Source organism: Amycolatopsis sp. MtRt-6 (genome assembly GCF_017308975.1).
In the GTDB taxonomy this organism is placed as follows: domain Bacteria; phylum Actinomycetota; class Actinomycetes; order Mycobacteriales; family Pseudonocardiaceae; genus Amycolatopsis.
On sequence record NZ_JADWPD010000017.1, the window covers coordinates 1 to 221352 of the forward strand.

The 221352-nt window shown below is 71.8% G+C and carries 195 protein-coding genes; 104 read left to right on the top strand and 91 right to left on the bottom strand.

The window, feature by feature from the left end:
• Nucleotides 1-279: 279 nt before the first annotated feature.
• The gene (locus I4Q55_RS26540; protein WP_206791380.1) at nucleotides 280-1362 is read right to left on the bottom strand and encodes a 3-deoxy-7-phosphoheptulonate synthase; all 1083 of its coding nucleotides are present in this window, start codon (nucleotides 1360-1362) and stop codon (nucleotides 280-282) included.
• 282 nt (nucleotides 1363-1644) lie between these two features.
• Between I4Q55_RS26540 and I4Q55_RS26545 the strand changes: the two genes are divergently transcribed.
• A complete protein-coding gene (locus I4Q55_RS26545) occupies nucleotides 1645-2670 on the top strand; it encodes a 6-phosphofructokinase (protein ID WP_206791381.1) in 1026 nt (341 codons plus the stop codon).
• A gap of 23 nt (nucleotides 2671-2693) precedes the next feature.
• Here the strand turns inward: I4Q55_RS26545 and I4Q55_RS26550 are convergent, their stop codons facing one another.
• A complete protein-coding gene (locus tag I4Q55_RS26550; protein WP_206791382.1) occupies nucleotides 2694-4130 on the bottom strand; it encodes an aromatic amino acid ammonia-lyase in 1437 nt (478 codons plus the stop codon).
• A 34-nt stretch (nucleotides 4131-4164) separates the two neighbouring features.
• Nucleotides 4165-4641 (bottom strand): group II truncated hemoglobin, encoded by a 477-nt coding sequence (locus I4Q55_RS26555; RefSeq protein WP_206791384.1) that lies wholly within the window; start codon nucleotides 4639-4641, stop codon nucleotides 4165-4167.
• Between the two features lie 68 nt (nucleotides 4642-4709).
• Here I4Q55_RS26555 and I4Q55_RS26560 point away from each other — a divergent pair, with 68 nt between their 5' ends.
• The gene (locus I4Q55_RS26560; RefSeq protein WP_206791385.1) at nucleotides 4710-5042 is read left to right on the top strand and encodes a helix-turn-helix domain-containing protein; all 333 of its coding nucleotides are present in this window, start codon (nucleotides 4710-4712) and stop codon (nucleotides 5040-5042) included.
• Between the two features lie 76 nt (nucleotides 5043-5118).
• Here I4Q55_RS26560 and I4Q55_RS26565 read toward each other — a convergent pair whose 3' ends face one another.
• Nucleotides 5119-5427, bottom strand: a complete 309-nt coding sequence (locus I4Q55_RS26565; protein WP_206791623.1) for a helix-turn-helix transcriptional regulator — start codon at nucleotides 5425-5427, stop codon at nucleotides 5119-5121.
• A gap of 157 nt (nucleotides 5428-5584) precedes the next feature.
• On the opposite strand from I4Q55_RS26565, the gene I4Q55_RS26570 reads away from it, so the two are divergent.
• The 8 genes from I4Q55_RS26570 to I4Q55_RS26605 all read left to right on the top strand — a co-directional run bounded on the left by I4Q55_RS26570 (nucleotide 5585) and on the right by I4Q55_RS26605 (nucleotide 14885).
• A complete protein-coding gene (locus tag I4Q55_RS26570) occupies nucleotides 5585-6808 on the top strand; it encodes a glycoside hydrolase family 18 protein (RefSeq protein ID WP_206791386.1) in 1224 nt (407 codons plus the stop codon).
• Between the two features lie 54 nt (nucleotides 6809-6862).
• Nucleotides 6863-7528, top strand: coding sequence for a DUF2461 domain-containing protein (locus tag I4Q55_RS26575; protein WP_206791387.1), 666 nt, complete (start codon nucleotides 6863-6865; stop codon nucleotides 7526-7528).
• Between the two features lie 91 nt (nucleotides 7529-7619).
• On the top strand, nucleotides 7620-9044 hold the full coding sequence (pyk, locus tag I4Q55_RS26580) for a pyruvate kinase (protein ID WP_206791388.1): 1425 nt from the start codon (nucleotides 7620-7622) through the stop codon (nucleotides 9042-9044).
• A 37-nt stretch (nucleotides 9045-9081) separates the two neighbouring features.
• A complete protein-coding gene (gene tesB, locus I4Q55_RS26585) occupies nucleotides 9082-9978 on the top strand; it encodes an acyl-CoA thioesterase II (protein WP_206791389.1) in 897 nt (298 codons plus the stop codon).
• 347 nt (nucleotides 9979-10325) lie between these two features.
• Complete coding sequence (locus I4Q55_RS26590; protein ID WP_206791390.1) at nucleotides 10326-11228, top strand: helix-turn-helix transcriptional regulator; 903 nt, start codon at nucleotides 10326-10328, stop codon at nucleotides 11226-11228.
• A 28-nt stretch (nucleotides 11229-11256) separates the two neighbouring features.
• Entirely contained in the window at nucleotides 11257-11460 is a 204-nt protein-coding gene (locus tag I4Q55_RS26595) for a DUF397 domain-containing protein (RefSeq protein ID WP_091307835.1), read from the top strand.
• Nucleotides 11461-11619: 159 nt separating this feature from the next.
• Nucleotides 11620-11820 carry a hypothetical protein gene (locus tag I4Q55_RS26600; protein ID WP_206791391.1) on the top strand — a complete coding sequence of 67 codons (201 nt, stop codon included), beginning with the start codon at nucleotides 11620-11622 and terminating at the stop codon, nucleotides 11818-11820.
• 50 nt (nucleotides 11821-11870) lie between these two features.
• On the top strand, nucleotides 11871-14885 hold the full coding sequence (locus I4Q55_RS26605; RefSeq protein WP_206791393.1) for a helix-turn-helix transcriptional regulator: 3015 nt from the start codon (nucleotides 11871-11873) through the stop codon (nucleotides 14883-14885).
• Nucleotides 14886-15016: 131 nt separating this feature from the next.
• On the opposite strand, the gene I4Q55_RS26610 is transcribed toward I4Q55_RS26605, so the two are convergent.
• The 3 genes from I4Q55_RS26610 to I4Q55_RS26620 all read right to left on the bottom strand — a co-directional run bounded on the left by I4Q55_RS26610 (nucleotide 15017) and on the right by I4Q55_RS26620 (nucleotide 18325).
• Nucleotides 15017-16627 (bottom strand): succinic semialdehyde dehydrogenase, encoded by a 1611-nt coding sequence (locus I4Q55_RS26610; RefSeq protein ID WP_206791394.1) that lies wholly within the window; start codon nucleotides 16625-16627, stop codon nucleotides 15017-15019.
• A 102-nt stretch (nucleotides 16628-16729) separates the two neighbouring features.
• Nucleotides 16730-17623 (bottom strand): hypothetical protein, encoded by an 894-nt coding sequence (locus tag I4Q55_RS26615; RefSeq protein WP_206791395.1) that lies wholly within the window; start codon nucleotides 17621-17623, stop codon nucleotides 16730-16732.
• An 84-nt stretch (nucleotides 17624-17707) separates the two neighbouring features.
• Nucleotides 17708-18325 carry a TetR/AcrR family transcriptional regulator gene (locus I4Q55_RS26620; RefSeq protein ID WP_206791396.1) on the bottom strand — a complete coding sequence of 206 codons (618 nt, stop codon included), beginning with the start codon at nucleotides 18323-18325 and terminating at the stop codon, nucleotides 17708-17710.
• 93 nt (nucleotides 18326-18418) lie between these two features.
• Between I4Q55_RS26620 and I4Q55_RS26625 the strand changes: the two genes are divergently transcribed.
• Nucleotides 18419-19570: an acyl-CoA dehydrogenase family protein gene (locus I4Q55_RS26625; protein ID WP_206791397.1), complete on the top strand. Its 1152-nt coding sequence runs from the start codon at nucleotides 18419-18421 to the stop codon at nucleotides 19568-19570.
• A gap of 11 nt (nucleotides 19571-19581) precedes the next feature.
• Nucleotides 19582-20718, top strand: coding sequence for a CaiB/BaiF CoA-transferase family protein (locus tag I4Q55_RS26630; RefSeq protein WP_206791398.1), 1137 nt, complete (start codon nucleotides 19582-19584; stop codon nucleotides 20716-20718).
• Here I4Q55_RS26630 and I4Q55_RS26635 read toward each other — a convergent pair.
• Together I4Q55_RS26635 and I4Q55_RS26640 are read right to left on the bottom strand one after the other, a co-directional pair.
• On the bottom strand, nucleotides 20715-21245 hold the full coding sequence (locus I4Q55_RS26635; RefSeq protein ID WP_206791399.1) for a GNAT family N-acetyltransferase: 531 nt from the start codon (nucleotides 21243-21245) through the stop codon (nucleotides 20715-20717). The two genes, I4Q55_RS26630 and I4Q55_RS26635, sit on opposite strands and share 4 nt — an antisense overlap.
• A gap of 214 nt (nucleotides 21246-21459) precedes the next feature.
• Complete coding sequence (locus tag I4Q55_RS26640; RefSeq protein WP_206791400.1) at nucleotides 21460-22233, bottom strand: crotonase/enoyl-CoA hydratase family protein; 774 nt, start codon at nucleotides 22231-22233, stop codon at nucleotides 21460-21462.
• A gap of 101 nt (nucleotides 22234-22334) precedes the next feature.
• Here I4Q55_RS26640 and I4Q55_RS26645 point away from each other — a divergent pair, with 101 nt between their 5' ends.
• The 5 genes from I4Q55_RS26645 to I4Q55_RS26665 all read left to right on the top strand — a co-directional run bounded on the left by I4Q55_RS26645 (nucleotide 22335) and on the right by I4Q55_RS26665 (nucleotide 25153).
• A complete protein-coding gene (locus I4Q55_RS26645; RefSeq protein WP_206791401.1) occupies nucleotides 22335-22502 on the top strand; it encodes a hypothetical protein in 168 nt (55 codons plus the stop codon).
• Nucleotides 22503-22817: 315 nt separating this feature from the next.
• Nucleotides 22818-23300 (top strand): hypothetical protein, encoded by a 483-nt coding sequence (locus tag I4Q55_RS26650; RefSeq protein WP_013224355.1) that lies wholly within the window; start codon nucleotides 22818-22820, stop codon nucleotides 23298-23300.
• A gap of 121 nt (nucleotides 23301-23421) precedes the next feature.
• Nucleotides 23422-24336, top strand: a complete 915-nt coding sequence (locus tag I4Q55_RS26655) for a lytic murein transglycosylase (RefSeq protein ID WP_206791402.1) — start codon at nucleotides 23422-23424, stop codon at nucleotides 24334-24336.
• Nucleotides 24337-24401: 65 nt separating this feature from the next.
• Nucleotides 24402-24782 carry a hypothetical protein gene (locus I4Q55_RS26660; protein WP_206791404.1) on the top strand — a complete coding sequence of 127 codons (381 nt, stop codon included), beginning with the start codon at nucleotides 24402-24404 and terminating at the stop codon, nucleotides 24780-24782.
• A 26-nt stretch (nucleotides 24783-24808) separates the two neighbouring features.
• Complete coding sequence (locus I4Q55_RS26665; protein WP_206791625.1) at nucleotides 24809-25153, top strand: DUF3817 domain-containing protein; 345 nt, start codon at nucleotides 24809-24811, stop codon at nucleotides 25151-25153.
• Nucleotides 25154-25233: 80 nt separating this feature from the next.
• On the opposite strand, the gene I4Q55_RS26670 is transcribed toward I4Q55_RS26665, so the two are convergent.
• Complete coding sequence (locus I4Q55_RS26670) at nucleotides 25234-26658, bottom strand: MFS transporter (RefSeq protein WP_206791406.1); 1425 nt, start codon at nucleotides 26656-26658, stop codon at nucleotides 25234-25236.
• Nucleotides 26659-26794: 136 nt separating this feature from the next.
• On the opposite strand from I4Q55_RS26670, the gene I4Q55_RS26675 reads away from it, so the two are divergent.
• Entirely contained in the window at nucleotides 26795-27361 is a 567-nt protein-coding gene (locus I4Q55_RS26675) for a TetR/AcrR family transcriptional regulator (protein ID WP_206791408.1), read from the top strand.
• A 7-nt stretch (nucleotides 27362-27368) separates the two neighbouring features.
• Here I4Q55_RS26675 and I4Q55_RS26680 read toward each other — a convergent pair whose 3' ends face one another.
• A complete protein-coding gene (locus I4Q55_RS26680; protein WP_206791410.1) occupies nucleotides 27369-28961 on the bottom strand; it encodes a cation acetate symporter in 1593 nt (530 codons plus the stop codon).
• Nucleotides 28958-29377 (bottom strand): DUF485 domain-containing protein, encoded by a 420-nt coding sequence (locus tag I4Q55_RS26685; RefSeq protein WP_206791412.1) that lies wholly within the window; start codon nucleotides 29375-29377, stop codon nucleotides 28958-28960. Before I4Q55_RS26685 ends, I4Q55_RS26680 begins: the two co-directional genes overlap by 4 nt.
• 1021 nt (nucleotides 29378-30398) lie before the next feature.
• Here I4Q55_RS26685 and I4Q55_RS26690 point away from each other — a divergent pair.
• Genes I4Q55_RS26690 through I4Q55_RS26705 form a run of 4 tightly spaced genes read left to right on the top strand, consistent with a single transcriptional unit; the run spans nucleotide 30399 to nucleotide 36138 of the window.
• Complete coding sequence (locus I4Q55_RS26690) at nucleotides 30399-34373, top strand: nitrate- and nitrite sensing domain-containing protein (RefSeq protein ID WP_206791627.1); 3975 nt, start codon at nucleotides 30399-30401, stop codon at nucleotides 34371-34373.
• A complete protein-coding gene (locus I4Q55_RS26695) occupies nucleotides 34370-34822 on the top strand; it encodes a roadblock/LC7 domain-containing protein (protein ID WP_004561253.1) in 453 nt (150 codons plus the stop codon). The genes I4Q55_RS26690 and I4Q55_RS26695 overlap by 4 nt, the downstream gene beginning before the upstream one ends.
• Nucleotides 34823-34829: 7 nt before the next feature.
• Nucleotides 34830-35546, top strand: a complete 717-nt coding sequence (locus I4Q55_RS49400; RefSeq protein WP_242546803.1) for a DUF742 domain-containing protein — start codon at nucleotides 34830-34832, stop codon at nucleotides 35544-35546.
• A 28-nt stretch (nucleotides 35547-35574) separates the two neighbouring features.
• A complete protein-coding gene (locus tag I4Q55_RS26705; RefSeq protein WP_004561255.1) occupies nucleotides 35575-36138 on the top strand; it encodes an ATP/GTP-binding protein in 564 nt (187 codons plus the stop codon).
• A 48-nt stretch (nucleotides 36139-36186) separates the two neighbouring features.
• Here the strand turns inward: I4Q55_RS26705 and I4Q55_RS26710 are convergent, their stop codons facing one another.
• The 4 genes from I4Q55_RS26710 to I4Q55_RS26725 all read right to left on the bottom strand — a co-directional run bounded on the left by I4Q55_RS26710 (nucleotide 36187) and on the right by I4Q55_RS26725 (nucleotide 38239).
• Nucleotides 36187-36747 (bottom strand): dihydrofolate reductase family protein, encoded by a 561-nt coding sequence (locus tag I4Q55_RS26710; RefSeq protein WP_206791414.1) that lies wholly within the window; start codon nucleotides 36745-36747, stop codon nucleotides 36187-36189.
• A 94-nt stretch (nucleotides 36748-36841) separates the two neighbouring features.
• Nucleotides 36842-37492: a DUF899 domain-containing protein gene (locus I4Q55_RS26715; RefSeq protein WP_206791415.1), complete on the bottom strand. Its 651-nt coding sequence runs from the start codon at nucleotides 37490-37492 to the stop codon at nucleotides 36842-36844.
• On the bottom strand, nucleotides 37489-37920 hold the full coding sequence (locus I4Q55_RS26720) for an SRPBCC domain-containing protein (protein WP_206791416.1): 432 nt from the start codon (nucleotides 37918-37920) through the stop codon (nucleotides 37489-37491). The genes I4Q55_RS26715 and I4Q55_RS26720 overlap by 4 nt, the downstream gene beginning before the upstream one ends.
• Nucleotides 37913-38239 carry a helix-turn-helix transcriptional regulator gene (locus tag I4Q55_RS26725; protein WP_206791417.1) on the bottom strand — a complete coding sequence of 109 codons (327 nt, stop codon included), beginning with the start codon at nucleotides 38237-38239 and terminating at the stop codon, nucleotides 37913-37915. The genes I4Q55_RS26720 and I4Q55_RS26725 overlap by 8 nt, the downstream gene beginning before the upstream one ends.
• 138 nt (nucleotides 38240-38377) lie before the next feature.
• On the opposite strand from I4Q55_RS26725, the gene icmF reads away from it, so the two are divergent.
• The gene (gene icmF, locus I4Q55_RS26730; RefSeq protein WP_206791418.1) at nucleotides 38378-41611 is read left to right on the top strand and encodes a fused isobutyryl-CoA mutase/GTPase IcmF; all 3234 of its coding nucleotides are present in this window, start codon (nucleotides 38378-38380) and stop codon (nucleotides 41609-41611) included.
• Nucleotides 41612-41732: 121 nt separating this feature from the next.
• On the top strand, nucleotides 41733-42563 hold the full coding sequence (locus I4Q55_RS26735; RefSeq protein ID WP_206791419.1) for an LLM class F420-dependent oxidoreductase: 831 nt from the start codon (nucleotides 41733-41735) through the stop codon (nucleotides 42561-42563).
• Here I4Q55_RS26735 and I4Q55_RS26740 read toward each other — a convergent pair.
• Together I4Q55_RS26740 and kstR are read right to left on the bottom strand one after the other, a co-directional pair.
• Nucleotides 42517-43212 (bottom strand): maleylpyruvate isomerase family mycothiol-dependent enzyme, encoded by a 696-nt coding sequence (locus I4Q55_RS26740; RefSeq protein WP_206791420.1) that lies wholly within the window; start codon nucleotides 43210-43212, stop codon nucleotides 42517-42519. The genes I4Q55_RS26735 and I4Q55_RS26740 overlap by 47 nt on opposite strands.
• Nucleotides 43209-43835, bottom strand: a complete 627-nt coding sequence (kstR, locus tag I4Q55_RS26745; RefSeq protein WP_091307891.1) for a cholesterol catabolism transcriptional regulator KstR — start codon at nucleotides 43833-43835, stop codon at nucleotides 43209-43211. The genes I4Q55_RS26740 and kstR overlap by 4 nt, the downstream gene beginning before the upstream one ends.
• 141 nt (nucleotides 43836-43976) lie before the next feature.
• Between kstR and I4Q55_RS26750 the strand changes: the two genes are divergently transcribed.
• The 4 genes from I4Q55_RS26750 to I4Q55_RS26765 all read left to right on the top strand — a co-directional run bounded on the left by I4Q55_RS26750 (nucleotide 43977) and on the right by I4Q55_RS26765 (nucleotide 51998).
• Nucleotides 43977-46022, top strand: coding sequence for an acyl-CoA dehydrogenase family protein (locus I4Q55_RS26750; RefSeq protein WP_206791421.1), 2046 nt, complete (start codon nucleotides 43977-43979; stop codon nucleotides 46020-46022).
• 144 nt (nucleotides 46023-46166) lie between these two features.
• Nucleotides 46167-49373, top strand: a complete 3207-nt coding sequence (locus I4Q55_RS26755; RefSeq protein ID WP_206791422.1) for a DEAD/DEAH box helicase — start codon at nucleotides 46167-46169, stop codon at nucleotides 49371-49373.
• Nucleotides 49373-50533, top strand: a complete 1161-nt coding sequence (locus I4Q55_RS26760; RefSeq protein ID WP_206791425.1) for an SWIM zinc finger family protein — start codon at nucleotides 49373-49375, stop codon at nucleotides 50531-50533. The genes I4Q55_RS26755 and I4Q55_RS26760 overlap by 1 nt, the downstream gene beginning before the upstream one ends.
• A 235-nt stretch (nucleotides 50534-50768) precedes the next feature.
• Entirely contained in the window at nucleotides 50769-51998 is a 1230-nt protein-coding gene (locus I4Q55_RS26765; protein WP_206791427.1) for an HNH endonuclease signature motif containing protein, read from the top strand.
• Nucleotides 51999-52025: 27 nt separating this feature from the next.
• Here I4Q55_RS26765 and I4Q55_RS26770 read toward each other — a convergent pair whose 3' ends face one another.
• Nucleotides 52026-53297, bottom strand: coding sequence for an alpha/beta hydrolase (locus I4Q55_RS26770; protein WP_206791429.1), 1272 nt, complete (start codon nucleotides 53295-53297; stop codon nucleotides 52026-52028).
• 64 nt (nucleotides 53298-53361) lie between these two features.
• On the opposite strand from I4Q55_RS26770, the gene I4Q55_RS26775 reads away from it, so the two are divergent.
• On the top strand, nucleotides 53362-54747 hold the full coding sequence (locus I4Q55_RS26775) for a wax ester/triacylglycerol synthase family O-acyltransferase (RefSeq protein ID WP_206791431.1): 1386 nt from the start codon (nucleotides 53362-53364) through the stop codon (nucleotides 54745-54747).
• On the opposite strand, the gene I4Q55_RS26780 is transcribed toward I4Q55_RS26775, so the two are convergent.
• Both I4Q55_RS26780 and I4Q55_RS26785 read right to left on the bottom strand, forming a co-directional pair.
• On the bottom strand, nucleotides 54731-55228 hold the full coding sequence (locus tag I4Q55_RS26780; protein ID WP_206791433.1) for a nitroreductase family deazaflavin-dependent oxidoreductase: 498 nt from the start codon (nucleotides 55226-55228) through the stop codon (nucleotides 54731-54733). The genes I4Q55_RS26775 and I4Q55_RS26780 overlap by 17 nt on opposite strands.
• The gene (locus I4Q55_RS26785; protein ID WP_206791435.1) at nucleotides 55228-56070 is read right to left on the bottom strand and encodes an alpha/beta fold hydrolase; all 843 of its coding nucleotides are present in this window, start codon (nucleotides 56068-56070) and stop codon (nucleotides 55228-55230) included. Before I4Q55_RS26785 ends, I4Q55_RS26780 begins: the two co-directional genes overlap by 1 nt.
• Nucleotides 56071-56156: 86 nt before the next feature.
• On the opposite strand from I4Q55_RS26785, the gene I4Q55_RS26790 reads away from it, so the two are divergent.
• The 6 genes from I4Q55_RS26790 to I4Q55_RS26815 all read left to right on the top strand — a co-directional run bounded on the left by I4Q55_RS26790 (nucleotide 56157) and on the right by I4Q55_RS26815 (nucleotide 61465).
• Entirely contained in the window at nucleotides 56157-57206 is a 1050-nt protein-coding gene (locus tag I4Q55_RS26790; RefSeq protein ID WP_206791437.1) for an acyl-CoA dehydrogenase family protein, read from the top strand.
• Between the two features lie 4 nt (nucleotides 57207-57210).
• The gene (locus I4Q55_RS26795) at nucleotides 57211-58365 is read left to right on the top strand and encodes an acyl-CoA dehydrogenase family protein (protein WP_206791440.1); all 1155 of its coding nucleotides are present in this window, start codon (nucleotides 57211-57213) and stop codon (nucleotides 58363-58365) included.
• A complete protein-coding gene (locus tag I4Q55_RS26800) occupies nucleotides 58362-59270 on the top strand; it encodes a bifunctional MaoC family dehydratase N-terminal/OB-fold nucleic acid binding domain-containing protein (protein ID WP_206791442.1) in 909 nt (302 codons plus the stop codon). The genes I4Q55_RS26795 and I4Q55_RS26800 overlap by 4 nt, the downstream gene beginning before the upstream one ends.
• Nucleotides 59267-59653, top strand: a complete 387-nt coding sequence (locus tag I4Q55_RS26805) for a MaoC family dehydratase (protein ID WP_206791444.1) — start codon at nucleotides 59267-59269, stop codon at nucleotides 59651-59653. Before I4Q55_RS26800 ends, I4Q55_RS26805 begins: the two co-directional genes overlap by 4 nt.
• A complete protein-coding gene (locus I4Q55_RS26810) occupies nucleotides 59650-60819 on the top strand; it encodes a lipid-transfer protein (RefSeq protein ID WP_206791446.1) in 1170 nt (389 codons plus the stop codon). The genes I4Q55_RS26805 and I4Q55_RS26810 overlap by 4 nt, the downstream gene beginning before the upstream one ends.
• Nucleotides 60820-60898: 79 nt before the next feature.
• Nucleotides 60899-61465, top strand: coding sequence for a DUF5134 domain-containing protein (locus tag I4Q55_RS26815; protein ID WP_206791448.1), 567 nt, complete (start codon nucleotides 60899-60901; stop codon nucleotides 61463-61465).
• 109 nt (nucleotides 61466-61574) lie between these two features.
• Here the strand turns inward: I4Q55_RS26815 and I4Q55_RS26820 are convergent, their stop codons facing one another.
• Genes I4Q55_RS26820 through kstD form a run of 6 tightly spaced genes read right to left on the bottom strand, consistent with a single transcriptional unit; the run spans nucleotide 61575 to nucleotide 67002 of the window.
• On the bottom strand, nucleotides 61575-62027 hold the full coding sequence (locus I4Q55_RS26820) for a riboflavin kinase (protein WP_206791450.1): 453 nt from the start codon (nucleotides 62025-62027) through the stop codon (nucleotides 61575-61577).
• A gap of 31 nt (nucleotides 62028-62058) precedes the next feature.
• Nucleotides 62059-62910 (bottom strand): MaoC/PaaZ C-terminal domain-containing protein, encoded by an 852-nt coding sequence (locus I4Q55_RS26825; RefSeq protein WP_206791451.1) that lies wholly within the window; start codon nucleotides 62908-62910, stop codon nucleotides 62059-62061.
• Nucleotides 62911-62920: 10 nt separating this feature from the next.
• Complete coding sequence (locus I4Q55_RS26830) at nucleotides 62921-63958, bottom strand: ferredoxin--NADP reductase (protein WP_206791452.1); 1038 nt, start codon at nucleotides 63956-63958, stop codon at nucleotides 62921-62923.
• Nucleotides 63951-64208, bottom strand: a complete 258-nt coding sequence (locus I4Q55_RS26835) for a hypothetical protein (protein WP_091307932.1) — start codon at nucleotides 64206-64208, stop codon at nucleotides 63951-63953. The genes I4Q55_RS26830 and I4Q55_RS26835 overlap by 8 nt, the downstream gene beginning before the upstream one ends.
• Nucleotides 64205-65341: a Rieske 2Fe-2S domain-containing protein gene (locus I4Q55_RS26840; RefSeq protein ID WP_206791453.1), complete on the bottom strand. Its 1137-nt coding sequence runs from the start codon at nucleotides 65339-65341 to the stop codon at nucleotides 64205-64207. The genes I4Q55_RS26835 and I4Q55_RS26840 overlap by 4 nt, the downstream gene beginning before the upstream one ends.
• Nucleotides 65338-67002, bottom strand: coding sequence for a 3-oxosteroid 1-dehydrogenase (kstD, locus tag I4Q55_RS26845; RefSeq protein ID WP_206791456.1), 1665 nt, complete (start codon nucleotides 67000-67002; stop codon nucleotides 65338-65340). The genes I4Q55_RS26840 and kstD overlap by 4 nt, the downstream gene beginning before the upstream one ends.
• A 100-nt stretch (nucleotides 67003-67102) precedes the next feature.
• Between kstD and I4Q55_RS26850 the strand changes: the two genes are divergently transcribed.
• The 6 genes from I4Q55_RS26850 (at nucleotide 67103) to I4Q55_RS26875 (ending at nucleotide 72922) form a co-directional block, all read left to right on the top strand.
• Nucleotides 67103-68704, top strand: a complete 1602-nt coding sequence (locus I4Q55_RS26850) for an FAD-binding protein (protein WP_206791458.1) — start codon at nucleotides 67103-67105, stop codon at nucleotides 68702-68704.
• A 33-nt stretch (nucleotides 68705-68737) separates the two neighbouring features.
• Nucleotides 68738-69901, top strand: a complete 1164-nt coding sequence (hsaA, locus tag I4Q55_RS26855; RefSeq protein ID WP_206791460.1) for a 3-hydroxy-9,10-secoandrosta-1,3,5(10)-triene-9,17-dione monooxygenase oxygenase subunit — start codon at nucleotides 68738-68740, stop codon at nucleotides 69899-69901.
• Entirely contained in the window at nucleotides 69901-70746 is an 846-nt protein-coding gene (hsaD, locus tag I4Q55_RS26860) for a 4,5:9,10-diseco-3-hydroxy-5,9,17-trioxoandrosta-1(10),2-diene-4-oate hydrolase (protein ID WP_206791461.1), read from the top strand. The genes hsaA and hsaD overlap by 1 nt, the downstream gene beginning before the upstream one ends.
• Nucleotides 70746-71657: an iron-dependent extradiol dioxygenase HsaC gene (hsaC, locus tag I4Q55_RS26865; protein ID WP_206791462.1), complete on the top strand. Its 912-nt coding sequence runs from the start codon at nucleotides 70746-70748 to the stop codon at nucleotides 71655-71657. Before hsaD ends, hsaC begins: the two co-directional genes overlap by 1 nt.
• Nucleotides 71654-72193, top strand: coding sequence for a 3-hydroxy-9,10-secoandrosta-1,3,5(10)-triene-9,17-dione monooxygenase reductase subunit (hsaB, locus tag I4Q55_RS26870; RefSeq protein ID WP_206791463.1), 540 nt, complete (start codon nucleotides 71654-71656; stop codon nucleotides 72191-72193). The genes hsaC and hsaB overlap by 4 nt, the downstream gene beginning before the upstream one ends.
• 129 nt (nucleotides 72194-72322) lie before the next feature.
• Nucleotides 72323-72922 (top strand): hypothetical protein, encoded by a 600-nt coding sequence (locus I4Q55_RS26875; RefSeq protein WP_206791464.1) that lies wholly within the window; start codon nucleotides 72323-72325, stop codon nucleotides 72920-72922.
• A gap of 48 nt (nucleotides 72923-72970) precedes the next feature.
• Here the strand turns inward: I4Q55_RS26875 and I4Q55_RS26880 are convergent, their stop codons facing one another.
• The 9 genes from I4Q55_RS26880 to I4Q55_RS26920 all read right to left on the bottom strand — a co-directional run bounded on the left by I4Q55_RS26880 (nucleotide 72971) and on the right by I4Q55_RS26920 (nucleotide 81362).
• Complete coding sequence (locus tag I4Q55_RS26880; protein WP_206791465.1) at nucleotides 72971-74032, bottom strand: MBL fold metallo-hydrolase; 1062 nt, start codon at nucleotides 74030-74032, stop codon at nucleotides 72971-72973.
• A 10-nt stretch (nucleotides 74033-74042) separates the two neighbouring features.
• Complete coding sequence (locus I4Q55_RS26885; RefSeq protein WP_206791466.1) at nucleotides 74043-75059, bottom strand: acyl-CoA desaturase; 1017 nt, start codon at nucleotides 75057-75059, stop codon at nucleotides 74043-74045.
• Nucleotides 75060-75148: 89 nt separating this feature from the next.
• Nucleotides 75149-77530, bottom strand: a complete 2382-nt coding sequence (locus I4Q55_RS26890) for an excinuclease ABC subunit UvrA (RefSeq protein ID WP_206791467.1) — start codon at nucleotides 77528-77530, stop codon at nucleotides 75149-75151.
• 25 nt (nucleotides 77531-77555) lie between these two features.
• Entirely contained in the window at nucleotides 77556-77969 is a 414-nt protein-coding gene (locus I4Q55_RS26895; RefSeq protein WP_206791468.1) for a VOC family protein, read from the bottom strand.
• A 5-nt stretch (nucleotides 77970-77974) separates the two neighbouring features.
• Nucleotides 77975-78232, bottom strand: a complete 258-nt coding sequence (locus I4Q55_RS26900; protein ID WP_206791469.1) for a helix-turn-helix transcriptional regulator — start codon at nucleotides 78230-78232, stop codon at nucleotides 77975-77977.
• The gene (locus tag I4Q55_RS26905) at nucleotides 78217-79461 is read right to left on the bottom strand and encodes an MFS transporter (RefSeq protein ID WP_206791629.1); all 1245 of its coding nucleotides are present in this window, start codon (nucleotides 79459-79461) and stop codon (nucleotides 78217-78219) included. Before I4Q55_RS26905 ends, I4Q55_RS26900 begins: the two co-directional genes overlap by 16 nt.
• The gene (locus I4Q55_RS26910) at nucleotides 79458-79868 is read right to left on the bottom strand and encodes a VOC family protein (RefSeq protein ID WP_206791470.1); all 411 of its coding nucleotides are present in this window, start codon (nucleotides 79866-79868) and stop codon (nucleotides 79458-79460) included. Before I4Q55_RS26910 ends, I4Q55_RS26905 begins: the two co-directional genes overlap by 4 nt.
• A 10-nt stretch (nucleotides 79869-79878) precedes the next feature.
• Nucleotides 79879-80322, bottom strand: coding sequence for a helix-turn-helix transcriptional regulator (locus I4Q55_RS26915; protein WP_206791471.1), 444 nt, complete (start codon nucleotides 80320-80322; stop codon nucleotides 79879-79881).
• A gap of 155 nt (nucleotides 80323-80477) precedes the next feature.
• Nucleotides 80478-81362, bottom strand: a complete 885-nt coding sequence (locus tag I4Q55_RS26920; protein WP_206791472.1) for a LysR family transcriptional regulator — start codon at nucleotides 81360-81362, stop codon at nucleotides 80478-80480.
• 111 nt (nucleotides 81363-81473) lie between these two features.
• Between I4Q55_RS26920 and I4Q55_RS26925 the strand changes: the two genes are divergently transcribed.
• Nucleotides 81474-82880: an MFS transporter gene (locus I4Q55_RS26925; protein WP_206791631.1), complete on the top strand. Its 1407-nt coding sequence runs from the start codon at nucleotides 81474-81476 to the stop codon at nucleotides 82878-82880.
• A 385-nt stretch (nucleotides 82881-83265) separates the two neighbouring features.
• On the opposite strand, the gene I4Q55_RS26930 is transcribed toward I4Q55_RS26925, so the two are convergent.
• The 5 genes from I4Q55_RS26930 to I4Q55_RS26950 are packed head-to-tail and all read right to left on the bottom strand — an operon-like array spanning nucleotide 83266 to nucleotide 86923.
• Nucleotides 83266-84708 (bottom strand): NAD(P)/FAD-dependent oxidoreductase, encoded by a 1443-nt coding sequence (locus I4Q55_RS26930; protein ID WP_206791473.1) that lies wholly within the window; start codon nucleotides 84706-84708, stop codon nucleotides 83266-83268.
• Nucleotides 84701-84931, bottom strand: a complete 231-nt coding sequence (locus tag I4Q55_RS26935) for a ferredoxin (RefSeq protein ID WP_206791474.1) — start codon at nucleotides 84929-84931, stop codon at nucleotides 84701-84703. Before I4Q55_RS26935 ends, I4Q55_RS26930 begins: the two co-directional genes overlap by 8 nt.
• 1 nt (nucleotide 84932) lies before the next feature.
• Nucleotides 84933-85550, bottom strand: coding sequence for a ferric reductase-like transmembrane domain-containing protein (locus I4Q55_RS26940; protein WP_206791475.1), 618 nt, complete (start codon nucleotides 85548-85550; stop codon nucleotides 84933-84935).
• Nucleotides 85543-86340, bottom strand: a complete 798-nt coding sequence (locus I4Q55_RS26945) for a DUF4142 domain-containing protein (protein ID WP_206791477.1) — start codon at nucleotides 86338-86340, stop codon at nucleotides 85543-85545. The genes I4Q55_RS26940 and I4Q55_RS26945 overlap by 8 nt, the downstream gene beginning before the upstream one ends.
• Complete coding sequence (locus I4Q55_RS26950) at nucleotides 86324-86923, bottom strand: hypothetical protein (protein ID WP_206791478.1); 600 nt, start codon at nucleotides 86921-86923, stop codon at nucleotides 86324-86326. The genes I4Q55_RS26945 and I4Q55_RS26950 overlap by 17 nt, the downstream gene beginning before the upstream one ends.
• 240 nt (nucleotides 86924-87163) lie before the next feature.
• On the opposite strand from I4Q55_RS26950, the gene I4Q55_RS26955 reads away from it, so the two are divergent.
• From I4Q55_RS26955 to I4Q55_RS26970, 4 genes are all read left to right on the top strand, one after another.
• Complete coding sequence (locus I4Q55_RS26955; RefSeq protein WP_206791479.1) at nucleotides 87164-87721, top strand: sigma-70 family RNA polymerase sigma factor; 558 nt, start codon at nucleotides 87164-87166, stop codon at nucleotides 87719-87721.
• 7 nt (nucleotides 87722-87728) lie between these two features.
• Nucleotides 87729-88511, top strand: a complete 783-nt coding sequence (locus tag I4Q55_RS26960) for a zf-HC2 domain-containing protein (RefSeq protein ID WP_206791480.1) — start codon at nucleotides 87729-87731, stop codon at nucleotides 88509-88511.
• Nucleotides 88512-88785: 274 nt separating this feature from the next.
• On the top strand, nucleotides 88786-90216 hold the full coding sequence (locus I4Q55_RS26965; protein WP_206791481.1) for a DUF1996 domain-containing protein: 1431 nt from the start codon (nucleotides 88786-88788) through the stop codon (nucleotides 90214-90216).
• A gap of 52 nt (nucleotides 90217-90268) precedes the next feature.
• Nucleotides 90269-91183: a hypothetical protein gene (locus I4Q55_RS26970; protein WP_206791482.1), complete on the top strand. Its 915-nt coding sequence runs from the start codon at nucleotides 90269-90271 to the stop codon at nucleotides 91181-91183.
• An 862-nt stretch (nucleotides 91184-92045) separates the two neighbouring features.
• Here the strand turns inward: I4Q55_RS26970 and I4Q55_RS26975 are convergent.
• Nucleotides 92046-93110 carry an Lrp/AsnC family transcriptional regulator gene (locus I4Q55_RS26975; protein WP_242546807.1) on the bottom strand — a complete coding sequence of 355 codons (1065 nt, stop codon included), beginning with the start codon at nucleotides 93108-93110 and terminating at the stop codon, nucleotides 92046-92048.
• A gap of 68 nt (nucleotides 93111-93178) precedes the next feature.
• Here I4Q55_RS26975 and I4Q55_RS26980 point away from each other — a divergent pair, with 68 nt between their 5' ends.
• Genes I4Q55_RS26980 through I4Q55_RS26995 form a run of 4 tightly spaced genes read left to right on the top strand, consistent with a single transcriptional unit; the run spans nucleotide 93179 to nucleotide 97189 of the window.
• On the top strand, nucleotides 93179-94372 hold the full coding sequence (locus tag I4Q55_RS26980; RefSeq protein WP_206791483.1) for a M20 family metallopeptidase: 1194 nt from the start codon (nucleotides 93179-93181) through the stop codon (nucleotides 94370-94372).
• Nucleotides 94373-94377: 5 nt separating this feature from the next.
• On the top strand, nucleotides 94378-94578 hold the full coding sequence (locus tag I4Q55_RS26985) for a hypothetical protein (protein ID WP_242546860.1): 201 nt from the start codon (nucleotides 94378-94380) through the stop codon (nucleotides 94576-94578).
• Complete coding sequence (locus tag I4Q55_RS26990) at nucleotides 94575-95990, top strand: sodium:solute symporter (protein ID WP_206791486.1); 1416 nt, start codon at nucleotides 94575-94577, stop codon at nucleotides 95988-95990. The genes I4Q55_RS26985 and I4Q55_RS26990 overlap by 4 nt, the downstream gene beginning before the upstream one ends.
• Nucleotides 95987-97189, top strand: coding sequence for an amidohydrolase family protein (locus I4Q55_RS26995; RefSeq protein ID WP_206791488.1), 1203 nt, complete (start codon nucleotides 95987-95989; stop codon nucleotides 97187-97189). The genes I4Q55_RS26990 and I4Q55_RS26995 overlap by 4 nt, the downstream gene beginning before the upstream one ends.
• A 37-nt stretch (nucleotides 97190-97226) precedes the next feature.
• Here I4Q55_RS26995 and I4Q55_RS27000 read toward each other — a convergent pair whose 3' ends face one another.
• Together I4Q55_RS27000 and I4Q55_RS27005 are read right to left on the bottom strand one after the other, a co-directional pair.
• On the bottom strand, nucleotides 97227-98024 hold the full coding sequence (locus I4Q55_RS27000) for an alpha/beta fold hydrolase (RefSeq protein WP_206791490.1): 798 nt from the start codon (nucleotides 98022-98024) through the stop codon (nucleotides 97227-97229).
• 60 nt (nucleotides 98025-98084) lie between these two features.
• Nucleotides 98085-99242 (bottom strand): steroid 3-ketoacyl-CoA thiolase, encoded by a 1158-nt coding sequence (locus I4Q55_RS27005; protein ID WP_206791493.1) that lies wholly within the window; start codon nucleotides 99240-99242, stop codon nucleotides 98085-98087.
• Nucleotides 99243-99473: 231 nt separating this feature from the next.
• On the opposite strand from I4Q55_RS27005, the gene I4Q55_RS27010 reads away from it, so the two are divergent.
• The 3 genes from I4Q55_RS27010 (at nucleotide 99474) to I4Q55_RS27020 (ending at nucleotide 102634) form a co-directional block, all read left to right on the top strand.
• Nucleotides 99474-100700 (top strand): cytochrome P450, encoded by a 1227-nt coding sequence (locus I4Q55_RS27010; protein WP_206791495.1) that lies wholly within the window; start codon nucleotides 99474-99476, stop codon nucleotides 100698-100700.
• 69 nt (nucleotides 100701-100769) lie between these two features.
• The gene (locus I4Q55_RS27015; RefSeq protein ID WP_206791497.1) at nucleotides 100770-101561 is read left to right on the top strand and encodes a transglutaminase family protein; all 792 of its coding nucleotides are present in this window, start codon (nucleotides 100770-100772) and stop codon (nucleotides 101559-101561) included.
• A 50-nt stretch (nucleotides 101562-101611) separates the two neighbouring features.
• The gene (locus tag I4Q55_RS27020) at nucleotides 101612-102634 is read left to right on the top strand and encodes a YhjD/YihY/BrkB family envelope integrity protein (RefSeq protein ID WP_206791499.1); all 1023 of its coding nucleotides are present in this window, start codon (nucleotides 101612-101614) and stop codon (nucleotides 102632-102634) included.
• Between the two features lie 87 nt (nucleotides 102635-102721).
• On the opposite strand, the gene I4Q55_RS27025 is transcribed toward I4Q55_RS27020, so the two are convergent.
• From I4Q55_RS27025 to I4Q55_RS27040, 4 genes are all read right to left on the bottom strand, one after another.
• Entirely contained in the window at nucleotides 102722-103885 is a 1164-nt protein-coding gene (locus I4Q55_RS27025) for a thiolase domain-containing protein (protein WP_206791501.1), read from the bottom strand.
• Nucleotides 103882-104895: a thiolase domain-containing protein gene (locus I4Q55_RS27030; RefSeq protein WP_206791503.1), complete on the bottom strand. Its 1014-nt coding sequence runs from the start codon at nucleotides 104893-104895 to the stop codon at nucleotides 103882-103884. The genes I4Q55_RS27025 and I4Q55_RS27030 overlap by 4 nt, the downstream gene beginning before the upstream one ends.
• A gap of 7 nt (nucleotides 104896-104902) precedes the next feature.
• A complete protein-coding gene (locus I4Q55_RS27035; protein ID WP_206791505.1) occupies nucleotides 104903-105886 on the bottom strand; it encodes a Zn-ribbon domain-containing OB-fold protein in 984 nt (327 codons plus the stop codon).
• 76 nt (nucleotides 105887-105962) lie between these two features.
• On the bottom strand, nucleotides 105963-106751 hold the full coding sequence (locus I4Q55_RS27040; RefSeq protein ID WP_206791507.1) for a crotonase/enoyl-CoA hydratase family protein: 789 nt from the start codon (nucleotides 106749-106751) through the stop codon (nucleotides 105963-105965).
• Between the two features lie 62 nt (nucleotides 106752-106813).
• On the opposite strand from I4Q55_RS27040, the gene I4Q55_RS27045 reads away from it, so the two are divergent.
• Nucleotides 106814-108433: an acyl-CoA synthetase gene (locus I4Q55_RS27045; RefSeq protein ID WP_206791509.1), complete on the top strand. Its 1620-nt coding sequence runs from the start codon at nucleotides 106814-106816 to the stop codon at nucleotides 108431-108433.
• A gap of 14 nt (nucleotides 108434-108447) precedes the next feature.
• On the top strand, nucleotides 108448-109548 hold the full coding sequence (locus I4Q55_RS27050) for a nitronate monooxygenase family protein (protein WP_206791511.1): 1101 nt from the start codon (nucleotides 108448-108450) through the stop codon (nucleotides 109546-109548).
• 54 nt (nucleotides 109549-109602) lie between these two features.
• Here I4Q55_RS27050 and I4Q55_RS27055 read toward each other — a convergent pair whose 3' ends face one another.
• Nucleotides 109603-110409, bottom strand: coding sequence for a trypsin-like serine protease (locus I4Q55_RS27055; protein WP_206791512.1), 807 nt, complete (start codon nucleotides 110407-110409; stop codon nucleotides 109603-109605).
• A 316-nt stretch (nucleotides 110410-110725) separates the two neighbouring features.
• Between I4Q55_RS27055 and I4Q55_RS27060 the strand changes: the two genes are divergently transcribed.
• The 4 genes from I4Q55_RS27060 to I4Q55_RS27075 all read left to right on the top strand — a co-directional run bounded on the left by I4Q55_RS27060 (nucleotide 110726) and on the right by I4Q55_RS27075 (nucleotide 113148).
• A complete protein-coding gene (locus tag I4Q55_RS27060) occupies nucleotides 110726-111106 on the top strand; it encodes a DoxX family protein (RefSeq protein WP_206791514.1) in 381 nt (126 codons plus the stop codon).
• 44 nt (nucleotides 111107-111150) lie between these two features.
• The gene (locus tag I4Q55_RS27065) at nucleotides 111151-111657 is read left to right on the top strand and encodes a hypothetical protein (protein WP_242546809.1); all 507 of its coding nucleotides are present in this window, start codon (nucleotides 111151-111153) and stop codon (nucleotides 111655-111657) included.
• A gap of 102 nt (nucleotides 111658-111759) precedes the next feature.
• On the top strand, nucleotides 111760-112281 hold the full coding sequence (locus I4Q55_RS27070; protein WP_242546810.1) for a hypothetical protein: 522 nt from the start codon (nucleotides 111760-111762) through the stop codon (nucleotides 112279-112281).
• 204 nt (nucleotides 112282-112485) lie between these two features.
• Entirely contained in the window at nucleotides 112486-113148 is a 663-nt protein-coding gene (locus I4Q55_RS27075; protein ID WP_206791516.1) for a hypothetical protein, read from the top strand.
• Between the two features lie 56 nt (nucleotides 113149-113204).
• Here the strand turns inward: I4Q55_RS27075 and I4Q55_RS27080 are convergent, their stop codons facing one another.
• From I4Q55_RS27080 to I4Q55_RS27095, 4 genes are all read right to left on the bottom strand, one after another.
• Entirely contained in the window at nucleotides 113205-114863 is a 1659-nt protein-coding gene (locus tag I4Q55_RS27080; protein ID WP_206791518.1) for a fumarate hydratase, read from the bottom strand.
• A 640-nt stretch (nucleotides 114864-115503) separates the two neighbouring features.
• Nucleotides 115504-116535 (bottom strand): sigma-70 family RNA polymerase sigma factor, encoded by a 1032-nt coding sequence (locus tag I4Q55_RS27085; RefSeq protein WP_277991974.1) that lies wholly within the window; start codon nucleotides 116533-116535, stop codon nucleotides 115504-115506.
• A 288-nt stretch (nucleotides 116536-116823) separates the two neighbouring features.
• Nucleotides 116824-117249, bottom strand: coding sequence for a D-aminoacyl-tRNA deacylase (dtd, locus tag I4Q55_RS27090; RefSeq protein ID WP_206791520.1), 426 nt, complete (start codon nucleotides 117247-117249; stop codon nucleotides 116824-116826).
• Complete coding sequence (locus tag I4Q55_RS27095; RefSeq protein WP_206791521.1) at nucleotides 117246-118748, bottom strand: methyltransferase; 1503 nt, start codon at nucleotides 118746-118748, stop codon at nucleotides 117246-117248. The genes dtd and I4Q55_RS27095 overlap by 4 nt, the downstream gene beginning before the upstream one ends.
• Before the next feature lie 28 nt (nucleotides 118749-118776).
• Between I4Q55_RS27095 and I4Q55_RS27100 the strand changes: the two genes are divergently transcribed.
• A complete protein-coding gene (locus I4Q55_RS27100) occupies nucleotides 118777-120042 on the top strand; it encodes an amidohydrolase (protein WP_374194493.1) in 1266 nt (421 codons plus the stop codon).
• Nucleotides 120043-120059: 17 nt separating this feature from the next.
• A complete protein-coding gene (locus tag I4Q55_RS27105) occupies nucleotides 120060-120395 on the top strand; it encodes a DUF3099 domain-containing protein (protein ID WP_206791637.1) in 336 nt (111 codons plus the stop codon).
• Nucleotides 120396-120451: 56 nt separating this feature from the next.
• On the opposite strand, the gene I4Q55_RS27110 is transcribed toward I4Q55_RS27105, so the two are convergent.
• Genes I4Q55_RS27110 through I4Q55_RS27125 form a run of 4 tightly spaced genes read right to left on the bottom strand, consistent with a single transcriptional unit; the run spans nucleotide 120452 to nucleotide 123638 of the window.
• Entirely contained in the window at nucleotides 120452-121324 is an 873-nt protein-coding gene (locus tag I4Q55_RS27110; RefSeq protein WP_206791523.1) for a carbohydrate kinase family protein, read from the bottom strand.
• Nucleotides 121321-122226 carry a pseudouridine-5'-phosphate glycosidase gene (locus tag I4Q55_RS27115; RefSeq protein WP_206791524.1) on the bottom strand — a complete coding sequence of 302 codons (906 nt, stop codon included), beginning with the start codon at nucleotides 122224-122226 and terminating at the stop codon, nucleotides 121321-121323. The genes I4Q55_RS27110 and I4Q55_RS27115 overlap by 4 nt, the downstream gene beginning before the upstream one ends.
• 9 nt (nucleotides 122227-122235) lie before the next feature.
• A complete protein-coding gene (locus tag I4Q55_RS27120) occupies nucleotides 122236-122853 on the bottom strand; it encodes an HD domain-containing protein (RefSeq protein WP_206791525.1) in 618 nt (205 codons plus the stop codon).
• Nucleotides 122853-123638, bottom strand: coding sequence for a sporulation protein (locus I4Q55_RS27125; RefSeq protein WP_206791526.1), 786 nt, complete (start codon nucleotides 123636-123638; stop codon nucleotides 122853-122855). Before I4Q55_RS27125 ends, I4Q55_RS27120 begins: the two co-directional genes overlap by 1 nt.
• Nucleotides 123639-123696: 58 nt before the next feature.
• On the opposite strand from I4Q55_RS27125, the gene I4Q55_RS27130 reads away from it, so the two are divergent.
• Together I4Q55_RS27130 and I4Q55_RS27135 are read left to right on the top strand one after the other, a co-directional pair.
• Nucleotides 123697-123939, top strand: a complete 243-nt coding sequence (locus I4Q55_RS27130) for a DUF3039 domain-containing protein (RefSeq protein WP_004561020.1) — start codon at nucleotides 123697-123699, stop codon at nucleotides 123937-123939.
• Between the two features lie 166 nt (nucleotides 123940-124105).
• Nucleotides 124106-124942 carry a hypothetical protein gene (locus I4Q55_RS27135; protein ID WP_206791528.1) on the top strand — a complete coding sequence of 279 codons (837 nt, stop codon included), beginning with the start codon at nucleotides 124106-124108 and terminating at the stop codon, nucleotides 124940-124942.
• 138 nt (nucleotides 124943-125080) lie between these two features.
• Here I4Q55_RS27135 and I4Q55_RS27140 read toward each other — a convergent pair whose 3' ends face one another.
• Together I4Q55_RS27140 and I4Q55_RS27145 are read right to left on the bottom strand one after the other, a co-directional pair.
• Nucleotides 125081-128212: an efflux RND transporter permease subunit gene (locus tag I4Q55_RS27140; protein WP_206791530.1), complete on the bottom strand. Its 3132-nt coding sequence runs from the start codon at nucleotides 128210-128212 to the stop codon at nucleotides 125081-125083.
• Nucleotides 128213-128300: 88 nt separating this feature from the next.
• Nucleotides 128301-129464 (bottom strand): YihY/virulence factor BrkB family protein, encoded by a 1164-nt coding sequence (locus I4Q55_RS27145; protein ID WP_206791532.1) that lies wholly within the window; start codon nucleotides 129462-129464, stop codon nucleotides 128301-128303.
• A 213-nt stretch (nucleotides 129465-129677) separates the two neighbouring features.
• On the opposite strand from I4Q55_RS27145, the gene I4Q55_RS27150 reads away from it, so the two are divergent.
• From I4Q55_RS27150 to I4Q55_RS27170, 5 genes are all read left to right on the top strand, one after another.
• Nucleotides 129678-131414, top strand: a complete 1737-nt coding sequence (locus I4Q55_RS27150) for a DEAD/DEAH box helicase (protein ID WP_206791533.1) — start codon at nucleotides 129678-129680, stop codon at nucleotides 131412-131414.
• 567 nt (nucleotides 131415-131981) lie between these two features.
• Nucleotides 131982-133118: a sugar ABC transporter substrate-binding protein gene (locus I4Q55_RS27155; RefSeq protein WP_206791535.1), complete on the top strand. Its 1137-nt coding sequence runs from the start codon at nucleotides 131982-131984 to the stop codon at nucleotides 133116-133118.
• A gap of 90 nt (nucleotides 133119-133208) precedes the next feature.
• A complete protein-coding gene (locus tag I4Q55_RS27160) occupies nucleotides 133209-133982 on the top strand; it encodes an ATP-binding cassette domain-containing protein (protein ID WP_206791537.1) in 774 nt (257 codons plus the stop codon).
• 20 nt (nucleotides 133983-134002) lie between these two features.
• The gene (locus I4Q55_RS27165; RefSeq protein WP_206791539.1) at nucleotides 134003-135469 is read left to right on the top strand and encodes a sugar ABC transporter permease; all 1467 of its coding nucleotides are present in this window, start codon (nucleotides 134003-134005) and stop codon (nucleotides 135467-135469) included.
• An 11-nt stretch (nucleotides 135470-135480) separates the two neighbouring features.
• A complete protein-coding gene (locus I4Q55_RS27170; RefSeq protein ID WP_206791541.1) occupies nucleotides 135481-136662 on the top strand; it encodes an ROK family transcriptional regulator in 1182 nt (393 codons plus the stop codon).
• Nucleotides 136663-136792: 130 nt separating this feature from the next.
• On the opposite strand, the gene I4Q55_RS27175 is transcribed toward I4Q55_RS27170, so the two are convergent.
• Nucleotides 136793-136972 carry a hypothetical protein gene (locus I4Q55_RS27175; protein ID WP_004561029.1) on the bottom strand — a complete coding sequence of 60 codons (180 nt, stop codon included), beginning with the start codon at nucleotides 136970-136972 and terminating at the stop codon, nucleotides 136793-136795.
• A gap of 341 nt (nucleotides 136973-137313) precedes the next feature.
• On the opposite strand from I4Q55_RS27175, the gene I4Q55_RS27180 reads away from it, so the two are divergent.
• From I4Q55_RS27180 to I4Q55_RS27190, 3 genes are all read left to right on the top strand, one after another.
• Nucleotides 137314-138108 (top strand): DMT family transporter, encoded by a 795-nt coding sequence (locus I4Q55_RS27180; protein ID WP_206791542.1) that lies wholly within the window; start codon nucleotides 137314-137316, stop codon nucleotides 138106-138108.
• Nucleotides 138109-138450: 342 nt separating this feature from the next.
• The gene (locus I4Q55_RS27185; RefSeq protein WP_206791543.1) at nucleotides 138451-139809 is read left to right on the top strand and encodes a glutamine synthetase; all 1359 of its coding nucleotides are present in this window, start codon (nucleotides 138451-138453) and stop codon (nucleotides 139807-139809) included.
• Between the two features lie 8 nt (nucleotides 139810-139817).
• Nucleotides 139818-140600: a hypothetical protein gene (locus I4Q55_RS27190; RefSeq protein ID WP_206791544.1), complete on the top strand. Its 783-nt coding sequence runs from the start codon at nucleotides 139818-139820 to the stop codon at nucleotides 140598-140600.
• On the opposite strand, the gene I4Q55_RS27195 is transcribed toward I4Q55_RS27190, so the two are convergent.
• The 3 genes from I4Q55_RS27195 to I4Q55_RS27205 form a co-directional block, all read right to left on the bottom strand.
• A complete protein-coding gene (locus tag I4Q55_RS27195) occupies nucleotides 140578-142041 on the bottom strand; it encodes an amino acid permease (RefSeq protein ID WP_206791545.1) in 1464 nt (487 codons plus the stop codon). The two genes, I4Q55_RS27190 and I4Q55_RS27195, sit on opposite strands and share 23 nt — an antisense overlap.
• Before the next feature lie 17 nt (nucleotides 142042-142058).
• Nucleotides 142059-142727 (bottom strand): response regulator transcription factor, encoded by a 669-nt coding sequence (locus I4Q55_RS27200; protein WP_206791546.1) that lies wholly within the window; start codon nucleotides 142725-142727, stop codon nucleotides 142059-142061.
• A 121-nt stretch (nucleotides 142728-142848) separates the two neighbouring features.
• Nucleotides 142849-144018 (bottom strand): sensor histidine kinase, encoded by a 1170-nt coding sequence (locus I4Q55_RS27205; RefSeq protein ID WP_206791547.1) that lies wholly within the window; start codon nucleotides 144016-144018, stop codon nucleotides 142849-142851.
• A 144-nt stretch (nucleotides 144019-144162) separates the two neighbouring features.
• On the opposite strand from I4Q55_RS27205, the gene I4Q55_RS27210 reads away from it, so the two are divergent.
• The 13 genes from I4Q55_RS27210 (at nucleotide 144163) to I4Q55_RS27270 (ending at nucleotide 164788) form a co-directional block, all read left to right on the top strand.
• Complete coding sequence (locus tag I4Q55_RS27210; RefSeq protein WP_242546836.1) at nucleotides 144163-144702, top strand: hypothetical protein; 540 nt, start codon at nucleotides 144163-144165, stop codon at nucleotides 144700-144702.
• Nucleotides 144699-144896: a hypothetical protein gene (locus tag I4Q55_RS27215; protein ID WP_206791549.1), complete on the top strand. Its 198-nt coding sequence runs from the start codon at nucleotides 144699-144701 to the stop codon at nucleotides 144894-144896. The genes I4Q55_RS27210 and I4Q55_RS27215 overlap by 4 nt, the downstream gene beginning before the upstream one ends.
• A gap of 58 nt (nucleotides 144897-144954) precedes the next feature.
• A complete protein-coding gene (gene malQ, locus I4Q55_RS27220) occupies nucleotides 144955-146937 on the top strand; it encodes a 4-alpha-glucanotransferase (RefSeq protein ID WP_242546838.1) in 1983 nt (660 codons plus the stop codon).
• 86 nt (nucleotides 146938-147023) lie between these two features.
• Nucleotides 147024-149150 carry a glycogen debranching protein GlgX gene (glgX, locus tag I4Q55_RS27225; RefSeq protein WP_206791553.1) on the top strand — a complete coding sequence of 709 codons (2127 nt, stop codon included), beginning with the start codon at nucleotides 147024-147026 and terminating at the stop codon, nucleotides 149148-149150.
• Nucleotides 149147-151411, top strand: coding sequence for a malto-oligosyltrehalose synthase (treY, locus tag I4Q55_RS27230; protein WP_206791554.1), 2265 nt, complete (start codon nucleotides 149147-149149; stop codon nucleotides 151409-151411). Before glgX (I4Q55_RS27225) ends, treY begins: the two co-directional genes overlap by 4 nt.
• A complete protein-coding gene (treZ, locus tag I4Q55_RS27235) occupies nucleotides 151408-153120 on the top strand; it encodes a malto-oligosyltrehalose trehalohydrolase (RefSeq protein WP_206791555.1) in 1713 nt (570 codons plus the stop codon). The genes treY and treZ overlap by 4 nt, the downstream gene beginning before the upstream one ends.
• A 50-nt stretch (nucleotides 153121-153170) precedes the next feature.
• Entirely contained in the window at nucleotides 153171-155318 is a 2148-nt protein-coding gene (glgX, locus tag I4Q55_RS27240) for a glycogen debranching protein GlgX (RefSeq protein WP_206791556.1), read from the top strand.
• A 256-nt stretch (nucleotides 155319-155574) separates the two neighbouring features.
• On the top strand, nucleotides 155575-157557 hold the full coding sequence (locus I4Q55_RS27245) for a maltotransferase domain-containing protein (protein ID WP_206791557.1): 1983 nt from the start codon (nucleotides 155575-155577) through the stop codon (nucleotides 157555-157557).
• 40 nt (nucleotides 157558-157597) lie between these two features.
• Complete coding sequence (gene treS, locus I4Q55_RS27250) at nucleotides 157598-159406, top strand: maltose alpha-D-glucosyltransferase (RefSeq protein WP_206791558.1); 1809 nt, start codon at nucleotides 157598-157600, stop codon at nucleotides 159404-159406.
• Between the two features lie 5 nt (nucleotides 159407-159411).
• A complete protein-coding gene (locus tag I4Q55_RS27255; RefSeq protein ID WP_206791559.1) occupies nucleotides 159412-160791 on the top strand; it encodes a phosphotransferase in 1380 nt (459 codons plus the stop codon).
• On the top strand, nucleotides 160788-162995 hold the full coding sequence (gene glgB, locus I4Q55_RS27260; protein ID WP_206791561.1) for a 1,4-alpha-glucan branching protein GlgB: 2208 nt from the start codon (nucleotides 160788-160790) through the stop codon (nucleotides 162993-162995). Before I4Q55_RS27255 ends, glgB begins: the two co-directional genes overlap by 4 nt.
• Before the next feature lie 166 nt (nucleotides 162996-163161).
• Nucleotides 163162-163554: a hypothetical protein gene (locus tag I4Q55_RS27265; RefSeq protein ID WP_206791563.1), complete on the top strand. Its 393-nt coding sequence runs from the start codon at nucleotides 163162-163164 to the stop codon at nucleotides 163552-163554.
• Between the two features lie 40 nt (nucleotides 163555-163594).
• Nucleotides 163595-164788, top strand: coding sequence for a hypothetical protein (locus I4Q55_RS27270; protein ID WP_206791565.1), 1194 nt, complete (start codon nucleotides 163595-163597; stop codon nucleotides 164786-164788).
• Nucleotides 164789-164845: 57 nt separating this feature from the next.
• On the opposite strand, the gene I4Q55_RS27275 is transcribed toward I4Q55_RS27270, so the two are convergent.
• Together I4Q55_RS27275 and ppgK are read right to left on the bottom strand one after the other, a co-directional pair.
• Entirely contained in the window at nucleotides 164846-166246 is a 1401-nt protein-coding gene (locus I4Q55_RS27275; protein WP_206791566.1) for an RNA polymerase sigma factor, read from the bottom strand.
• Nucleotides 166247-166418: 172 nt separating this feature from the next.
• Nucleotides 166419-167186: a polyphosphate--glucose phosphotransferase gene (gene ppgK / locus I4Q55_RS27280; RefSeq protein ID WP_374194494.1), complete on the bottom strand. Its 768-nt coding sequence runs from the start codon at nucleotides 167184-167186 to the stop codon at nucleotides 166419-166421.
• 64 nt (nucleotides 167187-167250) lie between these two features.
• Here ppgK and I4Q55_RS27285 point away from each other — a divergent pair, with 64 nt between their 5' ends.
• The gene (locus I4Q55_RS27285) at nucleotides 167251-168072 is read left to right on the top strand and encodes an inositol monophosphatase family protein (RefSeq protein ID WP_206791567.1); all 822 of its coding nucleotides are present in this window, start codon (nucleotides 167251-167253) and stop codon (nucleotides 168070-168072) included.
• A gap of 159 nt (nucleotides 168073-168231) precedes the next feature.
• Here the strand turns inward: I4Q55_RS27285 and cei are convergent, their stop codons facing one another.
• A complete protein-coding gene (gene cei, locus I4Q55_RS27290; RefSeq protein ID WP_206791568.1) occupies nucleotides 168232-168915 on the bottom strand; it encodes an envelope integrity protein Cei in 684 nt (227 codons plus the stop codon).
• A gap of 503 nt (nucleotides 168916-169418) precedes the next feature.
• On the opposite strand from cei, the gene I4Q55_RS27295 reads away from it, so the two are divergent.
• Nucleotides 169419-169727, top strand: a complete 309-nt coding sequence (locus I4Q55_RS27295) for a DUF4193 domain-containing protein (RefSeq protein ID WP_013224476.1) — start codon at nucleotides 169419-169421, stop codon at nucleotides 169725-169727.
• Between the two features lie 143 nt (nucleotides 169728-169870).
• On the opposite strand, the gene I4Q55_RS27300 is transcribed toward I4Q55_RS27295, so the two are convergent.
• Nucleotides 169871-170353 (bottom strand): DUF3093 domain-containing protein, encoded by a 483-nt coding sequence (locus I4Q55_RS27300; RefSeq protein ID WP_206791569.1) that lies wholly within the window; start codon nucleotides 170351-170353, stop codon nucleotides 169871-169873.
• Nucleotides 170354-170377: 24 nt separating this feature from the next.
• Here I4Q55_RS27300 and dut point away from each other — a divergent pair, with 24 nt between their 5' ends.
• Nucleotides 170378-170881 (top strand): dUTP diphosphatase, encoded by a 504-nt coding sequence (dut, locus tag I4Q55_RS27305; protein ID WP_206791570.1) that lies wholly within the window; start codon nucleotides 170378-170380, stop codon nucleotides 170879-170881.
• Nucleotides 170881-171543, top strand: a complete 663-nt coding sequence (locus I4Q55_RS27310) for a DUF3710 domain-containing protein (protein ID WP_206791571.1) — start codon at nucleotides 170881-170883, stop codon at nucleotides 171541-171543. The genes dut and I4Q55_RS27310 overlap by 1 nt, the downstream gene beginning before the upstream one ends.
• A 40-nt stretch (nucleotides 171544-171583) precedes the next feature.
• On the opposite strand, the gene I4Q55_RS27315 is transcribed toward I4Q55_RS27310, so the two are convergent.
• Entirely contained in the window at nucleotides 171584-172267 is a 684-nt protein-coding gene (locus I4Q55_RS27315) for an alpha/beta hydrolase (RefSeq protein ID WP_206791639.1), read from the bottom strand.
• A 137-nt stretch (nucleotides 172268-172404) separates the two neighbouring features.
• Here I4Q55_RS27315 and I4Q55_RS27320 point away from each other — a divergent pair, with 137 nt between their 5' ends.
• Together I4Q55_RS27320 and I4Q55_RS27325 are read left to right on the top strand one after the other, a co-directional pair.
• The gene (locus I4Q55_RS27320; protein ID WP_003074944.1) at nucleotides 172405-172785 is read left to right on the top strand and encodes an OB-fold nucleic acid binding domain-containing protein; all 381 of its coding nucleotides are present in this window, start codon (nucleotides 172405-172407) and stop codon (nucleotides 172783-172785) included.
• Between the two features lie 9 nt (nucleotides 172786-172794).
• Entirely contained in the window at nucleotides 172795-173514 is a 720-nt protein-coding gene (locus I4Q55_RS27325) for a DUF3159 domain-containing protein (RefSeq protein ID WP_206791573.1), read from the top strand.
• Between the two features lie 424 nt (nucleotides 173515-173938).
• Here I4Q55_RS27325 and I4Q55_RS27330 read toward each other — a convergent pair whose 3' ends face one another.
• A complete protein-coding gene (locus tag I4Q55_RS27330; protein WP_206791574.1) occupies nucleotides 173939-174595 on the bottom strand; it encodes a TrkA family potassium uptake protein in 657 nt (218 codons plus the stop codon).
• A complete protein-coding gene (locus tag I4Q55_RS27335; protein ID WP_206791576.1) occupies nucleotides 174592-175257 on the bottom strand; it encodes a TrkA family potassium uptake protein in 666 nt (221 codons plus the stop codon). The genes I4Q55_RS27330 and I4Q55_RS27335 overlap by 4 nt, the downstream gene beginning before the upstream one ends.
• Before the next feature lie 92 nt (nucleotides 175258-175349).
• On the opposite strand from I4Q55_RS27335, the gene I4Q55_RS27340 reads away from it, so the two are divergent.
• Genes I4Q55_RS27340 through I4Q55_RS27350 form a run of 3 tightly spaced genes read left to right on the top strand, consistent with a single transcriptional unit; the run spans nucleotide 175350 to nucleotide 179165 of the window.
• A complete protein-coding gene (locus I4Q55_RS27340) occupies nucleotides 175350-177383 on the top strand; it encodes an APC family permease (RefSeq protein WP_206791578.1) in 2034 nt (677 codons plus the stop codon).
• Nucleotides 177380-178567, top strand: coding sequence for a class I SAM-dependent RNA methyltransferase (locus tag I4Q55_RS27345; protein ID WP_206791580.1), 1188 nt, complete (start codon nucleotides 177380-177382; stop codon nucleotides 178565-178567). The genes I4Q55_RS27340 and I4Q55_RS27345 overlap by 4 nt, the downstream gene beginning before the upstream one ends.
• A gap of 34 nt (nucleotides 178568-178601) precedes the next feature.
• Nucleotides 178602-179165: a TIGR03086 family metal-binding protein gene (locus I4Q55_RS27350; RefSeq protein ID WP_206791583.1), complete on the top strand. Its 564-nt coding sequence runs from the start codon at nucleotides 178602-178604 to the stop codon at nucleotides 179163-179165.
• 256 nt (nucleotides 179166-179421) lie between these two features.
• On the opposite strand, the gene I4Q55_RS27355 is transcribed toward I4Q55_RS27350, so the two are convergent.
• Complete coding sequence (locus I4Q55_RS27355) at nucleotides 179422-180891, bottom strand: aldehyde dehydrogenase family protein (protein WP_206791584.1); 1470 nt, start codon at nucleotides 180889-180891, stop codon at nucleotides 179422-179424.
• Between the two features lie 175 nt (nucleotides 180892-181066).
• Between I4Q55_RS27355 and dxs the strand changes: the two genes are divergently transcribed.
• Nucleotides 181067-182977 (top strand): 1-deoxy-D-xylulose-5-phosphate synthase, encoded by a 1911-nt coding sequence (dxs, locus tag I4Q55_RS27360; RefSeq protein ID WP_206791585.1) that lies wholly within the window; start codon nucleotides 181067-181069, stop codon nucleotides 182975-182977.
• 206 nt (nucleotides 182978-183183) lie between these two features.
• On the opposite strand, the gene I4Q55_RS27365 is transcribed toward dxs, so the two are convergent.
• From I4Q55_RS27365 to I4Q55_RS27385, 5 genes are read right to left on the bottom strand one after another with little or no spacing between them, the layout of a single operon-like run.
• Nucleotides 183184-184632 (bottom strand): cytosine permease, encoded by a 1449-nt coding sequence (locus I4Q55_RS27365; RefSeq protein ID WP_206791586.1) that lies wholly within the window; start codon nucleotides 184630-184632, stop codon nucleotides 183184-183186.
• Nucleotides 184629-185987, bottom strand: a complete 1359-nt coding sequence (locus I4Q55_RS27370; protein WP_206791587.1) for an aminobutyraldehyde dehydrogenase — start codon at nucleotides 185985-185987, stop codon at nucleotides 184629-184631. Before I4Q55_RS27370 ends, I4Q55_RS27365 begins: the two co-directional genes overlap by 4 nt.
• Nucleotides 185984-187627, bottom strand: coding sequence for a thiamine pyrophosphate-binding protein (locus I4Q55_RS27375; RefSeq protein ID WP_206791588.1), 1644 nt, complete (start codon nucleotides 187625-187627; stop codon nucleotides 185984-185986). The genes I4Q55_RS27370 and I4Q55_RS27375 overlap by 4 nt, the downstream gene beginning before the upstream one ends.
• Nucleotides 187624-188568 (bottom strand): agmatinase, encoded by a 945-nt coding sequence (speB, locus tag I4Q55_RS27380; protein WP_206791589.1) that lies wholly within the window; start codon nucleotides 188566-188568, stop codon nucleotides 187624-187626. The genes I4Q55_RS27375 and speB overlap by 4 nt, the downstream gene beginning before the upstream one ends.
• Nucleotides 188561-190006, bottom strand: coding sequence for a sodium:solute symporter (locus I4Q55_RS27385; RefSeq protein WP_206791590.1), 1446 nt, complete (start codon nucleotides 190004-190006; stop codon nucleotides 188561-188563). Before I4Q55_RS27385 ends, speB begins: the two co-directional genes overlap by 8 nt.
• A gap of 97 nt (nucleotides 190007-190103) precedes the next feature.
• Between I4Q55_RS27385 and I4Q55_RS27390 the strand changes: the two genes are divergently transcribed.
• The 3 genes from I4Q55_RS27390 (at nucleotide 190104) to I4Q55_RS27400 (ending at nucleotide 193542) form a co-directional block, all read left to right on the top strand.
• Nucleotides 190104-191600, top strand: a complete 1497-nt coding sequence (locus I4Q55_RS27390) for a PucR family transcriptional regulator (protein WP_206791592.1) — start codon at nucleotides 190104-190106, stop codon at nucleotides 191598-191600.
• Between the two features lie 140 nt (nucleotides 191601-191740).
• On the top strand, nucleotides 191741-192421 hold the full coding sequence (locus I4Q55_RS27395) for a response regulator transcription factor (RefSeq protein ID WP_043781112.1): 681 nt from the start codon (nucleotides 191741-191743) through the stop codon (nucleotides 192419-192421).
• On the top strand, nucleotides 192418-193542 hold the full coding sequence (locus I4Q55_RS27400) for a cell wall metabolism sensor histidine kinase WalK (RefSeq protein ID WP_206791594.1): 1125 nt from the start codon (nucleotides 192418-192420) through the stop codon (nucleotides 193540-193542). The genes I4Q55_RS27395 and I4Q55_RS27400 overlap by 4 nt, the downstream gene beginning before the upstream one ends.
• A gap of 114 nt (nucleotides 193543-193656) precedes the next feature.
• Here I4Q55_RS27400 and I4Q55_RS27405 read toward each other — a convergent pair whose 3' ends face one another.
• Nucleotides 193657-194718 carry an alpha/beta hydrolase gene (locus tag I4Q55_RS27405; protein ID WP_242546852.1) on the bottom strand — a complete coding sequence of 354 codons (1062 nt, stop codon included), beginning with the start codon at nucleotides 194716-194718 and terminating at the stop codon, nucleotides 193657-193659.
• 41 nt (nucleotides 194719-194759) lie between these two features.
• On the bottom strand, nucleotides 194760-196295 hold the full coding sequence (locus tag I4Q55_RS27410; protein ID WP_206791596.1) for a PHP domain-containing protein: 1536 nt from the start codon (nucleotides 196293-196295) through the stop codon (nucleotides 194760-194762).
• A 68-nt stretch (nucleotides 196296-196363) separates the two neighbouring features.
• Here I4Q55_RS27410 and I4Q55_RS27415 point away from each other — a divergent pair, with 68 nt between their 5' ends.
• The gene (locus tag I4Q55_RS27415; RefSeq protein ID WP_307793316.1) at nucleotides 196364-196789 is read left to right on the top strand and encodes a hypothetical protein; all 426 of its coding nucleotides are present in this window, start codon (nucleotides 196364-196366) and stop codon (nucleotides 196787-196789) included.
• Here the strand turns inward: I4Q55_RS27415 and I4Q55_RS27420 are convergent.
• The 9 genes from I4Q55_RS27420 to I4Q55_RS27460 all read right to left on the bottom strand — a co-directional run bounded on the left by I4Q55_RS27420 (nucleotide 196786) and on the right by I4Q55_RS27460 (nucleotide 210049).
• Nucleotides 196786-198897: a 3-hydroxyacyl-CoA dehydrogenase NAD-binding domain-containing protein gene (locus I4Q55_RS27420; protein ID WP_206791600.1), complete on the bottom strand. Its 2112-nt coding sequence runs from the start codon at nucleotides 198895-198897 to the stop codon at nucleotides 196786-196788. The two genes, I4Q55_RS27415 and I4Q55_RS27420, sit on opposite strands and share 4 nt — an antisense overlap.
• Nucleotides 198897-200087 (bottom strand): thiolase family protein, encoded by a 1191-nt coding sequence (locus I4Q55_RS27425; RefSeq protein WP_206791641.1) that lies wholly within the window; start codon nucleotides 200085-200087, stop codon nucleotides 198897-198899. The genes I4Q55_RS27420 and I4Q55_RS27425 overlap by 1 nt, the downstream gene beginning before the upstream one ends.
• A 182-nt stretch (nucleotides 200088-200269) precedes the next feature.
• Nucleotides 200270-200899 (bottom strand): DUF998 domain-containing protein, encoded by a 630-nt coding sequence (locus tag I4Q55_RS27430; RefSeq protein WP_206791602.1) that lies wholly within the window; start codon nucleotides 200897-200899, stop codon nucleotides 200270-200272.
• A 60-nt stretch (nucleotides 200900-200959) separates the two neighbouring features.
• The gene (locus I4Q55_RS49405) at nucleotides 200960-201940 is read right to left on the bottom strand and encodes a hypothetical protein (RefSeq protein WP_307793317.1); all 981 of its coding nucleotides are present in this window, start codon (nucleotides 201938-201940) and stop codon (nucleotides 200960-200962) included.
• 31 nt (nucleotides 201941-201971) lie between these two features.
• On the bottom strand, nucleotides 201972-203576 hold the full coding sequence (locus tag I4Q55_RS27440) for an allophanate hydrolase (RefSeq protein WP_206791603.1): 1605 nt from the start codon (nucleotides 203574-203576) through the stop codon (nucleotides 201972-201974).
• Nucleotides 203573-207106: an urea carboxylase gene (gene uca, locus I4Q55_RS27445; protein ID WP_206791605.1), complete on the bottom strand. Its 3534-nt coding sequence runs from the start codon at nucleotides 207104-207106 to the stop codon at nucleotides 203573-203575. The genes I4Q55_RS27440 and uca overlap by 4 nt, the downstream gene beginning before the upstream one ends.
• Nucleotides 207103-207738 carry an urea amidolyase associated protein UAAP2 gene (locus tag I4Q55_RS27450; RefSeq protein ID WP_206791608.1) on the bottom strand — a complete coding sequence of 212 codons (636 nt, stop codon included), beginning with the start codon at nucleotides 207736-207738 and terminating at the stop codon, nucleotides 207103-207105. The genes uca and I4Q55_RS27450 overlap by 4 nt, the downstream gene beginning before the upstream one ends.
• On the bottom strand, nucleotides 207735-208568 hold the full coding sequence (locus tag I4Q55_RS27455; RefSeq protein ID WP_206791610.1) for an urea amidolyase associated protein UAAP1: 834 nt from the start codon (nucleotides 208566-208568) through the stop codon (nucleotides 207735-207737). The genes I4Q55_RS27450 and I4Q55_RS27455 overlap by 4 nt, the downstream gene beginning before the upstream one ends.
• The gene (locus I4Q55_RS27460; RefSeq protein ID WP_206791612.1) at nucleotides 208565-210049 is read right to left on the bottom strand and encodes an amino acid permease; all 1485 of its coding nucleotides are present in this window, start codon (nucleotides 210047-210049) and stop codon (nucleotides 208565-208567) included. The genes I4Q55_RS27455 and I4Q55_RS27460 overlap by 4 nt, the downstream gene beginning before the upstream one ends.
• Before the next feature lie 217 nt (nucleotides 210050-210266).
• Between I4Q55_RS27460 and I4Q55_RS27465 the strand changes: the two genes are divergently transcribed.
• Nucleotides 210267-210890, top strand: coding sequence for a helix-turn-helix domain-containing protein (locus I4Q55_RS27465; RefSeq protein WP_307793318.1), 624 nt, complete (start codon nucleotides 210267-210269; stop codon nucleotides 210888-210890).
• Nucleotides 210887-211930: a tetratricopeptide repeat protein gene (locus I4Q55_RS27470; RefSeq protein WP_206791616.1), complete on the top strand. Its 1044-nt coding sequence runs from the start codon at nucleotides 210887-210889 to the stop codon at nucleotides 211928-211930. Before I4Q55_RS27465 ends, I4Q55_RS27470 begins: the two co-directional genes overlap by 4 nt.
• 41 nt (nucleotides 211931-211971) lie before the next feature.
• Here the strand turns inward: I4Q55_RS27470 and I4Q55_RS27475 are convergent, their stop codons facing one another.
• The 4 genes from I4Q55_RS27475 to I4Q55_RS27490 all read right to left on the bottom strand — a co-directional run bounded on the left by I4Q55_RS27475 (nucleotide 211972) and on the right by I4Q55_RS27490 (nucleotide 216444).
• Entirely contained in the window at nucleotides 211972-212922 is a 951-nt protein-coding gene (locus I4Q55_RS27475; RefSeq protein WP_307793319.1) for a hypothetical protein, read from the bottom strand.
• Between the two features lie 185 nt (nucleotides 212923-213107).
• On the bottom strand, nucleotides 213108-214331 hold the full coding sequence (locus I4Q55_RS27480) for a ribonuclease D (protein WP_206791643.1): 1224 nt from the start codon (nucleotides 214329-214331) through the stop codon (nucleotides 213108-213110).
• 98 nt (nucleotides 214332-214429) lie between these two features.
• Nucleotides 214430-215146, bottom strand: a complete 717-nt coding sequence (locus I4Q55_RS27485; RefSeq protein WP_033291604.1) for a response regulator transcription factor — start codon at nucleotides 215144-215146, stop codon at nucleotides 214430-214432.
• A 734-nt stretch (nucleotides 215147-215880) separates the two neighbouring features.
• The gene (locus I4Q55_RS27490; protein WP_206791618.1) at nucleotides 215881-216444 is read right to left on the bottom strand and encodes a DUF3000 domain-containing protein; all 564 of its coding nucleotides are present in this window, start codon (nucleotides 216442-216444) and stop codon (nucleotides 215881-215883) included.
• An 88-nt stretch (nucleotides 216445-216532) separates the two neighbouring features.
• On the opposite strand from I4Q55_RS27490, the gene hemE reads away from it, so the two are divergent.
• The 4 genes from hemE (at nucleotide 216533) to I4Q55_RS27510 (ending at nucleotide 221177) form a co-directional block, all read left to right on the top strand.
• Nucleotides 216533-217603, top strand: a complete 1071-nt coding sequence (gene hemE / locus I4Q55_RS27495; RefSeq protein ID WP_206791619.1) for a uroporphyrinogen decarboxylase — start codon at nucleotides 216533-216535, stop codon at nucleotides 217601-217603.
• Nucleotides 217600-219000, top strand: coding sequence for a protoporphyrinogen oxidase (gene hemG / locus I4Q55_RS27500; RefSeq protein ID WP_206791620.1), 1401 nt, complete (start codon nucleotides 217600-217602; stop codon nucleotides 218998-219000). The genes hemE and hemG overlap by 4 nt, the downstream gene beginning before the upstream one ends.
• 147 nt (nucleotides 219001-219147) lie before the next feature.
• The gene (gene hemQ, locus I4Q55_RS27505; RefSeq protein WP_206791621.1) at nucleotides 219148-219840 is read left to right on the top strand and encodes a hydrogen peroxide-dependent heme synthase; all 693 of its coding nucleotides are present in this window, start codon (nucleotides 219148-219150) and stop codon (nucleotides 219838-219840) included.
• Nucleotides 219840-221177: a CoA transferase gene (locus I4Q55_RS27510; protein WP_206791622.1), complete on the top strand. Its 1338-nt coding sequence runs from the start codon at nucleotides 219840-219842 to the stop codon at nucleotides 221175-221177. Before hemQ ends, I4Q55_RS27510 begins: the two co-directional genes overlap by 1 nt.
• Nucleotides 221178-221352 lie beyond the last annotated feature (175 nt).

Below are 221352 nucleotides of genomic sequence, written 5' to 3' on the forward strand. Positions count from 1 at the left end.
CCTCATCCCACGCCAACACGCCCACCCGAGCCCAGCCCTACTGAGAAAACCTCATTGGGGCGCATGGGATCAGCGGCCGCCCGGCGACCCGCACTGCGGCCGGCCGCACGCCGCCCGCCCGGGCCCGCACGACGGCCGGGCCCGCACGACGGCCGGGCCCGCACGACGGCCGGGCCCGCCCGCCGGGCCTGCACGGCGTCCGCGCCGGGTCGCGCGGCCCGGAATTGTCGGGGGTCCCCGGTAACGTAAAAACCGGGGGACCCCCAGGCCGGGGACCTCTCAGCGGCGCGCCCGCACCGCCGAGGCCAGCTCGTCCAGCAGCGGCGCGGTGTCATCCCATGCCAGGCAGGCGTCCGTGATCGACTGCCCGTAGGTCAGCTCCGAGGCGTGCCCCAGCGAAAGGTCCTGCCGCCCACCCGCCAGGAAGCTCTCCATCATCAGCCCGGAAATCCCACGCTCGCCCGCCGAAAGCCGCGCAGCCAGCTCCCGGACCACCGCGCCCTGCCGCACGTGGTCCTTTCCGCTGTTCCCGTGCGAAGCGTCGATGATCACCCGCTCCGGCAACCCCGCCTTCGCCAGCCGGGCCAGCGTGTCCGCGACAGTCGAAGCGTCGTAGTTCGGACCCCCGTTGTGGCCGCGCAGGATCACGTGGCAGTCCGGGTTGCCCGACGTCGTCAGCAGGGCCGCCAGGCCGTCCGTGTTGATGCCCGGGAACACGTGGCTCGCCGCCGCCGCGCGGGTGGCGTCGATCGCCACCTGGACGTCGCCCTCCGTCGAGTTCTTGATGCCCACCGGCATCGACAGCGCGCTGCACAGCTGGCGGTGCACCTGGCTGGCCGCCGTGCGGGCGCCGATCGAACCCCACGTCACGATGTCCGCGATGAACTGCGGCGTGATCGGGTCGAGGAACTCGCAGCCCACCGGCAGGCCGAGCGCCGACACGTCGAGCAGGAGCTTGCGGGCCATCCGCAGGCCCTTGTTGACGGCGAACGTGCCGTCGAGGTCCGGGTCGTTGATCAGGCCCTTCCAGCCCAGCGTCGTGCGCGGCTTCTCGAAGTACACGCGCATCACGATGTGCAGCTCGCCGCGCAGCTCCTCGGCCTTCGCGGCCAGCCGGCGGGCGTAGTCGAGGGCCGCTTCCGGGTCGTGGACCGAGCATGGGCCGACCACCACGAGCAGCCGGTCGTCGCGGCCTTCGAGAATGTCGACCGTTTCGGCGCGGCCGTGGCGCACCACCTTGGCGACGGCGGCGTCGGCCGGATGGTCTTCGCGCAGCATCGCGGGCGAAATGAGCGGACTGATCGACGTCGTGCGGGCGGCGTCGAGGTCACCGATGGTGGCCGGTCCGGCGGAGAGCGTCATGGCGGGGGTGTTCCTTCCTGGTGGACACCGACCCGCGGGGGACTCGCCGAGCCGGTTTCGAAATCCGGCTCGGGGTGGGAGTCAGCGCAGGTTCACGCCGCCGCGCCCACCCGGGGCCGGCTTCGTAAACCAGAAATAGCGCTGCACGAGGTCAACGTAGCACAGCCGTCACCGGACCCGATCCGGCAGGTGGTACGGCCTGCACCGATCAAGACGTGAGCCGCTACGCTGGCGGACGACGAAATGTGACTGTCATCTCCCGAGAACAGACGGAGGCTTCTCATGCGTGTCGGTGTGCTGACCGGCGGCGGCGACTGCCCGGGGCTCAACGCGGTGATCCGCGCGGTGGTGCGCAAGGGCATCGAGGTGCACGGCTGGGACTTCGTGGGCTTCCGGAACGGCTGGAACGGCCCGCTCACCGGCGACAGCCGCCCACTGGGCCTGAACGACGTCGAGGACATCCTCACCCGCGGCGGCACCATCCTGCGGTCCTCGCGCACCAACCCGTACAAGGTCGACGGCGGCGTCGACAAGATCAAGCAGGTCCTCGCCGACCAGGGCGTCGACGCGCTGATCGCGATCGGCGGCGAGGACACCCTCGGCGTCGCGAAGCGGCTGACCGACGACGGCGTCGGCGTCGTCGGTGTCCCCAAGACGATCGACAACGACCTGGGCGCCACCGACTACACCTTCGGCTTCGACACCGCGGTCTCCATCGCGACCGAGGCGATCGACCGGCTGCACACCACGGCCGAGTCGCACCACCGGGCGCTGGTCGTCGAGGTCATGGGCCGGCACGCCGGCTGGATCGCGCTGCACTCCGGCCTGGCCGGCGGCGCGAGCGTGATCCTGGTGCCGGAGAAGCACTTCAACGTCGACCAGGTCGTTTCCTGGGTCGAGCGCCGCTTCGAGAAGGAGTACGCGCCGATCATCGTCGTCGCCGAGGGCGCGCTGCCCGAGGGCGGCGAGGAGAAGCTGCTCACCGGCGAGAAGGACGCCTTCGGGCACGTCCGCCTCGGCGGCATCGGCACCTGGCTGGCCGACGAGATCGCGAACCGCACCGGCAAGGAGTCCCGCGCGGTCGTGCTGGGCCACGTCCAGCGCGGCGGCACCCCGACGGCCTACGACCGCGTCCTGGCGACGCGCTTCGGCCTCAACGCGGTCGACGCGGTCGCGGACGGCGACTTCGGCGTGATGGTCGCCCTCAAGGGCACGGACATCGTCCGCGTGAAGCTGTCCGAGGCGACGGCCGAGCTGAAGACGGTGCCGGTCGAGCGCTACCAGGAAGCCGAAGTCTTCTTCGGCTGAGTTTCCCGCTGCCGCGGTCGGCGTCAGATCCGGGCCAGCCGGTCCAGGACGCCGACCGCGGCGGCAATGTCCTCGGTGAGCGGGCGGTCGTCGAGACCGGGATCCAGCACCGAAGACGCCGCTTCGAAGGCGTCGCGCACCGGCAGCTCCACCAGGTCCGCCTCCCGCATCCGCAGCGCGCGCACCGCCGCCACCAGTTCGCACGCCAGCACCTGCTGGTACGCCGCGCACGCCGCCGTCGCCGCGCGGGCCGCCTGCGTCGAGAAGCTCGCGTGGTCCTCGATGCCGCGCGAGACCACCGCCGTGCCGAGCGTGGCCGGGAGGGCCGCCTGCCGCAGCTCGGTCAGCGCGTCGTGCGCCACGTACTCCAGGATCATCACGCCCGAGCTGCCCGGCGGCCCCGCCGCCAGGAACGGCCGCAGCCCGGTGAACTCCGGCTCCACCAGGTCGCCCAGGCGCGCCACCGACAGCTCCGCCACCTGGTGCACGGTCGCCCGCGCCTGGTCCAGTGCCGTCGACACGTACGCCGTGTGGAAGTGCGCGTGGTGGTAGGCGTCGTTGTGGACCGTCGAGATCATCGGGTTCTCCGTGCTCGCGTTGATCTCGACGGCGAGCACGTCACGCAGGTAGTGGATCGCGTCCAGCGCCGGGCCCTGCACCTGCGGGAACGCCCGCAGCCCGAACGGGTCCTGGATCCGCCGGCCCGGCTTCGGCGTCTGGTGCATCCCCAGCAGCCGCCGCATCTCGGCCGCGCAGGCGACCTGCCCCGCGTGCGGACGCGCTTCGTGCACCGGCGTCGCGTACGCCTCGGGGTTGCCGTCGAGGGCGACGTACGTCAGCGCCGCGACGGCGTGGCTCGCCCGGGTCAGCGTGTCCAGCCGCATCGCCGCGAGGGTCGCTTCGGCGAGTGTCGCGGCGTTGCTGCTCATGAACGCCAGCGCGTCCCCCGCCCGCACCGGCACCGGGGGCACGTGCCCGGTGACCCACGGCCGTTCGCCGGTGAGCGCCAGCGCCGCCTCGGCCAGCGGGGCCAGGTCGCCGGTGCCGATCGCGCCGAGCCGGTGCACCAGCGGCAGCGCGCCGGTGCGGACCGCCTCGGCCAGCGCGCCGATCAGCTCGGGGCTGATCCCGGACCGGCCGGACAGCAGCTGGTTGAGCCGGATCAGCAGCATCGCCCGGACCTGGCCGGGCGGCATCTCGTCCCCGCTGCCGCCCGCGTGGCTGCGCAGCAGCCGCAGACCGTGCTCGACGGAGCTTTCGACCGTGTCGTCCTTGTTGGCCCCGACGCCGGTGGTGCGGCCGTAGACCACCCGGCGCGTGCTCAGTTCTTCGGCCAGCTTCCACGCGTGCTCGGCTCCCCGCAGCGCGGCGATCGAGACGTCGATGCCCAGCGGGCCCTCGGTGCGCGCCGCGGCGACGACGTCCGCGCACCGGAGGGTCCGACCGTCCACCCGGATCAAGGGCAGCCTCCTTCCGACTGCCCTCACTATGCGGCTAGGGCGCCGGAGGCTGCCAGGGCGGTCTCGCCCAGTCCCACCGCGGGACCGGCTCGTGGAGGTCCGGTTCGGCGCCGGGCGCGGAGAAGATCACGGCCAGCCGGCTGCCCCACTCGAGGTAGCCGGCGAACGCGGCCCGGAACTCCGGGTCGTCCGGCAGGCCGGCCTCGTCGGCGGCGTCGAGCAGCAGGGACACCCACCGGCGGCGCTGCGGCTCGGTGATCCCGCGGCCGAGGTGGCGGCCGACCATGTGGGCGTGCCCGCCGTGGCTCGCGGAGTACTCGGCCGGCCCGCCGAAGACCTCGCCCAGCCAGACGGCGACGTGCTCGGCGTGGTGCGGGTCCATGTCGCGGAAGACCGGTTCGAGCAGCGGGTCTTCGAGTACGTGGCCGTAGAAGATTGTCAGCAGCTTGACGAGCGCTTCGTGGCCACCGGCCCAGTCGTAGAGGGTCGGTGTGGTTTTTGGCACGATCACCCGGTCAGGCAACCAGTGGTGCTCCGGCCGGGCAACCACGTACTTTCCGGTGCGTAGGGGGAGTGAGGATGAAGCGGTACCACTGCGCGACGGAGCTGGCGGTCGAGCTGATCGGCGGAAAGTGGAAGCCGGTGATCCTGGCGCACCTCAAGGAGGGCACCCACCGCTACGGCGAGCTGCGGCGCCGGATGCCCGGGGTGAGCGAGAAGATGCTGACCCAGCAGCTGCGCGAGCTGGCGGCGGACGGCCTCGTCCGCCGCGAGGAGTTCGACGGCCGGGTCCCGCACGTCGAGTACCACCTGACCGCGGTGGGGGAGGAGCTGCGCCCGGCGTTGACGGCGCTCTACGAGTGGGGCGAGCGCCGGGCGGCCGAGCGCGGCATCAGCTTCGACCCGGGCTGACCCAAGCGCCCCAAGGTGGCCTTGGTTGCGTTGGACGCACCGAAGGCCACATTGGGGCGCTCGGGACCGGCGCCGGTCAGGCGGGGTCGGTCTCGTCCAGCCGGCGTTCCAGCGCGTCCAGGCGGTCCGACCAGAACCGCCGGTACGGCGCCAGCCAGGCGTCGACCTCGGCCAGGGGGTCTGGGCGCAGCGCGTAGCACCGCCGCTGCGCCGCGACGCGCACCGTCACCAGCCCGGCTTCGCGCAGCACCCGCAGGTGCTTGGACACCGCGGGCTGGCTCAGCTCCAGCTCGTCGACCAGCTCGCCGACCGAGCGCTCGCCGTCGCGCAGCAGGTCGAGGATGGTCCGGCGCCGAGGCTCGGCGAGGACGTCGAAAGTCTGCATCACCCGTGAAATGTGCTCCGCCGGGCATATTCCTGTCAAGGAATGTGGACCAGCCGTGGTCTGAACCATTGACCTAGTGGTCTAGTCCACTTACGGTAAGTGTGGTCCCCACCACTCCGGCACCGTGGCCGTGAGTAATTCCCGGGAGGGAGAACGCATGTCCCGTTTCCGCAGGAAGAGCTTCTCGGCGCTGCTGGCCGTGGCCGCCGCCGGCGGCCTCGTCGCGGGCGGTGCCACCGCTCCGGTGGCCACCGCCGCGACCGAAACCGCACAAGCCTCCGTCGGCAAGGTGGTCGGCTACTTCACTGAATGGGGTGTCTACGACCGCAACTACCACGTCAAGAACATCGAGACGTCGGGTTCGGCGAGCAAGCTGACCCACATCAACTACGCCTTCGGCAACGTGACGAACGGCGGCTGCGCGATCGGCGACGCCTACGCCGACTACCAGAAGACCTACGACGCCGCGGGCAGCGTCGACGGGGTTGCCGACACCTGGGACCAGCCGCTCGCCGGCAGCTTCAACCAGCTCAAGAAGCTCAAGGCCAAGCACCCCGGCCTGAAGGTCCTGTGGTCGTTCGGCGGCTGGACCTGGTCGGGCGGCTTCACGCAGGCCGCGCAGAACCCGGCGGCGTTCGCGAACTCCTGCTACAACCTGGTCAACGACCCGCGCTGGGCCGGCGTCTTCGACGGCATCGACATCGACTGGGAGTACCCCAACGCCTGCGGCCTCTCCTGCGACACCAGCGGCGCGGCGGCGTTCAAGAACCTCCTCCAGGCCCTGCGGGCGAAGTTCGGGTCGAAGCTGGTCACCGCGGCGATCACCGCCGACGGCACGAGCGGCGGCAAGATCGACGCGGCCGACTACGGCGGCGCCGCGCAGTACGTCGACTGGTACAACGTGATGACCTACGACTACTTCGGTGCCTGGGCGGCGCAGGGCCCGACGGCTCCGCACTCGCCGCTGACGTCGTACTCCGGCATCCCGACCGCCGGCTTCCACTCCGACGCGGCCATCCAGAAGCTCAAGAGCAAGGGTGTCCCGTCGAGCAAGCTGCTGCTGGGCATCGGCTTCTACGGCCGCGGCTGGACCGGCGTCACCCAAAGCGCCCCGGGCGGCACGGCGACCGGCCCGGCACCGGGCAAGTACGAGCAGGGCATCGAGGACTACAAGGTGCTCAAGACGTCGTGCCCGGCGACCGGCACCGTGGCCGGCACCGCGTACGCCAAGTGCGGCAGCAACTGGTGGAGCTACGACACCCCGGCGACCATCGCCGGCAAGATCTCCTACGCCAAGACCCAGGGCCTGGGCGGCGCGATGTTCTGGGAGCTCTCCGGCGACACCACGAACGGCGAGCTGATCACCGCCGTCGCCAAGTAGCGCCCGCGGGGGCACCGGCAAAAGTTGCCGGTGCCCCCGATTATCGTCGTGGGTGTGAAGTTCAGCGGATTCGGCGAGTACGCCGTCGACTTCTTCGACGGCCTCGTGGAGGACAACTCCAAGCCCTACTGGGACGACCACGTCGAGACCTACAAGTCCGACGTCCGCGCGCCGATGGAGGCGCTGCTGGCCGAGCTGGCGCCCGAGTTCGGCGACGGCTTCGGCGAGCCCAAGGTGTTCCGCCCCTACCGCGACGTCCGCTTCGCCAAGGACAAGACGCCGTACAAGACCCACTGCGGCGGGGTGATCGAGCAGGGCCGCGGCGGTGGCGCCTACTACGTCGAGGTCGGGCCGGCGGGCCTGCGCGTCGGCGGCGGCTGCTTCCACCTCGCGGCCGACCAGATCGCGCGGTTCCGCAAGGCGGTCGACACCGACCTGCACGGCGAAGCGCTGCAGAAGATCCTCGCCAAGCTGGAGCGCACGGGCTGGGAGGTCAAGGGCGACCGCCTGAAGTCGAAGCCGCGCGGGTTCGACGCCGACCATCCGCGCCTGGAGCTGCTGCGCTACCGCTCGGTGTACGCGGTCCGCGGCTGGGAGCCCGACGACGTCCTGCACGAGCGAGGTGCCTTCGACCGCGTCCGGAAGGCCTGGCGGCAGCTCCGGGAGTTCAACGAGTGGGCCCGCGACCGGGTCGGCCCGAGTGAACAGCCGCGTCGTTAGCGTCATCTGACCAGCCAGGTTTCTGAACACTTTCTTGAACATTCGGGATCGGTACAGACGAACGCGCGAAGAGGGTCTACGCTATGTGGACGTGAGCCGACGCGCGAAGATCGTTTGTACCCTGGGTCCCGCCACCGCGACCCCGGAGAAGATGCGGGCCCTGGTGGATGCCGGCATGGACGTGGCCAGAATGAACTTCAGCCACGGCAGCCACAGCGACCACAAGCAGGTCTACGACCTGATCCGGGCCGCGGCCGCCGACAGCGGCCGCGCGGTCGGCATCCTCGCCGACCTGCAGGGCCCCAAGATCCGCCTGGGCACGTTCGCCGGCGGGCCGGTCGAGTGGCACAACGGCGACATCGTCCGGATCACCGTCGAGGAGGTCGCCGGCACCCACGACCGCGTCTCGACCACCTACAAGGGCCTGGCGAAGGACGCCAAGCCCGGCGACCGGCTGCTCGTCGACGACGGCAAGGTCGGCCTGGTGGTCCGCAAGGTCGAGGGCCCGGACGTGGTCTGCGAGGTGACCGAGGGCGGCCCGGTCAGCAACAACAAGGGCGTCTCGCTGCCCGGCATGGACGTCTCGGTGCCGGCGCTGTCCGACAAGGACATCGAAGACCTCGAGTTCGCGCTCGAGCTGGGCGTCGACTTCATCGCCCTGTCCTTCGTCCGCTCGCCGGCCGACATCGACCTGGTCCACCAGGTGATGGACCGGGTCGGCAAGGGCCGGCTGCCCGTCGTCGCCAAGATCGAGAAGCCCGAAGCCGTCTACAACCTCGAGGCCATCGTGCTGGCCTTCGACGCGGTGATGGTCGCCCGCGGCGACCTCGGCGTCGAGCTGCCGCTGGAGCAGGTCCCGCTGGTGCAGAAGCGCGCCATCCAGATCTGCCGCGAGAACGCCAAGCCGGTCATCGTCGCGACGCAGATGCTCGAGTCGATGATCAACAACTCCCGGCCGACCCGCGCCGAGGCCTCCGACGTCGCGAACGCGGTGCTCGACGGCGCCGACGCGCTGATGCTGTCCGGCGAGACCTCGGTCGGCCGGTACGCGATCGAGGTCGTCGAGACGATGGGCCGGATCATCGAGGCGGTCGAGACCGACTCGCCGATCGTGCCGCCGCTCTCGCACGTCCCGCGCACCAAGCGCGGCGTCATCTCCTACGCCGCCCGCGACATCGGCGAGCGGCTCAACGCGAAGGCCCTGGTCGCGTTCACCCAGTCCGGTGACACCGTGCGCCGCCTCGCGCGACTGCACACCCGGCTGCCGCTGCTGGCGTTCACGCCGGAGGAGAGCGTCCGCAGCCAGCTCTCGATGACCTGGGGCACGACGACCCGGATCGTGCCGTTCGTGGACTCGACCGACCAGATGATCCAGCAGGTCGACCACGCGATGCTGGAGATGGGCAAGTACCAGAAGGGCGACCTGGTCGTCATCGTGGCCGGTTCCCCGCCGGGCACCGTCGGGTCGACCAACCTGATCCGCGTGCACCGGCTCGGTGAAGACGACCACGCTTGAGAGACCGACCGCTCAGTATGCACGTAAAGTCCCGGTCATGACTGAAATGGCCAGGACGGCCGCCACCGAACCGGAGCTTGCCGGTGGCGGCCAGCCGGTGCTCGACCGCCTGATCGCGCTGCTCGACCTGGAGAAGATCGAAGAGAACATCTTCCGCGGCGTCTCGCCCGCCCACTCGCCGGTGCGGGTGTTCGGCGGGCAGGTCGCCGGCCAGGCCCTGGTCGCGGCCGGGCGCACGGTGCCCGAGGAACGCCGGGTGCACTCGCTGCACGCGTACTTCATCCGCGGCGGCGACCCGAGCGTGCCGATCGTCTACGAGGTCGACCGGATCCGCGACGGCCGGTCGTTCACCACCCGCCGGGTCGTGGCGATCCAGCACGGCAAGGCGATCTTCTCCCTCTCGGCGTCGTTCCAGACGGACGAACCGGGCATCGAGCACTCCGAAGCCATGCCGGAGGGCATCCCGGCGCCGGAGACGCTCCCGACGCTGATGGAGCGCGCCGAGGGGTACGCGATCGGCGCACACGCCCGGCCGCGGCCGATCGACCTGCGGTACGTCAACGAGCCGCCGTGGGTCACCCGGGAGACCGGCGAGCGGCCCGCCCGCAATCAGGTGTGGATGCGCGCCGACGGGAAGCTGCCCGACCAGCAGCTGCTGCACGTCTGCGTGCTGACCTACGCCTCGGACATGACACTGCTGGACTCGGTGCTCGCGCGCCACGGCGTCTACTGGGACACCGACAAGGTGCTCGGGGCCAGCCTCGACCACGCGCTGTGGTTCCACCGGCCGTTCCGCGCCGACGAGTGGTTCCTCTACGACAGTGCCTCGCCGACGGCGTCCGGCGCCCGCGGCCTGGCCACCGGCCGGTTCTTCGCCCAGGACGGCACGCTGATCGCGACGGTCGTCCAAGAAGGACTCCTGCGCGTCCTGTGAAGGTTGCCGGGAAATCACCCGCACGGGCGATGAAAAGCCCGAATATCCGTCTCCGGAAAAGGGCATTCGGCGCGGGTGAGGGGGCCGGGACCGATCGGGGGACGGCCCCGGACCCCTCCGTCGGATGATCGCGCGGCACGGGGCGCGCTCATCGTCTACCCTGCTCAGAGGCCGGTTGAAGCCACAGCGGGCCGACCGCAAGGCGCCCATCGCAGTGCAGGGTGCGAGGATACAAGAGCATTCTGCAAATTGCAGATACGGTGCCGGAATGGGCCCCGCGTTAAAGTCCCACCGAGTCCGCACCCGGCTGGTTGGACACAGGTAGCACGACATCCGGAGGTGCCGCGATGGCAAGGGGACAGAGCCCCACGGTTCGCCGCCGGAGGCTCGCGGGAGAACTGCGCCGGCTCCGCGAGGCCGCGGACCTCACCATCGACGAGGTGGGCGAGAAGCTCGAATGTTCCGCCTCGAAGATCAGCCGCATCGAGACCGGGCACGTCGGGGTCACCCCGCGTGACGCCCGGGACATGCTGGCCCTCTACGGCATCACCGGCGACGAGCAGGAGGCGCTCGTCCAGCTGGCCAGGGAGGCCCGCAAACGCGGCTGGTGGCACGCGTACAACGAGGTGTTCACCGGCACCTTCGTCGGGCTGGAAGCCGATGCCAGCTCCCTGTGCGCGTTCCAGGCGCTGCTGGTCCCCGGGCTGCTGCAGACCGAGCGGTACGCCCGCGCGGTGATCCGCGCGCTGCGGCCCGACGCCGAGGACGCCGAGATCCGCCGCCGCGTCGCCGCCCGGATGGCCCGCCAGGAACTGCTGTCCGAGACCCCGCCGCCGGAGTACTGGGCGGTGATGGACGAGGCCGTGCTGCGCCGCGTCGTCGACAGCCCCGAAGTGATGGCCGAGCAGCTCTACCGGATGGTCGCCGTCGCCGAAAAGCCGAACGTGACCATCCAGGTCGTGCCGTTCGGCGCCGGCGCGCACCCCGGCATGGAAGGCCCCTTCCTCATCATGGGCTTCCCCGAGCAGGCCGACCCGGACGTCGTCTACGTCGACGACAGCACGTCCAGCGGCCTCTACCTGGAGGAACCCACAGACGTCCGGCGCTACGGGCTGATGTTCGACCATCTGCGCGCGGCGGCGCTGAAGCCGGACGACTCGGTGGAGATGATCGCCGAGGCCGCCGGACGGTTCGCCGAACAGGCGGCCGTACCGGCTCCGGGGCACCATCCCGAACCGAGGACACAGTAAACCGAGGACACAGTAAGGAGTGGGGACCATGGAAGCGGAACTCTCCGGGGCGCGGTGGCGCAAGAGCAGCCACAGCGGCGGCGGCAACGACTGCGTCGAGGTCGCGTTCGTCGGCGGCGGCGCCGCGGTGCGCGACTCGAAGGACCCCGAAGGGGGTGCGTTCCGCCTGCCCGCGTCGGGTTGGCGGGGGCTGCTGGCCGCGGTGCGGACCGGCGGCCCGGCGCACGACTGAGGCGCTTGAAGAAGACCCCTTACCCCCGTCGAGCTGGGCTCGGGCGGGAGTAAGGGGTCTTTTCGCGCTCATGCCTACGTGATCACCCGATGCCCGGGGTGTCCCCTCAGGACGAACCTGAGTCCTACCAACCGGAGAACCCAGGGACAGGGGAACACGATGCACAGCGATCTCATGCTCGACGCGGTCCGCGCCGAAGCGGCGTACCGGGCCGAGGAACTGCGGAAGGCCGGGCGCAGCGCCTGGGCCACCCGCGCCCGCCGCGCCGCCCGGCACTTCAGGGCGACGAGGACGGATGTCGAGGTACCGGCACAGCAGCGCCGGGAGGCGGCGCGGGCGGCGGCCGAAACCACCCGGTGAAGGTGTCGAAGGCGATAAGCGGTCGGAAACTGTCGGTGGGGTGAGCAACAATGCTCCTCGTGCCCCGACTCGGCTCCGGAATCCCGCTCGTCGCCCGTACCCACGAGATGCGGCGGCTCCGCGCCGCCTTCGCCAGGGCCGAACGTGGCGAAGCCGGCGCGGTGCTGCTCTCGGGGGACGCCGGGGTCGGCAAGACGCGGCTGCTGACCGCGCTCGGCGAGCACGTCGGCACCTGCGGTGGGCTGGTGCTCACCGGCCGCTGCATCGACGTCCGCGAGGGTGGTCTTCCTTATCTTCCGTTCGCCGAAGCGCTCGCCCCGCTGGGCAGCGCGACGGACCCGGCGGTCGCCGCCGCGGTGCGGGCCCGGCCCGCGCTCGGCCGGCTGCTGCCGCAGGGCCCGGGCTTCGAGGAGCCCCGGGCGGCCGAACACCCGCCGATGACCTCCAACGACCGGGAAACGATGGTGCGTCCCCGGCCGGAGCAGGATCTCGGTCAGCTGCAGTTGTTCGACGCGGTACTGGGGGTGCTGACCGAGATAGCGCAGGCGCGCCCGGTGGTGATCCTGCTCGAGGATCTCCACTGGGCCGACGCCTCGACCCGCAACCTGCTGTCCTTCCTGCTCACCCGGCTGCGGGCGCAGCGGCTGCTGGTCGTGGGCAGCTACCGCGAGGAGGACGTGCACCGGCGTCACCCGCTGCGCGGCCTCCTGGCGGAGCTGGTCCGGCTCGCCACCGTCGAGCGCGTCGACCTGCAGCCCTTCGGCGCGGCCGACGCCCGCAGGTTCGTCGAGGCGCTGGCCGACGAGCCGCTGCCGTCGGCCGTCGTGGCCGACATCGTCACCCGCTCCCAGGGCAACCCGTTCTTCGCCGAGGAGCTGCTCGCCACCAAGACCGAGTGCAACGACCTGCCCGCCGGGCTGGCCGAGGTGCTGCTGTCCCGGCTCGAGCGGCTCTCGCCGGACGCCCGCCGGGTCGCGCGGGTGATCTCGGTGGCCAACGAGCCGGTCATGCACGCCGCGCTCGCCGAGGTCTCCGGGCTGGAGGAACTCGAGCTCGACGAAGCGCTGCGCGAGGCCGTCCAGCACCACGTGCTCGTGGTGCTCTCGGACGGCTCCTACACGTTCCGGCACGCGTTGCTGCAGGAAGCGGTGTACGGCGACCTGCTGCCGGGGGAGCGTTCGCGCACGCACGCGGCGTACGCGGCGCGGATCAAGGCGCGGCCGCAGGGCCGCGGCCACGACGCGAAGCTGGCCTACCACTCGATGCAGAGCAGCGACCTGGTCACCGCGCTGCCGGCGTTCCTGCGCGCGATGGACGAGGCCGAAAAGCTCGGCGCGCCCGGGTCGGCGTTGCAGCACGTCGAACAGGCACTGTCCATCTGGGACGCCGTCGGCACGGCGGACCGGCCCGAAGGGTTCGACGAGCTGCGGCTGCTCTACGAAGCGTCGTACTTCGCGGGCACGTCCGGCGAGCCCGAGCGGGCCGCCGCGTTCGCCCGCTCCGCCACCCAGGCGCTGAGCGCCGACGTCCCGCACGACCGGGCCGCGAAGGTGTGGCGGCGGCTGGCGGACGCGCTGCTCGCGCTGGAAGGCACCCTCGACGAGGCGGTCGCCGCCATCGACACGGCCTGGGACCTGGTGAAGGACACCGAGCCCAGCTCGGCGCGTGCCTGGGTGCTGGCCAGCCGGGCCGGGTTCCTGCGGATCCTCGACCAGCCCGAGGCGGCGCTCGACAGCGCGCTCGCCGCGGTCGCCGACGCCCAGGCCGTGGGCGCGGCGGGCGCGGAAGCGTCGGCGCTGGTCACCCTGGGCACGCTGGCCGATTCGCGGGGCGACGCCGCCGAGGCCCGGGAGCGGCTGCGCCAGGCCGAACGCAAGGCGCGCGACGTCGGCGCGTACAACACGGAGATCCGCGCGACCTACTTCCTCACGCTCAGCCACGACGACCAGGGCGAGTTCGCCGAAGCGCTGGAGCACGCCTCGCGCGGCGTCGCGCGAGCCGAGGAAGCCGGGCTGAGCTGGAGCGTCTACGGGCTGGAGCTGCGGGCGCGGCAGCTGATGCTGCGGTACCTGATGGGCGACTGGCCGGACGAGAGCGCCGGCCGGGCCGGGCGCGGGGTGTCCGGCGCGGTCGCCGCGCGGATCCTGGCCATCTGGTCGCTGTTCGTCGTCGCCCGCGGCCGGTTCGACGAGGCCGCGAAGCTGCTGTCCGGGCTGCGGCAGCACTGGACGGCGGACATGCAGATCCCGCTCTCGGCCGGAGGCGCCGGGATCGAGCTGGCGTACTGGCGCGGCGACCACGCCGCGGCCGTGCGCCAGGCCGAAGACCTGGTCGGCTGGCTGGAGCGGATCGAACCCGGCCTGCTCGCCGGCATCCGGGTGGCCGCGCTCGGCGTGTCCGCGGCAGCCAAGCTGGCCGCCGACGCCCGGCTCCACGGCGACCAGGCCGCGGCCGAAGCCGCGGCGGCGGCCGGCGAGCGGCTCCTGGCGCACGGCCGGATGTGCGCGGTCGTCGGCCAGCCGCGGTCGGGAACGCTCGGCCCGGAAGGCCGCGCGTGGCTGGCCCGCCTGGAGGCGGCGGCGTCCTGCCTGTCCGGTGGCGGTGACGCGGCGACGTGGTCGGCCGCGGCGGCGGCGTTCGGCTACGGCGCCGTCTACGAGCAGGCCGTCTGCCGCTGGCACGAGGCCGAAGCGCTGCTGGCCGCGGACGCCGACGCGGGCGCGGCCCTGGAGGCGGCCCACGCGGTGGCGGTCCGGCTGGGCGCGCTCCCGTTGCGTGACGCCGTCCGCGACCTCGCGCACCGCGCCCGCGTCGAGCTCGACGGCGTCGAGCCGGCGGCCCCGGCCCGCGCGGTCACCGACCCGCTGACCGACCGCGAGCGCGACGTCCTGGAGCGGGTGGCACTGGGCCGCACGAACCGCCAGGTGGGCGAAGAGCTTTACATCAGCGAAAAAACGGTGAGCGTCCACCTGTCCCGCGTGATGGCGAAACTCGGCGCAAGCCGCCGCGCGGAAGCAGTGGCGATCGCGTACGACCGAGGCCTCCTCACCGCCCCCACCCCGTGATCAGCGGGGCATCACGCGTGATCCGAGGGGCACCATTCGTGATGGGAGAGGCATCGCGCTGATGCCCCGCCAATCACGCGTGATGCCCCTTCAAACACGCGTGATGCCCGGTGGATCACGCGTGATGCCCCTTAGCGCGGGAGGCGGCGGAGGGCTTTGAGGCCGAAGGTCATGCCTCGGGACCACAGGGAGCCGGGGACCGCGCGCGGCGGGCGGAGGGCCAGGCCGCGCTGCAGCGCGATCGACTGGGACTCCGTGTACTTCAGCAGGCCCTCGGCGCCGTTGCGGCGGCCGACGCCCGACTCCTTCATCCCGCCCATCGGGACGCCGACGCTGCCGAACGTCGCCGCGTAGCCCTCGTTCACGTTGACCGTCCCGGCCTTGAGCCGGGCCGCGACCTCCCAGCCCGCGCGGCCGTTGCGCGACCAGACGCTGGCGTTGAGCCCGAACGGCGTGTCGTTGGCCCGCTCGATGGCGTCGGTGACGTCGGTGTAGCCGTAGATCGACACGACCGGCCCGAACGTCTCCTCCGCGTACGGCAGCATCTCCGGGGTGACGCCCGAAAGCACCGTCGGCTCGTAGAACAGCGGGCCGAGGTCGGGTCGCGCGCGGCCGCCGGTGAGCACTGACGCGCCCTTCGCGCGGGCGTCCTCGACGTGCGCCGACACCGCCGCGAGCTGGTCTTCCGACGTCAGCGAGCCCATCTGGGCGGCGTAGTCCAACGCCCCACCGAGCCGCAGAGCCGCGGTGCGGGCCACGAACGCGCGCGTGAACTCCTCGCGGATGTCCTCGTGGACGTAGATCCGCTCGACCGACACGCACAGCTGCCCGGCCGAGGAGAAGCACGCCGCCACCGCGCCGGTCGCGGCCTTCGCGACGTCGGCGTCGGGCAGCACGACCATCGGGTTCTTGCCGCCGAGCTCCAGCGAGTACGACGTCAGCCGCTTCGCCACCTGGCCGGCCAGCTCCTTGCCGGTCGGCGTGGAGCCGGTGAAGCAGAGGTAGTCCGACTCCTCGATCAGCGCGGTGCCGATCTTCGACCCGCGGCCGAGCACGATCTGCCAGGTCCCGGCGGGCAGCCCGGCCTCCTCGGCGAGCTCGTGCAGCCACAGCGCCGAAAGCGCGGTCTGGTTGTCCGGCTTCTGCACGACGGCGTTGCCCGCGGCCAGCGCCGGCAGGACGTCCATCGCGGTCAGGGCCAGGGGGTAGTTCCACGGCGAGATGATCCCGACGACGCCCTTGGGGTGGCGGATCTCGCCCGCGCGGGTCAGGCCCGGGATGACACCGGCGATCCGGCGGGGCGCGAGGATCTTCGCGGCGTGCTTGCCGTAGTAGGCCGCCACCAGCGCGGTCGCGCTGACCTCGTCGAACGCGTCGAGCCGCGCCTTGCCGGCTTCGACCTGGACCAGGTCGAGCACCTCGTCCTGCCGGGCCAGCACCAGGTCGTGCAGCCGGGTGAGGACGCGGGCGCGCTCGGCGGGGGAGCGGTCCGCCCACTCCCGCTGGGCCGTGCGCGCGCCGGCGAACACCGCGCGGACGTCGGCGTCGGTCGCCTGCGGCAGGGACGCGATCGGCAGCCCGGTGAACGGCGCCCGCATCCGGATCGGGGCCGAGTCCGCGCCGCCCGTCACACGGGCGACGAGCTGGGCCGCCCGCGCCGAACTGGGCGCCCCGGCGACTCCGCCGACGGTCGGCGGGAGTGAGGTGTCTTCGACCGGTTTCGCGGGGGTCGTGCTGGTCATGACGTCTCCGTTCAGCGGAGTCCGCGCGCCGTCGCGCAGGGGTTACCGACGAGTACACCATACCGTCGGTACGTCAGATGTCCAGCCTGATGTGAATAAAATTCACGTATTGGGTGGCTTCAACGGCGGCAGCTGGTAGTTCGGCTCGGTCGGTTCCTGCTGCGCCGGGTGCGGCTGGGCCTGCGTCGCACCGCCGTAGGGATCGTCGGGCTGCTGCGCCGGGAACGGCTGCGAAGCCGGGCCGCCGTACGACGGTGGCGGCTGCGGGCCGGTCTGCGGTGCCTGCGCGGGAAACGGTTGCGACGCCGGATATCCGCCGTACGGCTGGGCGTACTGCTGCGGCGGCACCGGGTACGGCCGCGACTGCTGCTGGTACGACCCCGGCGGTGGCCCGGCCGAGGTCGCGACGGAGGCCTGCCGCCCGGCGAAGACCGCGGACACCAGCGCCATCAGAGCGACGATCCCGCCGCCGACCAGCAGCCAGAACCCGATCCCGGTCGTGTAGTGGGACTTGATCGTCCCCTCGTCGGACTCGTAGCTCAAGGTCGCCGAGACGTCCATGCCGAGCATCCACACCGCCGCGGTGACGCCGGCGGCCCCCGCCACCAAGGCCGTCCGGGCGCCCGCGCGCACGCCGGGGCCCGCCGAGCGGCGCGCGCCGGCGAACGCCAGCCCGGCTCCGGCCAGCAGCACGACCGCGCCGGCGGTGAGCGGGATGCCGTACCGGGCGACGTGGGTCTCCGCGTAGAACTTCTTCGCCTCCTCGCTCGGCTCGACGGCGAACGAGCGCGACCAGGCGCTGATCGTCTGGCTGCTCTCGGTCTTGCCGTTCACCACCTGCTCGAACGTCGTCTGCGGCAGGAACGACCCGGCGATCACCAGTGCCGCGGCGAGGACGCCGAGAATGCCGGCGAACAACCGGAAGACGGCACCCGGATCGGCCGGCGGCTGCGCGGGCGGCGGGCCGTAGGGGTACGGGTACGGGGCGGCGGTCATCGGAACTCCCCTCGTTCGGAGGGGATTGGACCACGAATCCGCCTGGGGGATAAGGGGCAAAGCACCCTGGCGGTGCCGCGCTGGTCAGCTCGGCCCAGTGGTGGCGTCCTGGTAGAGCAGGACGGCGATGCGCTTCCACTCGTCGAGGAGCTGGCGACGCCGGTTCGGGTCGCCGCCGAGCTCGGCGTCCAGCGCCAGCCCGCGGGTGAGGTTCACGGTGAGCCAGAACAGCATTTCCGCGCGTTCCGGCGGGAGTTCGCCGGCGACCTGGGTGACGTGCTCGAGCGTGGCGCGGCCGAGCGCGCGGTCGACCGGGCGGATGGCCGCGCGCAGCTCGGGGTCGGTGCGGGCGGCGACCCACAGCTCGGTGACGGCGGTGGACAACGTGCCCGAGTAGCCGGCCCACAGCAGGTCGATGGCCGCGGCGACGCCGCTGCCGCCGCCGGGCAGGTCTTCGAGCGAGGTCGCGAGCTGCCGGCGCAGCTTCGTCGTCAGGTGTTCGACCGCGGCCGCCATCAGCTCGGCCTTCGCGGTGAAGTGGTGCTGCACCGCGCCCTTCGACACCCCCGCGCGGGCGCAGATCTCCTGCACCGACGTGCGCGCGTAGCCGATCTCGACCAGGCAGTCGATCGTGGCGTCGAGCAGGGCCGTGCGGGTCTGCTCGCGCCGCTGCGCCTGGGTCCGGTGCGTCGTCTCGGTCACCGCGGCCTCCCTGCTTTACCCACGGGCCGGTGGGATGTACATTCCGATCAGAACTTACATGCTGAGCGTCATGTTTTCCAGCAGGAGGGTCCCGTGCCACTGCAACTGCCGAAGAGCTCGTGGAGCACGACCGAGCTCGATGACCTCCGCGAGCTCGCGCGGTCGTTCCTGCAGAAGGAAGCCGTCCCGCACCAGGAACGCTGGGCGGCGGAGAAGAAGGTCGACCGCGAGCTGTGGACGAAGGCGGGCGAGGTCGGCCTGCTGTGCCTGTCCATCCCCGAGGAGTACGGCGGAGGCGGCGGCACCTTCGCCCACGAAGCCGTGCTCTACGAAGAGCAGGCGCGGGCCGGCGACAGCGCGTGGGGCGTCACCGTCCACAATGGAATCGTCGCGCACTACCTGCTCGCCTACGCCTCCGAAGAGAAGAAGCGCGAGTGGCTGCCGAAGCTGGCCAGTGGCGAAATGGTCGGCGCGATCGCGATGACCGAGCCCGGCACCGGCTCCGACCTGCAGAACATCAAGACGCGGGCGGTGCGCGACGGCGACCACTACGTCCTCAACGGCGCGAAGACCTTCATCACCAACGGGTTGCACGCCGACCTCGTGGTCGTCGCGTGCAAGACCGACCCGGACGCGGGCGCGCAGGGCGTCTCGCTGATCGTGGTCGAGACCGACACCCCGGGCTTCCGCCGCGGGCGCGTCCTCGACAAGGTCGGGATGAAGGGCCAGGACACCGCCGAGCTGTTCTTCGACGACGTCCGCGTGCCGGCCGGCAACCTGCTCGGCGACGCCGAAGGCCAGGGCTTCGTCCAGCTGATGCTGCAGCTGCCCCAGGAACGGCTGATCATCGCCGTCACCGCGGTGGCCGGGCTGGAGGCGGCGGTCGACCTCACGCTGGAGTACACCAAGGAGCGCACGGCGTTCGGCCGGCCGATCTTCTCCTTCCAGAACACCAAGTTCACCCTTGCCGAGGCGGCGACCGAAGCCGCGGTGGCGCGGGCGTTCCTCGACCAGTGCATCGAACGGCACCTGCGCGGTGAGCTGGACGTCCAGGGTGCGGCGATGGCGAAGCTGTGGACCACCGAGCGCGTCAACAAGGTCATCGACGACTGCGTGCAGCTCTTCGGCGGCTACGGCTATATGACCGAGTACCCGATCGCGCGCGCCTGGGCCGACGTCCGCATCTCGCGGATCTTCGGCGGCACCAGCGAAATCATGAAGGAAATCATCTCCCGCTCGCTCTGAGAGGAACGCTCATGAAGGCAGGTCCGCTCAGCGGGCTGAAGGTGGTCGAACTCGCCGGGCTCGCGCCGGGGCCGTTCGCCACGATGATCCTCGCCGACCTCGGTGCCGACGTCGTCCGCGTCGACCGCGCGCAGCCGGGGGAGGACGTCCTCGGCATCCAGACCGACCCGCTCGCCCGCGGCCGCCGGTCCGTCGGCATCAACACCAAGACGCCGGAGGGTGTCGAGCTGGTGCTGAAGCTGTGCGACGGCGCCGACGTCCTCATCGAGGGCTTCCGCCCGGGCGTCGCCGAGCGGATCGGGCTCGGCCCCGACGTCGTGCACGCCCGCAACCCGCGGCTGGTCTACGGGCGGATGACCGGCTGGGGCCAGGACGGGCCCTTGGCGAAGGCGGCCGGGCACGACATCAACTACATCGGCATCGCCGGCGCGCTCGAGCCGATCGGCCGCGCGGGCGAGCGGCCGGTCCCGCCGCTCAACCTCGTCGGCGACTTCGGTGGCGGCGGGCTGCTGCTGGCGATGGGCATCCTGGCCGCGCTGTACGAGCGGAACACGTCCGGCCGCGGCCAGGTCGTCGACGCGTCGATGGTCGACGGCGCCGCGCTGCTCACCACGAGCCTGCACGGCATCAAGGCGGCCGGCCTCTGGTCGGAGGGCCGCGGCGAGAACATGCTCGACGGCGGCGCGCCCTTCTATGACACGTACGAGACCGCGGACGGCAAGTACGTCGCCGTCGGCGCGATCGAGATGCGGTTCTGGAGTGCGCTGGTGCAGGTGCTGGAGCTGGACCCGGCGGAGCTGCCACTGCACATCGACCGGACGCAGTGGCCGCGCCTGCGCGAGATCGTGGCGGGAGCGATCGCGAAGCACACGCGAGACGACCTCGTGGCGCGCGCCGAAGGCACCGACGCGTGCCTGACACCGGTGCTGTCGCCCGAAGAAGCGGCGTCACACCCGCACAACGCGGCACGCGGCACGTTCGTCGAGATCGGCGGCATGGTCCAGCCGGCGCCGGCCCCGCGGTTCGACCGCACGCCGCCGTCGACGCCGGAAGCCCCGCGCGCCAAGGGATCCGACACCGAGGCGGTCCTCGCGGAACTGGGCGTCACGGACCTCGGCGCCCTGCGCGCGGCGGGGGTGATCGCCTAGGGCTTGGCCCGGTCGGAGCGCACGACCGAGTAGATGACGTGGTCGCGCCACTCGCCGTCGCGGAAGTCGTAGCCGCGAAGGACGCCTTCGCGGGTGAAGCCGGCTTTTTCGAGCGAGCGCTGTTCGGCGCGGTTGCCGGCCTCGGTCGTCGCTTCGACCCGGTTGAGCTGGGTGTGGGCGAAGAGGTAGTCGACGAGCAGGCGCTGGGCCTCGGTGCCGTAGCCGTGACCGCGGGCCTCCGGGGCCAGCACGAGCCCGATGTTCCAGCAGTAGGACATCGGCCCGGTGCGGGTCCGGTGCCACGAGACGAGGCCGAGCACGCGCCCGCCCAGCGTCGGCACGAGCATGCCGGTGTCGGTGGTCAGCATCCCGGTTTCGAGCCACCGGCGGCGCAGATAACCGGGATCGTGCCACCCGAACCACTGGTGCTCCCCGGCGGCGACGGGATCGTTGGTCAGCCGTTCCAGGAGATCGAGATCGCTTTCGGCCACCGGCCGCAGCTCCACTCTGACACCGTCGTCATCCATCCGCAGACCTTATCGGCCGCTTGACCGGAACAGCGCAGGCTTCACGGAAGATAACTCGCTAGAGGCACCACCCGTGACGGAAAAGGCATCACCCGTGACTGGACGGGCATCACCCGTGACTGGACGGGCATCACCCGTGACTGGACGGGCATCACGTGTGATGCCCCTTCAAGCACGGGTGATGCCTTCCTGATCACGGGTGATGCCCGTCGGGTCACGCGAAGGTGCCGTGGCGGCCGTCGCCGGCGGTGAAGCGGGCCGCGCCGTCGACCGCCTCCGCCGCCAGGACTCCCTGGCCCATCGCCGCGGCGAACTCCGCCGTCAGCGCGTCCTGCTCGGACTCGCCCCACTGCGCCAGCGCCGACCGCCGGTCGCCGCGCAGGCACGCCTGCGGGAACGCCGCCAGCTGCCGGGCCAGCTCCTGGGCCGCCGGCACCGCCTCGCCCGCCGGGACCAGCCGGTTGGCCAGGCCGATCTCGAAGGCCTCGGTCGCGTCGACCGGACGTCCGGTGAGGATCAGGTCCATCGCCCGGGACTGGCCGATCAGGCGCGGCAGCCGCACCGTCCCGCCGTCGATCAGCGGGACGCCCCAGCGGCGGCAGAACACGCCGAACACCGCCGTCGTGTCCGCGACCCGCAGATCGCACCACAGGGCCAGCTCGAGCCCGCCCGCGACGGCCGGCCCGGAGACCGCCGCGATCACCGGCTTGCCGAGGGCCATCCGGGTGGGACCCATCGGGCCGTCCCCGTCCGGGTGAGTCCGGTTCATCCGGTCGGTGCCGACGGCCTTCAGATCGGCCCCGGCGCAGAACGCGCCACCGGCTCCGGTCAGCACCGCGACGGCTGCGTTCGGGTCCGCGTCGAAGGCGCGGAAGGCGTCGGCCAGCTCCGCCGCTGTCGGTCCGTCGACGGCGTTGCGGGCCGCCGGCCGGTCGATGGTGATCGTCGTGACCGCGCCGTCCCGCCGCACCAGCACGTTGCCGGACATGGCCGCTCCCGGGGTGATCGAGGTGTCTTCCGTGCACGCCTTCCCTACAGTATTGGAGTGGCCACTCCCAGGACGGGGACGGCGAGCCGGGGAGGAAGCGCATGTCGGGCGGCGTGAAGAAGGTTCTCATCGTGGGCGTGGTCGCGCTCGTGCTCTTCCTCCTGATCACCCAGCCCACCCAGTCCGCCGACTTCGTGCACCGCGTGCTCGGCTGGTTGAAGGACGGCGCCGAAGCGATCGTCACGTTCTTCCGGGCCCTCTTCTCCTGACTACCGTGCGTGTTAACGGACGGTAAATCACCCAGTGTCACCAATCCCGGATTTCGGACTCCGGCACTCGACCATCCGGGTGGATTGCGGCCGAAAACGCGCAGGTCGTCGAATTCGTGGCATCCGGGGTCTGGCGAAGGAGACCACCCCGGCCCTACGGTGCTCACATTGCGTGATCGGGTGGTTCGCCATCCCCCCGGAGAACCCCGGTACGCAGGCAGTTTCCACTCAGCAAGGTGCAGGTTGGTGCGTGCGGCACCACCGCGTGGGGCAGGCGTCAGGGCCTGTCCGTCGGGGACCTACAAGGAGGCAGGGATGACCGGAGATCCCGGAGTGGACGCGTTGATCCGGCAGTGGGCCGCCGAGCGCGAGAGGACTCCCGAGGAGCAGGAGGTCGACCGCATCGCTTCCGCGTGGCTGGCCGACGCACCCGCGCAGGCTCCGGGCATTCCCGGCCAGCGCGCCCGGACCGGCCAGTCGCGGTTCGTCCCCGTCGAGTCGGCCGACCCCGGCTACCTCGCCGCGATGCGCAGCCGCCTGCCGGAGGTGCCCGAAGAACTCCTCACCGCCGCCGCGGGCTGGTGGCAGATGGTCGGCGGCGTCGCCGAAGCCGAGGAGTGGTGGGACGCCGGCATCAGCCCGCTCGACCAGCGGGCCCTCGACTACCGGGCGGCCGGTCTCGCGCCGTCCGACCTGAGCCGCCGGCTCGGGCCGATGACCGTCCTGCAGCACCTGCGCCGCGGCAGCGCCCCGGCCTGGTGCGTGGCGCGGCTCGCGCGGCAGCAGAAGTCCGCCTGACGAGACGTTTTCCACTCGGCCGGGTGACCCGGCGTGGTGAGACGATCGGGACGGCCCGCGTAACGCTAGCCTGCGCGGGCTCGTTGACAGTTCGTCGACACACGCTGGAGGACCGGAGTTCGTGCGCACCAGGACCGGAAAGACCGAGGACGACCCGATCGGCGCTCACGCCGAGGAAGCCGCCCCCGCCGCACCGGCACCGCGCGCTCCGGGCGTGGCCGTGCTCACCCGGCTGATCGTGGTCCTCGCCGTGCTGGCCGTGGCCGGCGGCGGGATCTGGCTCGTCACCCGCGCGGCAACGCCGGAGGCGAGCCCGACCACGACCGAGATCCCCGCGTTGCAGGTCAAGGCGGCCGACGTCCGCCCGGGCTCGGTCGCCCCGGCCGGCGGCGCGGTGGCGGGCGGAGCCGAGCAGCAGACGTCGCCCCAGCAGGCCCGCCCGCGCGAGACGGGCCCGGCCACGCTGTCCGAGTGGGCGGCCCAGGTCGCGGCGGCCACCGGCGTCCCGGCGCGGGCGTTGCAGGCCTACGGCAACGCGGAGCTGGCGCTGCGCGCGAACCAGCCGGGCTGCAAGATCTCGTGGGCGACGCTCGCGGGCATCGGCCGCATCGAGTCCAACCACGGCCAGTACGCGGGCGCGGTCCTCGGCGCGGACGGCCGCCCGTCCAAGCCGATCATCGGGGTCCCCTTGGACGGATCGGCGGGAGTCCGGGCGATCGGCGACACGGACGGCGGCCGCTACGACGGCGACGCCGGCGTGGACCGGGCGGTGGGCCCGATGCAGTTCATCCCGAGCACGTGGCGCAAGTGGGCGTCGGACGGCAACGGCGACGGCCTGGGCGACCCGCAGCAGATCGACGACGCGGCCCTGGCGGCGGCGCGGTACCTGTGCGCGGGCGGCCGGGACATGGCGAGCCCGAGCGGGTGGTGGGCGGGGATCCTGTCGTACAACAACTCGACGGAGTACGCGCAGAAGGTGTTCGGCCTCGCGGACGGGTATGCGAAGGCGGCGCAGTCGGTGCGCAAGCAGGGCTGAGAGCCCGGCCACCCTGCTCCGCAGTCGGGCGTCGCCTCTCAGCCGGCCAGTGCTAGCGTCGAAGCGTGCCAGCTTCCGAGACCGCCTCCCCGTGGGGACGGCGGATCGCGATCGTCGCGACCTGCCTGGTGAGCCTGCTCGTCTGCTGCGGGCTCGCCTGGTGGCAGTGGGACCGCTTCACCTCCGCGAACGGCACCTTCCAGAACCTCGGCTACGTCCTGCAGTGGCCGCTGTTCGGGCTCTTCCCCGCCTTCATGTTCTGGCGGATCCGCAAGCTCAACCAGAAGGCGGCAGCCGAGCCCGAAGCGCCCGCCCCCGAGAAGCCCGAGGTGCCCGCCCCTCGTCCCCGCCCGGACACCCAGGTCGCGGACGAGGACGAAGAGCTGGCCGCCTACAACCGTTACCTGCGCGAGCTGAACGCCCGCGACCAGCAGGCCGCAGAGTGAAGAGCAAGAGTGAGGACGACGACCCGATGACCACCAGCACCGAAGGCGCCCGGACCGCCGTGCCGCTCGACGGCCCCCTGGCCCGGTTCCGCACCGCCGCGTACGTCACCGGTGTCGGCCTGCTCGGCCTCTGCTTCGTCATGGTGCTGCGGTACGCCTTCGGCAACGCGGCGCCGTCGGCGGTCTACTCGCCCATCCACGGCGTGCTCTACATGATCTACCTGGTGCTCACCATCGACCTGGCGATCAAGGCCCGCTGGTCGATCAAGGGCACCGTGCTGGTCCTGCTGGCCGGCTGCGTCCCGTTCGTCTCGTTCCTCGTCGAGCGCCGGGTGACGCACAAGGTCAAGGCCGGGCAGAAGCTGTACTGAGTCGATCGTTACCAATCCGGCCACAGTCACGGCCGAACGATTTTGCGGCAACGGTTACGTGCCGCGCGTAGGGGGTCGGCCTACTTTCCGGCCGGATTGGTAACCCGGCGGAACGTCAGCGCCACCAGCACCGTGCCGGCCGCGAACGCCGCGGCCGTCGCGAACGCCGCCGTCATGCCGTCGACCGTCAGCTGGGCTCCCGTCGTGCCCGCCGAGCGGGTGACCGAGCCGAACACCGTGACCAGGACGGCCAATCCCAGCGTGCTGCCGACCTGCTGCATGGTCTGTAGCACGCCGCCCGCCGCGCCCGCGTCCTCGCCCGGCACGCTCGCCATCACGATCACGTTGAGCGGCGCGAACGACAGCCCGCCGCCGAGGCCCATCAGCAGCAGCGGCCCGAACAGCGCCGGGAAGTACGTGCTCTCGGTGGTGAGCAGGGTGAGCCAGCCGACGCCGGCGACCATCAGGATCGAGCCGGTGACGGCCAGCGGCTTCGGCCCGTAACGGGGGAGCAGCCGCGGCACGAGCCTGCTCATGGTGAAGATCAGCGCCGCCATCGGCAGGAACGCGAACCCGGTCGCGAGCGCGGCGAAGTGCCGGATGTCCTGCATGAACTGGGTGAGGAAGAAGAACATCGACATCATCGCCATCGGCCCGAGGAAGAAGTTGACGTAGGCCGCGCTGCGGTTGCGGTCGGCGAACAGCCGCAGCGGGACCAGCGGCAGCGCGGTGCGGGCTTCGACGGCGACGAAGACGGCGAGCAGCACGAGGCCGGCGGTGAGCGAGCCGAGCGTCACCGCGTTGCCCCAGCCGTTCGACGCGGCGTGGGTGAAGGCGAACACGAGCGCGCCGACGCCGAGGGTGCCGGTGACCGCGCCGGGCAGGTCGAGGTGCGCGCGGCGGCGTTCGGGTTCCGGGACGAACCGCGGCGCGAGCAGGGCGATCACCAGGCCGAACGGGACGTTGATGAACAGCGCGGCGCGCCACGAGATCCACTCGGTGAGCAGGCCGCCGACGATCAGGCCGATCGCGAAGCCGCCGCTGGACATCGCGGAGAACAGCGCCAGCGCCCGGACGCGGGCCTTGGCTTCGGTGAACGTCGTCGTGACCAGCGCCAGGGTGCTCGGGCCCGCCATGGCGGCGCCGACACCCTGCAGCACGCGGGCCGCGATGAGCAGCGCGGCCGAGTCGGCGAGCCCGCCGGCCAGCGACGCGAGCGTGAACACGGTGGTGCCCACGACGAACATGCGCCGCCGGCCGAACAGGTCCCCCGCCCGGCCGCCGAGCAGCAGGAGGCCGCCGAAGACCAGGCTGTAGGCGGTCATCACCCAGGACAGGCCGGTGGCGGAAAACCCCAGTTCGGACTGGATGCGCGGGAGGGCCACGTTCATGACCGTCGCGTCGAGAACGAGCATCAGCTGGCAGATCAGGATGATCGCGAGGACCAGCCCGCTGCGGTGGGGGCGCGCCGGTACGGGCGCGCGGTCGAGCGTCTGTTGCGACAAGGAATACTCCCCCGAGGAGTAAGAGGAAGAAGCGGAGATGTTCTCCACTTGGCTGTGGTCAGATAATATGGAGAGCGTCTCCGGATGCGCAAGTGAATTCGGAGAATCTCTCCGGTTAAGTGGCGAGGAGGCCGGGATGCCGGGCGGGGACACGGCACGTCCGATGCGGGCGGACGCGCGCCGCAACTACGAGCGCATCGTCGCGACGGCGAAGGAGCTCTTCACCGCGCACGGTGCCGACGTGCCGCTCGACGACATAGCCAAGACGGCCGGCGTCGGCGCGGGCACGCTCTACCGGCACTTCCCGACGCGCGAGAAGCTGTTCGAAGCGGTCTACCGCGAGGAGATCACCGTGCTCGCCGACCGCGCGTTCGTCCTGCACGACGAGCTGCCGCCGTGGGAGGCCCTCGAAGCCTGGCTGCTCGCCCAGGTGACCTGGGTGGTCGAGCGGCACAAGCTGGCGACGATCCTCAAGGAGTCGATCGACGCCGGCTCGGAGACCTTCCAGTACTGCCAGAAGCGGCTCCGCGAGGCGACGGGCGTGCTCGTCGAGACGGCGCAGGAGGCCGGGCTGGTCCGCCCGGACGTCGTCGGAGCGGACGTCCTCCGGCTCGGCCACGGCGCCGGGATGGCCGTGCGCAACTGCACCCCGGAAGAGCGCGAGCGCGTGCTGGACGTGATCTTCGCCGGCCTGCGCGCCTGAGGGCGGCTCAGCTCCCGATGCCGGTCATCGAGCGGACCTCCATCTCGGCCTGCTTCTCGGCGTCCGCCTTCGGCCGGCCCACCAGCGTCCCGACGAACCCGCACAGGAACGAGAACGGGATCGACACCAGGCCGGGGTTCTTCAGCGGGAACCAGGCGAAGTCGATGCCCTTGAAGATCGCGTCCGGGGCGCCCGAGACGACCGGCGAGAACAGCACCAGCACCAGGCACGCGATCAGCCCGCCGTACATGCCCCACAGCGTGCCGGTGGTGTTGAACCGCTTCCAGAACAACGAGTACAGCAGCGTCGACAGGTTCGCCGACGCCGCCACCGCGAACGCCAGCGCCACCAGGAACGCGACGTTCTGCCCGTTCGCGAGCACGCCGCCGACGATCGCCAGCACGCCCACCACGATCGCGGTCAGCCGCGCCACCCGGACCTCGTCGGCCGGTTCGGCCTTGCCGCGCTTGAAGATGTTCGCGTAGACGTCGTGGGCGAAGGAGGCCGACGCGGTGATCGTCAGCCCGGCCACCACCGCGAGGATCGTCGCGAACGCCACCGCCGCGATGACGCCCAGCAGCAGCGTCCCGCCGATGTGCAGCGCCAGCAGCGGCGCCGCCGAGTTCTCGCCGCCCGGGGCGTTCTTGATCTCGTCCGAGCCGACCAGCGCGGCCGCGCCGAAGCCGATCACCAGCGTGCAGCCGTAGAAGATGAGCATGCAGACCGTGGCCCAGACGACCGAGCGGCGCGCCTCCAGGGAGTTCGGCACCGTGTAGAAGCGCATCAGCAGGTGCGGCAGCGAAGACAGGCCGAGCACCAGGGCCAGCGCCAGCGACACGAAGTCGAGCTTGGTGGTGCCGTCCTTGCCGTAGGAGCCGCCGGGTTCGAGGAGGCGCTCGCCCAGCGGGCTCTTCTCGGTGGCGGCCGAAAGCAGGTTCGAGAAGCTGAAGCCGTACTTGCCGAACAGGAACACCGCGATCAGCACGACGGCGAGCATCAGCACGCCGGCCTTGATGATCTGCACCCACGTGGTGCCCTTCATCCCGCCGACCAGCACGTAGAGGACCATGACCAGGCCGACCACGCCGATGATCAGCGCCTGCCCGAGCCGGGTGTGGATGTCGAGCAGCAGCGCGACCAGGCCGCCGGCGCCCGCCATCTGCGCCAGCATGTAGAAGAGGGAGATCACCAGGGTCGACGTCGCCGCGGCGGCCCGGACCGGCCGCGGCCGCATCCGGAAGCTGATCACGTCGCCCATCGTGAACCGGCCGGTGTTGCGCGTCAGCTCGGCGATCAGCAGCAGGTCGACCAGCCAGGCGACCAGGAAGCCGATGGAGTAGAGGAAGCCGTCGTAGCCGTGGACGGCGATCGCGCCCGCGATGCCGAGGAACGACGCCGCCGACAGGAAGTCGCCGGAGAGCGCGATGCCGTTCTGGCGTCCGGTGAAGGCGCTGCCCGCGGCGTAGTAGTCCGACGTCGAGGAGTTCCGGCTGCCGGCCCGGTAGACGACGTACAGCGTGATCGCCACGAACAGGCCGAACACGGCGGTGTTGACGACCGGGTCGCTGGCGGTCAGCCCGCCCGCCGCGAGCGCGGTCATCGGCGCTTCTCTTCCACCAGGCCCGCGCGTGCCCGCAGCTCCTCGACCCGCGGGTCGAGGCGGCGGCGCGCGTAGCGCAGGTAGAGCCAGGTGACCAGCGCGGTGCTGGCGAACTGGCCGAGCCCGAGCAGGATCGCGACGTTGACCTGGCCGAACACCTTGCGGCTCATGAAGTCGTGCGCGTAGGCGGCCAGCAGCACGTAGGTCATGTACCAGGCGAAGAAGGCGAAGCTCATCGGGAAGACGAACCAGCGGAACCGGCGGCGCAGCGAGACGAACTCGGGGCTGGCCTGGATCGCGGGGTAGTCGGGGCCCGAGGGGGCGGGGCGGCGGTGCTGGTCCCCGGCGGGCAGGACCGGGATCCGGCCCGTCTCCTCGAGGGCGTTGCCCGGCGCGGGCCGCGCTACGTCGTACATGGTGCCTCCGGCAGAGTGCCTCCGTGGCGGCGGGTCCGGGCGCCTGCGGGCAGGGCGCCGGACCGCCCTTGCGGACTGCGAGGGCACATCGTAACTACGCCGTCCGGACGCACTCGAAGGCGGCCGACCGCCCGGTCGGTTCGTACCGGCGGTATTCGTTTTCCCGTCGGTCACGTCGAATGGGTGACCGGCGACAACGCACCGCGGAGAACGTCCGTAATGCCGAAAAGAATTGTGACGGGTGGTTGTCCGAGACGGATCTGCGTTGCGGCAAACGGGGTAACGCCGCTGGTCGCCTCGCCGACCTGGTCACCGAAGGTAGCCAAATGGCGGGCTTGATCCTGCTCGCGGGTGTCATCGGGCTGGGGGAGTACGGCGAAGATCCACTGGTCAGCGTAGGGTTCCGAAAGAAATCACCAGGTCGGGGCGGGGGAACGCGCAACGCCACAACATCGGGCACATCTTGGGCCTTGACCCACCCGTTGGTGGTACGGAGTGTAGATCGACCGAGGGATGCTGCTACCCTGCCTGGGCTAATCGGGTGACGGCCGGATGCGACAAGCGCCCGCGTCCGGTAACCGGAATTCCCTCTTCGGGGGCGGTGAGGCGGAATGGCGTGGCCCGCGTCCGGGCGCGAAAGCACTTTTCGCAGGTCAGCGCCCGAACGGGGAACACAATTGACCCCTACGGCGTCGGGGGTACGATTCTTTGGCCCAGCTGACCACAGCGATCGATTGGCACCGATAAAGTTGATCTCGATCACCGTGCACAACGCAAGTTGCGACGTGCACGTGCATAGTCCCGGGCACACTCCCGGGCACGGGACGAGGCGGTGCCCGCTCGGGGACGAGCGCGTGGCCGGCGGGGCAGCCGGGGACGAGCGAGGGCGCCGGGGAAGCGGCAGGGCAGGGACGGCACGACCGTCCGGCGGCCCGCCGCGAGCCGGGACGCCCCGCCGCCGACGCGGATCCATGACGCCGGACAGGGAGTCACTCACGTGACCGTTGCAGGAGAAGGTCAGGTGCCCGTCGGGGAACTGCTCGGCCGAGCGCCCCGGCAGTCGAAGGGGAAGGCCCTGTGGCGCGCGCTCGTGCAGTGGCGCGACTGGAGCCTGCCCGTCAAGCTTTCGGCCGTCACGGTCGTGCCCATCGTCCTCGCGCTGGTGCTGGGCGTCGCCACGATCGCCGCGCAGGTCGGCCGCTCGGACGAGTACCAGCGGCTCGACCGGCTCGTCGCGCTCGGCGGCGGGGTGCGCGCGCTCACCTCCGCGCTCCAGCAGGAGCGCACGGTCACCGCGGCGATGCTGACCGAGGGCACCGTCGGCGGCACGCCCGAGCTGGCCGCGGCGCGCAAGGCCACCGACGCCGCGACCGCCCCGTTCACCGCGGCGCAGGCCAGGGCCGCCGAAGCGGAGCCCGGCGTGGCCGGACCCGCGGGCGCGGCGACGGCCCAGGTCGGCAACCTCGCCTTCCTGCGCCGCCAGGTCGACGGCGGCCAGCTCGACCCGGGCCAGGCCATCACGACGTACTCCGCCCTCACCGGATCGCTCATCAGCCTCGACACCGCGGCCACCGCGGGCGCCGGCGACGGCACCCTCGGCGGCATGCCCGCCGGGCTGCACGAACTGCTGGTGGCGGGCGAGCAGGTGTCGCTGAGCCAGGCTCTCGTCTCCTACGGCATCGGCCGCGGCGGGCTGACGCCGAGCGAGCTGGCCACCCTGCGCGCCGCCGAGCTGCGGCTCGCCGACCGCCTCGTCGACTTCCGCTCCGCGGCGGGCGACACGCTGCAGCGCGACTTCGCGGCGATCGCCGAAGGCACGCAGGCGCAGAGCCGGGCCCGGATGGTCGAGACGGTGCTGAACGCGCAGAGCAGCACGGTCGACGACGCCTTCCGCGCGCTGTCGGCCGCCGACTGGGCCGCCGCCTCTGCGGCGATGCACACGCAGATCGTCCAGATCGCCGACCGGCTCGGCGCGTCGGCGGCGCAGACCGCGGCGGAGCTGGTCGACTCCTCCAGCAGCGGCGCCGGCCTGCTCGCGGTGCTGCTGTTCGCCGCGATGGTGCTCGCCGTCGCGGTCGTCTTCCTCATCACCCGCCAGCTGCTGCGCTCGCTGAAGGTGCTGCGCCGCAGCGCCCTCGACGTCGCCGAGACCGCGCTGCCGGAGGCGGTCCGCAACATCCAGGAGGGGCGCGCGCAGGCCACCGACGTCCAGCCGGTCCCGGTGCACACCGACGACGAGGTCGGCGAAGTGGCGCGCGCGTTCGACAAGGTGCACCACCAGGCGCTGCGGCTGGCGACCGAGCAGGCCGCGATGCGCACCGGCTACGGCAGCGTCTTCGTCAACCTGTCGCGGCGCAGCCAGAGCCTGGTGCAGCGGCAGCTGCAGCTGATCGAGCAGCTCGAGCGGGACGAGGAGGACGCCGACCAGCTCGCGACGCTGTTCCAGCTCGACCACCTCGCCACCCGGATGCGGCGCAACAACGAGAACCTGATGGTGCTCTCGGGCGCCGAGCCGGGCCGCCGGTCGGGGAAGCCGGTCGGCACCACCGACATGCTCCGCGCCGCCGTGTCGGAGATCGAGCAGTACCAGCGGGTCCAGGTGCAGCCGCCGCCCCCGGCCCGGATCGTCGGCTACGCGGCGAGCGACCTGATGCGCCTGGTCGCCGAGCTGCTGGACAACGCCGCGGCGTTCTCCGCCCCGGAGACCACGGTGACCGTGGCGTCGCGGCTGGGCGAGGACGGCTCGCTCCACATCGACATCCTGGACAAGGGCATCGGGATGAACGAGTGCGAGGTCATCGAGGCGAACACCCGGCTGACCGAGGCCGGGTCGGTCGACCTGGTGACGTCGCGCCGGATGGGCCTGTTCGTCGTCGGGCGGCTGGCCAGCAGGCACCGGATCGGGGTGTCGCTGCACGGCGGCAAGGACATCGTCGGCGTCCGCGCCACGGTCGTGGTCCCGCCGGAGCTGGTGATGCCGGTGACCGACGGCCCGGCGACCGGCCCGATCGGCGCCCTGCAGCAGCACCCGGCCAGCCCGGCGGCGGGCAACCAGCTGCCGCGCCGCCCGGTCAACGGCGCGACCCGCCCGCGGCCGGTGGTGCCGCAGCAGCCGGCGATGGGCGAGGAGCGGTGGCCGTCGGCGAGCGACCTCGCCGGCCTGTCCGGTGGCGTGCGCCCGCCGTCGGACCTGGAGATTTCCGGGACGGCCCTGTTCGCCCCGATCACGAAGGACGGCGACGTCCCGCCGCAGCGCCCGCCCCTGCCGCCGGTGCCGGCGGTGCTGCCGCTCCCGCAGCAGCCGCCGCGCGCGGACGACCTCCCGGCGGGCAAGGACCTGTTCACGGCCAACGAGACGACGCTCAGCGACTGGTGGCAGGAGGCGACGGCGGGCGCCGAGCCACCCCCGCCGGCCCCGGCCCCGGACCGCTCGGAGACGACGCCGATCTTCGACGAGATGCTGTCGGCGTGGTTCCGCGAGGACAAGCCGGCCGGTTCCGAGGAAGAACCGGCGGCCGCCCAGGAGGCCCCGCCGGAGGAGCGCCGCAGCTGGGACTTCGCGAGCGACGAGAACTTCCGCACGGTCGAGGAGCGGACGAAGGCCGAGCCGACGGCGTTCACGGACGCGGGCCTCCCCCGCCGCCGCCGCGGCGAGCAGCTCCTCCCGGGCAGCGCAACGCCGATTTCCCCGGCGGCAACCCCGAAGCCGGCCCCGGCCCGCCCGGACCTCCCGGTCCGCGACCCGGCCGACGTGCGCGGGCGCTTGAGCAGCTTCCAGCAAGGAGTCACCCGCGGCCGCCGCCAGGCCGCGGCCAAGCGAGTCCGCCCGACCCAGCCGGCCCCGGGATCCGCGACGGGGCAGGGGCTGGGCACGGCCCAGTCGTCAGGGCAGGCGGCGCAGGCAGGAGCAGGTGCCCAGCCGGCGGTCGAGCAGAGCGCGGGGGCGGCGCAGGCAACCGGTTCGGCGGCCGTGCCGGATTCGCAGGCCACACCGGCTGGTTCGGCGAACGCACCGCAGCAGCCGGGTGCCGCCGAGCAGGCCGTCCCGCAGCAGCCGGGTGCCGCCGAGCAGGAGCCGGGCTCGGAGCAGACCGCACCGCAGCAGGGCACAGGGCAGCAGGGGGCAGCGCAGCAGGCACCCGCGGCTGGTCAGCAGGCGTCCGCCGCCGGGCAGGCATCTGCGGCGGCCTCGCAGGAAGCGGCGGCCGCTGCGCAGGCACCCGCGGCCATTCCGCAGGCTCCTGCGGCCACCTCGCAGGCGCCCGCACCCGCTCAGCAGGCACCTGCGGCTGGTCAGCAGGCGTCCGCGGCCGCTGGGCAGGCTCCTGCGGCCACTTCGCAGGCGTCGGCGGCTACTCCGCAGGCACCCGCGGGTGGCCAGCAGGCGTCCGCACCCACTCAGCAGGCACCCGCTGGAGAGGCACCGACCCCGCAGCCGGACGAGGCAGCTCAGCCCGGCCGGCGGCCCCCCGCGAACGGCACCCTCCCCAGCCGCCGCCCGAGCGGGACCGTGATCCCCGCCGGCTCGGCGTCCGGCACCCTCCCGCAGCCGAACGGCCGGCACCCGGACATCTTCCAGGAATCCGGGCAGCTGCCGCTCCCGGACTCGGTCGCCAACGGCCGTCCGGCCGTTCCGCCGGCCTCGCTCCCCAGCCGGAAGGCTCCGGAGACCCCCGCTCCGCGCCGCGAAGAAAGCGCCGTCGAAGCCACCGCCGAGTGGAACTTCGGCACGGACGACGGCTGGCGCGCGGTGCAAGCGGTGTCCCAGTCGACACCCTCCACCTTCACTTCGGCAGGATTGCCCCGGCGCCGTCGCGGGGAGCAGCTGCTCCCGGGCAGCGCCGGACCGTCCACCGGGGCCACGGCCCCCCGACCACAACGGGACGCGCACGACGTGCGCGGCCGCCTGCGGAGCTTCCAGCAGGGCATCGAGCGCGGACGCCACCGCACCGCACAGGCGGCCGAGAACAACCACGAGACCTTGGAGGGTGAATGACCTCGCCGAGTAGCGCTCAGCCGACGCAGAACCAGTTCGGCTGGCTGGTGAACGACTTCGCGGAGCGGGTGCCCGGCGTGGCCCACGCCGTGGTCGTCTCGGCGGACGGCTTGCTGCTGACCGCGTCGAACCGGCTCCCGCTCGACCGGGCCGACCAGCTCGCCGCGGTTGCGTCCGGGCTGGTCAGCCTCACCCAGGGCGCCGCCCGCTGCTTCGAAGCCGGCGCGGTCAACGAGACCGTCGTCGAGATGGAGCTCGGGATCATGGTGCTGATGTCGATCAGCGACGGGTCCTGCCTCGCCGTGCTCGCCGCCCCCAACTGCGACATCGGCCAGGTCGCCTACGAGATGACGATGCTCGTCGACCGGGTCGGCCAGATCCTCACGCCGGAGCTGCGCGCCCAGCTTCAGGGCTCCGGGGGGTCGCTGATCGGCGAACCGGTGGGATGATGGCGCGATGAGCACGGGGTCCGGATTCGACGGCGAACCACCCGCGGGGCACAGCCCCGGCGGGCGTGGGGACGACGGCACGTTCGCCGACGTCCTCAACGGGTTCACGCTGGATTCCGGCCGTGCCCGCCGGAAGCGCAAGAAGAGCAAGGAGTCCCCGCCACCCCCGGCCGCCGGTGCGTACGCGGCCGCGGATCCGCCGGCGTCCGCGCCGTCGGCCGACCAAGGAGATCGTGTGACCTCTTTAGTCTCGCCACCCGGCAGTACCGACGGGGACAGCCCCAGACCAGGTGGTTTGTTCGACCCGGGGCCGCCCAGCGGCGAATTCGTCATGCCCGCGGTGTTCGAGCAGCCGCCCGCGCCCGAGGAGCTGACGGCGATCGTCCGGCCCTACGCGCTGACCGGCGGCCGCACCCGGGCCAATTACGCCCTGGAGCTGGAGACACTGATCTCCGCGAAGGACTACGCTGCCACCGGTGGCTTCCCCGAAGTGGCCGCGGAGCAGATCGAGTGCATCTCGATCATGGAAGAGTGCCGGACCCCCCGTTCGGTCGCCGAGATCGTTTCGGCGCTGCGGGTGCCTCTGGGCGTGGCCCGGGTGCTGATCAGCGACGCGGCGGACGCGGGGCTGGTCACGGTGCACAAGACGATTACGGGCAATGACGGCGCCGAGGCACATCTGGTGTTGATGGAAAGGGTTTTGAGTGGACTCCGTCGGCTTTAAGGCACCGCGGGACACCGCGCCCCCGACCATGACATCCGCCAAGATCGTGGTGGCTGGCGGCTTCGGTGCGGGGAAGACGACCTTCGTCGGGTCGGTGTCGGAGATCGTGCCGCTGACCACCGAGGCGATGATGACCGACGCCAGCGTGGGCGTCGACAACCTCGACCACACGCCGGGCAAGTCGACGACCACGGTGGCGATGGACTTCGGCCGGGTGTCGCTGGACGCGGACCTGATCCTCTACCTGTTCGGCACGCCCGGGCAGCAGCGGTTCTGGTTCATGTGGGACGACCTGGTCCGCGGCGCCATCGGCGCCGTCGTGCTGGCCGACACGCGCCGGCTGGCCGACTCGTTCGCGCCGATCGACTTCTTCGAGGACCGCGGGCTGCCGTACATCGTCGGCATCAACACGTTCGACGGCGTGCTGGAGCACGACATCAACGACGTCCGCGAGGCGCTGTCGATCGACCCGAACATCCCGATCGTCCGCTGTGACGCCCGGGACCGCGAGTCGACCAAGCAGACGCTGATCACGCTGGTCGAGTACGCCATGCGGCAGTGGATCGCGCTGCGGGCGGCCAACGCGCGCTGACACGGTGGGCATCCAGGCCCGGGACGACCCCGGGCCCGGAGGCACCGCTCACGCACGGCGGTAGCGCAGCAGCACGACCTGGTCGTCGAAGATGCGCGACTGCGCCAGTTCCAGGCCGAGCCGCGCGGCGCCCTCGGCGAACGGCCGCTTGCCGCCGCCGAGGACGACAGGGTGCACGAACACCTGGTACTCGTCGATCAGGCCGCGCGCGGTGAGTTCGCCGGCCAGTTCCGCGCCGCCCATGAGCAGCACGTTCTCGCCCGCTTCGGCCTTGAGGGACGCCACCGCTTCGGTCAGGTCGCCGCCGAAGACGCGGGTGTTCCAGTCCGCCTTCTCCAGCGTCCGCGAGAACACGATCTTCGGCGTCGCCCGCCACACGGGCGCGAACGCGATGTCGTGCGGGTGGTCCGAGATCGACTCGGCGTCCGGCCAGTACGACGACATCATGTCCCAGACCTTCCGCCCGTAGGCGAACTCGCCGGCGCGCGCGCTCAGCTCCTGCGAGTAGGCCGACAGCTCCGGGCCCATCACCGGCCAGTCGAACTCGCCGTTCGGGCCCTCGACGCAGCCGTCGAGCGAAACGTGGACCATGTAGACGATCTCGCGCATTTCCATCTCCTCTGTCGGTATCGGACACTGTGCGGTCTGACACCAGGAGGTCGGAGCCGAGGACGGCGACCGGACACCGCCGGCGAAAAAACTTTCAGTACTCGTCGTGCCGGCGCCACCACGAGCCGGGAGCGTCGTCGCCGCGGCTCTCCTCTTCCCACGCCTCCTGCCGCCCCAGCGGCGTGATGTCGAGGTACCGGTGCGAGGCCAGGAACATTTCACCGCCCCGGCCGGAGGTGAAGTAGGTCCGGAAGACGTCGTCGCCGTCGCGGAGGAACACGCTGACGCCGAAGCCCGTGCCGACCCCGCAGTCCTCGGTGAAGCCGCTGCCGTGCGCGGACACCCACGGCACGTCCCAGCCCATGCGCGTCTTGTACCGCTCGATCTCGGCGAGGGTGGCGGGCGCGGCGACGGTGAGCGTGACGTCGCGGGCGTGCAGGTGCGCCAGGTGCGGCAGGTTGTCGACGAGCAGGGAGCAGCCGGGGCAGCCCGCCTCGTCGCCCGGGTGCAGCATGAAGTGGTAGACGATCAGCTGGCGGCGGCCGTCGAAGAGGTCGAGCAGGCTCTTCTCCCCGTCGGCGCTCTCGAACCGGTACTTCGCGTCGAAGCGGACCATCGGCAGCCGGCGGCGTTCGGCGGCGAGGTGGTCGGCCGCCTTCATGTGTGCCTTCTCCTTGGCGAGCAGCGCGTCGCGCGCGGCCTGCCACTCTTCGGGCGAGACGACGGCGGGCAGGGTGGCGGTCATCGGGTGTCCTTTCGTCGGATGAAGCCGGTCAGGTCCTCGAAGCAGGAGGTCCAGCCCTCGTCGTGGGCGTCGCGTTCGGCGACGGCCGGGAAGCCGGTCTGGACGAAGGTCATCTCGGTCTTGCCCCCGACGTCGGCGAAGCCGATCGTCACGAGCGTCTCCAGTTCCTGCGCCTCCCAGGCGAAGGTGAACACGAGCCGGTCGGGGGCGCTGACTTCGCGGTAGACACCGCGCATCCAGTGGTCCTCGCCTTCGGGGGAGTGGATGCAGGCCCGCCAGCGGCCGCCGGGACGCGGGTCGACGGTGACCGCGGAGCAGGTGAACCCCTGCGGACCGAACCAGCTCGCGAGCTGGTCGGGCTCGGTCCAGGCGGCGAAGACGAGGTCGCGCGGGGCGTCGAACACGCGGGTGATGGTGAGGTCAGGCATCGCCGGTCAGGCTCCTCAGGTGCTCCTCGAGGCGGTCGAACCCGTCGTCCCAGAAGCGGCGGTAGGTCGCCACCCAGTCGGCGACGTCTTCCAGTGGCTTCGCCTCCAGCCGGCAGGGCCGCCACTGCCGGGTGCGGCCGCGGGTGATCAGCCCGGCCTCTTCCAGGACCTTCAGGTGCCGGGACACCGCGGGCAGGCTCATCGGGAACGGCTCGGCGAGCTCGTTCACGGTCGCTTCGCCTGCCGAAAGGCGGGCCAGGATGGCGCGCCGGGTCGGGTCGGCGAGGGCCGAGAACGTGCGGCTCAGCGTGTCTGTCATTTCACCATCCTGTTAATTAACGCACTTGTTAAAGATAGGCACGAGCTGGTGGTTGTCAAGGTTCTCCCGGGCTGCTGTGAGAGCTGCGTCACGGGTCATCGGGTTTCCAATAGTAGGAAGCCAAAGTATTTTGGAGGGATGAGCAGCGAGCTGTACCGCCCCGTGCACCCCGTCCGGTTCGTCACGGCGTCGAGCCTCTTCGACGGCCACGACGCGTCGATCAACATCATGCGGCGGATCCTGCAGTCACAGGGCGCGGAGGTCGTCCACCTCGGCCACAACCGGTCGGTCGACGAGGTCGCCACCGCGGCCATCGCCGAGGACGTCCAGGGTGTCGCCATCTCCGCTTACCAAGGCGGGCACGTCGAGTACTTCTCCTACCTGGTCGAGCTGCTGCGCGAGCGCGGCGCCGGCCACATCAAGGTCTTCGGCGGCGGGGGCGGGGTGATCGTGCGCGAGGAGATCGAGCTGCTGCACTCGCGCGGCGTCGCCCGCATCTTCTCGCCCGAAGACGGCTACGAGATGGGCCTGCCGGGCATGATCAACATGATGATCAAGGCCTGCGACGTCGACCTCGCGGCCGAGGCCCCCGCGCTGGACAAGGTGCTCTCCGGGGACGTCGCCGCGCTGTCGCGGGTCATCACCCAGCTGCAGGCTTCGACGCTGTCCAGCGACCTGCTGGGCGGGATCACCGAGGCCGCGGGCAAGCGCGAGGTTCCGGTGCTCGGCATCACCGGCACCGGCGGCTCGGGCAAGTCGTCGCTCACCGACGAGCTGATCCGCCGCTTCCGCCTCGACCAGGAGGACAAGCTGCGGATCGCGGTGCTCGCCGTCGACCCGTCGCGGCGCAAGGGCGGCGGCGCGCTGCTCGGCGACCGCATCCGGATGAACTGCCTCGACGGCTCGCCGGTGTACTTCCGCTCCCTGGCCACGCGCACGACGTCGGGGGAGATCCCGGCCGGGCTGAGCGAGTCGATCCTGGCCTGCAAGGCCGCCGGGTTCGACCTGGTGATCGTCGAGACACCCGGTATCGGCCAGGGCGACGCCGGCATCGTCGACTACGTGGACGAGTCGCTGTACGTGATGACGCCGGAGTTCGGCGCCGCGTCGCAGCTGGAGAAGATCGACATGCTCGACTTCGCCGACGTCGTCGCGATCAACAAGTTCGAGCGCCGCGGCGCCGAGGACGCCCGCCGCGACGTCGCCCGCCAGCTGGTGCGCAACCGCGAGGCCTTCTCGGAGGGCCCCGAGGACATGCCGGTGTACGGCACGAGCGCGGCGAAGTTCAACGACGACGGCGTCACCGCGCTGTACCAGTACCTGCGCGGCCTGCTCGCCGAGCGGGGCCTCGGCGTGTCGGCGGGGACGCTGCCGAAGGTCGAAGGCAAGGTCTCGACCGACGCCTCGACGATCATCCCGGGCAACCGGGCTCGCTACCTGGCCGAGATCTCCGAGGCCGTGCGCGGCTACCACGCGAAGACCGCGCAGCAGGTCGCCGCGATCCGCAAGTACGAGGCCCTGAAGACCGCGCGTGACGAACTGTCCAACGTGGACGCGTCGACCGACGCGCTCGACGGTCTCATCGCCGCCGCCGAGTCCGCTGTGGACGGCGAGTCGACAAAGCTCCTGGCGCGGTTCACGGCGCTGGCCGAGGAGTACCGCCAGGACGAGCTGGTCGTCAAGATCCGCGACAAGGAGCTGCGCACGCAGCTGTGGCGCGACACGCTGTCGGGCAACCGGATCCCGCGCGTGGCCCTGCCGCGCTACGCCGAGTCCGGCGAGCTGCTGTCGTTCCTGCGCCGCGAGAACCTGCCGGGCTACTTCCCGTACACCGCGGGCGTGTTCCCGTTCAAGCGCGACGGCGAGGACCCGGCGCGGATGTTCGCCGGCGAGGGCGACGCGTTCCGCACCAACCGCCGCTTCAAGCTGCTGTCGGCCGACTCCGAGGCCAAGCGGCTCTCCACGGCGTTCGACTCGGTGACCCTCTACGGCCACGACCCCGACACCCGCCCGGACATCTACGGCAAGGTCGGCACCTCGGGCGTGTCCATCGCGACGCTCGACGACATGAAGGTCCTCTACGACGGCTTCGACCTGACCGCGCCGAACACGTCGGTGTCGATGACCATCAACGGCCCGGCGCCGACGATCCTCGCGTTCTTCCTCAACACGGCGATCGACCAGAAGGTCGAGGCGTTCAAGGCCGAGCACGGGCGCGAGCCGTCGGACGCCGAAGCCGCCGAGCTGCGCGAGTGGGTGCTGCGCAACGTCCGCGGCACGGTGCAGGCCGACATCCTCAAGGAGGACCAGGGTCAGAACACCTGCATCTTCTCGACCGAGTTCAGCCTCCGGATGATGGCCGACATCCAGGAGTGGTTCATCGACCACGGCGTCCGCAACTTCTACTCGGTGTCGATCTCCGGCTACCACATCGCCGAGGCCGGGGCGAACCCGATCTCGCAGCTGGCGTTCACGCTGTCCAACGGCTTCACCTACGTCGAGTCGTACCTCGCGCGCGGCATGGACATCGACGACTTCGCGCCGAACCTGTCGTTCTTCTTCTCCAACGGCATGGACGCGGAGTACTCGGTGCTCGGCCGGGTGGCGCGGCGGATCTGGGCGGTGGCGATGCGCGAGCGCTACGGCGCGAACGAGCGGTCGCAGAAGCTCAAGTACCACGTGCAGACGTCCGGGCGGTCGCTGCACGCGCAGGAGATGAGCTTCAACGACATCCGTACCACGCTGCAGGCGCTGTGCGCGCTGTACGACAACGCGAACTCCTTGCACACCAACGCGTTCGACGAGGCGATCACGACGCCGTCGGAGTCGTCCGTGCGCCGCGCGATGGCCATCCAGATGATCATCAACAAGGAGTGGGGCCTGTCGAAGAACGAGAACCCGCTGCAGGGTTCGTTCGTCATCGACGAGCTGACCGACCTGGTCGAGGAGGCCGTGCTGGCCGAGTTCGACCGCATTTCCGAGCGCGGCGGCGTGCTCGGCGCGATGGAGACGGGCTACCAGCGCGGCAAGATCCAGGACGAGTCGATCCTGTACGAGCGCAAGAAGCACGACGGCTCGCTGCCGATCATCGGCGTCAACACGTTCCGCAACCCGCACGCGGGGGAGGAGGACGTCGAGGTGGAGCTCGCGCGGGCGACGGAGGACGAGAAGCAGTCCCAGCTGGACCGCCTCGCGGACTTCCAGCACCGCCACCACGAGGAGGCCCAGCAGGCGCTGAAGGCACTGCGCGAGGCGGCCACCCGCGGCGGCAACCTGTTCGGGGTGCTGATGGACGCCGCGCGGGTGTGCTCGCTCGGGCAGATCACGGAGGCGTTCTTCGAGGTCGGCGGCCAGTACCGGCGCAACGTCTAGCGGCGGACCGCGGTCAGCCGCCAGACCGGCGCCGGCCGCGGGGTACCGATGTCCCACGGCATCTCGCGGCCCATCGGGGTGGCGCCCTGGTAGCGATCCACCCCGGTGGTAGTGGTTGAGCATGAAATTCGGGATTTCGACGTTCGTGACCGACGAGGGCATCCGGCCCGACGTCCTCGGTGCCGCGCTGGAAGAACGCGGCTTCGGCTCGCTGTTCCTCGCCGAGCATTCGCACATCCCGGTGAGCCGGGAAACCCCGTACCCGGGCGGCGGCGAGCTGCCGCGCGTGTACTACCGCACGCTCGACCCGTTCGTGGCGCTGACCGCCGCGGCGACGGCGACGTCGGAGCTGCTGCTCGGCACCGGGATCGCGCTGCTGGCCCAGCGCGACCTGATCCACACGGCCAAGGAGGTCGCGTCGCTGGACCTGATCTCCGACGGCCGCGCGCTGTTCGGCGTCGGCGTCGGCTGGAACCGCGAGGAGATGCGCAACCACGGCACCGACCCGAAGACCCGCGGCGCGCTGATGGACGAGCACCTGGCCGCGCTCAAGGAGATCTGGACGAAGGACGAGGCCGAGTTCCACGGCGAGCACGTCGACCTCGACCCGATCTTCAGCTGGCCGAAGCCGGTGCAGAAGCCGCACGTCCCGATCTACATCGGCGGCGAGAGCGAAGCAGCCCTGAACCGCCTGGCGCGCTATGGCGACGGCTGGCTCCTCCGGGGCTACACGAAGTACCAGGAGGCGCAGCGCGTCCGCGGCTGGCTGGCCGACCAGGGCCGCGAGGACGTGCGGTTCGCGGTTTTCGGCGGCCCGACGACGCCGAAGGTGATCGACGGCTTCCGCGAAGCCGGCGTCGAGCAGTACACGTTCCTGCTGGACACGCTGCCGGAGGCGGAGACGCTCAAGGCCCTCGACGAGCTGGCGAAGGTGGCCGCCGCGCACCGCTGAGGCCCGGCCACGGGCCGAGCTCCGGAAGGTCACCGGCGAGGCCCTCGCCGGTGGTCCGGCCGGCCAGCCAGGCGGCCAGGTCCCGCACGGGCCCGGTGACTTCGGTGCCCCCGGCGCCCCAGCGGCGATCGCCGGCCCGGGCCGCGACGCCGCCGGGCAGGCGCTCGGCGAGGAAGTCCACCGCGTGGACGGCGAAGTCCTCGGGCCAGTCGGCCACCCCGATGCCGACGTCGAGGTCGACGGCGTGGATCCAGACTTCCCGCCACCGCGCGAAGACCGTGCTGGACAGCCTGCCGTCGCGGTAGTCGACGTGCTGGTCCCAGTCGCGGACCCGGGCCCAGGCGTCTTCCAGGCGGACGGAGTGCCGGAGCAGGGCGCGCCGGTGCTCGTCGGCGGTGCGGCCCGCGGTCGCTTCGATGATGCCGTCGCGGTCGTGCGTCCGCGGGTCGTAAAGCGGGGCGAGGACGCCGAGCAGGGCCTTTTCGACCAGGTCGGCGAGCGCCCGCCCGGCGTCGGTGACGTGGGCCAGCACGTGCCCGCGCGTCCAGCCGGGCAGCGGTGACGGCTCGCGGACCTGCTCGTCGGTCAGCTCGTCCAGCGCGTGGTGCAGCCGGCGGTGCGCTTCGGCGACCGCCGCGACCGGGATCACTTGTCCAGCAGCAGGTGCACCGACAGTTCGAGGCGGTTCGCGACGTCGGCCGCCGAGGCGCGGCGGGTGACCCAGGCCACCAGGTTGGCCATCCAGACGTCGGCGACCACGTGGAAGATGTCGCGGTCGGCCTCGGTCGGCTCGGCGATGCCCATCGCCTTGGCGAACATGTTCTCCATCAGCCGCCCGACCTGCTCGACCTCGGCGGCGGCGGAGGTGTCGGCGAACATGAACGCGCGCACCATGGCCTCGGTGAGGTGCGGGTCGCGCTGCATCATGCGGGTGTTGCGGCCGAGCACGAACATCAGCCGCTCGGCGGGCGTCTCGCCCGGGATGGCCTGGCGCTCCAGCTTCTCCTGCGCACGCTCGAACTCGCGGGCCAGCCCGGAGACGAGCAGGTGGATCTTCGAGGGGAAGTACCGGTACAGCGTGCCGAGGGCGACGTCGGCCTTCTCGGCGACGGCACGCATCTGGACGGCGTCGTAGCCGCCCTTCGAGGCGAGCGCGAGGGTGGCGTCGATGATCCGGCGGCGGCGGTCGCGCTGGGCGGCCGAGCCGAGTTCGTCGGCACCGATCGCGCTCAGGCCGTTGCCGCGGGCCTTGGTCTTGCCTGGCATCGGCATTCCCCCGTCCTTCGGAACTTGTTCCAGTTCACGACGTAGATTACCTGTCCTGGCGAACCTCGCGACAATTGACCCACTGGCCGGAAAACTGTAACACGTTCTACACTCGCGAGTAGTGTCGCTCATTCGCGAGGAGGCCCCATGCCGGTCGCGCTCACCGAGGAACAGCTCGCCCTGGCCGAGGCGATCCACGCCTGGTCCGCGGCGCACCACCCGCGAGAGGCGGTGCGGGCCGGGGCCGGCGCCGGAATTCCCGCGGGCTTCGCCGGGCTCGGCCTCTTCGGCGTCGCGCTGCCCGAGGCGGCCGGTGGGGCCGGCGGCAGTGTCGCCGACCTCGCCGCCGGGCTCGCCGCGGCGGCGGAAGAACTCGTTCCCGGGCCGGTGCTGGGCACCGCGCTCGGCGGCCTCCTGCTCGCCGGCGCCCCCGACGCGAAGGAGCTCCTCCCGGCCCTCGCCGAGGGCGAAGCCACCGTCGCGGTGCTGCTCGACGCCGTGTCCCTCGAGGACGGCGTCAGCGGGCCCGTCCCCGGCGCGCACCCGGACGCCTGGCTGCTCGTCCCGGTCGACGGCGGCCACGTCCTGCTCGCGCCCGGCACGCCCGGCGTGACGGTCGAGCCCCTCGCCGCGTTCGACTTCTCGCGCCCGCTGGCACGCGTCCGGTTCTCGGGTGTCCGCGCCGAGCCGCTCGCCGTGCCGCCGGTCGCCCCGCTGACGGCGACCCTGGCGGCGGCCGAGGCGGCGGGCGTGGCGCGCCGCTGCCTGACCGTCGCGGTCGAGTACGCCGGAGTCCGCGAGCAGTTCGGCAAGCCCATCGGGGCGTTCCAGGCGATCAAGCACCTGTGCGCCGAGATGCTCTGCCGCGCCGAAGCCGCCGAAGCACTGGCCTGGGACGCGGCTTCCGGGCAGCACCCGCTTTCGGTGGCGAGCGCGGCCGTCGTCGCCCTCGACGCGGCCGTCGCCAACGCCAAGGACTGCGTCCAGGTCCTCGGCGGCATCGGGTTCACCTGGGAGCACGACGCGCACCTGTACCTGCGCCGGGCCGTGGCCCTGCGGCAGTGGCTCGGCGGGTCGTGGCGGCGGCGGGCGGCGTCGCTGGCGCTGTCGGGGACCGAGCGCGCGTTGAGCATCGACGTCGGTGACGACCCCGCGCTGCGGGAGGAGGTCGCGCGGATCGCCGCGCTGCCCGCTCGTGACCAGCGGGTCGCCTTGGCCGACGCCGGGTTGCTGGCGCCGCACTGGCCGGCGCCCTACGGCCGGGGTGCCGAGGCCGCGGAGCAGCTGCGGATCGACGCGGCGCTGGCGGCCGCCGGTGTCCACCGTCCGGACCTGGTGATCGGCGCGTGGGCGGTGCCGACGATCCTCGAGCACGGCGACGACGAGCAGCGCGCCCGGTTCGCCCGGCCCACCCTGCGCGGCGAGATCACGTGGTGCCAGCTGTTCAGCGAGCCCGGCGCCGGGTCCGACCTGGCCTCGCTGCGGACCTCGGCGCGGCGCGTCGACGGCGGCTGGCGGCTGTCCGGGCAGAAGGTGTGGACGTCGCTGGCCCGCGAAGCCGACTGGGGCATCTGCCTGGCCCGCACCGACCCGGACGCACCCCGGCACAAGGGCATCACGTACTTCCTGGTCGACATGCGCGCCGAGGGCATCACGACGCGGCCGCTGCGTGAGATCACCGGCGAGGCGGTGTTCAACGAGGTGTTCCTCGACGACGTGTTCGTGCCGGACGCCGACGTCGTCGGCCCGCCGGGCGGCGGCTGGCGCCTCGCGCGGACCACGCTGGCCAACGAGCGGGTGGCCATCGGCAGCGGGTCGGCGGTCGGCGAGAGCGTGCGAACCCTGGTGTCCACTGTGGACGCATCGGCGCTGGACGACGTCGCGCTGGACCGGCTCGGTTCCCTGGTGGCCGACGGCGTCGCGGGCTCGGTGCTGGACCTGCGGGCGGCGCTGCGCCGGCTCGCGGGCCAGGACCCGGGTGCCGAGTCGAGCGTCCGGAAACTGCTCGGGGTGCAGCACCGCCAGGACGTGGCGGAGTTCGCGCTTTCGCTGGCCGGCACGGCCGCCCTGCTCGCCGACGGCCCGGCCCAGCACGAATTCCTGCTGACCCGCTGCCTGTCGATCGCCGGCGGCACCACGCAGGTCCTGCGGTCCCTCACGGCGGAACGCCTGCTGGGCCTGCCCCGCGGCTGATGCCCCGCCAATCACGCGTGATGCCCGTCGGATCACGTGTGATGCCCGTCGGTGCACGGGTGGGTTGCGTTGCGCAACGGTGCGAACGGTCCGTTCGCGCCGCCGAGGGCAAAACTGTCGGGGTCGTGTTCTAGCGTTGCGGTCGTGGAGTTCAGCGCAGACACCCAGGCCACCTACCTCCCCGCGGATCCCCCGCGGGACGGGGTGCTGGCCCTGTGGGGCGACGACGTGGCCGGCGGGACCACGATCGAGCTCGTGCTGCCCCGCGGAGCCAAGTTCGCGCGGACGAAGGTCGAGGCCGAGCTGGTCCCGCTGGAGCGGGCGCTGCCACGGCTGTTGTCGGTGGGGGAGGAGGCCAGCCCGGCGGTGGCGGCGTGGTCGGCGGCCGTCAACGCGGGGGTGAACCTCGTCGCGCGGGGCCGGCTGCGCCCCGCTGCTTCACCGGGCGGGGCGGCGGCCTGGCGGATCGGCCCGCTGGACGCCGCCGACGAGGAGCTGCTGCGCGGGCTGGCCGGCGCCCTGCCACCGGAGGCGTACGCGCTGCCGTTGACGGGGCTGAAACGGATCCGCCTGCACTCGCCGGATTCCCTGGTCCGCGCCCTCTGGGACGCGACGGCCGACCTGCTGGTCCGCAGCCCGGCGGCCCCGGTCGGCGCGGGCGACCCGGCGTTCGCGGCCCGCGAACCGGCCCTGCTGGGCCCGGACGGCGCGGCGTGGCTCGAGGAACTGGAGGCCCGCGAACCCGGCGGCGTCCAGGTGCTGCTGCGGATCGAAGGCCTGGCCGACGATTCGTTCGCCGGCGTGCTGGCGGTCCGCAGCATGGCGGAGCCGAGCCTGGTGGTGGAGGCGGCCACGCTGTGGGACGCCCCCGACGCGGTCTTGAACCGCCTCGGCGACCAGGTGGAGACGCAGTTGCTGCTCGGCCTGCGCCGCGGCGCCCGGGCGTGGGCACCGCTGGGCCGGGTGCTGGCCCAGGCGACGCCCGCTTCGCTGCCGTTGTCCGACGAAGAGGTGGTCGACCTGCTCACCGACGGCGCCCGAGAACTGGGCGGCGCCGGCATCGAGGTGCTCTGGTCGAAGGGCCTGTTCGCGGGCGAGGTGAAGGCGAAGGCGAGCGCAACCCAGGCGCCGGCGAGCGTCACGGAGGCGGAGTTCGCGCTGAGGTCGCTGCTGGAGTTCCGCTGGCAGCTCAGCCTGGGCGGCGAGCAGCTGACGGAGGCGGAGGTGGCGGCGCTGGCCGAAGCCAAGCGGCCCCTGGTCCGCCTGCGCGGCCAATGGGTGCGCGTCGACCCGCAGCTGCTGGCCCGGGTTCGTGGGCGCACCCGCAAGCTGGAGGCGGGCGAGGCCCTGGCGGCGGCGTTGACGGGCGAGCTGGAGGTCGACGGCGAGCGGGTGGAGTTCGCGGCACCGCCGGCCCTGGGCGGGCTGGCATCGCGGATCCGGGACCGCGCGGAGTCCGTGGTGGAGCCACCACCGGGATTGCGGGCGACGCTGAGGCCGTACCAGCAGGCGGGACTGTCCTGGCTGGCCACGATGACGGGGCTGGGATTGGGCGCCTGCCTGGCCGACGACATGGGCCTGGGCAAGACGATCCAGCTGATAGCCCTCCACTTGCACCGGCGCGAGCTGGCAAGGGCGGAGGAGCCGAGGTGGGGCCCGGCCGAGGCAGCCGAGCTGCCATCGCAATCCGGCGAGGCCGGCCGGCGGGCGGTCGAGCCGCTGTCGGGGGTCGAGCTTGCTGCGGCCGAGCCGCCGTCATCTGGCGAGTCCGTCGCGGCCGGCGGCAGGGCAGCGCCTGCCCCTGGCGGTCCGCCCGCCGATGGCGAGGTGACGCCCCCGAGCAGCGAGTCCCGGCTGGTCGGCCGGGGCGTGCTGCCCGGCGACGCCGAGCTTTCTTCTCGCGGCGAGTCCCGGCCGTCCGGCCGCGGCGTGCCGCCCAGCGACGCCGAGCTTTCCGCCCGCGCCGAGCCTCAGCCGCCCGGCCGCGGCGTGCTGCCCGGCGACCCCGAGTTTTCCTCCCACGGCGAGCCCCAGCCGCCTGGCCACCACGTGCCATCCGCCGGTGCCGAGCCGCCGCCGGCCGAGTCCCCGCGAGCCGGCGGCGGGCCGACCCTCGTCCTCTGCCCCACCTCCCTCCTCGGCAACTGGGAGCGCGAGTTCGCCCGCTTCGCCCCCGAAATCCCCGTCCGCCGGTTCCACGGCGGCGGCCGTCACCTCGACGACCTCGCCCCCGACGAGGTCGTCCTCGCCACCTACGGCGTCCTCCGCCGCGACCGCGAAACCCTGTCCGAAGTGGACTGGGGGCTCGTCGCCGCCGATGAGGCGCAGCACGTCAAGAACCCGCTCTCCGCCACCGCCAAGGAACTGCGCAAGATTCCCGCGCAGGCCAAGGTCGCCCTCACCGGCACGCCCGTCGAGAACCGGCTCACCGAGCTGTGGTCCATTGTGGACTGGACAACCCCCGGCCTGCTCGGCCCGCTCGACCGCTTCCGCCGCACCGTCGCGCGGCCGATCGAACGCGACCGCGACAAGGCCGTCACCGAGCGGCTGGCCGCCACCGTCCGGCCGTTCCTGCTGCGGCGGCGCAAGTCCGACCCCGACATCGCCCCGGAACTGCCGGCCAAGACCGAGACCGACCGGTTCGTCCCGCTCACCGCCGAGCAGACCACGCTCTACGAAGCCGTCGTGCGCGAAAACCTCGCCGAAATCCGGGAAAAGCAGGGCGTCGAACGGCGCGGGCAGGTGCTGCGGCTGCTCACCGAGCTCAAGCAGATCTGCAACCACCCCGCGCAGTTCCTCAAAGAACCGCACGGCGCGCTCACCGGCCGCTCCGGCAAGCTCGCCGCGTTCGAGGAACTCCTCGACGTCATCCTCGACGAAGGCGAAAGCGTCCTGGTCTTCAGCCAGTACGTCCAGCTCTGCCGCCTGCTCGAACGGCGCCTCACCGATCGTGGCCTGCCCACCGAACTGCTCTCCGGCGACAGCTCCCCGGCGAAACGGCAGGACATGGTCGACCGGTTCCAGGCCGGCGAGATCCCCGTGTTCCTGCTCTCGCTCAAGGCGGGCGGCGTCGGGCTCAACCTCACCCGGGCCACCCACGTCATCCACTACGACCGCTGGTGGAACCCGGCGGTGGAAGACCAGGCCACCGACCGCGCGTACCGGATCGGGCAGGACAGGCCGGTCCAGGTGCACCGGCTGATCGCCGAGGGCACCCTCGAAGAGCGGATCGCGCAGGTCCTCGAAAAGAAACGGGGCCTCGCCGAGTCGATCGTCGGCGCCGGGGAGGACTGGATCACCGAACTGTCCGACGACGAGCTCGCCGACCTCGTCCGGCTCGGGAGCGGGTGATGCCACCGAGGCGGAACTTCGGCACGACGTGGTGGGGCCGCGCCTGGGTCGATGCCCTCGAACAACGCGCGAAGCTCGACCCGAACCGGCTGCCCCGCGGACGGACGTACGCGCGCAAGGGCACCGTCAGCGAGCTGCACTTCGGCGCCGGCGAGATGACGGCGAGGGTGCGCGGCAGCCGCCCGACGCCGTACAAGGTCACGATCACGATGCGCACCTTCACCGAAGGCGAATGGGACACGCTGCTCGGCGTGGTCGGCACCCGCCTCGGCCACGCGGCGGCGCTGCTCGACGGCGAACTGCCGGGCGCGCTCACCGAACAGGCGCGCGAAGCGGGCGTCGACCTGCTGCCAGGCCCGGGCGACCTGCGGCCGCGGTGCTCATGCCCGGATTCGGCGAACCCGTGCAAGCACGTCGCCGCGGTGTACTACCTGGTCGCCGACGAGGTCGACCGCGACCCGTTCACGCTGTTCCTGCTGCGCGGCCGCCCACGCGCGGACGTCCTGGCCGAGCTGCGGGCCCGCCGCTCGCCGGCCCGCGGCGAGAAACCGAAGCTCCCGAAACGCGCGGACGAAGGCCTGACACCCCGCGCGGCCTACGCGCGACGCCCGGGCGCGATCCCGCCCTTGCCCCCGCCGCCGCGAGTCCCGGGGCCGCCGGCGGTCCTGGACCTCGACCCACCCCCGGCCACGGGCTGGACGGCGGCGGCGCTGTCGGCCCTCGCGGCGGACGCGGCCTCCCTGGCCCGCGACCTCCTGGCCATCGGTCCGACGGCGGCAGAGCTGACGTTCGAGGAAGACCTGGCCCGCCGCGCTGCGGGCCGTTCCGGCACCGAAATCACCACCCTGGCCACGGCGGCAGCTGTGTCCCCGCGCGATCTGGCCCGCTGGGCCGAAGCCTGGCGCGAAGCCGGCCGCGGTGGCTTGGCCGCACTGCGCGAAAGCTGGCAACCCGGCCCGGGTCCGCTCGCCGAAGCGCAGGAAATCCTGGCCGATGCGGGTCTGCCGGGTAAGCCGAAAGTCTGGCGAAACCGTTTGACGCATGGAGAACTGCAACTGCGCTTCGGTCGTGACGCGCGTTGGTACCGCTTCGTCCGTAAGGGTACGGAGTGGTGCCTCGACGGCCCATCGGCGGTTAGTCCGCTGGATCTTGTTTATTGACCCACGCGTTTCGGGTTTTCCATTGGGTGGCTGGGTTTCATGCACGGCTTCGCCGTGGCGTGGGAAATCGGCGCTCCAGGGGTTGCGTCGCGTCGTGGGTTGGCAGCGCCGATTCCCCACGCTTCGGTTGCCCTGCCGGACTTTCCGGTGTTCTCGGGTGCGGACAGCGGCTTTACCTTTTGTTCCCACCGTATCGAGTGATGACCCTGTGTTCGATCGCCGGTAGCTTGGAGACATGACCAACGACGCGACCCAGTCCCCCGAGGCGGTGGCTCTCGTCGACCGCCTCGGCGAACTTGTCGCGCGCATGCGGTCCGCCGAGGCCGAACTTGGCGCGGTGCTGGTGGAAATCGAGCAGCGGGGTGTGATGGAGCTGTTCGGCTACCGCTCCGCCGCCCGGCTTATGGAGCACCTCGCCGATGAGCCGAAGCCGGCTACGGAACGGTTGATCAAACGCGCCCGTCTGCTCAACCCCGGCCGGAATCTCGACGGCAGTCCCATTCCTGCCTTGGCTCCCGCGACCGGTGTTGCTGCTCGGGCGGGGCGGTTGAGCAACCCGATGATCGACGTGATCACCTCGGTGCTGGCCCAGGTTCCGCCCGAGCATTGCGTGAGCGCCGAGGCCACCCTGCTGGCATTCGCTGAGGAGGCCGGGCACAAGCAGGTCGCCGCCCTCGGTGCCCGCATCCTCGCCCACCTCGTCCCCGACGGGCCCGCCCCCGACGACACCGAACCCGTGGTTCCCACCCGGGAGCTGTTCCTGCGCCGCAAAAGAACCGGGATCTGGGAGCTGAGTGGCCGGTTCGATGATGAGACCGGCACCCGCGCCCACGCATTGTTGGATGCTTTGGCCGAGCGTCGCACCGGGGATGAGGGTCCCGACTTCCGCACCGCCCCGCAGCGTTACGGGGATGCGTTCTCCGATGCCGTCGACCTGGCTCTGAATTCTCCGGAGTTGCCGATGCAGGCCGGGGAACGAGCCCACGTCATGGTCGCCGTGTCGTTGGAGGACCTGAAGTCCGGTGTTGGCAAGGCGACCCTTGGCGATACCGGGACGATGACGGCGGCCGAAGCGCGGGTGCATGCCTGCGACGCAATGATCATCCCCGCCGTGCTGGGCGACAAGAGCGAACCGCTAAATCTCGGTCGCCTCCGCCGTCTGATCTCCGCCGGGTTGCGTCGAGCGTTGTTCCTCCGGGATCGGGGTTGTGCGTTCCCGGGGTGTCATCGTCCGCCCCGGCATTGTCAAGGTCATCACATCCGGCACTGGGCAGACGGCGGCCCCACCGATCTCACCAACCTGGTGCTGATGTGCGCCCACCATCACCGGTTGCTGCACCGCTCGGGCTGGGAAGTCCGCATCGGCGCCGACGGCCTCCCCGAATTCCTCCCACCAGTGTTCATCGACCCACGCCGAAAGCCCAGGCGCAACAATCTCCACGAACCACTGCCATTCGCAGCCTGAACACGGGAAAGGCCCGCAGCCACACGGCTACGGGCCCACACCCGCGCCGTCGGACCCGCCGCGGCTACGACTCTCGGCCTTCCAGGCGTTGTACGTGTGATCCAGGAACCGAGCCACTCCGCGGACCACGTGCGCCGAGCGCACCGAAGTGAACACATCGAACGCGTGCTGCGCCCCCGCCAGCTCCGCATACGCCACCGGCTGCCGCGACTTCTCCCGCAACCGCCGGACGAACTCGCGCGCTTCCCGCACCGGCACCAGTGAGTCGTCCCGGCCGTGGATCACGAAGAACGGCGGTGCGTCCGACGTGATCCGGTCCAACGGGGACGCCGCGATGTAGTCGTCCAAGTGGGCCACCGGGTCGCGGTCCGGTGCGAACACCCGTCTCGCGATCAAGCTCTCCAGCCGGTACTTGCTCGCCGGTGCCCCGGACGTCGCCGCGAAGTCGTACACGCCGTAGTGCGGGACGCACGCCTGGATGCTCGTGTCCACGTCCTCGAACGACGGCTGCAACGCCGGGTCGTTCTGGGACAACGCCAGCAACGCCGACAGGTGCCCGCCCGCCGAGCCGCCCGTCACCGCCACGAACCGCGGGTCGCCGCCGTACGAAGCGATCGAAGTGCGGATCCACGCCAATGCCTGCTTCGCCGCGATGATGTGTGCCGGCCAGCGGTGCGCCGGCGACAACGGGTAGTTGATCGCGACGCACACCCAGCCCCGGCGGGCCAGGTAGCGCATCAGCGGCCTGCCCTGCTCCTCCTTGTTGCCGATCACCCACGCGCCGCCGTGGACCTGCAGCAGCACCGGTGCACCCGAAACGTCCGAATTGGGCCGGTACACGTCCAGCAGGAACCGCTTGCCGCCCGGGGCATAGGCGATGTTGCGGTCGACCCGGACGTCCGGGGCGCCCATCCGGAACGGCAGCGCCAGCTCACCCCACGGCAGGCCCAGGTCGGACCGGCCCAGCTCCGAGGCGTAGTCGTCGCCCAAGGCCGACGTCAGCGCGTTCTCGATCTCCTCGCGGGCGCCGTGGCCGGTGCGGATCAGCGCGGCCAGCCCGGCGGCGGACGCGGCCGCCATCGCCAGGCCCGCCTTCGTCGATCGGTCGCGGACGCCGTGGCGGGCCACGTGCACCGCGGCGTCCGCCGCCGTCAACGCCAGGAGCTGGGGCGCCAGCTCGCCGGTCAGCCAGCCGGCGAAGAACACCGGGATCGTCGTGGACCGCGCCCGCAGCGGGCGGAGCGCGTTGGCGGTGAGACCGAGCTGGACCGCGCGACGGATCAGGAAATTCGGCTGCACCACCGCGATGGTACCGGCGAGTAGGGTGACGCGCCGCTCACCGGACGTGGCCTACCCTGGCCCCATGCAGAGATTGAGCGGCCTCGACGCGAGCTTCCTCTACCTCGAGACGTCGTCGCAGGTTCTGCACGTCTGCGGGCTGCTCATCCTGGACGGCGACACCGTCCCGGGCGGCTACACCTTCGCGAAGCTGCAGGAGAAACTCGACGAGCGGGTCCGGCTGATCCCGGCGTTCCGCCGCAAACTGCACAACCCGCTCTGGAACCTCAGCCACCCCGTGTGGGTCGAAGACGAGGAGTTCGACCTCGACCACCACGTGCACCGCATCGGCGTGCCCGCGCCCGGCGACCGCGCCGAGCTGGCCGAGCTGTGCGCGCACATCGCCGGGCAGCAGCTCGACCGCGCCCACCCGCTGTGGCAGCTGTACGTCATCGAGGGACTCGCCGACGGCCGGCTCGCCGTGCTGCTCAAGATGCACCACGCCAGCGTCGACGGCGTGAGCGGCGCCAGCCTGATCACCTACCTGGCCGGCCTCGAGCCCGACGGGCCGATGCCGGAGATCGCCGAACAGCGCAACGGCGGGCTGCCGTCGCCGCTCGACCTGGTCCGCTCCGGGGTCGAGAACGTCGTGAAACGACCCGCCGAGGTCGTGCGGCTGCTGCCCGACCTCCTCGGGCTGGTGCCACGCTGGGTCGGGCGGGCGTTGCGGGGCAAGGGAATGCCGGTCCCGTTCACCGCGCCGCGGACGTCGCTGAACGGCACGATCACCGGGCACCGCAGCGTCGCCTTCGCCCAGCTCGACCTCGATGACATCAAAGACGTCAAGAACGCCTTCGGCGTCACGGTGAACGACGTCGTGCTGGCGCTCGTCGCCGGCGCGCTGCGGGAGTTCCTCGCCGCGCGCGGCGAGCTGCCGGACGACCCGCTGGTGGCGACCGTCCCGGTCTCGGTGCACGACCGCACCGAACGCGAGCACGGCAGCAACAAGGTCTCGGCCTTCTTCGCCTCCCTGCCGACGCACCTGGCCGACCCGGCCGCGCGCGTGTTCTTCCTCGCCGAGGCCAACCGGCGCGCGAAGGACCACCACCACGAGATCGACGCCGACATGCTGCAGGACTGGGCGCAGTTCTCGGCCGCGACGGCGTTCGGGCTCGCCGTGCGCGCGTACTCGGCGTTGCGACTGGCCGAGAAACACCCGGTCGTGCACAACCTGGTCGTCTCCAACGTGCCCGGGCCGCCGATGCCGCTGTACTTCCTGGGCGCGCGGATCACCGGCTTCTACCCGCTCGGCCCGGTCTTCCACGGCGCCGGGCTGAACGTCACGGTGCTGTCCAACGCGGGAAAGGTGCACGTCGGCCTGCTCGGCGCGCGGGAACTGGTCAAGGACCTGTGGCCGCTCGCCGACGCGCTCCCGGACGCCCTCGCCGAGCTGCTCAAGGCCGCGGGCTGAGCAGCACGACCGGGATCTCCCGCTCGGTCCACGCCTGGTACTTCGCGAAGTCCGCGTACAGCTCGACCAGCCGCGGCCACAGCTCCGCGCGCTCGTCCGGCCCGGCCACCCGCGCCCGGACCGGAACGCCACGCCGGCCCTTGAGGTGGATGCGCGTTTCGGGGTGCGCCAGCAGGTTGTGGTACCACTGCGGGTGCCGCGGCAGCCCGCCCTGCGAGCCGACGATGACGACGTCGTCGCCGGAGCGCAGGTACAGCAGCGGGGTGGTGAACAGCCGCCCGGACCTGCGGCCGCGGTGCTCCAGCAGCAGCGTCGGCACCGGCTTGCGGAATCCCGCCCCGAGCCGCCACGTGCTGCCGACCCGGCCGCCGGTCAGCTTGAAGACGGCTACCTGCGCCTTCGCCATGTACTTCATGGCCTTCGCCGTCACGGGCGAGTCGAGGCCGTCGGGCTTGGAGTCGGGCAGGCTGAAGCGTCCCATCATGGCTTCCTTCCTCGGAGGGATCCGACCGCGGCGAGCAGGGCGGGCACCCAGCGGTCGGCGGCCAGCACACAGGCGGCGTGCCCGGCCGCGACCTCGTAGGTCGCCGCGCCGGGGATGTGGCGGGCCAGCGACCGCTGGTGGGCGGGGGCGATGAACCGGTCCCGGGCGGTCACCACGACCGCGGCCGGCAGCCGCAGGGTGTGCAGCCACGGCCTCGAGTCGAACCGGCCGATCTCGTCGACGGCGACCGCGATCGCCCACGGCGTGGTCGACCGGAACTCCCGCAGCCCCCACCGGCGGTCGGCGAGCCGTTCGCGGGGGAGCGCGGCCGGCGGTGGCACGCGCTCGCGCAGCCGCCGCAGCGTCCGGCCGAAGACGTCGAGGGCGACGCGCTGGCGCAGCCCGCGGCCGAAGTGGCCCGCGGTCGAGCACAGCACCAGCCCGGTAACACGTTCTGGTTCGGCGCGCGCCACGAGCTGTCCCACCAGCCCGCCCATCGAGTACCCGGCGACGGCGAACCGGCCGATGCCGAGTGCGTCCGCGACGGCGGTGACGTCGGCGGCGCAGTCGGCGAGCCGGAACTGCGGGGACCGGATGCCGCGGCCGTGCCACCGCTGGTCGAACACGACGACGCGGTGGTCGCGAGCCAGCCGGGGCAGCGCCGGATACCAGGTCAGCAGGCCCGTGCAGGCCACCGAATGCAGCAGGAAGAGCGCGGGCGCGTCCCGCGGGCCGACGTCGGTGACGACGGTCCGGCCGCGCCCCGGCAGGTCGAGGGGCACCGGGTCGGGCACGCCGGCGGTCGGCGGCACGGTGATCAGCCGCCGTCTCCCCGCCATTGCGCCACCCCCGGGGTTGCCGTGCCGACCCTTTCCGGTTAAGACTAGAACAGGTTTCACTATTGCGCCCGATCCGGAGGACAGGCGTGGACTTCGCCCTTGACGAAACGCAGACCGAGATCGCCGCTCTCGCCGCGAAGGTGCTCGGGTCGCCGGACGACCCCTGGCGCGCCCTGGCGGCTTCGGGCCTGCTCGCCCTGGCCCTGCCCCCGGAGCTGGAAGGCGACGGCCTGGGCGTCGCGGAGGTCGCCCAAGTGCTCACCGAGGTCGGCCGGGCCGCCGCGCCGGTGCCCGCGTACCCGGCGCTCGCCCTCGGCGTCCTGCCGATCGAGTCGCTCGGCACGCCCGCCCAGCGCGCGGAGCTGCTGCCGCCGGTCGCGGCCGGGGACGCGCTGCTCACCGCGGCCCTGCACGAGCCGTCCGCGCCGCTGGTCGCCGAGCCCGCCGCGACCGCGCGGCCGCGCGACGGGAAGTGGCTGGTCAGCGGCGTCAAGACCGCCGTCCCGTACGCCGGCGGCGCCACCCGGATCCTCACCCCGGTGTCCACCGCGCACGGCAGCGCCGTTTACCTCGTCGACCCGCGCGCCGACGGCGTCACGCTCGTCCCGACGCCCACTTCGGCCGGGACACCGGAATTCACCGTCTGCCTCGACGACGTCGCCGTCGAGGAAACCGACCTGCTCTTCGACCGCGGCGCGGTCGCGGCCCTGCACCGGTTCGCGCTGGCCGGCGCCCTCGCCCTCGGCGACGGCCTCCTGGCCGGGGCGCTGGCGCTGACCGTGAAGCACGTCGGCGAGCGCACCCAGTTCGGCCGGCCCCTCTCCGCCTTCCAGGCCGTGGCGGGCCAGATCGCCGACGTCTACGTGGCCGCGCGGACCGTGCACCTCGCCGTGACGTCGGCGGTGTGGCGGCTGGCTTCGGGGCTCGACGCGGACGCCGAACTGGACGTCGCCGCCTACTGGTTCGCCGCGCAGGCCCCGCAAGCGCTGGCCACCTGCCACCACCTGCACGGCGGTGTCGGCGTCGACGAAACCTATCCGCTGCACCGGTATTCGTCGGCGGTCAAGGATCTCGGCCGGGCGCTCGGCGGGGCCGCGCACCGGCTCGGCCGGCTCGGCGAACGAGTGGCGGGGTGAACCGATGCACGTCGAACTGACTTCCGCGCAACGGCAGCTGCGGGCCGAGCTGCGCGAATACTTCGCCGGCCTGATCAGCCCCGAGGAACGCCGGGCGATGCGGCGCGAGCGGCACGGGCCGGTGTTCCGCGAGATCGTCCGCCGGATGGGCCGCGACGGCCGGCTCGGCGTCGGCTGGCCGGTCGAATACGGCGGCCAGGGCTTCGGCGGGATCGAACAGCACCTGTTCGTCGACGAGGCCGCGCGCGCCGACGTCCAGCTGCCGTCGGTGACGCTGCAGACGGTCGGGCCGACGCTGCAGGAGTTCGGCACCGAGGAACAGAAGGCCTTCTTCCTGCCGAAGATCCTGGCGGGGGAGATCCACTTCGCGATCGGCTACAGCGAACCGGAAGCGGGGACCGACCTCGCCGCCCTGCGCACGACGGCGGTGCGCGACGCCGACGAATACGTCGTCAACGGCCAGAAGATCTTCACCACCGGCGGGCACGATGCCGACTACATCTGGCTCGCCGTGCGGACCGCCCCGGGCGCGCCGAGGCACAAGGGCATCTCGATCCTCATCGTCGACACACGCGACCCCGGTTATTCGTGGACGCCGATCATTACCTGCGACGGCGCCCACCACGTCAACGCCACGTACTACTCGGACGTCCGCGTGCCGGCGAACCGCCTGGTGGGCACCGAAAACGCGGGCTGGCGGCTGATCACGACGCAGCTCAACCACGAACGCGTCATGCTCGGGCCGGCCGGGCGGATCGGCGGCCTGTACGACCGCGTGCGTGCCTGGGCGGACGCGCACGGCCTGCTGGACCTCGCCGACGTGCGGGCCGTGCTCGCCGAGGCGCTGGCCGTGACCCGCGTCAACGAGCTGCTGAACTGGCAGGTCGCGGTGTCCTCGGCGAGCGCGCCGGTGGGCGTCGCGGACGCGTCGGCGACCAAGGTGTTCAGCTCGGAAGCCATCCAGCGGATCGGCCGGAACCTGGAAGAGATCGTCGGGCGCCACGGCGACCTGGCCGACCCGGACACCGCCGAACTCGCCGAATGGCTCGACGTCACCGCGAAGCGCAACATCGTGCTGACCTTCGGCGGTGGCGTCAGCGAAATCCAACGGGAGCTGATCGCCTCGATCGGCCTGGGCCTGCCGAGGGTGCCACGATGACCATCGAAGAAGCCGCCGCGGAGATCGCCGCGCGCGGGGAATGCGCCCCACGCCTGGCCCGCGACCCCGTCAACCAGGCCATGGTGAACAACTGGGTCGAGGCGATCGGGGACCGCAACCCGGTCTACACCGACCCGGAGTTCGCCGCCGCGAGCGTCCACAAGGGACTGGTCGCGCCGCCGGCGATGGCCCAGGTGTGGACGATGGGCGGCCTGAACGTCCCGCGCGGCTCCGACGACCCCCTCGGCCTGATGATGGAGCTCCTGGACGAAGCCGGGTTCACCTCCGTCGTCGCGACGAACTCCGAGCAGACGTACCACCGCTACCTGCGGCCCGGGGAGCAGGTCGAGGCGCGGACGCGGCTGGAGGACGTCGTCGGCCCCAAGAAGACCGCCCTGGGTGAGGGCTGGTTCGTCACCACGCGGATGACCTGGTACGTCGGGGACGAGGCCGTCGCCGAGATGATGTTCCGGGTGCTCAAGTTCCGGCCACCCGCGCCGAAGCCGGCGCCGGCGCCGGTGCTCCGGCCGGTGATCAGCCGGGACACGGAGTTCTTCTGGGCCGGCCTTCGCGAGGGTGAGCTGCGGATCCAGCGCTGGGGCGAGACGCTGCGGCACCCGCCGGGGCCGATGCCGCCCGACGGCTCGCTGGACACCAAGCCCGACTACGTCGTCGCCAGTGGCCGGGGAACCGTGTACTCCTACGTCGTGCATCACCACCCGGCGGTGCCGGGCAAGCGGCTGCCGTTCGTGGTGGCGCTGGTGGAACTCGAAGAAGGGGTTCGTGTCATGGCCGAGCTGCTGGACGCGGCGCCGGAGGAGGTCCACATCGGACTGCCGGTGGTCGCGGCGTTCGTCAAAGTGGATGACGACTTGACCCTGCCCGCGTGGAAGGTGGCCCGATGACCGTCGCCGAAGGGACCGAGCTGCCCCCGCTGACGATCGAGGCGACGCCGACGTTCGTCGTCAGCACGGCGCTGGCGACCCGCGACTTCCAGGACGTCCACCACGACCGCGACGCGGCCGTGGCCCGCGGCTCGAAGGACATCTTCCTCAACATCCTCACCGACACGGGCCTCGTGCAGCGGTTCGTCTCGGAGTGGGCCGGCCCCGAGGCGCTGATCCGGTCGATCAAGATCCGGCTCGGCGTGCCCTGCTACGCCTACGACACGCTGACGTTCACCGGCCGGGTGGTTTCCCGCGACGGCAACGACGTCGTGGTGTCCGTGTCCGGTGTGGACAGTCTCGGCGAGCACGTCGCCGGGACGGTGGCGGTGACCCTGCCGTGACGCTTCCGGGCAAGGCGGCGATCGCCGGGATCGGCGCGACGGAGTTCTCGAAGGACTCCGGGCGCAGCGAACTGCGGCTCGCGGCCGAATGCATCTCCCACGCACTGGCCGACGCCGGCCTGACGCCGTCCGATGTGGACGGTCTGGTGTCGTTCACCATGGACGGCAACGCGGAGATCGCGGTGGCGCGCGAACTCGGTATCCCCGAGCTGAAGTTCTTCAGCCGGATCCACTACGGCGGCGGTGCGGCGGCGGCGACCGTGCAGCAGGCCGCGATGGCGGTGGCGACCGGCGTCGCGGACGTCGTCGTCGCCTACCGGGCGTTCAACGAGCGGTCCGGGCACCGGTTCGGCCAGGTGTCGTCCGCGGCGGCGGGCCAGGTCAACTCCTCGGGCGTGGACAACGCGTTCCACTACCCGATGGGCATCGCGACCCCGGCGGCGACGGTGGCCATGGTCGCGCGGCGGTACCTCCACGACTACGGCGCGACGAGCGAGGACTTCGGCCGCGTCGCCGTGATCGACCGCAAGCACGCGGCGACCAACCCGAACGCGTGGTTTCACGAGCGGCCCATCACCCTGGCGGAGCACCAGGCGTCGCGCTGGGTGGCCGAGCCACTGCACCTGCTCGACTGCTGCCAGGAAAGCGACGGCGGGGTCGCGCTGGTCGTCACCAGCGTTTCGCGCGCACGCGACCTGGCCCGCAAGCCGGCGGTGATCGCGGCGGCGGCGCAGGGGAGCGGGCCGGACCAGTACGTGATGACCAGCTACTACCGCGACGACCTGGCCGCGCTGCCGGAGATGGGCGTCGTGGGCAGGCAGCTGTGGGGCCAGTCGGGCCTGGGACCGTCCGATGTGGACGTCGCGGTGCTCTACGACCACTTCACGCCGTATGTCCTGATGCAGCTGGAGGAACTGGGGTTCTGCGGCCGCGGCGAGGCGAAGGACTTCATCGCCGACGGCGCCCTGGAGCTCGACGGCGCGTTGCCGCTCAACCCGCACGGCGGTCAGCTCGGCGAGGCGTACATCCACGGGATGAACGGCATCGCGGAGGGTGTCCGCCAGATCCGCGGCACGGCGGCCAACCAGGTCGCGGGCGCGGCCCGGGTGCTGGTCACGGCGGGCACGGGTGTGCCCACCAGCGGGCTCATCCTGACGGGTGACTGAGTGTCACCTCAATGACGGCTGGTGCCGGGCCGACGTGGGTGTCACGGTGGAGACACCACCCACGACGGAGAGTGAGACCATGGTGGTCGACTGGGCGCTCACGGCGGTGTTCGCGGCACTGGTGCTGCCGTGCGTGCTGCGGCTGGTCCGCCTCGACTACACACGGCTGGGCCACGGCGTCCGCCACGGCGACCTGGCGGAGCTGCTGCTGGTGGTGGCGATGGTGGCGATGCTCTCCCCGGTCGGCGGCCCGATCCCGGCGGCGGGCTGGCAGGCGGTGCTGGCGCTGACGACGGGCTGGTTCGCGCTGGCCTGGTGGCGGAGCCGCACGTGCGCCCATCACGCGCTGTCGGCGGCGGCGATGCTGTACATGGTGACGGCGATGCCCCACGGCGGAGCGGACCACGGACCGTGGCTGACGATGCCGGCCATGGACGCCCGGGTGGCGGTGCCGCTGGTAGCACTGGTGGCGGCGGGGTATTTCGTGGCCGACGCGGCGTGGTCGGGAGTGCTGGCGGTCCGCGGCTTGGCGGTCGTGGGGTCCGGCTCGGGCGCGGGTGCGGCGTCCGGCCAGGCGTCGCGCGCGGTGTGCCGGGTGGCGATGGGGGCCGGGATGGGTTACATGCTGCTGGCCTCGGCTTTGTGAGCACGGCCCGGTGAGCACAACACCGAGAGGTCCCCGCCCAGGGGACCCCCGGATTTCACGTTACCGGAGACCACCGACAATTCCGGGCGCTGAGGCGGGCCGGCGACTTTCAGCCCGCGACCCGCCGCACCTCGCCCAGCGGGCTCTCGCCGGGCTCCGGCAACTGCTCCGCCGGGTGCTCGGCGGTCCACTGGCCGGCCGCCGCGATGTCCTTCTTCAACGCCGTGATCAGGTCCTCCGCGGAGGCGTACTTCTCCTGCTCGCGCAGGTGCGACCCCAGCCACACCACCAGTGTCTCGCCGTACAGGTCGCCCGAAAACTCCAGGACGTGGGCCTCCAAGAGGCGGTACCCGTCCGCGCCGTAGTACGTCGGGCGGCGGCCGACCGAGATCGCCGCCGGGAGCCTCGTTCCGTCCGGGCGGCCGATCCAGCCCGCCCACACTCCGTCGCCCAGCGAGCCGGCCTGGTCGGCCAAGGCGATGTTCGCCGTGGGGAAGCCCAGCTCGCGGCCGCGCTTGTCACCCGGCTCGACCGTTCCGCGCACCACGAAATATGCAGTCACCCCACCACGGTAGCGGCTCGGACAACCCGGCTCAGGAAGTGGACACCAGCACCGTGTCCGCCAGCACCGGCGCGTCGTCCCGCGAAGGAGCCGTCGTCGTCACCAGCAGCCGGCCGCCCTCGGCGCGCCACACCCGGATCCGCAGCGTCTCGCCCGGGAACACCACCCCGGCGAACTTCGTCGCGAACGACGCCACCCGCGCCGGGTCGCCGTCCAGGAACTCGTTCACCAGCACCCGCGCGACGATCCCGTACGTGCACAGCCCGTGCAGGATCGGCCGGTCGAAGCCCGCCGCCCGGGCGAACGCCGGGTCCGCGTGCAGCGGGTTGCGGTCGCCGCACAGCCGGTACAGCAGCGCCTGCTGCGGCAACGTCGGCGTCTCGAGCACGAAATCCGGCGCACGCGAAGGCCAGTCGATCTTGTCCGAAGGTCCCCGCGAGCCGCCGAAACCGCCTTCCCCGCGGGCGAAGATGCTGGACCGGGCCGTCCACAGTGGATCGCCGGTCGACGACGTGACCGCCACCTCCTGGACCACCACCGCCGCCTTGCCCTTGTCGAAGACGTCGGCGATCCGCGACCGCGCCACCGCCTTCCCGGACGTCGGGATCGGCTGGTGCAGCGTGATCTCCTGCTTGCCGTGCAGCACCTTCGCCAGGTCGATCTCCACCCCGGGGAACGACACCGCCGGCGGGTCGAACACGCGCAGGTTGGCCGCGACCGTCGCGAACGTCGGCAGCACCACCAGGTCCTGCTCGTAGGTGTAGCGCAGTTCGTCCGGGCCCGCGCCGAGCGCCAGGTGGTACAGCAGCACGTCCGACGACGTCCAGGCGAAGCTCACCTCGCCGATCTCGGCACCGATCGCGATATCGGGGTCGATGGGCACGCGGGGACTCCTATTCGTAGCTGATCGAGACCTCGTCGGTGACCGGCAGCGACTGGCAGGCCAGCACGATGCCGTCCGCCATGTCGTCGGCGTCCAGCACCTCGTTGTGCAGCATCTTCACCTCGCCGGAGACGACCCGGCACGCGCACGCGCTGCACTGCCCCTCGCGGCACGAGTACGGGGCGTCCATGCCGTCTTCCAGGAGCCGGTCCAGCAACTTCCGCTGCCGCGGCCACACCATCGACCGAGTCTCCCCGTCGAGGGTCACCGTCAGCGCGGCGGGGGACGAGTCCGGAACCGGCTCTTCCTCGACGACCTCGACGGTCTCTTCGAACGGGTTCCCGGTCAGCGACGTGAACTTCTCGACGTGCACCCGCTCGCGCGGCACGCCGAGCTGCCCGAGCGCCTCCTTCGCCGCCGCCATGAACGGCGCGGGCCCGCACAGGAACGCCTCGTGGGACGTGTACGCCGAAGCCAGCCCGCGCAGCTGCGAGACGTCCGGCAGGCCCTGGACGCTTTCCAGCCAGTGGATGACGACCAGCCGGTCGCCGTGGCGCTTGGCCAGCGACGCCAGTTCGCCCGCGAAGATCACCGAACGCTCGTCGCGGTTCGCGTAGACCAGCACGACCCGGCCGGAACCGGTCTCCAGTGCCGTCTTGAGGATCGCCATCACCGGCGTGATACCGCTGCCGCCGGCGAACAGCAGGAAGTCCTCGTCCACCGACGACGGGCAGAACACCCCGGCCGGCGCCAGCACGTCGAGCTGCATCCCCGGCTGCAAGGACGAGCAGATCCAGCTCGACCCGTACCCGCCGTCGGTGCGCTTGACCGTCACCTGCACGCGGTTCTCGTGCGGCGCGCTCGACAGCGAATAGCACCGCGCCACCGAACCGGTCTGCTCGCTCGGGATCCGCAAAGTCAGGAACTGTCCCGCCGAATAAGCAAAGGCAGAAGCGTGCTCGGGCGGGATCTCGAAGACCACCGACCGCGCGTCCGGCGTTTCGACGACGACGTCGGCGACGGTCAGCGTGTAGACCCGCTCAGCCATCGGCCACCGCCAGCGTGCCTTCGCGCACCGCGTCGCCGATGCTGTCGGCCAGCTTCGGGCACGTGTCGAGCAACGCCGACGGGCCGTCGGCGTCCGCGAACACCGGGCAGCTGTCGGCGGGGCGGGACGTCCACTGGATGCTCGTGTGCTGGATGCTGTTCTTCTTCACCAGCACGCACGTTCCGCAGCTGCGGCACTCGTGCGGCCGCAGCCCGCCCGACAGGAACTCGGTCTGCTCGGCGGTCGTCACACTTCCGCCTCGGTCTTCTGCCGCGCCAGGTTCTCGGCCACCTCCGCCGCCCACGCCTCGTTCGCCTTCGAAGTGTCCACTTCGAACTCGAAGCGCCGCGTCATGTCCTCGGTGACATCGGCGACGTCGACGTAGAACTGCTGGTACCACCGGCGAAGCTGGTAGACTGGACCGTCCTCTTCGCACAGCAGCGGGTTGTCGATCTGCGTCTTGTGCTTCCAGATCTCGACGTCCTGCAGGAACCCGGCGCCGATCCCGCGGGCCAGCTTCGCGGCGATCTTGTCGGCGTGCTCGTCGGAGATGCCCGGCGGCTTGCGCACCTTCATCCCGTACTGCAGCACGAACGACGTCGGCGTCACCGGGTAGTGGCAGTTGATGAGCACGCTCTCGATCTCGTAGCCCTGGAACGAGTTCACCAGCTTGTTGATCATGTAGGACGGCCCGAAGTACGACGCCTCCGACCGCAGCAGGTTCTCCTCGCCGCCGTAGTTCGACGCCATGCCCATGTCCGGGCGGCCCTTGGTGTTGAGGTACTGCGTGGCGATGTGGCCTTCGAACACGTTCTTGAAGTACGTCGGGTAGGCGTAGTGGATGTAGAAGAAGTGCGCCATGTCCACGACGTTGTCGATGATCTCCCGGCAGTTGGAGCCGTCGATGAAGATCTCGTCCCAGGTCCAGTTGCTCCACTCGGCGCTGTCGGCCGCTTCGATCCGCGGGATCGCCAGCTCCCCGGGCGGTGGGTTGCCCTCGGGGTCGTGCCAGACGAGCAGCTGCCCGTTGCGCACCTCCGTCGTCCACGACCGCGTCCGCGCGCGCAGCGGAACCCGCTTGGCGTAGGGGATCGAGACGCACTTGCCCTTGCCGTTCCAGCGCCAGTCGTGGAACGGGCAGGCCACCTCGTCGCCCTTGACGGTGCCCTGGGTGAGGTCGCCGCCCATGTGCCGGCAGTAGCCGTCGAGCACGTGCAGCTCGCCGGCCGAGTCCGCCCACACCACGAGCTTCGTGCCGAACGCGGTGATCGCGTGCGGCTTCCCGTCGCGGAAGCGCTCCGCCAGGCCCAGGCAGTGCCAGCCGCGGGCGAACCGGGTCGGCGGCTCACCGGCGTAGATGGTGCGTACCGAATCCTGCGTCATCGCTGCCCTCCCGTGGTCCCTCGATCTTCGTGCGCCAGCCGCGTCGCCGCAAGGTAGCCGAACACCATGGCGGGACCGATGGTCGCGCCGGGCCCGGCGTACGTCCGGCCCATCACGGCCGCGCTCGCGTTGCCCGCGGCGAACAACCCCGGCACCGCCGAGCCGTCTTCGCGCAGCACCTGCGCGTGCTCGTCGGTGCGCAGCCCGCCCTTGGTGCCCAGGTCGCCCGGGACGATCTTCACCGCGTAGAACGGCGCTTTGTCCAGCGGGCCGAGGCTGGGGTTGGGTTTGTTGCGCGGGTCGCCGTAGTAGTGGTCGTACTTGCTGACCCCGCGGTGGAAGTCCTCGTCGACGCCGTTGCGCGCGAAGCCGTTGAAGCGCTCGATTGTCGCTTTCAGCGCGGCGGGCGGGATGTCGATCTTCGCCGCCAGCCCGGAGACCGAAGACGACTTCGCCGCGATCCCGGCCTTGTACCAGCGGCCGGGCAGCGGCTGGCGCGGCCCGATGCCGGTGAACATGTACCGGTCCTTGTAGCGCTGGTCGAACACCAGCCAGGTCGGGATGTGCGCGCCCGGCCCGTCCCCGGGCCCGTACATCGCGTGCACGGCCTCGACGTAGGGCGCCGACTCGTTGACGAACCGCTCGCCCCGCGCGTCGACCATGATGCTGCGCGGCCGCGACCGCTCGGCCAGGGCGAACCACGGGCCGCCGGTGAGCGGCAGCGACGGCCCCCACCAGGCGTCGTCCATCAGGTCCAGTGCCGCGCCCAGCTTGAGACCGGCCGTGATGCCGTCGCCGGTGTTGGCCTCGGCGCCGACGGTCCAGTCGATGCCGATCGGCGCGCGCTGGTACTTCTCGCGCATCTCGAGGTTCCGTTCGAAGCCGCCGCTGGCGAGGATCACGCCTCGCCGGGCTTCGACGACGCCGTTTTCGACGACCACCCCGGTCACGCGGTCGCCGTCGACCTGCAGGTCGACCAGCGGGGTGTTCAGCCGGACCTCGACCCCGGCCCGGGCCAGGCCGACCCGGAGGCCGGCCGCAAGCGCTTGCCCCATGCTGAGCAGCTGCTGCCCGCGGAGCTTGCCGACGAGCCACTGCCGGCCCAGCGACAGCAGCCGCAGCGCTCCGCGCGGGTGCCGGGCGAGGAGGCTCAGCCAGCGGTAGTCCGCCTGGGTGATCGGCACGCCGAGCGGGGGAGCGCTGTACGGCGGTTCGAGGTGGGCCAGCTCGGCGCCGAGCAGCTTGCCGTCGAGGGCGGCCGGCTCGACCGAGCGGCCGCCGGGGCGCCCGCCGGGCGCCTCGGGGTGGTAGTCGCTGTAGTCGCGGACCCAGCGGAACTCCAGCGGCGTGTGGTCGCAGACGAACCGCAGCACCTCGGGCCCGTGCGCGAGGAACGTGTCGCGCCGGACCGCCGGCACGACGTCGCCGACGATCGAGGCCAGGTACTCGCGCGCCCGTTCGGGTGGGTCGTCGATCCCGGCGGCGCGCAGGGCGTGGTTGCCGGGCAGCCAGACACCGCCGCCGGACCGCGCGGTCGAGCCGCCGAAACAGCCCGCCTTCTCCAGGACCACTACGCTCAAGCCGTTGTGGGCCGCAGCCAGCGCGGCGGTCATCCCGGCGGCACCGCTGCCGACCACGACGACGTCGAACTGCTCCGTCATGCCACCTCACTTGTAACGTGTTCCACAGACCGAGTACCCAGTTGAGAGCCGCTTTCGGTCACCATAGACGAGAACGTGTTTCAGTTCTAGGGTAGCGACCATGGACGCACTCGTCGCGGACGTGGTCATCGTGGGTTTCGGGGCGGCCGGCGCCTGCGCCGCCCTGGAAGCGGCCGACGCGGGCGCCGACGTCATCATCGTCGAACGCTTCGCCGGGGGCGGGGCCAGCGCGGTCAGCGGTGGCGTCGTCTACGCCGGCGGCGGCACCGGGCAGCAGCTCGACGCCGGCGTCGACGACTCGGTCGACGCGATGTACGCCTACCTGCGCATGGAAACCGGGGACGTCGTCTCCGAACAGACGCTCCGGCGGTTCTGCGAGGGCAGCCGCGAGATGATCACCTGGCTGGAGGGCAACGGCGTGCCGTTCGAAGGCAGCCTCTGCCCGTACAAGACGTCGTACCCGAGCGACGACCACTACCTCTACTACTCCGGCAGCGAGGCCGCCGGCGGCTTCCGCGACGCGGCGAAGCCCGCCCCGCGCGGCCACCGCGTCAAGGGGCCCGGGACCTCGGGGAAGATGCTGATGGCGCGGCTCAAGGCGGCCGTGCGCGCCCGGGGCATCCGGGTGCTGACGCAGACGACCGCCCGCAGCCTGATCCGTGACGACGCCGGCCGCGTCACCGGGCTCGTCGCCGACACCCTGAGCGGCGCCTCCGCGTCGATCCGGGCGCGGCACCAGCGCTTCGCGCAGTACGCGGCGAAGCCCGGGATCTACGTGCCGTCGCTGCGCAAGTCGCTGCACCGCCGGGTCGAGCGCTTCGAGCGCGCGCACGGCCGTGAGCTGCGGATTTCCGCCCGGCGCGGGGTCGTGCTCGCCGCCGGCGGCTTCATCGCCGACCGCGAGATGGTGCGCGAGCACGCGCCGGCCTACCGCGGCGGGCTCCCGCTCGGCACGTCCGCCGACGACGGCGCCGGCATCCGGCTCGGCATCTCGGCCGGGGCCGCGACCGGCGAGCTCGGCCGGATCTCCGCGTGGCGGTTCATCACGCCGCCGAGTGCGTTCCTCGGCGGGATCATCGTCGACGCCGCCGGGCGGCGGGTCATCGACGAGTCCCGGTACGGCGCCGCGGTGGGCGAGAAACTCATCGAGGAGCACGGGAGCAAGGGCTGGCTGCTCGTCGACGCGCCGATCGTCGCCGAGGCGCGGCGGGACGCGAGGGCGCAAAGCCAGTGGTTCCAGGCGTTGCAGCTGCGGTACCTGCTGCGCCGCGGCCGGGTCGTGGGGGAGACGGTCGAGGAGGTGGCGCGCAAGGCCGGCGTCGACCCGCAGGGGCTGCGCGCGAGCGTCGAGGCCTACGACGGCGACCGGGATCCGGTGGGCAAGCCCACCGAGTTCGTGCGGCGCCTGGACAACCCGCCGTACTCGCTCATCGACATCTCGGTGCGGCCGAACCTCGGGTACCCCACGCCGATGCTCACCCTCGGCGGCCTGGTCGTCGACGAGGACACCGGCGCGGTGCGGAGCACGGCCGGGCAGCCGATCCCGGGGCTGTACGCCGCCGGCCGCACCGCCGTGGGAATCTGTTCCAGGTCCTACGTGAGTGGGCTGTCGCTGGCGGACTGCGTGTTTTCCGGTCGCAGAGCGGGGATCAACAGTGCCCTGGCGCAGGGCGTTCTCGACAAAAACGAGAACGTGTTCTAGTCTCTGGGGAGTGGAACAGAGAGAGGACTGCGCATGAGCGAGCAGGTGATCGCCGGGGTCCGGGACCTCCTGCCGGTCCTGCGGGAACGGGCCCAGGACACCGAGGACGCGCGCCGCGTCCCCGAGGAGTCCGTCAAGGCCCTGCAGGAGACCGGGTTCTTCAAGCTGCTGCAGCCGAAGCTCCACGGGGGTTTCGAAGCCGACCCGACGAGCTTCTACACCGCGGTCAAGCTGATCGCGAGCGCCTGCGGGTCCACCGGCTGGGTCGCCTCCATCCTCGGCGTCCACCCGTGGCACGTGGCCCTGTTCGACGCGCAGGCGCAGCAGGAGGTCTGGGGCGAGGACCAGGACGTGCGGATCTCCTCGTCGTACGCGCCGATGGGCAAGGCCGAGGTCGTCGAAGGCGGTTATCGCCTTTCGGGCCGGTGGAGCTTCTCCTCCGGTTGTGACCACTGCACGTGGGTGCTGCTCGGGGGACCCGCGTTCAAAGACGGCAAGCCGGTCGACTTCTGCACCTACCTGCTGCCGATCGCCGACTATTCCATTGTGGACGTCTGGGACACGGTCGGCCTGCGCGGCACCGGGTCGAACGACATCGTCGTCGAAGACGTCTTCGTGCCGCAGCACCGGGCGCTGAGCTTCATCGCGACGTCGAAGTGCAAGGTGCCGGGCCAGGCCGTGAACCCCGGTCCGCTGTACCGGCTGCCGTACGGCTCGGTGCACCCGACCACGATCACCGCGCCGATCATCGGCATGGCCCAGGGTGCCTACGACGCGCACGTCGAGCACCAGCGCAAGCGCGTCCGGGCCGCGTACGCCGGTGAACAGTCCAAAGAGGACCCGTTCGCCAAGGTGCGGATCGCCGAGGCGGCCAGTGAGATCGACGCCGCCTGGCTGCAGCTGACCCGCAACATCGAGGAGCTGTACGAGCTCGCCAAGCGCGAGGAGCGGCTGCCCGCGGACCTGCGGCTGCGCGTCCGGCGCGACCAGGTGCGCGGCACCGAACGCGCGATCGCCGCGATCGACCGGCTCTTCGAGAACTCCGGCGGCCGCGCGATCCAGCGGGGCACTCCGATCCAGCGCTTCTGGCGCGACGCGCACGCGGGCCGCGTCCACGCGGCCAACGACGCCGAGCGCGCGTACGTCATGTTCGGCACCGGCGCCTTCGGGCTCCCCGTCGAGAACGCGATGTACTGATGGCCGCGCCCGAAGGCAAGTACGTCCAGGCTGGTTCGCTCAAGCTGCACTACCACGAAGCCGGCGCCGAGCACGCCGAGACGGTGATCCTGCTGCACGGCGGCGGGCCCGGCGCGTCGGCGTGGAGCAACTTCGGGCGCAACCTGCCGGAGTTCGCCAAGCACTACCGGACGATCGCCGTCGACCAGCCCGGCTTCGGGCGGTCCGACAAGCCGGCCGAGCACCCGCAGTACTTCCGGCACAGCGCGGACGCCGTCGCCGGCCTGATGGACGCCCTCGGCATCGAGCGTGCCCACTTCGTCGGCAACTCCCTGGGTGGGGGCGCGGCGGTCCGGTTCGCGCTGAACCACGGCAAGCGCGCCGGGCGGCTGGTGCTGATGGGGCCGGGCGGGCTGAGCGTCAACCTGTTCGCGCCGGACCCGACCGAGGGCGTCAAGAACCTCGGGCGGTTCGCGGCCAAGCCGTCGCGCGAACGCATGGAAGCCTTCCTGCGCATCATGGTCCACGACCAGGCGCTGGTCACCGACGAGCTGATCGACGAGCGCTTCGCCGCGGCGAACACGCCCGAGTCCCTGGCCGCCATGCGCGCCATGGGGATGTCGTTCGCGCAGCCGGACACCTACGAAGAAGGCCTGCTCTGGCGCGAAGCCCACCGCCTCCGCCAGCGCGTGCTCCTGATCTGGGGCCGCGAGGACCGCGTCAACCCGCTGGACGGCGCGCTGGTGGCACTCAAGACGATTCCGCGCGCGCAGCTGCACGTCTTCGGCGGCTGCGGGCACTGGGCCCAGCTGGAGAAGTTCGACGAGTTCAACCGGCTGGCCCTCGACTTCCTCGGGAGTTCCTGATGGGCATCCGGTCACTGGGCTACCTCCGCATCGAAGCCACCGACATGGCCGCGTGGCGCGAGTACGGGCTCAAGGTGCTCGGCATGGTCGAAGGCAAGGGCGAAAACCCCGACGCGCTCTATCTGCGCATGGACGACTTCCCGGCACGGCTGGTGATCTCGCCGGGCGACGCGGACCGGCTGGCCGTCACCGGCTGGGAGGTCGCGCACGCGGCGGAGCTGGCCGAGCTGCGGTCCCGTTTGGACAGTGCGTCGGTGCCGTACAAGGAAGGCACGCCGGAGGAACTGGCCGACCGGCGGGTCGACGAGCTGATCAGCTTCGACGACCCGTCCGGCAACACCCAGGAGGTGTTCCACGGCGTCGCGTTGCAGCACCGGCGCGTGGTCAGCCCGTACGGCCACAAGTTCGTCACCGGCGAGCAGGGTCTCGGCCACGTCGTTTTGTCCACCAAGGACGACGAGGCGTCGCTGCGGTTCTACCGCGACGTCCTCGGCTTCCGGCTGCGCGACTCGATGCGTCTCCCGCCGCAAATGGTCGGGCGGCCCGCCGACGGCCCACCCGCGTGGCTGCGGTTCTTCGGCTGCAACCCGCGCCACCACAGCCTGGCGTTCCTGCCGATGCCGACACCGTCCGGGATCGTGCACCTGATGGTCGAGGTGGAGAACACCGACGACGTCGGCCTGTGCCTCGACCGCGCGATCCGGCGGAAGGTGCCGATGTCGGCCACGCTCGGCCGGCACGTCAACGACCTGATGCTGTCGTTCTACATGAAGACCCCGGGCGGCTTCGACGTCGAGTTCGGCTGCGAAGGCCGTCAGGTCGACGACGACAACTGGATCGCCCGCGAGAGCACCGCGGTCTCGCTGTGGGGCCACGACTTCTCGGTCGGCGCGCGACCCCCGGGCGCATGACGTCCGTGGCGGTCGACCAGACCGAGTTCCGCAGCGTGCTCGGGCACTTCTGCACCGGCGTCACGGTCGTCACCGGCCGTGACGGCGACACGCTCGCCGGGTTCGCCTGCCAGTCGTTCGCGGCGCTGTCGCTCGACCCCCCGCTGGTGCTGTTCTGCCCGGCCCGCACGTCGCGGACGTGGCCGGTGCTCGCCGCCGCGGGGAAGTTCGCGGTCAACGTGCTGGCGGAGGACCAGCAGGAGGTCAGCGCGGTGTTCGGCGCCCGCGGCGAGGACAAGTTCGCCCGGTTCCCCTGGACACCCGCGCCGTCGGGCGCACCCCTGCTCGACGGCGCGCTGACCTGGATCGACTGTGCTCTGGAAGCCGTCCACGAGGCGGGTGACCACTACGTCGTGATCGGCCGCGTCACCGCGCTCGGCGCGCCTTCGGACGCCCGCCCGCTGCTGTTCCACCGCGGCCGGTACGCCGTCACCGAACCGGCCCGCGACGCGCTCGCGGCGATGCTGCCCTGGCCGCGTCCCGACGACTGGCTGTAACCACCGGTCGCGACCGGGTGGTTGTGCACGGGTTCACAGGTGGGCCGCGTCCCATTCGCGAGAGAAAGTCGAGCCTCGGCGCGCACACTGTTACCGAGAAGACACCTTCCCGGGAGGAGTGAGTCGCGCATGCGTGGGCCCAGCGGACGGATCGCCCGGTTCGGGCGGCGGATACGCCCCGGCCGCAACCCCCTGGCCCGGACGGGTGACCGCGTCGAAGCGCTCCTGCTGCTCCTGGCCGTCGCCGGCGCGTTGCTCGCGATCCCGTTCGCGGCGGCCTTCGGCTCCGAGACGTACGCGGCACAGACGGCCCGCGCGGCCCAGGAGCAGGCCACCCGCCACCCGGCAACGGCGGTTTCGCTCGCGGCGGCGGCCGGCCAGCCGTACAGCACCGACGGCGCCGGAGCCCCGGCCGCCCAGGCCACGGTCCCGGCGGCCTGGGTCGACGCCCGCGGCACCCGCCACACCGGCGACGTCCTCGCCGACCCGGGCAGCCCGGCGGGCACCCACGTGGCGATCTGGCTGGACCAGCGCGGCGAGCTGGCGGGCGAGCCCCTGTCGGCCGCGACCTCGGTGGCGGACGGAGTGTTCGCGGCCATCCTCCTGTGGGCGGCGATCACGGGAGCGTTGGCGGGGCTGTACGCGACCGCCCGGTTCGTGTTGATCCGCTTCCACGCGGCGGCCTGGGACCGCGCGTGGTCCCAAGCCCGCCATGACAGCCGGTTCTGACTTACTTCCAGCGGAAGCGCGGCCGCCCTCCCGGCCTCGGCGCCCGGGTCACAAGGTCTGCCACCAGCCGTCGACCGGAGGTGGAGCGGTGACGTCGATGCGCTCGCCCGGGCGGGGGATTGCCAGCGGGAGGTCGGCCTCCTTCGCCTCGGTCCACACGCGGTCGGCCGGCTCGCCCCACGGGTGCATCGCCAGCTGGAACGTCGCCCAGTGCACCGGGACCAGCAGCTTCGCCCGGACGTCGAGGCCCGCCGCGACGCCCTCCTCCGGCGTCATGTGGATGTCCGGCCAGTGCGGGGCGTAGGCACCCACCTGGATCAACGCCACGTCGAACGGGCCGTGCGCCGCGCCGATCGCGGCGAACCCGGCGAAATACCCCGTGTCGCCGCTGTAGAACACCCGGTGTGCCGGCCCCAGCAGCGCCCACGACGTCCACAGCGTGTCGTCGTTCGTGATGCCGCGGCCCGAGAAGTGCTGGGCCGGCGTTGCCACGAAGCGGACGCCGGCCACCGTCGCCTCTTCGTGCCAGTCGAGCTCGATGATCCGCGAAGCCGGGACGTGCCAGCGCTCCAGGTGCGCCCCGACGCCGAGCGGCACCAGGAACGGCGCCTCCGAAGAGGCGACCAGTGCGCGGACCGTCGCGAGGTCGAGGTGGTCGTAGTGGTCGTGCGAGATCACCACCGCGTCGATCCGGCCGACGCCCGACAGCGGGACCGGCGGCTCGTGCAGCCGCCGCGGGCCGGCGAACGCCGCGGGCGAGACGCGATCGCTCCACACCGGGTCGAGCAGTACGCGGGCGCCGTCGAGCTCGACCAGCGTCGACGCGTGGCCGTACCAGGTCAGGTGCAGGCCCTCGGCCGCTTCCACCGGTCCGGTGGCCACCAGCGGCACCGGGCCGGCGGGTTTGCGCAGCTCGCGGTGCTCGCCGAAGAACATCTCGCGGAAGATGGTCCGCATCGACGCCGCGGTCATCGGGTGCCGCGGCGCCGCGTTGCGGAACACCTTGCCGTCGAACTGCGGCGAGGAGCGGACCCGCTCGGCCCGGGCGCCGGCGGCCTTCGCGCCGAACGCCGCCGGCAGGTCCCGGATGGCCGCGATCGTCTTCCTCATGGAACCGAGTCTACGAACGGTTCCTGAGAGGGGCCCCAGCTTCATGCAGGTGGGTGAGGGCCTGCCGGTAGGACTCGACCAGGCTCGTCTGCAGGTACGGGATACCCAGCTCGGCGCAGTAGGCCTGGACGATCGGCTGCGCCCGCCGCAGGTGCGGCGACGGCATGCTCGGGAACAGGTGGTGCTCGATCTGGTAGTTGAGCCCGCCGAGGGCGACGTCGGTGACGAGGCCGCCGCGGACGTTGCGCGAGGTCAGCACCTGCTTGCGGAGGAAGTCGAGCTCGGGACGCCCGGTCAGCGTCGGCATGCCCTTGTGGTTGGGCGCGAAGATCGATCCCATGTAGACACCCCACAGTCCCTGGTGGACGGCGAAGAACAGCAGCGCCATCCCGGGGGAGAGCACGGTGAACAGCGCGCTGAGGTAGCCGACGACGTGCCCGGCGAGCAACGCGGCTTCGATCTTCCGGTGGCGCAGGCCCGGCCTGCGGACCGCGCGGATGCCGGACCAGTGCAGGTTCAGGCCCTCGAGCGTGAGCAGCGGGAAGAACAGGAACGCCTGGTACCGGCCGATGAACCGGGGCACGCCGCGGCTGGCGCGGGCCTGGTCCTTCGACCAGACGAGGATGTCCGGGTCGACGTCGGGGTCGAGCTCCTCGTGGTTCGGGTTGGCGTGGTGGCGGGTGTGCTTGTCCATCCACCAGCCGTAGCTCATCCCGATGCCGAGGTTCCCGGCGAGCATCCCGGCGATCTCGGTCGGCCGCCGTCGCCGGAACACCTGCTTGTGCGCGAGATCGTGCGAGAGCAACGCGATCTGGCCGAACATCACCGCCAGGAACGCCGCGACGGCGAGCTGCCACCACGAGTTCCCCAGGAGGAAGAAGGCCACCCACCCGGCGGCGAACAACCCGGTGACGACGGCGATGCGGGCGGTGTAGTAGCCGGGCCGGCGCGCCATCAGACCGGCGGCGGCGATGCGGTGGCTCAGCCGGGCGAAGTCACTGCCGACTTGGTTCTCTGTGGTGGTCACCCACCCGAGTCTTCGCGACGGGGGAGCGCGCCGGAATCCTGCCCGCCCCAGGCGGTTTCGGGGGGCCAGCCCTACCGGTCGCGCTTGGGTCAGGAGCCGATGTACTCCGCGAGGTGCTTGCCCGTCAGCGTCTTCTTCCGCGCCTTCACCAGCTGCGCCGGCGTTCCCTCGAACACCACCCGCCCGCCGTCGTGGCCGGCGCCCGGGCCCAGGTCGATGATCCAGTCCGCGTGGGCCATCACCGCCTGGTGGTGCTCGATGACGATCACCGACTTGCCGGCGTCCACCAGCCGGTCCAGCAGGCCCAGCAGCTGCTCGACGTCCGCCAGGTGCAGGCCCGCCGTCGGCTCGTCCAGGATGTACACCCCGCCCTGCTCCGCCATGTGCGTCGCCAGCTTGATGCGCTGCCGCTCGCCGCCGGACAGCGTCGTCAGCGGCTGGCCCAGTGTCAGGTAGCCGAGGCCGACGTCGGACAGGTGCGTCAGGATCTTGTGCGCCGCCGGGAGCTTCGCGTCGCCGTCGGCGAAGAACGCTTGAGCCGAAGCCACCGACATGCCGAGCACCTCGCTGATGTCGCGGCCGCCGAAGGTGTACTCCAGCACGTCGGCGTTGAACCGCTTGCCCTCGCACACCTCGCACGGCGTCGCCGTGCCCGCCATGATCCCCAGGTCCGTGTAGACCACGCCGGCGCCGTTGCAGTTCGGGCACGCGCCTTCCGAGTTCGCGCTGAACAACGCCGGCTTGACGCCGTTGGCCTTGGCGAACGCCTTGCGGATCGGCTCCAGCAGCCCCGTGTACGTCGCCGGGTTGCTCCGGCGCGAGCCGCGGATGCCGGTCTGGTCGACCGTCACCACGCCCTCGCCGCCGGACACCGAGCCGTGGATCAGCGAGCTCTTGCCCGAGCCCGCGACCCCGGTCACCACGACCAGCACGCCGAGCGGGATGTCGACGTCGACGTCCCGCAGGTTGTGCGTCGACGCCCCGCGCACCTCGAGGAAGCCCGACGGCGTGCGCACCGACGGCTTCAGCGACGCGCGGTCGTCCAGGTGCCGTCCGGTCAGCGTGCCGGCGGCCCGCAGACCGTCCACAGTGCCCTCGAAGACGATCTCGCCGCCTTCGGTGCCGGCGCGCGGCCCGAGGTCGACGACGTGGTCGGCGATCGCGATCGCCTCCGGCTTGTGCTCCACGACCAGCACCGTGTTGCCCTTGTCGCGCAGCTGCAGCAGCAGGTCGTTCATGCGCTGGATGTCGTGCGGGTGCAAGCCGATCGTCGGCTCGTCGAAGACGTAGGTGACGTCGGTCAGCGACGAACCGAGGTGCCGGATCATCTTGGTGCGCTGGGCTTCCCCGCCCGAAAGCGTCCCGGATGGACGGTCGAGCGAGAGGTAGCCGAGGCCGATCTCGACGAACGAGTCGAGCGTGTGCTTCAGCGCGTCCAGCAGCGGCGCGACCGACGGCTCGGACAGCTTCGCCACCCACTCGGCGAGGTCGCTGATCTGCATCGCGCAGGCGTCGGCGATGCTGATCCCGTCGATCTTCGACGACCGCGCCTCCGCCGACAGCCGGGTGCCGTCGCAGTCCGGGCAGGTCTGGAACGTCACCGCGCGCTCGACAAACGCGCGGATGTGCGGCTGCATCGCGTCGACGTCCTTGGACAGGAAGGACTTCTGGATCGACGGCACCAGCCCCGAGTAGGTCAGGTTGATGCCTTCGACCTTGATCTTCGTCGGTTCCTTGTAGACCAGGTCGTTGAACTGCTTCTTGGTGAACTTCTTGATCGGCTTGTCCGGGTCGAAGAAGCCGGAGCCGCGGAAGATGCGGCCGTACCAGCCCTCCATGCTGTAGCCGGGGATGGTGATCGCGCCTTCGTTGAGCGACTTGTTCTCGTCGAACAGCGCGGTCAGGTCGATGTCGTTGACCTTGCCCCGGCCCTCGCAGCGCGGGCACATGCCGCCGGTGATGCTGAAGCTGCGGCGTTCCTTGATCTGCCGGCCACCCTTTTCGATGGTGACCGCGCCGGCCCCGCTGATCGAGGCGACGTTGAACGAAAACGCCTGCGGCGAACCGATGTGCGGCGTGCCGAGCCTGCTGAACAGGATGCGCAGCATCGCGTTGGCGTCGGTGGCGGTGCCGACCGTGGAGTGCGGGTTGGCGCCCATCCGCTCCTGGTCGACGATGATCGCGGTGGTGATCCCGTCGAGGACGTCGACGTCGGGTCTGGCCAGCGTCGGCATGAACCCCTGCACGAAGGTGCTGTAGGTCTCGTTGATCAGCCGCTGCGACTCGGCGGCGATCGTGCTGAACACCAGGGAGCTCTTGCCGGAGCCGGAGACCCCGGTGAACACCGTCAGCCGCCGCTTGGGCAGTTCGACGCTGACGTCCTTGAGGTTGTTCACGCGCGCGCCGTGGACGCGGATCAGGTCGTGGCTGTCGGCGACGTGCGGCGCGGTCTTCCTCGTGGGCTTGCTCATCGGGGTACTCCAGCTTTCGTTCGGGTCAGCGCAGTTCTTGGATGCGGACGAGGTTTCCGGCGGGGTCGCGGAAGGAGCAGTCGCGGATGCCCCACGGCTGGTCGGTCGGTTCCTGGACGACCTCGGCGGCACCGGCCTGCACCCGTTCGAAGGTGCCGTCCAGGTCGTCGGTGGCCAGGTTGACCGCGGCGAAGGTGCCCTTGGCCATCATTTCCGTGATGGTCGCGCGTTCCTCATCGGACAGGTCCGCGTAGGCGGCGCCCGTCGGCTGCAGCACGAGCGACGTGTCGGGCTGGCCGGGCAGGCCGATCGTGAGCCAGTGCTGGCCGCCGTAGTCGACGTCGTTGCGCACCTCGAAACCGAGGGTGTCGCGGTAGAAGGCCAGTGAGGCCTCGTGGTCGTGGTGGGGGAGGAAGGTCTGGTGAATGGTGAGGTTCATGGGAATCACGCTACTTTCGGGCCGGCGGCCCGGGCTTCTCGATTCCTGATCGCTTCGACGGCTTGCCGGTATCCGTGCGGGGAAAGGCCGTAGGCGTCCCGGAACCGGCGGACGAACAACGCGACGGGCAGGCCCGCAACGCGCGCGAGTGCTTCGACGTCCAGCGGCCGCGCGTATTCGGTGTCGATGCGGTCGCGGACCCGGCGCAGCAATACCAGCTCGCGGAAATGCTGGTGCGCGGCGATGTTCAGGCTGAGACACATGTCGGGGTCCCTTCGTGGGTGCGCCCGAGGACTGCCCGGGCGGCGATCGGGAGCAGCAGGAGGGTCAGCACGCCGGACAGCGCGAGACCGCCGGTGCTGCCGGTGAGTTCGATCAGGGGGCCGCCCAGTGCCAGCCCGAGCGGGGCGGCCACCGTGGCGCCGGTCGTCCAGAGCGTGACGACCTGCTGCTGCTCCCCGGGGGCGAGCCCGGACTGCAGGAAGCTGTAGGCGACCGGGGTGAACGGCGCGTACACCAGGCCGCCCAGGCCGAAGACGAGCAGGGCCACGACCAGGTCGCCGGTGACGGCGAGCGCGATCGGGCACAGCGCCCACAGGCCGATGATCGCGACGAGCAGCGGCCGCTGCGGCAGGTTCCGCAGCCGGCTGACGAGCGCGGCGCCGAGGAACGCGCCGACCCCGAGCGCACCCCACAGCACCCCCAGACCGGACGCGCCGGCGTGCAGCGTCCCGCTCACGTAGAGCGGGAGCGCCACTTCGACCGGCATGTACAGGAAGTTGAAGAAGAACTCGACGACCAGCAGCCGCGCGGCGACCGGGCGGCGGCGCAGGATCCGCCAGCCGGATTCGTGGGTCGCGCCGTCGCGCAGCGCGTCCCGGCTCTCGGTCCCGCGGGGGACGCACGCCAGCGTGGCGGCCAGCAGGACCAACGCCCCGCCCGCGTCGACGAAGAGCGCGACGCCCGCGCCGGTGGTCGCCACGATCACCCCGCCGAGCACCGGCCCGGCGATGTAGAGCGCGAACGTCGTGTTGAGCCCGAGCAGCCCGTTGACCGAGAACCGGCCGGCCTCGCCCGCGGCCGACGTCGCCAGCAGGCGGCGGCTGCTCGACCCGGCCAGCCGGAAGGTCGCGCCGAAGAACAGGCCGGCGATCAGCACCGGCAGGGTGAGCCGGCCGGTGACGGCCAGGACGCCGAGGACGGCGAAGGTCACCGACCGCAGCACGCAGTCGGCGACGAGCAGCGTGCGCGGCGGCACCCGCACCCGGCCGAGGCCGATGGCCAGGGCCAGCACGGTGGACAGGACGAACGGCGCGGCCTCCACGAGCCCGATGGCGATGGCCTTCGGGACGTTGCCGTGGAGGGACAGCGTCTGCACGGGCATGGCGACCAGCAGCATGCCGGTGCCGATGTTGGCCAGCAGGTCGCCCAGCAGGAGCCCGGCGATCCGCCGGTCGCGCAGGACCCGGCGGTAGCCGTGCGTCGTGGTCAGCGCAGTTCCTGGATGCGCAGCAGGTTGCCGGCCGGGTCGCGGAAGGAGCAGTCGCGGATGCCGTAGGGCTGGTCGACCGGCTCCTGGACGACCTCGGCGCCGCCGTCCCGCAGCTTGGCGAACAGCGCGTCGAGGTCCTTGGTCGCGAGGTTGACCGAGGCGTAGGTGCCCTTGGCCATCATCTCGGCGATCATGCGGCGTTCGTCGTCGGTCAGGCCGGGCGTCGCGGCCACCGGCGTCAGCACGATCGAGGTGTCGGGCTGGTTCGGCGGCGCGACGGTGATCCACTGCATGTCGCCGTACTTGACGTTCTGCCGGACCTCGAAGCCGAGGAGGTCGCGGTAGAAGGCGAGCGAGGCCTCCGGGTCGGTGTGCGGGAGGAAGCTCGAGTGAATGGTGACGTCCATGGTGGTCACACTATGTGGCCGCCGACGGCCGCGCTTCTCGATTCCTGATCGGTCTGGTGACCTGCTTGGCCACGCACGGCGGCATCCCGACGGTGGCCTCGGCCTGCTGCTCGCGGTAGACGCTCGGAGGCATCCCGACCAGCTCGGCGAACCGGGTGCTGAAGGTGCCGAGCGACGAGAAGCCGACGTCGAAGCACACCTCGGTGACGCTCAGCTCGCCCTTGCGCAGCAGCGCCATCGCCCGTTCGATCCGCCGCGTCATCAGGTACGAATACGGTGACTCTCCGTAGGCTCGCCGGAACTGCCGGCTGAGGTGCCCGGCGGACATGTTCACGCCACGAGCCAGCGCCTCGACGTCGAGCGGCTGCGCGTACTCCCGGTCGATCCGGTCCCGGACCTTGCGCAGCAGCGCGAGGTCACGCAGGTACTGCGCCGTGGCGGCGGTGCTGGTCACGGATGAATCCTGCCATAACGGACCGGCCCCGTGGCGAACTTCGCGACCCGCTGCCGAAGCGCCCCAATGTGGCCTTGGTTGCGTTGAACGCAGCCAAGGTGGCCTTCGGTGCGTTGAACGCACCGAAGGCCACATTGGGGCGCTCGGGGCCGGGGTCAGCGGAGGGCGTCGCGGAGGGTTTCGCGCAGCCAGCGCTGGGCCGGGTCGGCGTCCAGCCGGGCGTGCCAGGACAAGCGGACCTCCAGGTCGGGCAGGTCCGCCGGGACCGGGAACCAGCGCAGGCCGAGCGCGGGACCGTACTGCTCCGCGAGGCGCTCGGGCAGGAGACCGACGTACCCGCTGGAGGCGACCACGAGCGCGGCGACGGCGGAGGTGGGCACGACAGCCACGACGTGGCGACGCAGGCCCGCCGCGTCGAGCGCGTCGTCCAGTGGTCCGCGGGCGAGGCCGCGGCGGGACGCCGAGACGTGCGGGAGGCGGCACAGCTGCGCCAGCGTCGGGCGGCGGCCCAGGGAACTGTCCGTGCGCACCGCCGCCACCAGCCGGTCGCGGTAGAGCACTGCCGAGTGGATGTCGGGGGCCGCCGGCTCACCCACGCCGATGTCCAGGTCGATCGAGCCGTCGCGCAGGGCCTCCGCGCTCTCGGCGCCCTCGGCCACGAAACGCAACGTCACCCCGGGAGCCGCGGACGAAGTGGCTTCGGCAGCAGCCGGAGCCAGGGTCGCGGCGACGCCGTCGTTGATGCGGATCGTGAACGTGCGTTGGAGGTCCGCGAGCGACAGCTCGGTGTTGACCAGGGCCGCCGCTTCCTCCAGCAGCGAACGCACCCGCGGCGCGGTGCGCAGCGCGAACGGCGTCGGCGCCAGCCCGCGGCCGGCGCGCACCAGGATCGGGTCGCCCATCGCCCGCCGCAGCCGGCCCAGCGCCCGGCTGGTCGCCGGGATGGACAGGTGGAGGCGCTCGGCCGCCGCCGTCACGCTCCCGTCCCGCAGGAGCGCGTCGAACACGCGCAGGAGGTTCAGGTCCAGCTGCTCGGACACAGTTGCAGCGTACGCAAAACACCCTTGCCAAAGTTGCGTGGCGCGCAGAAGACGGCCGTTCCTACCGTCGGCGTCATGCACCTCAAGGAAAGAACGAGCCTGCTCCCGATCATGTGCGCGTGCGTCGTCCTCGTCGTCGGGATGGTCGCGGCGGTCAACCTCGCCGTCCCGATGCTCGCCGCGAGCGCCCTGCGCCCGTCCGCGCCGGAGCTGGTCTGGATCGTCGACACCTACGTCGTCGTGTTCGCCTGCCTGGTGATCCCCGCCGGTGCGGCGGGCGACCGGTTCGGCCGCAAAGGCGTCCTGCTGGCCGGGCTGGGGCTGTTCGCGGCGGGGACGCTGTTGTCGGCGGTGGCGCCCGACGTCGCCGTCCTGCTCGCCGGCCGGGCGCTCACCGGGCTGGGCGCGGCCGCGGTGCTGCCCAACACGCTGGCCGTCCTGCTGCACGCCGTGCCCGCCGCGCGCCGGCCGGCGACCATCGCGACCTGGGCGTCGATGACCGGCATCGGCGGGGTGGCCGGCAACGCCGGCGGCGGGCTGCTGCTGGCCGGCGGGTCGTGGCGCTGGCTGTTCGCCGCTGCCGTGCCGGTCGCGCTCGCGGCCGCCGTGCTGGTCGCGCGCACCGCGCCGGTGTCGGCCCGCCACGACCGCCGTCTGGACCCCGTGGCCGCGCTGCTGCTGGTCGGTGCGTCGGTCGCGCTGCTGCTCGGGATCGTCCAGGGCCCGGAGGCGGGCTGGGGCAGCGCGGTCGTCGTGACCGGGTTCGCCGTGGCCGCCGTGCTGTTCACGGTGTGGGTGTTCGCCGAACTGCGCTCGGCGCACCCGCTGCTGGACCCGCGGCTGTTCCGGATCGCCGGTCTGCGCAGCGCCTGCCTCGGGATGACCGCGATCTTCTTCGGCATGTTCGCGCTGTTCTACGTCAACGCGTCGTTCCTGCAGTACGCCAAGGGCTTCGGCGTGCTGGCGACCGGGCTCGGGATCGTCCCGCTGACGGTGCCGATCATCCTCGGCGGACCGCACGTGGGGCGCCTGTCCCGGCGGATCGGCATCGAGGGAACCGTGGCGCTCGCCTTCGCGTTCGCCGGGGCCGGTCTGCTCGGACTGTCCACAAGCGACACGCAGACCTCGTACCCCGCCTACGCGGCCTGGCTGGTGGTGACCGGGCTGGGGGTGACGCTGGCGCTGCCGACGCTGTCGGGCGTGATCGCGGGTGCCCTCCCGGCCGCCCAGGCCGGCGTCGGCACCGGCCTGCAGGCCACGACCCGCGAGTTCGGCAGCGCGCTGGGCGTCGCCGTGGTCGGCACCGTGTCCACCGCCCGGTTCGCCGCGGCGCTGCCGCCGGACGCGCGCGGAGCGCACACCGTTGCCGAAGCTCTGGCCCGGACACCCCACGGGACCGGCGTGGTCTCGGCGTTCGTCTCGGGGACGGACGCCGGGCTGCGCGTCGCCGGGGTCGCGGTGCTCGTCCTCGGCGGGCTCGTCGTGGGGGAGTCGTGGTGGTCGCGCCGCGCACGGTGAAGACCGTCCCGGGGGTTCCCGTGCCCCCGGGACGGCCGTCGCACCGGTGCTGCAAGCCGTGGAGCTCCTTCCGGTGGCATACCCTTCCGCCGGAACGATCTCCACGGCCCGTGCGCCGCGGCGGAGTGACCCGCCGGGGCGCTCGACCCCGGGCCCCCGCCCGGTGCGCCGGAAGAAGGTCACCCCGGGGGCGTCGGGTTCCCTCGGGATGACCTTCTCCTGGCCCGCCGGGCGCTCGATCCTGCAACCCCGACCGGGGCTTTTCACGGACACGAGGCGGGCTGGGGGACGTTGGGGCCGGCCACCACACCACCCAGCCGCGGAGGGGGCGTGGTGGCCGGCAAGGGGACGGAGGCCGCCGCGCGCAGCCCCGTCCCGGCTTTCTCTACCTCCCCATCGGGATGGCCATGGTCGGCAGCGCCGCACCGGGCTGGGCGGCGAACGCCGTGGTCGGCGGGGCCGGCAACGACTGCGCGGGGAACGCCGTCGTCGGGATGTCGTTGGCGAACTCGCTCTCGAACTCGCGCTCGAAGGCCTGGTGGTCGAAGCCGCTGTCGAACTCCGGTGGCACGTCGGCCGCCAGTGCGGCGAGCGACGGCTCGACCGTCGGTACTTCGGCGACCTCCGGCGCGGGCGCGGGCTCCGGCTCGGGCACGTAGTCGGGCGCGGGCAGCCGGCGGTCGAGCTCGAGCATCCAGTCGAGCATCGCCCGCGGCTTGTTCCAGCAGGAGATGCCGACGAGCCTGCCGTCGCGGACGAAGCCGGTGATGCCGTCGGCCAGCGACACCGTGTCCTCGGCCAGCGACGGCATCCCGCACATCTGCAGACGCGTGTCGTACAGCGTCGACCAGGCGCGGGGGAGCGGGGTGAACGGGATGGCGCTCGAGTGGCCCATCAGCAGGTTGTCCGCCGCGTGCCGGGCCGACTCGACGGCGTTGATCCAGTGTTCGACCCGCCGCGGGGTCTCGTCGAAGCGCAGGTTCGGCCAGCGCGCGATGTCGCCGGCGATGACGACGTCGGACGCGCCCTCGGCGAACAGCTTCGAGTCACAGAGCACGCCGTCGCTGATGTCGAGGCCGGAGCCGCGCATCCAGTCGACCGACGGGACGCTGCCGATGGCGAGGACGACGACGCTGGCGACCAGCAGCTGGTTGTTCGTCAGGTGCAGCCCGACGGTGTCCTTGGTGCTGATCCAGTGCCGGACTTCGCTGCGCATCGCCAGGTTCGCGCGGTGCTCGTGGTGCGCCTCGACGATGCCGCTGGAGACACGGTCGCCGAAGCGGTGCAGTGGCGCCTTCGCGTGCCCGATCAGGGTGACGTCGCGGCCGATGTGCCGCATGCTCGCGGCGAACTCGTTGCCGATCAGGCCGGCGCCGATCACGACGGCCGGCTTCTTGCTGGCGTTGAGGCAGCGCCGCACGGCCATCGAGTCCTCGACCGTGCGCAGGATCCGCACGCGCGGGTCGTGCCGCGGCGCCCCGGGCAGGTGCCGCGGGTAAACGCCGGTCGCGGCGATCAGGCCGTCGTACCACAGGGATTCGCCGCCCGGCAGGTGCACGACCCGCTCGGTGGTGTCCAGGTGCGTGACCCGCGCGCCGAGCCGCCAGTGCACGTCGAGGTCGGGCAGGTAGTGCGAAAGGCCCACGTCGCTGGGCCGTTCGGTCCCCATCACCAGCGCCTTGGAGACCATCGGCCGGTGGTAGGGCCGGCGGGCCTCGTCGCCGATCAGGACGATCTCCCCGTCGAACTTCTGCTCCCGCAGGCGTTCCGCGGCTCGCAGCCCGGCGACGCCCGCACCGACGATGACGATCCGGTCGCCGTCAGCCATCGAGGTCCCCTCTCATCACGACCGCCTGCATCGGGCAGCAGCGGGCGGCCATCTTCGCCTGTTCCATGGTGTTTTCGTCCAGCAGCCGCGTGTGGAAGCGCAGGCGGCCGTCCTGGCCGAGGTCGAACACGTCCGGCGCCTCCATGGCGCAGATGCCGTAGAGCTCGCACCGGTCGTTGTCGACGCTGATCCGGGGCCCACTGCCGGGCAAACGGAAGGGCATGTCAGGCCACCTGCTCTTCCACGAGACCGATGCGCTCGAGCGTGCGGGCCGGCATGAACCGCAGCATCGACACCGTCACGGCCGGCACGAGCAGCGTGATGCCGCCCAGCCAGGTGACCGAGAGGTGACCGTTCGCGATGGCGCCGAACCAGGAGTGGATCGCGATCAGGCCGACGGCCGGGTACGCGCAGCGGTGCAGCCACAGCCACCGCCGGTAGGACGTGAAGCGCTGCAGGCCCGCGGTGAGGAAGATGGCGAACATGACCTCGAAGCCGACGATGCCCGCGATGTGCCGCGCTTCCTGGCCGGAACCGAACGGGATGAACATGTAGCCGAAGCTGTACGGCTGGACCGTCAGGTAGGTGAAGCCCAGCGCGTGGACCATGCCGAAGATGATCGTCGCGGTGGCCAGCACCATGTGCGTGCTGCGCAGGCCCTTCCGGCCGGTGACCGAGCGGATCCAGCCGGTCGCGGTGAGCACGCCCCAGGTGAGCGTCAGCATCGCGGCCCCGTAGGACGTCCGGGCGGCGAAGGCCGCGAGGCCGCGGGCCGCCGGGTCGGTCTTCGGCTGGAACTCCTGGGTCAGGAAGAGCGTTGCTTCGTGCCAGGTCTCAACCATGGCTACCCCCGGTTCTCGCGGTGGCCGGCCGGGACGTCCTGGCGCGGCCACGGTTGCTCTTGATCTGGCGCAGCGCGTAGAACAGACCGCCCCCGAGCAGGAGGAACAGCGCCGCCACCACGGCGATCTGGGACGTGTCGAGGCCGAGCGGTTCGCCGACGGGCGCCGAGGTGGTGGAGACGGCCGGGGCGGGCAGCGCGGTGTAGTCGACCATCCCGGTGCTCTCGAGGATCGTCATGTGCCGCATCACGGCCTGGTTGCCGACGGTGGCGAAGGCCCGCACGTCGGCGTTGCGGGTGCCGGCCCGCAGCTGCGCGAGGACGGCGAACACCGACCCGTGGGCGGCACGCAGCCGGTTGGCGAAGACCCGGTCGAACTCCGGGCCGGGGGCGGCGGCCATCTGCTCGGCCAGCCAGCCGCGCTGTTCCTCGGACGGCTGGTCGGGCACCGGCGAGTTCAGCTTCTGCGAGAGGGCGCGGGTCGCCACGTCGAGGCGGCCGTGGTCCATCATGATCGCGAAGCCGACCTGCTGGACGATCGGGCTGCCCTTCTGCATCGCCATCATGCCCGACGGCATCTCCCACAGACCGGCCTGGCGGACCTTGGTCAGCAGCACCGCGTCGGTGTCGGAGATCGCGGTGGACTCCGTCTGGGCGAGCGAGGCCGAGCCCGGTGCGAGCAGCGCCAGCACCAGCGCCACGACGAAGAGGATCCGGACCAGGGGGCGGGAACGTTCGAGGACCGACGGGGTTTCGAAGTCGAACCCGGCGAGCTCAGACGCCGAACGCATTTTGCCTCCACTCGTCCTGGGTCAACGTGATCTTCTTGCCGTCCGGCGCGATCGGGTACCACGCCTGGTCGAGGCCCTGGCCGGAGGTGTCGGCCGGTTCGGTGTCGCCGGTGTAGTGGTACAGCGGCCACCCGGCGAGGGTCTGTTGCGGGGTGCCGTCGGGGCGGGTGATCTGGCCGATCAGCGACTGGTCGACGTCGATCGGTGCCAGGTTGCCGGGCTTGACCGGGATCCACTTGGCCGCGCACTGACCGGTGCAGTTCGACCGCGAGGGGTTGGGGGTGTCCCGGTCGTAGCGGTAGATGGTGTACCCGGTCCCGTCGACGAGCATGAGCCCGAGGTCGAACGTCTTCGCCCCCCTGAGCTGGCTCTTCGCCGGGTTGTTCGGGTCGGCGGTGATGCCCTGCGGCATCGGCAGGACGACCTGGCCCTGCTGCTGCATGCCGGGCATCTGCATCCCGGCGGCGCCGCCGGCCGCGTAACCACCACCGGGGGTGGCCGCGCCTGCGGTACAGGCGGTGAGCAAGGCGAGTGCGGTGAGGCACACGGCGGCGGGGACCACCGGGCGGGGAATGCGGATCACTGCTCCTCCGTGGGGCATGACTACGCGCTGTTGCCGGTAGTGCAACGGAAAAGGGCGCGAAAGATCCACAGTGGACATTCGGTCCGGAGTGGATGCGGAGCGTTGCGGGGGACAACGCCTGGTCGGGGTCTTCGGTAGGGGATACGGACACGGTCCGGAAACGGTTCAAAAAAGTTTTGCCCGCGGTTTGCGGCCCGGAAGTACTGGACGTAGGCCGTCCGGCCCACCAGGATGTCCCGCGTGGGACGGCACACCCGAGCGCTGAGATCCGTCGATCAGGAAGCCTTCGCCGAGTCCGGCGACGGCCACGACGATCTGGCGAAGGCGCTCTACCAGGAATTCGGCGGGTCGCTGATGGCGTTCGCGCTGCGGCTGACCGGTCACGACCGGCAGTGGGCCGAAGACGTCGTCCAGGAGACCCTGATCAAGGCGTGGCGGAACGCCGACAAGCTCGACCGCCAGCCGGAGATGCTCCGTGCCTGGTTGTTCACGGTGGCCCGGCGTATCGTGATCGACGGCTGGCGCAGCCGCAGCGTCCGGCCCCAGGAGCTCGAGGAGATCGAATCCGACGCGATCGCGGTGTCCGACGAATCGGACCGGACGCTCGCCGCGATGATCGTTTACGAGGCGCTGCAGGGCCTTTCGCCCGAGCAGCGGGAGGCCATCCAGCAGACCTACCTGCGCGATCGGACCGTGAACGAGGTCGCGGCGACCCTCGGCGTGCCCCCGGGCACCGTCAAGTCCCGCATCCACCACGCCGTCCGCGCCCTGCGCCGAGCCTTGCGCGAGCGGGGGTGAACTGAGCGTGGCCGGATCACCGCACACCGACGTCGCCGCCTACGTGCTCGGCGTCCTCAGCGAGGCCGAGAACACCCAGTTCGAAGCCCACCTGATGAACTGCCCGCACTGCCAGCTCGACCTGATCGAGCTCTACCAGCTGCCGGACGTCCTCGACCTGGTGAAGCGCAGCTGGCCGGAGCCGCCGATGCCGGCGCCCAGCCCGCGCACGCTGTCGCCGGGCCCCCGGGTGCTGCGCGGCCTCATGGAAGAGGCCGCGGTGAAGCGCCGCCGCCGTCGCCGGATCGGCATCCTCGCCGGGGCCGCGGCCGCGGCGGCCGTCATCGCCGGCCCGCTGGTGACCCTGGCGGTCCGGCCGGCCGACGCCGTCCCGCCCGCCTCGCTCGCCGCCCCGAGCACCAAGCAGCCGCCGCCGAGTGTCCTGGCGACGTCCACCCCACCGCCCGGGGGCGCCCAGGGCCAGCCCGGGGGCGGCCAGACGTACGGCCGCGGCAGTGGTGGGTCCGCCGTCAGCGCCCTGGTCACCGTTTCGCCGGTGGAGTGGGGCAGCCGCGTCGAGCTCGAGCTGCGCGGGATCGTCGGGCCGGTGAAGTGCCAGCTGGTCGCCATCCCGGTGACCGGGGCCGAGCGCGTCGTCTCCAGCTGGTCGGTGCCACCCAAGGGGTTCGGCATCCCCGGCTCGCCCGAACCGTTGCGGCTGCAGGGTTCGGTCTCCCTGGCGATGGACCAGATCGGCCGGTTCGAGGTCCGCGGTGAGGACGGCACGGTCCTCGTCGTCGTCCAGCGCTGAATCTCTTTCTTTTCGGTGCAACGCCCTGACCTGGGTCAATGCTGCCCGGTTGCGTTCCGGTAGATAACGAACAGATAACGGGCCGGTCGCTTTTGAACCTCGGGGCGCTCATGTCCGTATCCCCCAATGCATCCCCCGATGCATCCCGACAGCCGGAACCGCAAGCATCCCGACTCAGGTTCCGTGCGATCTCAAGCTCAATAAACGGTAGTTCTTGCCCGGGCTGCCGCGCCGTTGGCGCGCGCCCGGAAAAACGAACGAGGTGAACTGATCTATGGCCCGGAATTCTCGGTCCCCCGTGACGGGCAAGCACCGCGTTGCCCGCCGAACCAAGATCGCGATGGGTGCGATCGGCCTGGCGATCGCCGTCGGCGCGCTCGCCGTCGCGGTCACCACGGGCCGCACGGGCGAAGCCAGGGCGGATGGCGCGGACCCGTCGTTCTACATCGACATCAACCAGGTTCCCGCCGGTACCAATGTGAACGCGGCTCTGAAGAACAAGGGCACGAAGGGGTCCTTCACCGTCGACTGTGGAACGAACGCGGACGGTGCGCACCACAACCCGGACAACTTCATCGCCCAGCCCGGGATCAAGAACGGCGCCCAGCACCTGCACGACTACGTCGGCAACGTGACCACCGACGCCGATTCCAGCTTGAAGAGCCTGCTCGCCGGCGACACCACCTGCAAGAACGGTGATCAGTCGGCGTACTTCTGGCCCGTCATCCGCATCGACCGCGAGGACGAGGCGGCGAACAAGAGCAAGAACCAGCAGGCACAGCAGGAGCAGCAGGGCAAGACCGGCGACGTCCAGGAGGACAAGAGCGCCCAGGACGCCAAGGACGCGCAGGAGCAGAACCAGCGCGAGCGGCGTGGCCAGGGCGGCGGCCGGACCGGCCTGAGCGCCCAGCAGCAGGGTGATCAGAACGACGGTCAGCAGCAGGACCGCCAGCGCCGTCAGCGCGACCAGGAGCAGAACAACCAGCAGCAGGACCAGAACCAGAACGACCGGAACCAGAACAACCAGCAGGACCAGAACCAGCAGCAGGACCAGAACAACCAGCAGGACAAGAACGAGAACCAGCAGAACCAGAACCAGCAGAACCAGAACCAGGGTCAGCAGGAGGAAGAGCTCGGCGGCCCGCAGGGCGAGAACGAAGAGGTCGGCGACAACGACGGCGAGATCATCGAGCCGGAGGTCGCGGAGCTGAAGTTCATCGGCGGTGGCGCGCAGAACGTCGTCGCGATGCCGCTCGGGCTGAAGATCCTCTACGGTGACGCCAAGCAGAGCACGAACGGCCCGGCCAACGCCCGGCCCAGCTGGACCTGCACCGGGTTCGAGGACCGGCTGACCGACAAGTACCCGATCTGCCCGCAGGGCAGCAAGGTCCAGCGCATCCACGCCTTCCCGAACTGCTGGGACGGCAAGAACACCGACAGCGAGAACCACCGCACGCACATCGTGTTCGCCGACCAGCAGGGCAAGTGCCCGCAGGGGTTCAAGAACGTGCCCCAGCTGCAGATCACCCTGGTCTACGACATCCCGCAGGACGTCCAGGTCAACAAGCAGTACAAAGTGGACGCCTTCGCGCAGGAAGAGCACAACCCGCGTTCCGACCACGACGACTTCGCGAACGTGATGAGCAATCAGATCATGGGCCGCCTGGTCAACTGCATCAACTCCGGCCGGACCTGCGCCGAATAACGACATAGTCAGTTCACTTCGGTCACTTCGAGAGCAGGAGGGAGAACTTCCGATGAACCGTGCTCGCCCGGTTGCCGCGCTGCCGCTCGCCACGGCCGGACTCGCGCTGGTCGCGGCCTGCGGGACCAACCCGTACGCCACGTCCGGTGCCGGTCGGCCAGTCGTGCTCGGCGCGCAGCCGGCGAGCGCGGTTCCGGCAGGCACCACGGCCCGGCTGATATCGTCCACTGTGGACGGGTTGGGCACGGTGCTGGCCGACGCGGAAGGGCACACGCTCTACCGCTACGCGAAGGACACGGCCGGCCCGGCCACGGCGACCTGCGCCGGCCCGTGCGCGCTGACGTGGCCCCCGCTGGTGTCCGACGTCCCGGCGATCGCCGCCGGGGTCGAGGCCCGGCTGGTGGGCTCGGTGACCCGGCCCGACGGCCGCAAGCAGGTGACCGTCGGCGGCTGGCCGGTCTACCGGTACGCGAAGGACACGGGCCCGGGCATCGCGCTCGGCCGCGACGTCAGCGCGGACTGGTCGGCGATCACGCCGACGGGCCGGAAGGCGAACCCCGCAACGGTCGAGACGGCCGAGGCCCCCGGCCTCGGCACGATCCTCACGGACGCGGACGGCCGCACGCTGTACCTGTTCACCAAGGACGGCAAGGGATCCGGGAAGTCCACGTGCGACGCGTCCTGCGCGAGCAAGTGGCCACCGCTCCCGGCGGACGGCCGGGTGACAGCGGCCGCCGGCATCGACCCGGGCCTGATCGGCCGCATCCGCAGGGCGGACGGAACGAGCCAGGTGACGATCGGAGGCTGGCCGGTGTACACGTACGAACAGGACGCGCCGGGCGAAGCGAGCGGCCACGGAGCGGCCGGCGCCTGGTACGCCCTGGAGCCCAACGGCTGCAAGGCCGAGCCGGTGGCCCGAAGCCCGGAGATCCGGCAGGCCCTGGCACCCACGACCGGCGGGGAGTAACCCGCCCCAAAATCCCCGGCCCGGCGGACACTTCCCTCCACCTCACCCCCCGAGTCCGCCGGGCCGGTTGCACCACAACGGAAAAGCGGGTCACCACCCGCACCAACCCAGCGGGACCCCGGTCCCGCACCGAAATCGCGGGGCCCCGGCCCCGCACGACAACCGCGGGACGTGGTCCCGTACCGAAATCGCGGGGCCTTGGTCCCGCACCCCGAGCCCCGGCCCGGTGGACGCTTTCCCTCCACCTCACCCCCCCCCCGAGTCCATCGGGCCGGTTGTTTCACCGCAGGAAACAGCGGGAGTTGGTCCCGCATCGAGATGGCGGGGCCTTGGTCCCGCACCCCGAGCCCCGGCCCGGTGGACGCTTTCCCTCCACCTCACCCCCCCCGAGTCCATCGGGCCGGGATTCTTCACCCCACCGATCCGGCCGAGCCGGATCAGCGAAGGAGGAAAAGGCGGGAGTCGCTCCCGCCCGCGAGTTCCGGCCGGTGGACGCTTCCCTCCACCTCACCCCTATCCACCGCGCCGGAACCCTTCCTCACCACACGAGATCCGTCCCTCCAACTCCGCGAACCGACCCTCCAGATCGGCGAGTCGTCTCCGCAATCACGCGTGATGCCCCTTCAATCACGCGAGTTGCCTCTCCAATCACGCGTGATGCCTCCGCAATCACACGCGATACCCCTCCAGCCACACGAGACCCCCAGCGAGATCCGCCTCCCATCACGCGACTCCCGTCGCGAATCACGCGAGTTCCGCCAAGGCCCCGGCCGGTGGCCGCCCCTCGGTCACCGGGCCGGCCCACTCTCCGCGGACCCCGAATCCCCGGTCCCGGGGGATGCTTCCCTCCACCTCACCCCCCTCATCCCCCGGATCGGTGAACGCTGCGGTCCCCGTGCTCCGGCGCGGGGACCGCGGCCCAGAAATCCAACGGCACCCGGCCCGTACCCCGGCCCGCGAAGTCGAGCAACCGGCCCATCAGCTTGACGCTCCGCAGCGTCACCGCCCGGCCGGTGACCTCCAGCCACGGCAGCTTCGCTGCCAGCCGGGCTTCCAAAACGAGCACGTCCTGCGGCGTAGGCAGCCACACCACCAGCATCAGGTTCTCGGCCGCGGTCAGCGCCGCGCACATCCGCACCTCCGGTGCCATCGCCAGCGACCGGGCCGTCGTCTCCAGCTTGTCCGGGGGCACGCGCACCCAAAGTGTCACCGTCACCGGTGCCGGTGACACCGACCGCGCGATCTCGCACCGGACGCGGATCGCGCCGCGGCTCAGCAAGCCGTCCAGCCGGCGGCGCACCGTCGTCGCCCCGATGCCCAACGAGCCCGCCAGTGCCGCCGCCGACGCGCGGGCGTCCGCTCCCAACGCCAAGATCAGCTCCCGGTCCGCCGAATCGAACCGCAGGGGCGACCGCCGGCGAGCCGGCTTCGGTGACAGCGCCTCGCGCTGGCCCGGCGAGATCGCCCGCACCCGCCACCGGCTGCCCTCGGTGAACATCCGCGGCGACAGCGTCGTCCGCACCCGCGTCACGCCCGGCACCGTCGCCACCCGGCTCGCCACGTGCGCCCCCAGCTCCCGCAACGACGGTGCGACGACGTGGGCGAGCAGGTCGCACGGCCCCGCCACGTGCTCGACGGTGGCCACGTGGACGTCCGAAGCCAGCGCGAAAGCGACGGAAAGCGCCGCCCCGGGCGCGCAGTCGATCGCCACGAAGGCCAGCGCCAGCCGCGCGGCCAGCTCTCCGCCGGCGTACGCGGTCAGCCAGGCGTCCCCGCGCTCCACGAGCGCGTCCCAGCGCCGGGCCGCGGTCACCGCGCCCACGCCGAGCGCGCGGCCGAGCGTCGACCACGACGCCCGCGGCGCCGCCTGGAGCGCGTCGGCCAGTTTGAGGTCCTGCTCGGCCAACATGGCGGATTCTTCGCTCATCAGCCCTCGAGACGGTGGTTTCTGCGGATTTCCCCGGCCATTGTGCGCGACTCTCGCATGATCGGCGGATGACCCTGCGTTCCGATGCCGCCCTCCTGCTCGGCGACCTGGTCGCCCTCCGCCGCGAACTGCACAAAATCCCCGAAATCGGACTGCATCTGCCGCGCACCCAGGAACGGGTCCTCACCGCGCTGGACGGCCTGCCGCTCGAAATCACCCTCGGCAAGAACCTCTCGTCGATCACCGCCGTCCTCCGCGGCGGCAAGAAAGGCGGCACCGTCCTGCTGCGCGGCGACATGGACGCGCTCCCGGTCATGGAGGCCAGCGGCGAGGAGTTCACCTCGACCCACGACGGCGCCATGCACGCCTGCGGCCACGACCTCCACACGGCCGGCCTCGTCGGCGCCGCCCGGCTGCTCGCCGCCCGCCGGAAAGACCTCCCCGGCGACGTCGTCTTCATGTTCCAGCCGGGCGAAGAGGGCTGGGACGGCGCCGGCCACATGATCGACGAAGGCGTGCTGACGGCGTCCGGCAGGCCCGTCGACGCCGCCTACGGCCTGCACGTTTCGGCCGCCAGCTACGCCAAGGGCCACTTCGTCGCCCGGCCCGGCACGCTGATGGCGGCGTCCGGTGCTCTCGAGGTCCGGGTAAAGGGTGACGGCGGCCATGGCTCGTCGCCGCACGACGCCCGCGACCCGATCCCCGCCGCCTGCGAGATGGTGACCGCGCTGCAGACCATGGTCACGCGCACCTTCGACGTCTTCGACCCGGTCGTGATCACCGTCGGCTCGTTCCACGCCGGCACCCGGCGCAACATCATCCCGGACGACGCGGTGTTCGAGGCGACGCTGCGGTCCTTCTCGCCGGAGGTCGCGGCGCGGGTGGGCGAACGCGCGGTGCGGGTCTGCCGCGGCATCGCGCAGGCGCACGGCCTCGACATCGATGTCACCTACGAACCCGAGTACCCCGCGACGGTCAACGACGCCGATGCCTACGACTTCGTGGCCGCCACGATCCGCGACGTCTTCGGCGAGGAGCGCTTCACCGAGATGGCCGATCCGATCACCGGTTCGGAGGACTTTTCCCGTGTCCTCGAACGGGTTCCCGGTGCCTACCTGTTCCTCGGCGCGTGCCCCACGGACCCGGCGACCGCCCCGGACAACCACTCGCCGCGCGCCCGTTTCGACGACAGCGTGCTCGGCGACGGCGCCGCGCTGCTGGCCGAACTCGCCGTCCGCCGGCTCGGGCTCCTGGCGGAGTGACGCCCGTGCGCAGCTACCACTGGCCCCCGCTGCTGCCCGTGCTCGCCCTGGTCCTGATGCCGTTCCTGCCGTTCGTCAACACCACCGGGCTCTGGCTCGGCCTGCCGCGGATGATGGTGTGGGGCGCCTTCTGGTGCCTCATGTTCACCCCGGCGCTGCTGCTCTCGGAACGCCTGATGCGCGCCGCGGGGGAGGACGACGAATGATCCTGGCCTTCACCCTCGTGGGCATCGCGGGAATCGGCGTCCTGGGTTTCGTCGGCCGTCGCCGTCCGGCCGCGGACCTGTCCGAGTGGACCGTCGGCGGCCGCCGCTTCGGCGCCGTGACCATGTGGTTCCTCCAGGCGGGGGAAGTGTTCACCACCTTCACCTTCCTCGGCATGGCCGGCCTCGCGTTCTCCGGCGGCGTCGCCGCGATGTACGCGCTGCCGTACGTCCCGATCGCCTACGTCGTGCTGTTCTTCCTCGCGAAACGCCTGTGGACGATGGGGAAGGAGCGCGGCTACCTCACCCAGGGCGACTTCCTCGAGGACCGCTACGGCAGCCGGACGCTCGGGACGCTGTCCGCGGTGCTCGGCGTCGTCTTCGTGCTGCCCTACCTGCAGCTGCAGATCACCGGGCTCGGGCTGATCGTCCGGCTGGTCACCGGCGACAGCGCGTCCGGGACGCTCAGCATGGTGGCCGGCAGCGTGCTGGTGGTCGCGTTCGTGCTGTGGGCCGGGTTGCGCGGCGTCGCGGCGACGTCCTACTTCAAGGACGGCATCATGCTGGTCGCGCTCGTGGTGCTGATCATCGCCGTGCCGACGCACTTCGCGGGCGGCGTCTCGGGCGTTTTCCACAAGATCGAACAGCTGCACCCGGAAAAGCTGATCGTCCACAGTGGAGCCAACGACCACGTCTGGTTCGTGACGAGCATGCTGGTCAGCGCGATCGGCGTCGGGCTGATGACGCTGCCGCACTCGTGGCCGGCGCTGGTGTCGGCGCGCGACCCGAAGGTGCTGCGCCGCAACTACGCCTGGATGCCGGTGTACGAGCTGAGCCTGCTGTTGCCGATGGTGATCGGCTTCGCGGCGATCCTCGTGGTGCCGAAGGGGAGTGATCCGAACGGCGTATTGCTGTCGCTGTCGAAGGACGCCTTGCCCGGCTGGGTGACCGGCATCGTCGTGGTCGCCGCGACGGCCACCGCGATGGTGCCGGCGGCCGGGATCCTGATCGGCATCTCGTCGCTGGTGGCGCGCAACATCGTGCGCGTCCGCAGCGGCCGCCGGCAGTTCTGGATCAACCACGGCACGGTTGTGCTCGCGAGTACTCTTGCCCTCGTGCTCGGGATCTTCCGGCCGGACCTGCTGGCCAACCTGCTGCTGCTGACCTATTCGGGGTCGGTCCAGCTGGCCCCGGCGAACCTGCTGGGCTTCCTGCGGCGGGTGCCGGTCGGCAAGGGCCCGGTGCTGGCCGGGCTGGTCGCCGGCGAGCTCGTGGTGATCTGGCTGACCTTTGTGGACAAACACCTCGTGGGCACGGTCAACGTCGGCCTGGCCGGGCTCGGCGTGAACGTCGTCGTGCTCGCGCTGGCCGCGGTGGTGGCGCCGCGACGGACTGCTCTCGTGGAGGCGGCGTGACGCGCACGGTGTTCACCGGCGGCTCGGTGTTCGACGGCACCGGCGCGGACCCGGCACCGGCCGACGTCGTCGTCGAGCACGGCCGGATCGTCGACGTCGGGACGGACCTCGACGGCGACGAGGGCGTCGACTGCGCCGGCACGGTGCTGCTGCCCGGGCTGTTCGACTGCCACGTGCACGTGACGGTGTCCGACATCGGGCTGCTGTCGCGGGTGCAAAAGCCGTTCTCCTACCAGTTCTACGAGGCCGCGCGGAACCTGTGGGCGACGCTGGGCCTGGGCATCACGACGGTCCGCGACGCGGCGGGCGCCGACCTCGGCATCAAGCAGGCGGTGGACGACGGCCTGATCCCGGGGCCGCGGCTGCAGATCTCCATCGGCCTGATCAGCCCGACCGGCGGCCACGGCGACGCGTGGCACCCGTCGGGGCTGTGCGTGCCGCTGATGGTCCCGCACCCGGGCCGGCCGGAGACGACGGTCAACGGCCCCGACGAGATGCGCCGGGTGGCCCGGACGTTGCTGCGCGCGGGCGCCGACGTGCTCAAGGTGTGCACGACCGGCGGCGTGCTGTCCCCGCGCGACGACCCCCGGCACTCGCAGTTCACCCCGGAGGAACTGGACGTCCTGGTGACGGAGGCGGCCATGCAGGGCCGCCCGGTGATGGCGCACGCCCAGGGCGCGGCGGGCATCAAGAACGCGGTCCGCGCGGGCGCGCGCTCGATCGAGCACGGCATCTACCTCGACGACGAGGCGATCGAGCTGATGCTCGGCCACGGAACCTGGCTGGTCCCGACGCTGATCGCGCCGGTGAACGTGGTCCGCGCGGCGGACGCGGGCGTCGACCTCCCGGCGGCGGTGGTGGCGAAGGCCCGCGAAGTGGTGGAGGCGCACCGGGATTCCCTGCGCCGCGCGTATGCGGCGGGGGTCCGGATCGCGATGGGCACGGACAGCGGGGTGGGCCCGCACGGGACGAACCTGGAGGAGCTGGCCCTGATGGCGGCGTGCGGCATGACACCGGGCGACGTCCTGGAGGCGACGACGTCCTCGGCGGCGCGGCTGATGGGCCTGGACGGCGAGCTGGGCCGGATCGAACCGGGCCTGCGCGCGGACCTCGTGCTGGTGGCCGGGGACCCGTACGACTTCCCGGCGCTGGCGTCGAACATCCGGGAGGTCTGGAAGGACGGCATCCGGGTCGTCTGATCGGGAGTGTCGTCCGCCCGATCACGCGTGTCGTCCGTCAGGGCTCCGGGTTCAGCAGGTCCGTCAGCGCCGCGGCGAACTTCGCCGGGTTGCGCTGCGGCGCCAGGTGCGCCCCCGGCATCTCGGTGAACGGCAATCCCAGCTCCAGGGCCAGGATCTTCGCCGGCTGGTAGTGGTAGCGGCCGCGGCTGCCCTCGCCCGCCACCGGGAAGATCTCCGTGCTCGCCTTGCGCAGCGCCCGCAGGTCCGGCAGGTAGTCGAAGAACTCCGTCAGCTCGCGGTCGAACAGCCGGATCCAGTCGGCTTCGTGGGGGAGGCGGATGTTCGGCAGGTCCGGCAGGGCCGCGCCGGCGATGGCGTCCGCGAAGCGCGTCACCGCCGCCATCAGCTCACCCGACCGGGCCAGCCGGACCTGTTCCGCCGCCGCTTCGAGCCAGCCGCCCGCGTCCGGCATCAGGTGGACCGCCGGGGGTTCGTGCGCGACCAGCGTCGTCACGCGGTCCGGGTACCGGGCGACGAGGTCGAGGCCGATCAGCGCGCCCGCGCTGGAGCCGAACACCTGCGCCGGGCCGTCGGCCGCGTGGTCGAGGACCGCCAGCGCGTCGTCGGCCTGCCGGGCCACCGGGACCGGGCCCGTCGTCGTGTCCGTGCTGCCGAAGTGCCCGCGGCGGTCGTAGGTGATCACGGTGTACTCCGCGTACAGCTGCTTCGCGAGCGCGCGGTAGGAGTCACCCGATCCGGTGCCTCCGGCGATCAGCAGCAGGGCCGGGCCCTCGCCGCCGCGGCGGACGAGGAGCTCGCCGTCCTCCACCGGGCAACGGCTTTCCGAGATCATGCCTCGAAGTGAAGCACAACCTGTTCACCCGACCGCGTGGTGGTCGGCCCCGTCGGACTGCTAGAGCCGCTCGATGATCGACGCCGTGGCCAGTGCGCCGCCCGCGCACATCGTCACCAGTGCCGTCGTGGCGTCGCGGCGCTCCAGCTCGTGCAACGCCGTCGTCAGCAGGCGGGCGCCCGTGCTGCCCACCGGGTGGCCGAGGGCGATCGCGCCGCCGTTGACGTTGACCCGGGACGGGTCCGGCGCAACCACCTGCTGCCACGACAACGCGACCGACGCGAACGCCTCGTTGACCTCGAACAGATCCACGTCACCCACCGTCATCCCGGCCCGGGACAGCACCCGTTCCGTCGCGCGGATCGGGCCGTCCAGGTGGTAGTACGGCTCGGCGCCGACCAGTGCCTGGGCGACGATCCGGGCGCGCGGACGCAGGCCCAGCGCCTGCGCGCGGTCGGCGTCCAGCAGGAGCAGGGCCGCCGCGCCGTCGGAGATCTGGGACGACGTGCCCGCCGTGTGGATGCCGTCCTCGACCACCGGCTTGAGCCGGGCGAGGCCTTCGACCGTCGTCTCGCGCAGGCCCTGGTCGCGGGTGACCAGCCGGGTCTCGCCGGTCGGCGCACCGTCCGCGGAAAGGACAGGCGCCTTCACCGGCACCACCTCGCGGTCGAAGTGGCCGGCTTCCCAGGCGGCCGCCGCCTTCTGCTGGGAGGCCGCGCCGAAACTGTCGACGTCCTCGCGGGTCAGCCCGCGGCGGACCGCGATCCGCTCGGCCGCGCCGTACTGGTTGGGCAGGTCGATCGACCACGACGACGGCCGCGGCGACGCACCGGCGCGGTTCGTGCCCAGCGGGACCCGGCTCATCGCCTCGACCCCGCACGCGACGCCGGCCTCGATGGCGCCCGCGGCGATCAGGCCGGCGATCAGGTGGGTGGCCTGCTGCGCCGAGCCGCACTGGGCGTCGATCGTCGTCGCGCCCGCCGTCTCGGGCAGGCCCGCGTGCAGCCACGCCGTGCGCGTGACGTTGTTCGACTGCTCACCGGCCTGCGTGACGCAGCCGCCGATGAGCTGTTCGACGAGGGCCGGGTCGATCCCGGCGCGGTCCAGCAGGGCGAGCTGCGCGGCGCCCAGCAGCTCGGCCGCGTGCAGGCCGGCCAGCAGCCCGTTCCGCTTGCCGATCGGGGTCCGCACGGCTTCGACGATGACCGGCACGCCCATGTCGTCCCTTTCGTCGGGAAACACTGTTCACTGCCTCAAAAACTAGAACAAGTTATCGTTTATGGCAAGTCTGCGCAGGCTCGACCCCTTCTTGATCTTTCCGTGGTGAGCGCACGCTCACCTGGCCTCATCGGTTAAGTAAACGGGTTTCACTTACGGTCTTCCCTTGGTTAACACCGTATGCTTCAATCCAACCTAGAACGTGTTACAAGCCGAACCGTGGGAGGCAACGTGGCCGCTCCGCTCATCCCCGCCGGGTTCGACTTCACCGATCCCGATCTGTTGGCAGAGCGACTTCCCGTCGCCGAGTTCGCCGAGCTGCGGCGGACCGCCCCGGTGTGGTGGAACCCCCAGAAGCACAACACCGCCGGCTACCGCGACGACGGGTACTGGGTCGTCTCGCGCCACGCGGACGTCAAGGAGGTCTCCCGCGACAGCACGCTGTACTCGTCGCGCGAAAAGACCGCCATCATCCGCTTCGACGAGAACATGACCGAGGACAACCTCGAGGCGAACCGCCTGGTGCTGCTCAACATGGACGCCCCCCAGCACACGAAGCTGCGGCGGATCGTGTCGAAGGGCTTCACCCCGCGGTCCATCTCGAAGCTCGAGGACACGCTGCGCGACCGCGCCGAGCGGATCGTCTACGAAGCGCGCAAGAAGGGGTCGGGCGACTTCGTCACCGACGTCGCGTGCGAGCTGCCGCTGCAGGCGATCGCCGAGCTGATCGGCATCCCGCAGGACGACCGGCTCAAGATCTTCGACTGGTCCAACCAGATGGTCGCCTACGACGACCCCGAGTACGAGGTCGCGCCGCTGGAAGCGTCCGCCCAGCTCGTGGGGTACGCCTGGAACATGGCCGAGGACCGGCGCAAGTGCCCGATGGACGACATCGCCACCAAGCTCGTCCAGGCCGACGTCGACGGCGAATCGCTGGGCTCGGACGAGTTCGGCTTCTTCGTCATCCTGCTCGCCGTCGCCGGCAACGAGACCACGCGCAACGCCATCACCCACGGCATGAAGGCGTTCCTGGACCACCCGGATCAGTGGGCGCTGTTCAAGGAGCAGCGGCCGAAGACCGCGCCCGACGAGATCGTCCGCTGGGCCAGCCCGATCGTCGCGTTCCAGCGCACGGCCACCCGTGACACCGAGCTGGGCGGCGCGCAGATCCGCAAGGGCGACCGCGTCGGCATGTTCTACAGCTCGGCCAACTTCGACCACGAAGTCTTCGAGGACCCGGAGAAGTTCGACATCCTCCGCGAGGACAACCCGCACGTCGGCTTCGGCGGCACGGGGTCGCACTACTGCATCGGCGCCAACCTGGCCCGCCTGGAGATCGACCTGATCTTCAACGCGATCGCCGACGTGATGCCGAACATCACCGAGGCGGCGCCGCCGGTGCGGCTGCGGTCGAGCTGGCTGAACGGCATCAAGCACTACCCGGTGAACTACGCCTGACCGCCGCGGCCGGGCCGCGGCGCCGCCATCCGGCGGGCCGTGGCCCGGCCGGGGTGACATCATGACCCGATGGCAGTGCGAGCGACCGTGGACGTCGAGTTCGCCATCCGCGTCACCCGGCCCGGGCCCGCGGCGATCGCGGTCGCCGCGGCGCACGCCGACACCGAGGAACTGACCGTCTCCTGGCACGGGGTCAGCGAACTCGCCGAGTTCGCGCACGGCACCCGGGCCGAGGTCTTCGACCTGCCCACCGGCGAGCACCGCGTCACCTACCACGCCGAACGCGTGCTGGGCGAACCCGAGCCCGAGCCCGTCACACTCACCGACGTCGCCGTGTTCACCCGGCCGAGCCGGTACTGCCCGTCCGACCGCGTCGCCGGGCTGGTCCCGCCGGAAATCGTGAAGCTCAAGAACGCCGGCAAGCAAGTCGAGGCCATCGTCCGGCACGTCCACAACAGACTGTCCTATGTGGTCGGTGCGAGCCGGCCGACCGACGACGCGATCGACACCCTCCTGGCCGGTGAGGGCGTCTGCCGTGACTTCGCGCACGTCTGCATCACGCTCTGCCGCTTCCTCGACATCCCCGCGCGCTACGTCGGCGTCTACGCGCCCGGGCTCGCGCCGATGGACTTCCACGCCGTCTTCGAAGCCGCGGTCGACGGCCACTGGTACGTCTTCGACGCCACCCGCCTCGCGCCGCGGCAGACCATGCTGCGGATCTCCACCGGCCGCGACGCCGCCGACACCGCCTTCCTCGCCACGCTCGGCGGCGAACTCGACTTCCTCGGCAGCACCGTGTTCGCGACGACGGACGCCGCGCTGCCCGCCGACGACGGGTCCGGGCTGGTCGTTCTGGGTTGACCCCGCGTGTTGCCCGCGCCAAGACGGCCCCGGCTGGGTAGACAGTCTTCGTGAAGAGTTCCCCCAAGGCGCCGAGCCCCTGGGCCCGGGCACGAGCCCGGTACCGGTGGCTGGACCACATCGCCCGCGCGACCAACCGCTACATCGAGTCCGGCGGCTACCACTACGTCGCCTCGATCACCTACTTCAGCCTGCTGTCGCTGGTGCCGCTGCTGATGGTCGCCTCGTCGGTCGCCGGGTTCGTGCTGGCCACCCAGCCGCACCTGCTCGACACACTGGTGCACGCGATCGTCAGCACGCTGCCCGGCGGCCTCGGGGACAAGGCCACCGAACTGCTCACCGGCTTCGTCGAACAGCGGACCAGCGTCGGCGTGGTCGGCCTGGCCATCGGCCTGTACTCCGGCTGGAACTGGATGAACGCGGTGCGGGACTCGCTGACGGCGCTGTGGGGGCAGAACCGCTCGGACCAGCCGCTGCTGCGGCTGATCCTCGTCGACCTGCTCGCGCTGCTCGGCCTGAGCGCGGCGCTGCTCGTGTCGTTCACGCTCACCATCTCCGGCACCGCGCTCGGCAGCTACCTGCTCCGGCTCGCCGGCCTCGACGACACGAGCTGGGGGCACCAGCTCGTGTCGGCGTCGTCGGTGCCGCTGTCGCTGGCCGCCGACTGGCTGGTGTTCCTCTGGGTGCTCACCCGGCTGCCGCGGCAGAAGGTCGGCGTGCGCAGCGCGGTCCGCGGCGCGGTGGCGATGGCTGTCGGGTTCGAGGTGCTGAAGCTGGCCGGCGGGTTCTACCTCCGGCTCATCGGCGACTCGCCGACCGGGATCGCGTTCGGCTCGATCATCGGTCTCATCTTCTTCATCTCGCTCGTCGCCCGGCTGCTCGTCTACGTCACGGCGTGGACGGCGACCGGCTCGGACGCGCCACCGAAGCCGGTCCAGCCGCCCGCCCCGGTGGTGCTGAAGCCGGTGGTCGTGGTGGACCCGCCGCTGGCGGTGCCCGCCACGGTCGGCGTGGTCACCGGCGTGCTCGGGACCCTGCTCGCCCTCCGCTGGCGCCGCCGCTCCCGCCACTAGCGCCCCAATGTGGCCTTCGGTGCGTTGAACGCACCCAAGGCGGCCTTCGGTGCGTTGAACGCACCCAATGTGGCCTTGGGGCGCTTGTCAGGCGGGCTTCTCCGAACCCACCAGCCACATCGAGAAGTACTGGGAGCCGCCGCCGTAGGCGTGGCCGAGCGCGCGGCGGGCGCCGTCCACCTGGTAGTCGCCGGCCCGGCCCATGACCTGCTTCGCCGCCTCGGAGAAGCGCAGCATGCCCGACGCGCCGATCGGGTTCGACGACAGCACTCCGCCGGACGGGTTGCACGGCAGCCGGCCGCCGATCGCCGTCTCGCCCTTCTCGGTGACTTTCCAGCCTTCGCCTTCGGGCGCGAAGCCCAGGTTCTCCAGCCACATCGGCTCGAACCACGAGAACGGCACGTAGATCTCCGCGACGTCCACTTCGGACATCGGGTCGGTGATCCCCGCCTCGGCCCACAGCGCGGCCGCGGCTTCACGCCCGGCCCGGGGGTTCACCTGGTCGCGGCCGGCGAACGTGGTCGGCTCGGTGCGCATCGCCGTCGCGTGGATCCAGGCCGCGCCGCCCTCGACGGCGTCCCCGGCGGCCTCGTCGCCGAGCACCATCGCGCACGCGCCGTCGGACGACGGGCACGTCTCGTCGTAGCGGATCGGGTCCCACAGCATCTGCGACGCCCGCACCGACTCGACGGTGATGTCCGGCTGCCGCAGGTGCGCGAACGGATTCAACGCGCCGTTGCGCCGGTCCTTCGCCGCGACGATCGCGCCGACGTGCTCGGGCGCGCCCGAGCGGCGGATGTAGGACCGCACGTGCGGCGCGAAGTAGCCGCCCGCGCCGGCGCCGACCGGCATCTGGAACGGCGGCAGGATCGACAGGCCCCACATCGCGTTCGACTCGGACTGCTTCTCGTACGCCACGGTCAGCACCCGGCGGTGCACGCCCGCCTGGATGAGCGACGCCGCCACCAGCGCGGTCGATCCGCCGACCGAGCCGGCGGTGTGCACGCGCAGCAGCGGCTTCCCGGTCGCGCCGAGGGAGTCGGCGAGGAACAGCTCGGGCATCATCACGCCCTCGAACAGGTCCGGCGCCTTGCCCAGCACGACGGCGTCGATGTCGGCCCACTCCACCTGGGCGTCGGTCATCGCGCGGTCGATCGCCTCGCGCAGCAGGCCCGGCATCGAGACGTCCTGCCGCTTGGCGCGGTGGTGCGTCTGGCCGGTGCCGAGCACGGCGGTGAGCTGCTTGGTCATCGGGCCTCCAGCACGGTCACCAGGTTCTGTTGCAGGGCTGGGCCGCTCGTCGCGTGCGCCACGGCCTTGCGGGATTCGCCGCGGTGGATGCGGATCGCCGCTTCGCCGATCCGCGCGAGCCCGGCGGAGAACATCGGGTTGGCGGCCAGCGCCCCGCCGGAGGGGTTGATCTGCACGCCGTCGCCGAGCCCGAGCGCGGTCCGCAGGATGAGCTCCTGGTGCGTGAAGGGCGCGTGCAGCTCGGCGAGGTCGACGCCGTCGAGGTCCAGCGCCTTGGCAGCCGCCTCGGTGGACGGGCTTCGCGTCAGGTCTCGCGCACCCAGCACGGGGGAGTCGACGCGATGCTCGATGCCAGTGATCACCGCCGGCCGATCGACGATCGCCCTCGCCCGTTCCACAGTGGACAGGACGATGACGGCGGCGCCGTCGGTGATCGGCGCGATGTCGTGCCGGCGCAACGGATCGGCGTAGTACGGTGTGTCGAGCAGGTCCGCGACGTCCTTGCCCGTCCCGCGGGCGGCGACCTCGGCGAGGTCCTTTTCGGACCAGATCCCGGCCTCCAGGCCCAGGCGTGCCTGGATCCCGGCGATGGAGATCGAGTCCGGCCACAGCGGCGTGACGACGTACGGGTCGAGCTGCAGGGCGAGCACCCGGCGCAGCTGCCCGGCGCTGGACTTGCCGAAGCCGTAGACGAGCGCGGTCTCGACCTCGCCCATCTTGATCTTCAGCCAGGCCTCGTACAGTGCCCAGGCGGCGTCCATCTCGACGTGCGATTCGTGGATCGGCGGGAACGCGCCGATCGCGTCGACGGCGGCGATGAAGGAGAACGCGCGGCCGGCCAGGTAGTCCGACGAGCCGGAGCACCAGAACCCGATGTCCTGTTTGGACAGGCCGGTCTGCTTGAAGACCTCGGCGAAGATCGGGACGAGCATCTCCACGCCGTTGGTGGTACCCGGTGTTTCGCGGACGTTGGGGGCCTTCGCGAAGCCCGCGATCGCGACGTCTGGCATCAGGACCTCACAGGTGGTGGGCGAAGGTTTCGTAAGCCGCGTCCGGCTCGCCGGTCGGCTCGAAGTGGCTGATGTTCTCCAGCGACGTCCACCACTGATCGCGCGGCTTCCACGCGGCGCGCACGCGCATGCCCATCCTGACCTCTTCGGCGGCGCAGCCCAGCACGAGGTGGAGGAAGGCGATGTCGGCGCCGTCGAGCAGGATGTAGGCGGCGACGTACGGCGGCTTGAGCCGCTGGCCGAGGAACGGGACGTTGACGATGCAGAACGTGGTGACGATGCCGGTGTCGGGCAGCTCGACCTCTTCGGTGGTCGGCACGCCGTCGGTCGGGCACGCGCCACGCGGCGGGATGTAGACCTTCCCGCAGGCGGGGCAGCGCTGGCCGATCATCTTGCCCTCGGCGAGCCCGCGCAGGTAGGTGCTCTCCTCGGGCGACGCCGAGTGCAGGTACTTGAGGTGCACCGGCGTGATGACGACGCTGACCGGCGCGCCTTCCTCGCGTTCGGCGACCGGGGGAGCGGCCTCGGTGGGAGTGGTGTCCGCGGCGTCCACGGGCAGGAAGTAGGCGATGTCGCGGATGTGCCCGACGACCTCGTCGGCCCACCGCACGCGCACCCGCAGTCCACTGTGGATGTTCTCGGGCGAGCCGGCGTCGACGGCGTGCAGCATCGGGGTGTCGGCGCCGTCGAGCCTGACGAGCGCCCAGGCGAAGGGCCGGCTCAGCGGCTGCCCGTCGAGGGGTTCGGGGCACCACGACCACGAGACGACCGTGCCTTCGGTGGCGACCGGGACGAACTCGGAGAGCTGCTCGGCGGTCACCGGGTCGTACTCGACCGGCGGGACGTGCACGCGCCCGTCGCTGCCCCGGATGCCTTCGATGCGGTGGTCACGCAGCGCGTTGACGAATCGCCCGAGGACGGGCCCGGTCGAGCGGGTGTAGTCGAAGCCGACGTTCAGCGGTGCCGCAAGCGGTGTCTCGGTCACGTCCATGAGTGAAACACGTTCTCGTTCTGCCGACAAGATTCCTCCGCGCGCTGGATCCAGTAAGAAAGGAACGCGTTCTCAGTCAGCGACCTTTGAAGTCCGGCTTCCGCTTCTCGCTGAACGCCCGCGGCCCCTCCTTGGCATCCTCCGACGCGAAGACCTCGATCCCGTACTGCGAGTCCAGCTTGAAGGCCTCTTCCTCGTGCAATCCCTCGGTGTCGCGGATCGTCCGGAGGATGGCCCGCACGGCCAGTGGCCCGTTCGCGTTGATCAGCGCGGCCAGCTCCAGGGCCTTCGACAGCGCCGTTCCGTCCGGGACCACGTGCCCGATCAACCCGATGGCCAGGGCTTCCGAAGCGGACAGATGACGTCCGGTCAGCAGGATGTCCGCCGCCACCGTGTACGGGATCTGACGCGGCAGCCGCACCGCCGACCCACCCATCGGGAACAGTCCCCAGCGCGCCTCCGACACCCCGAAGCGCGCCGAAGAGCCCGCCACCCGGATGTCCGTGCCCTGGAGGATCTCGGTCCCGCCCGCGATCGCCGGGCCTTCGACCGCCGCGATCAGCGGTTTCGTGAGGCGGCGGCCCTTCAGCAGCCCGGGGATGCGCGCCGGGTCGAACTTGCCCGACGCGAACGACTCCGACGGCGAATTGCGGGACATCGACTTCAGGTCCGCGCCCGCGCAGAACGCGCCGCCCGCGCCGGTGAGGACGCAGCTGCGGATCGAGTCGTCGGAATCCACCCGGTCCCAGGCCTCGACCATGATCGACATCATCTCGCCGGTGATCGCGTTGCGCGCCTCGGGCCGGTTCATCGTGACGACGAGGGTCTGCCCCTCCTGTGTCACCAGCGCGTGCGGTTCACCCACGGAAGACCTCCTGAAGGAGCAGTGCCATTGCCCGGAACGATAACATGTTCTACTTTGAGGGCGTGGCACTCAACATCGCGGATCTTCTGGAGCACGCCGTCGACGCCGTGCCGGAGCGCGTCGCGGTCGTGTGCGGTGACCGGCAAGTCACCTTCGCCGAACTGGAGGCGCGGGCCAACCGGCTCGCCCACCACCTCGCCGCACACGGCGTGGGACGCGGATCCCACATCGGGGTCTACTCCCGCAACTCGATCGAGGCCTTGGAGGCGATGATCGCGGCGTACAAGCTGCGCGCGATCGCCGTCAACGTCAACTACCGGTACGTGCACGGCGAACTCGTCTACCTCTTCAACGACGCCGAGATCGTCGCGCTCGTGCACCAGCGCAGCTACGCCGACAAGGTTGCCGCGGCGCTGCCCGAAGCGCCGAAACTGAAACACGTTGTCGTGATCGACGACGGCGAAGAAGGCGACTACGAGCGCTACGGCGGCGTCGACTACGAAACGGCGCTCGCCGGGCAGTCCCCCGAGCGCGATTTCGGCGAGCGCTCCGGCGACGACCTCTACATCCTCTACACCGGCGGCACCACGGGCTACCCGAAGGGCGTGCTCTGGCGGCAGGAGGACGTCTGGCGCGCGCTCGGCGGCGGGATCAACTTCGTCACCGGCGAGTACGTCCCGGACGAGTGGACGCTCGCCGAGCAGGGCAAGGCCGGGAGCCTGAGCCGGCTGCCCTGCGCGCCCCTGATCCACGGCGCCGCGCAGTGGGCCGCGTTCGGCGCGCTGTTCACCGGCAGCCCGGTGATCTTCGTGCCGCGCTTCGACCCGCACGAGATCTGGAAGGCCGTGCAGAAGCACAAGGTCCAGGTCCTCACGATCGTCGGTGACGCGATGGCCCGGCCGCTCATCGAGGCCTATTACGAGGGTGGCTACGACGCTTCGTCGATCGTCGCGGTGTCGAGCCACGCCGCGCTGTTCTCGCAGTCGGTGAAACAGCAGTTCGTCGAGCTCGTGCCGCCCCACGCGCTGGTCACCGACGCGATCGGCGCGTCGGAGAGCGGCTTCACCGGGATCGGCGCGGTGGCCAAGGGCGCCGACCACAGCGCCGGCCCGCGGGTGAACTTCGGCCAGGACGCCGTCCTGCTCGACGAAGACGGCAACATCGTCGAGAAGAAGCCGGGCGCGACCGGGCTGATCGGCCGCCGCGGGCACGTCCCGCTCGGCTACTACAACGATCCCGAGAAGAGCAAGAAGATCTTCGTCGAGGTCGACGGCGTCCGCTACGTCGTGCCGGGCGACTACGCCCGCTACGAGGAGGACGGCACCGTCACGCTGCTCGGCCGCGGCTCGCAGTGCGTCAACACCGGCGGCGAGAAGGTCTACCCGGAGGAGGTCGAAGGGGCGCTCAAGTCGCACCCCGACGTCTTCGACGCGCTCGTCATCGGCGTCCCGGACGAGCGGCTCGGCCAGCGCGTCGCCGCCGTCGTCCAGCTCCGCGAGGGCGCCGAGACGAACCTCGACGCGCTCGAAGAGCACGTCCGCGGCGAGATCGCCGGGTACAAGGTGCCGCGCACGATCTGGCTGGCCGGCGAGATCGGCCGGTCGCCCAGCGGCAAGCCGGACTACCCGTGGGCCCAGCGCTACGCCGCCGAGCACGAACCGGCCACGGCCCAGCCCGTCTGAGGAGGACAGAGAGAGTGCGGACACCCCTGTGCGACCGGCTCGGCATCGACCTGCCGATCATCGGGTTCACCCCGTCGGAGCACGTCGCCGCGGCGCTCAGCCGCGCCGGCGGGCTCGGCGTGCTCGGCTGCGTGCGGTTCAACGACGCCGCCGAGCTCGACCGGGTGCTCACCTGGATGGACGAGAACACCGGCGGGAAACCGTACGGCGTCGACATCGTCATGCCGGCGAAGGTGCCCGCCGAGGGCACGCAGGTCGACCTGGCGAAGCTGATCCCGGACGGCCACCGCGCGTTCGTCGACCGCGTGCTGAAGGACCTGTCGGTGCCGCCCCTGCCGGACGACACCGACGAGCGCGCGGGGGTGCTCGGCTGGCTGCACTCGGTCGCCCGATCGCACGTCGAGGTCGCGCTGAACCACCCGATCAAGCTGATCGCCAACGCGCTCGGCTCGCCGCCGGCGGACGTGATCGGCCAGTGCCACGAGCGCGGCGTTCCGGTGGCGGCGCTCGCCGGCAAGGCCGAGCACGCGGTCCGGCACGTCGAGAACGGCGTCGACTTCGTGGTGGCGCAGGGGTACGAAGCCGGCGGGCACACCGGCGAGATCGCGTCCATGGTGCTGGTGCCGGAGATCGTCGACGCCGTCGACGTGCCGGTGCTCGCCGCGGGCGGAATCGGGTCCGGCCGCCAGGTGGCCGCGGCGCTCGCGCTCGGCGCGTCCGGCGTCTGGATGGGCTCGACGTGGCTCACCACCGAGGAGTACCTGCAGACCATGGCGACGTCGGGGGCGATCCAGCAGGCGCTCGTCGCGGCGTCGTCGTCCGACACCGTGCGGACGCGGATCTACACCGGCAAGCCGGCCCGGCTGCTCAAGACCCGCTGGACCGAGGCGTGGGCCGCGCCCGACGCGCCCGAGCCGTTGCCGATGCCGCTGCAGAACCTGCTGGTTTCCCCGGCCCACAACCGGATCCACGCGACGAACGACCCGGGCCTGGTGTCGATGCCGGTCGGCCAGATCGTCGGCCGGATGAACGCGGTCCGCCCGGTCGCCGACGTCGTCGCGGACCTGGTGAGCGGCTACGAAGAAGCGTTGTCCCGCTTGGACAAGACCCGCTGAACGCGCAGGAAGGGGCCCCGCCGCGGCGGGGCCCCTTCTTCGTGCGTGAAGCGGTTACAGCGTGGCGGCCGCCGAGGCGATCTTCGACGCGAACGTGCTCACCTCGGTGTAGACACCGGGGGCGTGCGGCCGGGCGCAGCCGTCACCCCAGGAGACGATGCCGACCTGGATCCAGGCGTTGTTGTTGTCCCGGCGGAACATCGGGCCGCCGGAGTCGCCCTGGCAGGTGTCGACGCCACCCGCGCTCAGGTTGCCCGCGCAGATTTCGGCGCTCGGGATGAGATCGGGGTAGCTGCCGCCCTGCGCGGCGCAGGTCGAGTCGGAGACGAACGGAACGGTCGCCTTGAGCAGGTAGCGCTGCTGCGCGCCGCCTTCGGTCGCCGCGCCCCAGCCGGCCACGGTGAACGTGCCCGAGTTGTACGTGGTGGTCGTCGCGATCGGCAGGGTCGACAGGCCGGTCACCGGGCTGGCCAGCTTGATCAGCGCCCAGTCGCCGCCGGTCGAGGTGCCGTACGTCGGCGACCGGTAGACGTAGGTCGACTTGATCTTCTGCGCGCTGGTGCTCTGCAGGTCGACGACGCCGACGGTCGCGGTGATCGAGGTGTTGGCGCCGGTCCGGCTGACGCAGTGCGCCGCGGTCAGCACGATCTGCTTGGTGTAGAGCGACCCGCCACAGCCCATGGAAAGCCGGACCATGAAGGGGAATTCGCCCTGGGCCGCCCGGGTCCCGCCCACCACGTTGGTGGACGGCGGCTGGGCGGCGGTGGCGATCGCCGGGGTGGCGAACGACGCGGCCGCGGCGACCGCGGCGAGTGTGGTGGTGGCGTTTCTGAGCAGGGTGAACCAGCGCTTGGGGGCCAAGGGGATCAATCCTTCCAGTGTCCACAGTGGAAGTGGTTGCCGTCAGCGGCCCCATGACTACATCAGGTGCTCTCAGACCGGGACAACCGACTTTCTTCGGATCTTTCGGGCGGTTGGGTGATTTCTGACCGGCGGTGCGACGAACGCCGTAGGCCGAACCGACCAGCAAGCCGGCCGGCGTGAATTCACCGGGGCTTTTTCGGCTTTGGTGTTTCGGCCGTGTTACGTGCCACGGCGAAGGCGTCGGCTGACGAGCTGTCACATTCCGCGCGGCGTCCTCGTCCCTCCCACGACCAACCGAACAGAGAGGAACGAAATGAACGTCGCACTGTGGGCAGGACAGGTTCTGCTGGCCGCGATCTTCGCCGTGTCGGGCGCGCTCAAGTCGACGATGTCCCAGCAGCGGATGCTCGAAACCGGCCAGACCGGGGCGGCGGCGTACCCGCTGCCCGTGGTCCGGTTCGCCGCGATCTGCGAGCTCCTCGCCGCGGTGGGCCTGATCCTGCCGCTGCTGCTGGGCGTCGCCCCGGCACTGACCGGCTGGGCGGCGGTCGGGCTGGCCGTGGTGATGGTGGGGGCGATGGCGATGCACGGCAGGCTGGCGATCGTGCAGCACAAGGCGGCCGAGTGGCGGAACGTCGGGGTCAACGTGGCGCTCCTGGCGGTCTGCGTCTTCGTCGCCGCGGGACGTCTCTGAGGCTGCCGATGCAACCCCGCGCGCGTTCACTCCGTCTCGCGGGTATGCGTACCACGGTGAAACTGCTGGGCGCGGGCCTGCTGCTGGTCACGGCGACGGCCTGCGCGGCGAATTCCGGCGCCGGGGCCCCGGCGGGCGGCAGCACGGCGCCCGAGCCGGCCCCGACGTCGGCGAGCGTGCCGGGCACGGTCACGCCCACGCTCGGCCCGCCGCCGTCGCAGACGGTCGGGCGGCCGACGCAGGGCATCGCGCCGGGCGACGACGTCGTCGCCGAGTCGCAGATCGACGCCCGCCTGCTGCCCGAGGGCTACCCGCGCACGCTCACCCGCAGCCTCGACGGGCAGACCCTGGTCCTGCAGGCCGAGGAGGGCGGCTGCCGCCGCATCTCGGCGCGCGTCGGCGAGCAGACCGCGCAGCAGGTGGTCGTCCTGGTCGCGGTGGGGACGGCGCCCAAGGGCCAGATGTGCCCGGACTACATCAAGGAGATCAAGATCTCGCTCGCTCTCGCGGCGCCGCTCGGGACGCGCACGGTCGTCCTCCGCCAGGGCTGACCACCACGAACGCTGGGAGGGCCGCCCCGGGATGCCCGCGGGTGGCCCTCCCAGACCATTCCCCGGTGCAACCTCCCGGCGCCTCCGTTCCGTCCTGGGGACATGAGGTACTCAGCGAAGGTGGTCGGGACAGGCGCGCTCCTGCTGATGGTGACGGCCTGCGCCGGCCAGGACATGCCCACCAACCAGCCACTGGGATCGACCGGCAGCGTGTCGGTGCCCGCGCCGGCGTCGCCGTCGCCGTCACCGAGTGAGTCGGTGCTGCCGGCGCCGCCCGAGGCCAACCCGCCGGGCAAGCCGCGGCTGACCGTGCCCGAGGGCAGCACGCCGGTCCCGGCGGACAAGATCGACGCCACCGCGCTGCCCGCCGGCTTCCCGCGCGAGGTGTGGACGGCCAACGGCGGCACCGTCCTCAACATCCGCGCCCAGGAAGGCGGCTGCGGCCACGCGCTCGGCGAAGCGGCCGAGCAGGCGGGCGACCGCGTCGTCGTCAACCTGAGCGAGACGAAGGCCCAGACCAACCAGATGTGCACGATGGACATCCGGTACCCGGTCATCTCGGTCACCCTGGCCGCACCGCTCGACCAGCGCACGGTGGTGCTGAAGACCGTGCCGCCGAAGTAGCACGTCTCTTGCCGCGGCCCCCCGGGGAAGCGCCCCGGGGGCCGCGTGCTGTCCGCAGTGGACCATGGGCGGCCGCTGGTCCGGACCACACGGGGCCCGTGGTCCGCTTTGTCGAAGTTGTCGAAAATTGTCAGTGCTCCCGCTGAACCGCCGTCGTGACCGGGCCGTGTCCCGGGTGAGGTGGCGATCAGAGAGGAGGGGCCCATGCCCCGGTTGAGCAGTGGCCGGCACCGCAAGCAGGCGACCGTCGGATTGGCCGCGTTGCTGGGCGTCGCCGGAATCACCGCGACCGCCATCGCGCTGAGCAGTCCCGCGGGCAACGCGGCCGAAGCGCCCAAGGAGAACTGCGGGGGACTCGACACCGCCCTGCAGAACAACCTGAACTTCATCGCGGGCCAGCAGGCGAACCCGGACGCGCAGTCGGCCGCGCGGATCGCCAACCGCCAGGCGGTGGTGGACCTGATCCAGCAGCGACGGCAGGTGGCGGGCTGCACGGCGAACGTCGTGGCGGACACCGGCCAAGCCGCAGCGGCGCCGGGGAACTCCGGGAACGCGCCGGGCAAGGCGCAGGCGCCCGGGCAGCAGAACCAGGAGCAGCCGGCCGCCGGTGGCGCGGTGGGCGAGGTCGTGTGTCCCGGTTCGACCGTGACGCTCTCCGGCGAGGCCGGCGCCCCGGCCGCGTCGAGCAACCAGTTCCCGGCCGGGACGAAGCTGAAGGTGACCAACCTCGACAACTCGAAGTCGACGACAGTCGAGGTGACGTCGGTGTCGGGCAGCTGCACGCTGCTCAACAACGCGGCTTTCGAACAGGTCCGGGAGCCCGGCAAGTTCCTCATCCGGCGCGCGCGGATCGAGCGCGTCGGCTGAGGCAACGGAAAAGGGGGACACCGGCGGCGGGCCGGTGTCCCCCTTTTCCTTGCGTGCTAACGGAAGCTGATCTGTAGCACCGGATCGCCGGTGCTGGCGAAGAAGTCGTTGCCCTTGTCGTCGATGACGATGAACGCCGGGAAGTCCTCGACCTCGATCTTCCAGACGGCTTCCATGCCGAGCTCGGCGTACTCGAGGACGTCGACCTTCTTGATGCAGTCCTGCGCGAGCCGCGCCGCCGGGCCGCCGATGGAGCCGAGGTAGAAGCCGCCGTGCGCCTGGCACGCGTTCGTCACCTGCTTCGAGCGGTTCCCCTTGGCCAGCATGACGAGCGAGCCGCCGGCGGCCTGGAACTGCTCGACGTAGGAGTCCATCCGCCCGGCCGTGGTCGGGCCGAACGAACCGGACGCGTAGCCCTCGGGCGTCTTCGCCGGGCCCGCGTAGTAGACCGGGTGGTTCTTGAGGTAGTCCGGCATCTCCTCGCCGGCGTCGAGGCGCTCGGCGATCTTGGCGTGCGCGATGTCCCGCGCGACGACCAGCGGCCCGGTGAGCGAGAGCCGCGTCTTGACCGGCAGCTGCGAGAGCTGCGCGCGGATCTCGGCCATCGGCCGGTTGAGGTCGACGGCGACGACGTCGTCGGAGAGGTCTTCCTCGGTGACGTCGGGCAGGAAGCGGGCGGGGTCGCGCTCGAGCTGTTCGATGAACACGCCGTCGGCGGTGATCTTGGCCTTGGCCTGCCGGTCGGCGGAGCAGGAGACGGCGACGCCGACGGGGCAGCTGGCGCCGTGGCGGGGGAGCCGGATGACGCGGACGTCGTGGCAGAAGTACTTCCCGCCGAACTGCGCGCCGATGCCGAACTGCCGGGTCATCTCCAGGACCTGCTGCTCGAGGCCGGTGTCGCGGAAGGCGTGACCCAGTTCGGAGCCTTCGGTCGGCAGGTTGTCGAGGTAGCGGGCGGAGGCGAGCTTCGCGACCTTGAGGTTGAACTCCGCGGACATCCCGCCGACGACGATGGCGAGGTGGTAGGGCGGGCAGGCGGCGGTGCCGAGGCTGCGCAGCTTCTCGTCGAGGAAGCGCGCGAGCCGCTTCGGGTTCAGGACGGCCTTGGTTTCCTGGTAGAGGAAGGTCTTGTTGGCGCTGCCGCCACCCTTGGCCATGAAGAGGAACTCGTAGGCCGGGTCGTCCTGCCCGTCCTTGTGGTACAGCTCGATCTGCGCGGGCAGGTTCGTGCCGGTGTTGCGCTCGTCCCAGAAGTTCACCGGCGCCATCTGCGAGTACCGCAGGTTCAGCTGCTGGTAGGCGTCGAAGATGCCCTGCGAGAGCGCCCGCTCGTCGTCACCGCCGGTGAGCACGCCTTCGCCACGCTTCCCGATGACGATGGCGGTGCCGGTGTCCTGGCACATGGGCAGCACGCCCCCGGCGGAGATGGCGGCGTTGCGCAGCAGGTCCATCGCGACGAACCGGTCGTTGCCGCTCGCCTCGGGATCGTCGACGATGGCCCGCAGCTGCCGCAGGTGTGACGTGCGCAACAGGTGCTGGATGTCGGTGATGGCGGTGCGGGCGAGCGTGGTGAGCGCCTGCGGGTCGACCTTCAGGAACTTCCGCCCGGCGGCTTCGACGGTCTCGACGCCCTCGTCGGTGACCAGCCGGTATTCGGTGGTGGTGTCCTTGCCCAGCGGGAGGACTTCGGTGTGCTGAAACGTGGTGGACGGCACTGCCAGGCTCCTTTGCCAGCTCCGGGATCGGTCCACCTTATGCGGCGGTAATGGGTACGCCGAAGAGGCATGCGGTCACTGTGGGCCACCCCACGCACGCCCTCTGAGTGGCCCAGTGGGCCCGCCACCCCGAAGCCCGATTGTCACTACGGACGGTGGTACCGCGTCAAGGCGGGAAAGCGTGCCTTGACCCGGCACCACCGTCCGCGTGCTGGCTTCGGATCGGGGTGGTGGGGAGGGCTGGGTGGTCGGCCTGTGCGCCGACCGTCCCGGTACGCGACCCGACCGTCCGGGCACGCGACTCGGCCTTCCGGGTACGCGACTCGGCCGTCCGAGTGAGCTGGGGAAGCTGGTCGGGAGGCCGGGTCCACCCCGACGGACCCGACCTCCCGGGGAAAGCTCCCGGGTGCGTGCACACCCGGTTGCGAGGCCTGCGCCGGCACTTCGAGGCTGTCGTGACGCAGGTCATAAGTCAACGCCGCCGAACGGGTGCTGGCTGAGGGTTGCTACCCATGATCGGCTGGGGTGAAACCCGGCTTTCGCGGAAAATTCCCGCTCCGCGCCGAATGCCTGGTCAGCGCGGTGGGGAAATGACCGAGGGCGGGCGCACATCGTGCACCCGCCCTCGAACGAGAGGTGATCAGCTGGCGTACGCGCGGAGGCGGTCCGCGCGCTCGCCCTGGCGCAGCTTCGACATGACCTCGCGCTCGATCTGGCGGACGCGCTCGCGGGACAGCCCGAAGTGCTTGCCGATCTGGTCGAGCGTGCGCGGCTGGCCGTCGTCGAGGCCGTAGCGCAGGCGGATCACGTGCTGCTCGCGGTCGTCCAGCGTCGCCAACACCCGGCGCAGGTCGTCCTGGAGCAGGCCCGAGATCACGGCGCTCTCCGCGTCGGTCGCCTCGGAGTCCTCGATGAAGTCGCCCAGTGGGGCGTCCTCCTCCGTGCCGACCGGCATGTCCAGGCTTACCGGGTCACGCGAGTGGTCGAGCAGGTCCGAGATCTTGTGCGCCGGGATGCCCGACTCGGCCGACAGCTCCTCGTGCGTGGCGTCACGCCCGAGCTGCTGGTGCAGGTCGCGCTTGATGCGGGCCAGCTTGTTCACCTGTTCCACCAGGTGGACCGGCAGCCGGATCGTGCGGCCCTGGTCGGCCATGCCCCGGGTGATCGCCTGCCGGATCCACCAAGTGGCGTACGTCGAGAACTTGAACCCCTTGGAGTAGTCGAACTTCTCCACCGCGCGGATGAGACCCAGGTTCCCCTCCTGGATCAGGTCGAGCAGCGGCATCCCCCGGCCGGTGTAGCGCTTGGCCAGCGAGACCACCAGGCGGAGGTTCGCCTCCAGCAGGTGGTTCTTCGCCACGTGGCCGTCGCGGACCAGCGCGGCCAGCTCGGTGCGGCGCTTCGCCGTGAGGTTCTCGGCCGTGTCCAGCATGTGCTGGGCGAACACGCCGGCTTCGATCCGCTTGGCCAGCTCGACCTCGTCGGCCGCGGACAGCAGCGCCGTCTTGCCGATGCCGTTGAGGTAGACGCGGACGAGGTCGGCGGCGGGGCTCTGGGCGTCGAGGTCGGCGTCGGTGAGCGTCCCCACGCCCATCGCCGGCTCCTCGGTCGTCTGAGCCGGGATGCGCTCGCGAATCCCGCGCGACTCGCGTTCGAGAGTCTGGACTGACATTCTGCCTCCCCGGTCACGGGCTGAACGTGCTGCTGCGGTCGTCCACCGGGTGCGTACCCGCGGACCGGGGCCTGTGGATCCCGGTTCGCCGGTCCGGCCGGCTTGGCTGGACATCTGGCACAACGCTCCGGGTTCCCAAAACGTTCCCGGTCCGTCATAGAAGAAGACGGATGCCGGGGCGATCCGGTTGCTGGACCAATGCTGAACTTTTGCTGAGAACGTTCCGTGACCGGGAAACCTGAGAATCCCATATGAATCCGGCGGGAAACTGAACCGGACCCCGATGGTCTAAACCTCTACGACAACCGTGAACGGACCGTCGTTCACGCTGGAGACCGCCATCATCGCGCCGAACCGGCCGGTCGCCACGGTGGCGCCGCGGCCGCGCAGCTCGGCCACGACGGCGTCCACCAACGGCTCGGCGACCTCCGGCCGGGCCGCCTGCGTCCACGACGGCCGGCGCCCTTTCTTCGTGTCGCCGTAGAGCGTGAACTGGCTCACCACGAGCAGTGGCGCATTCGCCGTGGCGCATGATTCCTCGTCGCGCAACAGCCGCAGTTCGTGCAGTTTGCGCGCCATCGTGGCGGCCTTCGCGGCGTCGTCGTCGACGTGGATTCCCAGCAGCACAAGCAAACCCGGCTCGTCGATCGCGCCGACGACGGCGCCCTCGACCGTCACGTCCGCCCGCGTGACGCGGGCCGCGACCGCCCTCACCGGTCCGCCGGGACGAGCATGCCGTGCCGGACGAGCTCGCGGACGACGGGCAGCGCGGCGGCCGCCAGCTCCTCGGCCGAGAGGCCCTGCGCGGCCGCCAGCAGCTCGATCAGGTCCGCCAGCGGCAGCGCGCCGCGGCAGCCCGCCAGCAGCCGCGTCGCCAGCTCGTCGACCTCGTGCTGCCAGCCCGGCCCGTCGGTGCGGTGCAGCCGCCGGATGGTCGTCGCCCAGCCTTCGTCGCCGGGTTCGCTGACGCTTTCGAGCAAAACCGTGTCGGGGACCACAAAGCGGACATCGAGCAAGGAATCACCCGATTCGCGCAGCCATTCCACGCGGTCCAGCCAGCCCGCCGCTTCCGGGCCCAGCGGGTCGTCGTAGGCCTGGCGGAGGTCCTCGCACACGACGGTCGGTGTCCGCCCGGACGCCCGCCGCAGCGTGACGAACCCGAAGCCGATGCCCCGGACGTCGTTCGCGGCGAACCAGTCGAGCCACGCCGCCGCCTTCGCGCGGCCCTCCGGTGAGCGCGGGTCGAGACCCGCGTCCCGCAGCCACGTGCCGACGTAGAGCGCCGGATCGGCGACGTCGCGTTGCACGAACCAGGCGTCGGTCTCGGCGGGCAGCCAGCGGCTCACCCGATCGGCCCAGTCCTCCTTCCCGGTGTGCAACCAGGAGGCGAGCAGGTGGCCGGTGCCGCCGTCGTTGAGGAAGCCGGGCAGCTGCCGCACGACCAGCGCGCTCGCGTCGTCGCCGGCGAGCCCGGAGTCGCGGTAGGTGTAGTCGACGCGCGCCGGGCCGACCACGAACGGCGGATTGCACACGACCTGGTCGAACTTCCGCCGCGCGACCGGCGCGAACCACTCGCCGCGGACGAGCTCGACGTCCAGCTCGTTCAGCCGGAAGGTCGCCGCGGCCAGGGCGAGGGCCCGCGCGGAGACGTCGGTCGCGGTGACGCGCTGGGCGTGCCGGGTCGCGTGCAGTGCCTGGACGCCGTTGCCGGTGCCCAGGTCGAGCAGGGTGCCGACCGGGCGGCGGCTGGTGGCGCGGATCAGCGAGAGCGACGCGTGGCCGACGCCGAGCACGTGGTCCTCGGGCACGGTGTGGCCCAGCAGGTCGGCGTCGAGGTCGGAGACGACCCACCAGGAGCTTTCCTCGTCGCCGTGCGGCCGGATGTCGAGGGCGGCGCGGTAGCCGTCGGTCACCTCGCCGAGGATCCCGGCGGCCACGGCGTCTTCCGGGGAAAGGGGCGCGAAGGCGGCCTTGACGGCGGTCTCCGGCTCGGTGCCGCCCAGCAGGAACAGCCGGATCAGCGTGCCGAGGTCGCCCGCGTCCCGGCTGGCGCGCTCGGCGGGCACCGGTTCGCCGCGGCCCAGCGCCGCGTGCGCGGCCCCGCCGAGGGCGGCCACCACGCCGTCGGCGTCGTAGGCGGTGCGCCGGAAGGCCTCGCGCAGCCGCGCGCAGACGTCGTCGGACAGGTCGGGCAATCCACTTCGCGTGCTCACGGTGGGTAATGCTGCCACGATGACCCCCGTGACCCTTGAACGCGTCCTCGCCCCGCTCGACGCGGCGCTGCCCGAACTCGAAGCGCTGTACATCGACCTCCACCGGCACCCGGAGCTCTCCTTCGCCGAGACCCGGACAGCGTCCGTGCTGGCCCGGCGGCTGGCGGACGACGGCTACGAGGTGCACACCGGCATCGCCGGCACCGGCGTGCTGGGCGTGCTGCGCAACGGCGAGGGCCCGACCGTGCTGCTGCGGGCCGACATCGACGCGCTGCCGGTCGAGGAGAAGACCGGCCTGTCCTACGCCAGCACCGCCCGCGGGACCGACGAGCACGGCACCGACGTCCCGGTCATGCACGCCTGCGGGCACGACATGCACGCCACCTGGCTCTCCGGCGCCGCCGCGCTGCTCGCGAAGGGCCGCGACACCTGGGCCGGCACGCTGCTGGTGGTGTTCCAGCCGGGGGAGGAGGGCGCGGGTGGCGCCGCGGCGATGGTCCGCGACGGCCTGTTCGACATCGCCGGCAAGCCCGACGTCGTGTTCGGGCAGCACCTGGTGCCCGGCCCGGCCGGCTGGGTGCTCACCCGGCCGGGCGTGATCATGGCCGCCACCGACACGCTGCGTGTCACCCTGCACGGCCGCGGCGGGCACGGCTCGCGCCCGGAGACGACCGTCGACCCGGCCGTGCTGGCCGCGTCCGTGGTGCTCAAGCTGCAGACGATTGTCTCGCGCGAGATCGCCGCCACCGACTCGGCCGTGGTCACCGTCGGTTCGCTGCACGTCGGCACCGCGAGCAACGTGATCGCCGACGACGCCGTGCTGGAGGTCAACGTCCGGTCCTTCGACCAGGCCGTGCGCGAGCGGGTGCTGGCCGCGGTCGAGCGGATCGTCCACGGCGAGGCCGCGACGGCCGGCGCGCCAAAGCCGCCCGAGATCGAGCGGTCCGGCGCCTACCCGGTGACCGAGAACGACGAGGCCGCCAACGACGCGCTCACCGAGGTCTTCCGCGGCCACTTCGGCGCCGAGGTCGTGTATCCGGCGCCGCTGATCACCGGCAGCGAGGACTTCAGCGAGTTCGGCCGGGCGGCCGGCGTGCCCTCGGTGTTCTGGCTGGTCGGCGGCTTCGACCCGCAGACGGTCATCACGGCGATGACCGAGGGCCGGTTCGAGCGCGACATCCCGTCGAACCACTCGCCGCGGTTCGCGCCGATCCTGCACCCGACCCTGCGCACCGGCATCGAGACCCTGGTCGTCGCCGCGTTGAGCAAGATGCGTCACCCAGGTGTCGGATGAACCGCGCAAGTGGGACGATGGACAGCGGAGGTGGTGCAGTGACCACGCCCGCCAAGAACTCGGACCCGGTGCTGATCACCGGGGCGGCCCCGTCCTACGAAGAGCAGTTCGCCGCACGCAAGCGCAAGTACGTCATCATGATGGCCTGCCGCATCCCGTGCCTGATCGCGGCCGGGCTGACCTACCACGTGTGGTGGCTGGCGCTGGGCTTCCTGGCGATTTCGGTGCCGCTGCCGTGGATCGCGGTGCTGATCGCCAACGACCGCCCGCCCCGCAAGTCCGAGAAGGTCTCGCGGTACGAGCGCGAGGCGAAGGCGATCGAAGGCACCAGCCACCGGGTGATCGACGGCTGAGTGCCCTGCCGCGGCTTGTCGTGAGTGGTAATTAGGGTTAGAACCCGAATTACCACTCACGAGGGCTGCGGGCCCACCTTCCCGACGGCCAGCGCGCCCAGCCGCGTCCCGTGCCGCAGGACGTCCACAGTGGACTCCCCGGCCAGCCAGCCGATGAGCACGCCCGCGTCGAACGCGTCACCCGCGCCGGTCGAGTCGACGCAGACCGCCTCGACCGCGGGCACGCTGGTGACGCCGTCCGCGTCGACCCAGCTGGCGCCGTCGAGCCCGGCGGTGACCACCACCGCGCCGACCGTGCCGAGCAGTTCCTTCGCGCTCGCCGGGTCGGCCGAACCGGTCAGCGCGACCAGCTCCTCGGTGTTCGGCATCAGCAGGTCGACGCCGCGGACGTCGGCCATGAACGCGGCGGGGTCGGTGATGTGCGCGGCGGCCTGCGGATCGACCGAGGTGGTCAACCCCGCTTCGCGGGCCGCCGCCAGCGCGGCCAGCCCGGCCGCGCGCGACGGCGGGTCGAGCAGCACGTACCCGGACAGGTGCAGGTGGCTCGCCCCGGCGAGGGCCTCGGGGGTGACGTCCTCGGGCGCGAAACGCTGGTTCGCGCCGCGGTCGGCGAGCATGCTGCGCTGCCCCGAGCCGTCGACCATCACCACGACGCAGCAGGTCGGCGCCTCGGGGTCGACGGCGAACACGCACCGCACTCCCGCCGCCTCCAGCTCGGCGCGGATGAGCCGGCCGCCCGGGTCGTCGCCGATCCGCGCGACCAGCGTCGTGTCGGCGCCGAGGGACCGCAGCCACAGCGCCGTGTTGGCGCCCGCGCCGCCGCCGGTGAAGCGGATCTTCGCGCGGGCGTCGCCGCCGTGCGGCAACGGCTTGTCGTGCCGGGCGATCACGTCCAGGGCGGCGTCGCCGACCACCACGATCCCGGTCATGCGAGCGCCACCGCGACCTCGGTCGCCAGCTTCGCGTTGTTCAGCACCAGCGCCTCGTTCGCGTCGATGCTCACGCCGCCACTCGCGGTGTGGAAGTGCTCCAGCAGCACCGGCGTGACGTCGGCGCCGTGCACGCCCCGCTCCGCGACGAGCGCGAGGCCCTCGGCGAGCAGCCGGTCGTGCAGCTCCTTGTCCATTTCGGACGCTTCGGGGATCGGGTTCGCCAGCAGGACACCGGAATCCGCGTACGCGCGGTGCGCGTCGATGACGGCGGCGGCCTGCTTCGGGTCGTCGACCCGCCAGCCGACCTGGTGGCCCGACGAGCGCAGGTAGAACGCCGGGAAGTCGTCGGTGCGGTAGCCCAGCACCGGCACCGAGTTCGTCTCCAGCACCTCGAGGGTGGCCGGGATGTCGAGCACCGACTTCACGCCGGAGCAGACGACCACCGTCGGCACCTTCGCCAGCACGCCGAGGTCGGCCGAGACGTCCCAGGACTGCGCCGCGCCGACGTGCACGCCGCCGAGCCCGCCGGTGGCGAACATGCCGATCCCGGCCGCGGCGGCCAGCGCCGACGTGCTCGCCACGGTCGTCGCGCCGGAGCGGCCGAGGCCGACGGCCGGGCCGAGGTCGCGCAGCGAGAGCTTGTCCAGGCCGGCGTCCGGCGCGCAGACGCGCTCGAGCTCGGCGGGGGAGAGGCCGACGACGACCCGCCCGTCGAGCACCGCGATCGTGGCCGGGACGGCGCCGCCGTCGCGGACCACGCCTTCGAGGCGGCGGGCGACGTCGAGGTTGCGGCCCGGCGGCAGGCCGTGGGACAGGATGGTGCTCTCCAGCGCGACGACGGGGTGCCCGTCACGCAGCGCCGAGGCGACCTCTTCGTGCAGCGAGAGTGCGGTAGTCACGAGGGACCATCATCGGTGATCGGTCCGCTCGCCGCGCCAGTGGGTCAGCTCGGCGGTCAGGTTCTTTTCGGCGGCGCTCGCCCAGCGTGTTCGCGCGGCTTCGCTGCGGTAAAGCTCGCGCGCGAGCATGCGTTCCAGGACGGCGATGCGGCCTTCGCGCCAGACGTCGTCGGGGTACTTCGCGTACTCCTCGCGCACGCCTTCCGCGTAGGCCGCGTAGCGCTCTTCGGACGCGCCGAGGATCGCCAGGTCGGCGTCGAGCAGGGCCGTGGCCAGGAGGTCGTCCGGCGGCGCGGCGTGGTTGATCGTCGCGAGGATGAGGCCTTCGACCCGCTCGACGTGCGCTTCGGCCACGCCTTCGAGTGCGTCGCGGGCCCAGGCCGCGCTGGCTCGCTCGTCTTCGCCGGGCTTCGCGTCGTACACGACGTCGTGCGTCCAGGCCGCGACGGCGACGATCGCGCGGTCGGTGTCGCCGAGGCCTTCGGCCAGCCAGGCGGAGTCGCGCGCGACAGCGGCCGCGTGGGTGAGCGTGTGGTAGCGGCGGTGGGGCTCGGCGTAGCGGGCTTCGAGCCGCGGCCAGGCGTCGGGCGTGCCGCCGAGCTTGCCGATCGCGTCGGGCCAGCGCATCAGTCAAAGATCCCGCGCGGCCGGGCGAGGAGGTTGAGCCAGTCCTCGAGCTGTTTTTCCCAGTCGACGTCCGGCTTCATGGTGAACATCCCGAGGAAGTCCTGGCCGCGGCCGCCGAAGCCGCCGGTCTTGCTCACCCGGACCCGCTTGGTGACCTCGAGCACGACGTCGGTGCGCTCGGCCGACGTCAGGAAGGTGACCGCGACCTGGGAGAAGACGCTCGCGAAGCGCGGCGAAGGCGTGAAGCGGATCTCCTGGAAGAACGGCAGCTGCTGCCGGGCGCCGTCGACCCGGCCCTGTTCGAGGACGGCCTCGCGGAAGGTGAAGCCGATCCGGCTCAGCGCGTCGAGGACCCGCTTCTGGGCCGGGAGCGGTTCGATCGCGACGGCGTCGGCGTCGAACGGGTCACTGACCGCGGCGGCCAGGTCGAGCTCGGCCCGCACGCCGACCGCCATGCCGGCCAGCGGCTTGGCGTAGACGCTGGTCACCGGCGTCTCCCAGGGCAGTGGCACCTCGAACGGCACCCGGACCTGCCGCCCCGCCTGGATCGTCTCTTTCCCGACCAGGTGCTGGGTGCCGAAGGGGAGGTCTTCGGTCTTGCCGCCGTCGACCTGGACGCGGGCGAGCAGCGTCACCGAGAGGCCCTTGATCTCCTGGTCGACCTCGCCGCCGAGCAGCAGGACCTCGCCGTGGAGCGGGCGGCCGGGGGCGGCGGTGGAGTCCAGGAGCCGGGCGTCGATCCGCGCGCCACCCGAGCCGAACGTCGCGAGCACCTTCTGGAACATGCCGTGGATCCTGCCAGGCCGGAGACGTTTCGCGCGGGGACTCGGGCACAATGGTCGGGTGAGCACCGAGACGCTGACGAAGCCGGAAACCACGCCCGAGGGCACGGACACCACCGACGACGACTCGCCGAAGATGTTCCACTACGTGAAGAAGAACAAGATCGCCGAGAGCGCGGTCATGGGCACTCACGTGGTGGCGCTGTGCGGCGAGGTCTTCCCGGTGACGAAGTCGCCGAAGCCCGGGTCGCCGGTCTGCCCGGCCTGCAAGGAGATCTACGACAGTCTCCGTCCGGGCAAATAACCGGGCCTGAACTCCCCGGCGGGTGTCCCCGCCGGGGCTTTCCGCTGTCCGGAATCGGACAAGTTGTCGAACAAACGTGAATAACCTTCATTCGGCGGGTGTGCCGGGTGCGGGAGTCCTGGTAGATCCTCCCGAGCCAGGTCCCTCTCACCCACCGGAGTCGCACATGCGCAGAACCGGGATCGTGCTCACCCTCGCCGCCCTGCTCGCCGTGGTTTCGCCCGCGCCGGCCCAGGCCGTCACCGGCTGGACGGAGGTCGGGTCCGACAACGCCCGGGCCCTCGACGAGAGCCAGGGGCTCGCGACGATCGTGCGGCCGTCGGGCACGACGATCCGCTACACCGGGATCGGCACGATCCCGGCCGACCTGAACTCGCAGGGCTGGAACCACGTCGGCGACCCGGGCTCGGCCCAGGGCTGGTACGTCGAGCCCTACCAGCGTGACGACCGCGGCGCGAAGCTCTTCCGCGTCCAGGCCCCGGACGGCTCGTGGGCGAACTACAAGCACACCCTCGAGTCGTGGGAAGCGAACAACAACTCCTTCGCCGCGGTGTCACCGGACGCCCGCTGGCTGGTGGCGGGGGAGTGGGGCACCATGAGCCGGCTTCTGGTGCACCCGATGCCCGGAGTGGTGGCCACGAACCCGGCGCAGAACCTGCCGCTGGCCGGCACGATCCGCCTGGACCACGCGGTCCGCGACATCCAGGGCTGCGACTTCCAGACCGCGACCCGCCTGCTCTGCGCGTCCGACGACCCGGACGGCAGCCTCTTCGGCACGACGAAGCCGCTCCTCCAGGTCGACCTGGCCGGCCCGCTGTCCGGCTCGGACGTCACCGCCCACGTGACGTCACTGGGCCAGCTCCCGCTCCGCAGCGGCTGCTCGGGCTCGTTCGAGGTCGAGGGCATCGACTTCGACGAGCGCGACAACACGCTCCGCGTGGTGGTCATGTCCCCGAGCATCTGCATCCTCTTCGACAGCAAGACCTACCGCTTCCGCCAGTGAGCGGAAACGGGCATCACGCGTGACTGCGGGGGCATCACCCGTGATCCAGCGGGCATCACGCGTGATTGGACGGGCATCGGAGTGATGCCCCGCCAATCACGCGTGATGCCCCTCTGATCACGGGTGATGCCCCTTGGATCACGCGAGTTCCGGGTTGAGGGACTCCGTGTCCGGGGCTTGGGCCGGGGTGTGGCGGTTGTTGCGGCGGGTGCGGCGGCGTTCCTTGCGGGTCTCGACCATCGTGTAGAGGGTCGGGACCAGGACCAGGGTCAGCAGCGTCGAGCTGACCAGGCCGCCGATCACCACGATCGCCAGCGGCTGGCCGATGAAGCCGCCCTGGCCGGTGAGGCCCAGCGCCATCGGGACCAGCGCGAAGATGGTCGCCGCCGCCGTCATCAGGATCGGGCGCAGCCGGCGCCGGCCGCCTTCGGTGACGGCGTCGGCGACGCTCATCCCCTCCGCCCGGTACTGGTTGATCAGGTCGATCAGCACGATCGCGTTCGTCACGACGATGCCGACCAGCATCAGCATCCCGATCAGCGCCGGCAGGCCGAGCGCGGTGCCGGTGGCCAGCAGCAGCCCGATCGCGCCGGTCGCCGCGAACGGGATCGACACCAGCAGGATCAGCGGCTGGATCAGGCTCCGGAACGTCGCGACCATGATCAGGAACACGATCGCGATGGCCGCGAGCAGCGCCAGGAACAGGTTCGAGAACGCCTCCTGCTGGTCCTGGCTGACGCCGCCGAGCGAGTACGCCGCGCCGCCGGTGAACGTCAGTCCGTCCAGCTTGGACTTGATGTCGGCGGTCGTCTTGCTCAGGTCGGCACCGGTGCTCTTCGCGGTCACCGTGGTGCTCAGGTCGCCGCCGGTGCGGTGCACCGCGGCCGGGCCGTCCACAGTGGACACGCGAGCCACCTCGTCGAGCCGGACGACGCCGCCCGGGCCCGGGATCGGCAGCCCGCGCACCTGATCGACCGTGACCGGGGCCGTGCCGGCGCGCAGCACGATGTCCGTGCGCTGCCCGTCGACCGGCAGCTGCGTCACCGTGCGCCCGGCGATCGCCTGGTTGGCGACCTGCCCGATGGTGCTCGCCGACAACCCGCGCGCGGCGGCCGCGGCGTCGTCCACCTCGACCTGCACCCGCGGCGAACCGACACTCAGGTCGCTCGAAACCTCGGTCAGCCCGGCCACCCCGCCCAGCGCCCGCACCACCTGGTCGGACGCCGGCTTCAGCGCGGCCTCCGACGGCGCGGTGACCGTCACCGAGACCTGGTCGGAGCTGAACCCGGAGGCGTCCGCCCCGATCTTGATCTCGCCCAGCTCGGGCCGCGACGTCAGCTTCGCGCGCAGGCGGTCCGACAGCGCGTCGAGGTCGGTGTCCTTGGCGACGGTGACCGAGATGCTCGTGTTCGTCCCGCCGCCGTAGCCGAACACCCCGTCGCCACCGATGCTGACCTGGTAAGTCTGCACCGCGGGCTCGGCGGCGAGGGCCTGCTCGACCGCCGTGGCCGCCTTCTCCTTCGCCTCGACGCTGGTGCCGGCGGGCAGCTTCTGCGTCATGTTCAGCGTGGTGCCACCGGAGGAGTCGAGGAAGTTCGTGTTGAGCCGCGTCGCGAGCCCGACCGTGCCGGCGAAGATCAGCAGGGCCAGCAGCACGACGGTCAGCCGCCGCCGGGTCGCGAACCGGATCACCGGCAGGTAGGCGCGCTGCAGGATGCCGCGGCGTTCCTTCTCGACGGCCGCTTCGCGCGCCCGCTCGGCCTCGACGGCGTCGGCCGGCACCGCGGGCCGCTTCAGGAACCAGTACGCCAGCACGGGAACCACGGTCAGCGACACGAGCAACGACGCCAGCAGCGCCACCGTGACCGTGATCGCGAAGGGGGAGAACAGCTCGCCGACGAACCCGCCGACGAACGCGATCGGCAGGAACACCGCGACGGTCGTCAGCGTGGACGAAGTGACCGCGCCGGCCACCTCGCGGACGCCGTCGAGCACCGCGCGTTGCTTGCCTTCGCCGTACGCGAGATGGCGTTTGATGTTCTCCAGCACGACGATCGAGTCGTCGACCACCCGGCCGATCGCGATGGTCAGCGCGCCGAGCGTGAGCAGGTTGAGCGACAGGTCGCCGGTCCACAGCGCGAGCAGCGCGACCACCACCGACAGCGGGATCGACACCGCGGTCACCAGCGTCGAGCGCACCGACAGCAGGAACAGCAGGATGACGACGACCGCGAACGCCAGCCCCAGCAGGCCTTCGGTGGTCAGGCCGCTGATCGCGTCCTTCACCGGGGTGCCCTGGTCGAACACGACGCTCATCTCGGCGCCGGTCTTCTTCGCCAGCTCCGGCAGCTTGCCGCGGACCGCGTCGGAGATCGCGACGGCGTTCCCGTTGTCCACCATGGTGATCGAGAGGCCGAGGCTCGGCTTGCCGTTGGTGCGCGTGATCGACGTCGGCGGTGCGAATCCGGCCTGGACGTCGGCGACGTCACCCAGCTTCACCGGGCCCTGCGCCGGGGCGCCCGCCCGCGCGGCCGGCGTCAGGTACAGGTTGCGGAGACTGTCCACAGTGGTCTGGCCGCCGCCGACCTGCACCGACAGCGTCCTGCCGTTCTCGGTCAGCGTCCCGGCCGGCACCGCGGCACCGGCCGTCTGCAGCGTGGTCGCGATCGACGCCGGGTCGACACCAGCCGCCGCCAGCTTCGCGTAGTCGAGCGTGATCGTGACGCGCGGCTGCTGCACGCCGGTGACGGTGACCGTGCGGACGCCGTCGATCTTCCGCAGCTCCGGCGCGACCTGGTCGGTCAGCGCGGGCGCGAGTGCCTGCGGGTCTCCCGTGGTGCCCGCGGCGACCAGCACCACCGGCAGGTCGTCGGTGCCGCCCGCGGACACGGCGGGCTCGGTGTTCTGCGGCAGCCGCGGCCGGACCTGGTTCACCACCTGCTGGATCCGGGAGACGGCGGCGTCGATGTCCGTGCCGAACTCGAACTGCGCGACGATCCGCGAAACGCCGTCCGACGACGTCGAAGTGATCTGCTCCAGGCCCTTCAGCCCCTGGAGCCCGCCTTCGAGCGGCTCGGAGACCTGCCGGTCGACCGCGTCCGGCGACGCCCCCGGGTACGCCGTGACGATCTGCGCCTGCGGGAACTGCAGTGACGGGAACAGCTGCTGCTTGAGCTGCGGCAGCGCGAAGGCGCCGAAGCCGACGACCACCAGCGCCAGCAGGCCGATCAGGCTCCGGTTGCGCAGGCTCAATCTGGCCAGCACGGACATGACGTGAAAACCCCCTCGGGAACGACGCCGGCACCCCCGCCGGTGTCAATGGCCCGCGAAGCCTTTCACGCTGATGCTGAGGAGCGACTCAGTCTGAGGGTGGATTCCGGGTCGTCCCTTCGGAGGACACCCGGCCCGGCGCAGCGCTGGGTGCCGGTTCCGGCGCGCTCGGTGACGTCGTGTCCTCTTCGGACGGCCCGGGCTCAGGCTCGGGCTCGGTGCCGTTGGGGGAGACGTCTTCGGGGCGCGGGCGCCGCAGCGGCGTGGTCGAGCGCTCCCACAGCGTGCGGCCCTCCTCCGAGCGCAGCCGCTCCGAGGCGCGTTCCATCTCCAGCCGCCGCCACTTGCGCCGCTGCCGCCGCGTCGCCTTCGCCGGCCACAGTTCCTGGATCGCGCTGTTGAAGTACGCCCCGCCGACCACGGCCAGCCCGATGAAGAACATCAGCAGCAGGAACGCGATCGGCGCGGCCAGCGCGCCGTAGGTGTAGCCGGTCTTGGTGATCCAGTTCAGGTAGACGCGCAGGCCGACCGAAGAGAGCAGGAACACGACCATGGCGAGCACCGCGCCGGGCAGCCCGCGGTGCCACGGCAGCTTCCGCGGCAGCGCGAGCTTGTACAGCGTGGTCAGCGCGAGGGTGATCATCACGCCGAGGGTGGGGAAGTAGAGCGCGCTCACCCACGACGACACCGTCGGCCGCCAGTCCGCCGGGAAGAACTCCGGCAGCAGGTCGGGGCCGATCGCCAGCAGCGGCAGCCCGACCACCAGGATCACCAGGCCGCACAGGTAAAGCAGGAGCGCGAAGATCCGCTGCCAGACGTCGTTGCGGACGCCGTACTGGTCGTGCGCGACGGTGATCGCGTCCACGAACGACGACATCGCCGACGAACCGGCCCACAGCGAGATCAGGAAGCCGACCGAGACGATCTCGCCCTTGCCGACGGTGAGGATGCTGTTCACGGTCGGTTCGATGATGTCCTGGACGGCGTTCGTGCTGAAGACCGTCCGGCAGAAGCCGATGATGCGGTCGTGCACGGCCGTGACGACGCCGGTGCCGAACCACTCGCCGACGAAACCCAGGGCGCCGAGCAGGCCGAGCAGCAGCGGCGGGAGCGACAGCGTCTGCCAGAAGGCCGCCTCGGCGGCCTCGGAGAAGATGTTCCCGTCCCACGCCTTGCCGAGCGTGCGCGTGAGCAGACGCCACGGCCCCTTGCGGACCACCTTCGTCGCTCCGGACGGCTGCACCTCACCCATGACGTCTCCAGCATGGTCCATCCCTGCTGATTTGGCTCGTCACACCCCCTGCGGCCGGGCGTGTCGGCGGACATCACCCGTGCCGGTGCCCGGAACTGTCGGACCCGGCCGGTAGACTCGCTCCAGTGCCCTCACCGCAGTTGCTGACACCGAAGTCGGTACCACAGTGAGGGTTTTCGCACGTCAACGGCTTGAGCGAGGGGGAGGACCGGCATGACGGAGACGCAGCTCGGGGCACCTCCCGCGGAGAAGGACTCGACCGCGCGCCCGCTGCGGGCGTGGCAGCGGCGGGCGCTCACGAAGTACCTGACGCAGAAGCCGAAGGACTTCCTCGCGGTGGCGACGCCCGGCGCCGGCAAGACGGTGTTCGGCCTCCGGATCGCGGCGGAGCTGCTGAGCGACCGCACGGTCGAGGCGATCACCATCGTCACCCCGACCGAGCACCTCAAGCACCAGTGGGCGGCCTCGGCCGCGGCGGCCGGCATCGCCATCGACTCGAACTTCCGCAACACCACCGGCGTCACCTCGTCCGACTACAACGGCGTCGCGCTGACGTACGCGCAGGTCGCGGCGCACCCGACGCTGCACCGGGTGCGCACGGAGAACCGCAAGACGCTGGTGATCCTCGACGAGATCCACCACGGCGGCGACGCGAAGAGCTGGGGCGACGCGATCCGCGAGGCGTTCACCCCGGCCGTCCGGCGCCTGTCCCTGACCGGGACCCCGTTCCGGTCGGATGATTCGGCCATTCCGTTCGTGACGTACGAGCCGGACGCGGGCGGCTTCCAGCGCAGCAAGGCCGACCACGCGTACGGCTACGCGGACGCGCTGGCCGACGGCGTGGTCCGGCCGGTCGTCTTCCTGGCGTACTCGGGTGAGGCGTCCTGGCGCACGAGCGCGGGCGAGGAGTTCACCGCCCGGCTCGGCGAGCCGCTGACGGCGGAGCAGAACGCCCGGGCGTGGCGCACGGCGCTCGACCCGGCGGGCGAGTGGATCCCGGCGGTGCTGCAGGCGGCCGACACGCGGTTGTCGCAGGTCCGCCAGAGCGTGCCGGACGCCGGCGGCCTGGTGATCGCGACCGACCAGGAGTCGGCGCGGGCGTACGCGAAGATCCTGGAGCGCATCTCGGGCGAGACGCCGACGCTGGTGCTCTCGGACGACCCGAAGGCCTCGGGCCGGATCAAGGAGTTCTCCGAGACGAACGAGCGCTGGATCGTGGCGGTCCGCATGGTCTCGGAGGGCGTCGACGTTCCGCGGCTGGCGGTGGGCGTGTACGCGACGAGCGCGTCGACGCCGCTGTTCTTCGCCCAGGCGATCGGCCGCTACGTGCGGGCGAGGAAGAAGGGCGAGACGGCGAGCGTGTTCCTGCCGTCGGTGCCGGTGCTGCTGGAGCTGGCCAGCGAGCTGGAGGCGCAGCGCGACCACGTGCTCGGCAAGCCGCACCGGGAGAAGGAAGGCTGGGAGGACGAGCTCCTCGCCCAGGCCAACCGCACCGAGGACGAGCCGGGCGAGGAGGAGAAGGCGTTCACGTCCCTGGGCGCCTCGGCCGAGCTCGACCAGGTCATCTACGACGGCAACTCGTTCGGCACGGCGGTGTTCTCGGGCTCGGACGAGGAGCAGGAGTACCTGGGCCTGCCGGGGCTCCTGGAGCCGGACCAGGTCCGCGCCCTGCTGCGCAAGCGGCAGGAGGAGCAGATCGCGGACGAGAAGCGCCGCAAGCCGGCCAAGGAGGAGGCCCCGCCGCCGGCGGCTCGCCCCCAGTCCGTGAGCGAGCGGCTCGGGGCGTTGCGCAAGGAGCTGAACGCGCTGGTGGGGATGTACCACCACCGCACGAAGAAGCCGCACGGGGCGATCCACAACGAGCTGCGCCGGGTCTGCGGTGGGCCGGTGACCGCCATGGCGACCGTCGAGCAGCTGGAAGAGCGGATCGTGACGCTGCGATCCTGGTAGCGCCCCCCGGCAAGCGCCCCGATGTGGCCTTGGGGCGCGGGGCGGTCGCCCGGGAGGCTGAAGTTGGCGGTCACCGTCCGTTCCCGGGACGGCCGGATCACCGCACCGCCAGGCTTGTGACGCTGCGTATCGCCTTGTCACCGACAGACTGCCCGTCCGTCTCCCGGCGAATGGCCATCCGGGTACCTCCGGGCCGAAACTTCGCAAGTCGGCGACCAATCCCGGCGCGCAGTCGTGGATTCGCCACGGGGTTGCGCTCGGTGCACACGACCGGCCTAACGTCACACCTTGATGAAACCTCGATGTAACTAACCGTGAGTGCTGGCGATCACATCGTCAGCGGATCTACTCTTTCCGGGCGAGGTTCAGCCCGTGTTGCCGAACCGTGTCCAATTGGTGTCATTTAATCGATCCAGCTATCTTCCCCGCAGCCGCTCAGCGGCATATGTTGTCGCCCACAACATATGCGCGACGGTGCGCCGGGCCTCCCCGGATCACCGCCTCGCTGGCCCGAAGCACACGCCGACGGCCGCTCGTCACCAATGCTTGGATCCGGAAGGAACGAGGATGCGCAGCAGAACCCTTACCCTCCTCGCCGCCACGGTGAGCGCCGGCCTGGTGCTGACCGCCTGCGGTACCAACAGTTCGAACAGCGGGGGCACGGGGAGCAACTCCGCTTCCGCGCCCGCTCCGGCCGGTGGCGGCGCCAGCGGCAAGGTCGGCGTCATCCTGCCGGAGACCGCCAGCTCGGCCCGCTGGGAAGCCTTCGACAAGCCGATGCTCCAGGCCGCCCTCGCGGCCCAGGGCTTCGAGGCCGACGTCCAGAACGCCCAGGGCGACGCCCAGAAGTTCAGCAGCCTGGCCGACGGCTTCATCAGCTCCGGCGTCAAGGTCCTGGTCATCGCCCCGGCCGACCCGGCCGTCGGTGCCGCCGTCGAGGCCAAGGCGAAGACCGCGGGCATCCCGGTCATCAACTACGACCGCCCGAGCCTGGGCGGCAGCGCCGAGTACTACGTCTCGTTCGACAACGAGAAGGTCGGCCAGCTGCAGGGCCAGGCCATGGCGGACGCGCTGAAGGACAAGCCGGGTGCCGGCGTCGTCCAGATCGAGGGCGCTCCGACCGACAACAACGCGACGCTGTTCACCAAGGGCCAGGACTCCGTCCTCGACCCGCTGTTCTCGGCCGGCACCCTGAAGCGGATCCAGAAGCAGCCGATCAACGACTGGGACAACCAGCTCGGCGGCACGACGTTCGAGCAGATCTTCACCGCCAACGGCGGCAAGGTCGACGGCGTCGTCGCGGCGAACGACGGCCTGGCCGGCGCGGTCATCACGATCCTCAAGAAGAACGGCCTGAACGGCAAGATCCCGGTCACCGGCCAGGACGCCACCGCCGACGGCCTGATGGCGGTCATGCGCGGCGACCAGTACATGACCGTCTTCAAGCCGATCAAGGAAGAGGCCGAGGCCACCGCCAAGCTGGCGGCCGCGCTGGCCAAGGGCGACAAGGCCGCCGCCGACGCCATCGCGACCGGCAAGCTGCACGACCCGCAGAACAACCGGGACATCAAGTCCGTGCTGCTGACCCCGACGACGATCCTGGCGAAGGACATCAAGACCGTGGTCACCCAGGGCTACGTGAAGGCGACCGAGATCTGCGGTGGCGACCTCGCCGCCAAGTGCACCTCGCTCGGCATCTCCTGAGCCCCCGCTCCACCCCATGAACAGCCGGGCCGGGACGCGCACCCCGACGGTGCGTCCCGGCCCGGTCCCCACCCAGGAGAAAGCCCATCCATGAGTGAGCCCATTCTCGAGATCAAGGGCCTGAACAAGAGCTTCGGCCCCGTCCACGTCCTCCACGACGTGGACTTCGACGTGCGTGCGGGCGAAGTGACCGCACTCGTCGGCGACAACGGCGCCGGCAAGTCGACGCTCGTCAAGTGCATCGCCGGCATCCACCCGTACGACTCGGGGGCCGTGCGGTTCAACGGGCAGGACGCCCACATCCGCGGCCCGCGCGACGCCGCGGACCTCGGCATCGAGGTCGTCTACCAGGACCTCGCGCTCGCCGACAACCTCGACATCGTCCAGAACATGTTCCTCGGCCGCGAGCGCGGCAGCTCGTGGAAGCTCGACGAAGCCAGCATGGAGAAGGCCGCCCGCGAGACGCTGGCCTCCCTGTCGGTCCGGACCGTGAAGTCGGTCCGCACGCCGGTCTCCTCGCTGTCCGGTGGCCAGCGGCAGACCGTCGCCATCGCGAAGTCGGTGCTGTGGAACAGCAAGGTCGTCGTGCTCGACGAGCCGACCGCCGCCCTCGGTGTCGCGCAGACCCGGCAGGTGCTCGACCTGGTCCGCCGGCTGGCCGAGCAGGGCCTCGGGGTCGTGCTGATCAGCCACAACATGGCCGACGTGTTCGAGGTCGCCGACCGCATCGCGGTGCTCTACCTCGGCCGGCTCGTCGCCGAGGTGCACACGAAGGACGTCACCCACGGCCAGGTCGTGGAGCTGATCACCGCGGGTCGCTCCGGTGACCTCGGCCTGGCCCGGCCCGAAGCCGTGGTCCTGTGAGCGGGAAGAAAGAACCGGAAATGACTGAAACCCCTGCCAAGCACGAGGTCGACACCCCGGCCGCGGAGGCGCTCGCGCAGACCCAGAACCCGACCGCGGCCATCTCCGACTTCGGCATCGACACGACATCGATGTCAGCCGGCGAAGCGATCCGCGACTACTTCGCCCGCCTGCGGGCCGGCGAGCTCGGCGCGCTGCCGTCGCTGTTCGGCCTGCTCGTGCTCGTCATCCTGTTCAGCGCGCTGTCGGACAACTTCTTCACGCTGGCCAACATCGCCAACGTGTTCCCGCAGGGCGCGGGCGTCATCATCATCGCGATGGGCATCGTGTTCGTGCTGCTGCTCGGCGAGATCGACCTCGCCGCCGGTGTGGCCTCCGGTGTCGCCGCTTCCGTGATGGCCCTGCACTACGTCCAGAACGGGAACCTGCTGGGCAACATGGGCACCGGCGTGTTCATCACCTTCATCGGGGTGCTCGCCCTGGCCATGCTGCTGTCGGCCTACCAGCGGATCTGGGCGGGTGCCGCGCTGTCGCTGATCGGCCTGCTGATCGTGGCGATCGGCGTCCCGGCCAACGCCTGGCTCGAGATCCTGCTGGCGATCTGCGTCGGCACCGCGATCGGCTGCATCACCGGCTTCCTCGTGTCGAAGATCGGCATGCCGTCGTTCGTCGTGACGCTCGCGCTGTTCATCGTGTGGCAGGGCGTCCTGCTGCAGTTCATCGGTGAGGGCGGCACGATCGGCATCAGCAACTCGGACATCCTGTACAAGATCGCCAACGGCAACCTGAACATCCTCGGCAGCTGGATCTTCTTCCTCGTCGCGGCCGGCGGGTTCGCGGTGATCACGCTGATCAGCCACTTCAAGCGGCTCCAGCGCGGCCTGGTCGTCCAGCCGACGGCGCTGGTGCTGATCAAGGTCGGCGCGCTGGTCGTGCTGTCGGCGATCGGGACCTGGCTGCTGACGATCAACCGCTCGCCGAACAAGGCGGTCGTCACGATCGAGGGCGTCCCGTACGTCATCCCGATCATGCTCGTGCTGCTGGTGGCCGGCACGTACGTGCTCAACCGGACCAAGTACGGCCGGTACGTCTACGCGGTCGGCGGCAACAAGGAAGCCGCCCGCCGCGCCGGTATCGACGTGCCGAAGATCCGGGCGAGCGTGTTCGTCATCGGTTCGGCGGTCGCGGCCATCGGCGGCATCGTCGCCGCGTCGAAGGTCGGCTCGGTCAGCCCGCAGTCCGGTGGCCTCAACACCCTGCTGTTCTCGGTGGGCGCCGCGGTCATCGGCGGCACGTCGCTGTTCGGCGGCAAGGGCCGGATCTCCGACGCGGTCGTCGGCGGCCTGGTGATCGCCGTGGTCATCAACGGCCTGGGCCTGCTCAAGCAGCCGGCCGCGGTGGTCAACATCATCACCGGTCTGGTCCTGCTCCTCGCCGCCACGGTCGACGCGCTGTCCCGGCGCCGCGCGGCTGCGTCGGCGCGCTGAACCAGCATGGGATGATAAAGCCCGTGACCAGCACGCCCGTTGCTCGACCGGACGAGGTGCGCCGGCACAACCGCACGACACTGCTCCGCCTGCTGCACGTCGGCGGGCCGAGCACCCGGGCGACCCTGGCCGCCGAGCTGGGGCTCAACCGGAGCACGATCAAGACCCTCGTCGACGGGCTCGCCGAAGCCGGCGTCGTCGAGGAGAAGGTGCCGAGGCCGGGACGAGGGGCGGGCCGCCCCTCGCTCCTGGTCCTGCCCCAGCCGCACGCGGCGGTCGTGCTCGCGGTCGACCTGCAGGTCGAGCACGTCGCGATCGCCCTGGTCGGGCTCGGCGGGCAGATCCTGGGCCGCAACAGCTGGAACCTGCGCGGCCGGATGGGGCAGCCCGAGGAGGTCATCACCCACGTCATCGAGTCGACGGCCATCCTGGCCGGCGACCTCGACGTGACTCCGGTGGCGGCCGGGGTGTCGGTGCCCGGCGTCGTGCGGCGGGCGGACGGGCACGTGCACGAGGCGCCGAACCTGCGCTGGACCGACGTGGCGCTGGGCGAGCGGCTCGGCGGGGTGCTGCAGATCCCGATCCTGGTCGGCAACGACGCCGAGTTCGGCGCGGTCGCCGAGCACCTGCGCGGCGCGGCCCGCGGGGCGTCCGACGTGGTGTACATCTCGGCGGACGTCGGCGTCGGCGGCGGCGTCATCGCCGAGGGCTCGGCGCTGCGCGGCGGCTCGGGGTACGTCGGCGAGATCGGGCACATGGTGATCCGGCCCGACGGGCGGCCCTGCTACTGCGGCAGCAGCGGCTGCTGGGAGACCGAGGTCGGCGAGGCGGCGCTGTGCCGGGCGCTCGGGCTGGCCGAGGACACCCCGCGCGGGGCGATCCTGTTCGAGCTGCGCGAGCTGGGCCGCGCCCCGGAGGCGGCGCTGACGCGGCTCGCGGAGTTCGCCGAATGGCTGACGCTCGGGCTGATCAACGTCGTCAACCTGCTGGGACCCCAGCTGGTGATCCTCGGCGACCTGCTGACGGTGCTGCCGGAGGCGGTGCTGCGGCAGGTCGGCGCCGAGGTGCGCCGGCGCAGCCTGGTGAGCCGGGCGGTCGGGGGCACGCGGATCGTCAGCTCGGCGCTGGGGGCCGACGGCAAGCTGCTCGGGGCCGCCGAGGTGGCGTTCGAAGTCGTGCTGGATTCTGTCTGATTTCCTGTCCGGTCCCGTGTCCGGAATTACCGCTTTTCGCCGCCATAACGTGATTTACGACACGCAATGTGCAAGATGCAGAAAGGCGGCCGGTGCCTGTGCGCACCGGCCGCCTTTCGCGTCTGCAGGGTTACCGCTGGATGTCGGCGGACAGTTCCTTGAGCTTGGCCTCGTGCTCGCGGGCGTGGTGCCCGCAGAAGAGCAGTTCGCCACCCGTGCTGAGGATGGCTCGTACCTGAGCTGCTGCTCCGCACCGGTCACAGCGGTCGGCGGCGGTCAGTTCGGGGCGGGTGAGCGTCGGCGATGTCATGGGGGTCTCCCTCCGTCCCGGCACCGGTCGCCCGGTGCCATCGATCCAGCTACGCCCACTTCGGGACTGCTACCGGTGGCGGCGATCGCCTCCGGCTCCGCGTGTTCGTGCTTCCACTGTTCCAGACGTTTCGCGGCTCGCAAGTGTTCCCGCGCCGGTGGGACCTGAGTCACGTCGATTTACCCCGGATGTCGTAGCGGAGTCCCGCATTCCAGGAGACGTTTACCCGGAGAGTTACGTTTTCCGTGGTCAGGCACCATGGGCTGGTGAGTACGGTGACTTCCCCGCGACGGCTTTCCCGGGTACCGGCGCCGCTCTTGTTCGTTCTCAGCGGAATTTCGATGTACGCCGGAGCGGCGGTGGCGGTCGGCCTTTTCGGCCACGCGACCCCGGCGGGCGTGGCCTGGCTCCGCTGCCTGGGAGCGGCGGTGGTCCTCCTGGCCTGGCGCCGCCCGGGCCGCGCGGCGTGGCGAGGCCGCCGCCTGGCGCTGGCGATCGTGTTCGGCGTGGTGACGGCGGGCATGAACGTGCTGTTCTACGAGGCGATCGCCCGGCTGCCCCTGGGCACGGCGGTGGCGATGGAGTTCGCCGGCCCGGTGGTGGTGGCCGCCCTGGGCTCCCGCACGGTGCGGGACGTGTGCGCGCTGGTCCTGGTCGCGGCGGGGGTGGTGGCGATCGCGGACGTCCGCCTGAGCGGGAGTTTCTGGGGAGTGGTGTTCGCACTGGGGGCGGCATTGGCCTGGGCGGGGTACATCCTGCTGGGCAAGCGGGTGGCGGTGGGCGGCGACGGCATCGACAGCCTGGCGATCGGCTTTTTCGCGGGGACGGTCGTGTTGTCCCCGCTGGCGGTGGGCACGGGTTCGGTCTGGGCCTCGCCACGGTTGCTGCTCTTGGGCATCGGGGTCGGGGTGCTGTCGACGGTGGTGCCGTACGCGCTGGACCAGGTGGTTCTGCGGCGGGTGGGCCAGGCGAGGTTCGCGACGCTGCTGGCGCTGCTCCCGGTGACGGCGGGCGTGCTGGGGTTCGCGCTGCTCGGACAGGTGCCTTCGCTGCCGGAAGCGGTGGGGACGCTGGCGGTGGTGGCGGGGGTGGCGCTGCGGAGCCGGGAGGGGCCGGCTGGGGAGCCGCCGGGATGAAGGGGTTCGGCGGCTGCCGGTTGCCCACAAGGTGGCCGCGCTGTGGACAACCCCTCTTCGGCGAGCTTTTCCGTCGGCCGCGACCGATACGCTGAAGCGGGGCGGATCCCCCGGGAGGGTGGGCCCTGCGGCGGGGGCGGTCCTGCGGCGGGGCGGTCCTGCGGCGAGGGGCGGCCCTGCGGTGGGGGCGGCCGCGCGGCGGGCCGGGCAACGAGCGCGTGGCGAGCGCAGCCTCGTCGGCGCGGTCCGGCTGATCCCTGGCCGGCAGCCCGGACCCGATCGTGATGGCCCCCACCCCGCCCGCCCGGGATACTTACCCCGGGCGGCAGGAAGCGGGTGATCATGACCAAGGCGGCGTCGGCCGCGGCGAAGGACTTCGCCGCCGCCGGAGTGGGTGGGGTTCACCTGGCCTGGGCCGACAACAACGGCATCCCGCGCTCGCGGATCGTGCCCGTTGGCGGGCTGGCCGATGCCGCCACGCGCGGTGTCGGGGCGACCTCGCTCTTCGCCGTCTTCGACAGCCATGACGCCATCACCTACGCGCACGAAGACCTCGCCACGCCGTCCGGGGACATCCGGCTCGTGCCCGTTGTCGAGCGGCTGCGGCGGCTGGCCGGGCAGCCCGCGCTCGCCTGGGCGCCCGTCCGGCAGGTCACCCGGGACGGCGATCCGTGGCCCTACTGCCAGCGCGCCGTCCTCGAAACGCAAGTCGCCGAAGCAGCGAAGCGCGGGCTCGAGTTCCGGGCCGGCTACGAAATGGAATTCGCCGTCACGCCCGCCGGGAGCTCCGATGTCCTGGCCGCGCCCGGGCACCCCGGGCCCGCCTACAGCCCGCACGCCCTCGTCGGGATCGACGGCTTCGTCGGGGCCCTCCTGCACGACTTCGCGGCCAACGGCCTGCGGATCGGCAAGCTGCACGCCGAGTACGGCGTCGCGCAGCTCGAACTGTCGCTGGCCGCCACCGATCCCGTTTCCGCCGCCGATGACCAGCTGCTCGCGCGGCAGACCATCCACGCCGCCGCGCGGGTGCACGGTCTCGCCGTCAGCTTCGCGCCGCTGATCGGCCTCGGGGCGGCCGGCAACGGGTGGCACCTGCACACCTCGGTCCGCCGCCACGGCCGCAACCTTCTCGAAAGCGGGAACACGGGCCGGCCGGACGGGGAAGGGGCCGGCTACCTCGCCGGGCTGCTGCGCGACCTGCCGGCCCTGACCGCGATCACCGCGCCGAGCGTGCCCTCGACGCTGCGGCTGCGGCCCGGCTACTTCGCGGGCGCGTACACGTTCTGGGGCGTCGAGAACCGGGAGGCGCCGCTGCGGTACGTCCCCGGCTCGGCGCTGCTGGGCGCCGACCACGCGAACGTCGAGCTCAAGACGTCCGACGCCTCGGCCAACCCGTACCTCGCGCTGGCGGTCGTGCTCGCCGCCGGGATGGCCGGCATCGAGGACGCGCCCGAGCTGCCCGAGCCGATCGGGGCGGACCCGGGCGGCTGGCCGGAGGACGACCGCGAAGCCCGCGGGGTGCGCCGGCTGCCGGCGAACCCCGCCGAACAGGACGCCGCCCTGGTGGCGTCGCCGCGGATCGCCGGCGTGCTCGGCGACGAGCTGCTGGGTGCCTTCCGCGCGGTCCGGGCCTCCGACGCGGCGTGGGCGGCCGACCGCACGGCCGACGAAATCGTCGCCGCTCACCTTTGGCGCTACTAAGGGGACCGATGTCTTCGGGGATCGACGGCGGACAGCTCGACCTGTCCGGGGTGCGGTGGCTACCCGGCGGGGCGCGGCTGGCCGCGGTGGCCCAGGCGGAGCTGCCGCAGAAGGACGGCCTGGCCGCGGCGTTCTGCGGGCTCGCCGCGCTGCGGGCGGCCGGGCTCGACGTGGCCGACCAGGACGCCGTCGCGGCGGCCGCGGGCACGGTCCGGGGCCCGGTCGTGCGCCCGCCGGGTGAGCCGGGCCGGCGCGGCTTCCGGCTGCCGCTGCCGGTCGTCGACGATCCGGCCGCGGCGGGCACCCGGGTTTCCAGCCTGGCGACGGCCGTCGGATCGCTGTCGCGGGGCGCCCTCGCGGCGGTGCCGGTCACGGGGGAGTGGAGCACCGAGACGCTGTTCGACCTGCTGGCCGGGCTGTGGGACGTCCCGCGCGTGGCCGTGATCGCCCGGGTCGACGCCGCCGAGCTCGGCGCCCACGACACCCCGGAACGCGCGCTGCTCGACTACCTCGACACCGGCGTCCCGCCACTGTGGACGTCCCGCTGGCGGCCGCCCGGTGGCCACTTCGTGCTCCTGGCAGGCATCCGCATCGGTGCCGAGGGCACCCTGCTGTCCGTTGTGGACACTTACCCGTCGCTCGGCGACCACGGCCGCCACGACCAGCCGGTCGAATGGGTGACGGCGGCACTGGCCGGGCTCGGTGTCCTCGTCGTGGTCGACGCCGGCCAGGCCGGCGTGGTGCGGGCGGCGGCTCGTGACGCCGGGCTCACTCCGTCCTACTGGGACTGACCGGCGTCCTGGTCGCGAAACGCGAGTGGCGGCGGCCGTAGGCGAAGTAGATCACCAGGCCGATCGCCAGCCACGCGGCGAACCGGATCCACGTCAGGACGTTCAGGTTGAGCATCAGGTACAGGCACGCCAGCGCGGCCACGACCGGGACCACCGGGGAGAACGGCACCTTGAACGGCCGTTCGAGGCCGGGACGGCGGCGGCGCAGCACCGGGACGGCCACGGCGACGATGATCATCGCCGACAGCGCGCCGATGCTCACCATGTCGGCAAGCTCGGCAATCGGGACGAACGCGGCCAAGACGGCGATCAGCGCCGCGCCGCCGATGGTCATCCGGTGCGGGGTGCCCCACCGCGGGTGCGCGGTGCCGAGTGCCTTCGGCAGCAGGCCGTCGCGGCCCATCGCGAACCCGATTCGCCCGATCGTGACCAGCTCGACCATCATCACCGACGTCAGCCCGGTGACCGCGCCGAGGGAGATCAGCGCGCCCACCCAGTGCTGGCCGACCCGGTCGAACGCGTCGGCCAGCGGCGCGCCGGTGTCGATGTCGGTGAACGGGACCATGCCGGTCAGCACGATCGAGACGCCGATGTAGAGCAGCGCGCAGACGCCCAGCGCGCCGAGGATGCCGACGCGCAGGTCCTTGCGCGGGTTCAGCGTCTCCTCGCCGAGGTTCGCGAGCGCTTCGAAGCCGGTGTAGGCGAAGAACACGACGGCGGCCGCGGTGATCATGCCGGCGAGGCCGTAGACCGACTGTTCCAGGCCCAGCGCCGCTTGGACCACCGGTTGCTCCAGCGCCGTCGCGCCGGCCTCGGGTGCCCGCGCCGGCGGGATGAACGGCGTCAGGTTCGCGCCCTTGACGAAGAACAGCCCGACCGCGAGCACCAGCACGCAGACCGCGACCTTCACGCACACCAGCAGGTTGGTCACCCAGGCCGACTCCTTGATGCCCCGCACGGCGACGACGGTCAGCACGGCGATGACGAGCACCGCGCCGATGTTGATCTTCGCGTCTTCGCCGAACCACTCCGGCGACAGCCCGAGCAGGTTGGCCAGGTACCCCGACCAGCCACGCGACACGACGGCGGCGCCGAGCGCGAACTCCAGCAGCAGGTCCCAGCCGATGATCCAGGCGAACACCTCGCCGAGGGTGGCGAAGGCGTAGGTGTAAGCGCTTCCCGCCGTCGGGACGCTGGAGGCGAGCTCGGCGTAGCACAGCGCCGCGAGCCCGGCGACGACCGCGCCCAGCACGAACGACAGCGTCACCGCGGGCCCCGCGTGGGTCTTCGCCTCGACGCCGGCCAAGGTGAAGATGCCGGTGCCGATGATGATCCCGACACCGAACCCGACCAGGTCGCGCCCGCGCAGCCGGCGTTTGAGCTCTCCGGAGTCCTGGCGCTCCAGGACCTCGTCCACGTTCAGCGTTCGCCGCTCACCCATGAGGAGAAGTTAAAAGCTCACGGGTCTTTCCGCAGATCGGCCGCGGTCAGGCCGTTCTCCTGGGCGAGGATGGCGGCTTGCACGCGGGAGCGCAGGTCGAGCTTGGCGAGCACGCGCGAGACGTGCGTCTTCACCGTCGTCTCGCCGATGTGCAGCCGGGTGGCGATCTGGGCGTTCGACAGGCCCTCGCCGAGGCAGCCGAGCACCTCGCGCTCGCGCTCGGTCAGGTCGCCGAGGCCGGGCGGCGCCGGGCCCGGCTCCGGGCCCGACGCGGCGAAGGCGGTGATCAGCCGCCGCGTGACCTGCGGGGCGAGCACGCCGTCCCCGGCCGCGACGAGTTTCACGGCTTCGATCAGGCGGGGCGCTTCGACCGATTTGAGCAGGAATCCGGCCGCTCCGGCCCGCAGCGCGCCGTGCACGTACTCGTCGAGGTCGAACGTGGTCAGCACGAGCACCTGCGTGAGGCCTTCGGCGACCAGCTGCCGGGTGGCGGCGATGCCGTCGGTGCCCGGCATCCGGACGTCCATCAGGGTGACGTCCGGCCGCAGCGCCCGCGCCTGCCGGACGGCGGCGGCGCCGTCGGCGGCCTCGCCGACGACCTGGATGCCCTCGGCGTGGCCGAGGATGGTGGTGAGGCCGAACCGGACGGCGCTGTGGTCGTCGGCGACCAGGACGCGGATGGTCATCGCGGCCCTCGGGGGTTCCGGGTGGCGGAAGCCCCGGCCCGGGGCGAAGCACCGGTTGTCACTGTGGTCTTTCGGGGGTTCCGGGTGGCGGAGCCCCCGGCCCGGGGCGAAGCACCGGTTGTCATAGTGCCCCGCCGACCGGGAGCTCCGCGCGGACCAGCCAGCCGTCGCCCGCCGGGCCCGCGGTGAGCTCGCCGCCCACCGCGTCGGCGCGCTCGCGCATGCTCAGCAGGCCCGTTCCGCCGCCGGCCGCGGGAAGCGGGGCGCGGACGTCGTTGCGGACCTCCACCGCCAGCACGCCGTCGACGCAGTGGACGGCGATGTCCACCCGGCCGCCCGGGGCGTGCTTGACGGCGTTGGTCAGCGCCTCCTGCGCGATCCGGTACGCCGTCAGGTCGACCGCCGCCGGCAGTGGCAGTCGATCGTCCACTGTGGAATCGACGTGCACCTCCAGCCCGCTCGCCCTGGCCGACTCCACCAGCTTGGCCAGGTCCGCGAGCCGGGCGGGCGCGGTCGTCTCCGCGGCTCCGCCGTCGGCCTTGAGCAGCCCGATCATCGCGCGCATCTCCTCCAGGGCGCTGACACTGTTCTCCCGCACCGACTCCAGCACCGCCTTCGCCAGTTTCGGGTCCGGCAGCGACAGCGCCGCCTCCGACTGGATGGCGATGGCCGAAAGGTGCCCGGCGATCACGTCGTGCAGGTCGCGGGCCATCCGCCCGCGTTCGGCGGCGACCGCCGCCCGCCGGTCCAGGTCCGCGATCTTCGCCACCTGTGCCGCGTTCGCCCGCTCGGTCTCGGCGACGTCGCGCTGCTGGCGGACGTTCGCCGCCCACCACACCGGCGTGATGACGAACGGCAGCAGGGAGACCGCGGCCAGCACCGCCGTCCGCCACTGCTGCGCGAGGACCAGCACGGCGGCGAGCACGCCCACCACGGACAACGCGGCGAGGCCGATCATCACCCGGCTCGCGCGCCGGGTGCCGTAGAGGGTCGCCGCGTACAGGAAGTCGGTGTAGACGATCAGCACCGGCAGCGACGGGCCGAGCCAGAGGTCCGCCGCGACCACCGCCGTGGCGAGCACGAGCGCGAGGGGCGCTCGCCGGCGGATCAGCTGGAGCCCGCACAGCATGCCGAGCTCCAGCAGCCGCACGCCCAGCGCCGCGTGGTCGTACCCGCTCACGATCCGGTGGGCGCCGGTCGCGTAGACGAGGAACCCGAGCAGCCAGGAGGCCAGCGCGATCAGGCCGTCCTGCTGCCACACCGGGAGCGAGCGCAGGCGGGGGAGAGGCACTCGATCATCCCAGCACACCCGCGCCGGGCCCGCGTCCTACGAAGTGATGACGGCGGGTCGTCCCCTTCGCCGACGCGCCCGGCCGCGCCGGCGCGCGAGCGTGGCGGGGTGGAAGAGATCGGGAAGTTCTTCGCGGAGAATCCGATGGCCGCCGTCATCGCGGCGGGCGAGATCGGGTTCTGGGTGTTCATCGCGGCGGGGCTGGCGGTGCGGTACGTGCTGCGCGCTCGGCGCGCGTCGGCGGTGCTGCTGGCCATGGTGCCGCTGGTCGACGTCGTGGTGCTGGTGGCGACCGTGCTCGACCTGTCGGCCGGGGGCAAGCCGGGGTTCACCCACGGCCTCGCGGCCGTCTACCTCGGCTTCAGCGTGGTGTTCGGGCCGAGCATGGTCCGGTGGGCGGACGCACGGTTCGCGCACCGGTTCGCCGGCGGCCCGCCGCCACCGCCGAAGCTGCAGGGGCGCGAGCGGGCGCGGTACGAGTGGCGCGAGTGGGGCAAGTGCCTGCTGGCCTGCGGGCTCGCCGCGGTGGCCCTGCTGGCGGCGATCTTCGCGATCGGCGAGCCGGAGCGGGTGGCGCCGCTGTGGGGGTGGTTCCCGCGGCTGGGCACCGTCACGACGATCTGGCTGTTCGCCGGGCCGGTGTGGCAGGAGCTGTTCGGCACGAGGGAGGAGGTGCGGTCGTGATCGAGCTGGTCGGGATCCTGCTGGTGGTGCAGGGCGGCGGCGGGTTGCTGAACCGGCTGCTCGGGGCGCAGTCGCCGAGCTGGTTCGTCCAGCTGCACGTGCTGCCGCCGTCGCTGCACGTCGTGGCCAGCGTGGTGATGGTGCTCGCGGGGCTGGCGGTGCTGGCCGGGATCCGGCGGAAGGGCCAGGGGTGACGGGCGGCGGGAGCGTCTGGGGGTCGCTCCCGCCACCGGAGTGATGTCGCCCGTGCGGATGGCGGGAACGGCCGGGCACCGGAATGCTGGTGCGGTGCCCGAACAGATCCCCGCCCTGCACGAGCTCGCCCACCGCCACGGCGTCGCCACGCGGTACCAGAACGCCGACCGGGTCTGGGTCGACGTGGCCGACGACGTCGTCGTCGCCGTCCTCGGCCAGTTCGGTGTCGATGCCTCCAGTGACGTCGCCATCGCCGCCGCGCTGGGCGCCGCGCGGGAAACTCCGGCCGCGCTTCCGCCGACCATCGTCGTGCGGGAGGGCACCGGCCGGACGCTGGGCGTCGACGCCGAAGTCGTGCTCGAAGACGGGACGCGGCTGCGGGCCGGCGGGGAGCTGCCGGCGGACCTGCCGCTCGGGTGGCACCGGGTGGTCACCGCCGACCAGGAGGTCGTCCTCGCCGTCGTGCCCGCGAAACTGCCCCGGGTGCGGCCCGCCTGGGGGTGGATGCTGCAGCTCTACGCCCTGCACTCGGCCGGGTCCTGGGGCATCGGCGACTACGCCGACCTCGCCACCTTCGCCGCCCGGTCGGCCGCCGAACTCGACGCCGGCGTCCTGCTGGTCAACCCGGTGCAGGCGATCAGCCCCGCCCACCCGGTCGAACGGTCGCCCTACTCGCCCGCCAGCCGGCGGTTCGCCAACCCCGTCTACCTGCGCGTCACCGCCACCGAGACGTTCCAGCGCGCCGACGCCGCCATCCGGGCGGCGGTCGAGTCGCTGGCCCCGGACCGCGAGGGCGAACTGATCGACTACGACGCCGTCTGGACCGCCAAGCGCGCCGCCCTCGAACTGCTGTGGCCGCACCGGGTCGAAGAGGTGCCCGAAGACGGCGATCTCGACGGCTTCGCCCTCTTCTGCGCCCTCGCCGAGCAGCACGGCGGGGACTGGCGGGAGTGGCCGGCGGAGCTGCACGACCCGGCGGGACCCGCGACGGCGAAGGCGCGCGAGGAGCGGAAGGAGCGCGTCGCCTTCCACGCGTGGCTCCAGCACCTCTGCCGGGTCCAGCTGGAAACCGCCCGGACCGCCGCGCGCGAGGCCGGGATGACCGTCGGGATCGTGCACGACCTGCCCGTCGGCGTGCACCCCGGCGGCGCCGACACCTGGGCGATCCGGGACGTCTTCGCCGCCGACGTGCGGGTCGGCGCGCCGCCCGACGCCTTCAACCAGCAGGGGCAGGACTGGAACCTGCCGCCGTGGCGGCCGGACAAGCTGGCCGAAGCCGGGTACGCGCCCTTCCGGGACGTCATCCGGGGTGTCCTGCGCTTCGCCGACGGCATCCGCGTCGACCACATCGCCGGCCTGTGGCGGCTGTGGTGGATCCCGCCGGGCGAGCCCGCGCACCGCGGCACGTACGTCTCCTACGACGCCGAGGCGATGGTCGGCGTGCTCGCGCTCGAAGCGCACCGGGCCGGCGCCGTCGTCGTGGGGGAGGACCTCGGCACCGTCGAGGAGGTCGTCACCGACACCTTGCACGATCGGGGGATGCTCACCTCGGCGGTGCTGTGGTTCGAACGCGACTGGGACGCGCCCGGCCGGCCGTTCACCCCACCCGAAAGCTGGGATCCGGACGCCATGGCCAGCATTTCCACGCACGACCTGCCGACCGTCGGAGGCTGGCTGAAGAGCGAGCACGTCCGGGTCCGGGCCGAGCTGGGCCTGCTGGACCGCGGGGTCGAAGCCGAAGAAGAGGCGGCCGCCGAGGAACGCGCGGCGCTGCTGGACCTCGTTGCGCGGGAAGGGATTCCGGACGACGACCCGGTCGTCGCGTTGCACACCTTGCTCGCGAAGGCGGCTTCGCGGCTCGTGCTGACCTCGCCGGCCGATGTGGCGGGCCAGGTGCGGCAGCCGAATCTGCCCGGAACGGTCGACCAGTACCCTAACTGGCGGATTCGCCTGCCCGTCAGCGTGGACGGCTTCTTCACCGCGAAGGGGGTCCGCGCCGCGGTCGCGCCGCTGGCGGCGGCCCGGCCGCTGCCCCGGTAACGACGGTCACGAGGTAACGACCACCCCGTCGCGCGCGACCCCCGGTGATACGCCACCGGCACGACCCAAGCACGAGGAGACACCCAGTGCGGCCCTGGCCCGGAACGCCCTACCCGCTCGGCGCCACCTACGACGGAGTCGGGACGAACTTCGCCCTGTTCTCCGAGGTGGCCGAGCGCGTCGAACTGTGCCTGTTCGACGCCGAGGGCAAGGAGACGCGCCACGTGCTCGAAGAGGTCGACGGCTTCGTCCACCACGGCTACCTGCTCAACGTCGGGCCCGGCCGGCGCTACGGCTTCCGCGTGCACGGCCCGTACGACCCGGAGCGCGGGCTGCGCTGCAACCCGAACAAGCTGCTCATCGACCCGTACGCGAAGGCCGTCTCACACGGCGTGAAGTGGGACGAGTCGCTGTTCGGCTACCGGTTCGCCAACCCGGCCGAGCGCAACGACGACGACTCCGCCGGCCGCGTGCCGTATTCGCTGGTGGCGAACCCGTTCTTCGACTGGGGCAACGACCGGCAGCCGAAGCGGCCGTACAACGAGACGGTCATCTACGAGGCCCACGTCAAGGGCATGACCGTGCATCACCCGTTCGTGCCCGAAGCGCTGCGGGGCACGTACGCCGGTCTCGCGCACCCCGCCGTCGTCGAGCACTTGCAGAAGCTCGGCGTGACCGCGGTGGAACTGCTGCCGGTGCACCAGTTCGTCACCGATCACGGCCTCGCGGAAAAGGGCCTGACGAACTACTGGGGGTACAACACGATCGGGTACTTCGCGCCGCACGACTCCTACGCGGCGATGCCCGGCGAGGGCGGGCAGGTCCAGGAATTCAAGGGCATGGTCAAGGCCCTCCACGAAGCCGGGATCGAAGTCATCCTCGACGTGGTTTACAACCACACCGCCGAGGGCAACCACCTCGGGCCGACCCTGTCGATGCGCGGCATCGACAACGAGGCCTACTACCGCCTGGTCGAGGGGGAGCCCGAGTACTACATGGACTACACCGGCACCGGGAACTCGCTGAACGTGCGCAACCCGCACACCCTGCAGCTGATCATGGACTCGCTGCGGTACTGGGTGACGGAGATGCACGTCGACGGCTTCCGGTTCGACCTCGCTTCGGCGCTGGCGCGCGAGTTCTACGACGTCGACCGGCTGTCGACGTTCTTCGACCTGGTGCAGCAGGACCCGATCGTCAGCCAGGTGAAGCTGATCGCCGAGCCGTGGGACGTCGGCCCCGGTGGTTACCAGGTCGGCAACTTCCCGCCGCTGTGGACCGAGTGGAACGGCAAGTTCCGGGACACGGTGAGAGACTTCTGGCGGGGTGAACCGAAGACGCTGGGGGAGTTCGCCTCGCGCATCACCGGCTCGTCGGACCTCTACCAGGACGACGGCCGCCGCCCGTTCGCGTCGATCAACTTCGTCACCGCGCACGACGGCTTCACGCTGCGGGACCTGGTGTCCTACAACGAAAAGCACAACGAGGCCAACGGCGAGGACGGCCGCGACGGCGCCGACGACAACCGGTCGTGGAACTGCGGCGTCGAAGGCGAGACCGACGACCCCGAGGTACTGACCCTGCGCGCGCGGCAGCAGCGCAACATGCTCGCCACGCTGATGCTGTCGCAGGGCGTGCCGATGATCCTGCACGGCGACGAGTTCGGCCGCACCCAGCGGGGCAACAACAACGTCTACTGCCAGGACTCGGAACTGTCCTGGATGGACTGGGAGCTGGCCAAGGAGAACGCGGACCTGGTCAAGTTCACCGCCGGGCTGGGCGCGTTCCGGCACCGGCACCCGGTGTTCCGCCGCCGCCGCTTCTTCCAGGGTGGCCCGGTCGGCAAGGGCGAGAAGCTCGGCGACATCGCCTGGTTCACCCCGGCCGGCGAGGAGATGACCGAGCAGAACTGGGACGACGGCTTCGGCAAGGCGGTCGTCGTCTTCCTCAACGGCAAGGCGATCCCCGACCTCGACCAGCGCGGCATGAAGGTCGAGGACGACTCGTTCCTGCTCGCCTTCAACGCCCACTACGAGGACATCGACACCACGCTCCCGGGCAACGGCTACGGGGAGAGCTGGACCGTCGTGGTCGACACCGCGACCGGCGAGGTCGAACCCGCTGACGCGAAACCGGTCGAAGGCGGCGGCCGGCTCACCCTGCCCGCCCGGTCCCTGATCGTGCTGCAACGGACGGAGACGGAATCCGCATGACGGTCCCGGAGTCGACCTACCGGGTGCAGCTGCGCCCGGAGTTCACCTTCGCCGACGCCGCCGGCATCGCCGGCTACCTGCGCGACCTCGGCATCGGCGCGCTGTACGCGTCGCCGGTGCTGGACGCGACTCCCGGTTCGACGCACGGCTACGACGTCGTCGACCCGACGCGCGCCCGGCCCGCGCTGGGCGGTGAAGGGGCGCGCCAGGAGCTCTCCGCGCTGCTGAAGGAGCTCGGGCTCGGCCTGGTGGTCGACATCGTGCCGAACCACATGTCGGTCGAGGTACCGAAGGCGAACCCCTGGTGGTGGGACGTGCTCAAGCACGGCCGCGGCTCGGAGTACGCGGAGTTCTTCGACATCGACTGGGACCGCGGCCCGCTCCTGCTGCCCGTCCTCGGCGGCGACGACGCGGTCGCCGAACTCGCGGTCGACGGCGACGAGCTGGTCTACCACGACCACCGCTTCCCGCTCGCACCCGGCACGGAAACCGGGACGCCGCAAGAGATCCACGAGCGCCAGCACTACCGCCTGATCGGCTGGCGCCGCGGCAATGCCGAGCTGGGCTACCGCCGCTTCTTCGACATCACGAACCTGGCCGCGGTCCGCGTCGAAGACCCCAAAGTGTTCGCCGAGACGCACGGCGAGGTGCTGCGCTGGGTCGCCGACGGCGACGTCACCGGCCTGCGCGTCGACCACCCCGACGGCCTCGCCGACCCGGGCGGCTACTTCCGGCGGCTGCGGGCGAACGCGCCGAACGCGTGGATCGTGGCCGAGAAGATCCTGCACCCGGGCGAGCCGCTGCCGCAGAGCTGGCCGGTCGACGGCACCACCGGCTACGACGCCCTGCGCGAGATCGCCGGCGTCTTCGTCGACCCGGCGGGCGAGCCCGGCTTCACCGCGCTGGCGAACGAGCTGGGCGTGAAGACCGGCTACCACCGCGTCGAGGCCGAAGCCCGGCGGCTGGTCACCGATCGCATCCTGGTCGCGGAGGTCCGGCGGATCGCCGCGCTGCTGCGGGACGTCGACACCGAGGCGGCGCGCGCGGCCGTCGCCGAGACCATGATCGCCTTCCCCGTCTACCGCTCGTACCTGCCCGAAGGCACGGCGCACTGGGCCGTCGCGATCGACGGCGCCCGCCAGGCCCGGCCCGACCTCGGCGACGCGCTCGACGCCCTCGACGCGCAGGTCCGCGCCGAGCCGGCCGGCGAGCTGGCCACCCGGATCCAGCAGACGTCCGGCATGGTCGTGGCCAAGGGCACCGAGGACACGACGTTCTACCGCTACACGCGCTTCGCGGCGCTCAACGAGGTCGGCGGCAACCCGGACCGCTTCGGGCTCGACGTCGAGGAGTTCCACCGGCTGGCCGCCGAGCGCGAGGCCGGCCACCCGGCCGCGATGACGACGCTGACCACGCACGACACCAAACGGTCCGAGGACACCCGCGCCCGGATGGCCGTGCTGGCGGAACTGCCCCGTGAGTTCGCCGACGCGGTCCGGCGGTGGAGCGCGCGCCACGGCATCGACGAGCCGTCGCTGAACCTGCTGGCCTGGCAGACGCTGGTGTCGACCTGGCCGATCGAGCCGGCCCGGCTGCGGGACTACCTCGACAAGGCGGCCAAGGAAGCCAAGCTCCGGACCAGCTGGACCGACCACGACGAGGCCTTCGAGGCCGCCGTCGCCGCCTGGCCCGACGCCGTCGTGAACGACCCCGACGTGGCCGCGTTCGTCGCGCGGATCGAGCGGCCGGGCTGGAGCAACTCACTCGGCCAGAAGCTCGTCCAGCTGACCGCGCCCGGCGTCCCGGACGTCTACCAGGGCACCGAGCTGTGGGACTTCTCCCTGGTCGACCCGGACAACCGCCGCCCGGTCGACTACGCCGCGCGGCGCGAGATCCTGGCCCGGATCGTCGACGGCGAGCTGCCGGAGATCGACGCGTCGGGAGCGGCGAAGCTGCTGGTGGTGCACAAGGCGCTGAAGCTGCGCCAGGAGCACCCCGCGTTGTTCCGCGGCTACCGGCCGCTGCGGGCCGAGGGGGTCGCGGCGGCCCACTGCCTGGCCTACACGCGCAGCCCCGGCCTCGCCGTGGCGGTGACCCGGCTGCCCGTCGGTCTCGAAGCCGGCGGCGGCTGGCGCGACACGGTCCTCCCGCTGCCCGACGGCGTCTGGACCGACGTCCTGACCGGCCGGGAGGTCACCGGCGACGTGGCCACCCTGTTCGAGCGATACCCCGTCGCGTTGCTGCTGCGAGGAGACGCATGAAGTTCAGCGTGTGGGCCCCGGCGGCCCGCCGGGTCCGGGTCAGCGTCGACGCGGGCGTGCACGAGATGACCGCGGGCGACGGCGGCTGGTGGCACGCCGACGCCGACGGCGTCAACTACGCCTTCCTCCTCGACGACGACGAGAAGCCGCTGCCGGACCCGCGCTCACGGCACCAGCCGCACGGCGTCCACGCCGAGTCGCGCGTCTACGACCACGGCGAGTTCGCCTGGACCGACGACGCGTGGCACGGCCGTCAGCTGCCCGGTGCCGTCCTCTACGAGCTCCACATCGGCACGTTCACCGAGGGCGGCACCTTCGACGCGGCGATCGAGCGGCTCGGCCACCTCGTCGACCTCGGTATCACGCACGTCGAGCTGCTGCCGGTCAACTCCTTCGACGGCACCGCGGGCTGGGGCTACGACGGCGTCCTGTGGGGCGCGGTCCACGAGCCCTACGGCGGCCCGGACGGGCTCAAGCGGTTCGTCGACGCGGCCCACGCGCGTGGCCTGGCCGTCGTGCTCGACGTCGTCTACAACCACCTCGGGCCGTCCGGCGCCTACCTCGACAGGTTCGGGCCGTACTTCGCCGGGCGGAACGACTGGGGGCCCGGCCTCAACCTCGACGGCCCCGGCTCCGACGAGGTCCGCCGGTACGTGATCGACAACGCGCTGAGCTGGCTGCGCGACTTCCACATCGACGCCCTGCGCCTCGACGCCGTGCACGCGCTGCTCGACCGGCGGGCCGTCCACCTGCTCGAACAGCTCGCCGGCGAGGTCGACGCGCTGTCGGCGGCGCTGAACCGGCCGCTGACCCTGATCGCCGAGTCCGACCTCAACGACCCGCGGCTCGTCACGCCCCGCGAGCGCGGCGGCTACGGCCTGCACGCCCAGTGGTCGGACGACCTGCACCACGCCCTGCACGTCAAGGTCACCGGCGAGACGACCGGGTACTACACGGACTTCGCCGCGCCGGACGCCCTGGAGCGGGTGCTGCGCGAGGTGTTCTTCCACGCCGGCACCTGGTCGTCGTTCCGGGAGCGGACCCACGGCCGGCCGGTCGACACGCGGACCGTGCCCGGCCACCGCTTCCTCGGCTACCTGCAGAACCACGACCAGATCGGCAACCGCGCCACCGGCGACCGGCTGTCCGCGACGGTCTCGCGCGACCGGCTGGCCTGCGGCGCGGCGATCCTGTTCTGCTCGCCGTACACGCCGATGGTGTTCATGGGGGAGGAGTGGGCGGCGAGCACGCCGTGGCAGTTCTTCGCGTCCTTCCCCGACCCGGAGCTGGCCGAGGCCGTCCGCACGGGCCGCCGTCGCGAGTTCTCCCGGCACGGCTGGGGCGAGTCGGACGTGCCCGACCCGATGGACCCGGCGACCGTCGAACGCTCGCGGCTGGACTGGACCGAGGTCGGGCGTCCCGGTCACCGTGAGGTGCTGGATCTCTACCGCGCGTTGATCCGGCTGCGCCGCGAACGGCCGGAGCTGGCCGACCCGTGGGTCGCCGACCTGCGGATCGACTCCGCGCCGGACGGTTCCTGGCTCGTGCTGCACCGCGGCACGCTGCGGCTGGCGGTCAACTTCGGCGTCGGCCCGGTCACGCTCCCGCTCGGCGCCACCGCAACCCTGCTGACCTGGGCGGACGCCACTGTGGACGGGGGTGCCGCGCACCTGCCGCCGGACGGTTTCGTGCTGGTCGAGACGAAGTAACCGTCCGGCACACCGCGCACGAAGCACCCCCGATCTGGGACGATTCAGGAATGGCCACACGACCCTCCGCCGACCACGTCCTCGCCGGCCGTCCCTTCCCGCTCGGGGCCCACCCCGAGGCCGGCGGGGTGCGGTTCGCGATCACGTCCGCCGTCGCGGACGCCGTCGACCTGTGCCTGATCGACGCCGACGGGTCGGAACGCCGGATCGCGCTCACCGAGCGCACCTTCGGCGTCTGGCACGGCCTGGTGCCCGGGGTGACGCCGGGGCAGCGGTACGGCTACCGGATCCACGGCCCGTACGACCCGGCCCGCGGCCTGCGGTGCAACCCGCACAAGCTGCTCGTCGACCCGTACGCCCGGCAGATCACCGGCGGGCTGACCGACCTGGCCGCGGCGCAGGGCTTCAGCGGCGACCCGGAGCGCGGACCCATGTCCACTGTGGACTCCCTGGGCAGCGTGCCGCTGTCGGTGGTCACCTCGCCCGGCGGCCCGGACACCGGGACCAAGCCGGAGGTGCCGTTCGAGGAGTCGGTGGTCTACGAGCTGCACGTCAAGGGCTTCACCCAGCAGCACCCGTTCATCCCGGAGGCGCTGCGCGGCACCTACCTCGGCCTGGCCCACCCAGTGGCGATCGAATACCTGACCCGCCTCGGCGTCACCTCCGTCGAGCTGCTGCCGGTGCACGCGTTCCTCGACGAGCCCTCGCTGATCCGGGCCGGGCGGCACAACTACTGGGGCTACTCGCCGCTCGGCTTCTTCGCCCCGCACGCCGCGTACGCCAGCGAGCCCGGCCACGAGGTCGAGGAGTTCCGGCTGATGGTGGCCGCGCTGCACGCGGCGGGCATCGAGGTGATCCTCGACGTCGTGTTCAACCACACCTGCGAGGGTGGGCCGGACGGGCCGACGCTGAGCTTCCGCGGGCTGAACGCGCCGGTGTACTACCTGCACACCGACCGCGGGCACATGGCCGACATCACCGGCTGCGGCAACACCCTCGAAGCCGGCTCGCCGACCGTGGTCCGGCTGGTCACCGATTCGCTGCGGTACTGGACGCAGGAGATGGGTGTCGACGGCTTCCGGTTCGACCTCGCCAGTACGCTCGGGCGGCCGCGCGGCGGCGCGTTCAACGACGCGTCGACCCTGCTGACGGCGATCACCACGGACCCGGTGCTCTCGCGCTGCAAGCTGATCGCCGAGCCGTGGGACGCGACCGGCGAGGGCTACCGCGTCGGCGGCTTCGGCGCCCAGTGGGCGGAGTGGAACGGCCGCTACCGCGACACCGTGCGTGACTTCTGGCGCGGCGCGACCGGCGTCCGCGACCTCGCCTACCGGCTGTCCGGTTCGTCCGATCTGTACGACCACAACCTGCGGCGGCCGTGGCAGTCGATCAACTTCGTCACCGCGCACGACGGCTTCACGCTGCGGGACCTGGTGTCGTACAACGAAAAGCACAACGAAGCCAACGGCGAGGACAACCGCGACGGCACCAACGACAACCGCTCGTGGAACCACGGCGCCGAAGGCGACACCGCCGACCCGGGGATCCGGGAGCTGCGCGCCCGGCAGGCCCGGAACATGTTCGCCACGCTGCTGCTGTCCACCGGCACCCCGATGCTGACCATGGGCGACGAGTTCTGGCGCACCCAGCGCGGCAACAACAACGCGTACTGCCTCGACGACGAGACGTCGTGGTTCGACTGGACCCCGGACGACCCCGAGGCCGAGGCCATGCTGGCGTTCGCCCGCCGGGTGGTGCGGCTGCGCGCGAACAGCCCGGCCCTGCGGCAGCCGGAGTTCTTCGAAGGCCGGACCACGCCGACCGGCAAGCCCGACCTGGTCTGGTTCCGCCCGGACGGCGAGGAGTTCGGCGAGACCGACTGGTTCGAGGACCGCCACACGCTCGGCATGTGGATCGACGGCTCGAACAGCCAGGCCCGCAACCGGGACGGCGAGCTGGTGCCGGACCACTCGTGGCTGCTGTGGCTGCACGCGGGCGACGCCCCGGCCGAGGTGATCCTCCCGGGCCGCGAGTACGGCGAGACCTTCAAGCCGACGCTGGACACGAGCACCGCGGACGGCAGCCCGGCCAACCCGGGCCCCCTCGAAGCCAAGAGCCGCGTGACCCTCCGGTCCCGCTCCCTGCTCCTGCTCCGGGCCCCGCGCCTGGCGGCGGAACCGCACCCCGAACCCTACTGACGCGTACGCGGGCGAATCGTCCGTTGGGGTACGGGTTTCGGCCGTTCGGGCTCGCGTGTCGCGCGGACGCGGTCTGGCGCCCGGTGTGCGCTTGGCCGTAACCTGCTCGACACGCGCCCGGAACTCGTTGCGCCGAAAGCGTTTCGGATGATCCGTTTTGGGTACAGGGATAGAGAACCCTGCCTCGTGGGCGCTTGATCGAGTCAGGCAGACTGTCGCCGTCTGCGTCCAACCGACACACCGAGGGGCGTTGCCCATGACCGGCCGGCTCGGCATCGACGACGTCTCCCCCAGCGTGAGCTGCGGCCGGTATCCGGCCAAAGCCGTTGTGGGGGAACACATCCCGGTCTTCGCGACCGTCTGGCGCGAAGGCCACGACGCCGTCGCGGCCACGGTCGCGTGGCGCGGCCCGGACGACCGGCTGACCCGCCAGACGCGGATGGCGCCGCGCGGCTCCGACCACCCCGACGAGTTCGCCGCGGTGATCGCCCCGGACACCACCGGACTGTGGACGTTCCGGGTCGACGCGTGGGGCGACCCCTGGGCGACGTGGGAGCACGCCGTCGAGGTGAAGGTCGCCGCCGGGCAGGGGCCCGAGGACCTCGCGAACGACCTCGAGAACGGCGCCCGGCTGATCGAGCGCGTCTCCCGCCGTCCCGACCGCCGGGCCGAAAAAGCCCTCCTGACCGGCGCGGTGAAGGCCCTGCGCGACGAAGAGCGCGGCCTCGCCGAGCGCGTCGGGCCCGCGCTCTCGCCCGAGGTCCGCCAGGTCATGCACGAGTTCCCGGTGCGCGAGCTGATCACCAAGGGCAAGCCGCACAAGATCTGGGTCGACCGCCGCCGCGCCGCGTACGGCTCCTGGTACGAGCTGTTCCCCCGCTCGACCGGCGGGCTCGACGCCGAGGGCAAGCCGGTGCACGGCACCTTCGCCACCGCCGCGACCGCCCTCGACCGGGTCGCGAAGATGGGCTTCGACGTCGTCTACCTCCCGCCGATTCACCCGATCGGGCGAGTGAACCGCAAGGGACCCAACAACACCCTCGACGCCAAGCCGGAGGACGTCGGCTCGCCGTGGGCGATCGGCGCCGACGAGGGCGGCCACGACGCCATCCACCCCGACCTCGGCACCTTCGAGGACTTCGACGCCTTCGTCGCGCGCGCGGACGAACTCGGCATGGAGGTGGCGCTCGACTTCGCGCTGCAGGCCGCGCCCGACCACCCGTGGGTCCTCAAGCACCCCGAGTTCTTCACCACGCGCCCGGACGGCTCGATCGCGTACGCGGAGAACCCGCCGAAGAAGTACCAGGACATCTACCCGATCAACTTCGACAACGACCCCAAGGCCGTCTACGAAGAGATGCTGCGGGTCATCACCGTCTGGATCGACCACGGGGTGAAGATCTTCCGGGTCGACAACCCGCACACCAAGCCGCCGGACTTCTGGGCCTGGCTGATCCAGTCGGTCAAGGACGCCCACCCGGACGTGCTGTTCCTGGCCGAGGCGTTCACCCGGCCGGCGCGGCTGTGGGGCCTGGCCCGGCTCGGCTTCACCCAGAGCTACACCTACTTCACCTGGCGGACCGGCAAGCAGGAGCTGATCGACTTCGCCATCGACCTGCGCGAGCACTGGAACGAGGGCAGGCCGAACCTGTTCGTCAACACCCCGGACATCCTCCACGAGTCGCTGCAGCGCGGCGGGCCGGGCATGTTCGCGCTGCGGGCCGCGCTCGCGGCGACGATCTCGCCGACCTGGGGCGTCTACTCCGGCTACGAGCTGTTCGAGCACGTCCCGGTCCGCGAAGGCAGCGAGGAGTACCTGGACTCCGAGAAGTACCAGCTGCGCCCGCGCGACTTCGAGCGCGCGCTCGCCGAAGGGCGGTCGCTGGAGCCGTGGCTGGCGAAGCTGAACGCCGTCCGCAAGGCGCACCCGGCGCTGCAGCAGATGCGCACCCTGCACTTCCACCACGTCGACAACGACGCGCTGCTGGCCTACTCCAAACAGGACCCGGCCACCGGCGACACCGTGGTCACGGTCGTCACCCTCGACCCGTACGCGCCCCAAGAGGGCACGCTCTGGCTCGACACCGGCGCGCTCGGCTTCGAAGCGCACGAACGGCTCATCGCCCACGACGAGGTCACCGGCGACACGTGGGACTGGGGTCCGGCGAACTACGTCCGCCTCGAACCCTGGCGGGCGGTGGCGCACGTGGTGTCGGTGCGGCGACGGCTGGCCGGCTGAGAGCGGAAGGACAGGAATCTTCAGGGACGAGGTGGAGCACATGGCGGATGAGGCCCGGCCCGACGCGGCGTTGGGGCTGGAAGGCGTGCCGCACACCGGTGAGGCGATCACCGCGGACGGCATGCTGGTGGAACCGCAGGCCGGCGACTTCCGGTCGGCGCAGCAGGCGCCGAGCAACCCGGCGTGGTTCAAGGGCGCGGTCTTCTACGAAGTGCTGGTGCGCGCGTTCGCCGACTCCAACGGCGACGGCACCGGCGACCTGCGCGGGCTGGCCGGGAGACTCGACTACCTGGCCTGGCTGGGCATCGACTGCCTGTGGCTGCCGCCGTTCTACGCCTCGCCGCTGCGCGACGGCGGGTACGACATCAGCGACTTCCGCGCGGTGCTGCCGGAGTTCGGCAGCGTCGAGGACTTCGTCTTCCTGCTCAACGAGGCGCACCGGCGCGGTATCCGGGTCATCACCGACCTCGTGCTCAACCACACCTCGGACGCGCACCCGTGGTTCCAGCAGTCCCGCAGTGAGCCCGACGGCCCGTACGGCGACTACTACGTGTGGAGCGACGACGACTCCCGCTACGCCGACGCGCGGATCATCTTCGTCGACACCGAGACGTCGAACTGGACCTACGACCCGGTCCGCGGCCAGTTCTACTGGCACCGGTTCTTCTCCCACCAGCCCGACCTGAACTACGAGAACGTCGACGTCCAGAACGCGATGATCGACGTCCTGCGCTTCTGGCTGGACCTGGGCATCGACGGCTTCCGCCTCGACGCCGTGCCGTACCTGTTCGAGCAGGAGGGCACCAACTGCGAGAACCTGCCGCGCACGCACGAGTTCCTCAAGCGCTGCCGCAAGGTCGTCGACGACGAGTACCCCGGCCGGATCCTGCTCGCCGAGGCCAACCAGTGGCCCTCGGACGTCGTCGAGTACTTCGGCGACCCGGCCGTCGGCGGCGACGAGTGCCACATGGCGTTCCACTTCCCGCTGATGCCGCGGATCTTCATGGCGGTGCGGCGCGAGTCCCGGTTCCCGATTTCGGAGATCCTCGACCAGACCCCGGAAATCCCCAGCGGCACGCAGTGGGGCATCTTCCTGCGCAACCACGACGAGCTGACCCTCGAGATGGTCACCGACGAAGAGCGCGACTACATGTACGCGGAGTACGCCAAGGACCCGCGCATGAAGGCCAACATCGGCATCCGCCGGAGGCTCGCGCCGCTGCTGGACAACGACCGCAACCAGCAGGAGCTGTTCACCGCGATGCTGCTGTCCCTCCCCGGTTCGCCCGTTCTGTACTACGGTGACGAGATCGGCATGGGAGACAACATCTGGCTCGGCGACCGCGACGCGGTCCGCACGCCCATGCAGTGGACCCCCGACCGCAACGCCGGGTTCTCCTCCTGCGACCCGGGCCGCATCTACCTGCCGGTGATCATGGACCCGGTGTACGGCTACCAGGGCCTGAACGTCGAGGCGCAGTCGAACAACGACGCCTCGCTGCTCAACTGGACCCGCCGGATGATCGAGGTGCGCAAGCAGCACCACGCGTTCGCCGAGGGCGAGTTCGTCGACCTCGGCGGGTCCAACCCGAGCGTGCTGGCCTACAAGCGCCAGTGGCGGCGCCCGGACGGCGGCGAGGACGTCGTGCTCTGCGTGAACAACCTCTCCCGGTTCCCGCAGCCGGTGGAGCTGGACCTGTCCGCGCACCGCGGGTGCACGCCGGTGGAGCTCACCGGCGGCGTCCGGTTCCCGAGCATCGGCGAGCTGTCGTACCTGCTGACGCTGCCGGGCCACGGCTTCTACTGGTTCCAGCTGACGAGCACGGGAGACGAAGGCGAAGCGAGGTGAGTCCCTTGTCCGACCCGCGCGAGCTGGTCGACGACCTGACCGGCGACCTGAAGCGCTGGCTGCCCGAACAGCGCTGGTTCGCCGGCAAGGACAGGCCGGTGACCGGTGTCCGGGCGCTCGGCGTGACCGAGCTGGTGTCAGGCGACCCGCAGCTGCTGCACGTCGTCGTCGAGGTCGCCCAGGGCGACCGGCGCGAGCCCTACCAGCTGCTGGTCGGCAGGCGGACGCACCCGCCGGAGATCGCGTCGACCAGCTGGATCGGCGCCGTCGGTGACCTCAACGCCTACGAGGCGTCCGGTGACCTGGACGTCACCGGCGTGCTGCTGGACCTGATGGCCCGCGAGGAGACCGTCGGCTCGCTGGTCTTCGAGCACGAGCCCGGGGTGGAGCTGGAGACCGGCCTGCGGGCCCGGCCGATCACCTCGGAGCAGAGCAACACCTCGCTGGTCTACGCCGGGCAGTACATCCTCAAGCTGTTCCGGAAGCTGACGCCGGGCAAGAACAAGGACCTGCTGCTGCACCGGGCGCTGCAGGCGGTGGACAGCAAGCACATCGCGCCCGTCCTCGGCTCGATCACCGGCGACCTCGACGGCGAGCCGACCACGGTCGGCATGCTCCAGCAGTTCGTCTCGGACGCGGTCGACGGCTGGGCGATGGCCACCACCAGCGTCCGCGACCTGATGGCCGCGCCGGACCTGCACGCCGCGGAGGTCGGCGGCGACTTCGCCGGCGAGGCGGAGCGGCTCGGGCGGGCCGTCGCCGAGGTGCATGCGGACCTGGCCGAAGCCCTCGGCACGGAGGCCGTCGACGCCGACGAGCTCGAGCGCTCGGCGAAGGCGATGCTCGACCGGCTCGACACGATCGCCGGCCGGGTGCCGGAGCTGGCCCCGCACACCCCGCGGCTGCGGGCGGCGTTCGAGAAGCTGCGCACGCTGCCCGCCGGCTCGGTGGCCATGCAGTACATCCACGGCGACCTGCACCTCGGCCAGGTGCTGCGGACCGTCGGCGGCTGGCTGCTGATCGACTTCGAGGGCGAGCCGGCGGCGCCGGTGGAAGAGCGGCACGCGCTGCGGTCGCCGTTGCGCGACGTCGCGGGCATGCTGAGGTCGTTCGACTACGCGGCCCAGCAGATGCTGGTCGGCCAGCCGGACGAGCCGGCGCTGGCCGAGCGCGCCCACGAGTGGTCGGAGCGCAACCGGGCGGCGTTCTGCGAGGGCTACGCCGCGATCGCGGCGGACCCGCGGGAACAGGGCGAGCTGCTGCGCGCCTTCGAACTGGACAAGGCGGTCTACGAGGTGGGTTACGAGCACGCGAACCGGCCCGACTGGCTGGGCGTGCCGCTCGCCTCGATCGCCCGGATCACTAGCGGAGGGACGACACCGTGAACGCGGCTGGAGAAGGCCTCCCGGCCGCGGCCCCGCCGGCCGCGGACATCGACCGGCTGCTCGCCGGCTCCCACCACGACCCGCACTCGGTGCTGGGCGTGCACGCGGTGGGCAAGGGCTTCGCGGCCCGCGCGCTGCTGCCCGGCGCGAAGGCCGTCACGCTGTGCGCGGGCGGGGAGAAGCACCCGATGGAGCCGGTGATCGACGCGCTGTTCGCCGTCGCCGTCCCCGAGCACCCCGGCGACTACCGGCTGGAGGTCGAGTACGACGGGCACACCGCCACCGCCGACGACCCGTACCGCTGGCTGCCCACGGTGGGCGAGCTGGACCTGCACCTGATCGGCGAGGGCCGGCACGAGCGGCTCTGGGAGGTGCTCGGCGCGCACGTCCGGTCCTACGAGACCCCTGGTGGCGTTGTCGAGGGCACGTCGTTCGCGGTCTGGGCGCCGAACGCGCGCGGCATCCGCGTGATCGGCGACTTCAACGGCTGGGACGGGCGCGGGCACCCGATGCGCTCGCTCGGCGGGTCCGGGGTCTGGGAGCTGTTCGTACCCGGCGTCGGCGCGGGTACCTGCTACAAGTTCCGGATCCTCGGCGCCGACGGCAACTGGCACGAGAAGGCCGACCCGCTGGCGTTCGCCACCGAGCAGCCGCCCGCGACGGCCTCGGTCGTCACGCGCTCGTCGTACCTGTGGGAAGACGACGACTGGGTCGCGCAGCGCGAAGCCACGCAGTGGGCCGCGGCGCCGATGAGCGTCTACGAGGTCCACCTCGGCTCCTGGCGGCCCGGGCTCGGCTACCGGGAACTGGCCGACCAGCTCGGCGACTACCTCGTCGAAACCGGTTTCACGCACGTCGAGCTGCTGCCGGTGTCGGAGCACCCGTTCGGCGGCTCGTGGGGCTACCAGGTGACGTCGTACTACGCGCCGACGTCCCGCTTCGGCTCCCCGGACGACTTCCGCTACTTCGTCGACCGCCTGCACCAGCGGGGGATCGGCGTGCTGGTGGACTGGGTGCCCGCGCACTTCCCGAAGGACAGCTGGGCGCTGGCGAAGTTCGACGGCACAGCGCTGTACGAGCACGCCGACCCGCGTCGCGGCGAGCAGCCCGACTGGGGCACGCTCGTGTTCGACTTCGGCCGCAACGAAGTCCGCAACTTCCTCGTCGCGAACGCGCTGTACTGGATCGAAGAGTTCCACCTCGACGGCCTGCGCGTCGACGCGGTCGCGTCGATGCTCTACCTCGACTACTCCCGCAACGAAGGGGAGTGGCTGCCCAACCAGTACGGCGGCCGCGAAAACCTGGACGCGGTGAAGTTCCTGCAGGAGCTGAACGCGACCGTCTACAAGCGACACCCGGGCATCGTGATGGTGGCCGAGGAGTCGACGGCCTGGCCGGGCGTCACGCGGCCGACCCATCTGGGCGGGCTCGGGTTCGGCTTCAAGTGGAACATGGGCTGGATGCACGACACGCTCCGGTACCTGTCGCACGAGCCGATCCACCGCGCGTACCACCACAACGAGATGACGTTCTCGCTCGTGTACGCGTGGAGCGAGAACTTCGTGCTCCCGCTGTCGCACGACGAAGTGGTGCACGGCAAGGGCTCGCTGTGGGGCCGGATGCCGGGCGACGCCTGGAACAAGGCGGCCGGGCTGCGGTCGCTGCTGGCGTTCATGTGGGCGCACCCGGGCAAGCAGCTGCTGTTCATGGGCGGCGAGTTCGGCCAGCCGGGGGAGTGGTCGGAGCAGCGGTCGCTCGACTGGCACCTGATGGACGAGCCGCTGCACCTCGGCGTGTGGGAGCTGCTGCGGTCGCTGAACACGATCTACCGGTCGTCACCGGCGTTGTACAGCCAGGACACCTCGCCGGACGGTTTCGCCTGGATCGACGCGAACGACTCGAGCGGCAACGTGCTGAGCTTCCTGCGCATCGGCGCCGACGGCTCGCGGCTGGCCTGCGTGGCCAACTTCGCGGGCGTCCCGCACCACGACTACCGCGTCGGCCTGCCGGCGGCGGGCCGCTGGCTGGAGGTCGTCAACACCGACGCCGAGGCCTACGGCGGGTCCGGGGTCGGCAACATGGGCGCGGTGGAGGCGACGGACGAGCCGTGGCACGGCCAGCCGGCCTCCGCGGTCCTCCAGCTGCCCCCGGCCGGCGTGCTGTGGCTGGTGGAAGAAACCCCGGAGACCCCCGAACTCCCGTAACGAAAGCGGCATCACGCGTGTCCCGAGGGGCATCACGCGTGACTGGGCGGGCATCGCCGCGATGCCCCTCCAATCACGCGAGATGCCCCTCCAATCACGGGTGATGCCCCGGCAATCACGCGAAAAGCCCTCCGCCGAACCGGGGGCCCGGGCTTACCATCGGGGCATGGACGGCTCCGGTGGTGTCGTCGCGAACCTGATCCTCTTCGCCGTGGTCTGCCTCGCGCCCACGGTGCTGTTCTGGTGCGCGCTGCGCGTGCCGAAGCTGCTCGAGTGGCTCCGGGAGAAACGCGCGCCGCCGCGACCGGAAGGTCCGCCGATCGAACGCGTCGCCGCGGACCTGCGGCGGGTGCACCGGCTGCTCGCCGGCTACCCGTCCGGCACCCCGGCCGCGCGGCGGCTGGGCACCCGGCAGGCCTACGACGAGCTGCTCACCCAGGCCTGCCGCCAGGTCGGCGTGCCGCACCGGCTCGGGGAGCTGCCCGAGGGGATGGACCGCGAGATCGAACGCCTGCGCGTCGAGCAGTCGCTGCGGGAGCGCGGGCTGGCCGTGCCCTGAGTTGTACGCGCCGTGTACGCGCGCCGGGCACGCTGCCGGCATGCGACTCCTGATCGGTCTCGTGACTCTCCTGCTGCTCGGCGTGGTGACTCCGGCGGAGGCGGCGGCGAGCTTCCCCCGGCTGGCCGCGGCGACCGTCGACGGCTTCCGGCTCACCGCCGGGGACACCTTCGCCACCTACGGCGCCCGGATCGCCGCGCTGGACGCGAAACTGCCGCCGCGCGGGCTCGGCTCGCTGCTCGCCGACACCAACCGGAAGGCCCGCCCGCTCTGCCACGGCACGTACCTGGCCACGGCCCTGAAGCCCGCCGGCTTCTGCTGGGAGGACGCGAACGACGACAAGACCAACGACTGGATCCCGCAGGGCCTCACCGGTTCGGGCGACGCTTCCCCGGCGACCGGGACCGTCGGCGGCAAGCGCGTCGTCGCGGCGTCGTGGCACACCCCGGGCGATACGATGGTCCGCCTGTCCTTTGTGGACGCCACCGGCCTCGGCTACCGCCACGTGCTGCTGGTGGAACCGACTTCCGGCACGGACTTCCGGGTCGTCGCCGGCCACGGGCACGGCATGACGTGGGCCGGCAACCTGCTGTTCGTGGCGACCACCGGCGGCCTGATCCGCGTCTTCGACACGACCCACTTCTGGAAGGTCGACGCCGGCGCGGGCACGGTCGGCCTGGGCACCGACGGCAAGTACCACGCGGCGTTCTACGACTACGCGATGCCGCAGGTCGGCGCGTACTGGTACCCGGGCGGCGGCGCCTGCACGACGGCGACCGACACGCGCCCGTGCCTGTCGACGTTGTCGTACGACCACACGGATTCGACGTTCGTGACGGCGGAACACGTCCCGTCGGCGGCGGGTGGCCGGATCCTGCGCTGGCCGTTCGACCCGGCCTCGGGCCGCCTCAAGACGTCGGCCGACGGGCTGGTGCACGCGGTGGAGGGCTTCTCGTCCCCGGTCTGGGGCATGCAGGGAGCGGTGTCGCGGGGCGGCTACTTCGTCCTGACGGGAGTTTGCCCGGAGTACGCGGGCGTGGCGGGCGACCACCCGTCGTGCCTGCACGGCGGCGTCGGCGGCACGTCGACGTCGAGGCTGACCGGGCAGGCCCCGGTGAACAGTCAGAACCTGTCCTATTGGCCGGCCACGGGCGAACTGTGGCTGATCAACGAGCAGCTGCGGGAGCGCGTGACCGTCCACGTCCCGTGGACGACGCTCACCGGACGGCCCTGAACGGCGGAAACCCCGCCACCGTGAGCCGGTGGCGGGGTTTCCGTGACGAACGAACGGTCAGTCCAGGTAGTCGCGCAGGACCTGGGACCGCGACGGGTGGCGCAGCTTCGACATCGTCTTCGACTCGATCTGCCGGATGCGCTCACGGGTCACCCCGTACACCTGGCCGATCTCGTCGAGCGTGCGCGGCTGGCCGTCGGTGAGGCCGAAGCGCAGCCGGACCACGCCCGCCTCGCGCTCGGACAGCGTCTGCAGCACCGACTGGAGCTGGTCCTGCAGCAGCGTGAACGACACCGCGTCGACCGCGACGACCGCCTCGGAGTCTTCGATGAAGTCGCCGAGCTGGCTGTCGCCCTCGTCGCCGATCGTCTGGTCGAGCGAGATCGGCTCGCGCGCGTACTGCTGGATCTCCAGGACCTTCTCCGGGGAGATGTCCATCTCCTTGGCGAGCTCTTCCGGGGTCGGCTCGCGGCCGAGGTCCTGGAGCAGCTCACGCTGGATGCGGCCCAGCTTGTTGATGACCTCGACCATGTGCACCGGGATGCGGATGGTGCGCGCCTGGTCGGCCATCGCGCGGGTGATCGCCTGGCGGATCCACCACGTGGCGTACGTCGAGAACTTGTAGCCCTTGGTGTAGTCGAACTTCTCCACCGCGCGGATCAGGCCGAGGTTGCCCTCCTGGATCAGGTCCAGGAACGCCATGCCGCGGCCGGTGTAGCGCTTGGCCAGCGAGACCACGAGCCGCAGGTTCGCCTCGAGCAGGTGGTTCTTGGCGCGCTCGCCGTCACGCACGATCCACTTGAGATCGCGGCGCATCTGGGTGACGAGCTTCTCGCCCTCCTCCTCGGCGGTGCGCACGCGCTCGGCGGCGTAGAGCCCGGCCTCGATCCGCTTGGCCAGCTCCACCTCCTCCTCGGCGTTCAGCAGCGCGACCTTGCCGATCTGCTTGAGGTAGGCACGCACGGAGTCGGCGGACGCGGTGAGCTCGGCGTCCTTGCGCGCCTGACGCAGCGCTTCGGACTCCTCCTCGTCCCAGACGAAGTCCGGGTTGTCGGAGCCCTTGGCCGCCTTGTCGGCCGCGGCGCCGCGGCGACGCTGCGCCGGGGTCTCCTCGTCCGACTCCTCGTCGTCATCGTCGTCGTCGGCCGAGTCGGTGTCCGGCTCGTCGTTGACCGTTTCGTCGACGACGTCGACCTCGACCTCTTCCAGGTCGGAGAGATCGGGCGAACCGAGGTCTTCGTCCTCGAGGTCGACGGGACCGTCCGGCTCGCCGTCTTCGGTCTTCGGGCCCTTGGTCGCGGCCTTCTTCGCCGGTGCCTTCTTGGCCGGCGCCTTCTTCGCGGTGGTGGTCTTGCGCGCCGCCGGCTTCGCCGTCCCGGTGGCTGCCTCTTCGGCCGGCTCGCCGGCTGCGGTCGCGGTCTTCGTCCCGCCTCGGGTTGCGGTTCTTGCGGCTGCCACTTACGCCCTTTCGCAGCGGTCGATCACGACGAGCAACGGCCTGGGGCCACTGCTGCCTCACATTCGGGGATCACGCCTCGGCCTGCGGTTTTGGCCGCCGCAGCCGTGGGCCGTGTTCCATTGTAACGACGGTACGCCCATGCGGTGCGAAGCGATCACCCTCAGCGCCGGATCAGTGCTGGATGCCCTCCGCCGCGGCGGCCGCGGCGCCGACGATGCCGGCGTTGTTCTGCAGGCTCGCCACCAGCACCGGAGTGCGGATGTCCAGCAGCGGCACCCATTTCTCGGCCTTCTTGCTGACACCGCCGCCGACGATGAACAGGTCGGGCCAGATCAGGTTCTCCAGCACGGTCAGATAACGGTGCACGCGCTTGGACCATTCGGGGTAGGAGAGCCCCTCGTTGTCCTTCACCGAGGCGGCCGCGCGCTTCTCGGCGTCGTGGCCGTCGATCTCGAGGTGGCCGAATTCGGTGTTGGGGACGAGCTTGCCGTCCTGGAACACCGCGCTGCCGATGCCGGTGCCGAAGGTGAGCAGCGCGGTCACGCCCGTGCGCGCGACCGGGTCGCCGAAGCGGATCTCCGCCATGCCCGCCGCGTCGGCGTCGTTGAGCATCGCGACCTGGTCGACGCCGCGGCCGAGCCGCTTGGCGAACAGCGCGTCGGCGTCGGTGCCGATCCACTGCTTGTCGATGTTGGCCGCGGTGTGCGCGACGCCCTTCTTGACGACCGCCGGCAGGGTCACGCCGACCGGGCCGTCCCAGCCCGCCTGCGTGACGATGTCGTGGACGACGTCCGCCACCGCCGACGGCGTGGACGGCTTCGGCGTTTCGATCCGGATCCGGTCGCCGATGAGCTGGCCCTTTTCCAGGTCGACCAAGGCGCCCTTGATCCCGCTGCCGCCGATGTCGATGCCGAAACCTCGGCGGGTCGCCTCCACCACGGACGTGGTCCCTTCTCGCACGATTCAGAAGCCTGCCTCGGAGACTTTAACCGGATGTGGTGACATGTCGGACGTGGGAGTTGACGAGTCGTTGCTGAAAAGCGTCGCGGTGCAGGTCGCGACGGAGGCCTCCGCCCTGGTCCGCGAGGCCTGGGAGGGCATGGCCACCGGCCGGTCGGTGGCCGTGGGCACCAAGTCCGGGGCCACCGACGTGGTGACCGCGGTGGACCACGAGTCCGAGCGCCTGGTGCGCTCGCGGCTGGCGTCGCTGCGGCCCGGGGAGCCGGTGCTGGGCGAGGAAGGCGGCGGTACCGCGGGCGACGACGGCGTGACGTGGGTGGTCGACCCGATCGACGGGACGGTCAACTTCCTGTACGGCCTGCCCTGGTTCGCGGTCTCGGTGGCGGCGCAGGTCGGCGGGGTGTCGGTGGCGGGCGCGGTGGTCGAGCCGGCGAGCGGCCGCGTCTGGTCGGCGGCCCGCGGCCAGGGAGCGTTCCTGGACGGACGGCGGCTGGCGGTGTCGGCACCGGCGGGCCTGGAGGTGACGTTGGTCGGAACCGGTTTCGCGTACTCGCCCGCGCGGCGGACGCGCCAGTCGCGCTTCGCGGCCTCGCTGCTCGGGCAGGTGCGGGACATCCGCCGCAACGGGGCGGCGTCACTGGACCTGTGCGCGGTGGCGGCGGGCTGGCTGGACGCGTACGTGGAGCACGGCCTCAACCGCTGGGACTGGGCGGCGGGAGCGCTGATCGCGGCGGAGGCGGGAGCGGAGGTGTCCCTGCCGGGGACGGCGCCGGAGCTGGGGCAGGACGCGACGTACGCGGCGGCGCCGTCGATCGCGGACCCGCTGCGGAAGGTCTTGGCGGACTGCGGGGCGGCGGAGGTGTGAGCGGGTCCCGGTGAGCGGGACGGTCGCCTCGCGCGGACCGGCCCCCCCGCGGCACCGGCCCTCAGGCAGCGGGACCGAAAATGTCGGTGCCCTCCGGTAGCGTGGAAAACGGGGGGCGCCCCCGCGGGGTGGTCATCGCGGCGGGAACGGAGCTCCCGGTCAGCACTCCACGTCGCGGGCCGAGGCCAGCAGCGTCTGGTCCACCGCCGGGGCCTTCGCGCCCGCGGACTGCTCGTTTCCGCCGCCGCCCTGGTGGGTCTTCGACCAGTCCGCGAGCTGGGTGATGATCTGGCGTGCCTCGGCGCGCGGGCGGAGGTCGCCGAAGAGCGTGCCCGTCACCACGTCGACGCTCGCGTCCTTGCGGTTGTCCTGGACCAGCTCGGCGCACGGCATCACCAGGCTGAGCGTCCGGGCCGCCGTCATGCCGTTCTCGCCGAACCGGATCTGGCCGCGGCACTTGGCCTCGCGGCCGTCGTAGGCCGGGTCGTTGGCCGGGTCCGCGGCGCCGCTGAACCCGAGCTCGCGCAGCGCGGTCGTGGTGATGCCGCCCTGGCCGCGGCTGCCCGAGGCGTTGAGGACCCGGTAGGCGATCTTGTCCGGCGGGACGGGCGCGCGGTCGTCGAGCGCGTTGTGCGGGAGGGTGCTGAACGTGACGCCCGGTGGCGGGCTCGCGGGCGGGTCGCACTTGACGGCCTCGTCGATGTCGCCCTTGCCGATGGCCGCGTTCACCCAGACGACGATCGCGCCGAGGGCGAGCACGCCGATGACGATCAGCGCCGGCAGCGGCTTGTGCTTGCGATACGGCCGCGCCCCACGGTCCCCGATGCCGTTCCCCGACGCCACCTGCCCGTCCCTTCCCCAACACGAAACCGACCGTGCGTACCGGGCACCGCCCGAGACCGATCAGCCTAGGCGCTGCGGTCGGCGCACGTGGTCCCGGGTCACCCCGTCGGTTCCTGCGGTACCGGGCCCCAGCCGGACCGATCCCCGTGCAGCGATCGCACCACGACGGGCCCGGCCGGGGCAAGCGGACACGGGTCGCGCGTGAAGTTCTCCACCCGCGCGCAACCCGAACGGACGACAACGCGTCTTACCTGCGGGTTCCCCCTGTCGGGTGACGATTCCCCGGCAATGTCTGACTCGTTGCAGAACCCGGATCGCGGTGAGCTACCCTTCCCGGGCTCCGGCCGCAGGAAGAGGCCCGAAAAGAAGAGACCTCGGTCACTTCGGCCGCCGGGCACAAACAGGGGCCCTGGAACGTTGACCAGCGGCACGGCGGACTCACGGGCGCATCCGGGAGTCCGGGAAAACGACTACACAAGCTGATCGCAGGGGTGAGGGACAACATGGCTACCGACTACGACGCTCCGCGCCGCAGCGAAGCCGACGAGCTGGCCGAAGACTCGTTGGAGGAGCTCAAGGCCCGGCGCAACGAGAACCAGTCCGGCGTCGTCGACGTCGACGAGGACGCGACCGCCGAGAACTTCGAGCTGCCGGGTGCCGACCTCTCCGGGCTTTCCGGTGAGGACATGACCGTCAAGGTGGTGCCGAAGCAGGCGGACGAGTTCACCTGCTCCGTGTGCTTCCTGGTGCACCACCGCAGCCGGCTGGCCGAGGACAACGGCGGACGCCTGATCTGCCGCGACTGCGCCTGACCGACGCGCGCACAGGGGTTCTCGGACACAGGGGACGAACAGACGCGACGGAGAGCCTCGAGGGAGACAGGGGGAGGCTCGAAGCGCGCTGGGGACAAGGGGGCCGGCCTGCGGGCCGGCCCCCTTCCCATGTCTTGGAGGGGTCAGGCGCCTTTCAGCAGCTCGGCGACCTTTTCCGGGTGCCGGGTGCTGAACAGCCAGTACGGCGTCGGGTCGTTCTCGTCGGTGAGGTGCACCTTCACGACCGGGCCGACCCAGCCGCGGTGCAGCACGTAGGCGGCCGGGTCGCCGTCGCGCCCCAGCGCCTTGCGCTTGGCCTCCTTGTCGAAGATCTCCACCTCGCCGACGAACCGCCGCGGCAGGTGGGCGTCGCCGACCCACAGTTCCGGTTCGGCACCGCCGGTGATCCGGACCTTCGACCGGCCGAGCGACAGCAGCAGCGCCACGACGACCGGCAGCGCGATCGCGTACGGCAGCCACGCCCGGAGCCCCGGGTAGCCCATGTCGATCTCGGCGGCCAGGAGGATCGCGCCCAGGACCGGCAGCGGCCAGCCCCACCACGGGACGTACAGCCGTTCGGAGTGCCGGACCGCGGCGTTCGCGGCCGTCTTCGCTGATTCACCCACGGGTAGAGAGTAATCTCGCGGCCCGTGTCCAGCGTTCAGGTACTCCTCTCCCGGCTCGATCCGGATGTCCCCCTGCCCGCCTACGCCCGACCGGGCGACGCGGGCGCCGATCTCGTCACCACCTCGGATATCGTGCTGCGACCCGGGGAACGCGGCGTCGTCGGCACCGGCGTCGCGATCGCGCTGCCGCCCGGGTACGCGGGGTTCGTCCACCCGCGGTCCGGCCTGGCCGCCCGGGCCGGCCTCTCGGTGGTGAACACCCCGGGCACGATCGACTCGGGCTACCGCGGCGAGATCAAGGTGTGCCTGATCAACCACGACCCGGTGCACCCGCTGGAGCTGACGCGTGGCGACCGCATCGCCCAGCTGGTCGTGCAGCGGGTCGAGCACGCCGAGTTCGTCGAGGTCGACGCGCTCGACTCGACCGAGCGGGGCAGCGGAGGCTACGGCTCCACGGGTGGACACGCCACACTGGGAGCACCGGCGCTCGCCGCGAGCGCCGCCACGGGGGAAGGAACGGAGAAGTAGTGGGGATTTTCGGACGCAAGCGGCGGACCGAGGGCGGATCCGCCGGACGGCACGCCGCGCCCGAGGCCGACGACACGATCGAGGACGAGGCGTACGAAGAGGATCCGGAGCTTTCGGACGTTTCCGACGGTCCGTTCGACGTCGCCGACTTCGAAGACGACGGCATCCCGCGGATCGACCTCGGTTCGGTGAAGGTGCCGGTGCCGGACGGTTCCCAGGTCCAGGTCGAGATGGACCCGGAGGCCGGCGGCGTGCGCGCCGTGCACGTCGTCACCGAGCAGGGCCAGATCACGGTCAGCGCGTACGCCGCGCCGCGCTCGGGCGGGCTGTGGCGGGAGGTCAGCTCGGAGCTGGCCGACCAGCTGCGGTCCGACGGCGCCAAGGTCACGATCGGCCGCGGCGTGTGGGGCCTGGAGATCTCGGCCATCATCGGCGACGTCGCCCTGCGCTTCGTGGGCGTCGACCGGCCGCGCTGGATGCTGCGCGGCGTCATCGCCGGGCCCCAGTCGGAGGCCGCGGCGGCCGTCGAGGTGCTGCGCGAGATCGTCCGGCGGACCATCGTCGACCGCGGCGACGCCCCGATGCCGGTCCGGACCCCGCTGACCATCACGCTGCCCGACGCGGTCGCCGAGCACATCGCGGCCCAGCAGCAGCAAGGCTGACGTCACCGTCCGTGAAGGCCACCTCCCGGCGGGGTGGCCTTCACGGCGTTTCGAGGGCCCTCAGGAACGCGAGGACGGTCGCCCGGCCCAGTGCCTCGCGGTCGGCGCCCAGCGCCGTGAGCGTCGTCTCGCCGAGCGCCGCGCGGGGGAGTGCGCCCGCCCACTCCGATGCGACTTTCGTCGGGTGGATCGGGTCGTCGGTGCAGGTGCCGATCCCGGCCGGGACGTCGAGCGCCGCGAGGTCGGCCAGGGCCGGCGCCGGCCGGCCCGCGGCGGCGCGCAGGCTGCCGGCCAGGCCGTCGCCGTGGCGGCGCCACGCCCGGTCCAGTTCGGCCCGCAGCCAGTCCGGGCTGCCCGCGGTCTGCGCCAGGGCCGTGTCGACGCCGGAAGCGGCCACCAGATCCGCCGTCAGCGTCGCGGCGAGGGATGCGGGTGCCGGGCCCGGGGCGCCGTTCCAGGCCGGGAGCGCGGCCAGCAGGCCCCCGCAACGGGCCGGGTTGCGGACCGCCCACTCGGCGGCGAGGTGGGCGCCGAAGGAGATGCCGCCGACGAGGAGTTCGCCGTGCTCGTCCGCGAGCGTGTCGAGGGTCGCCAGGTAGCCGCCGGCGAGCGCCGCGCCCGGGGGCGGCGATGGCGCGATGAGCGGGACACCGAGGGCGCGCAGGGGCCGTTCGAAGACGGCCCGGACGAACACCTCGTCCGAGCCGGTGCCGGGCAGCAGCACCGCGGCGGGAACTCTGATTGCGGACGTCACGTTGCAATCCTTGCGCAAAGGCGTTTCCCTGGCGGGGACCGCAGCTACGCTGGAAATCGCACGGGCCGCATGCACCACGTCGGGGGCCCCGGAGCACAGGAGTACCTATGTCCGCCAAAGACGGCGGCTACTTCAGCCGGTTGGTTCGCAAGCTGACCAGCGACGTCGAGGATCTCGACGCCGACGAAATGTCGATGAGGTCCGGCGCCGAGGGGGCGCAGCGGGCGTGTGACTGCCGATCCGGCGAAGAGGTCACCGTGATGGGGCGGCTCCGCAGCGTCGAGCTCTGCCCGACCAACGAGGCCGCCACGCTGGAGGCGGAGCTGTTCGACGGAACACAGGGCGTGACGCTAATCTGGCTCGGCCGCCGCCGGATCCCGGGCATCGAGCCTGGCCGGACGATCAAGGTGCGCGGCCGGATGGCCGAGCGTGACGGCCAGAAGGTGCTGTACAACCCCTATTACGAGCTCCAGAGCCCAGTGAGTTGATCACCCATCGTGACTGAACCTGCCCCGAGCGCGAAGAAGACCGACGGCGAAGAGCCGCAGCCGACCCTGCTGGAGCAGATGGGCGGCGTGTCCGGCCTGATCTACTCGTCGGTGCCGGTGATCGTCTTCGTGCTGGCGAACGCGTTCTTCGGCCTGACCGCGGCGATCTGGACGGCCATCGGCAGCGCGGTGGCCATCACGGTGCTGCGCGTGGTCCGCAAGGAGCCGCTGCAGCCGGCGATCTCGGGGTTCTTCGGCGTCGCGATCGCGGCGTTCATCGCCTACCGGACGGGGTCAGCGAAGGGGTTCTTCCTGTTCGGGATCTACGCGAGCCTGATCTACTGCGGCATCTTCGTGCTGTCGGTGGTGGTGCGCTGGCCGATCGCGGGCGTGGTCTGGAACATGCTCAACGGCACCGGCCAGGCGTGGCGCAAGGACAAGCCGTCCCGCTACGGCTACGACATAGCGACCCTGGCCATGGCGGCGATCTTCGCGGCCCGGTTCGTGGTGCAGCGGTGGCTGTACCAGGAGGACTACACGGGCTGGCTGGCCTTCGCGAAGATCGCGATGGGCTACCCGCTGTACGCACTGGGCCTGCTGGTGGTCGTGTGGGCGGTGCGACGCTCGGACAAGCGCCTGAAGGCGCTCGCGGAGAACGCACCGAAGCCGGAGACGGACGCGGAGGTCGAGGCCCGCCTGCGCGAGAAATACGCAGCGCCGGAAGCCTGACCGGCCCGGCACAACCTGGCCCCGGCGCAACCCGCGCGCGTGGGGGCGCCCCCCGTTTCCGACTCTACCGGCAGGCACCGACAGTTTTGCCGGGGTCGGCACCCGGCCACGGCTTGATGCCCGCCCAATCACGCGAGATGCCTCTCCAGTCACGCGAGATGCCCGGCTGGTCACGTGAGATGCCTGGTTGGTCACGCGAGCCGGCCGGCACCGGCTTACGACACGCGGCAAAAGGCCCGGCAGAAAACCGGACGGGACGACATCCAGACCCCCCGCAACCCCGATCCGAAGCCCCAACACGGCCGGCGGCGCCGGGTCAAGGCACGCTTTCCCGCCTTGACGCGGTGCTGCCGGCCGTAGTCACAATCAGGCTTCGGGGTGGCGGAAGAAGCGGCAGAGAAGGCCGGACCAGCCCCCGAGAAATTCAGTACCCGAGCGCAGTCCGAATCTCCGGTTCAACATCCGCAGTGGCCACGAACAGCAGCTCGTCCCCAGGCTCCAGCGGGTCCTCCGGCTGCGGCACGATCACCCGGTCCCCGCGCAGGATGGTCACCAAAGCCGAATCCCGAGGCAGCGTCAGCTCACTCACCGGCTTACCGGCCAGCGGCGTCTCCGCCGGCAGCGTCAGCTCGACGAGGTTCGCGTTGCTCTGCCGGAACGTCATCAGCCGCACCAGGTCGCCGACGCTCACCGCCTCCTCGACCATCGCCGCCAGCATGCGCGGGGTTGAGACCGCCACGTCGACGCCCCAGGCGTCGGTGAACAGCCACTCGTTGGCCGGGTTGTTCACCCGGGCCACCACGCGCCGCACCGCGAACTCCGTCTTGGCCAGCAGGGACACCACCAGGTTCGCCTTGTCGTCGCCCGTCGCGGCGATGACGACGTCGCACTGCTCGATCCCGGATTCCTCCAGGATCGACACCTCGCACGCGTCGCCGAGGACCCAGTCGGCCTGCTCGACCGCGTGCGGCTCGAACTGGTCGGCCTCGCGCTCGATCAGCATCACCTGGTGCCTGCCGTCGATCAGCTCGGCGGCGATGGAGCGGCCGACCGCCCCGGCGCCGGCAATCGCGACCCTCATGCCTCGTCCTCCGGTCCGCGATGGGCCACACTCGTCACGTCGCTGACGGTGCCGGACCGCGCCGCCACCCACACGACGTCGTCGGCCTGCAACACCGTCTTGGTGTCCGGCAGCACCCCGGTGCCGAAGCGCATGATGAACGCCACCCGCGCGCCGGTCGCCTCCTGCAGAGACCTCACCGTGTGCCCGACCCAGCCCTCGTGCAGCGGCAGCTGCAGCAGCGCCACGTTGCCCGACGGGTCCCGCCACGCCGACGCGACGCCGTCCGGCAGCAGGGTGCGCAGGAAGCGGTCGGTGGTCCACGGCACGGTCGCCACCGTCGGGATGCCCAGCCGCTCGTACACCGCCGCGCGCTTGTGGTCGTAGATCCGCGCGACGACGTGCTCGATGCCGAAGTTCTCGCGCGCGACCCGCGCCGAAATGATGTTCGAATTGTCGCCGCTGGACACCGCCGCGAACGCGCCGGCCCGCTCGATGCCCGCCTCGACGAGCACCCGCCGGTCGAAGCCGACGCCGACGACCTGCTGGCCGTGGAAGTCGCTGCCGAGCCGGCGGAACGCCTGCTGGTTCTTGTCGATGACGGCCACCTCGTGGCCGAGCCGCTCCAGCGCAGCGGCCAGGGACGCGCCGACCCGGCCGCATCCCATGATCACCACGTGCACGCCCTGCCTCCTCCTCGGCGGTTACCCCGTCCGACCTACCCCTATCCACCAGCGCCGAACCTACCGTGCCCGTCCCCAAGTACGCTGCCGTGGTGTCGAAGTTCCCGACCGTGCTGAAACGCCTGGTCCTCGGACGTCCGTTCCGCAGCGACCGGCTGTCCCACACGCTGCTGCCCAAGCGCATCGCGCTGCCGATCTTCGCCTCCGACGCGCTCTCGAGCGTGGCGTACGCGCCGGAAGAAATTTTCCTGACGCTGAGCGTGGCGGGTCTCTCGGCGTACGCGCTGGCGCCGTGGATCGGCGTCATGGTCGCCCTGGTCATGCTCGTCGTCGTCGCGTCCTACCGGCAGAACGTGCACGCCTACCCCAGCGGCGGCGGCGACTACGAGGTCGCCAACACGAACCTGGGCGGCAAGTTCGGCCTCACCGTGGCGAGCGCGCTGCTCGTCGACTACGTGCTCACCGTCGCGGTGTCCACTTCGTCCGGTGTGGCCAACATCGGCTCGGCCGTCCCGTGGGTGGCACAGCACAAGGTGCTCGCCTCCATCGTCATCGTCGTCGTGCTGACGTCGCTGAACCTGCGGGGCATCCGCGAGTCGGGCAAGGCCTTCGCGATCCCGACGTACGGGTTCATCATCGGCATCCTCGTCATGGTCGCCTGGGGCCTGGTGCAGGCCGCCACCGGCACCGAGATGAAGGCCGAGAGCGCCGGCTTCACGCTGAACGCCGAAGGCACCTTCGCGGGCGTGGCGTACGCGTTCCTGGTGCTGCGGGCGTTCTCCTCCGGCGCTGCGGCGCTGACCGGGGTCGAGGCGATCAGCAACGGCGTCCCGGCGTTCCGGAAACCGAAGTCGAAGAACGCGGCGACCACGCTGCTGATGATGGGCGTGCTCGCGGTCACCATGCTGGTCGGCATCATCACGCTGGCCACGATCACCGACGTCAAGTTCGCCGAGGACCCGGAGACGCAGCTCGCCGGCGCGCCCGCGGGCTACGAGCAGAAGACGATCGTCGCGCAGATCGCGCACGCGGTGTTCGCCGACTTCCCGCCGGCCTTCTACTACATCTCCTTCTCCACCGGCATCATCCTGCTGCTGGCCGCCAACACCGCGTTCAACGGCTTCCCGGTGCTCGGCTCGATCCTGGCGCAGGACCGCTACCTGCCGCGGCAGCTGCACACCCGCGGCGACCGGCTGGCGTTCTCGAACGGCATCCTGTTCCTCGCGGCGTTCGCGCTGATCCTCATCATCGCCTTCGACGCCGAGGTCACCCGGCTCATCCAGCTCTACATCGTCGGCGTGTTCGTGTCGTTCACGGTGAGCCAGGCCGGCATGATCCGGCACTGGAACCGGTTGCTGGCCAAGGAAACCGACCCGGGTGTGCGGCGGCGGATGCGGCGCTCGCAGACGGTGAACGCGATCGGCCTGACGATGACCGCGACCGTCCTGGTGATCGTGCTCATCACCAAGTTCCTGCTCGGCGCCTGGATCGCGATCGCCGCCATGGTGGCGATCTACGCGCTGATGACGGCGATCCGGCGCCACTACGACCGGGTGGCCGACGAGCTGAAGGACCTCGGCGACACCCCGACCGTGCTGCCCTCGCGCAACCACGCCATCGTCCTGGTGTCCAAACTGCACCGTCCGACGCTGCGGGCGCTGGCCTACGCCAAGGCGATGCGCCCGGACGTCCTCGAAGCCGTGACGGTCAATGTGGACGACGCGGACACGCGGCGCCTGACGCAGGAATGGGACGCGCACAACTTCAAGGTGCCGCTGAAGGTCGTCGAGTCGCCCTACCGCGAGATCACGAAACCCGTCCTCGACTACGTGAAGCGCGTGCGCGGTGACAATCCGCGCAACGTGGTCACCGTGTTCATCCCGGAGTACGTGGTCGGGCACTGGTGGGAGCAGGTGCTGCACAACCAGAGCGCGCTGCGGCTCAAGGGCCGCCTGCTGTTCCAGTCCGGCGTGGTCGTGGCGAGCGTGCCGTGGCAGCTGCAGTCGTCGGCCAAGGCGGCCGCGCGGGTCCGGAACGAGCGCCCGGCCGCGGGCGACGTCCGCCGCGGGTTCTCGCCCAACGGGAAGCCGGTCACGGCGCCGAAGCCCAAGGAGCCTGCCGAATGACGAGCTGGCTGGGCCGGGTGCTCGAGGTCGAGGTCGGCGCGGTGGCGCACGGCGGCCACTGCGTCGCGCGCGCGGACGGGCGGGTCGTGTTCGTCCGGCACGCGCTGCCGGGCGAGCAGGTCCGCGTCGAGGTCACCGAGGACAACGGCGGCTCGTTCTGCCGCGGGGACGCCGTCGAGGTGCTCACGCCGTCGCCGCACCGGGTCCCGCCGCCGTGCCCGCTGGCCGTGCCCGGCGGCTGCGGCGGCTGCGACTGGCAGCACGCCGACCCGGACTACCAGCGCTCGCTGAAAGCGGCGGTGGTCGCGGAGCAGCTGCGGCGGCTGGCCGGCATCGAGCGGGACGTCGTCGTGGAGGCCCTCGACGGCGGGCCGCTGGACTGGCGCAGCCGGGTCCGGCTGGTCGCCGGGCACGACGGCCGCGCCGGGCTGCGCGCCCACCACAGCCACCGGGTGGTGGCGCTGGACGACTGCCCGATCGCCGTCCCCGGCGAGCTCGACGACGTCCTGGCGCGGCGCTGGCGGCCGGGCAGCGAGCTGGAGGTCACCCGCGACGGCGACGGGGACGTGCACGTCCGGGAGCTGTCGACCGTGCGCGGGAAGGTGCGGGCGCGGCAGCTGAGCGGCGGGGTCGCGGTCCAGCACGCGGCGGGCCGCGACTGGCGGCTCGACGCGCACGGCTTCTGGCAGGTCCACCCGGCGGCGGCGTCGACACTGGCCGCCGTCGTGGGGGAGTGGGCGGAGGCGCCGTCCGGTGGCACGGCCTGGGACCTCTACGCGGGGGTCGGGTTGTTCGCCTCGGTGCTGGCGGCCCAGGTGGGTGCTTCGGGCCACGTGCTCGCGGTCGAGTCCGGCCGGCGCGCGGTCGCCGACGGCGAGCGCAACCTCGCGGACCTGCCGCAGGTTTCGTGGCGTGCCGGGCGGGTGGAGCACGTGCTGGCGTCGGCGGCCAAGCCGGTCGACGTGGTGGTGCTGGACCCGCCCCGCAAGGGCGCGGGCAAGGCGGTCGTGGAGTCGATCGTGGCGGGTGCCCCGGACCGGATCGTGTACGTGGCCTGCGACCCGGCGGCGCTGGCGCGCGATGTGGCGAGCTTCGCGGCGCACGGGTACTCGCTGACGGACCTGCGGGCGTTCGACGCGTTCCCGATGACCCACCACGTGGAGTGCGTGGCGCTGCTGTCCTGAGTTTTTGTCGGTGGTGGTCGGCACACTGTCTCCCATGACCGAACTCGATGACTTCGACCTCGCGGCTTCGACGGTGACCGGCCTGGTTTCGGCGATCGGCCCCGATCAGTGGGCGCGCCCGACGGCGTGCGCGGACTGGGACGTGCGCGCGGTGGTGAACCACCTCGCACACGGCAACGCGAAAGTGGCGTTCTGGGCGGGCGCGGGCCCACCGGCCCCGGACGGTGATCACCTGGGTGTCTCGCCGGCCGAGGCGTTCGCCGCGTCGGTGGCGGCGGCGCGGGCGGTGCTGGCCGAGCCTCGGCTGCTCACGCGGCAGGTGACGACTCCGCTCGGTGAGGTGCCGGGGGTGTTCCTGGTGCACATGAGGGTGAACGAGTACCTCGCCCACGGCTGGGACATCGCGGACGCGACCGGCCGCCCGACGGACCTGCTGCCCGACCTGGCGGCCCGGGCGCTGGCGCAGTGGCGGACCCGGTTCGGGACGGCGCCACGGCAGCCGGGCGGCCCGTTCGGCCCGGAGGTCCAGGCGGCCCCCGACGCGCCGGCGGCCGACCGGCTGGCGGCGTTCCTGGGGCGGAAGGCGGTGAATGGTTAGCGCGGTGTGCCTGGGATACCGGAAGGTGGTGAGCGGCTGGCGCGGTGTGCCTGGGGCGGCGGGCGGTGAGCGGCTGGCGCGGTGTTCCTGGGGCCGAGGGCGGTGAGCGGCCGGCTCGGTCCGGCGGGGCCGGGGAAGAAGGGAGTCAGGAGTTCGGGCGATCGGCGGCACCAGGTGAGCGCGCCGGCGCGCTGGACGCTTCGCGTAGCGGTCGCTCGGCCGGTGCGGGCGCGCTTGGACGTCTCGTTAAGCGCGTTCAGCCCCCGAACCAGTGCTGCGGTTCCGGCCGCAGGTTCTGGTAGATGTGCTTGACCTCGGTGTACTCGGCCAGCCCGGTCGGGCCCAGCTCGCGGCCGAACCCGGACTGCTTGTAGCCGCCCCACTCGGCCTGGGGCAGGTACGGGTGGAAGTCGTTGATCCACACCGTCCCGTGGCGCAGCCGCCCGGCCACGCGCTGGGCCCGCGAAGCGTCGTTCGTGAACACCGCCCCGGCCAGGCCGTAGTGGGTGTCGTTGGCGATGCGGACCGCGTCGTCCTCGTCGGTGAACGTCTCGACCGTCAGGACCGGGCCGAACGACTCGTCGACGACCGCCGACGAACCCTGTTTCACCTGGTCGAGGATGGTCGGCAGGTAGTAGAAGCCGTCGGCGAGGGCCGGGTCGTCCGGGCGGCGGCCGCCCGTGCGCAGCACCGCGCCCTCGGCCAGCGCCGCGGCCACGTACGCCTCGACCTTCTCCCGGTGGGCCGCCGAGATCAGCGGGCCGGTCTCCGCCTGCGCGTCGAACGGGCCGCCCAAGCGGATCCGCTCGGCGCGGCGCACCAGCTCGTCGACGAACTCGTCGTGCCACTCCCGCTGCACGATCAGCCGCGCGCCCGCCGAGCACACCTGGCCCGAGTGCAGGAACACCGCCGTCAGCGCGTAGTCGACCGCGGTCTCGAAGTCGGCGTCGGCGAACACCACGTTCGGGTTCTTTCCGCCCAGCTCCAGGGCGACCTTCTTGACCGTTCCGGCGGCCGCCGCGGCGATCACCTTGCCGGTCGCCAGGCCGCCGGTGAACGACACGAGGTCGACGTCCGGGTGCGACGCCAGCGGCGCGCCGGCCTCGGCGCCGGCGCCGAGCACCAGGTTGCCTGCGCCCGGCGGCAGGCCGGCCTCGGTGAGCAGCTTGAGGAACAGGATCGCGGTGTGCGGGGTCAGCTCGCTGGGCTTGAGCACGAACGTGTTGCCCGCGGCCAGCGCCGGGGCGATCTTCCACACGGTCTGCAGCAGCGGGTAGTTCCACGGCGTGATCAGCCCGCACACGCCGACCGGCTCGTGCACGATCCGGCTGAACGCGTCCGGGTTGCCGGTGTCGACCACGCGCCCGGCGTCCTGGGCCGCGAGCTTGCCGAAGTACCGCAGGCAGGCGGCGATGTCGGCCATGTCGTACCGGCTCTCGACCAGGCGCTTGCCGGTGTCGAGCGACTCGGCGCGGGCGAACGCCTCGGCGTCGCGGTCGAGCAGGTCCGCGGTGCGCAGCAGCAGGTCGCCGCGCAGGTGCGCGGGCGTGCCGGGCCACGGACCCGTGTCGAATGCCCGGCGCGCCGCCGCGATGGCGGCCTCGGTGTCCTTCGCGGTGCCCTCGGCGACCGTCGCGACCAGGGAGCCGTCGGCCGGGCAGCGGATCTCGCGCCGCCCGCCGTCCACCGCGTCCACCCATTCGCCGCCGATGCAGAAATCCGCCATGCGATCCATTCTCGTGGCCACGCCGCGTGACCGCCACAGCGCGGCGGGGAGGCGCGGGTCACCCGGCGTGCTGACCTGCGGTCGCGCTCCGGTTGTGACGCCGGACGCGGCCTGCGGCCGGGCTCTGGCGGCTCTCCGTAGACTGGCCGGAACCGAGCGAGTGAGGTGGAGACGAGTGACGATGCTGGAGTCCGTGAGCGGACCGGCGGACCTGAAGCGCATGAGTGTCGAGGACCTCGGCGAACTGGCCGCCGAGATCCGGGACTTCCTCGTCGACAAGGTCCGGCGGGCGGGCGGTCACCTGGGGCCGAACCTCGGCGTCGTCGAGCTGACCCTGGCACTGCACCGGGTGTTCGACTCGCCGCGCGACGCGATCGTGTGGGACGTCGGGCACCAGGCGTACGTCCACAAGCTCGTCACCGGCCGCGCGGCCGGGTTCGACCTGCTGCGCCAGACGGGCGGGGTCACCGGTTACCCCTCGCGCGCGGAGAGTGAGCACGACTGGGTGGAGAGCAGCCACGCGTCGTCCGGCCTGTCCTATGTGGACGGCCTGGCGAAGGCGTTCGAGCTGGCCGGCGGCGGCCGCCACGCGATCGCCGTGGTCGGCGACGGCGCGCTCACCGGCGGCATGTGCTGGGAGGCGCTGAACAACATCGCCGCGCACCGCGAGCGCCCGGTCGTCATCGTGATCAACGACAACGGCCGGTCGTACTCGCCGACCATCGGCGGCCTGGCCGACCACCTCGCGGCGCTGCGCCTGCAGCCCGGCTACGAGCGGCTCCTCGACGGCGGCCGCGAGATCCTCAAGCACACCCCGGTCGTCGGGAAGCCGATCTACGCGGCGCTGCACGCCGCGAAGGCCGGCCTGAAGGACGCGCTGAGCCCGCAGGCGATGTTCTCCGACCTGGGCCTGAAGTACCTCGGCCCGGTCGACGGCCACGACCAGGTGGCGCTGGAGAAGGCGTTCCACAGCGCGAAGTCGTTCGGCGGCGCGGTGATCGTGCACGTGGTCACCGAGAAGGGCCACGGCTACGCGCCCGCGGTCAACCACGAGCACGACCAGATGCACCAGACCGACCCGATCGACCCGGAGACCGGCCTGCCGCCGGTGAAGGGGCCCAGCTGGACCGGCGTGTTCGGCGACGAGCTGGCTCGGATCGGTGCCGAGCGTGAAGATGTCGTCGCGATCACCGCGGCGATGCTGCGTTCCACCGGGCTGGACAAGTTCGCCGACGCGTTCCCGGATCGGTGGTACGACGTCGGGATTGCCGAGCAGCACGCCGTCACCTCGGCCGCGGGGCTGGCCATGGGTGGGCTGCACCCGGTGGTGGCGATCTACTCGACGTTCCTGAACCGGGCCTTCGACCAGGTGCTGATGGATGTGGCGCTGCACCGGCTGCCGGTGACGCTCGTGCTCGACCGGGCCGGGATCACCGGGCCGGACGGGCCCAGCCACCACGGTATGTGGGACCTGTCGCTGCTCGGCATGGTGCCGGGGATGCGGGTTGCCGCTCCTCGTGATCCGGCGACGCTGCGGGAGGAGCTGCGGGAGGCCGTCGCGGTGTCGGACGGGCCGACCGCGCTGCGGTTCTCGAAGGGGAAGGTCGGGACGGACGTCACGGCGGTCGAGCGGGTCGGCACGGTCGACGTGCTGCGGCGGCCGTCTCATGGTGCGGATGTGCTGCTGGTGACGGTCGGTGCTTTCGCGACGCTCGGGTTGGCGGCTGCGGATCGGCTTGCCGACCAGGGGATCGGGGTGACCGTTGTGGATCCGCGGTGGGTTCTTCCGGTGCCCGCTGAGCTGGTTGCTCTTGCTTCGCAGCACAAGCTTGTGGTGACTGTTGAGGACAGTGGTCGCCACGGGGGCTTCGGCTCGGCACTGGCGGCGATGTTCCGGGATGCCGAGTGTGATGTTCCGTTGCGGGATCTGGCTGTGCCGCAGTCGTTCCACGACCACGGGAGCCGGGACGAGGTGCTCTCGCGGATCGGGCTGACCGCTCAGGACGTGGCCCGGCGCGTGACGGAGTGGGCCTCGGGGCGGCTGGGTTCTGATGAGCCGGCGCGTAAGGATGCCAACCGGAGCTAGACCATAGCGCCCCAATGTGGCCTTGGTTGCGTTCAACGCACCGAAGGCCACATTGGGTGCGTTGGGCGCACCGAAGGCCACATTGGGGCGCTACCGGGTACCTGCGTCGGGTTCCCGAAATTGTCGGTGGTCGCCGGTAGAGTGGAAAACGGGGGGCGCCCCCGCGGGCGGGCCTCGGCGAGCGGGCCACCCGGGGCGGAGCGGTGTCAGGCCTCTGCGGACAGAGCTTCGGCGATGGGCTGGGGCGGCGTGGCGAACACCTCCGGGGGTTCCGGGAACAGCTTCACCAGCGCCGGGTAGGCGATTGCGGCTGTCAGCAGCGTCACCAGCAGGCTGATGTCCACTCCGCCGGCGATGTTCCGTAGTGGTCCCGTGATCATCGGCGTGTTCGCGCACAGCAACCCCAGCGTCGTCGCCGGGATCCAGGCCGCCATTGCCCGCCAGTTCACCCCGCGGGTGAACCAGTACCGGCCGCCTCGGCGGCCCTCGTTGAACACCTGCAAGTCCGCCACGTCGTAGAACCCGCGTCGCTGCACGAAGCCGATCATCATGATCACCATCCACGGGCTTGTGCACAGCACGATCAGCGTGGCGAACGTGTTGATGCTCGACACCATGTCCAGCACGAAGTTGCCCACGAAGATGAACGCCACGCTCAACGTCCCGATCAGCACTGTTGCCCTGACCCGGGACAGCCGGGGGAAGATCGAACTGAAGTCCAGGCCCGTTCCGTACAGCGACGTCGTTCCCGTCGACAGGCCGCCGATCAGGGCCACCGCTATCAACGGGATGGCGTACCACAGCGGGGAAATCGCCGTCAGGCCCGTGATGTAGTCCGCCGGGTTCGCCACCAGCGTTGCCGTTGCGATGCCGAAGCCGAACGGCAGCAACGTTGCCACCTGGGCCAGGAACGGGGCCGTCAGGAGGGAGCGTTTGCTGAACGAAGCGGGGATGTACCTCGCCCAGTCGCCGAGGAACGCGCCGAACGAGATCGGGTTGGCCAATGCCGTCAGGGCCGCCAACGTGAACGTCGGCCAGAACGTTCCCAGAGCGTACGTTCCCGTTCCTGCATAACCCGGGTCGAACGTGCCGCCGTAAGCGAACACTCCCAGCAACATGATCGCCGTGCCCAGTACCACCGCGATCCGGTTGATCAGGAGCATGAAGCGGTAGCCGTAGATGCACACCACCAACGTGGCGATCGCGATCACGCCGTACGCGGTGGCGCGCAGTACCGCGCCGCCGTCGAAGCCGAACAGCCGCTGGGCCGCGCCCGCCACCGCGTCGCCGCTCACCCAGACCGAGATCGCGAAGAACGTTATTGCCGTCAGCAGGGACAGGAACGAGCCGACACATCTCCCGACCACGCCGAAGTGGGCTCCGGACGACACCGCGTTGTTCGTCCGGGTGCGGGGGCCGAACAACGCCATCGGTGCCAGGACCAGGCCGCCGACCACCACGCCGAGCGCCGTTGCCAGGACCGCGTCGCGGAAGCTCAAGCCGTACGCGATCGGCAACGTTCCCAGGATGATCGTCGCGAACGTGTTCGCGCCGCCGAACGCCAGCCGGAAGAGGTCTCGGGGGCGGGAGGTCTGCTCCGCCGGCGGGATCGGGGCGATGCCGTGGTGCTCGACCTCCGTCACCCGGGTGCTCATGCGAACCTCGTCATCACGTGCTTGACGCGCGTGTACTCGGCGAACGCGTACCCCGACAGGTCCTTGCCGTGGCCGGAATGGCCGAAGCCGCCGTGGGGCATCTCGGCCACCAACGGCCCGTGCGTGTTGACCCACACGCAGCCGAAGTCCAGTTCGGCCGAGACCCGGGCCGCCACCGCGAGGTCGCGCGTCCACACCGACGAGGCCAGCCCGTACGGGACGCCGTTGGCGAGCGCCACGCCGGCGGGTTCGTCCGGAAAGGACTGGACCGTGATCACCGGGCCGAAGATCTCCTCCTGGACGATCTCGTCGTCCTGGCGCACGCCCGAAACCACCGTGGGGGAGAAGTAGAAGCCCTGCGAACCGAACCTGGTGCCGCCGGTCTCGACGCGGGCGTGTGCCGGCAGCCGCGAGATGAGGCCCTCGACGCGGGAGAACTGCGCCGCGCTGTTGAGCGGACCGAAGTCCACGCCCGGCGTCCGCGAAGCCGCGGCCTTGGCCAGCGACGCGACGAAGTCGTCGTGGATCGACTCGTGGACCAGGACCCGGCTGCCCGCCGTGCAGTCCTGGCCCGCGTTGTAGAACGCCGCGTCCACGATGCCCTCGACCGTCGCCGCCAGGTCGACGTCGGGGAACACCAGCAGCGGTGCGTTGCCGCCCAGCTCCAGGTGGGTGCGCTTGAGGTCCGCCGCGGCCACCGTCGCCACGTCGATGCCCGCGCGCGTCGATCCCGTGATCGAGACCAAGGCCGTGATCGGGTGCTTGACCAGGGCTCGGCCGGTGTCGCGGTCGCCGGTCAGCACCGTGAACGCTCCCGGCGGCAGGAAGTCCGCCGCCACCTCGGCCAGCCGCACCGCCGTCGACGGCGTCGTCTCGGCCGGCTTGAGCACCACCGTGTTGCCCGCCGCCAGGGCCGGGGCGATCTTCCAGACCGCCATCATCAGCGGGTAGTTCCACGGGGCGATCTGCGCGCAGACGCCGATCGGCTCGCGGCGGATCACCGACGTGTGGCCCGGCGTGTACTCGCCGGCCGCCGTGCCTTCGAGGTTCCGGGCGGCGCCGGCGAAGAAGCGCAGCGCGCTCACGCACTCCGGGATCTCCTCCTCGAGAACCACAGCGCGGATCTTGCCCGTCTCGCGCACCTCGAGGTCCGCGAACTCCGACGCCCTCGCCTCGAGGGCGTCGGCGATCTTCAGCAGCGCCAGCTGCCGCTGGGCCGGGGTGCTGCGACGCCAGGTCGCAAACGCTTGCGCGGCCGATTCGAGTGCCGCGTCCACTTCGGACTCGGAAGCGACGGGGGAGGTGCCGGACACCTCGCCGGTCGCCGGGTCGGTCAGGTCGAGCGTGCGGGTCATGCCTTCTCCAGGTGGGTCGGCGCGAACAGCTTCAAGAGGGCCGGGAGGACGACGACGGACGGGCCGGGGGTGCGCAGCGCGGCCGCCAGGTCCGCGCTCACGGTGTCCAAAGAAGACAGCCGGGCCGGCACGCCGAAGGAGGACGCCAGCGCGACGAAGTCCGGCCGGGTCAGTTCGGTCGCCGTCGTCCGGCCGAACGTGTCGGTGAGGTACTCGCGGAGGATGCCGTAGCCGCCGTCGTCGACGATCAGCCACGTGACGTCGAGGTCGTGCTGCACCGCCGTGGCCAGCTCGGCGACGCCGTACATCGCGCCGCCGTCGCCGGACACCGCGAGCGTCGGCCGACCCGCTGCCGCGCCGCCGAGGGCACCCGGCAGCCCGTAGCCCAGCCCGCCCGCGCCCTGGGCGGTGTGGATCGGCGCGCCTTCGGGGTTCCACGCCGACCAGGCCCAGTACGCCGCGATCGTCATGTCCCAGAACGTCTGCGTGCCGTCCGGGAGCGCGGCCCGGATGTCGTCGATCAGCTTCCGCTCGGCCGCCAGGTCCTGACCCTCCAACCGGGACTCCACCGCGGACAGCAGCCCCGAAACCGCCTTTTCGGCCCGGCCGTCGGACGCCCGCATCGGCACCCATTCCAGCAGCGCCTGCAGCGTGCGCCGGACGTCGGCGTGGATGCCCAGTCCCGGGTAGTTCGACTCCAGCTTCCCCAGGTCGGCCTCGACCTGGACGACCCGGCCGCGCGGCGCGAACTCGCGGTAGTTGCTGGACAGCTCGCCGAGGCCGGAGCCGAGCACGAGCAGCACGTCGGCCGCGGCGAGGAACTCGGTGGTGTGCCAGTCCTCCAGCCACGACCGCCCGGACAGCTCGTGGTCCCAGCCGAAGACGCCCTTGCCGCCGAACGTCGAGATCACCGGTGCCCGCAACGCTTCCGCGAGCGCCGTCAGCTCCGCGTGTGCTCCCGACCGCAGCGCCCCGCCGCCGGCGAGGATCACCGGGTTCGCCGCCGCGCCCAGCAGCTCCGCCGCCGCCGTCACCAGCTCCGGCAGCGGCTCCAGGGGAACCGGTGCGGCCGACACCGACGTGATCGGCGGGACCCCGGCCGGGCCGAGCAGCACGTCCTGGGGGATCTCGACCCACACCGGGCCGTAGGGCGCGGTCGCCGCCGACGTCCACGCCTCCCGCAGCGCCGTCGGGATCTGGCTCGCGCGCCGCACGACGTGCACCGACTTGACGACGCCGGCGAAGCTCGCCTGCTGGTCGGGCAGTTCGTGCAGGTAGCCGTGCCGGCCGCCGCCGAGCCCGGCGACCGGGACCTGGCTCGAAATGCCGAGCACCGGCACCGACGCCGCGCGCGACTCCTGCAGCGACGCCAGCGTCAGCAGCGCGCCCGGTCCGGTCGAGACGATCAACGGCGTCACCGGCACCGGGCCGTCCGGGTCGGCCGCGAGCCGGGCCCGGGCGTGCCCGTCGGCGGCGAAGGCGAGGTTGTTCTCGACGCGCCCGCTGATCACGCGCAGGTCCTCGGCCCGCCGCAACGCCTCGAACAGGCCCAGCGCGTGCTGGCCCGGCAGGCCGAACACCGTGTCGGCACCCAGCGTCCGCAGGGTCTCGACGACGACGTCGCCGCCGATGCGGCTCATGCGCCCTTCCCCAGGGCCAGCAGGCTCACCAGGTCGTAGGCGACGTGGGAGGCCGCGATGGCGGTGATCTCGGCGTGGTCGTAGGCCGGGGCCAGCTCGACGACGTCCGCGCCGACCAGGTTGAGGTCGCGCAGCCCGCGCAGGATCTCCAGCAGCTCGCGGCTGGTCAGCCCGCCCGCCTCGGGCGTGCCGGTGCCGGGGGCGTGGGCCGGGTCGAGCACGTCGATGTCGACCGAGACGTACAGCGGGCGGTCGCCGATGCGCTGCCGCAGCGCGTCGACCGTCTCGGCGACCCCGCGGCGCATGACGTCGCCGGAGGTGACGATGCCGAAGCCGAGCCGGCGGTCCTCGTCGAGGTCGCGCTTGCCGTACAGCGGCCCGCGCGTGCCGACGTGCGACAGTGCGCTCGTGTCGAGGATGCCCTCCTCCGACGCCCGCCGGAACGGGGTGCCGTGGGTGTACGGCTCGCCGAAGTAGGTGTCCCAGGTGTCGAGGTGGGCGTCGAAGTGCAGCAGCGCGACGGGTCCGTGCTGCTTCGCCGCCGCGCGCAGCAGCGGCAGCGCGATGGTGTGGTCGCCGCCGACGGTCACCAGCCGCGTGCCGTCCGCCTGCAGTGCCTCGGCTTCCTGCTGCAGCGTCTCGATCGCCTCGCCGATGTTGAACGGGTTGACGGCGATGTCACCCGCGTCCACGACCTGCTTCTCGGCGAACGGCGAGACGTCCAGTTCGGGGTGGTACGGCCGCAGCAGCCGGCTCGCCTCGCGGACGGCGGCCGGGCCGAACCGCGCGCCGGGCCGGTAGGACACGCCGGAGTCGAAGGGCACCCCGACGACGGCGACGTCGGCGCGCTCGACCTGGTCGATCCGCGGCAGCCGCGCGAAGGTCGCGAAGCCGGCGAACCGGGGGATGCGCGACGAGTCGAGGGGTCCGATGTTAGGCACTGGTGGGCTCCTGTTCCCGGTTCTCGATGGGTGCTTCCTGGCCGCTCAGGCGGCGGGTCCAGACGGACAGAACGGCCTCGGAGGTGCGGGGGGTGGCGTAGCTGACCGCCAGGTAGACGACCAGGCTCGCGCCGAGGCCCCAGTAGATCGGGGTGTTGGCGGCCACGCCGTCGATGATCATGAACGCGATGACCGAGATCGTGCCGGCCACCATCGACGCGTACGCGCCCTGCCGCGTGCCGCGCTTCCAGAACAGCGCGCCGACGATCGCCACCAGCAGGCCGCCGACCAGGATGTCGTAGGCGATGGTGAGCGCGTTGACGACGTCGTCGACCACCATCGCGATGCCGATGGCCAGCAGGCCGAGCAGCAGCGTGGCGATCCGGTTGCGGCTGACTTCGCCGCCCTTCTTCAGGCCGAGCTTGGTCAGCAGGTCCGACGTCGTGGTGGTGGAACACGCGATCAGCGCGCCGCTGGCCGTCGACATCATCGCCGACAGCGCGGCGGCCAGGACCAGGCCGCGGACGCCGGTCGGCAGCAGCCGCTCGACGATCGTCGCGAAGGCGTCCTGCGCGCTGGCGATGTCCGGGTAGAGCGTGTGGGCGGCGGTGCCGATCAGGGCGCCGGCCAGGCCGTAGACCAGGCAGTAGACGCCGGAGGTGATGCCGCCGGACGTCGCGATCGCGGGCGTGCGGGCGGTGAACACGCGCTGCCAGATGTCCTGGCCGATCAGCAGGCCGAAGGTGTAGATCACGAAGTACGTGATGATCGTGTCGGTGCCGATCGAGGTGAAGCTGAAGAAGCTCGCGTCGAGCTTGGCGCTCATGCCGTCGAAGCCGCCGGCGGAGGTGACCGCCACCGGCAGCAGGATCAGCAGGATGCCGATGGTCTTGATGACGAACTGGGCGATGTCGGTGAGCGTGATCGACCACATGCCGCCGAGCACCGAGTAGAGCACCACGATCGAGCCGCCGATCGCGATCCCGGCCCAGTTCGGCAGGTCGAACAGCACCTTGAAGATCGTCGCGAACGCCAGCGTCGAGGTCACCGTGAGCATCAGCGTGTAGCCCCACATGACGACCCCGGACACCGCGCTGGTGCGGCCGCCGTAGCGCAGGTCGAGCATCTCGCCGACGGTGTAGACCTTCAGCCGGACCAGCCGCCGCGCGAACAGCGCGTGCAGCACCAGGATGCCGACGCCGATGCTGACGACCAGCCACATGCCGGAGATGCCGTAGGTGTAGCCGAGCTTCACGCCGCCGACCGTCGACGCGCCGCCGAGGACGACCGCCGACATCGTGCCGGAGTACATGAACCAGCCCAGCCGCCGCCCGGCGACCAGGTAGTCGGACTTCGTCTTCGCGAGCCGGAGGCCGTACCAGCCGACCCCGAGCATGGCCGCGATGTACAGCGCGATCACTGCGTAGTCGCCGGTCACGGTGTCCTCCTCACGTCGTTTCGGGTCACCGTAGGTTCGCCCGCCACTCCTCCGGCATGGGATGATTCGTCCCTATGTCGACTTGAGTGAGGACGAAATGGCCACATTCCCGGAGTCGTTGCCCACCGAGGTGAATGTCCCGTTACGGGACGTGGTCGGCAACCGGGAGCTGGCCCTGGAAGTCGTCCCGGAGACGCTGCGGCCGGGCGCGCTGGACCTGCCCGTGCGCTGGGCCCACGTCAGCGAGCTGGAGGACCCGGCGCCCTACCTGCTGGGCGGCGAGCTGATCCTCACCGCGGGCGTCAACCTGCCGGAGCGGATCGACCGGTACGTGCGCGGGCTGCGGGACGCCGGCGTGACGGCGCTGGGCTTCGGCCTCACCCCGTCGGTGCACGAGACGCTGCCGGAGTCCCTGCGCCGGGCCTGCGCGCGCCGCGGGCTGCCGCTGCTGGTGGTGCCGTCGCGGACGCCGTTCCTGGCGGTCAACCGGGCCGTCTCGGTCGCGCTGACCGAGGCCGGGCAGCGCGACCAGCGGCGGATCACGGCGGCCCGCGAGACGCTGACGCGCGCGGCGGGTGGCGGGCTCGGCGAGCTGACGTCGGCGCTGGCGGCGGTGCTGCGGTCCTGGGTCGCCCTGGTCGGCGCCGGGGACGTGCTGGCCGCGGCGCACGACGCGCCCGCGCCGCTGCCGCCGGCGGTGCGGGAGCTGATGGCGACCGTGCGGGCGGGCAGCGGGATCCGGAGCGCGACGACCGAGACCGGCGGCGGGTTCGTCGTCGTCCAGCCGGTGTACCCGCAGGCCACGGCGTCGCACCTGGTGGTCGTGGGCCGGGCCCGGCGGCTCGACGGCGCCGAGCGCGCGATCCTCGCCGTCGGCGCGGCCCTGCTCGGCCTGGTCGGCCGCGCGGGCTCGGACACGGCCGAGCTGGGCGCGGCGGCCACCGGCCTGCTGCTCGGCCGGACGTCGCCCGGGGAGGTCGCCCGGGCCCTGCTGGGGGCGGACGTCGTCCGGCTGGTCGCCGGGGCGGCGTACCGGCGTGGCCCGGACGAGGTGGCCCAGCGCCCGGACTGGCTGCGGGCCCGGCTGGACACGCCGCTGGTTTCGGTGTCACCCGGGCGGTTCGTGGCCGTGGCCGGGGCCGTCCCGCTTCCGGTGCTGGAGGACCTGCGCGCACACGGCTGGCTGGCGGCGGTGGGTTCGCCGGTGCCCGCTTCCGGGGCGGCTTCGGCTGGGGCGGAGGTGGAGCTGCTGCTTTCGCGGGCGCTCGCGCTCGGCCGCCCGGTCGTGGCCGGGAGCGGGCCGCTCGACTTCGACGCGTTGCTGGACCCGGGTGCCTCCCGGGGATTCGCTTCGCAGGCCCTGGAGCCGTTGGTGGCGCTGGACCGCGCGGGGGACCGGTCGCTCGTGCTGACGTTGCGGACGTGGCTGGCCCACCACGGCGGCTGGGAGCCGACGGCGGCCGAGCTGGGCGTGCACCGCAACAGCGTCCGGCACCGGATCGCCCAGGTGGAGAAGGCATTGGGGGTGGACTTGGCGGACCCCGAGACCCGGATGCGGCTGTGGTTCGCGCTGCGGTGGGCGCCCGGCCCGTAGCGCCCCAATGTGGCCTTCGGTGCGTTCAACGCACCGAAGGCCGCCTTGGGTGCGTTCAACGCAACCAAGGCCACATTGGGGCGCTGGATGGCACAGGGTCCTTAAAGGGCGCTCTCAGGAAAATATGGGATTGTGGGCTCGTGCGAGTTTTGGTAGTCGAGGACGAAGAACCCCTGGCCGACGCGATCGCCCGCGGGCTGCGCCGTGAGGGGATGGCGGTGGACGTCGCGCTCACCGGGGACGACGGGCACGAGAAGGCCGCCGTCACGCGGTACGATGTCGTGCTGCTCGACCGGGACCTGCCCGGGATGTCCGGCGACGAGCTGTGCCGGGAGATCGTCGCGTCCGGGGAGCTGACCCGGGTGCTGATGCTCACCGCGAGCAGCTCGGTGTCAGACCGTGTCGACGGGCTGTCGCTCGGCGCCGACGACTACCTCGCCAAGCCGTTCGCCTTCCCCGAGCTGGTCGCGCGGGTGCGGGCGCTGGGCCGCCGGGCCACGCCGGCCGCGCCGCCGCTGCTCACCGCCGGGGACGTCGAGCTCGACCCGGCGAAGCGGACCGTCCGGCGCGCGAGCGGGCCCGTCGAGCTGACGCGCAAGGAGTTCGGCGTCCTCGAAGTGCTGCTGCAGGCGGCCGGGTCCGTCGTCAGCAGCGAGGAGCTGCTGGAGCGCGTCTGGGACGAGAACGCCGACCCGTTCACCACGACCGTCCGGGTCACCGTCATGACGCTGCGCAAGAAGCTCGGCGAGCCGGGGATCATCGAGACCGTCGTCGGCTCCGGGTACCGGGTGCCGGAACCCGGCACACCGCAGCGCGCGTGAACCTGCCGGGCACGCGCACCCTCCGCGCCCGGATCACCCTGCTGGCGACCGTGCTGGTCGCCGCCGTCAGCCTGCTGCTGCTCTGGCTGGCCTGGACGCTGGTGCGGGACTCGCTCGACGCCGTCCCGCAGATGCCGCCGGGCAGCAAGGTGGTCGTCGACGGCGTCGAGGTCGACGCCTCGACGCTCGCCGAGCACCTGCGCGTGCACGCCCGCGACCGGATGCTGCTGTTCGGCTCGATCGCGTTCCTGCTGGTGGTGGCGGCCGCGGCGATCCTCGCCTGGACGTTCACCTCGCGCGTGCTGCTCCCGCTGCGCGAGATCACCGGCACCGCGCGGCGGCTGTCGGTCGAGTCGCTGGGGGAGCGGATCGGCGAGATCCGCTCCCGCGACGAGCTGGCCGAGCTGGCGAGCACGTTCGACGACATGCTCGACCGGCTCCAGGCCGCCTTCGACGCGCAACGCCACTTCGTCGCCAACGCGAGTCACGAGCTGCGGACGCCGTTGTCGGTGATCCGCACGGAACTCGACGTCACCCTCGCCGACGACGACGCCGACGAAGCCGAGCTGCGCCGGATGGCCGGCGTGGTCCGCGACGCGACCGAGCGGGCCGGGCAGCTGGTCAACTCCCTGCTGCTGCTGGCCCGCACCGACGGCGCCGGGCTCGGCGTGCACGAGCCGGTGGACCTGGCGGTGGTCGTCGACCGGGCGTGGCGGGCGGTGCACCGCGAAGCTTCGCAACGCGGCATCCAGGCGTCGTTCACGACGCCGCCGGCGCCGGCGTTCGGCGACCCGGCGCTGCTGGAGCGGATCGCGGGCAACCTGCTGGAGAACGCGGTCCGCCACAACGTCGACGGCGGCTGGCTGGAGGTCGTGACGCAGCCGGGGCCGCGGTGGTCGACGCTGCGGGTCCGGTCGTCGGGCGGCCTGGTCGACCCGGCGGCGGTGCCGGAGCTGTTCGAGCCGTTCCGTCGTGCGGGCGTGGCCCGCACGGCCCGCCACGGCGCGGGCCTGGGCCTGTCGATCGTCCGGGCCGCGGTGTCGGCCCACGGCGGAACGGTGACGGCCGAGCCGATCGTGGGCGGCGGCCTCGGCGTGACGGTCCACCTCCCGGTCCGCTGACCGAGCGTCAACAGGCTTCTGACCGAGCGTCAACAGGCTTCTCACGTGACTGGAGAGGCATCACGCGTGATCAGCGGGGTATGACCCCGCCAGTCACGCGTGATGCCCGCTCAGTCACGCGAGATGCCTCGCGGCGCCCAGGGCGAGGCCGGCGCGGAGGACTCCGGCCGCGTGCAGCATGGCCGCGCGGGCGTCCGGGTCCACGCCCACCCGGTTCGCGAAGCCGTGGAGCTGGCCTTCGTGACGTCGGTGGACCAACGGGACTCCGGCGGACTCGAGCCGGGCCGCGTAGGCCTCGCCTTCGTCGCGGAGGAGGTCGAAGCCGCACGTGGCCACGTACGTCGGGGGGAGACCCTCGAGACTGTCGTCGTAGAGAACCGACGCGCGGGGATCCTGGTACTGGGCCGGGTCGCGCACGTACTGCTCGCGGTACCAGGCCCACTCGTCCCGGTCCAGGCGGAAGCCCGAGCCGAACTGCCGGTGCGACAGAGTCGAGCCGAGCGCGTCCGTCGCCGGCGTGAGCAGGAGGCTGAACGCCGGCCGCGGCAGCTCGTCGCGGGCCGCCGCGTGGGCGACCACCGCCGCCAGGTTGCCGCCGCTGCTGTCGCCGCCCACCGCCAGGCGGGCCGGGTCCACGCCGAAGTCCGCCGCGTGCTCGTGGACGAAAGCGAACGCCGCCACCGCGTCCGACGCCGCCGCGGGGAACGGGTGTTCCGGGGCGAGCCGGTAGCCGATCGACACCACCCGCACGCCGGCTTCCTCGGCGAGCAGCCGGCACGCGCCTTCGTGCGTGTCGATGCTGCCGAGCACGAACCCGCCGCCGTGGAAGTACACGATCGCCGGGCTCGGCGCCGGCACCCCGGCCGGTTCGTACAGCCGCAGCGGCAACGGCCCGTCCGGGCCGGGCCACGACGCGTCGCGGGTCCGGACGCCGGGGCAGATCCCGGCCCCGGCGAGCGCGCCCGCCAGGTTCAGCTCCGTCCGGGCCCGGGACAGGCTGCCGTTCTGGTGTGGCGCGTCGAACGGCGCCAACCGGGACACCCGCATCAACACACGGGCGGAAACCACCGGCTGCCGCCCGTCCACCACCACCGGACGGCCGGCGATCACGCGCAGCACGGGCGAAGGTAGCCGGAGCAGGAAGCGCAACCCGGTCATGATCGACCACACGAGCATTTTTCTCACACCGTATACAATGGACACTGGTGCAAGGTTTTTCAACAAATATCCGCAAAAAGCGGATTCGCGTACAGCCACAGGTCGTCGAACGGGTTGGCTTGGCCGACGACGTCCGGCGTCGGCTCGGCGTCGCCGTTCGAGCCCCGGACGCGGAAGTAGAACGGCTCGCGCACGTTCCGGAAGGTGTGCCGGAACACGACCTGACGCCCCGGCGCCCAGCGCGGCTCGAACGACTCGACGACCCGCGTACCCGGCGCGGTCATCGTGTCGCGGTCGGCGACCGGGCCGGTCACCGGCCCCGCGACGACGTCCAGGCGCGCCAGCCGCGGCACCGAGCCGCCGCCGTTCGGCCGCGACGCCAGTCGCGCGCGCACGACGACCGTGACGTCCGAGCCGCGCCGCACCCGCAGGCGCCCGCCCAGTGTCGCCGCGGAGCCACCGCTGTACGCGCCGACCTCGAGCTCGGAGACCAGGCCGCCGTGCGAGCCCCAGATCCGGCCCGCACGCAGGCCGTCCAGGACGCCTTCGAGGCTGCGCCGCGTGACGCCGACGTGCGTGCGGCTGAACTCACCCGGGTAGAAGTCCGCGTAGGGTGCGGCCAGCTGCGGCGTGCCCGCGTCGACCGGGTCGGGGAACTTCCCGTGCGTGTCGTACCAGTCGCCCGGCACGTCCGGGCGGACCAGCGTGTCGCCGCGGTTGTAGTGCGAGTCGGAGTTCGTGGTGATCCACCACGGCTTCCCCTCGGCGAGCAGCGAGTCCCACAGGCCGCCGACCTTCGCCGTCGCCCAGTCCCAGCCGCCGTGCGTCCGGTACGCCTCGGCCGGGTAGCCCGGCCACGAGTTCGGGCCGGGGCTGTTGATGTAGCCGCCGCGCGCGCCGCCGTTGCCGAGCGGCTTCGGGAAGCCGTCCGCCTGGGCGCCGGGCGCGCCTTCCATGCCGATGACGATGCCCGGCGCGGCGTCGCGGTAGGCCCGCAGCTCGTGCGGGGCGACGCGGCCGTTGCGCAGCGGGTGGTTGATCAGCACGACCGGGGCGTGGATCCGCCGCGCGCGTTCGGAGTCGGAGAGCCAGCGCAACGCCCGCAGCGCGAGGGCCTCGTTCGCCGGGCTCGACGCCTCCGAGTTCGTCAGCCGCCAGTCGAAGGCCCGCTCGAACTCGCGCAGCTTCGCGGCCTGCTGGTCCCCGGCCTGGAAGAAGACCGTCGCGTGCTCGGCGCCCGGGACGTTCCACTCCAGGCCGTGCCACAGCAGCAGATCCGGGTACTTCCGCCGGGCGGCGCGGAAGTCGGCTTCGGTGGGCTCGACCGACACCTTCTCGTGCTCGGCGTGGCCGTGGTCGGTGAAGACGATCCAGTCCGCGCCGTGCGCCCGGCCGCCGCGCGCGATGTCGTCGATCCGGTACATCGCGTCGTAGGAGTACTGGCTGTGCGTGTGGTGGTCGCCCACCAGCCACTGGTAGCGGCCGCACAGCCGGCCCAGGTCGAGATCGGGGAGAGCAGGGGCCGGGAGGGGCACGCCCGCGGCGGCGGCCGCGAGGCCGGCACCCTTGAGGAAGCGGCGTCGATCGGTGGTCACGGCGGGACGCTAAGCCGCCGGGGTGAACGGGCGGTGTCCCGGCGGCCAACTGTGCTGTGATCTTCGGTGTGGAGGAGAAGCCCCTGGCCCGGACGCTGCCGCCGGTGATCGCGCTGGCACTGGCCGCGGGCGTGGGGCTGGCGTTCTTCATCGCCGCGCTCGTCCGGCCACCCGAACTGCCGGTCGACACGAACCCGGCGCCGCTGGCCGGCCACACGCTGTGCGCCGCGGTCGTGGTGACCTTTTTGTCCGATGAGGACATGCGGGCCGCGCTGCCGGCCTTCCGCGAAGACCCGAAGGCCCGGCGGGTGTTCGTCGACCCGCCGTCGGTGTCGCTGCTCGCCGTCCCGGGCACCGACCTGAAGGCCTGGGCGCTCCAGCTGCACGCCCGCTTCCGGACCGAACGCGTGTCGGTGATCGACTCCGACACGACGGCGGCGCAGCTGAAACTCACTGCGCCGCCGCCGAAGTGCCCGCGTGCGGGCGAGTACTAGCGCGTCGGGACCGAAGCCACGCCCGGGGCGAGGAACGGCTTGCCGTTCACCCGCTCGGACACGCCGGAGCGGTCCAGGTACGGCGTGATGCCGCCGTTCCAGAACGGCCAGCCGGCGCCGAGGATCAGGCACAGGTCGATGTCCTGCGCCTCGGCGACCACGCCCTCGTCGAGCATGATCCGGATCTCTTCGGCGATCGCGGCCAGCGCGCGGTCGCGCACCTGCTCCGAAGTGGACGGCTTGTCGCCCTGCGTCCACAGCTCGACGACCTCGGGGTCCGCCGACTGATTGCCCTGGGCGTCCCAGATCCAGACGCCCTTCTTGCCCGCCTTGACGAACTTCGCGAGGTTCTCGGACACGGTGAACCGGTCCGGGAACGACTCGTGCAGCGTCTCGCCGACGTGCAGCGCGATGGCCGGGCCGACGAGCTGCATCAGCGTCAGCGGCGTCATCGGCAGGCCCAGCGGCTCGAGGGCCTTGTCCGCGACGTCGAACGGCGTGCCCTCGTCGACGGTGACCAGCACCTCGCCGAGGAAGCGCAGCAGGAGCCGGTTGACGACGAACGCCGAGGCGTCCTTCACCAGCACGCTGGACTTCTTCAGCTGCTTGCCGACCGAGAACGCCGTCGCCAGGGACGCGTCGTCGGTCTGCTCGCCGCGGACGATCTCCAGCAGCGGCAGCACGGCCACCGGGTTGAAGAAGTGGAAGCCGACCACGCGCTCGGGGTGCTGCAGCTTCGACGCCATCGCGGTGATCGACAGCGACGAGGTGTTCGTCGCCAGGATCGCCTCGGGCTTGACGTGCTGCTCCAGCTCGGCGAACACCTGCTGCTTGACGCCCAGCTCCTCGAAGACGGCTTCGATGACGAAGTCGGCGTCGGAGAACGCGGCCTTGTCGAGCGAGCCGGTGACCAGGGCCTTGAGCCGGTTCGCGGCGTCCGGGGAGAGGCGCTTCTTGCCCAGGAGCTTGTCGATCTCGGCGTGGACGTACCCGACGCCCTTGTCGACGCGCTCCTGGTCGACGTCGGTCAGCACGACCGGCACCTTCAGGCGGCGCACGAACAGCAGCGCGAGCTGGCTGGCCATCAGGCCGGCGCCGACGATGCCGACCTTGTTGACCTTGCGGGCCAGGGACTTGTCCGGCGCGCCGGCCGGGCGCTTGGCGCGCTTGTTGACCAGGTTGAACGAGTACAGCCCGGCGCGCAGGACGTCGGACATGAGCAGCTCGGCGAGGCCGTCGGTCTCGGCCGCGTAGCCGCGGTCGAGGTCGTTCTCCCGGGCCAGCTCCAGCAGCTCGACGGCCTTGGTCGCACCCGGCGAGGCGCCGTGGGTGCGGCCGTCCACAATGGACTTGGCGCGGGCGATGGCCGCGTCCCAGGCCGAACCGCGGTCGATCTCGCGGCGCTCCGGGGTGATCTCGCCGTTGACGACGCGGGCCAGCCACAGCAGCGACTGCTCGAGGTAGTCGGCCGAGCCGAAGACCGCGTCGACGATGCCGAGCTCGGCCGCCTGCTTGACGTTCAGCATCTTGTTCTGCGCCAGGGCGTTCTCGATGATCACCGTGACGGCGGCGTCGGCGCCGATGAGGTTCGGCAGCAGCTGCGTGCCGCCCCAGCCCGGGAACAGGCCGAGGAAGACCTCGGGGAAGGCGATGGCGGCGGTGTTCTCCGACAGCGTCCGGTAGTGGCAGGACAGCGCCAGCTCCAGGCCGCCGCCCATGACCGCGCCGTTGACGAAGCCGAACGTCGGGATCTTCGATTCGGTGAGGCGGCGGAACACGTCGTGCCCGGTCTGGGCGATCTCGCGCGCCAGCGCCGGGTCGCTGACCTGCTCGACACCGGACAGGTCGGCGCCGACGGCGAAGATGAACGGCTTGCCGGTGACGGCGATCGCGGCCGGCTCGGCGGCGAAGGCCTCGTCCAGCGCGGTGTTCAGCGACACCAGGCCCTGCGGGCCGAAGGTGTTCGGCCGGGTGTGGTCGTGGCCGTTGTCGAGCGTGATCAGCGCGACCTGCTTGGCGAGACCAGGCACCTTGATCAGGCGGGTCTTCGCGTGGGTGACGACCTCGTCCGGGAACGCGGCCTTCGCTGCTTCAGCGGTGAAAGTCATTACTTCGCCCCCTCGAAGGCCGGGTTCTCCCAGATCACGGTGCCGCCCATGCCGATGCCGATGCACATCGTGGTCATGCCGTACCGCACGTCGGGCCGCTCGGCGAACTGGCGGGCCAGCTGCGTCATGAGCCGGACGCCGGACGACGCCAGCGGGTGGCCGCAGGCGATGGCGCCGCCCCACTGGTTGACGCGCGGGTCTTCGTCGTCGATGCCGAAGTGGTCGAGGAAGGCGAGCACCTGCACGGCGAAGGCCTCGTTGATCTCGAACAGGCCGATGTCGTCGATGGACAGGCCGGTGCGCTTGAACAGCTTCTCGGTGGCGGGCACCGGGCCGATGCCCATGACCTCCGGCTCGACGCCGGCGAAGGAGTAGCCGACCAGCCGCATGGCGACCGGCAGGCCCAGCTCGCGGGCGGTTTCCTCGTCGGCGAGGATCGACGCGGTCGCGCCGTCGTTGAGGCCCGCGGCGTTGCCCGCGGTGACCCGGCCGAAGGGCCGGAACGGCGTCTTGAGGTTCGCCAGCTGCTCGACGGTGGTGCCCGGCCGCGGCGGCTCGTCCTCGGTGGCCAGGCCCCAGCCGAGCTCGGCGGACCGGGTGGCGACGGGAACCAGCTCGGGGCCGATCTTGCCGGTCTTGACGGCTTCGGCGTACTTCTCCTGGCTGCGCGCGGCGTAGGCGTCGGTGCGCTGCTTGGTGATGGCCGGGAAGCGGTCGTGCAGGTTCTCGGCGGTCTGGCCCATGACGAGCGCGGTGGGGTCGACGAGCTTGTCGGCGATGATCCGCGGGTTCGGGTCGACGCCTTCGCCCATCGGGTGCCGGCCCATGTGCTCGACACCACCGGCGATGGCGATGTCGTAGGCGCCGAAGCCGATGCCGGACGCGGCGGTGGTGACGGCCGTCATGGCGCCGGCGCACATGCGGTCGATGGCGAAGCCGGGCACGGACTTGGGCAGCCCGGCCAGCAGCGCGGCGGTGCGGCCGATGGTCAGGCCCTGGTCACCGGTCTGGGTGGTGGCGGCGATGGCCACCTCGTCGACGCGCTCGGGCGGCAGTTCGGGGTGCCGCCGCAGCAGCTCGCGGATGGCGTTGACGACGAGGTCGTCGGCCCGGGTCCCGGCGTAGATGCCCTTGTCGCCGGCCTTGCCGAAGGGGGTGCGGACCCCCTCGACGAAGGCGACATTGCGCACGCCTCGCGCGGTCGGCGCGAGCGGCGTTGCTGGTGCGGCCACGAATGCTCCATGAAGTAGACGTTCACTCAAGGGGGTCCGGGTGGCGGAGCCCCCGGCCCGGGGCGGAGCCCCGGTTGTCACAGCCGCACGATAGCCCTTGTTACCCACCGGTAACCAGTGGTGTGGCCCGGTCGAGTGGGCTACGGCACACTCTGGGGCTCCAGCGTCCGTCCTTTCACGAGCCACGCGACGCCGAACGCCTCCACGGCGACGGCCTCCAGCCACAGCGCCGGGTGCAGGTCCGGGGTGAGCCCGAGGTACTTCGAGAACGCGATGAGCACCAGGCAGGCGAGGATCACGCCCCCGCAGACGCGGTAGAGCGTGCCGAACCGCTCCGGCTGCTCGCCGTCGTGGGGGAACAGCCGCAGGCAGAAGTAGGCGAGGGAGAGGAAGAACACGGCCGCGAACGCGAGGTGCAGGACGCCGGCCGTCCGGTCCCAGGTTGTCACGTCGTGGTCGGGGGTCGTCGGGAACAGCGCCAGCCCGATCGCGCCGAGCCCGGCGACCGTGCTGGCGATGTTGTCGATCGAGTCGTGGCCGTAGTAGGCGAGGAGGAACACGCCGGCCGCGCACATCGAGCCGACCAGGACGTCGCGGAGGTCGGTGTAGTAGTAGCTGCTGAGCGAGCCCGCGACGTCGCCGCCCTGGACGAGCTGCTTGCCGAGGATGAGGACGAACGGCAGCGCGAGGCCGATGAGCCCGATGGCGCGCCGGAGGAACAGGTACGAATGAACGAGGGTCTGTTGCGGGGATGTGGTCGCCGTGGTCATGGCCGCCTCCGGGGGTTCACTCAGGTGAATCGGCGGTGAGGTGCCCACGGGTGAGGCTTGTTACCGCGGAGTTGTCCAAGTTCTCAGCTGATCGTTACGCAGTTCGGCGAAGGTGCCGTCGCGGTGGGCGATCGGCGTGAACCCGGGCAGGAACCCGATCCGCGCCCCTTCGGCCGGGTCCCAGACCTCGAGCCCGGCTTCGGCGGCCACGTGGAGCAGGCCGCCGTGCCCCCACATCCGCCCGGCGGGCCCGGCGAACATCCCGGTTCGGCGGCCGGTCGCGACGTCGTAGAGCGTGACGCCGTCGGTGTCCTGCAGCGCGACGGTGTTCTCGTCCAGCCAAGCGATCGGGGTGTTCCAGGTGTCGCCGCGGTCGGCGAGGTGGCGTCCGTGTTCGGCCGCGTGCCGGTCGCCGGCCAGCCAGGCGGTGAGGTCGACGGCCAGGGGGATGCCGACGGGGTGCCAGGCCCAGCCGTCGATGACGAGCCACCGCTCGGACGGGCTCGGGTGGAGTGCGCCCTGGAAGTAGTCGAGGTAGTGCTCGGATTCCGGCTCTTCGGGCCGTGGTGGCGCGGTTTCCCGGTCGGTCAGCAGCTCCCCGCCGGGCAGGGCGAACACGTCCAGGCGGTTCCAGTCGGTGCCCGCGACCACCTTCGCCGTCTCGCCCTCGCCGAGGAAGGCCAGCGGGTACCGGGTGAGCTCGTTGTCGCTCCAGTCCCGGTCGAGGTCGAGCACCGTGACCCACTCGTCGAGGTCGACGACCGTGGCGAACTGGCCGTACTCGGAGACCACCGCCGCGAACCGCCCGTCCCGCGAGGCGTGCAGGCCGCGGCGGGGGCGGTCGGGGATGTCGCGGATGTCCTCGTAGGTCTCTTCGGGCAGCTCGACCGGCCCGACGAGCCACTGGTCGTCGTCGGTGATCCGGACGAAGCCTTCCGCGGTGAGCGCGAGCCAGTGCCCGGGCATCGGGGCCAGGCAGCCGTCGTTCAGCGGCCGGACCGGGCAGGGCCGCGTCGCCCAGGTTCCGGGCAGGGTGTTCACCACTTCAGTGTCGACCGGCGCCGCAACCCATTTACCGGACGCCGAGGTGCGCCAGCCAGCCGCCCTTCGCCGAAATGTCCTCCGCGCCTTCCGTGGCCTCCGGCTCGCAGAGGAAGCCGGGCACTCGCGTGCCGTCGGCCAGTTCGAGCTTGCCGATCGCCAGGGGCGCCGGAATTCCGGCCACGAACTCGCCGAATCCCTGCGGCGGCAGCTCCCAGACCTCCGCCGCCACCGACACACCGCCGGACGCCACCCGCACCAGCCCGGGCTTCGGGGGCACCGTGTCCAAGGCGTACAACCGGTACGCGGCCGCCGTCGAAACCGCGGACACGAACCGGCCGCCGCGGGAGGTCAGCTCGTGGTTCAGCGGCTGGCCGCGCAAGTGCGCGCCGACCACGACGATCGGGATGCGTTCACGACGCAGCCCGGCCAGGGCCGCCAGCTTCAGGTCGTCGTGCGGCGCGCCCAGGAACATCACGCCGAACGGGCGTCCGGCCACCGACCCCGCCGGAACCGCCAAAGCCGACAGCCCGAACAGGTTCGTCGCGTTGGTGAACCGGCCCAGCCGCGCGTTGACCGCCACCGGGTCCGCCGCGACCTCCGCCAGGGTCGGGTGCTCGGTCGTCGTCGGGAGCAGGAGTGCGTCGACGCCGGCCAGCGCCACCAGCGCTTCCGTGCGCAGGGCCGCCAGGGTTGCCTGGTCGGCGAACAGCCGGTGCGCGGGGATGTCGCGGGCCGGGCCGATGATCGAGCGCACGACCGGGTCGACGGCGTCCGGGTGCGCGTCGATGAACTCCCCGACCGCCGTGTACCGCTCGGCGACGAACGCGCCGCCGTACAACAGCTGCGCCGCTTCCAGGAACGCCGAGATGTCCACAGTGGTCACTTCGGCACCCGCGGTGGCGTAATCGTCGACGGCGGCCGAGAACGCCTCCGCCCAGCCCGGCGCCAGGGGACCCAGCTGGTCCGGGGCCGGCACGCCGAGGCGGAACCGTCCCGTGTGGACCTGAGCTGGCTCGGCGAGGCAGGTCAGCGCGAACGTCGCTTCCTCGACCGTCCGCGCGAACAGCGTCACGCAGTCGATGCTCGCGCACGCCGGGACGACTCCGTCAGTGGGCAGCAGACCCGGGGTGGGCTTGAGGCCGACGATCCCGTTGAACGCCGCGGGCACTCGGCCGGACCCCGCGGTGTCCGTCCCCAGAGCGAGATCCGCGATCCCCAAGGCAACGGCCACCGCCGAGCCCGAGCTGGACCCGCCGGACACGTACGCCGTGTCGACCGCGTTCCGCACCGCGCCGTACGGGCTGCGCGTCCCGACCAGGCCGGTCGCGAACTGGTCCAGGTTCGTCGTGCCCAGGACCAGCGCCCCGGCCGCCCGCAGCCGCGCGACGACCGGCGCGTCGGCCTCCGGCTTGTACGCGTAGTCCGGGCAGCCCGCCGTCGTCGGCAGGCCCGCGACGTCGATGTTGCCCTTGACCGCCACGAGCTTCCCGTACAGCGGCAGCCCGCGGTCCGCCAGCGCCGCGGCCTCGGCCAGGACGTCGGCTTCCGGCCGGAGATCGATCCAGATCTCCGGCCGGTCCACCCGCTCGATCCGCCGGTACGCGGCGCGCACCCGCTCTTCGGCGACGCTCATCCGAGCACCACCAGCGGCGTTCCGGGCGCGACCTGGTCACCGGGGGACACGAGCACTTCGACCACCTCACCGCTCGCCGGCGCGGGGATCCGCGCCTCGGTCTTCATCGCTTCCAGCGTCACCAGCGACTGCGCGTTCTCGACGCGCTCGCCCGCGGTGACGTCGACCCGCCACACCGTCGCCGCGAACGGCGCCTCCACGACGTGCCCGCCCGGCGGGGCCTCGACCCGGGCCGGCGGCCGGGTGACCGGCTCCGGTTTCGGGTCGAACTCGCCCGCCGCCGCCCACGCCTGCCGCTCCGCCTCGAACGCGGCCGCCTGCGTCGCCCGGAACCCGGCGATGCTCTCGGCGTTGTCCGCCAGGAACTTCTGGTAGCCCGCCAGGGCGAAGGTGCCCTCGGTGGTGTCGAGCTCCAGCGTCCCGGACGCGCTCTGCGCCCGCAGGTCCAACAGTTCCTCGGCGGACACCGGGTACCAGGAGATCCGGTCGAAGAACCGCAGGTTCCACGGCTGCTCGCCGCCGCGCCAGCTGTTCCACACCTGGACCGTGCGCCCGACGAACTGGTAGCCGCCCGGGCCCTCCATGCCGTAGATGCACAAGTAGGCGCCGCCGATGCCGACGGAGTTCTCCGCCGTCCACGTCCGCGCCGGGTTGTACTTCGTCGTCACCAGGCGGTGACGCGGGTCCAGCGGCGTCGCCACCGGCGCGCCGAGGTAGACGTCGCCGAGGCCGAGCACGAGGTACTCCGCGTCGAACACCGTCCGGTACACGTCGTCCACACTGGACAGCCCGTTGACCCGCCGGATGAACTCGATGTTCCACGGGCACCACGGCGCGTCGTCGCGGACGCCGGTCATGTACCGCTCGATCGCCTCGCGCGTGGCCGGGTCGTCCCACGACAGCGGTAGCCGGACACTGCGGCTCGGCACGACGAGGTCGTGCGTCGGCGGCAGGTCGCGCTCCAGCTCGCGCACCAGCCCGAGCGCCTTGCCGACCGGCAGCGCGTCCGGGTCGACGTGCACCTGCAGCGACCGGATTCCCGGCGTCAGGTCCACGATCCCCGGCACGCCTTCGGCGGTGAGCCGTTCCGCGAGCGCGTGCACCCGCATCCGCAGGGCGAGGTCGAGCTTCATTTCGCCGTACTCGACGAGCAGGTTGTCGTCGCCGCTGCGACGGTAGGTGACCGACGGCTCTTCGTCCGAAGGAGACAGTCGCGCGAGGACGCCGCCGTCGTCACGCACCGCCCGGCTCGGCTCGACCGCCGACGCCGGCCGCGCCCGCAGCGCCGCCGCGTGGTCGGTGCCGATCGGCACGAACCGCACGGTGTCGCCCGGCCGCAGCTGCCCGAGTTTCCACCGCTCGCCAGTGGCGACCGTCGCCGGGCAGACGAACCCGCCGAGGCTGGGGCCGTCCGGGCCGAGCAGGATCGGCAGGTCGCCGGTGTAGTCGACGGCGCCGATCGCGTACGGCGTGTCGTGGATGTTCGACGGGTGCAGGCCCGCCTCGCCGCCGTCCGGCCGCGCCCACTGCGGCCGCGGCCCGACCAGCCGGACGCCGGTGCGCGCCGAGTTGAAGTGCACCTGCCAGTCGGTGGCGTAGAACGTGTCGACGTCTTCCGGGGTGAAGAACTCCGGGGCCGCGTGCGGGCCTTCCAGGGCGCCGATCGTCCAGTGGGTGGCGAACTCCGGCCGGTCGGCGGCGGGCACCGGACCCACGACCGGGTCCGCCGGCGCGGGCCCGGGCCGCAGCACGTCCCCGGCGGCCAGCGCGCGGCCGCCGTGCCCGCCGAACTTCCCCAGCGTGAACGTCGCCGCGCTGCCGAGGAACTCCGGCACGTCGACGCCGCCGCGCACCAGGACGTAGCTGCGCAGCCCGGCCGTGCACGCCCGGACGTCGAGGATCCGGCCCGCGGGCACCTCGACGGGTGTCCACAACGGAACCTCCGCGCCGTCGACGAGCACGGTCGCCGGCGCGCCGGCAACGCACACCTCGGTGGCGTGCGAGAACCGCAGCGCGACGCCGTCCACAGTGCACTCCAGGCCGGGTGCGCCCTCCGGGTTGCCGAGCGCGAGGTTGCCCAGCCGCAGCGAACGGTCGTCCATCGGCCCGCACGGCGGCACCCCGACGGCCCAGAACCCGGTGCGGCCCGGCCAGTCCTGCACGGTCGTCATCGTGCCGCCGCGGAGGACGTCGATCCGCGGCTCCGCGTCTTCGACCTTGTCCAAAGTGGACGTGTCGTGTGCCGCGTCGGCGAACGCCGCGTCGGCCACCGCGGCCCGCAGCTGCCCCAGGTTGGTCTGCACGCCGTCGATCCGGGTCGCGGCGAGCGCTTCCCGGAGGTTCGCCAAGGCCTCGGCGCGGTCGGTGCCGGTGCAGATCACCTTGGCCAGCATGGGGTCGTAGTGCGTGGTGACGGTCGCGCCCGGCTCGACCCACGTGTCGACGCGGGTCTCGGCGGGCAGCGTGACGCGGGTGACGAGGCCCGCGCTCGGCCGGTGCCCGGCGCCCGGGTCTTCGGCGTACACGCGCGCTTCGACGGCGTGCCCGCGCGCGACCGGGATCGCGCGGAACATCCCGCGGTCGCCCTGGGCGAGCCGCAGCATCCAGGCGACCAGGTCGACGCCGTAGACGGCCTCGGTGACCGGGTGCTCGACCTGCAGCCGCGTGTTGACCTCGAGGAACGCCGCTTCGCCGCGCTCGGGGTCGTAGACGTACTCGACCGTGCCGGCGGAGCGGTACCGCACCGACGAGCACAGCGCGACGGCGGAGCCGACCAGGTCCTTGCGGACGGCCTCGGGCAGGTCCGGCGCCGGGCACTCCTCGACGACCTTCTGGTTGCGCCGCTGCAGCGAGCAGTCGCGCGTGCCCAGGGCCATGACCTCGCCGAAGCCGTCGCCGAACACCTGGACCTCGACGTGCCGCGCGCGCGTCACCAGGCGTTCGAGGAAGACGCCGGAGCTGGCGAAGCTCTTGGCCGCGACGCTGCGCACGGTTTCCCAGGCGGCGCGCAGCTCGTCCGGCGACGCGCAGGCACGCATCCCGATCCCGCCCCCGCCACCGGTGGCCTTGAGCATCACCGGGTAACCGATTTCTTCCGCGTGCGCGATTGCTTCGTTCACATCGGACAGCAGGCCGGTGCCGGCCAGCAGCGGCACGCCCGCCGCGATCGCCGCCTCACGGGCGGTGTGCTTGCTGCCGAATACTTCCAGGTGCTCCGGGGCCGGCCCGGCGAAGGCGATCTTGGCGTCTTCGCAGGCTCGCGCGAACGCCGCGTCCTCGGAGAGGAAGCCGTAGCCGGGGTGGATCGCGTCGCAGCTGGTGTCGAGAGCGGCCTGGATGATCGCGCCGGCCCGCAGGTAGCTTTCCGCCGCGGGCGCCGGGCCGAGCCGGACGGCCCGGTCGGCGAGCCGCACGTGCGGGGCGAGGCGGTCGGCGTCGGAGTACACCGCGACGGTTTCGAGACCCAGTTCCCTGGCGCTGCGCAGGATCCGGACCGCGATCTCGCCGCGGTTGGCGACCAGCAGCCTCACGCGCCGACTCCCGGGGAGATGACGACCATCCGCACCGGCGTCGGGTCGAAGCCGTTGCAGGGGTTGTTGATCTGCGGGCAGTTCGACACGAGCACCAGCACGTCGGTCTCCGCGCGCAGCCGGACCTCCAGGCCCGGTGCGGAGATGCCGTCGACGATGCCGAGCGTGCCGTCCGCCTCGACCGGCACGTTCATGTACCAGTTGACGTTGCTGACCAGGTCGCGCTTGCCCAGGCCCCACTTGGCGCCCTCGATGAGGAAGTTCTCGACGCAGGCGTGCTGGTGGCGGGTGTGCTGGCCGTAGCGGAGGCTGTTGGACTCCTTGCTGCACGCGCCGCCGAGCGTGTCGTGGCGGCCGCAGGTGTCGGCGACGACGGTCAGCAGCGGCGCGCCTTCCTGCGTGCGCAGCACACTGCCGGTGGTCAGGAAGATGTTGCCCTGCGCGGCGATCGTCGCGGCCGCGCTGTAGCGCTTGGCCGTGTCGTTCGCGTCGTAGCAGAGGAAGTCGACGGCCTGGTTGCCGCCGAGGTCGATGATCGCCAGCTCCTGGCCCTGCTGCAGCACCGTCGAATACGGCGCCCGCGCGGGCACGTCGACGCTGACTTCCAGCTGGGATTCGTAGGCCGTGCTCATGCGATCCCCCGGGCGGTCAGGTAGTCGGCGGTGTTCTCGAACGCGCGCTGTGCTTCCGGCGTGTGTGTCCATTCCGGACTGTCCGGGGTGGACGGCCGGTCGCGCCAGGCGAGGACTTCCAGGTTGGACACGGTGTAGTCCGGGCGCGGGTCGACCGGGTGGGCGACGTTGGCGATCAGGACGATCGAGGGGATCTCGATCCGGAGGTCGACGGCCTTGCCCGGGCCCGCGGAGCCGGTGAACTCCAGCCCGCCTTCCGGCTGGACCCGCACGCCCTGGAAGAGCGACAGGCTCGGCGGCAGGTCACGCGGCCCGAGGCCGTTCTTGGCCGCCGCCAGGGTGAACAGCGGAAGCCCGGCGGGGGAGGGGCCTTCCGGGGCGCCGTCGCCGTAGCGCTCGGTGTTGCCGTCCACAGTGGACGTCCCGCAGAGGGCGTCGTGCTTCCCGCTCGAATCCGCGACGATGGTGGCCAGCACCCGCGCCTGGTCCGACAGCAGCGCCACCGACTCGCCGAGGTAGGCGTTCCACTGCACCTTGACCGTGTCGGCGACGTTGAGCCGCTCCCACGGCTGGTCGGCGTTGAACAGCAGCAGGTGGGCGCAGGCGTCGCCGTCGACGTCGGTCAGCCGCAGCCGCGTGCCCCGGGCCAGCACCTTGTGCGTGTACCCGCCGCCGGCCACGGTCTCGGCCCAGGTCAGCGCCTCGGGGGCGACCCCGGGGGGCGGAGCCGGCCAGGTGCTCGCCGGGATCGACGGCATCGTGTCGACGACGGTGCCGGCCTGGGCGCGGGCGTGGTCGCGGGCGCCGTAGGTCGTCGCGGTGGTGCTCATGGCGTCCTTTCCGAGATCGCGGGTGCGAGGGCGGGAGCGGGGCGCAGCCGCAGCCAGCAGAGCCGGCCGATCACCAGCGCGCCGCCAACGAACTCTATCGGGAACAAGAGCATCCAGGGGGAGCCCGAACCCGCGAGATCGTAGATCTCCGCACGCGGCCAGGCGATGTTCACGATCATGCCGATTCCGTACAGAACGGCTGCCCCGTTCAGCGCAACGCCCCAGCGCCCGAGGGAGAACCGGCCCGGCTCCGCGGGGAAGCCCCCGCGCAGCCGCTTGATCAGCAGCGGGCCGGTGACCAGCAGGTACGCCAGGTAGACGACCACCACCGACGTCCCGGTGATCGTGCTGAACAGCGTCGGGTTGCCGACGTTGAGCAGCAGCAGCCCGATGGCCAGCGCGCCGGACAGCAGCGCGGGTGCGACCGGCGTCCCGGTGCGCGGGCTCACTCCGGACAGGCGGGCGGAGGCGGGCAGGGCGCCGTCGCGGGCCATCGCGTAGATCAGCCGGATCGTCCCGGTCTGGATCGTCAGGGTGCAGACGACGACGGCGATCGCGACGTCGGCGAGGAAGACCCGGCCGAGCGTGTCGCCGAAGACGGCGGTGATCACGTACGGCAGGCCCTTGCCGGCGAGCTGCCCGTCGGTGAGGCTCGGCGCGGCCATCAGCGCGGTGACGACCACCGCGAGGCCGCCGATCCCGGAGACGAGCACGGCACGCAGCACCGCCCGCGGCGCCGCCCGGCGCGCGTCCTTCGTCTCCTCCGCGACCGACGCGGCGGTGTCGAAGCCGTAGAGCACGTACGCCGCCATGAGCGCCGAAGCGAGCACGCCGCCGATCCCGGCGCTGGTGCCGGGGGCGTCGTGCAGCACGACCTGGGGACCGCGGACGGCGAACAGGGCGAGCCCGGCGATGAGGACGACGACACCGAGGAGCTCGGCCGCGACGCCGACGTCGTTGATCCGCGCCATCAGCCGGACCCCGCCGGCGTTGACGGCGGTGGTGAAGACGAGCAGCAGGGTGCCGAGCAGCACGGCGTTGGCCGCGCCGGTCGGCGACGTCACCGAGCTGTCGCCGCCGACGAGCTGGAAGCCGTCCCACACCGACGGCAGCACGACCTGCAAGGCGATCGCCGCGGCGGCGAGGGCGACGACGCAGCCGAGCAGCATCATCCAGCCGGCGAGCCAGCCGAGGAAGCCCCGGGTCAGCTGTTTCGCCCACTGGTACACCGATCCGGCGAGCGGGTAGCGGGCGGCGAGCTCGGCGAAGACCAGGGCCACGAGGACCTGGCCGGCCAGGACGACCGGCCACGTCCAGAAGAAGAGCGGGCCGCCGAAGGTGTAGCCGAAGCCGAAGAGCTGGAAGACGGTGGTGAGGATGGAGACGAAGGAGAAACCGGCGGCGAAGGCGGAGAACCCGCCCAGCGACCGGCGAAGCTCTTGGCGGTAGCCGAAGGCGGCGAGTTCGTCGGGGGGCGTCATGCGGGCTCCTTGTTTCGATCGCCTGACAGAAATTAGGTTTCCGCCGCGACGTGATGATCTCCGCCGTGTTACCGGTCCGTTAACGACGGGATCGACACCGCGTCAATGCCGACATCCGGGCGTAACCGCACCTCCGTGCGCGTGTTGCGCGCTGTGACCTGGCAAGATCACATCCGTGGTCAAAGGGTCGGGAGTCGGCAGGCCGAGGGCGAGCGGAGTGGCCGCCAACCGGCCAGACGCGCGCCAGGCGGTGCTCGACGCGGCGGGCGAACTGTTCACCGGAGCCGGGTACGCGGCGACGACGACGAGAGCGATAGCCGAACGCGCGGGTCTGCGCCAGGCGTCGCTGTACTACCACTTCCCGGCGAAGGAAGACATCCTCGCGGCGTTGCTGGCCGAAACGGTCCGCCCGTCGCTGGCCTTGGCGGCCCGCCTGGCGGACGGCCCGGCCCCGGCGGCGGTCCGGCTGTGGGCGCTGGCGTACGCGGACATCGGGCTGCTGGGCGGGGCCCGCCACAACCTGGGCGCGTTGTACCTGCTGCCGGAGGTCGGCTCGCCGAACCTGGCCCGGTTCCGCACCGAGCGCGCGGAGCTGAAGGCGGCGTACGGCCGGCTGGTGGCGGCTGCGGGCGTGGCGCCCGCGGCGGTCGCGATCCGGACGGACCTGGTGTTCGGGCTGGTGGAGAGCATCGCGGTGATCCGCCGTGACGACCCGGCGCTCGACGTCGAGGCCCACGTGCGCGAAGGGGCCGACGGAGTGGTCCGCCTGGTGGGGCTGGGTGATCCGTCGGACGAGCTGCGGGCGGAGGCGCACCGGCTCCTGGCGGCCCTGGCGGAATGAGCGCCGACCGGCTGCGGAGCGAGATCGCCTGGCTGAGCGCGAAGCTGCGGCGTCGTCGCCGTCAGGACGACCTGACGGCGCTCGACCTGCGGGGCCAGATCGCCGAGCGGCTCGCGGAGTTGCGCGACCCGGGTGCGGAGGCCTGGCTGCGGGCGCTGGTGGCGGACCAGACCCGCGTGTTCGGGGCGCGCCACCACGCGACGCTGGCGTCGTGGTTCCTCATCGCCGCGCGCTGTTCGCAGACCGGGCGGGTGGACGAAGCGCTGGAGCTGTTCGCGTCGGTCCGCGCGGCGTACGCATACGTGCGCGGACCGGACCACGACGCGGTGGTGCACTGCGGCTACGCGATCGCGAACGCCCTGTTCGACGCGGGCAGGTATGCCCAGGCGATCGACGCCTTCCGGGCACTGGGCGGCACGGAGTTCACGGTCGACATCGCCCGCGCCCAGGTGAAGCTGGCGAGGTTCGACGAGGCCGAGCAGACGTTGCGCGCGGTCTCCCCGGAGGAGGCCGCGTTCGTGCGCGCGACGATCCAGGCCGAGCTGGGTGCCCCGGGCCCGCTGATCGAGCAGATGCGCGCACTGCCGGTCACGGACCCGGACGACCCGGAGGCGGCCCGGATGTGGCTGGCGTACGGGTTGCTGCTGGCCGGGGCCGCGGAGGAAGCGGCGGCGGAGGCGTCGGCGGTGGTGACGGCCCGGCTGCGCCACCCGGGCCCGGAGGACCGGCTGACGTGGGAGGCGCGGGTGCTGCTGGCCCGCGCACTGGCGGAGACGGATCGCTTGGCGGACGCGGAGCACTACGCGCGGGCAGCGCTGGCTTCGGCGCTGCTGCCACCGGGCCACCCGATCCTGCTGCACGCCTTGGCAGCGCTGGCCCGGGTCCGGTTCCGCCGCGGCGAGTGGGCGGCGGCGGTGGAGACGTACGAGTTCGCGGTCGAGGGCTTCGAGGTGGTGCTGGGCGCGGAGCACCCGCAGACACGGAAGGCGGCGGACGCACTGGCGGCCGCCCGCGACGCGGCGGGCGGCGTCGCGGGCTAGCGGGAGCCGGATGTGCTGTCGGTTGGCGGGTCTCTGCCGCGTCAGTATCCGCGGTCGTAGATCGCCCGCAGCCATGGTTCCCTGACGGCGGGCAGCCGGGAGAGCGTGTACCGGAACGCCTGCTTGGACGGCTGGAACGGGTTGAGCGGGTGCGGTGGCAGCGGGTCGTCCCGCTCCACGCCCGCCGGCAGCCCGCCGACCACCGGCAGCCGGGTCCGGTGTGGTGGGGACGCGAGCTCGGCCCAGAGCGCGGCATCCATCGGTACCGGCACCGCCCCGGCGCGCGGCTGCCACATGTCTCCGGTCTGCGGATGAATCGGCACCAGCACCAGGTCGGCGGCCGGCTCGCCGAACTCCGGGCCCGCCAGGTCGAGCCGCTTCGCGCCTTTCCCGGCGGGCAGCAGCGCACCGAGTGACCGGCCGAGGAGCTCGGCGACCGGTCCGGGCGCCACCTCGACCGGCGCGCCCCCGGCAGCCACCACCACGTGGGCGAGAGCCACGCCCGCCGGGATGTCCCGGAAAGCGCTCAGCCGGTGCCCCAGTGCCCCGGTGGCCAGTAGCTCCGCCCAGGCCAGGATCGGCTGCTCCGGCGGGCCGGGCAGCCGCACCACCGCCTGCGGGACGAGCCGGACGACCTGCCAGCACCCGCAGTCGTCCATCCTCGTTCCGACCGGCAGATCACAGCCCAGGCAGGCAAGATTCGGCCCGTCCCGCCCGTCGATCCCCCGGCAATAGCCCGCGGCCCGCTCGACGATCAGCCGGGTGCCGTGCACGTCGCCGGGGGCGAGCAGGATGGTGTCCGTGGGGCCGCCGGACAGGGCGCCGAACGGCGCGAAGCGCCCGAGCTTCGCCGCCTCGTGTGCCCCGACCTCGTCGAACTGCCGCCACGGCGGCCCGTAGGGCGCGGGGTCGATGGCGAAGGACCCGGCCTCCAGCAGCGGCGGGTGCAGCTTCTCCCAGTGGGTATCGGCCAAGTGAACCGGTGGCGCCACCTCCGACACCGCTGCCGTCAGGACCGCACCGCAGCCCGCGCAACCGAACACCGCCAAGCTGTTCCTCCCCGCGCGTAGTCCACAGCTCGCCCGGGATGTGCACAACTCGACCTGAGCTGCGGTCTTGCCCGGCATTTCGTCGGCAGCTCTCGATAGGCTGGAATCGGGGGGCCGGCCCGCGACCGTCAGGAAGCCGTGGTCTGTAAAGCCTTGCTCAGCACCGCCACGGTCAGCTCGACCTGCCACGGCCGGGCCCCGCCGGCCCGCAGGACCTCCGCCACCGAGTCCTCGTCCGTCTCCGCCGGTGGCCGCCAGCACGTCCGGCGGACCAGGTCCGGCAGCAGCAGGTTCTCCACCGGTAGCCGGCGGTCCTCCGCGATCGCCGCCAACGCCGTCCGTGCCGCCGACAAGCGGGCCGCCGCGTCCGGGTCCTTGTCCGCCCAGCGGTTCACCGGGGGAGGGCCGTCCGTCGGCTGGGACGGCGACGGGAGCTCCGAAGCCGGCAACGCCCGCGCCGCCTGCAGGTGGCGCAGCCAGCTCGCCGTGTACTTGCGCTGGACGCGGCCGCTGAACACCGGGAGCGCCTGCAGCTCCTCGACCGTCTTCGGGTCGGCCGTCACCGCGTTGACGATCGCGCTGTCCGGGAGGATGCGGCTCGGTGCGCGGTCGCGCTTGCGGGCCAGCTCGTCGCGGGCCTGCCACAGCTCGCGGACCGCCGCCAGCCCTCGGGGACTGCGGATCTTGTGCACGCCGGACGTCCGGCGCCACGGCTCGGCGCGCGGGGGCGGCGGCGGGGCCGTCCGCACGAACTCGAACTCCTGCCGCGCCCACTCCAGCTTGCCCTGGGCGCCCAGCTCCGCCTCCAGCTTTTCGCGCAGCTGGACGAGCAGCTCGACGTCGAGGGCGGCGTAGTTGAGCCAGTCGACCGGCAGCGGCCGCTTCGACCAGTCGGCCGCGCTGTGCCCCTTCTCGAGGGTGTACCCCAGCAGCAGCTCGACCAGCGTGCCCAGCGCGACGCGCTCGTAGCCCGCCAGCCGGCCGGCCAGCTCGGTGTCGAACAGCGCCGCCGGGCGCAGGCCCAGCTCGGCGAGACAAGGGAGGTCCTGGGAGGCGGCGTGCAGCACCCACTCCAGGTTGTTCAGGACTTCGCGCAGCGGCTCGAGGTCGCCGTCCAGCGCGATCGGGTCGATCAGCACCGTGCCGGCACCTTCGCGGCGCAGCTGCACGAGGTAGGCCTTGGGCCAGTAGCGGTAGCCGGACGCGCGTTCGGTGTCGACGGCGACCGCGCCCGAGCCCGCGGCGAGCTTCGCGCAGGCCTCGGCCAGCGCGGCGGGGTCGGTGATCACCGGGGGCGTGCCCTCGGCGGGTTCGCGTAGCAGCACAGGGCCGCCCGTGGACTCGATCTCCATCCCGGTGTCCTCGGCCTCTGTGCTTCCCATGGTTGACGACCCTACGGGACGGGCGTACCGCGCCTGGTCCGCCCGCCCCGCAGGGAGGTGTGCTTTCGTCAGCGGATGACGCCGGCTCGCATGGCCAGCGCCACCATCTGCGCCCGGTCGCCCGTGCCGAGCTTGCGCCCGATCCGGGACAGGTGGGACTTGACGGTGAGGGCGGAGAGCGAAAGCTCCTCGCCGATCTCCTTGTTGGACTGCCCGTCGGCGACCAGCTGGAGCACCTCCACCTCACGAGCGGACAGCTCGCGCGGGGTGTTGTCGGTGCCCGCGACGCGGGTCCCGGTGGCCAGCACCGGAGCCACGCTCGGGTCGGCGTAAACGCCGCCCTCGAGCACACGCCGCACGCCGTCGGTCACCACGACCGGCGACGCGGACTTCAGCAGGTACGCCTGGGCCCCGGCCTGGAAGGCCGAGCGGACCGCGTACGGGTCGTCCGAGGATGCGAGGACCACCACGCGCGGCCAGCCGTGGCTACGGAGTTCCGTAACCAGCTCGATGCCGCTGCCGTCCGGCAGTCCGAGATCGAGGATCGCCAGGTCACAAGGCCCGGTGGCCTGTGCTCGCGCCCTCGCCTCGGCCACCGTGGCGGCTTCGTGGACGGTGCCCGCACCCATCTGTGCGAGTCTTGCTGCGATTGCCTCCCTCAACAGCGGGTGGTCATCGACCACCAACACGGAAAACAGCTCTTCCCGCGGGTGCGGAACCATGCTCGCCGGCAACGCGCCGGCTGGCGTGGATCGGACGGCCTGAGATAAGCCGACGGTAGCCACGTCACTACCTCCCTGGAGTCGGTCGTGCCCCCCGACCGGCACCGGGACCTTCGGCCGTTCAGCCGCGCCAGCTTTAGACCGAAAGTGGTGTCGTCGAAGGCACTGTAGCCGTCCTGAGGCCGTTGCGGGGGGATCGAATGGGTATCTATCTCAAACGAACAGTCACTCAGTGGGTTCGGAGTAACACGATCGGGCTAGTACACGGCCGGTTGCTAACGGATAGCCCAGCGAACACGATGCACAGTGGTTACCGGCGTCCAAATGGCCGTGCAGATGGGCCGTGCAGCTTCCGGTGCGCCTAGTGACGAGGGGCCGGATGGGCCCCCCCAGTCCGCGGAATGTGGCCCCGGCCGGGGCATGATCAACTCTGCCGCGAGGCTTCGCGGGCGCTTGTCGAGGCTGGGATCCGTGACTGTCCGTGTCCGTCGCGGGGTGCCGGCGGCGGCCGGGTGCCCGATTTGATCTTGTTGCGGTGCGTGACCGCGGGGAGTCACGAACGAGGAGACGTGAAACGGCCTCGGAGACGGCGGCGGGGCCTCGGGGTCCCGGATGGCCGGCGGGGTTGTTCTCGGCGTCCGGTGGCGTCTCAGGGGGTCATGCCGGGGTGAACAGCGTTCAGTAGATGTGAATTTTGCTCACATCCGCACAAGCGAGGCTCTCGCGGCACCCGTTCGCGCGTGGCCGTTGCCGATTCGTTGCCGAAGATCGCCCGGACAGCCGCCGCCGGGCGTGGTTCAGGAGCCCTGGCGCTGGCCGAAGAGGGTCACGCCCACCGGCGGCAGGCCCACGACGCTCGCCATCACCTGGCAGAAGGCCTGCCCGTGGGGCAGCAGCCCGGCGTCGGCCGGCGTCCACGACGCCCGCAGCTCCAGGTCGTCGGTGCGGGCGGGCCCGGAGATGTCGCCGAAGCGGGCCGACGACGTCTCCGTCACCGTGCCGCCGAGGGCCTTCCAGCTCGCCCCGGACACCTCCAGCGCGTCGGTCAGCCACGACCAGCCGACCGCCGGCAGGAACGGGTCCGTCGCCAGCTCGCGGTCCAGCTCCGCGCGCACGTACATGACAAGGCGCAGCACACCGTCCCAGCCGTCCTGCCCATCCGGGTCGTGCAGCAGCACCAGCCGTCCCGACGCCAGCACGTCCGCCGGCCCGGACACCTCGCAGCTGACCGCGTACGACCACGGCGCGAGCCGCTGCGGCGCGCGCATCGGCTCCAGCAGCACCTCCCGGCGGGGCCGGACGGACTGCAGCGCCGCGACTGCTTCGCGGAAGAGCTCGGGCACTGGCGTCATCGCGGTCACGCTTCGACTTTAGGGCGGGCACGGCCCGTTGCGGGCGCAGGCGCGCCGAGAGAACGGCCCGCCCGGGCTCGTGGCACGATTGACGGCGATGTCTCAGACCACGCCCCTGCCGCGCCCGGCCGCTCCGGCCGCCCGTCGCGAGCTGCCCGAAGCCCCGCTCCTGGCCGCCGCGCGCGGCGAACGCCCGGCCCGCACGCCCGTCTGGTTCATGCGCCAGGCCGGCCGCTCGCTGCCCGAGTACCGCGCGCTGCGCGAGGGCGTGCCGATGCTCGACTCCTGCTTCGACCCGGAGATGCTCGCCGAGATCACGCTGCAGCCGGTCCGCCGCCACGGCGTCGACGCGGCCATCCTCTACAGCGACATCGTGGTGCCGCTCAAGGCCGCCGGGCTCGACATCGACATCGTGCCCGGCACCGGGCCGGTGGTCGCGACGCCGGTGCGCGACCGCACGGGAGTGAAAGCGCTGCCGGAGCTGGAAACCGACCAGGTCTCGAAGGTCGCGGACGGCGTCAGGCTGCTGGTCGAGCGGCTCGGCGAGACGCCGCTGATCGGCTTCGCCGGCGCGCCGTTCACGCTGGCCAGCTACCTCATCGAGGGCGGCCCGAGCCGCAACCACGAGCACACCAAGGCGCTCATGCACTCCGAGCCCGAGGTGTGGCACGAGCTGGCCGGGCGGCTGGCCGACGTCGCGCTGACGTTCCTGCGCGCCCAGCTCGACGCCGGCGTCGACGCGATCCAGCTGTTCGACTCCTGGGCCGGCGCGCTGTCCGAGCGGGACTACCGCGAGTTCGTCCTGCCGCACTCGGCGAAGGTCCTCGCGGGCGTCGCGGACTACGGCGTGCCGCGGATCCACTTCGGCGTCGGCACCGGCGAGCTCCTGGCCGCGATGCGCGACGCGGGCGCCGACGTCGTCGGCGTCGACTGGCGGATCCCCCTCGACGAAGCGGTCCGGCGCCTGGGTGGCCGCGCCATCGTGCAGGGCAACCTCGACCCGGCGCTGCTGCACGCCTCCTGGCCGGTCCTCGAAGCCGAGGTCCGCCGCATCGTCGAAGAAGGCAAGGCGGCCGACGGCCACATCTTCAACCTCGGCCACGGCGTGCTGCCCGGCGTCGACCCCGACGTGCTGACGCGCGTCGTCGCGCTGGTGCACGAGCTGTGAAGCGCGTCGCAGTCGTCGGCGGTGGCATCTCCGGGCTGACCGCGGCCTACCGGCTGCGGCGGCTGCTCGGTCGCGAAGCCGAGATCACCGTCTTCGAAAAGACGACGGCGCCGGGCGGGAAGCTGCGCACCGCCGAACTCGCCGGCGTGCCCTACGACGTCGGCGCCGAGGCGTTCCTCGTCCGCCGTCCCGAGATGCTCGGCCTGGTCCGCGAGCTGGAGCTCGAAGTCGTGCACCCCACGAAGGCCCGCGCGAAGATCCACGCGGGCGGCGCCGTCACCGGCCTGCCGCCCGGCACGGTGATGGGCGTGCCGGCGTCCGCGGAGTCGGTGGCCGGCGTGCTGTCCGAGGCGGGGCGGCAGGCCGTCGAGGCCGAGCCGTCGCTGCCCGAGCTGCGGCTGCCGGGCGGGGACGTGCCGCTGGGGGCCCTGCTGCGCGAGCGCTTCGGCGACGAACTGGTCGACCGGCTGGTCGACCCGCTGCTCGGCGGCGTCTACGCGGGCGGGGCCGACGGTCTCGGCCTGCGCGCCACCATGCCCGGCCTGGCCACCGCGCTGGCGGCGGGCGCGGGCTCGCTGACCGCGGCGGCCGCCGCCCAGCTGCCGGCGAACCCGTCGACGGCGCCGGTGTTCGGCAGCGTGCCGGGCGGCCTGGGCGCGGTGATCGACCGGCTGACCGAGCTGTCCGGCGCCGAGCTGCGGACCGGCCTGCCGGTGTGCGAAATCGAGCGGTACGACACCGGCTGGCGGCTGCGCATCGGCGCGGCACCGACCGCGCACGCACCGGCGGGCAACACGGCCGAAGCCGACGCGGTGGTCCTCGCCGTGCCCGCGCCGTCGGCCCGCCGCCTGCTCGCCGACGTCGTCCCGGCCGCTTCGGCGGCCTTCGGCGAGGTCGAGCTGGCGTCGATGGCGGTGGTCGCGCTGGCGCTGCCGCCCGGCACCACGCTGCCCGAGGCGTCGGGAATCCTGATCGGCCAGGGCGAGCGGGACGCTTCGGGCGTGCCGTACGCGTCGAAGGCGTTCACGTTCTCTTCGCGCAAGTGGGCGCACTACGGCACCGGCCCGGTGCTGGTCCGCGGCTCGGTCGGCCGGTTCGGCGAGCCGGGCGCGCTGCAGTTCGACGACGTCGAGCTGGTCCGGGTGGTCCGCGACGACCTCGCCCGGCTGACCGGCATCACGGCGGCGCCGATCGAGACCCTGGTGACGCGGTGGGGTGGCGGGCTGCCGCAGTACGGCACCGGCCACCTCGACCGCGTCGAGCGGATCGAGAAGGCCGTCGCCCAGGTGCCTGGTCTGGCGGTCGCCGGGGCGACCCTGCACGGGGTCGGGCTGCCGGCCTGCGTCGCGACGGCGGAGGCGGCGGCGCAGCGGATCGCGGCGCATCTGACCGCGTGAGTGAGGCTTGTTCTGGTTAGCTCGGCGCGACGAACCCGCAGGTCGCCGGAGAACAGTTACCTTGCGCCGGGCGACGGCAGAACAAGCCTCATCGCTCTCACCTGACCCGTGGCGGCAGCGCGTCCGCCGCGGTGACAGGATGGACCCATGGCGCGGGTCAACTACAACGAGCTCAACGACACCATCCGCTACACCACCTGGTCGGTCTTCCGGATCGAGCCGGGCAGGCTGGGCGAAGACCGCGGGACCGCCGGCCGGGAGACCGCCGAGTACCTCGACGGCCTGGAGGCCAAGGGCGTCACCGTGCGGGGTGTCTACGACCTGTCCGCGCTGCGCGCCGACGCCGACTTCATGATCTGGTGGCACGCCGAGGAGATCGAGCAGGTCCAGGCCGCCTACGCCGGGTTCCGCCGGACGCCGCTGGGCCGCGCGTCGACGCCGGTCTGGAGCCAGACCGCGCTGCACCGGCCCGCCGAGTTCAACAAGAGCCACATCCCGGCGTTCCTGGCCGGGGAAGAGGCGCGCAAGTACGTCTGCGTGTACCCGTTCGTGCGGTCCTACGAGTGGTACCTGCTGCCGGACGCCGAGCGCCGCAAGATGCTCGCCGACCACGGCAAGGAAGCCCGCGACTACCCGGACGTGCGCGCGAACACCGTCGCGTCGTTCGCGCTGGGCGACTACGAGTGGATCCTCGCCTTCGAGGCCGACGAGCTGCACCGGATCGTCGACCTGATGCGCCACCTGCGCGGCACCGAGGCGCGGCTGCACGTGCGCGAGGAGATCCCGTTCTACACCGGCACCCGCGTGCCGCCCGCCGAGCTCGTCGCGGCTCTTCCGTAGTGCGCGAGATTGCCGAGGGTGTCTGGAACACCCTCACGGAGTCTTCGCCGGGGCCCTTCGAACTGACCGGCACCGAGGACGTCCTGCCCGGCCGGTACCGGGTGGCGGCGGCCGCCACGGCCTCGATCGCGGCGGCGACGCTGGCGGCCGGCGAGATGCTCCGGGTGCGTGGCATCGAGCCCGGCGTGGTCACGGCGGACACCCGCCACGCGGCGGCGGCGTTCCGGAGCGAGCAGCTGCTGCGGGTGGACGGCGTCGGCGCGGAGCCGGTGTGGGCACCGCTGTCGGGCGACTACCGGGCGGCCGACGGCTGGGTGCGCCTGCACTGCAACTACCCGCGGCACGAAGCGGCGGTGTGCTGGGGCCTCGGCGTGCCCGGGACGCGGGCCGCCGTCGAGAAGGCGGTCGCCGGCCGGAGCGCGCGGGAGGTCGAGCACGCGGTCGTCACCGCCGGGGGAGCGGCCGCCGAACTGCGCTCGCCCGAGGACTGGGCGGCGCATCCGCAAGGGGAGGCGGTGGCGTCGCTGCCGCTGGTTTCGCTGGAGCCGGTGGACGCGGCGCCGAAGCGGACGTTGTTCTACTCGGACCGGCCGCTGGGCGGCATCCGGGTGCTGGAGCTGACGCACGTCCTCGCCGGGCCGGTGGCCGGCCGGGTGCTGGCGGCGCACGGCGCCGACGTCCTGCACGTCGGGGCGGCGCACCTGCCGCGGGTCGAAGCCTTGGTCCGCGACACGAACCAGGGCAAGCGCTCGACGTTCGTGGCACTGGACACCGAGGGCGGCCGCGCGCGGCTGAAGAAGCTGATCAGCCGGGCCGACGTGCTGGTGCAGTCGTTCCGCCCGGGGGCGTTGGCGCGCATCGGGTTCGGGCCCGGGGAACTCGCTTCGTTGCGGCCCGGCTTGGTGATCGCGGACCTGAGCGCGTACGGCTGGGAGGGCCCGTGGGCCCGCCGGCGCGGGTTCGACAGCCTGGTCCAGATGTCGAGCGGCCTGGCTTTCGGCGACCCTCCGGCACCGCTGCCGGTCCAGGCGCTGGACCACGCCACGGGCTGGCTCACGGCGGCGGCGGTGCTGACGGCGCTGCGGCGGCAGGTCACCGACGGCGGCACCTGGCGGGCGCGGCTGTCGCTGGCCGGCACGGGCCGGTGGCTGGATTCCCTGGGCCGCAAGGATCCTGCTGCGGCCGACGTGGAGTTCGGCGACCTGCTGGAGGAAGCGGACAGCGGCTACGGGCGGCTGACGCGGGTCCGGATGGCCGGCGGGCTGCCGGGCGCCGAGCCGCACTGGGACTTCGGGACGCGGCTGCCGGGTGTCGACAAACCGACCTGGACGCCCTAGCGCAGATCCCACCCGCCCTGGGGGCCAGGGTTCCGGCAAAGTCGTGTTGGTGCAGGCAGGCACGGCTCTCGGTGGTGATCATGTGGTTGTCGAAGCCCATGATCTGTGAGAGAGCCGTGCCTGCTGTTGCATCTTCTCCCATCCCGGCTGTGCTGACCCGACTGGCCTCCGCCGA

Excerpts from the sequence above, each read along its gene's own strand:
- I4Q55_RS26540 (WP_206791380.1), bottom strand. The coding sequence starts at position 1,362 with ATGACGCTCTCCGCCGGACCGGCCACCATCGGTGACCTCGACGCCGCC.
- I4Q55_RS26545 (WP_206791381.1), top strand. The coding sequence starts at position 1,645 with ATGCGTGTCGGTGTGCTGACCGGCGGCGGCGACTGCCCGGGGCTCAAC.
- I4Q55_RS26560 (WP_206791385.1), top strand. The coding sequence starts at position 4,710 with ATGAAGCGGTACCACTGCGCGACGGAGCTGGCGGTCGAGCTGATCGGC.
- I4Q55_RS26565 (WP_206791623.1), bottom strand. The coding sequence starts at position 5,427 with ATGCAGACTTTCGACGTCCTCGCCGAGCCTCGGCGCCGGACCATCCTC.
- I4Q55_RS26570 (WP_206791386.1), top strand. The coding sequence starts at position 5,585 with ATGTCCCGTTTCCGCAGGAAGAGCTTCTCGGCGCTGCTGGCCGTGGCC.
- tesB (WP_206791389.1), top strand. The coding sequence starts at position 9,082 with ATGACTGAAATGGCCAGGACGGCCGCCACCGAACCGGAGCTTGCCGGT.
- I4Q55_RS26590 (WP_206791390.1), top strand. The coding sequence starts at position 10,326 with ATGGCAAGGGGACAGAGCCCCACGGTTCGCCGCCGGAGGCTCGCGGGA.
- I4Q55_RS26595 (WP_091307835.1), top strand. The coding sequence starts at position 11,257 with ATGGAAGCGGAACTCTCCGGGGCGCGGTGGCGCAAGAGCAGCCACAGC.
- I4Q55_RS26600 (WP_206791391.1), top strand. The coding sequence starts at position 11,620 with ATGCACAGCGATCTCATGCTCGACGCGGTCCGCGCCGAAGCGGCGTAC.
- I4Q55_RS26605 (WP_206791393.1), top strand. The coding sequence starts at position 11,871 with ATGCTCCTCGTGCCCCGACTCGGCTCCGGAATCCCGCTCGTCGCCCGT.
- I4Q55_RS26610 (WP_206791394.1), bottom strand. The coding sequence starts at position 16,627 with ATGACCAGCACGACCCCCGCGAAACCGGTCGAAGACACCTCACTCCCG.
- I4Q55_RS26615 (WP_206791395.1), bottom strand. The coding sequence starts at position 17,623 with ATGACCGCCGCCCCGTACCCGTACCCCTACGGCCCGCCGCCCGCGCAG.
- I4Q55_RS26630 (WP_206791398.1), top strand. The coding sequence starts at position 19,582 with ATGAAGGCAGGTCCGCTCAGCGGGCTGAAGGTGGTCGAACTCGCCGGG.
- I4Q55_RS26635 (WP_206791399.1), bottom strand. The coding sequence starts at position 21,245 with ATGGATGACGACGGTGTCAGAGTGGAGCTGCGGCCGGTGGCCGAAAGC.
- I4Q55_RS26640 (WP_206791400.1), bottom strand. The coding sequence starts at position 22,233 with ATGTCCGGCAACGTGCTGGTGCGGCGGGACGGCGCGGTCACGACGATC.
- I4Q55_RS26645 (WP_206791401.1), top strand. The coding sequence starts at position 22,335 with ATGTCGGGCGGCGTGAAGAAGGTTCTCATCGTGGGCGTGGTCGCGCTC.
- I4Q55_RS26650 (WP_013224355.1), top strand. The coding sequence starts at position 22,818 with ATGACCGGAGATCCCGGAGTGGACGCGTTGATCCGGCAGTGGGCCGCC.
- I4Q55_RS26665 (WP_206791625.1), top strand. The coding sequence starts at position 24,809 with ATGACCACCAGCACCGAAGGCGCCCGGACCGCCGTGCCGCTCGACGGC.
- I4Q55_RS26675 (WP_206791408.1), top strand. The coding sequence starts at position 26,795 with ATGCCGGGCGGGGACACGGCACGTCCGATGCGGGCGGACGCGCGCCGC.
- I4Q55_RS26680 (WP_206791410.1), bottom strand. The coding sequence starts at position 28,961 with ATGACCGCGCTCGCGGCGGGCGGGCTGACCGCCAGCGACCCGGTCGTC.
- I4Q55_RS26685 (WP_206791412.1), bottom strand. The coding sequence starts at position 29,377 with ATGTACGACGTAGCGCGGCCCGCGCCGGGCAACGCCCTCGAGGAGACG.
- I4Q55_RS26695 (WP_004561253.1), top strand. The coding sequence starts at position 34,370 with ATGACCTCGCCGAGTAGCGCTCAGCCGACGCAGAACCAGTTCGGCTGG.
- I4Q55_RS49400 (WP_242546803.1), top strand. The coding sequence starts at position 34,830 with ATGAGCACGGGGTCCGGATTCGACGGCGAACCACCCGCGGGGCACAGC.
- I4Q55_RS26705 (WP_004561255.1), top strand. The coding sequence starts at position 35,575 with ATGACATCCGCCAAGATCGTGGTGGCTGGCGGCTTCGGTGCGGGGAAG.
- I4Q55_RS26710 (WP_206791414.1), bottom strand. The coding sequence starts at position 36,747 with ATGCGCGAGATCGTCTACATGGTCCACGTTTCGCTCGACGGCTGCGTC.
- I4Q55_RS26715 (WP_206791415.1), bottom strand. The coding sequence starts at position 37,492 with ATGACCGCCACCCTGCCCGCCGTCGTCTCGCCCGAAGAGTGGCAGGCC.
- I4Q55_RS26720 (WP_206791416.1), bottom strand. The coding sequence starts at position 37,920 with ATGCCTGACCTCACCATCACCCGCGTGTTCGACGCCCCGCGCGACCTC.
- I4Q55_RS26725 (WP_206791417.1), bottom strand. The coding sequence starts at position 38,239 with ATGACAGACACGCTGAGCCGCACGTTCTCGGCCCTCGCCGACCCGACC.
- icmF (WP_206791418.1), top strand. The coding sequence starts at position 38,378 with ATGAGCAGCGAGCTGTACCGCCCCGTGCACCCCGTCCGGTTCGTCACG.
- I4Q55_RS26735 (WP_206791419.1), top strand. The coding sequence starts at position 41,733 with ATGAAATTCGGGATTTCGACGTTCGTGACCGACGAGGGCATCCGGCCC.
- kstR (WP_091307891.1), bottom strand. The coding sequence starts at position 43,835 with ATGCCGATGCCAGGCAAGACCAAGGCCCGCGGCAACGGCCTGAGCGCG.
- I4Q55_RS26750 (WP_206791421.1), top strand. The coding sequence starts at position 43,977 with ATGCCGGTCGCGCTCACCGAGGAACAGCTCGCCCTGGCCGAGGCGATC.
- I4Q55_RS26760 (WP_206791425.1), top strand. The coding sequence starts at position 49,373 with ATGCCACCGAGGCGGAACTTCGGCACGACGTGGTGGGGCCGCGCCTGG.
- I4Q55_RS26765 (WP_206791427.1), top strand. The coding sequence starts at position 50,769 with ATGACCAACGACGCGACCCAGTCCCCCGAGGCGGTGGCTCTCGTCGAC.
- I4Q55_RS26775 (WP_206791431.1), top strand. The coding sequence starts at position 53,362 with ATGCAGAGATTGAGCGGCCTCGACGCGAGCTTCCTCTACCTCGAGACG.
- I4Q55_RS26780 (WP_206791433.1), bottom strand. The coding sequence starts at position 55,228 with ATGGGACGCTTCAGCCTGCCCGACTCCAAGCCCGACGGCCTCGACTCG.
- I4Q55_RS26785 (WP_206791435.1), bottom strand. The coding sequence starts at position 56,070 with ATGGCGGGGAGACGGCGGCTGATCACCGTGCCGCCGACCGCCGGCGTG.
- I4Q55_RS26795 (WP_206791440.1), top strand. The coding sequence starts at position 57,211 with ATGCACGTCGAACTGACTTCCGCGCAACGGCAGCTGCGGGCCGAGCTG.
- I4Q55_RS26800 (WP_206791442.1), top strand. The coding sequence starts at position 58,362 with ATGACCATCGAAGAAGCCGCCGCGGAGATCGCCGCGCGCGGGGAATGC.
- I4Q55_RS26805 (WP_206791444.1), top strand. The coding sequence starts at position 59,267 with ATGACCGTCGCCGAAGGGACCGAGCTGCCCCCGCTGACGATCGAGGCG.
- I4Q55_RS26815 (WP_206791448.1), top strand. The coding sequence starts at position 60,899 with ATGGTGGTCGACTGGGCGCTCACGGCGGTGTTCGCGGCACTGGTGCTG.
- I4Q55_RS26830 (WP_206791452.1), bottom strand. The coding sequence starts at position 63,958 with ATGGCTGAGCGGGTCTACACGCTGACCGTCGCCGACGTCGTCGTCGAA.
- I4Q55_RS26840 (WP_206791453.1), bottom strand. The coding sequence starts at position 65,341 with ATGACGCAGGATTCGGTACGCACCATCTACGCCGGTGAGCCGCCGACC.
- kstD (WP_206791456.1), bottom strand. The coding sequence starts at position 67,002 with ATGACGGAGCAGTTCGACGTCGTCGTGGTCGGCAGCGGTGCCGCCGGG.
- I4Q55_RS26850 (WP_206791458.1), top strand. The coding sequence starts at position 67,103 with ATGGACGCACTCGTCGCGGACGTGGTCATCGTGGGTTTCGGGGCGGCC.
- hsaA (WP_206791460.1), top strand. The coding sequence starts at position 68,738 with ATGAGCGAGCAGGTGATCGCCGGGGTCCGGGACCTCCTGCCGGTCCTG.
- hsaD (WP_206791461.1), top strand. The coding sequence starts at position 69,901 with ATGGCCGCGCCCGAAGGCAAGTACGTCCAGGCTGGTTCGCTCAAGCTG.
- hsaC (WP_206791462.1), top strand. The coding sequence starts at position 70,746 with ATGGGCATCCGGTCACTGGGCTACCTCCGCATCGAAGCCACCGACATG.
- hsaB (WP_206791463.1), top strand. The coding sequence starts at position 71,654 with ATGACGTCCGTGGCGGTCGACCAGACCGAGTTCCGCAGCGTGCTCGGG.
- I4Q55_RS26875 (WP_206791464.1), top strand. The coding sequence starts at position 72,323 with ATGCGTGGGCCCAGCGGACGGATCGCCCGGTTCGGGCGGCGGATACGC.
- I4Q55_RS26880 (WP_206791465.1), bottom strand. The coding sequence starts at position 74,032 with ATGAGGAAGACGATCGCGGCCATCCGGGACCTGCCGGCGGCGTTCGGC.
- I4Q55_RS26890 (WP_206791467.1), bottom strand. The coding sequence starts at position 77,530 with ATGAGCAAGCCCACGAGGAAGACCGCGCCGCACGTCGCCGACAGCCAC.
- I4Q55_RS26895 (WP_206791468.1), bottom strand. The coding sequence starts at position 77,969 with ATGAACCTCACCATTCACCAGACCTTCCTCCCCCACCACGACCACGAG.
- I4Q55_RS26900 (WP_206791469.1), bottom strand. The coding sequence starts at position 78,232 with ATGTGTCTCAGCCTGAACATCGCCGCGCACCAGCATTTCCGCGAGCTG.
- I4Q55_RS26910 (WP_206791470.1), bottom strand. The coding sequence starts at position 79,868 with ATGGACGTCACCATTCACTCGAGCTTCCTCCCGCACACCGACCCGGAG.
- I4Q55_RS26925 (WP_206791631.1), top strand. The coding sequence starts at position 81,474 with ATGTGCGCGTGCGTCGTCCTCGTCGTCGGGATGGTCGCGGCGGTCAAC.
- I4Q55_RS26930 (WP_206791473.1), bottom strand. The coding sequence starts at position 84,708 with ATGGCTGACGGCGACCGGATCGTCATCGTCGGTGCGGGCGTCGCCGGG.
- I4Q55_RS26935 (WP_206791474.1), bottom strand. The coding sequence starts at position 84,931 with ATGCCCTTCCGTTTGCCCGGCAGTGGGCCCCGGATCAGCGTCGACAAC.
- I4Q55_RS26940 (WP_206791475.1), bottom strand. The coding sequence starts at position 85,550 with ATGGTTGAGACCTGGCACGAAGCAACGCTCTTCCTGACCCAGGAGTTC.
- I4Q55_RS26945 (WP_206791477.1), bottom strand. The coding sequence starts at position 86,340 with ATGCGTTCGGCGTCTGAGCTCGCCGGGTTCGACTTCGAAACCCCGTCG.
- I4Q55_RS26965 (WP_206791481.1), top strand. The coding sequence starts at position 88,786 with ATGGCCCGGAATTCTCGGTCCCCCGTGACGGGCAAGCACCGCGTTGCC.
- I4Q55_RS26970 (WP_206791482.1), top strand. The coding sequence starts at position 90,269 with ATGAACCGTGCTCGCCCGGTTGCCGCGCTGCCGCTCGCCACGGCCGGA.
- I4Q55_RS26975 (WP_242546807.1), bottom strand. The coding sequence starts at position 93,110 with ATGAGCGAAGAATCCGCCATGTTGGCCGAGCAGGACCTCAAACTGGCC.
- I4Q55_RS26980 (WP_206791483.1), top strand. The coding sequence starts at position 93,179 with ATGACCCTGCGTTCCGATGCCGCCCTCCTGCTCGGCGACCTGGTCGCC.
- I4Q55_RS26990 (WP_206791486.1), top strand. The coding sequence starts at position 94,575 with ATGATCCTGGCCTTCACCCTCGTGGGCATCGCGGGAATCGGCGTCCTG.
- I4Q55_RS27000 (WP_206791490.1), bottom strand. The coding sequence starts at position 98,024 with ATGATCTCGGAAAGCCGTTGCCCGGTGGAGGACGGCGAGCTCCTCGTC.
- I4Q55_RS27005 (WP_206791493.1), bottom strand. The coding sequence starts at position 99,242 with ATGGGCGTGCCGGTCATCGTCGAAGCCGTGCGGACCCCGATCGGCAAG.
- I4Q55_RS27015 (WP_206791497.1), top strand. The coding sequence starts at position 100,770 with ATGGCAGTGCGAGCGACCGTGGACGTCGAGTTCGCCATCCGCGTCACC.
- I4Q55_RS27025 (WP_206791501.1), bottom strand. The coding sequence starts at position 103,885 with ATGACCAAGCAGCTCACCGCCGTGCTCGGCACCGGCCAGACGCACCAC.
- I4Q55_RS27030 (WP_206791503.1), bottom strand. The coding sequence starts at position 104,895 with ATGCCAGACGTCGCGATCGCGGGCTTCGCGAAGGCCCCCAACGTCCGC.
- I4Q55_RS27035 (WP_206791505.1), bottom strand. The coding sequence starts at position 105,886 with ATGGACGTGACCGAGACACCGCTTGCGGCACCGCTGAACGTCGGCTTC.
- I4Q55_RS27060 (WP_206791514.1), top strand. The coding sequence starts at position 110,726 with ATGAACGTCGCACTGTGGGCAGGACAGGTTCTGCTGGCCGCGATCTTC.
- I4Q55_RS27065 (WP_242546809.1), top strand. The coding sequence starts at position 111,151 with ATGCGTACCACGGTGAAACTGCTGGGCGCGGGCCTGCTGCTGGTCACG.
- I4Q55_RS27070 (WP_242546810.1), top strand. The coding sequence starts at position 111,760 with ATGAGGTACTCAGCGAAGGTGGTCGGGACAGGCGCGCTCCTGCTGATG.
- I4Q55_RS27075 (WP_206791516.1), top strand. The coding sequence starts at position 112,486 with ATGCCCCGGTTGAGCAGTGGCCGGCACCGCAAGCAGGCGACCGTCGGA.
- I4Q55_RS27085 (WP_277991974.1), bottom strand. The coding sequence starts at position 116,535 with ATGTCAGTCCAGACTCTCGAACGCGAGTCGCGCGGGATTCGCGAGCGC.
- I4Q55_RS27105 (WP_206791637.1), top strand. The coding sequence starts at position 120,060 with ATGGACAGCGGAGGTGGTGCAGTGACCACGCCCGCCAAGAACTCGGAC.
- I4Q55_RS27110 (WP_206791523.1), bottom strand. The coding sequence starts at position 121,324 with ATGACCGGGATCGTGGTGGTCGGCGACGCCGCCCTGGACGTGATCGCC.
- I4Q55_RS27120 (WP_206791525.1), bottom strand. The coding sequence starts at position 122,853 with ATGCGCTGGCCCGACGCGATCGGCAAGCTCGGCGGCACGCCCGACGCC.
- I4Q55_RS27125 (WP_206791526.1), bottom strand. The coding sequence starts at position 123,638 with ATGTTCCAGAAGGTGCTCGCGACGTTCGGCTCGGGTGGCGCGCGGATC.
- I4Q55_RS27135 (WP_206791528.1), top strand. The coding sequence starts at position 124,106 with ATGCGCAGAACCGGGATCGTGCTCACCCTCGCCGCCCTGCTCGCCGTG.
- I4Q55_RS27140 (WP_206791530.1), bottom strand. The coding sequence starts at position 128,212 with ATGTCCGTGCTGGCCAGATTGAGCCTGCGCAACCGGAGCCTGATCGGC.
- I4Q55_RS27145 (WP_206791532.1), bottom strand. The coding sequence starts at position 129,464 with ATGGGTGAGGTGCAGCCGTCCGGAGCGACGAAGGTGGTCCGCAAGGGG.
- I4Q55_RS27150 (WP_206791533.1), top strand. The coding sequence starts at position 129,678 with ATGACGGAGACGCAGCTCGGGGCACCTCCCGCGGAGAAGGACTCGACC.
- I4Q55_RS27155 (WP_206791535.1), top strand. The coding sequence starts at position 131,982 with ATGCGCAGCAGAACCCTTACCCTCCTCGCCGCCACGGTGAGCGCCGGC.
- I4Q55_RS27160 (WP_206791537.1), top strand. The coding sequence starts at position 133,209 with ATGAGTGAGCCCATTCTCGAGATCAAGGGCCTGAACAAGAGCTTCGGC.
- I4Q55_RS27165 (WP_206791539.1), top strand. The coding sequence starts at position 134,003 with ATGACTGAAACCCCTGCCAAGCACGAGGTCGACACCCCGGCCGCGGAG.
- I4Q55_RS27170 (WP_206791541.1), top strand. The coding sequence starts at position 135,481 with ATGATAAAGCCCGTGACCAGCACGCCCGTTGCTCGACCGGACGAGGTG.
- I4Q55_RS27175 (WP_004561029.1), bottom strand. The coding sequence starts at position 136,972 with ATGACATCGCCGACGCTCACCCGCCCCGAACTGACCGCCGCCGACCGC.
- I4Q55_RS27180 (WP_206791542.1), top strand. The coding sequence starts at position 137,314 with ATGTACGCCGGAGCGGCGGTGGCGGTCGGCCTTTTCGGCCACGCGACC.
- I4Q55_RS27185 (WP_206791543.1), top strand. The coding sequence starts at position 138,451 with ATGACCAAGGCGGCGTCGGCCGCGGCGAAGGACTTCGCCGCCGCCGGA.
- I4Q55_RS27190 (WP_206791544.1), top strand. The coding sequence starts at position 139,818 with ATGTCTTCGGGGATCGACGGCGGACAGCTCGACCTGTCCGGGGTGCGG.
- I4Q55_RS27195 (WP_206791545.1), bottom strand. The coding sequence starts at position 142,041 with ATGGGTGAGCGGCGAACGCTGAACGTGGACGAGGTCCTGGAGCGCCAG.
- I4Q55_RS27200 (WP_206791546.1), bottom strand. The coding sequence starts at position 142,727 with ATGACCATCCGCGTCCTGGTCGCCGACGACCACAGCGCCGTCCGGTTC.
- I4Q55_RS27210 (WP_242546836.1), top strand. The coding sequence starts at position 144,163 with ATGGCCGCCGTCATCGCGGCGGGCGAGATCGGGTTCTGGGTGTTCATC.
- malQ (WP_242546838.1), top strand. The coding sequence starts at position 144,955 with ATGGCGGGAACGGCCGGGCACCGGAATGCTGGTGCGGTGCCCGAACAG.
- treY (WP_206791554.1), top strand. The coding sequence starts at position 149,147 with ATGACGGTCCCGGAGTCGACCTACCGGGTGCAGCTGCGCCCGGAGTTC.
- treZ (WP_206791555.1), top strand. The coding sequence starts at position 151,408 with ATGAAGTTCAGCGTGTGGGCCCCGGCGGCCCGCCGGGTCCGGGTCAGC.
- glgX (WP_206791556.1), top strand. The coding sequence starts at position 153,171 with ATGGCCACACGACCCTCCGCCGACCACGTCCTCGCCGGCCGTCCCTTC.
- I4Q55_RS27245 (WP_206791557.1), top strand. The coding sequence starts at position 155,575 with ATGACCGGCCGGCTCGGCATCGACGACGTCTCCCCCAGCGTGAGCTGC.
- treS (WP_206791558.1), top strand. The coding sequence starts at position 157,598 with ATGGCGGATGAGGCCCGGCCCGACGCGGCGTTGGGGCTGGAAGGCGTG.
- I4Q55_RS27265 (WP_206791563.1), top strand. The coding sequence starts at position 163,162 with ATGGACGGCTCCGGTGGTGTCGTCGCGAACCTGATCCTCTTCGCCGTG.
- I4Q55_RS27270 (WP_206791565.1), top strand. The coding sequence starts at position 163,595 with ATGCGACTCCTGATCGGTCTCGTGACTCTCCTGCTGCTCGGCGTGGTG.
- I4Q55_RS27285 (WP_206791567.1), top strand. The coding sequence starts at position 167,251 with ATGTCGGACGTGGGAGTTGACGAGTCGTTGCTGAAAAGCGTCGCGGTG.
- I4Q55_RS27295 (WP_013224476.1), top strand. The coding sequence starts at position 169,419 with ATGGCTACCGACTACGACGCTCCGCGCCGCAGCGAAGCCGACGAGCTG.
- I4Q55_RS27320 (WP_003074944.1), top strand. The coding sequence starts at position 172,405 with ATGTCCGCCAAAGACGGCGGCTACTTCAGCCGGTTGGTTCGCAAGCTG.
- I4Q55_RS27330 (WP_206791574.1), bottom strand. The coding sequence starts at position 174,595 with ATGAGGGTCGCGATTGCCGGCGCCGGGGCGGTCGGCCGCTCCATCGCC.
- I4Q55_RS27345 (WP_206791580.1), top strand. The coding sequence starts at position 177,380 with ATGACGAGCTGGCTGGGCCGGGTGCTCGAGGTCGAGGTCGGCGCGGTG.
- I4Q55_RS27350 (WP_206791583.1), top strand. The coding sequence starts at position 178,602 with ATGACCGAACTCGATGACTTCGACCTCGCGGCTTCGACGGTGACCGGC.
- I4Q55_RS27355 (WP_206791584.1), bottom strand. The coding sequence starts at position 180,891 with ATGGCGGATTTCTGCATCGGCGGCGAATGGGTGGACGCGGTGGACGGC.
- I4Q55_RS27365 (WP_206791586.1), bottom strand. The coding sequence starts at position 184,632 with ATGAGCACCCGGGTGACGGAGGTCGAGCACCACGGCATCGCCCCGATC.
- I4Q55_RS27370 (WP_206791587.1), bottom strand. The coding sequence starts at position 185,987 with ATGACCCGCACGCTCGACCTGACCGACCCGGCGACCGGCGAGGTGTCC.
- I4Q55_RS27375 (WP_206791588.1), bottom strand. The coding sequence starts at position 187,627 with ATGAGCCGCATCGGCGGCGACGTCGTCGTCGAGACCCTGCGGACGCTG.
- I4Q55_RS27390 (WP_206791592.1), top strand. The coding sequence starts at position 190,104 with ATGGCCACATTCCCGGAGTCGTTGCCCACCGAGGTGAATGTCCCGTTA.
- I4Q55_RS27405 (WP_242546852.1), bottom strand. The coding sequence starts at position 194,718 with ATGCTCGTGTGGTCGATCATGACCGGGTTGCGCTTCCTGCTCCGGCTA.
- I4Q55_RS27420 (WP_206791600.1), bottom strand. The coding sequence starts at position 198,897 with ATGACTTTCACCGCTGAAGCAGCGAAGGCCGCGTTCCCGGACGAGGTC.
- I4Q55_RS27430 (WP_206791602.1), bottom strand. The coding sequence starts at position 200,899 with ATGACCACGGCGACCACATCCCCGCAACAGACCCTCGTTCATTCGTAC.
- I4Q55_RS27440 (WP_206791603.1), bottom strand. The coding sequence starts at position 203,576 with ATGAGCGTCGCCGAAGAGCGGGTGCGCGCCGCGTACCGGCGGATCGAG.
- I4Q55_RS27450 (WP_206791608.1), bottom strand. The coding sequence starts at position 207,738 with ATGAGCACGGCCTACGAATCCCAGCTGGAAGTCAGCGTCGACGTGCCC.
- I4Q55_RS27455 (WP_206791610.1), bottom strand. The coding sequence starts at position 208,568 with ATGAGCACCACCGCGACGACCTACGGCGCCCGCGACCACGCCCGCGCC.
- I4Q55_RS27460 (WP_206791612.1), bottom strand. The coding sequence starts at position 210,049 with ATGACGCCCCCCGACGAACTCGCCGCCTTCGGCTACCGCCAAGAGCTT.
- I4Q55_RS27470 (WP_206791616.1), top strand. The coding sequence starts at position 210,887 with ATGAGCGCCGACCGGCTGCGGAGCGAGATCGCCTGGCTGAGCGCGAAG.
- I4Q55_RS27480 (WP_206791643.1), bottom strand. The coding sequence starts at position 214,331 with ATGGAGATCGAGTCCACGGGCGGCCCTGTGCTGCTACGCGAACCCGCC.
- hemE (WP_206791619.1), top strand. The coding sequence starts at position 216,533 with ATGTCTCAGACCACGCCCCTGCCGCGCCCGGCCGCTCCGGCCGCCCGT.
- hemQ (WP_206791621.1), top strand. The coding sequence starts at position 219,148 with ATGGCGCGGGTCAACTACAACGAGCTCAACGACACCATCCGCTACACC.